This window comes from Sulfitobacter sp. R18_1 (assembly GCF_017743915.1).
GTDB lineage: Bacteria > Pseudomonadota > Alphaproteobacteria > Rhodobacterales > Rhodobacteraceae > Sulfitobacter > Sulfitobacter faviae.
The window spans coordinates 57,110-280,313 of record NZ_JAGHRG010000005.1; the positions used below are offsets into that span (position 1 = coordinate 57,110).

The following is a 223,204-nucleotide window of genomic DNA, read 5'->3' on the forward strand; positions in this document are numbered from 1 at the left end:
CGTCTCAGGCTTGCGCTCGGGTGTTTCGGTTTGGACCACACGTTCAAGGCCAAGCTCGGGCATGATCTCACGCATTTCCTCGCGCAGACGCTCAAGCTGGGCCACGGCGACGCTTTCTTCGAGTTCAACTTCATGCAGCCAATGTTTCATCTCGGTCGAGATCGCTTTGGCCTGATCGAGGCGGCTGTTGAAGAGTTCGACCTCTTCCTGACGCTGCTTGAGGAAGCTGCGGGCGCGAGCCAGTTTCTCATCCGAATAGACTTCGGCCAAATCGCGGGCCACATGGCTCATCTGAGCGGCCATCTCCAGCACGGCGGGCTCCAGCGTGGCGAGGTCGGGATGATCGCGCAGATAGGCCAGACGTTCGCGCACCGAATCGAATTCAGAGCTCATCTGAAAGGTTTCGGCCCGGTCGGCGGCGTGCACGGCGGCATAGGCGCGGGCCACGTCCTGCATGCCGACATTGAACTGACGGTGCGAGGTCTCAAGCTGCATGACACGGCGGTTGGTGGGTAGGAAAAAGCACAGGCCCACGGCAAGGACGGTCAGCGCCAGTTGGGCGTACATCCCGGCGTTTTCGACAGGCTCACCGCCGTATTGCAGATCAAGGCTGATCCAATTCCACAGGCCAAGGGCCGCCATGATGCTGGCCCCGGTAAGAGCAAGCGCCGCAAGGGCAAAGACCACAACGGCGAGCCGCTGAAAGGCGAATTGGATGAGGTAGGCAAAGGAACGAAGCTGGGACATACTTTCTCCCCCCTGGAAGAGCTACTAAGCAAGTTTCTGCCGACCAACGCCTCCTTATCCTTCTTTGTTCCCATTCCCTGCGGAATTATGCTGAGGATTTAACGTAGTTTTGCCGAGATTATGGCACAACCTTAGGTTTTTCGGAAGTTTTTTGCGTCTGCGCCGTGCAATTCGTGATCGGCGGCGCAGGGCAGGGGCAAGGCGTGCCGTGGGGGGGTGGCAGTGAGGCGCCCAGCGACCCTCTCAGCGGCGTGCTACGACGCGGGGGAAAATCGCCGACCTAACCGGCGTAGTTTCGCGCATATCTTGTGCCCAAAGAGGTCAGCACCTCATAGCCGATCGTACCCGCCCAATCCGCCAAATCGTCAACGCCTTGGCTTTGCCCCAGCAGTTGCAGGGTCGCGGGCACCTCCTCCAATGCAGAAACATCCACCGTGATCAGGTCCATCGAAACGCGGCCAAGGATGGGCAGGGTAACGCCCTCATGCTGGAAACAGGCGGTGCCGGTCGCATTGCCCATCGCGCGCAGAAGCCCGTCGGCGTAGCCCGCGGCCACTGTGGCGAGCGTCACGGTGCTCTCCGCCGTCCAGGTGTTGCCATAGCCCACAGTCTCACCGGGGGTGACGCTGCGGGTCTGGATCACCGGCACGTCGAGGGTGACCACGGGCCGCGCCTCTGTGAATGGGCGCCCGCCATAAAGACCGATGCCGGGCCGGGTGACGTCGAAATGATACTCCGGCCCCAACAAAATGCCCCCCGTGGCGGAGAGCGAGCGCGGCACCTCGACCCCTTGGGTCATGTCGCTGAAACTGCGCAGTTGCGCGTCGTTCATTTCATGATCCGGCGCGTCCGAGCAGGCCAGATGCGACATGATGAGCGTTGGGTTCTGGCTCAGCGCGATGTCGCGCAGGGCCGCCCATTCCGCAGGCTCCATCCCCAGCCGGTTCATCCCGCTGTCGAGTTGGATGCCGAAAGCATGGCCGGGCAGGGTCTCAAACTGGCGCAGCAGCTGCTCTGTCGAATTGATCATCGGCGTCAGCGCGGCACCGGCAATCGCCTCCGCATCGCCCGCCATATGCCCGGAAAAGACATTGATCACCGGGCCTTCGCCCAAGGCTTGGCGCAGGGCCACGCCCTCTTCGGTCAGGGCCACGAAGAACTGCCGTGCACCGGCCTCGGCCAATGTCTTGGCCACACGGGCGGCGCCCAGCCCATAGCTGTCGGCTTTGACCACGGCGGCGGTCTCGGCCTTTGTCATACGGTCGAGGGCGCGCCAGTTGTCGGCGATGGCTTGTAGGTCGATGGTCAGGGTCGCTTTGCTCATGCGCGGATGTGGGCCGGAATGAGGGGGGAGGTCAAGCGGACAAGGGCACCTAACGTCAAGCGCGACAGGCAGGCGGGGGATTTGTTACAGTTTTGCCTACCGGATGCGCAGGATGGGGAGGTCAGGCGGATGTCACGGATCAAGATCATGTTCGGCCATGCGGGCGTGTCGCTCATGGCGCTGGCCGCTGTGGTGGCCTTTGTTGCGATGCTTTGGGGGGCGCCGCTGTGGTGCTGGGCGCTGGTGCCGCTGGGGGTCGCGGCGCAGATGCTTAATGAGTATAACCTGCACCGGCATGTCTTTCACCTTGCCCCGCCCAAGCGGCAGTGGGCCTTTGATCTGCTTTACCGCGCGCATTACGGGCACCATGATTTCCCGACCAATCACGGGCTGTTCTTTGTGCCGGTCTGGGTCGCGCTGCCGATGCTCGTGGGGAATTTCCTTCTGGTCTGGGGCATCGCGGCGTTTTTGGGGTTCGAGGCCAGCATCTGGATCGCCACGGCGATCGTGCCTCTGGGCGGGGTGCTGACCTTTCTAGGCTATGAGTGGTTTCACATGACGGCACATTTGACGGTGCCGAAAACGGCGGTGGAGCGACATGTCACCCGGCTGCACAACCAGCATCACTTTCGCGACTTCAACAAGTGGTTCCACGTCAGCCCGGGCGGGGAGATCATTGACCGGGCCATGGGCACCGATATCGACACCGAGGCTTTGAAACAGCAGCAGCGGGTGGCTTTCATCCGCACCTTGGGCATGCGGCCCGATGATCCAAGACTGCTGGCCGCCCGAACGAAATTCGCCGGGAAATACGGGCTGAGCGAGGCCGAAGTGGCACGCGCCGCGCGGGGATAGATGTGAAACTTCCGTAACGTTACCCGAAGGGCGCTTGCCTGTTCCCGTGGCGCGGGTAGGCTTGGCCCAATTCAAGGGAGGACGAACCATGCACCGACATATGACCACCACAGCCCTGCTTGCCGCGGGCCTTACCGCTGGCGCAGCGCAGGCGGAAAACCGGATCGACCAGCAATTGCCGAATGCGCCCGAACTTGCGGCCTATGGGGATCATGCCGTGGGGGTGCGCACTTTGGAGATGGTCAACCCCGACCAGATCGACATCCTCGCCATCGACCCCGCCGCCGACCAGCCCGAGGAGATGCCGCGCTACGACCGGCCGCTCACGGTTGAGATGTATTATCCCGCCGCCGAGGGGGCGGAGGGCGACACCTCCTTCAAGGCTTATCTCCGCGACGGCACCACCGAGGTCTCGCTTGAGGGCCAAGCGATGCGCGACGTCGATCCGGCAGAGGGCGAGACCTTTCCGCTCGTACTGATCAGCCACGGCTATCCGGGCAACCGGTACCTCATGTCGCATCTGGCAGAGAACCTCGCCTCCAAGGGCTATGTCGTGGCGTCTATCGACCACACCGACAGCACCTACCGCACGCAGGCAGCCTTTGGCTCGACGCTGGTGAACCGCTCGCTGGACCAGCTTTTCGTGCTTGAGCAAATGGCGCAAAAGACCGCGGAGGGCGGTGATTTCGCGGGGCTCTACGATGCCGAGAACACCGGGCTCATCGGCTATTCCATGGGGGGCTACGGCGCGATCATCACCGCCGGGGGCGGGGTGACGGAGACCTCGGTCGGCTATACATGGGGCGGGCCGCATGGAACGCTGGGCATTCATCAGGCGGGCTCTGTGACGCATGACGCGCTGCCCGATCCGCGGATCAAGACTGCCGTGGCCTTCGGCCCTTGGGGCATGAACCGCGGCTTCTGGGATGCCGAGGGGCTGGCGGGGGTGCAGATCCCGATGCTGTTCATCGCAGGCTCGCAGGACGATACCTCGCTCTACGAAAACGGTATCCGGGCGATCTGGGAAAACACCTTGAGCGTGGACCGCGCGCTGCTGACCTACATGAACGCGGGCCATAACGCGGGCGCGCCCATGCCGGCGCCAGAGGAAGCCTATTACTTCAGCGAGGACAAGGGCTTCAACATTTCCGAGCATTACACCGACGCGGTCTGGGACACGGCGCGGATGAACAACATCGCGCAGCATTTCGTGACCGCGTGGATGGACAGACATTTGAAGGGTGAGAGTGAGAAGGCGGCGTATCTCGATCTAGTAGAGAACTCGAACGACGGCGTCTGGTCGGTCGAGGAGGATGGGACCGAGAAGGAGGACCACAGCTACTGGAAGGGTTTTCCGGAGGGGACCGCCAAAGGGCTGATGTATGAGGAGAAATCGGCGGCTGAGTGACGCGGAGGGGCTCGGTGGAAACACCGGGCCTATGCCGCTGCCACCAAGCCCGGAATCAAGCCGCAGGCGCCGGGCCATCGCCTGCCCGCCCGGACGGGTAGGCGATTTGGTGAGGCTGGGTAGGACCCCGCGAAACGCACATCGCGGTTGAAGGATAAAGTGGTACCGAACTTCTGTTGCATCGCCCACCCGCGGGCAGGCGATGGCCCTAAGTTCTTTAAGATCGTTGTTCAGGGAAGACGGAAGCCGTCAGCCCCTCAGAACTCCTGATCGTCCCCGCCGCCCTGCTGCCAAGGCTGCACGAGGTTGCCAAAGCGGGTGAACTTGCCCTCGAAGCTGAGGTCCACCGTGCCGATGGGCCCGTGACGCTGCTTGCCGATCACCACCTCGGCGCGGCCGTGCAGACGCTCCATCTCTTCCTGCCAGACCGCCATCTTGTCGAGCTCGTGATCGCCCGGCTTCTCGCGTTCCTTGTAGTATTCCTCGCGGTACACGAACATCACCACGTCGGCGTCCTGTTCGATCGAGCCCGATTCCCGAAGGTCCGAGAGCTGCGGGCGTTTATCGTCGCGGCTTTCCACCTGGCGCGAGAGCTGCGACAGGGCGATCACCGGGATGTCGAGTTCCTTGGCGATGGCCTTGAGACCCATGGTGATCTCGGAAATCTCGTTCACCCGGTTCTCGGATTTGCCGGTGCCGCGCACCAGCTGTAGGTAGTCGATGATCAGCACGTCGAGTCCGTGGGTCCGCTTCAAGCGCCGCGCGCGGGCGGCAAGCTGGCTGATCGGCAGGGCGGGCGTGTCGTCGATGAAGAGCGGGCAGGCTTCGAGCGCCTTGGCGGCGTCGACAAAACGGCGGAACTCGGCCTCGGTCATGTCGCCCGAGCGAATCTGGTGGCTGGGGATCTCGGCAGCTTCCGAGAGAATCCGCGAGGCGAGCTGTTCGGCGCTCATCTCGAGGCTGTAGAAGCCCACGACGCCGCCGTCGATGGCGCCCTCGGTGCCGTCGGGCTTCATCCCGCGCTTGTAGGCCTTGGCCACGTTGAAGGCGATGTTGGTGGCAAGCGAGGTCTTACCCATCGAAGGGCGCCCGGCGAGGATCAGAAGGTCCGAGCGGTGCAACCCGCCCAGTTTCTTGTCCATGTCGATCAAACCGGTGGAGACGCCCGAAAGCCCCCCGTCACGCTGGTAGGCGGCATTTGCCACGTTCACCGCGTCGGTGACGGCCTTCAGGAAGGACTGGAAACCGCTTTCGACCTGACCCTGTTCGGCCAGCTTGTAAAGCTCCTGCTCGGCCTCGACGATCTGCTCGCGCGGCTCGGAAGAGACATCAACCTGCGCGGCCTTGGCCGAGATGTCACGGCCCAGCTGGATAAGGTCGCGGCGCACGGCGAGGTCATAGATCATTTGGGCGTAGTCGCGCACGGCGAAGGCGCTGATCGCCGCACCGGCAAGGCGGGCCAGATAGGCCGGGCCGCCCAGCTCCTTCAGCCCCTCATCGTCCTCCATAAAGGCCTTGAGCGTGACCGGGGAGGCGAGGTTGTTCTTGGCGATCCGCTGGGCCGCGATGTCGAAGATGCGGGCGTGGACCGGCTCGTAGAAGTGCTTGGGCCCGATGACGGACGCGACACGGTCGTAGACGTCATTGTTGGTCAGGATCGCGCCCAAAAGCTGCTGTTCGGCCTCGATCGAATGCGGCATCGATTCCGGTGCCTGCACGGCCAATTGGTTCGCGTTCAGCGATGTAATCTCGTTCATGACCTCACCCATTTCTACCCAGATGGACCTCATAGCCAGTGGGTTCGTCCGGCGCAAATTGTATCTTTTGTGGATATCTTTACCGACAAAAGGCCCCACCACATTTTGCCTTGTGGTGGGGCCTTCGGTCAACATCTTGCGAAAATTCGGTTAACTTTTGCGGGATTCCTGCCAATCGCGCGGGGCGTTCAGGAAGGCTTCGACCTCCGTCAGCGTGGCGGCGTCAAAGGCCCCTTGGGCGCGGGCCTCGGCCAGCACGTCCCACCATGTGCAGAGCGCATGGAGCGTAACGCCATGGTCGCCAAGGGTCTTTTCGGTCTGGGGGAAGATGCCGTAGTGGAAGATCACCGCCGTATGGGCACAAGTCGCCCCGGTTTCGCGAATCGCGTCGACGAAGCTGAGTTTCGAGCCGCCATCGGTGGTCAGATCTTCGACCAGCAGCACGCGCTGGCCCGGCGTCATCTCACCTTCGATCCGCGCGTTCCGACCGTAGCCTTTGGGCTTTTTGCGCACATAGGTCATCGGCAGGGCCATCCGTTCGGCGACCATGGCGGCGAAGGGGATGCCCGCCGTCTCGCCCCCGGCGATATTGTCGAAGGCCTCAAAGCCCGCGTCGCGCATGACGGTGACGGCGAGGAAATCCATCAGCGTGGACCGGATGCGCGGGTGGGAGATCAGCTTGCGGCAGTCGATATAGGTGGGCGACGTCAGGCCAGAGGCCAGCGTGAAGGGCTCCTCCGCGTTGAAATGCACCGCGCCGATTTCCAGCAACATGCGCGCGGTGAGGCGGGCCATTTCTTGGGGGCTTGGGTGGCTGGTGGGGATCATGGCAGGCGTCCTTGGGTGGGGAGAGGTCGGAGCGGTATTTGAGAAAGGATGAAGATCAGGTGGTCCAGTGCAGATCGAAACCGGGGTCGAAGACCGTGACCGGGCCGTCGGGCGTGTGGATGCTGACCGGATGGCTCGGGGCTTCGCGGCGCAGGGTGATTTGTGTTTCGTTTGGCGGGAGGCCGTAGAAGGCGGGGCCGTTAAGCGAGGTGAAGGCTTCGAGCTTGTCGAGCGCGCCGTCTTCTTCGAACACCTGAGCGAGGATCGACATCGTGTTGGGCGCGGTGAAACAGCCCGCGCAGCCGCATGGCTGGAGTTTCGCGCCATCGGTATGGGGCGCGCTGTCGGTGCCGAGGAAGAAGCGCGGATCACCGGAAGTGGCCGCTTGGCGCAGGGCGCGGCGGTGGGTCTCGCGTTTGGCGACCGGCAGGCAGTAATAATGCGGGCGGATGCCGCCGGCGAGGATGTGGTTGCGGTTGATCACGAGGTGGTGCGTGGTGATCGTGGCGGCAAGACCGCTGTCGTTGCTACGGACGTAGTCGGCGGCCTCGGCGGTGGTGATATGTTCCATGATCACGCGCAGCGCGGGGTGGGCGCGGCGGATCGGGTCGAGCACACGGTCGATGAAGACGGCCTCGCGGTCGAAGATGTCGACCTCGCTGTCGGTGACCTCGCCATGGGTGCAAAGGGGTAGGCCAATTTCGGCCATGCGGTCGAGCACCGGGGCGACATTGTCGAAGTTCGACACGCCGCTGGCAGAGTTGGTGGTGGCGCCTGCGGGATAGAGTTTGACGGCGTGGATCAGCCCCTCGGCATGGGCGCGGGCGACATCGTCGGGGTCCGTCTCCTCGGTCAGGTAGAGGGTCATCAGGGGCGTGAAATCCGCGCCCTCGGGCAGGGCGGCCATGATCCGGTCGCGGTAGGCGGCGGCCTGAGCGCCTGTCACCACGGGGGGCACGAGGTTGGGCATGATGATGGCGCGGGCAAAATCGCGGGCACTGTGCGGGACCACGGCGCGCAGCATGTCGCCGTCGCGCAGGTGCAGGTGCCAGTCATCGGGACGGCGGATCGTGAGGCTTTGTGTCATGGGCGCGGGGCTAGCACAGAGCGGGGCCGCGCGCCAGATTGAAAACCTATCCGGTCGCGGTCGCGGCCTCGGCCACGCGGGCCTTGCGTCTGGCGCGGATGCGTTCGAGGCGGCGGGCAAAGCGGGGCGCTTTCATCCGGGCCGAGACATTTGCGCAAAGCGCTTCGAGCAGCAGTTCGCGCCCTTGGGTGTTGATCGCTTGGCTGAGGTTGCGCAGATAGGGCAGGTAATCGCGCCGCGCGCGGTAGAGGGCGGCGAAGCGGGTTGCGTCCAACGTGCCCTCGGCGGCGGCTTGCAACAGCGGGTCGAGCTGGTCGATCTCTAGCAGGTCGGTTTGCAGCGCATCGCCCATGAAGGGCATCCGCAATTTGGTGACATTGGCACGGGTGAAGAGCGCCGCATGCATCGCGTCGAGCCTCTCGCGCGGGTCGTAGAGGACAAAGACCCGTTCGGCGGCGTCGAGCATATCGGGCGCATAGCCATAGCGGGACGTGAAATCGAGGATGCGCATATCGGCGAAACGGTCATCCCATTCGGTGATGCGCGGGTTTAGCGTGGCCTGCGGTTGGATCGCCACCACTGCCGCGCCGGGCGCGGCTACGGAATAGGCGGCGGCAGCATAGGCGCAGGGGCCCGCGCCGTAGAAGAGCACTTGGTCGAATTCGTCGAAGAAGCCGTCGTCGATCAGCCGGTCGAAATAGGCATAGACCTCTTCGGCGCGGAACCATGTGTCTCCGTCGCTGGCAAGGCACAGATGCGACCAGTCGTGATTGCGCACCATGTCCCAGCCCAAAGGCTGCGCCTTGTCAGAGAGCGCATGCATGCCTTGGTAGGTCTCGAAGGTGACGAGCAGGGTCGTCTCACGCTCGATGAAAGCGGAGAAGTGGCTTTTGCCCAGAGATTGGAAATAGCCGTCTTCTTCGGCGACGGCCTCAATCGCGCGCAGCCATTTGCGTTTGGGCATATCGGCCAGTGAGCTTTCGATCGTGGGCGTCTCGCGCGGCATCGGGCATCCTCGGGCTTGTCGGGGCGGTACAGAACCGCCGTTTCAGCTGGGTGTAGCCGGATATTAGGGCGAAAATGCGGAAAATCCGTGAGAAATTGAAGAGAATGTGACGGTTTTCCGGGGGCGCGGCTGTCGAAGGGGTGTTACCACCTACGGCGGAAAGCCACGACTTTGTTGTGCGAGCCGCGGTGATAATAGGCCATGCCCGCCTGCATGAAGGCGGCGAAGACCTTGTTAACGCCATCGGGGCCGATCCATTGGGGGTGCAATTCGATGATCGCGGCGCGGAGGGTGTCGAGGGGCAGGGTGGGAATGAGATCGACCTCGGCCCCTTCGATGTCGCAGATCAAAACGCTTGGGGTGAGGTCGGCAAAGACTTGAGCCGCGTCGAGCACTTCGATCTGATGGGTTTCAGGTGGGTCTTCGTCTTTGAAACGGGTCAGGGAAGACGACAGGATGCAGTCGCGCACATAGAAATCCGCCTTGCCGGGGTTGGGGCCGAGGATCGCGTTGGTGACATGGGCGTTGGACAGCCCGTTGGCTGCGTGGACCCGCCTGATATAGGGGATGAGGTTGGGGTTCGCCTCAAAGCTATGGACTGAGGCGACATTTCGTTTGCTGGCCACCAGCGTCGACATATAGCCAACCCCGCCGCCTAGTTCGATCACCCTGTCGCCTTCCCGGACGACGCGCAGCGCGGCCTCACTCTCCTTGGCTTCATAGGCGTTCTGTCGCAGCAGCTTGCGGATCCGCCCGCGCAGGATCGCCGGATCGTCGGGAAATTTCATGCCGCGGGAGTGGATGAAATTGGGTTCAGACGGGGCCGCGGCCTGTGTCACGGGTCAGCTTTCCATATCGAGGGCAAGGGCATAGGCGGCCCGCTCTGTCGCGGTTAACTTGATGTTAAGCGCTTGGCGGTAGAGATCGCGGAACTCCGGTGTCTGGCGCAGTTCTTCGGCCTTGGCGCGGTGCCAGTCGAGGCCCGCTTGGTGATGTTTGCGCAGTTTGTCGTCGGTGAGGAGGTGGTTCATCTCGGCGCGCAGACGGGGTAGGTTGCGCTGGATCGACAGCTCGCGGTGGTCGTTCCAGTCCATCCGGATCCAATAGTTGATCCCGATGGAGCGGTCGACGTGAAGGGCGCGCCCGCGCTGGCGTTTGATGAGGAAGGAGTCGGCTGACCGGAGGGCATAATGGTTTAACTGTAGCAGGTCATAGCCGATATTGCTGCGCGAGGACCGCCAGCCATTGCGCAGCGCGTCGCGCGTCATGTCGTGGCCCGCACCGTTGACCCATTTGACCTCGGACACCGCGGCTTCGTCCAATTTGTTTGGTCGATGGCAGGAGAGTTTGGCATAGGCGCCGAGGTTGCGGAACATCGTTTTGAACCCCCATGCGGTATGGGGTTTGGGGCAGAAGCTCGGTGCGCAATGGTCGAATTGGCCGATCACAGGGGCCTCCGACAGGGCGGTCACATCGTTGTGGCCGAAGAGGCGCCACGTCATCGCGATATTCGTGGCCTCGGGAGCGGCGGCGAAGAAGTCTTCGAGCCTGCCGTTGCCGGTGCGGATGTTGACGAATTCATCCACGTCGATATGCGCGATCCATTCCGCCTGGCGGACGAGCGGTTCCTCCAGCGCTTGGTTCAGCGCGTGTTGTTGGGGGGAGTTGCCTTTCCAATCGTCGTTGTTGCGGTGCTGGAGAATGCCCATATCTTGCAGCCGTCCCAAAACGGCATCGGTGCCGTCGCTGCAATCATTGGTGTAGATCAGGAAGTTATCAAAGCCCACGGCACGGTGATAGGCGACCCATTCGACGATATAGGGCGCTTCGTTTTTCATGCAGGCGACAATGACATTGCCGCTGTTGCCGGGCGGCAATGCGCGCGGGGGCACGGCGGTGTAGGCGGGCGCGGGTTGGTCTTCGCCCGCAGGGGCCGCGCCGTTGTGGGGGCGGAAAGGGCCGCGCAGAATGGTTTCGTGGTTGACCTTTAGCCGGGTGAGAAGCCGGGCATTGGCGGCGCGCGTCTCTTCGGAGGCGTCGGGATCGTGCAACAGCGCCTCGAACCTCGCGGCAGAGCGGCGGCCCTCCTCAACCTCTGCGCGTTTTTGCGCAAGCGGGGTGGCGGTGCTGCGGATGCGGTGGGCGAAGGCGGCGAGGTATTGGGTGGCGCGAAAGCCGAACTGGGGGTTGGCTTCTTGCCACGCAGCCTCGGGTGCGTCGGGGGTAAGCGCCTGATCCAGCGCGGGAAAACGGGCGATGAGTGCGGCGTTGTCGCGGGCGAAATGGTCGGAGATCGCGGCGAGGCTCCCCGGTTTAATCACGGGACCGCCGATTTGCAGCGCCTGCAACATTTGGCTCCATGTGCTGCGCGGACAGGCGAGGTCATGGGCCTGTTGGTAGCGGATCAGCACATCGTTGAACTGCCGCATCCGCGTCAGCCAAGGCGCGGGCAGGGCCGCGAGGGCGCGGCCGGGATCGACGGGGCCAAGGGGCGTGGAAAGGCCGAGGCTTTCGGTGATCTCGCCGGCCCCGGCCTTTGACATAAGATGGGGTAGGTCGAGCGGGCGAAACGTGATGTTCTCTGCACCGAAGACGCCGGCCCAATGGGCGTGCAGCGCTTGATAATCGAGCCAAAAGGGCGGGGCTTGCACCTCAGGGAAAAGGCCAAAATCCGGGGCGGTCTCTCTCTGAGCAAGCGCGCCATGCCACCAGTTGCCGCGCTCGGCCAAGGCCAATTCCTGTGTCAGCGGATGACGGCGGCTTTCGGCGACGGCAAAGCCGTAATGCGCAACCAGCGTCCGCGCCTGGTCATCCAAATGCGCGATCACGCGGATGTCGTCGAAATAGGGGCGCAGCAGATCGTGCAGGGCGCGCAGCTCCTCGGGCCGCGACAGCAGATTGCCCAGTTGCGCCGCGCTCAGCACCACATGATCGGCGCGGGTCGCGGCCAACTCATGGGGGATCAACGCGTGAAATTCATCGCGCAGGGTGGTGCCGATCAGGGGGCTGTCCAAGCCGCGGCGGTGCCGTAGCAGCCCCACCGCTTCCGGGGCGGCGCAGGCGGCATAGAGGCGGACGTGGTTCCAGTCAGCGGCGAGAACCCCCTGCTTGAGCAACGCGTCCTTTTGCTGTTGCAGGATGTTGCGGAGCCGGGCGGCAGCGCGTTCGGTCGGGCCGATGAAGAGGGTCAGCCGCATCACCCGGCCTCCGCTTTGCCGGTGTTGCTTTGGCCCCACCACGGCAAGTCGATCTCAAGATAATCGGCAATCTTGTCGCGCGCCTCGGGGTCTTCGATGTCGAACTCCAGAAAGTTGGCACAACCGGCGAAGACGCGGCGGCAGAAGGCGAAATGCCCTTCGATCCACCTGGCAAGCTCGGCCTCGTCGCGGCCAAAGCCGCGGGGCAGCCCCGGCACATCGGCCTGCGGCAAGCGTCGGCGGCCCAGGTTATTCCAGCGCATCATGCTGTTCGCCGTTTTGGCCGGATCGCGGTGCGAGAGCAGAAACTTGACCTCGGGGTGGTGGTGCTGAATGGCGCTCAGCACCCCCCAATCCGTCTGTGGCCAAAGGCTGCGGTCATGGCGCACGGCGCTCATCTCATTGATCACGTCGAACTCATGCAGCCGCGCCAACGGGTCGCCGCTGGCGAAGTAATCGGCATAGATGATCCGCCCTACATGCGCTCCGGTGATCTCGGGAGAGGTGCTTTGGCCCTTGCGGATGCGCCAATCCGCGACCTTGAGCCCGGCGTGGCGCAGCGCATCCGTGAGCGTGGTGGTGCCGGTTTTGGGCAGGCCGAGGTTGACGATCCGCGGCCCTGTCATGTGAGGCCGATCTCGGCGCGGATCCGGGCCTCGGCGGCGCAGAACGGGCTGGCTGCGCGCAGCTGCGCCTGCATTTCGCGGTAGCTGGGATCGGTCAGCAGCGCGTCGCGGCGCGCGCGGTGGGCGGCCACGGAGGCGGCATGCAGATCGGCGACGCCGGGCAGCGCCTTTAGGCGTTCAATCTCTTCATTCAAGACGGGCAGGTAACGCTGGATCGAGCGATCCTCCCAAGCTGCATCGTTCCGGTCGCGCCAATAGCTGTCATCAAAAGCGCGGTGTTCGCGGTTCACGTCGCCACGGTCGTTCTTGACGAGATAGCTGTCGAGCGAGCGCAGCGCGTAGTGGTTCAGCGTGGCAAAGCGCCGTGCGCCGCGGGCGGGAAAGGCGCGGATGCGGCGTTTGGTGGCGGCGCTGCGGAAGGGCTTAGGCACCTGACGGCCCGCGCCATCGGTCCAATGCGGATGGTGCTTCGTGTCGTCGTGGAAGGGCCGGTGCGCCCCGTAGTAGCCCAATGGAAAATCTTGCCGGACCAAGGTCTTAACCTCAATCGCCGTATCGGCACAGCAGATGTCGGGGTTATGGCTATGGGTGAATTGCGCGATAACGGGGGCGTCGGTGAAATCCTCGACCCCGCCATTGGCGAAGAACTGGAAATGCAAAGAGATCGCCTGCGGGTTGCCGCAGGCCGTGATCAGGGCGGGCAGGCGGTGATCGCCGACATGAATGTTCAGAAACTCATCCACATCGGCGATCCAGACCCAATCGGCCTGCGTGACGATGGGGTGGCGCCGCGCATCCTTGAGCGCTTGCATCTGGTAGTTCCGGTTTGTGGCCGGGTTGGGCAGATGGGTGACGATACCGTGGCGGGCAAGCGCGTCGAGCAGCGCATCGGTGCCATCGCTGCAATCATTGGAGTAGAATAGGAAATCCGTGACCCCGATCACCCGGTTAAAGGCGATCCATTCCAGCAAAAACGGGCCTTCGTTCTTGACGCAGGTGACAGCGGTGATGCGCATGTCAGACCCCGCCGCGCCGGATCGCGATGAAATGCTCTGTCCCATATCCGCCCCTGTGGCCCCCTTGTTGCCGGAAGCCGTCGTTTATTGCGCGGGACTATGCCAGCGCGGGGAAATCCCGTCAATCTGCCGCCGCGCGACCTGCCCTCTTGACGAGGCGGGGCGGGAATGCACCACTGGGGCCATGAAAAACATTGATACGATCGACGCGGTCCAAGAGATGCTGAGCGCTGAGGGCTATGTCTGCGACCGCGCGCTTGGGGTCGTGGTGTTCCTCAGCCTCACGTTGGGGCGGCCTCTGTTTTTGGAGGGCGAGGCGGGCGTCGGCAAGACCGAGATCGCCAAGGCGCTGGCCGCCGGTCTGGGGCGGCGGTTGATCCGGTTGCAATGCTATGAGGGGCTCGACGCCTCCAGCGCGGTTTACGAATGGAATTTTCCTGCACAAATGGTGGCGATCCGCACGGCGGAGGCGGGCGGCGGCGCAGACCGGCGCGCGCTGACGCAGGAGTTGTTCAGTGACGACTACCTGATCGAACGCCCGCTGTTGCAGGCGCTGCGCCCGGATGAGAACGGCGCCCCGGTGCTGCTGATCGACGAGTTGGACCGCACCGATGCGCCTTTCGAGGCGTTCTTGTTGGAGGCGTTGAGCGATTTTCAGGTGACCATCCCCGAGCTTGGCACGATCCGCGCGCCCGAGCCGCCGATTGTGATCCTGACCTCGAACCGCACGCGTGAGGTGCATGACGCGCTGAAACGCCGCTGTCTTTACCACTGGGTCGATTACCCGGATGTGGCGCGCGAGATGGCGATCCTTGCTGCCCGTGCGCCTGAGGCGGCAGAGGCGCTGAGCCGCGAGGTGGTGGCCTTTGTCCAGCAATTGCGGACCGAGGATCTGTTCAAGAAGCCGGGCGTGGCGGAGACGATTGACTGGGCGAAATGCCTGCTGGCCTTGGATGTCACCACGCTGAGCCCCGAGGTTATCGCCGATACGCTGGGGGCTGTGCTGAAGTATCAAGATGACATCGCCAAGCTGCAAGGCTCCGAGGCGGCGCGCATTCTCGATCAGGCCCGCGCATCGCTGGCGCCTGCCTGAGCGCGATGGCCGAAGACCTGCCTTTGGACCTGCCTGACGACCCCAAGCTGGCGGGGAATATCACGCATTTCGCCCGCGCCCTGCGCCGGGCGGGGCTGTCAATCGGGCCCGGGCGGGTGGTAGAGGCGGTGGAGGCCGTCGCCGCTGTGGGCTTCACCAGCCGCCGCGATTTCTATTGGACGCTCCATGCCTGTTTCGTAAGCCGCCCCGAACAGGCGCGGGTCTTTGCGCAGATATTCCGGCTTTATTGGCGTGACCCGCGGTATTTGGAGCATATGATGGCCGCGATGCTGCCCGCGATCCGCGGCGTGCAAGAGGATCGCCCCGCCACGCCCGCCGAGAAACGCGCGGCAGAGGCCCTGTTGGACGGGGCGGAGGCACCGGAGCGGGAGGACGCGCCTCAGCCAGAGGAGACTCTCGTCGAGGTGGATGCAAGCCTGACCATGTCCGCGCGGGAGCGGCTGCGAACATTGGATTTCGAACAGATGAGCCTTGCGGAAATGGCTGAGGCGAAACGGATGTTGGCCAAGCTCGACCTGCCGGTGCCGCCGATGCCAAGCCGCCGCAATGTGGCGGCGGCGCGGGGGCGGATCGATGTGGCGCGCACGATGAAAGCGGCGCTGCGGCGGGGTGGAGAGGCGGACCAGCTTTATCGGAAGACACCGCGCGCGCGCTATCCGAACCTCGTCGTGCTGTGCGATATTTCCGGCTCGATGAGCCAATACAGCCGGGTGATCCTGCATTTTCTGCATGCGGTGGCCAACCGCAAGGGCAAAGGCTGGGCGCAGGTGCATGGTTTCACCTTTGGCACCCGGCTGACCAATATCACCCGGCATCTCGCGACCCGCGATGTGGATGCGGCGCTCGCCGCGGCGGGGGCGCAGGCGCAGGACTGGGAGGGCGGCACGCGCATCGGCGCGGCGCTGGCAGCCTTCAATCGCGACTGGTCGCGGCGGGTCATGGGGCAGGGGGCGGTGGTCTTGTTGATCACCGACGGGCTGGACCGGGACGATCCGGCGGAACTGGCGCGGCAGATGCAGCGGCTACACCTGACCGCGCGGCGGGTCATTTGGCTGAACCCGCTGCTTCGCTGGGACGGTTTTGCGCCCAAGGCGGCGGGCATTCGCGCAATGCTGCCCCATGTCGATAGTTTTCGCGCCGGGCATTCGATTGCGTCTCTGGAAGCGCTGGCCGAGGCGATCTCGCGCCCCGATGATGTGGGGGAGAAGGCGCGGATGTTGGCGGGGTTGAACGCAGAGGTTTAGCCGATGACGGGAGGGCGGAGGGCTGCGGGTCTCTCCAAAACCAGAGGGGTTTCGGACCCACCCTTGATTGATCCCGGCCTGTCACCCGCCTGTCGTCGGTTCAAGCGAAATAGCCGTATCCCCTAAAGGGGCCCCTCGGCGATTTAGCCTGCCCCGCCGCCCCGCGCGCGACCGTTTGGTCTCAAGCAAGGGCGGCTCCGAAACCAGAGGTTCAGGCGAAGGTCTGGGCGAAAGTGGTCCGGTAGACCCCGCGCAGGTCCGACAGAGGCGCGGAGGCGCTGCCGAAGCTGATCTTGTCGCCGCCAAAGGCGCCGACGGCGGTGACCGCTACGCCCGCTTCCTTGCCCGCGGTGATCAGGGTTTCCGCGGCTTCAGCGGTGCAGGCGACGAGGTAGCGGGCTTGGTCTTCGCCGAAGAGGGTGGCGGTGTCTTCGCTTTCGATTTCGACGCCGATGCCTGCGGTTTCGGCCAGCTCGAAGGCCGCGAGGGCGAGGCCGCCGTCGCCGAGGTCGGTGCAGGCGGAGATACGGCTGGCTTGTGCGCGGATGAATTCGCCGTGGCGGCGTTCGGTGGCGAGGTCGACATGGGGGGCGTCGCCCTCGGCCCGGTCGAAGGCTTCGGCGAGCAGGGCGGATTGGCCAAGGTGGCTGCCAGTCGCGCCGATCAGGAGAGCCACATGGCCCTCACGCAATTGGTTGCTGATGACTTGGTCGAGGCTGTCGATCAGGCCGACCGCGCCGATGGTGGGCGTGGGCAGGATGCCTTTGCCGTCGGTTTCGTTATAGAGCGACACGTTGCCGGACACGATGGGCATGTCCAGCGCGCCCACGGCCTCGCCGATGCCTTTGATGGCGCCGACGAACTGGCCCATGATCTCGGGCTTTTCGGGGTTGCCGAAGTTGAGGTTGTCGGTGGTGGCCAAGGGTTTGGCGCCCACGGCGCAGAGGTTCCGATAGGCTTCGGCGACGGCCTGTTTGCCGCCTTCGGTGGGGTTGGCCTTGACGTAGCGCGGGGTCACGTCAGAGGTGAAGGCCAGCGCCTTGTCGGTGCCGTGGACCCGCACGATGCCCGCGCCGAGGCCGGGCAGGCGGACCGTATCGCCCATGACCATGGTGTCGTATTGCTCGTAAACCCAGTCTTTCGAGGCGTGGTTCACGGAGCCGATCAGGGCGCGCAGGCCTTCGATCGGGTCGATGCTGGGCGCATCGGTCAGCGCGGCGGCGGCGGGTGTTTCCACCCAAGGGCGGTCGTATTCGGGCGCGGTGGAGGCGAGTTTCGACAGCGGCAGGTCGGCTTTGACCTCACCATCGAGACAGATGAGGAAGCGGTCTTCGGGGAGGGTTTCGCCCACGATGGCAAAATCGAGGTCCCATTTGTCGAAGACGGCTTTGGCCTCGGCCTCAAGCTCGGGGCGCAACACCATGAGCATGCGCTCTTGGCTTTCGCTGAGCATCATTTCATAGGCGGTCATATGCGGCTCGCGCGTCGGAACCTTTTCGAGGTCGAGACGCACGCCGAGACCGCCTTTGTCGCCCATTTCCACGGCAGAGCAGGTAAGCCCCGCAGCGCCCATGTCTTGGATCGAGATCACGGCGCCGGTGGCCATCAGCTCGAGCGTGGCTTCCATCAGGCGCTTTTCGGTGAAAGGGTCGCCGACTTGAACGGTGGGGCGTTTCTCTTCGATCGTGTCGTCGAATTCGGCGCTGGCCATGGTCGCGCCGCCGACGCCGTCGCGGCCCGTCTTCGCACCGAGGTAAACCACGGGCATGCCCACGCCGGAGGCGGCGGAGTAGAAGATCTTGTCGGCATCCGCCAGGCCCGCCGCGAAAGCGTTCACGAGGCAGTTGCCGTCATAGGCTTTGTCGAAACGCACTTCGCCGCCAACGGTTGGCACGCCGAAACAGTTGCCATAGCCGCCGACGCCTTCGACGACACCGTGCACAAGCTGGCGTGTTTTGGGGTGGTCGGGGCGGCCAAAGCTCAGCGCGTTCATCGCCGCGATGGGGCGCGCGCCCATGGTGAAGACATCGCGCAGGATGCCGCCGACGCCAGTGGCCGCACCTTGGTAGGGTTCGATGTAGGAGGGGTGGTTGTGGCTCTCCATCTTGAAGACCAGCGCTTGGCCATCGCCGATGTCGACCACGCCTGCGTTCTCGCCCGGGCCGCAGATCACTTGGGGGCCGTCGGTGGGCAGGGTGCGGAGCCATTTCTTGGAGGATTTATAGGAGCAGTGTTCGTTCCACATGGCCGAGAAAATGCCCATCTCGGTGTAGTTCGGCTCGCGCCCGAGGATGTTGACGACCTCGGCGTATTCCTCGGGGGTGAACCCGTGGCTGGCGATAAGGTCGGGCGTGATGGCTGGATCTTGCATGGAAATTCCCCGGCTGGCGCGTTTGCGCCCTCATACAAGGGGAAATGCCGGGGGGGAAGTGGCTTTGGCCGCCTGCGGGCTGAAAGAAGGCGATGGGCCAAAAAAAAGGCCGAGCTAAAAGCTCGGCCAAGTCCAACAGGGAGGTATGAAGCGACGCGCCCTCAGGCTGTCAATCTTCATGATGGTGAAATAGGAGGCAGGGCTGCCCAAATCAAGGCTATTTAACATCGCAAGTCATCATGGCCGATATGCGCCTATTGCATGGCTGGCCATGGGCTGCGATTCAGCCTTCGCCCTCTACCCGTTCGCGCCATTGTTTGCGGTAGGTGATGATCTCTTCCTGAACGAAATCCTTGAAGGCGGCGACGCGTTTGGATTGGCGCAGCTCTTCTGGATAGGCGAGGTAGACCGGCACTTCGGCGGATTCGATATCGGGCATGACCTGCACGATATGGGGGAAGTCTTGGATCAGGTAATTGGGCAGCACGCCGAGGCCAAGGTGGTGCACCACGCCTTGGAGCACGCCGAAGTAGTTGTTCACGGTCAAGAGCGAGCGCAGGTCGTACATCATCAGCTCTTTGACGAGTTGCAGCCCCGCGCCGACCTGATCGCTGTCGGTGTTCTGACAGATCAACCGGTGATCGGTCATATCCTCCATACGTTCGGGCGTGCCGTGTTTTTCGAGGTATTCCGGGCTGGCGTAGAGGCCCATGCGCACGGACATCAGCCGTTTGCGGACCAGATCGGCCTGGCTCGGTTCCTTCATGCGGATTGCCACGTCGGCCTCGCGCATCGGCAGGTCAAGCACCCGTTCTTCGAGCATCAGATCGACTTTGAGGTCTGGGTATTGCTCGTAGAGTTTGGGGAGGCGCGGGGCGAGCCAAAGGGTGCCGAAGCCGGTCGTCGTCGTGACGCGCAGCTCGCCAAAAACCTCTTCTTCGCTGTCACGGATGCGCGCCGCTGCGGCGTCGAGACGTTTGGCCATGGCCGAGGTCGCGTCGAACAAAAGCTCCCCCTGTTCGGTCAGGATCAGCCCGCGCGCATGCCGGTGAAAGAGGTTGGTGTTGAGCTGCTCTTCGAGCCCGCGAATCTGTCGGCTGACGGCGGATTGCGACAGGTTGAGCTTGTCCCCCGCATGGGTCAGCGACCCCGCATCGGCCACGGCGTGAAAAATTCTGAGTTTGTCCCAATCCATGGCCCGTACTTTCCTTGCCCAGCCTTTCTCCTACCTTAATAGCCGGGAGAAAACAGCACAAACCGTCGCCTGCGGGACTGCCGTTGCGGAATAACTGCTATACAGGTCAGCAACTGTGACCTATAATCCGGGCAATCATGCAAGACTGACGTGCTAGGGAGGGCCCGCCATGACGACGCAAAAGATTTCACTCAACGACCGTTTCGACCTCGACAAGAGCCCGGTGCTGCTCAACGGCACCCAAGCGCTCGTGCGCCTGATGATGATGCAATCGGCACGGGATCGCGCCGCGGGGCTCAATACCGCAGGCTATGTGACCGGCTACCGCGGCAGCCCGCTGGGGGGCGTGGATCTGCAAATGCAGCGCGCCGAGAAGAAGCTGGCCGAGCATAACGTGCGCTTTGAGCCGGGGCTGAACGAAGACCTTGCCGCGACCATGCTTTGGGGCAGCCAGCAGGCCGAACTGCGCGGCGAGGGCAAATACGACGGCGTCTTCGGCCTGTGGTACGGCAAGGGGCCGGGTGTGGACCGCACCGGCGACGTGATGCGCCATGCCAACATGGCGGGCACCTCGCCCCATGGTGGCGTGCTGATGGCCATGGGCGACGACCACACCGGCGAATCCTCCACCGTGCTGCACCAATCCGAATGGGCCATGGTCGATGCCTATATGCCCGTGGTCTCCCCGGCCGGTGTGCAGGAAATCCTCGACTATGGTATCTACGGCTGGGCGCTCAGCCGGTTCTCGGGCCTCTGGGTCGGTCTCAAGACCATGAAGGACACTGTGGAGGCCACCAGCGTGGTCGACGGCGATCCGAACCGGATGAAGCTGGTGATCCCTGACTTCGACATGCCCGACGGCGGCCTCAGTATCCGGCTGAACGACACTCCGCATCTGCAGGAAGCGCGGATGATCGACTACAAGCGCTTCGCGGCGGAGGCGTTTTCCCATGCCAACAAGATGGACAAACGCGTCTGGGGCAAGCGCGGCGCCAAGATCGGCTTTGCCGCGGCGGGTAAGAACTGGCTCGACCTCGTGCATGCCATGAGTCTGCTGAACATCGACGCGAATGAGGCCGAGCGGCTCGGGCTCACCACCTACAAGATCGGCCAGACCTTCCCGCTCGACATGCAGGGTTTCCATGACTGGGCCGATGGGCTCGATCTGGTGGTCGTGGTCGAGGAGAAGCGCAAGCTGATCGAGGTGCAGATCAAGGAAGCGCTCTTCAACGACACCCACCGCCGCGTCTATGGCTGGCACAAGGGCGGCGCGGGCATGGAGCATGGCGAGGAATTGTTCCCGACCCGCGGCGCGCTCGACCCCATTCTGATCGCCGAAAAGATCGGTGGCATTCTGCTGGAGGAGGGCCGCGAGACCGATGGCATCCGGGCGGGGCTGGAAGCGCTGAACGAGGCGCGCCGTTCGGACAATGCCGAGGATATCGCGGCGCGCCTGCCGTACTACTGCGCGGGCTGCCCGCATAACTCCTCGACCAAGGTGCCGGATGGCTCCCGCGCCTATGCGGGCATCGGCTGTCACTACATGGTGCAGTGGATGGACCGCGAGACGACGGGCTTCACCCATATGGGCGGCGAGGGCGCGAACTGGATCGGCGAGGCGCCGTTTTCGAACACCGAACATGTCTTCCAGAACCTCGGCGACGGCACCTACAACCACTCCGGCGTGCTGGCGATCCGGGCGGCCATCGCGGCGGGGACGAACATTACTTACAAGATCCTCTATAACGACGCGGTTGCCATGACCGGGGGCCAGCACAACGAAGGCGACCTTGACGCCTACCGCATCGTCGAAGAGCTGAAAGCCATGGGCGTGAAGAACGTCGCCGTGGTCTATGACCAGAAGGAAGACGTGGACCTCACGCGCTTGAAGGGTGTGGAGGTGCATGAACGTGCCGAGATGCCGAACGTGCAAAAGGCGTATCGCGAGCACAAGGGCGTGTCGGCCATCGTCTACATCCAGACCTGCGCCGCAGAGAAACGCCGCCGCCGCAAGCGCGGGCTGTTCCCGGACCCCGACAAGCGCGTCTTCATCAACGAGGACGTCTGCGAGGGCTGCGGCGATTGCGGCGTGCAGTCGAACTGCGTGGCCGTGGTGCCGAACGAGACCGAGCTGGGCCGCAAGCGCGCCATCGACCAGTCGCAGTGCAACAAGGATTTCTCCTGCCTCGACGGGTTCTGCCCCTCTTTCGTGACGCTGGAAGGCGCCAAGACCCGCAAAGACCCGACTACCGATCTCAGCATTCCCGACCTGCCGATGCCCGACCTGCCCAAGATCGACGGCACCCATAATGTCGTCATCACCGGCGTCGGCGGCACCGGCGTGGTGACCGTGGGCGCGCTGCTGGCGCAGGCGGCACAGCTTGACGGCAAGGGCGCGGGCATGATGGAGATGGCGGGCCTCGCCCAGAAGGGCGGTGCGGTGCATATCCACTGCCGTCTGGCCGAACGCCCCGAGGACATTAGCGCGATCCGCGTCGCCACCGGCGAGGCGCATGCGCTCATCGGCGGCGATCTGGTGGTCTCGGCTGGTCACAAGACGCTGGGACTGACGCGCGCCGGGCGTACCGGTGCCGTGGTGAACTCGCACCAGATCATCACCGGCGACTTCACCCGCGACACCGAGTTTCAGATGCCCTACGACCGGCTGAGCCTCGCGCTCGAGGCGCGGCTGAAGGATGACGTGGCGATGTTTGACGCCTCGGATCTCGCTAAGGCGACTTTGGGCGACTCGATCTTCTCCAACATGATGATCTTCGGTGCCGCGTGGCAGCGCGGCCTGATACCGCTGACGTTCGAGAGCCTGATGCAGGCGATCGAGATGAACGGCGCGGCGGTGGAGCGCAACAAACGTGCCTTTGAGATCGGTCGTTGGGCTGTGCTCTACCCTGAGGACGCGCGGAAGGTGAGCCAGCCCGATAACGTGGTCGAACTGCCCAAATCGCTGGGAGAAAAGATCGCCTTCCGTGAGAACCACCTGACCGACTATCAGGGCAAGGGGTTGGCCAAACGCTATACTAAGATGCTCGACGGTATCGAGGACCGTGACGTCAAGGCGGCGGTGGCCTTGGGGTATCACAAGCTCCTGAGCTACAAGGACGAATACGAGGTCGCCCGCCTGCTGATCACCAGCCGCGACAAGGCGCGGGCGCAGTTCGATGGCGACTTCAACATGACCTTCCACATGGCGCCGCCGCTGATCTCGAAGATGGGGCCGAATGGCCGTCCGCAGAAGCGTGAGTTCGGCCAGTGGCTGGAAGGGCCGCTGCGGGTCATGGCGAAGTTCAAAGGGCTGCGTGGCACGCCGCTCGATCCCTTCGGCTATACTGCCGAGCGCAAGATGGAGCGTGCGTTGATCAAGCAATACGAGGCCGATATGGCCGAGGTGCTGCCAAAGCTGACCGTCCAGACCCGCGACGCCATCGTGGCGCTGGCCGAACTGCCGCTGCAAATCCGCGGCTTCGGGCCGGTCAAACAAGCCAATGAGGCCGAGGCCGCGAAACGCCGCGAGGAACTGCTGGCGGTGATCCGCGCAGGCGGCACGGCCACGGCCAAGGCGGCGGAGTAATACCGCTGTTACATCTTTGCCTTAAAGTGTCCGCCAAGACGATCCTGAGGCCGAGATGTGACCTACGCCCGTGACATAAGCTATGCCCATTCCGCCCGAACCCGGGGCGGAAGGGCGCTCATTCGATTGATGGAAAACACCACCGGGCGCGTGTCCTTGCTGAAACGGGCCGAAGGCTACGAAGACGATCTGGCCGCGGGGCTGGGGTTTTTCGATGCGATGGTGCAGCGCTGTGGTCTGACGCTGGACGTGATGCGCGGCGCTTTGGCGGATATCCCGACGCGGGGGCCGGTCATTCTGATCGCCAATCATCCCTACGGCATTCTGGACGGGCTGATGCTAGGCCATATCCTGAGCCAGACGCGCGGCGATTTTCGCATCATGGCCAATGCGGTTTTCAGCCAAGCGCCGGATCTGGCGCATCACCTTTTGCCCATCAGCTTTGCCGAAGACCGCGCCGCACTGGCGCTAAACCTCGCCACCCGCCGGACCGCGTTAAACTATTTGGCGCAGGGCGGGGCGATTGGTATCTTTCCCGGGGGCACCGTCAGCACCGCCGCGCGGCCCTTTTCGCAGCCGATGGACCCCGGCTGGCGCAGTTTCACGGCGCGGATGATCGCCAAGTCTGACGCCACGGTCGTGCCGATCTATTTTGACGGTCACACCAGTCGGTTGTTTCAGATCGCCAGTCACCTGCATGCCAACCTGCGCATGGGGCTGCTGATCAAAGAGTTCCGCGCGCGTGTCGATACGCCTGTGCGCGTGGCCATCGGCGCGCCCATTCCGCGCGCCACGCTCGACCCTCTGGCAGGGGACGCAAAAGCGATGATGGATTTCCTGCGCAAAGCCACCTATGAGTTGTCACCAAAGCCGGGCCAGTATCAGGGCCTCGGTTACGAGTTTGAGGAACGGCATAGAGCCGACAGGTGACGACAGACCATGGCAGTTGGTATTTTCGATTCGGGGCTGGGCGGGCTGACCGTCTGGAACAAGGTGCAAGAACGGCTGCCGGAGGTGGATTTTGTCTACCTCGCCGACAGCGCCCATGCGCCCTATGGCGTGCGCGACGCCGATGACATTTATGAGCTGACCTGCGCCGCCGTGCAGCGGCTGTTCGATGCGGGCTGCGATCTGGTGATCCTCGCCTGCAACACCGCCTCAGCCGCCGCGCTGCGCCGGATGCAAGAGGGGTGGATCCCGCGCGACAAGCGGGTGCTTGGCGTTTTCGTGCCCTTGATCGAAGCGATGACCGAGCGGCAGTGGGGCGACAACTCTCCACCCCGCGAGGTGGCCGTCAACCATGTGGCGCTCTTCGCCACGCCTGCCACGGTGGCAAGCCGCGCGTTTCAGCGTGAACTGTCTTTCCGCGCCATCGGTGTGGATGTTGAGGCGCAGGCCTGCGGCGGGGTGGTCGATGCCATCGAAGAAGGCGACATGATCCTTGCCGAAGCGCTGGTGCGCAGCCATGTCGACGCGCTGAAGCGTAAGATGCCCAACCCCGATGCGGCAATCCTGGGCTGCACCCATTATCCGCTGATGCAGGAAGCCTTTCAGGCAGCCTTGGGCGGGCAGGTCAAAGTCTTCAGTCAGGCCGAATTGGTGGCGGATTCATTGGCGGATTATCTTGAGCGGCATCCCAATATGATGGGCAGTGGCGAGGCGGCTTTTCTCACCACTGGTGATCCCGCCCGCGTGAGCGACCGCGCGACGCAGTTCCTGCGACGACAGATCACATTCACCGCCGCCTGAACTCCAATTACATTTCGTTCCGAACAAGGGGACAGACCATGACCCAGAACATCGCCATTCTTGGCGCCTCCGGCTATACCGGGGCAGAACTCATCCGGCTGATCGCTGGCCATTCCTCTATGCAGATCAAGGCTTTGGGCGCGAACTCCAAGGCCGGCCAGACCATGGCCGAAGTCTTTCCGCATCTGCGTCATCTCGATCTGCCCACATTGGTCACGATTGATGAAATCGACTTTTCGCAGATTGACCTGTGCTTTTGCGCATTGCCCCATAAGACCAGCCAAGAGGTGATCGCGGCGCTGCCTAAAGACCTGAAGATCGTCGATCTCTCTGCCGACTTCCGCCTGCGCGACCCTGAGGATTATGCCAAGTGGTACGGCAATGAACATGCCGCCCTTGAGCAGCAGAGAGAGGCGGTCTACGGCCTCACCGAATTCTACCGCGATGAGATTGCCGCTGCGCGGCTGGTGGCGGGGACGGGCTGCAATGCGGCCACGGGGCAGTTTGCCCTGCGCCCGCTGATCGCGGCGGGGGTGATCGACTTGGACGATATCATTTTGGACCTGAAATGCGCCGTTTCCGGTGCTGGCCGCTCGCTCAAGGAAAACCTGCTGCATGCGGAGTTGAGCGAAGGCTATCACGGCTATGCGCTTGGCAGCACACACCGGCATCTGGGGGAGTTCGATCAGGAGTTTTCGGCCCTTGCAGGACGGCCCGTGCAGGTGCAGTTCACCCCGCATCTGGTGCCTGCGAACCGCGGCATTCTGGCGACCTGCTATGTCAAAGGTGATGCGCAGGTGATCTATGAGACAATGCAAAAAGCCTATGCCGATGAACCCTTTATCGAGGTGCTGCCCCTCGGCGAGGCGCCCAGCACCCGGCATGTGCGCGGTTCGAACTTCTGTCATATCGGCGTGGTGGCCGACCGCCAGACCGGGCGGGCGACGGTGGTTGCGGCGCTGGATAATCTGACCAAAGGCTCCAGCGGGCAAGCCTTGCAAAACGCGAACCTGATGCTGGGTCTGTCGGAAACCGAGGGGCTGATGATGGCCCCGCTCTTCCCATGAAGAGCCTCAAGAAAAAGCGCCGGATCCAAATCATCGCCGTGGCGGCGGTGGCCTTGGTCCTGTCGACCGCACTGATCGGCTATGCGCTGCGCGACGGGATCAACTATTTCCGCGCCCCGAGCCAAGTCATCGCCGAGCCGCCCGGCCCGACAGAGGTGTTCCGGATCGGCGGGCTGGTCGAGGAAGGGTCGCTCAAGCGCGGGCAGGGGGAGCAGATAAGCTTTGTGGTGACCGATGGCGGGGCCTCTGTCCCGGTGGTTTTCACGGGCGTTTTGCCCGATCTCTTTGAAGAGAACCAAGGCATGGTCGGCACCGGCAGCTATGTCGGCGGCGTGTTCGAAGCCACTGAAATCCTTGCAAAACATGATGAGACCTACATGCCCAAGGAAGTGACGGACGCGCTGAAAGAGCAGGGCGTTTATCGCGAATCCGAAGGCTAACCGCTGCGCAACGCGCGGGGGCGTGAGCATCGGTTAACCAATCCGGCGGAGCCTGTTTGCATGCAAAACAGGAGAGCCACGATGCAGTCCGTGCGCGAGATCGCCAATGCCATCGTCGCCCGCGAGGGCGGCTTTGTGAATGACCCCGACGACCCCGGCGGGGCGACGAAATACGGGGTGACGATCCATACCATGCGCCGTTTGGGGCTGGACCTGACCGGCGATGGGGCGGTCGATGTGGCGGATGTGCGCCGCCTTGGGCGCGCGCAGGCGGTGGATATCTTCGTGCGGCATTACTTTAATGCGCCGCGCATCGCCGAACTGCCCGCACCTTTGCAGCCGAGCGTTTTCGACATGTATGTCAACGCTGGCAGCAACGCGGTTATAATCCTGCAAAACCTGCTGCGCGAGATGGGGCAGGACATCGCCGTTGACGGGGCGATCGGCCCGCAGACAATCCGCGCCGCTCATGCCGCTTTGCAGGTCGCCCCCGATCATCTGGTCGACGCCTACGGCATCGCGCGGCGCAACTACTACTTCCGCCTTGCTGACCGCCGCCCCGCGAGCCGCAAATACGCGCGCAGCCGGGCAGGCGGCAAGGGCGGTTGGATCCGGCGCGCGGAGGAGTTCATCGCGCCGCAGTATCACATGAGCGACGCCGATTTCGCACGGAGGGTGGCACAATGGGGCTGATCGAACGTATCTTCACGACAATCTTCGGCGGTGAGCGGAACGTCATCCGCGACACGGTCGAAGTGTTTCGCGAGAATGCCGAGGCCGGGGCGCAGCGCGCCCATGCGGTGCAGGGTCAAGCCATGGCGCAATATGGGGCAGAGTTCGCTCAAGCGCGGCAAGGTGGCTTTGACCGCTTCATGGATGGGGTCAACCGGCTGCCGCGCCCGATGCTGGCGCTCGGCACGCTCGGCCTGTTCGTCACCGCCATGGTCAATCCGCTGTGGTTCGCCGAACGGATGCAGGGCATCGCCTTGGTGCCCGAGCCGCTTTGGTGGTTGTTGGGGGTGATCGTCTCTTTCTATTTCGGTGCGCGCCAGCAGGTGAAATCGCAGGAGTTTCAGCGTGCCATCGTTGGCACCATCGCCCGGGTGCCGCAGGTGGTCGAGAATATCGAAGCCTTGCGCGAGATGCGCGCCGATAGCCCTCGGGTGGCCGACACCGGTGCGGACAGCCGTCTGGCCCTCGCCACGGTTGCACCGTCGGAGAATTCGGCCCTTGATGCTTGGCGTCGCAGCCGCGCATGACTGCGACCGATTGACCGTTTTTCACGTTTGATTTGCCATGGCTTAGGGGGCGTCGGCCCCCTATAGTCCGGCCCATGATTACAGAGCTTGGACATTTCGCGCTTGTGCTCGCCTTTGGCGTGGCGCTTGTACAGATGGTGGTGCCGATGTGGGGTGCTTGGCGGGGCCGTGCGGGCTGGATGGCGGTGGCCGAACCGGCGGCGGCGGCGCAATTTATCCTGATCGCCCTGTCCTTTGGCGCGCTGATGTGGGCCTTCGTCACTTCGGATTTCAGCCTGCAACTGGTGGTGGCCAACAGCCATTCCGCCAAGCCGATGCTTTATAAAATTAGCGGCACATGGGGCAATCACGAAGGGTCAATGCTGCTGTGGGTGCTGATCGTGGCGCTCTTCGGGGCGATGGCCGCGTGGTTCGGCGGCAACCTGCCGCCGCGCCTGCGCGCGCGGGTGCTCTCGGTGCAGGCGGCGATTGGGGTGGCCTTTCTGGCGTTCATCCTTTTCACCTCGAACCCCTTTCTGCGCATGGGCACGCCGCCCTTTGATGGCCAAGACCTGAACCCGCTTTTGCAAGACCCCGGTTTGGCCTTCCACCCGCCGTTTCTCTATCTCGGCTATGTCGGTCTCAGCATGGCCTTCAGCTTTGCCGTGGCGGCGCTGATTGAGGGGCGCGTGGATGCGGCTTGGGGCCGGTGGGTGCGGCCGTGGACGCTGGCGGCTTGGGTGTTTCTGACCATTGGCATCGCGCTTGGGTCTTGGTGGGCCTATTATGAGCTTGGCTGGGGCGGTTTCTGGTTCTGGGATCCGGTCGAGAACGCGAGCTTCATGCCTTGGCTCTTGGCGGCGGCACTGCTGCATTCGGCCATTGTGGTCGAGAAACGCGAGAGCCTGAAAAGCTGGACCATCCTGCTGGCCATCCTCGCCTTCGGCTTCTCGCTGATCGGGACTTTCATCGTGCGCTCGGGCCTGCTGACTTCCGTCCATGCCTTCGCCAATGACCCCGAGCGCGGGGTGTTCATTCTGGCAATTCTGGGCTTCTTCACCGGCGGGGCGCTGGTGCTCTATTCGCTGCGCGCCTCGGCGCTGGAGGCGAAAGGCGTCTTTGGTCTGCTGAGCCGCGAGACGGCCCTCGTGGTGAACAACCTGCTGCTCGCAGTGGCCTGTTTCGTGGTCTTCGTCGGCACCATGTGGCCGCTGGTGGCTGAGATGTTCCTCGACCGGAAACTCAGCGTCGGGCCGCCGTTCTTTAACGCCGCGTTTACCCCTTTCATGGTAGCGCTCGGGCTGATCCTGCCGATCGGCAGCGCGATGCCATGGAAACGGGCCAAAATCATGCGCGCGCTCTACCCGCTGCGCTATGCCTTCCTGCTGGCACTGGCGCTTGGGGGGCTGGCCTTTGCCATGCAGACCGGGCGCGGCTTGCTGGGGCCTGTGGGCCTGTTCCTTGGGGCGTGGCTGGTGATGGGCACCGTGGTGGATGTGATGCAGCGCCTTGGGCGCGGCCCGGGCAAGCTGCGCCGTTTGCGCCGCCTGCCGCGTGCGGATTGGGGCAAGGCCACGGCGCATGGCGGGCTGGGCGTCACCATGGCCGGGATCGCGGGGCTAATGGCTTGGGCCGTGGATGACATCCGCGTGGCCCGGATCGATGAACCTTTTGACGTGGGCAGCTACACGCTGACCCTGCGGGATGTGAGTGAGGTGCGAGGGCCAAACTACCTCAGCACCATGGCCGAGATTACGCTGGCGCAGGACGGCGCGGTGATCTCGACCCTGCGGCCTGAAAAGCGGTTCTACCCCGTGGCGCAGATGCCCACGACCGAGGCGGCGATCGACTATAACCTCGCCCGCGACGTCTATGTGGTGATCGGCGATGCGCAGGACGGCGGCGGTTGGGCGGTGCGGACCTATATCAAGCCGATGACCAATTGGATTTGGATCGGCTGCGCGCTCATGGCGCTCGGCGGGGTGCTGAGCCTCAGCGACCGGCGCTTTCGGGTCGCGGCGGGTGCACGCAAGCAACCGGCGGGGGTGCCTGCGGAATGAAACGGCTGCTGTTGGTCCTGACCCTGCTCGCCAGCCCCCTCTGGGCGGTGCAGCCTGACGAAGTGCTCGACGATCCCGCGTTGGAGGCCCGCGCGCGGGAGTTGAGCCAAGGTCTGCGCTGCCTTGTCTGCCGAAACGAAAGCATTGATGAGAGCAACGCGAGCCTTGCGCGTGACCTGCGCATCTTGCTGCGCGAGCGGCTGGTGGCGGGCGACAGCGATGAGGAAGCGGTGGATTTCATCGTCGACCGATACGGTGAATATGTCCTGCTGAACCCGCAGGCGACGGGGGCCAATTGGCTGCTTTGGGGGGCAGGGCCGCTGATGCTCTTGCTGGCCGGGGGGCTGGGCGCGATCTATCTGCGCGGCCGCGCCCGCAGCAAAACCCCAAGCGAAGCGCCCCTCTCGGCAGAGGAAGAAGCCCGCCTGCGCGATATTCTCGACCGCTGACGCCCCGTTGCACTGGCAGCGGCACATTGCTTTGATATGCTGCGGCCAAGCAATCGAGGATAGCAAGATGGACTATGAAACGATCACCTATGCGCTGACCGACGATGTCGCGCTGATCACGCTGAACCGCGCCGATAAGATGAACGCGCTCACCACGCAGATGCGGGCAGAGCTGACCCATGCGGTGACCGAAGGCGGGCGCGCGGCGCGGGTCGTGGTCCTGACGGGGGCGGGGCGTGCCTTTTGCTCGGGCCAAGACTTGGCAGACCGGGCGGGCGGCGTGACCGATCTGGAGAAAACGCTGCGCGAAGAATACGCGCCGCTGCTGCGCGCCATCATCAACTGCCCGGTGCCGACCATCGCCGCCGTGAACGGCCCGGCGGCAGGAGCAGGGGCGAATATCGCGCTGGCCGCCGATGTCGTCTTTGCGAGCGAGAGCGCCTATTTCATGCAGGCTTTCACCCGCATTGGCCTGATCCCCGACGCGGGCGGCACCTATGCGCTGCCACGGCAGATGGGCATGGCCAAAGCAATGGGGGCGGCCCTCTTTGCCGATAAGATCACCGCCCGTCAGGCCGATGATTGGGGGTTGATCTGGCAGGCCGTGCCGGACGCGGAATTCGATGCCCATTGGCGTGCCAAGGCCGCGCAATTGGCCGCCGGTCCGACCGCTGCCTATGCCGAGGCCAAGAAGGCGATCCGCGCGTCATGGGACAATGGGTTGGAGGATCAACTCACGCTCGAGGCCCAAGCGCAGGGCCGATGCGGCAAGTCGCAGGACTTCGCCGAGGGGGTGACGGCCTTTACCCAAAAGCGCAGCCCCAAGTTTCAGGGGCGCTGAGCGCTAGCAGCTCCGCTCGACCAGCAGCACATCGCTGGCCGAAGGCGCCGGGCCATTGGCCCGCGCCACCACGGCCACAGCGACGCCATCCGCCAATACCGTGTGAACCGAGTTCGAGACTTGCGCGATGGTGATGCGCGGCGGGGTCTGGCCCTTGTCATAGACCACGGCGATCTGATCGCAGTCATGCAACGTATCGGGGACGAGCGCACCCTGAGGGCCGGGGACATCGTCGGCCTTTGCAGGCGTCAGACCAGTGGCGCAGTCCCAGCGAAGTCCTTTGGTCCGGTCCGTTGCGGTCATCCTGCATCCTCCCGTCGCGGCCCGGCTGTACTGCTGGGCGTCTACAATGGGGTGGACGCCAACCGGCCTGCGAAAGAGCGAACCCCTTCGGCAGTGCCACAATGATGCCCTTCCCACCCCGAAAGGACATCGTGAAAGGAGGCTACCGCCGCGGGGGGAATCCCGTCAAGCGGGGCGGGGGCATTGTCACGAGCTGCGAAACAGTGCCGCAATTTAGCCGTATTTTCGGCTCCGGTGTTTCGTGTCCGGCAAAACGCTTGGAAACATTCACTGATTTTTCACGCCATTGCTGACAGTGAATAAATGGGCACCGGTCTTCGCGATTCGGGCGCGCGGAATCAGTCACCCCACCGGCGGCGCCATTGTTGCCCTTAGGTCAACAACCTCAATCATAGGTATTGCGGGCGCTGGCGGGCTAAACGCGAAACGCCCCGGAAATCCGGGGCGTTTGCATGGTCTTTGAAGGTTGCTTCAGCGGTTCTCGATATCGACGTAGTCGCGCTTGTCTTCGCCGAGGTACAGTTGACGCGGACGGCCGATTTTGAGCTGCGGATCGCTGATCTGCTCTTTCCACTGGGAGATCCAGCCCACGGTCCGCGCCAGCGCGAAGATCGGGGTGAACATCGACGTGGGGAAGCCCATCGCTTCGAGGATGATGCCGGAATAGAAATCCACGTTCGGGAAGAGCTTCTTCTCCGCGAAATACGGATCCTCCAGCGCGGCTTTCTCCAATTCCTTGGCAACCTGAAGGATCGGGTTGTTCTCCACGCCCAGCAGTTCGAGAACCTCGTCGGCGCTTTCCTTCATCACGGTCGCGCGGGGGTCGTGGTTCTTGTAGACGCGGTGGCCAAAGCCCATCAGGCGGAAGGGGTCGTTCTTGTCCTTGGCGCGGGCGATGAACTCAGGAATGCGATCGGGCGTGCCGATTTCCTTGAGCATCTCAAGGCAGGCTTGGTTCGCACCACCATGCGCCGGACCCCAGAGGCAGGCAATGCCAGCGGCGATACAGGCGAAGGGGTTCGCACCGGAAGACGACGCCAAACGCACGGTCGAGGTCGAGGCGTTCTGCTCGTGATCGGCGTGCAGCGTAAAGATCCGGTCCATCGCGCGGCTGAGGATCGGGTTGACCTCATGCTCTTCGGCCGGAACGGCAAAGCACATGCGCAGGAAGTTCGACGCATAGTCGAGATCGTTGCGCGGATAGACGAAGGGCTGGCCGATGGTGTATTTATAGGCCATCGCCGCGATGGTCGGCATCTTGGCGATCAGGCGGATCGTGGCGACCTCACGCTGGTGCTCGTCGTTGATGTCGGTGCTGTCGTGATAGAAGGCCGACATTGCGCCAACCACGCCCACCATGATGGCCATCGGATGCGCATCACGGCGGAAGCCGCGGAAGAAATTCATCATCTGCTCGTGCAGCATGGTGTGGTTGGTCACCAGACACTCGAAATCTTCCAGCGCCTTGGGAGAGGGCAGCTCACCATAAAGCAGCAGGTAGCAGACTTCGAGGTAATGCGACTTCGAGGCCAGTTGTTCGATCGGGTAGCCGCGATGCAGCAGCACGCCTTTGTCACCATCAATGAAAGTGATCGTGCTGTCGCAAGCCGCGGTCGAGGTGAAGCCCGGGTCGTAGGTAAAGACACCCGCCTGCGCATAGAGCTTGCGGATATCGACGACATCGGGCCCGTCAGTGGGGCTGTGAATCGGCAGATCGAAGCTTTGATCGTCGATCGTCAGCGTTGCGGTTTTATTGTTATTGGTCATGAAATCCCTTCCCGAATGTAGGCTGCGGAGATGCCCCCGCCGTCTGGGCCTAGCCCCATATGGGGCTGTCCCGTTCAGTTATACCTGCCGCCCAAAGAAGTGGTGAACCAAAACTTAGGCCGCGGCGTCCGTCAGTCGGGCAAGGGTCTCATCGCGCCCCAGCACCAACATCATGTCAAAAACCGATGGGGTGACTGCCCTGCCAGCCAAGGCCGCCCGAAGCGGCCCCGCCAGCTTGCCAAATTTGGTGTCATGCGCGGCAGCAAAGCCGTTCAGTACCTCCTCCAGCGTTTCTTTGTTCCAGCTAGCATTTTGCAATTGCGGCGTCAATTCCGACAGTATGCCACGGGATACCGTATCGAGATTCTTTGCCGCTTTCTCATCTGGTGTGATCGGGCGTTCGGCCAAGACAAAGGCCGCTTTTTCAAGCAGTTCTGGGAACTTCTTCGCGCGATCTTTCAGGCAGTACATTGCCCGTTCCAACCCCTCGGCCTGACCTTCGGTCAGCGCAGGCTCTCCTGCCGCTTCAAGATAGGCTTCGATCTCGCGCCGCAGCGCGGCATCATCGGCCTGTGCGATATGCTGACCGCAGAGGTTTTCCAGCTTTTTCAGGTCAAACTGTGCGGGGCTTTTGCGGATGCCGTCCAGATCGAACCACTCCTGCGCCTGTGCATCGGTAAAGAATTCGTCATCCCCATGACTCCAGCCCAGACGGGTGAGGTAGTTGCGCATGCCCGCGGCAGGATAGCCCATCACCTGATATTCCTGCGCGCCCAAGGCGCCGTGACGTTTCGACAGCTTCTTGCCATCCGCGCCGTGAATCAGTGGGATATGCGCCCAGACCGGCACGTCCCAGCCCATTGCCTCATAGATCATCATCTGGCGGGCGGCGTTGTTGAGGTGATCGTCGCCGCGCACCACATGGGTCACGCCCATGTCGTGATCGTCCACCACCACGGCCAGCATATAGACCGGCGTGCCGTCCGAGCGCAGCAGGATCATATCGTCGAGCTGGTCGTTGCGGATGGTGACATCGCCCTGCACCTGATCGCGGATCACGGTAGTGCCTTCCAGCGGCGCCTTGATGCGGATGACATAAGGCGCGTCCGGGTGGCTCGCCGGATCGGCATCGCGCCACGGGGAGCGGTAGAGCGTGCTGCGCCCTTCGGCCTTGGCGGCCTCCCGGAAGGCGGTGATTTCTTCTTGGCTGGCAAAGCACTTATAGGCTTTTCCTGAGGCCAGCAGCTCCTGCGCGACTTCGGCGTGGCGCGGGGCATTTTCGAACTGGCTCACGATCTCGCCATCGTGGTCGAGGCCGAGCCACGACATGCCCTGAAGAATCGCCGCCGTCGCTTCGGGGGTGGAACGCGCGCGGTCGGTGTCTTCGATGCGCAGCAGGAATTTACCCCCCCGGCCACGCGCATAGAGCCAGTTGAACAGGGCGGTCCGCGCCCCGCCGATATGCAGGAACCCGGTGGGAGAAGGGGCGAAACGGGTCACAACAGGGGCGTTCATGGCGGAGGGCCTTTCGGTCAGAGATATGCTGTTTGGAGCGGCGTTTACCAATTGGTAACCATCCCGGTCCTAGGATTTGACGCCTGTCTACCCAGTGCGATCCGCGGGGGCAAGCATGGGCCTTTGGAACCAGTTCAGCGCCGTGATGCTGCGCCAGCGCGGGCATCTGTTTTGCTGGGTGCCGGTCTGCCTCGCCTTGGGGATCGGCTCCTATTTTTCGCTGCGGGCGGAGCCTTCGGGGGCGATGCTGGCGGCGGTCGCATGTGTCGTGGTCGTGCTGGCGGTCGTCGCACGGGCGCTGCCTGAGGTCACGGCCCCCTTTGCTGTCGCCGCGGCTTTGGTCCTGCTGGGAGTGCTGCTGGCGGCGTTTCGGGCGCATTCGGTGGCGGCCCCAGTTCTCGGCTGGCGCTACTATGGCCCGGTCGAAGGGCGTGTCGTGGCGCTTGACCGAAGCCAGTCCGACGCGCCGCGCGTGACGCTCGATCAGGTGCGGTTGGATCGGGTGCCGCCCGCGCGCACGCCGCCCCGGGTGCGCGTCTCGCTCCATTCGACGCTCACCGGCGCGATCACGCCCCGGCCCGGGATGCAGGTGATGACCACGGCGCATCTGTCGCCCCCCGCAGGCCCGGTCGAGCCGGGCGGCTTTGATTTCCAGCGCCATGCTTGGTTTTCCGAGTTGGGCGCGGTGGGCTACACCCGCGTGCCGCTCTTGGGCATGGCAGATCCTGTGGAAGGGGGCATCGCGCTGACCCTCTTCCGATTGCGCATGGCCGCCTCCGCGCGGGTACGCGCCCATCTTCCCGGCGATATCGGCGGTTTCGCCGCCGCCATCACCACCGGTGACCGCAGCGCCATCTCGCAAGATGCCCTGCAAGACCTGCGCAGCAGTAATTTGGCGCATCTATTGGCGATCTCGGGCCTGCATATGGGGTTGCTCAGCGGAGTTGTCTTCGGCGCAGCGCGCCTGCTTCTCGCGTTGCATCCGGTCACCGCCACCCGCTGGCCCAGCCGAAGCATCGCCGCGGGGGCCGCTCTGATCGCCGCCACCGGATACCTTGCGCTGTCGGGCGGAAATGTCGCGACCGAGCGCGCGTATATCATGTGCGCCGTGGCTCTATGCGCCCTGATGATCGGGCGGCGGGCGATCTCTCTGCGCGCGGTCGCCATCGCGGGCATCATCGTCCTGACCCTGCGGCCAGAGGCGCTGATGGGGCCGGGGTTTCAAATGTCATTCGCCGCGACCACGGCGCTTGTCGCCGTCTTTGGCTGGATCCGCGATTTCGAAGGTGAGGTCATTCCCAAACGCCTCCGCCCCGTCGCCGCGGTAGTGATTTCTTCGGCCGTCGCGGGCATCGCCACCGCGCCCATATCCGCCGCGCATTTCAACACGATCGCGCATTACGGATTGGTGGCGAACCTGCTCTCGGTCCCCTTGATGGGGGTCTTGGTCATCCCCGCCGCCGTGCTGGCGGCGATCCTTGCGCCCTTCGGCGGTGAAGGAATACCGCTTTGGGCGATGGGTCTGGGCCTTGAGTGGATCCTTTCGGTCGCGGATGTGGTGGCACATCTGCCCGGCGCGCGCAGCTTCGTGCCGGGGCCGGGGGGATGGGTGCTGCCGCTCCTGTCGCTCGGGTTTCTCTGGCTCGTCCTGTGGCAAGGTCATCTGCGTTGGTTCGGCCTGCCCGCGATCTTGCTGTCTTTCACCCTCTGGCAAGGAACCACACGCCCTGACGTGCTTCTCGCCGACACGGGAACGCTCGTGGGCGTCATGACCCCGGCGGGCAGGGCGCTCAGCAAAGACAAAGCCGCAGGTTTCGTCGCGCGCAATTGGTTGGAGAATGATGGCGACGGCGCGGATCAAGCCGTGGCTGCCCAAAGATGGGCGGGCCAAGAGGAGGGTATCATCCATTTGTCAGGAAAACGGGCGGTCGCCGCCTTTAGCGGCTGCCAGCCCGAGGAAGTTGTGGTTGCGTCCGTCGATATGGAGACCGCCCGAAATTGGGGCTGCCAAGTCTACGATCCCTTGCGCCTGCGTGAAACCGGCGCAATCGCGCTGAACAAATCGGCGCAGGGTTGGGAAATCACCACCGCGAAAGACCGCGCCGGGACACGCTTGTGGAACAGCCGCCCGCAGAGTCAGTAGGTGCGGATCAACCCGACCAGTCGCCCCTGAACCTTTACCTTGTCCGAAGGCAGGACCCGCGTTTCATAGGCGGCATTGGCGGCTTCCAAGGCGACTGACGACCCTTGTCTGCGGAAACGCTTCAGCGTCGCCTCCTGATCTTCGACCAAGGCCACCACGATATCACCATTGTCGGCGACGGAGGTTTCGCGGATCACCACGATATCGCCATCGTTAATACCCGCCTCGATCATCGAGTCGCCGCGCACTTCAAGGGCGTAATGCTCCGCCTGACCAGCGATCATCCCGCCGGGCACCGTGACGCTATGGGAAACTTGGGAGATCGCCTCAATCGGGACACCGGCAGCAATCCGGCCCATGACCGGCACATCGAACGCGTGATGCGCGGTGACCGGTTGCGCCGCAGGCGGCGGCGGGGCGTCGGGCCGATCCCCGTCGATCACGCGGGGGCCGAAACCAGGCGCACCGCCTAGGCTCTCGGGTAGCTTGACCACTTCGATCGCACGGGCGCGGTGGGCCAGGCGCCGGATGAAGCCACGCTCCTCCAACGCTGTGATCAGCCGGTGGATGCCGGATTTCGACCGCAAGTCGAGCGCCAATTTCATCTCATCAAAGCTGGGCGGGACGCCGTCGCGCTGCACGCGCTGGTGGATGAAAGAAAGCAGATCGAGTTGTTTTTTGGTCAGCATCGCGCGGCCCCTGAAGCTTTTATTGCTTTTGTTCTAGTGATGTTCTTGTTTTGTGTCAACCGTGGGTTGGCGTTAAATCAAGATGTACTTTTGCAAATCGCCCGCCTTGCGCGCCGGTTCATTAGGCGGGCGGATCATCAGTGCATCGGCCTGCGCGAGCACGGATAGAAGAGACGAATCCTGCCGATCATCCGGCTGGAGCGCGCCATCCCGAAGATGGGCGCGCATGTAATGCGCACGCGGCCCATTCGGGTCAATCTCGCGTCCAAGGGGGGCTTCGCGTATGACAGCATGGAGTTCGGTCAGCCCAAGCATGCGCCGCAGCATCGGCAGCACGAAGATCGCACCGCAAACCATTGCGGAAACTGGGTTTCCCGGCAGCCCGATCATCGCGGCATCACCGATCTTGCCTGCCATCAACGGCTTTCCGGGCCGCATCGCGACCTTGTAAAATGATTGCTCCATGCCAAGCTCAGCCGCCACGGGCGCGATGAGGTCATGATCGCCCACCGACGCGCCGCCGATGGTGACGATTAGATCCGCGCCGCGGGCCAGGGCGAAGGCCTGTTTGACCGATGCTGTGGTGTCCCGCGCGATGGGCAGCATGCGCACTTCGGCGCCCGCCTCTTCGAACATCGCGGCGAGGCCGTAGCTGTTAGAGGCGATGATCTGGTCGTGGCCGGGGTTTTCACCGGGCTGCACCAATTCATCCCCCGTGGCGAGGATCGCGATGATTGGTTTGCGGGTGACGGGCACCTGTGCCACGTTCATCGCAGCCAGCAGCGCCACATCGGCGGGGCGCAAAATGCGCGGGGCGGTTAGGTATTCGCCTTCGGTGAAGTCTCCGGCGGCGGGGCGAATATTGTCTTTGTCATCAATACTGTGGCCGAGGGTGATAAGGTCGCCGCGCCGGGTCACATCCTCTTGGATCACCACGAAATCGGCGCCTTCCGGCACCGGCGCGCCGGTGAAAATGCGGACGGCTTGTCCGGCCCGCAGCGTACCCGCGTAGCTATGGCCCGCCGCGGCTTCGCCGACGACTTTGAACATCGCATCCGGTTCGACTTCGGCGCGGCGCAGGGCGTAGCCGTCCATAGAGGAGGCGGCGAAAGGCGGCTGGCTGCGCTGCGCGCGCACGGGCTGCGACAAGACACGGCCATTGGCGGCGCGAAGGGCGACTTCTTCGGTTTCCAGAGGAGCGACAAGGTTCAGGACGGCTTCCAAAGCCGCTTCGACGCTGATCATGTCGCCTCGTAACGGCCTGATTTACCGCCATCTTTCAGAACGACCCGCGTGCCGCCAATCTCCATCGCCTTATCCACCGCTTTGGCCATGTCATAGACGGTGAGGGCGGTGACGGAGGCCGCAGTGAGGGCCTCCATCTCAACCCCAGTTTGGCCGGTGGTTTTGACGGTGGCGAGAATTCGGATGCCGGGCAGTGCGGTGTCGGGGGTCAGATCGACGCTGACCTTGGTGATCGGCAGAGGATGGCAAAGCGGGATCAGGTCTGCCGTCCGTTTGGCCGCCATGATCCCGGCAAGCCTTGCGACACCCAGAACATCACCCTTCTTAGCGCGCCCTTCAGTTATGATATCAAGGGTTTCCGGCGCCATCTTGATGTAGCTTTCAGCCTTAGCCACCCGCGAAGTCACGGCTTTCTCCGAGACATCGACCATATGGGCATCGCCCTCGGCGTCGAAATGGGTGAGCGCCATTACATCCCTCCGGGAACGAGCGGGTTTGCGAGCAGATCGCGGGTGGCCTGTTCGACATCTTCCTGCCGCATCAGGCTTTCCCCGATGAGGAAGCAGCGCGCGCCGTAGGCCGCCATATCGGCGAGGTCCGCGGGGGTGTATAGGCCGGATTCACAGACCAGCATACGGTCGTGAGGGACGGCCTCTGACAGTTGACGCGTCACATCAAGAGAGGTCTCGAAGGTGTTGAGATTGCGGTTATTTATCCCGATCATGCGGCTGTTGAGCTTTTCGGCCCGGGCCAGTTCCTCCGCGTCATGAACCTCAATCAGCGCGTCCATGCCCCATTCATCTGCGGCTTGCTCAAGTTCCGCGGCCTGCGCGTCTGAAACTGAGGCCATGATGATCAGGATGCAGTCGGCACCAAGGCTGCGCGCTTCGGCGACCTGGTAGGGGTCGTAAAGGAAATCCTTGCGCAGGACCGGTAGATCGCATTCGGCGCGGGCCTCGACGAGGAATTCCTTCGCGCCCTGAAAACTCGGGGTGTCGGTGAGGACCGAGAGGCAGGTCGCGCCGCCTGCGGCATAGGCGCGGGCGAGGGCGGCTGGTTCGAAATCTTCGCGGATCAAACCTTTGGAGGGGCTGGCTTTTTTGATCTCGGCGATCAGGCCGTAGCCTTCGCGGGATGCTTTGTGCAAGCTTTGCGCGAAGGGGCGGACCGGCGGGGCGGCGCGGGCTGCGGCCTCGACCTCTGCCTGCGATTTTTCGGCCTTGGCAGCGGCAATTTCGTCCAGCTTGTAGGCTTTGATTTTTTCAAGAATTGTGGCGGTCATGGCTTCCTCACGGCTTTGTCCAATGTATGCCGGGCTTGCCTTGGCCCTGCAACCAGTCATTCACGCGGCTGAAGGGGCGTGAGCCGAAGAAGCCGCGCCTTGCCGATAGTGGTGAAGGGTGCGGCGTCTCTATCTTCAGGTTCCGCGCCGGATCGACCTCTGCCGCCGCCTTTTGCGCATGCGCCCCCCAAAGCAAGTAGGCGCGGGGGCGATCAGAAAGACGGTTGAGCACCTGAGCGGTCAACTTTTGCCATCCGAGCCTCGCATGCCCATGCGCGCAGCCCGCCGGAACGGTCAGCACGTTGTTGAGCAGCAGAACCCCTTGATCGGCCCAGAACCGCAGGTCTGGGTCTTGCGGTGATGCGCCAAAATCGGCGTCTAACTCTTTGAAGATATTGGCAAGGGAGCGAGGAATGGGGCGCACATCCGGCTCGGCCGAAAAGGCGTAGCCATGGGCGTGGCCGGGTGTGGGATAGGGGTCTTGGCCAAGGATCACCACCTCTACAGCCGACGGTTGCAGATGCTCAAGTGCGGCGAATATCTGCGGGGCGGGCGGTAGGACCACCCTCGTTTCTGCGGCAAGCTGGTCGGCAATACGCGGCCAATCCTCGGCAAAAAAGGGCAGCTCGGCCCATGCGCCGAGGGCAGTGAGGCTGGGTAGCGTCATGCCGACTGGCTGATCTGCGCCACTTTTTCGATCCGGTCACGCGCCGCGCCGCTGTCGATGCTTTCGCGGGCCATCTCGACGCCGGTTTTCAGATCCGGGGCCACATCGGCCACCACCAAAGCAGAGGCTGCGTTCAACAGCACCGCGTCGCGGTAGCCTGATGGAGCTCCGTCAAGGAGCGCTTTGAAATGTTTGGTGTTTTCGGCGGGCTCCCCTCCGGCGATGGCCTCGAACGGATGGACCGGCAGGCCCGCGTCTTCGGGGTGCAATTCGCGCAGGTTGACGACACCGTCTTCCAGTGCTGCGACCCAGCTGACGCCGGTGATGGTCAGCTCATCCGTGCCATCGGAGCCATGCACCAGCCATGCTTTTTCCGAACCGAGCTGCTTGAGTGTCAGCGCCATCGGTTCAATCAGATCGCGGGTATAGGCGCCGGTCAGCTGCCGTTTGACCCCTGCCGGATTGGTCAGTGGCCCAAGGATGTTGAAAATCGTGCGGGTGCCAAGTTCGGACCGGGTCGGCATGACATGGGCGACGGCGGGGTGGTGCATGGGGGCCATCATGAAACCGATACCGGCCTCAGCCAACTCACGCTCGACCACCGCGGGGCCGACCATGACGTTGATCCCCAGTTGCGACAGCGCGTCGGAAGCACCTGATTTCGAGCTGAGGTTGCGGTTGCCATGTTTTGCCACGACAGCGCCCGCGCCCGCGGCCACGAAAGCGGCGGCGGTTGAGATGTTCAGCGTGCCCTTGCCGTCACCGCCGGTGCCAACGATGTCGATCGCGCCTTCGGGCGCGCGCACGGCGTTGCATTTGCTGCGCATGACCTGTGCCGCGGCTGCATATTCGGTGACCGTTTCGCCGCGTGTGCGCAGCGCCATGAGGAACCCGCCGATCTGGCTGGGGGTCGCTTCGCCCTCGAACAGAATTTCAAAGGCTTCAACGGCCTGATCCGAGGTCAGCGGCCCGTTCGCGGCGGCATCCAGCAGGGGTTTCAGCGCGCTACTCATGCCGGGACCTTCATCTCGTTCAGGAAGTTTTGCAGCAGGGCGTGGCCATGCTCGGACCGGATCGATTCCGGGTGGAATTGCACGCCGTGTAGCGGCAAGTCGCGGTGTTGCAGGCCCATGATGGTGCCGTCTTCAAGCGCTGCGGTAATCTCAAGGCAGTCGGGCAGGCTCGCGCGTTCGACCACCAGCGAGTGATAGCGCGTGGCCCCGAAGGGCGAGGGAAGCCCGGCTAAAACGCCGCGCCCGTCGTGCTGCATCTGGCCCAGTTTACCATGCACGATATCATCCGCGCGCACGACCTTGCCGCCGAAGGCTTGGCCAAGCGTCTGATGGCCAAGGCAGACCCCCAGAAGCGGCAGGCGCGCGGCGGCGGCGGCATGGGTCAGCTCTAGGCAAATTCCTGCTTGGTCGGGGTCGCAGGGGCCGGGAGACAGCAGGATACCGGCGGGGTTCATGGCCATCGCTTCGCCCACGCTGAGCGCATCGTTGCGGTGCACCTGCACATCCGCCCCGAGGCTGCCCAGATAGTGGACCAAGTTATAGGTAAAGCTGTCGTAGTTATCGATGAGCAGCAGCACAGGCAGGCATTTCTTTGTATTAGGACTGGAGAAACCGCGCCGGAGCGCGGTATAGGTTTTCGCATACATGTTCAGGCTTGAACCCCATCGTCAAGAGTTTGGGGCAAGCCAATTGAGGGGAACGCCGGGCTTTCTTGCCATGGCGCAGACAGCAGGAGTAGCGCAGATGGCACGCGGAGTTCTGAGCGGGCTGATTTGGGGCGGTGTGGCAAGCATCGGTGTGGCCGGTGCGGTGTCGCTGATGATGCCTTTGCCACTGCCGCCGCAGGTGGGCGATGCGCCCGGATCTGGCCCCGCGCCAGCGCGGATCAACGTGACGGATGCAGGCGAGCAGGGGCGCAGCCGCGATAGCGCGCCGGTGTTGAACGCCCCCGCGCCGCGCGCGGATGTGCCGCAGCAAGACAGCCTCGCCGCGCTCGACCCCGACACACAGACCTCGGCCAGCCTGCCAGAGACTGGCGGTGCGGAGGGGCTCAGCACCCCCGCAGCCCCCGAGGGGCAGACGCCGATGTCCCCCGGCGCGGAAGAGCCTGTCATGCCCAATCCGCAGGCCACGGCGCCGGATGCGCCGCCCGCGGCGGATGAGCTTTCGATCAGCACCGAACCCGCGCAGCCGCCCGCGCCGGATGTGGCGGATATCGAAGGGGCCTTTGACGCGCCGCAGGGCATGGCCGCGCCGGAGGTCGAAGAGGAGGAGGCGATCACCCTGCCGGCGGAGGAGGTTGTGATCGAAGAGCCGGAGGTTGAAGCCGATGCGCTTGAAGACGCGCCTCGCGGTGAGGCGGAGGCCGCTGAGGCTGATCTGTCTTTCCCGATGCCTGAGCCGGAGAGCATCGAGGGGGCGAGCCCCGCGCCGCTGGAAGAGACGGAGGTTGCCGAAGCCACCCCAGAACCTACTGAAACCGAAGCCGACAGCCGCCCGGCCATCGGCACACCAGCGACCAGCCTGACCGAGCGAGACACAGGCGTCGTGATCAACCGCCCCGGCGCAGAGGGGGCGGCAGAGCCCGCTGAAGCTGACGAAATCGTGAATGAAGACCCGCGCCCCGTAGTGGTCAACAGCCTCGCCGTGGACCTGCCCGAGGGCAAGCCGCTGATGAGCGTGGTGCTGATCGACGATGGCACCTCGGTCACCGCAGGCAGCGCCGGGCTGGCCGCATTGCGCAGCTTTCCCTATCCGCTGAGTTTCGCCGTCGATAGCACCCTGCCGGATGCCGCCGAGCGGGTGGAAACCTACCGCGAGGCCGGGTTCGAGGTCTTGGCCATGGTGGACCTGCCGCAGGGCGCGCAGCCCAGCGACGCCGAGACTACATTTGGCGCCACGCTCGACCAGATTGGCCCGGTGGTGGGGGTGTTGGAAGGCACCGAAAGCGGCTTTCAAGGCAGCCGCGCGCTGGCCGATCAGGTGACGGATATCCTCGCGCAATCCGGCCACGGGCTGGTCACGCAGGACAAGGGGCTTAACACCATGCCCAAGCTGGCCCGCAAGGTGGGTGTGCCTGCCGATCCGGTTTTTCGCGATTTTGACAGCAAGGATCAATCGGCCCGGGTGATCCGGCGTTTTCTGGATCAAGCGGCTTTCAAAGCGGGGCAGGAGGGTGCTGTGATCATGCTGGGCCGCCTGCGGCCCGATACCGTCTCCGCCCTGTTGCTCTGGGGTCTGCAAGACCGCGCGAGCGATGTTGCCTTGGTCCCGATCTCGGCGGTGCTGCTGCGCGAGGAGTGACCCCGCGCACGGCGCGCCGTGGCGCTAGATAATCTCGTCCTCGTCGAAGAGCGGGTCTTCCTCCAACTGGCTGGCGAGTTCGTCCACCGTCGCCTCCGCCGCGCGGGGGCCGAGTTTGGCGAGGTGAAAGACCGCATCGCCTTCGTTAACAATGGGCAGCATCGCCCGCCCGATGAGGATGCCGGGCCCATCGGCCAGAAGCTCGGCCTCCTCCTTGCCGAATGGGCCCGAGACGATGGCCAGAAGATCGCCCTCGGCGACGGTTTCCCCCTCGGCCCGGAAGGTGCGCAGCAGGCCCCCTGCGGGGGCGCGCAGCCAATGGGAAGCGGTGCAGATATAGGGCGCGCTGCGGGCGCGGGCGATGCCCTTGGCGGGCAGCATGTCTTGCCCGCGCATGACCCGCAGGATGCCCGCCAGACCCGCCCGCACGGCCATCTCGTCAAAGCGCAGCCCTTCGCCCGCCTCGTAGAGCAGGATCGGCGTGCCTTGTTTCGCGGCGACCGCCCGCAGCGATCCGTCGCGCAGGGGGGAGGTCAGCACCACCGGCGCGCCGAAATCCAGCGCCATTTTCTGGGTCACCTTATCCGCCGGAGAGACGCGCACCTGCGGCAGGTTCGTGCGGTGGATCGCCGCCGAATGCAGATCGACACCAAAGTCGCAGCGCAGCACCACCTCTTGCAAAAAGATATGCGCCAGCCGCGCGCCGAGGCTGCCGGTGGGCGAGCCGGGGAAACAGCGGTTCAGATCGCGTCGGTCTGGCAGGTAGCGCGAGCGGTTCAGGAAACCGAAGGAGTTCACGACAGGCACGACAATGAGTGTGCCGCGCAGCGCCGAGAGTTGCGGCGCGCGCAACAGGCGGCGCAGGATCTCCACGCCGATCACCTCATCCCCATGCACCGCTGCTGAGACGAACATCGTCGGCCCGGGCCGTTTGCCGTGGAAGATTTCCAGCGACAGATGCACCGGCGTGTGGTCCGGCAGGATCGAGACGGGCAGATCAACAGCAAGGCTGCTGCCGGGGGCGACGGAATGCCCCGCGATCTGGAAGGGCGCGCGGGGGGCCATGGTCAGCCGTTGCCCTTGCCACCGAAACGCGACGCATCCGCAGCCGCGCGGCGGATCGCGCCGGATTTATGCACGGTTTCCATGAACTCGGCCTCGGGGTCGCTGTCATAGACCACGCCGCCGCCTGCTTGGATGTAGAGCGTTTCGTCCTTCACCACGGCGGTGCGCAGGGCGATGCACATGTCCATGTCGCCACCCGCGCTGAAATAGCCCACGCCGCCGCCATAGACGCCACGTTTCTCGGGCTCCAACTCGTCGATGATCTCCATCGCGCGGACCTTTGGCGCGCCGGAAACGGTGCCTGCGGGCATCCCGGCGAAGAAGGCGTCGAGCGCATCCTTGCCCTCTTTCAACTCGCCCACCACGTTGGAGACGATGTGCATGACGTGGCTGTAACGCTCCACGATGAACTCTTCCGTCGGGCGCACGCTACCGATCTTAGCAACCCGGCCCACGTCGTTGCGGCCCAGATCCAGCAGCATCAGGTGTTCTGCCAACTCCTTGGGGTCGCTGAGCAAATCGGCTTCCAGCGCGCGATCTTCTTCCGGGGTCGCGCCGCGCTTGCGGGTGCCTGCGATGGGGCGGATGGTCACTTCGTTGCCGAAGACCCGCACGAGGATTTCGGGGCTGGCGCCCACCACATGGAAGCCGCCGAAGTTGAAATAGAACATGAATGGCGAGGGGTTGGTGCGCCGCAGGCTGCGGTAGAGCGCGAAGGGCGGTTGGGTGAAACCTTGGGCCCACCGCTGGCTCGGCACCACCTGAAAGATATCGCCCGCCTTGATATAGTCGCGCGCCTTTTCCACCGCGGATTTATAGCCCTCGCGGGTGAAATTGCTGACCGGCTCCGGCGCGTCTTCGGCCTCTCCCAAATCGCGGGAGGTTTGTGGCATGGCGCGTTCCAGATCGCGCACGGCATCCATCACCCGCTCAGCCGCTTGGGCATAGGCGGCACGCGCCGTCTGGCCTTCGGAGACCCAAGCGGGGGAGACGATGGTCACCTCGCCTTTGACCCCGTCAAGGACTGCGACGACCGAAGGGCGTACCATCACGGCGTCGGGCAGGCCCAGAGGGTCGGGGTTCACATTGGGCAGATGTTCCACCAGCCGGATCATGTCATAGCCGAGGTAGCCAAAAAGCCCGGCGGCGGCTTGCGGCAGATCGTCGGGCAGGGTGATCCGCGATTCCGCGATCACGTCGCGCAGACGGTCCAGCGGGTCACCGGGCATATCCTCAAAGGCATCGGCATCATAGCGCGCCGCGCGGTTTAGCGCGGAGGTCTTGCCCCGGCAGCGCCAGATCAGATCGGGCTTCATGCCTATGATCGAATAGCGCCCGCGCACATCGCCGCCGGTGACGGATTCCAACACAAAGGCATTCTCCGCCGCGCCGGTGAGTTTCAGCATCAAGGACACAGGCGTGTCGAGATCGGCGGCAAGGCGGGTGTAGACGATCTGATTCTCGCCCGCCTCATAGGCGCGGGCGAAACTATCGAAATCCGGGGTCAGGGCCATCAAAATTGCCTATCAGGGAAAGTTCACATGCACGGCATTGATCGCGCGCTGGTCGATCTGGGGATCGGCGTCGCGCATGACGGCATTGCTGTAGATATCGAAAAGACCTTGGGCCAGCGCTTGATCCAACTGCTGCGAGAGGCGGTCCATCAGCGCTTGGGTCTGGTCGTCTTCGCCCGCCGGTGTCACGGCATCAAGGCGCAGAACCACGACGCTATCGCCCGCAGGCAGGACGGCCACGCCGCCTTCGTCGAGGTCAAAGACCTGATCCATGAAATCGTCCGGCGTGCCGTCGACATAGGAGCTGCGGGTCAGCCCTTCGCCAAGCTGAGGCGAAAGACCGGCGGCTTCAAAACCCCCTTCTTCGGCCAGCGTCTCGGTCAGGCTCTCGGCCTTTTCGGTCAGCGCCTCGACGATCTGAGCGTTGCGCCATGCGGTCTCAACGGCCTCGCGGGCCTCTTCGAAAGGTTCGGGGCGCGCGTCTTTGGTCTCATCCAGACGCATGGCAAAGATACCGCCGTCTTCGAGTTGATCGATCTGCGGGAAGTCATTGGCACTCAGCCCCGCCGCGGCCTCGCGGAAGGCGCCATAGGCGGCGATGCCCTCGCTGCTGTCTTGGGTCCAATCGATGGTGCCAAGGCGCATTTTGGTCTCTTGGGCCAAGTCTTCGAGCGTGGCACCCCCGGCAAGCTGGTCGTCAATCTCTTGCGCGCGGGCCTCGACAGCGCGGGTGGCGCGGGAGATGGCAAGGGTCTCTTCCAGCACGTCACGGGCCTCTTCAAAAGGCACATGCTGCGCGGGAAGGATGGCGTTCACACGGAACAGGGCCGGCCCAAGCGAGCTGGGCAGCGGGCCTACGATATCACCGCTTTCGGCGGCAAAGACCGCATCGCCTGCATCAGCAAGATCGGATTTCGCGACATCGCCCAGATCGACATCCGCCAAGGCCAGGCCGCGCTCTTCGACCAGTGCCTCGAAAGTGGTGCCGTCGACCTCAAGCGCTGCGGCGGCGCGGTCTGCGGCCTCCTGATCGGCAAAGACCAGACGTTCGACCAAACGCCGCTCGGGCTGGTCGTACTCGTCGCTGCGGGCGTCATATTCGGCGCGCAGTTCTTCTTCGGGCACCTCAACTTCGTCCAGCAGGTCTTCGGGGGCGAGCCAAGCGTAGGTGATGCTTTTGCTGGCGGGCAGCATGAAGTCATCGGTGTTGGCGTCGTAATAGGCGCGCAATTCGTCTTCGGTGGCGGCGGGCAGGGGCGCGTCGAGGTCATCCTCGCTCAGCCGGGCCCAAGTGAAGCTGCGCTCTTCGGCAACGTAATCGACCAGCGTGCGGGCATAGGTGTCGGGCATGGAGACGCCGCCCAGAATGGCGCGTTGGAGCAGGCCGCGCGCGGCTTCTTCGCGGATCGAGCGTTCGAACTCAGCCTCGCTCATCCCGCTTTGCTGAAGGGCAAAGCGGTACCCTTCGCGGTCAAAGTTGCCGTCGATCCCTTGGAAGGCCGAGATCGCCACGATCTCATCGCGCAGGGCGGCGTCCCCGATGGAGATGCCCATTTCGTCGGCTTCGTGGTCCAGCGCGCGGTTGCGCACGATCCGTTGCAGCACGGCGCGGTCCAGCCCCATTTCTTGGGCGCGGGCGAAGGGCAGGCTCTCCCCCGTTTGCGCTTCGATCGCGCGGATTTCCTGCTGTAACTGGCGGGCGTATTGATCGACCGAAATGGACTTGTCGCCCACGGTGCCGATGCTGCGCAGATTGCCGCTGAGGTTGATCGCGCCAAAGCCGCCCAGACCCAAGATCAGAAGAGCCATCAAGGCCCAGACGGCGGTTTTCGAAAAGCTGAAGCCCTTTTTGGCCATGACACGGTCCCTCGTTGATTTCGGACCTGTCTATGCGTTGCGTGGCAGGGCTGCAAGCCTGTCGAAAAGCACCTTTAGACCGGCCGCGTCGAGGTTGGCAAAGGCGATGCGCAACTGGCTTTCGCCGCGGGCGTCACCCTCGGGCTGGAACATCGTGCCGGGAAGGCAGAGCACGCCCGCGTCGCGCACCAGATCGCGCGCCAGATCGGCCGAGGAGAGCTCGAAGGGGTGGCGCATATAGGCGAAATAGCCACCCAGCCCCAGAAGCTCCCAGCCCAGCGGTTCAAGCCGGGGCATCAGGTCGGCAATGGCGGCGCGGCGGGCGAGGATTTCCTCGCGTTCTTCGGCGAGCCATGCGCTGAGGTTCTGCATCCCCCAAAGCGCGCCGTGTTGGCCGATCTGCGCGGGGCAGATGGCGACGGTGTCGAGGAATTTCTCGACCTCGGCCAACCGTGCGCGGCTGGCGATCAGCGCGCCGACGCGGTGGCCGGTCAGGCGGTAGGCTTTGGAGAAGGAATAGAGGTGGATGAGCGTGTCATGCCAATCGGGGTCGCGGAACAGCGCGTGTGGCGCGCCGGGACGGCTGTGGAAATCGCGGTAGGTCTCATCAAGGATTAGCGCGATGCCGTGGCGACGCGCTAATTCGAAGAATTCCTGCACGAGGGCGGCGGGATATTCCACGCCGCCGGGATTGTTCGGCGTGACCAGCGCGATGGCACGGGTGCGCGGGGTGATGGAGGCCGCGGCTTTTTCGGGGTCGGGCAGCATGTCGGCCTCGACGGGCAGTGGCACCGCGGTGACGCCGCTCATGTCGAGCCACATCTTGTGATTGAAGTACCACGGCGTCGGGATGATGACCTCGTCGCCCTCGCCGCAGAGCGTGGCGATGGCGGCGGCGAAAGCCTGGTTGCAGCCGGAGGTGATGCAGACCTGTTCGTCGGTCACCACGCCCGCGTATTTCTCCGCCGTCTGCCGCGCCAGTTCGGCGCGCAGCTCCGGCAGGCCCAGCACCGGCCCGTAGAGATGCGCCTCATCGTTGTTCAGCGTGACCTCGGCCATCGCCCGGCGCAACCCCTCGGGGGGCGGATCGACGGGCGCGGCTTGGCTGACGTTAATAAGCGGACGGTCAGGCGGGAAGTCGACGCCATCGAGCCAGCGCCGCGCCTCCATCACCGGGGGGAAGAACGTGGTGGCGGTGCGCGGAAGCGTCATGGGGGTATCCGGTCAGATAGGGGCAGGGCAGGTGGCGCGGGGCCGGTCAGTCCTTGCCGCGGTAGGGTTCGACATATTGCAGGGCCATGTCCCACGGGAAGAAAATCCATGTGTCCTGGCTGACGCCGGTGATGAAGGTATCGACCTGCGGTTCGCCCTCGGGCTTGGCGTAGACAGTGGCGAAATGCGCCTGCGGGTAAAGCTCGCGCACCAGTTCGATGGTCTTGCCGCTGTCGACCAGATCATCGACGATCAGGATGCCGGTGCCGTCGCCCATCATCTCGGCATCGGGGGATTTCAGCACTTTTGCCTCGCGGCGCTGGTCGGCGGCCCCGCCGCCCGAGTGGTAGGACATGACCGAGATCGTGTCGACGGTGCGGATGTCGAGTTCGCGCGCGACGATCATCGCGGGCGCCATGCCGCCACGGGTGATCGCCACGACCGCACGCCACGCGCCATCATCGGGGCCCAAACCATCGAGCCGCCAGGCCAGCGCGCGGCTGTCGCGGTGGATCTGATCCCAGGAAATGTGAAAGCCCTTTTCATGGGGCAGGCGCGAGGCGTCCTTGGATTTGGTCATGGTGGTCCTTTGCAGCAGCTGGCGCGGGCACCCGCGCGAATTAATTTGGGCGGCTTATTCCTTGGACATGTCGGGCGCGTCAACCGCCTTCATGCCGACGACGTGATAGCCCGCGTCGACATGCAGGTTCTCGCCCGTGGTGCCGCTGCCCAGATCCGACAGCAAAAACAGCGCGGCCTTGCCCACGTCCTCGGTGGTGACGTTGCGGCGCAGGGGCGAGTTATACTCGTTCCATTTCATGATGTAGCGGAAGTCGCCGATGCCGGAAGCCGCCAGCGTCTTGATCGGCCCCGCCGAGATCGCGTTGACGCGGATGCCGTCCTTGCCCAGATCCTCGGCGAGGTATTTAACACTCGCCTCCAACGCCGCCTTGGCCACGCCCATGACATTGTAATGCGGCATCACCTTCTCGGCGCCGTAGTAGGTGAGCGTCAGGGCGCTGGCCCCGGGCGACATCATCTTCTCGGCGCGCTGCATCACGGCGGTGAAGGAATAGACGGAGATGTCCATCGACATGGCGAAATTGCCGCGGCTGGTGTCAACATAGCGGCCGCGCAGCTCGCCCTTGTCGGAAAAGCCAATGGCGTGAACGATGAAATCCAGCTCTCCCCAACGTTCTTTCAGGCTCTCGAAAAGCGCGTCGATCGATGCTTCATCGCCCACGTCGCAGGGCAGAACGATGTCGCTGCCAAGCTGCTCGGCCAGTGGGCCTACGCGTTTTTTCAGCGCTTCGCCTTGGTAGGAAAAAGCAAGCTCCGCCCCCGCATCGGCCAGCGCTTTGGCCACGCCCCATGCGATGGATTTGTCATTCGCCAGCCCCATGATGAGCCCGCGCTTGCCCTGCATCAGTTCGTTTCCCATTCCGCCGCCTTGTCTATGTTCTTGTCTATGTTCCGTTGAGGTTGTCTTGGTCTAGGCGATTGCAGCGCTACCATCAAGACTGCACTGGCGCCTTCACCCCCGAGATTTGCCATAAGATCGGCGGCTAACTGTCGGAAATCGGGTGAGGTTGTCCTTTGAGTTGCCGATTGTTAACAAATGCCATACCGAAGAGATCGGACCCCGGCGTAGAACCGGTGACAGGCAAAGCACTCTGAAGGAGATGCCGAATGGAGACGCGGACTGGTATTTTTGCGGGGGATGATCCCTTTGCAATTGCGCAGCGTTGGCTTTCCGAAGCAGAGGCGAGCGAGCCTAATGATCCCAATGCCATCGCGCTCAGCACGGTAGATTCGCAAGGTCTGCCCAACGCCCGCATGGTGCTGCTGAAAGAGATCGAGCCGGAGGCTTTTGTCTTTTACACCAATTACGAAAGCCAGAAGGCGCAGGAACTGGACGGCACGGGCAAGGCGGCCTTTGTCATGCACTGGAAATCCCTGCGCCGTCAGGTGCGGGTGCGCGGCTTGATCAGCCGAGAGGACGGACCGCAGGCCGATGCCTATTACGCCTCGCGCTCGCTCAAAAGCCGTCTGGGGGCTTGGGCCTCGCGTCAATCGCAGCCGCTCTCAGGCCGCGGTGCGCTGATGGCCGAGGTGGCCAAGGTGACCGCGCAGAAAGGGGTGAACCCTGAGCGCCCCCCGTTCTGGGGCGGCTACCGGATCACCCCGCTGGAAATCGAATTCTGGGCCGATGGCGAGTTTCGCCTGCATGACCGTTTCCAATGGCGGCGCGCAGATGTCGCGGCACCCTGGGCCGTGACCCGGCTCAACCCCTGATCTGACGGCGCGATACCCCATGAAAGATGTGTCTGAAACCCAAGCGGAACCAGCGGCGATAGATGACCCCCTCGAAGGCGTGGTCAAATGGTTCGACCCGGTCAAGGGCTTCGGCTTTGTCGTCGCGGATGCGGGCGGGGCGGACATCCTGCTGCACGTCAATGTCCTGCGCAATTACGGCCAAAGCTCTGTCGCGGATGGGGCGCGGGTGGCGGTGCGCATCCAACAGACCGAGCGCGGCGCGCAGGCGGTCGAAGTGCTCTCTGTCGAGGCGCCCAGTGAACTGCCTGCCGCCGTGGTGGAATTCGCCGGTTTTGACCCCGAGCAACTGGCCACCGCCGAATTTGAGCCCGCCCGTGTCAAATGGTTCGACAAGGCCAAGGGATTCGGGTTTGCAAATGTCTTTGGCTGCGCGGAAGATGTGTTTTTGCATATCGACGTGCTGCGCCAATCCGGACTTTGTGATTTGCAACCGGGCGAAGCACTTGCCATGCGTGTGATTGTTGGCGATCGGGGCCATCTGGCGGCGGAGGTAAGCTCATGGGACGCAGTGATAGACGGCTAAAGGTCGGGCGACTGGCAAGGTATATGTCAGGGGCGGCACTGGCTGGCTTGTTGCTGACCGGCGCGGCGGTGGCCGAGGTTTGCCGTATCGATTCCGTGACGCTCCGCGGGGAGTGGGGCAAGGCCCGCTTCTCTGTCGAAGTGGCCGATGACACGGCGGAACGTGCCAAGGGGCTGATGCATCGGCGTTCGCTGCCGCTGAGCGCGGGCATGCTCTTTATCTACGAAAGACCTCAGCCGCTGAATTTCTGGATGCGCAACACGTTGATCCCGCTGGACCTGCTGTTCATCGACGAAAGGGGCGTGGTGCAGAAGATCCACCACTCCGCCAAACCGCTGGACGAAACACCGATCCCGGGCGGCGACGATCTGCTGTCGGTGCTGGAGATTAACGGCGGCTTGTCAAAACGCCTTGGCATCACCGAAGGCAGCGAAATCCGCCATCCGGCCTTTGCCGGGAACGCCCCGGCTTGGCCCTGCTAAAGACTTCGCGGATTTTCCGATTTTAAGGTCAATCGGGGCTTTTCAATTGGCGGGCTTATGGCTAAAGAAGCCCCAGTCGGAGCGTGGCGCAGCCTGGTAGCGCACCTGTTTTGGGTACAGGGGGTCGGAGGTTCGAATCCTCTCGCTCCGACCACTTTCTTCCAGCATCGCTGATGTAGCGCTTCCCGCTTCGGTTGAGGCGCGCCCGTTGTCCTTTCCTCATTCTGCACAAGATATAGTAGCTGCCGCCGCCGCATTGGCAGGTTTGCGCCTGTGCGCGCCAAGATCGTGATGATTCTGCCGCGGTTTTAGACGCGGACATGGGGCAGAGGGCTTGGGCCGGGTGATCGTGGCACATAGCCCACTTTCGGCGGCCTGTCGCCCGGTGGGTGGTCTTGGGCTGTGGATGAATTCAACCAATCTCTCAAACACCTCCGCTAACCCGGCCCCGGCAATGGATTATTTCAAAGCCGCCCACCAATCGGACTTGCGGGTATCTTTGGGGATATCCTGAGGCTGAATCACTGGGGTAGGGCGCGGGGCAAATCAGGGGGCTTCGGTCAACTCCCCGCCCCGAAATAATTCCGAAAAAAACCGTTGACCAAATAGTGCGATCTACGTCAGTTTGTGGGGGTCAAGTAAAGCGCCACAATATGTTGTGGTTAACGCAACAGGGCGCTTGGGCGGCGGGGACAGAGTATAGAGCCAGTGTTTTAATCGGTTTCGGGCCGCTTGCGTCTGCAGGTGGCGCGGGGAAGCTTTGTTCAAACTGCCAGCACATAGGGGTGAGACGGCCTGCCGTGGGCATGTCGGCTCAGGATTTTGAGAGTTTGAAAAAGGGTAGCGACGATGAAGATTGAACGGAATTTCACCAAGGCCGGGCAGGATGCCTATGCGGATTTGGACTTTGTCACCACGGTGTCAGAGATCCGCAACCCTGACGGTTCGGTGGTGTTCAAGCTCGACAACGTCGAAGTGCCCAAATCTTGGAGCCAGGTCGCCAGCGACGTGATCGCGCAGAAGTATTTCCGCAAGGCAGGCGTGCCCAGTAAGACCCGCAAGGTCAAAGAAAAGGACGTGCCTGAGTTCCTGTGGCGTTCTGAACCCGCCGAAGGGTCCGAGATAGGCGGTGAAACCTCCTCCAAGCAGGTCTTCGACCGTCTGGCGGGCGCTTGGGCCTACTGGGGCTGGAAGGGCGGCTATTTCACCACCGAGGAAGACGCCCGCGCCTATTACGACGAGATGCGCCACATGCTCGCCAGCCAGCGCGCGGCCCCGAACAGCCCGCAGTGGTTCAACACTGGCCTGCACTGGGCTTACGGCATCGACGGTCCCGCGCAGGGGCATTACTACGTCGACTACAAGACCGGCAAACTGACCCGTTCGAAATCCTCCTATGAACATCCGCAGCCGCATGCCTGCTTCATCCAGTCCGTGGGCGACGATCTGGTGGGCGATGGCGGCATCATGGACCTCTGGGTTCGCGAGGCGCGTCTGTTCAAATACGGCTCGGGCACGGGCACCAATTTTTCATCGCTCCGCGGAGAGGGCGAGAAGCTGTCGGGCGGCGGCAAGTCGTCGGGTTTGATGGGGTTCCTCAAGATCGGGGACCGCGCCGCTGGCGCCATCAAATCCGGCGGCACCACCCGCCGCGCGGCCAAGATGGTGATCGTCGACGCCGACCACCCCGATATCGAAGATTTCATCAATTGGAAGGTGCTTGAAGAGCAGAAGGTGGCAAGCATCGTCGCCGGCTCCAAAATGCATGAGCAGAAGCTGAACCTGTTGTTCGACGCGATCAAGGCATGGGACGGCGCCGCGGCGGATGCCTATGACCCCGCAAAGAACGACCAGCTGAAGGCCGCGATCCGCGAGGCCAAGAAGGTCGCGATCCCCGAAACCTACGTCAAGCGCGTGCTGGACTATGCCAAACAGGGCCACACCGGCATCGAATTCCCGACCTATGACACCGATTGGGACTCTGAGGCGTACAGCTCGGTCTCGGGCCAGAACTCCAATAACTCGATCCGGGTCACCAACGCCTTCCTCAAGGCGGTGGAAAAGGACGCCGATTGGGAATTGATCAGCCGCACCGAGAACCGTGTGGTGAAAACCATCCGGGCCCGCGATCTTTGGGATCAGGTCGGCCATGCCGCATGGGCCTGCGCCGATCCGGGGATCCAGTACCACGACACGGTGAACGACTGGCACACTTGCCCCGAAGACGGTGCGATCCGCGGCTCAAACCCCTGTTCGGAATACATGTTCCTTGACGACACGGCCTGCAACTTGGCGTCGATGAACCTGCTGACCTTCCTCAAGGACGGCGTTTTTCAGGTCGAAGATTACATGCACGCCTCGCGTCTGTGGACCGTGACGCTTGAGATCAGCGTGATGATGGCACAGTTCCCCTCCAAAGAGATCGCGCAGCGGTCTTATGACTTCCGCACACTGGGGCTTGGCTATGCGAACACCGGCGGGCTGCTGATGAACATGGGCTATTCCTACGACAGTGACGAGGGCCGTGCCCTTGGCGGGGCGCTGACCGCGATCATGACCGGCGTGGCCTATGCAACGTCGGCGGAAATGGCGGGCGAATTGGGGGCCTTTCCGGGCTATGCCAAGAACGCCGAGCATATGCTGCGCGTCATCCGCAACCACCGCACCGCAGCCTATGGCAAGGCGGATGGCTATGAGCAGCTTTCGGTTACGCCAGTCCCGCTGGATCATGGCAATTGCCCACAGAACGGGCTGGTCGACATCGCCAAATCCTGCTGGGACGAGGCGCTGAAACTGGGTGAGGTGCATGGCTACCGCAACGCCCAGACCTCTGTCATCGCGCCCACCGGCACCATCGGTCTGGTGATGGATTGTGACACCACGGGGATCGAGCCCGACTTCGCGCTGGTGAAGTTCAAGAAACTCGCCGGGGGCGGGTACTTTAAGATCATCAACCAATCCGTGCCCGCAGCGCTTGAGAAACTCGGCTACGGCTCGGCCCAGATCGAAGAAATCGTCAGCTACGCGGTGGGCCACGGCACCATCGGCAACGCGCCTGCAATCAACCATACCACGCTGGCGGGCCACGGCTTTGGCGCGAATGAGTTGGCCAAGGTGGATGCCGCGCTGAAGCAGGCATTTGATATCCGTTTCGTGTTTAACCAATGGACGCTGGGCGAGGCGTTCTGCACGCAGGTGCTGGGCATCCCGACCGAGAAACTGAACGACCCGACCTTCGATCTGCTCCGCTCCCTCGGTTTCAGCAAGGCGGATATCGAAGCGGCCAATGACCACGTCTGCGGCACAATGACGCTGGAAGGCGCGCCGCACCTCAAGGCCGAGCATTACGGCATCTTCGATTGTGCCAACCCCTGCGGCAAGAAGGGCAAACGCTATCTGTCGGTCAACAGCCACATCCATATGATGGCGGCGGCGCAGAGCTTCATCTCGGGGGCAATCTCCAAAACGATCAACATGCCGAATGACGCCACCATCGAGGACTGCCAAAAGGCCTATGAGCTAAGCTGGTCCTTGGGCATCAAAGCCAATGCGCTTTACCGCGACGGCTCAAAGCTGAGCCAGCCGCTGGCGGCCGCGCTGGTCGAAGACGACGATGACGCCGCCGAGACACTGGAGAGCGGCAACGCGCATGAGAAAGCCGCCGTGTTGGCCGAGAAGATCGTCGAGAAGGTGATCGTCAAAGAGATCATCAAATCGCACCGCGAGAAGATGCCGCAGCGCCGCAAGGGCTATACCCAGAAGGCGAATGTCGGCGGGCATAAGGTCTATCTGCGCACCGGCGAATACGAAGACGGCAAGCTGGGCGAGATCTTCATCGACATGCACAAGGAAGGTGCGGGCTTCCGGGCGATGATGAACAACTTCGCCATCGCGGTCTCGGTCGGTCTGCAATACGGCGTGCCGCTGGAGGAATTCGTCGATGCTTTCACCTTCACCAAGTTCGAACCGGCGGGCATGGTGCAGGGCAACGACAGCATCAAACAGGCGACCTCGATCCTCGACTATGTGTTCCGTGAATTGGCGGTGAGCTACCTCGACCGCACCGATCTGGCGCATGTGAAGCCCGAGGGCGCGACCTTTGACGATCTGGGCCGGGGCGAGGAAGAGAACCTCTCGAACGTCAGCGAGTTGAGCGAGGGGGCCGCGAATAAGTCCTTGGAAGTGCTCAAGCAAATCAGCTCCACCGGCTATCTGCGCAACCGCCTTCCGCAAGAGTTGGTGGTGTTGCAAGGCGGGCAGGGCGTCGAGCCGAGCACCGCTTACGCGCCCCAAGTGAGCGGCGGCGACGTGGCGGTCGCGGTGCAACCCTCGGCCTCTGCCAGCACCGGGGCGGTCAGCCTTGATGCGCGGGCCAAGGCCAAGATGCAGGGCTATGAGGGCGAAGCCTGCGGTGAATGCGGCAACTACACATTGGTTCGCAACGGCACCTGTATGAAGTGCAACACCTGCGGCGGCACCTCGGGCTGTAGCTGATGAGATGTGCCCCGAATGGGGCGCGCAGGGGCAGGGCCGCAAGGCCCGCCCCGACGAGGCTGCCGGGGCGCCTCAGGCATGATTGCGCGAAAGGGTTAATTTCCGCGCTGCGATCCAGATTACGTTAACCAAAATTAAACCAGTCTCTCCCTATCAAGGTCGTGAAAGGGAGAATTTGATGAAACGTCTTATTATATCGGGATTTCTCGCCGGATCGCTGGCGGGCTGTGTGGAGCCTCCGGCCTCACCGATGGAGGCCGCGGCGCGTAAAGCGGCGGCGGCGGAGTTGACGGCGAAACAATGTGCGGGTTTTGCGGGCGGCTATGAAAGCGTACGCAAGCTGCGGCATGACGCGAACCAGAACATTGCCACCGCGCGGCGGCTTGGCGCGACGGATGCCACCATCGCCAAGGCGCGGGCGGATGTGCGCATGGCCTTTGATATGCAGGTCGCCTTCTCGACCCCGCAACAGGCCTGCAACATGATGGTGGGCGAATTGGCTTGGGCCACGGGGTGAGTGCGTCTAGTGATGCGCCACATCGAGCCAGATCGGCAGATGGTCCGAGGCGCGGCGGGTCTGGGCCGTCTCGACCACGCCGCCTTGGCGCACGGTAAGATGTTGGTCCAAGGCGATGCGATCTAGAAAGGCCACGGGCATCCGCGCGTGATAGCTCTTGCCCGGCGCATGGATGGTGAACCGTTTCGCCAGACGCCCGAGCCCCACCTTCTGCGACCATTCGTTCAGGTCGCCCGCGATCAGCGTCGGGCAGGCGGCACAGGCGTCGAGATGGGCGATCATGGCGCTCAACTGCTCCTTGCGCGACGGGCGCAGCAGCCCCAGATGCGAGGCGATCACGCGCAACTGGCGCGCGCCGAGATGCAGGTCGGCCACCATGGCGCCGCGCGGCTCCACCCCCGGCAGGGTCAGATGCGCCACCCGGTCGATCTTGGCCGAGGGGCGGACCAGAATGGCATTGCCATGCCAGCCGATGCTCACGTCGCTCGGCGTGGGCAGAGGGCGCAGGCCCGTCACCTCTTCGACCCGGTCGAGCGGCAGGGCCGAGGGGCGCGGCGCGCGGCGGCGGTCGGCCTCTTGCAGCACCACCACATCGGCATGCAGACTGCGGATGATCCGCATGATCCGCTCAGGGTCGCGGCGCCGGTCGGTGCCCATGGCCTTACGGATGTTATAGCTCACGATGCGCAGCGATTGCGGGGCGACGGCGGGGATCATAGGACGGGCGCTCCTAGACGAAACAGCCCTTCGGCCACCTTGCGGAACATCCCGCTAGGCGGTCTTTCCATGGCGCAATGCGCCGAGAGATGTTCGAACCAATCATGCAGCTTCGCGACCGAGGCCGCGTCATAGACGAAAAGCGTGACCTCGAAATTCAACAACATGCTGCGCACGTCGAAATTGGCCGTGCCCACCAGCCCCAAATCGTCGATGATCCCGGCTTTGGCGTGGATCATGCCAGGCTGGTAATAGAGCACATGGCCGCCCGCCTCATGCAGATCGCGCAGATAGGCGCCCCGCGCGAAATCGGCCATCCGTTGGTTCGAGCGTTCGGGGACCAGAACCCGCACATCCACACCCCGCCGGGCCGCAGTGGTCAAAGCCGAACCGAGCGCCTCGGTCGGCACGAAATAGGGCGTCACCAGCCAAATCCGCGCCTCGGCCAGATGAATCGCGCGGATCAGACCATCATGCAGCGGGTCTTCGGCGATATCGGGGCCGGAGGGCACGAGCTGCACCGTTGCCGTCCCGCCCGTATGGGCCGCGACCGAGGGGGCCGGGTCCAAAGCCTCCCCACTGGCGACGCCCCAGTCTGAGCGGAACACATCGCCGAAACTCTGCACTGCGCGGCCTTCGAGCAGAAAGGCCAGATCGGTCCAGCCATCCTCCAAGGCCGCAGGCCCGAGGTAATGCGCGCCGATGTTCATGCCCCCGGAAAAGACCCGCGCATCATCGGCGATGATCATTTTGCGGTGGTTGCGCAGGTTCAGATGGCCCGAGCCCGGGAGTTGCAACAGCGGAGAGTAAAAGCGCACATCGCCGCCCGCGTCGCGCAGGCGGCGCAGGGCGGCTGTCGGGCCACGCAGGGTGCCCAAACGGTCCATCAGCAGCCGAACCTTTACGCCCGCCTTGGCCCGTTCGGTCAGCGCATCGACGAAAATGCGCCCGGTGTCATCATTGGCCACGATGTAAAAAAGCACGTCGAGCCGTTTCTCGGCCCCTTGGATCAGCGCCATCACCGCCTCATGGGCCGCCGTCGGGTCGCCCAAGAGCCGCAGGTCTTGGCCATGGACGGCGGCGGGCAGGCCGAAATACTGCATCGTCGCGTCGAGCGTATGCACAGGGCGGGGTGGCGGGCCGCCGGTATCGCCTTTCAGAAAGTGCACCGGCGTGTAGCGCGAGGATTGTTTGCGAAAGCCAAGCGCCAGAAACAGCGGCACCGCGACCCATGGCAGTACGATGATGAACAATAGCCAAGCGGCGGTCGATTGCGGCGTGCGGCGTTGTTGCAAGATCACGATCGCCGCCAGCAGCGTCAGGATCACAATAATGACGACTTCCAGATGGGTGGTGATCCAAGACATGGGGTGGGGCCTGCTCCTTCTTGCTGACAATACAAGCAGATAACGCGTTCAGTGGTGACAGCAAGCCTCGGACGGGGTCTGGCGTGAGGGAATGGTACGGGGCCGGGGGCGTTTTAGTGCCTTTTGATCGGGGAGCCTCTTTTGCGCAGTTGCTTGGGGGTCGTTTCTCTGGCGGAACTTTCGCTGCGGTGAGGGCAAACCTGGCCGGGAATTCGTGTTGCGGCATCAACCCTCTGATTTAACGGGGTAAAATGCGGCTGAGCGGTGACCAGTTCGACACATGATACATAACTTAAGCGGCCTCTAGCCGAGGGTATGTTGCAAATGTGCGACAATCAGCGCATCGCAATTCTGTGATGTGAAAAACCTGAAACCCAACCCTACATGGGGCGTTGCGTGAGTGACCCTGCGGCGAGGATCGCGGGGTCACCTGTATTTAAGGAGCAGAACATGAAACGCACGACAACAATCGCCAGCATCGCCCTGATCGCATCCAGCGCCTTCGCGGGTGCAGCAGCAGCTGGTTCGCTGGAAGACACCACCGTTGAAGCACCGGTTTTCACACCGGCGCCGACACCCGTGGCCGTTGATGGCGACTGGACAGGCTTCTACACCGGTCTTCAGGTCGGCCAGACCGACGTCGATAGCGACAGCGGCAACCTTGACGGCGACGACACGTCCTACGGTTTCCACGCCGGTTACGACTATGACTTCGGCAAATTCGTTCTGGGTGGCGAACTCGACTACGACAAGACCGACATCGATCTGGGCAACGGCGCAGGCGATGTGGACTCCGTGGCACGCGCCAAGGTCAAAGCTGGCTACGACTTCGGCAAGACACTGGTTTACGCGACAGCAGGTGCGGCCCGTGCCGACACAAGCGCTGGCGATGAAACCGGCCCCTTCGCCGGTCTGGGCGTCACCTACAAAGTGACCGACCGCTACACCGTTGGTGGCGAAGTGCTGCAGCACAAATTTGATGACGTAGGCGGCACAGGCGAAGATCTGGACGCGACCACGATCTCCCTACGCGGTTCCATGCGCTTCTGATCTGTCTTGGCGGGAGGACCCGCTTCGATGAAGGGCCGGCTTCCGAAAGGAGGCCGGTCCTTTTTTGTTTACGCGGCGCGGCTGGCGCGCCCTTCGGCAAAGCGGCAGAGGTCGCGCAATGCCGCCTCAAACGCGCTGTCTTCGATCGTCATGGCCACGCGCACATGGCCCGCCGCCGCCGCGCCGAAACTCTCGCCCGGCATCACCGCGATCTGCTTATCTTCCAGAAGGGCATCGGCGAATTCGCTGCCGCTGAGGCCCGTGGCGCGGACATCCAGCATCAGATACATCGCACCTTGCGAGGGCACCGACCGCACCACGTTTTGAGCGCTCAAGACCCGCTGCGCCAGCGCGCGGCGGCGGGCGAAGGGGGCGCTAATTTCCTCTTCGAAAGCGGCGCCCTGGGCGAGGGCATAGTCGCTCGCGTCCTGAATGAAGCCCGGTACGCCGTAGTTGGTATGGGTGGCAAGGTCGATCAGGTCGGCGATGATGTCTTCAGGCCCGATGATCCAGCCACAGCGGCTGCCGGTCATCGCGTGGGATTTCGACATGGAGCCGATGACCAGCGTCCGCTCCTCCATGCCGGGCAGGGCGCGGGGGCTGAGATGTGCACCCTCCCAAATCTGCGTGTCATAGACCTCATCCGAGACGAGCCAAAGGTCGTGATCTTGGCAAACCTGCGCGATCTCTTCCAAGGTTTCGCGGCCGTAGATCACGCCGGTCGGGTTGTTGGGCGTGTTGATCAACAGCGCCTTTGCGCCCTCGGCGGCTGCCGCCAGATCCGCCCTGCGGGGCAGGAACCCGTGATCGGCCCGCGCTTCGACCGCCACGGCCCGTGCCCCGGCAGCACGCAGGGTTCCGGGGTAGGTGGCATAATAGGGGTCGATGTAAAGCGCCGCATCACCGGAGTCGCAGACCGCCATGAACGCCGCGAATAGCCCCGCTTGCCCGCCCGGGGTGACCACCACATTGTCGCGGGTCGTTGGCACGCCGGTCCGCTCTTCGGCGCGTTTTGCAATCCGGTCGCGCAGGGCATCGGTGCCCGGCACGGCGGCATAGCCGGTATGGCCGCCGAGCGCGCTGCGGTGCATCTCTTGCAGGATCGGGGCGGCGGTGCGGATGTCATGCTCGCCGATGGTAAGCTCGGTCACCGGCACCCCCGCCGCGATCATCGCGCGCGATTTGTGAAACACTTCCCAGCCGTCGGACCCTCCGGCCAGAACCCCTTTGATGCGCGATGATCTATCCATGATGCCTCCGAAATTTTCCGCACAAGGGGGCAGAGCATTGGGGCTTTGTCAATCCGCGCCGGCAAGGCGGAGGGCGGGCTTGCATAAAACTTCACCGGACAAGGGGCTTGGCGCAGGGCGGCGCGCTTGCTACAACCCGGTCATGAACACCGCAACGCTCATTATTTGCTGCATTACCCGCTGAGACATCCTCGCGGGCCGCTGTTCACGTCATTCCCATTCTGACAAAACTATGCCAAGCCCGCGTCACACCCGCGCAAGGACGCCTGCCCATGACCCGTGACCTGACGATCAAGCTGCACAATACCGCCACCCGGAAGAAAGAGGATTTCACCCCGATCGATGCGCAGAATGTGCGGATGTATGTCTGCGGCCCCACCGTCTATGACCGGGCACATCTGGGCAACGCACGGCCCGTGATCGTTTTCGATGTGCTCTACCGCTTGCTGCGCCATGTCTATGGGCCGCAGCATGTGACTTACGTGCGCAATTTCACCGATGTGGACGACAAGATCAACGCCCGCGCCGCTGAGAGCGGGCGCAGCATCGGAGAGATCACCGCCGAGACGACGCAGTGGTATTTGGACGACATGGCCGCCGTGGGCGCCTTGGAGCCCGATCACATGCCGCGTGCCACGCAGTACATCCCCCAGATGGTCGCGATGATCCGCGGGCTGATGGATGAGGGTTACGCCTATGAGGCCGAGGGCCATGTGCTGTTCCGGGTGCGCAAATATGCCGAATATGGCGCGCTTTCGGGCCGGTCGGTCGACGATATGATTGCTGGTGCACGGGTCGAGGTGGCGCCTTATAAGGAAGACCCGATGGATTTCGTGCTATGGAAGCCCTCGGACGAAGACACCCCCGGCTGGGATTCCCCATGGGGTGAGGGGCGTCCGGGCTGGCATATCGAATGTTCCGCCATGGCGCATGACCTGTTGGGGGAGCGTTTCGACATCCACGGCGGCGGTATCGATCTGCAGTTCCCGCATCATGAGAATGAGATCGCCCAGTCGAAATGCGCGGGCCACGGGTTCGCCAACTACTGGCTGCACAATGAGATGTTGCAGGTCGAGGGCAAGAAAATGTCCAAGAGCCTTGGCAACTTCTTTACCGTCCGCGACCTGCTCGACCAAGGCGTGCCGGGGGAGGTCATCCGTTTCGTGATGCTCTCGACCCATTACCGCAAGCCGATGGACTGGACCGAGAAGAAGCGCGAGGAGGCCGAGAAGACCCTGCGCAAATGGTATCTTCAGGCGGCCGAGGCCGAGGCCGCGACACCCGGGCCTGAACTGGTGGCGCTATTGGCCGATGATCTTAACACCCACGGTGCGTTGACCGAATGCCACCGGCTGTCCAACGCGGGCGATACGGCGGGCTTGCGCGGGGCGCTGTCGCTTTTGGGGCTGCTGGACGATCTGATCCCCGAATGGGCCGCGGTTCAGGCGCTGGATCTGACCGATATCGAAGCCTTCCTCAGCGATGCCCGCGCCACTGCGATGGAGACCAAGGATTTCGCCGAGGTGGACCGGATCAAGAAAGCGCTGACCTCGGTCGGGATCGAGGTGCAGATGAGCAAGGATGGGGTGAAGCTGACCCCACCGCCGGGCTTTGACCGGGGCCAGTTGGAGGGGTTGTTGTGATGTTTCGCCGCCGTCCTAAGAACGGCGCTCGACCGCGGGCGGAAGCGAAGCGCCCGCCCATGGGGGCGGTCGGGCGCTGTTCGTGCCGCGGGCACGAACGGGAGTGTGACGCGGACGGAGGCAATCTCTCATGACCCGCGCCCGCCTCACCCTCTACGACACCACCCTTCGCGACGGGCAACAAACCCAAGGCGTGCAGTTCTCCACCGATGAGAAACGTCAAATCGCCAGCGCGCTCGACGCGCTTGGCGTGGATTACATCGAAGGCGGCTGGCCCGGGGCCAACCCGACCGACAGCGCTTTTTTCGACGCCCCGCCGCCGACGCAGGCAAGGCTCACCGCCTTTGGCATGACCAAACGCGCGGGCATGTCGGCTGAGAATGACGACGTGCTGGCCGCCGTGCTCAACGCAGGCACCAAATCCGTCTGCATCGTCGGCAAGACCCACGACTTCCACGTCAAAACCGCCCTCGGCATCACGCTGGCCGAGAACACCGACAACATCGCCAAATCTGTTGCCCATCTTGTCGCCCAAGGGCGCGAGGCGCTCTTCGACGCCGAGCATTTCTTTGACGGCTACAAGGCAAATCCCGACTACGCGCTGGAAGCGGTCCGCGCGGCCTATGACGCGGGCGCGCGTTGGATCGTCCTTTGCGACACCAATGGCGGCACGCTGCCCGATGAGATTGGCCGCATAACCCGCGCCGTGATCGCGGCGGGCATCCCGGGGGATCATCTGGGCATCCACACCCACGACGACACCGAAAACGCCGTCGCCTGCACGCTGGCTGCCGTCGACGCGGGCGCGCGGCAGATCCAAGGCACGCTCAACGGGCTGGGGGAGCGTTGTGGCAACGCCAACCTCACCACCCTGATCCCGATCCTGCTGCTGAAAGAGCCCTATGCCAGCCGCTATGAGATCGGGGTGAGCCCCGAGGCGCTGCGCGGGCTTACACGCACCAGCCGCATGTTGGATGAGATCCTCAACCGCGTGCCGATGAAACAGGCGGGCTTCGTCGGGTCTTCGGCCTTTGCGCATAAGGCGGGGCTGCATGCCAGCGCCATCGCCAAAGACCCCAGCACCTATGAGCATATCGACCCCGCACTGGTCGGCAATACGCGCGTCATTCCGATGTCAAACCAAGCCGGGCAATCCAACCTGCGCAAACGGCTGAGCGATGCGGGCCTCTCGGTCGCCAAGGGCGACCCGGCGCTTGGCCGGATCTTGGAGGTGGTTAAGGACCGCGAGGCGCAGGGCTATGCCTATGACACCGCGCAGGCGAGCTTCGAGCTGCTGGCCCGCGACGTGATGGGCCAGTTGCCGCATCTGTTCGAGGTCGAGCGCTACCGCGTCACCGTCGAACGCCGCCGCAATGCCGAAGGCCGGATGGTCAGCCTTTCCGAAGCGGTCGTGGTGATCGATGTGGACGGGGAAAAACGGCTCTCGGTCTCGGAATCGCTGGACGAGGATGGCGCGGACCGTGGCCCGGTCAACGCGCTGTCCAAGGCGCTGGCCAAGGACTTGGGCAAATACAGCAGCCTGTTGGATGACATGCGTCTGGTTGACTTCAAGGTGCGCATCACCCAAGGCGGCACCGAAGCCACCACCCGCGTCATCATCGACAGCGAAGACGGGCAGGGGCGGCGTTGGTCCACCGTGGGCGTCAGCGCCAACATACTCGACGCCTCCTTCGAGGCATTGCTAGATGCGATACGTTGGAAATTGATCCGGGACCGCGCCCAATGACAGATGATATGACCGCCTTTTTCACTCTCCACCGGGATCTGCCACGCGAAGGGCCGGGGGAGCCTGCGGATGTGAGCTGGGCCGTGGAGCAGGTCGACCTGCCCGCGCGCGCCGAGATTGCCGATGTGGCCTGCGGCCCCGGCAGCGACATCGGCGCCCTCCGCGCGGCGATCCCGCAGGGCCATGTGACGGCGCTCGATCAAACTGCACATTTCGTCGACACCGCGCGGGGCCGTTTCGTGGCCGATGGCAATGTCACCCTGCTGCGCGCCGATATGGCCGCCATCGCCAATGAATACGATCTCATTTGGTGCGCCGGTGCAGTCTATTTCCTCGGTGTGACCGAGGCGCTGACCCGTTGGCGTAAATCGCTGCGCGCGGGCGGGGTGGTGGCCTTCTCCGAACCCTGCTGGCTGACGGAAAGCCCGTCGGAAGAGGCCCGCGCGCAATGGGCGGATTACCCCGCGATGAGCGACGCAGACGGCATTGCCGAGCGGGTCCGCGCGGCAGGCTATGAGGTCGTGGCGACCCGTGTCCTGTCGGATGAGGCTTGGGAGAATTACTACACCCCCCTGGAGGCGCGGATCGAAAAGCTGCGCCCCGGCGCGGATGATGATCTGGCCGAAGTGCTCGATGCCGCTGAGGCGGAGATCGCCTGTTGGCGCGCGCATCGGGATGAGTTCGGCTATCTTCTGACGGTGGCGCGCCCCACATGACCTTCGACGCCGATCTGAACGCCTGCGCCGCCATGGTAGAGCGCGCCGACCCGTGGCGCTTTCGCGCCGCCATGGCCGCCCCCGTCGAGACGCGCAAGCTGCTCTTCCCGCTCTATGCCTTCAACGTCGAAGTGGCCCGCGCCCCATGGGTCACCCAAGAGACGATGATCGCCGAGATGCGCCTGCAATGGTGGCGCGACGCGCTGGAGGAGATCGCCAAGGGCGGCCCCGTCAGGCGGCATGAGGTGACCACGCCGCTGGCCCGTGCGATTGCGCCAGAGGATGCCGCACTGCTCGATGAACTCGTCGCCGCGCGGCGGTGGGACATCTACAAAGACCCCTTTGAGGATGCCGCGCATTTCGAGCGCTACATCGACCAGACCGCAGGCCATCTGATGTGGGTCGCCGCCCGCCGCCTTGGGGCGACGGATGAAGCAGTGGTGCGGGATGCGGCCTATGCCACTGGCATCGCCGCATGGCTCTGCGCCATTCCGAATTTGGAAGAGGCGGGCCGCGTGCCGCTGTTGGATGGCACGGCAGAGGGGGTCTCGGCCCTTGCCGAGGGGGCGCTCGACCGGCTGAAATCGGCGCGTGCCAATCGGGGCAAGATCCCCAAAGCCGCGCGCGCGGCGCTGCTGCCTGCCGCCCATGCGGGTCCGGTGTTGCGGGCCGCGGTGGATGCGCCGGAAAAGGTCTCACAAGCTGCGCTGCCTGACCCGCGCCGCCATTTCGCGCTGCGGGCCTTGGCGTCGCGCTGGTAGGCGCTTAGCTCAGCTGTGTCTCCTTGCGGCTGCGCAGCACCAGCCAGATCAGCGACCCGCCCGCGAGCACCAAGAAGGGCACCATGGCAAGGTTCACCGCCGCCCAGCCTTCCTGCGCCGTGCCGCCCGAACAGTTCATCAGCCCGCCCGAGGCCAGCGAGGCCACGGTCACGCCGCCGAACACCAGCAGGTCGTTCAAGCCCTGCATCCGCCCGCGCTCATGCGGCTCATGCGCGCCCGCGAGCATGGTGGTGGCCCCGATAAAGCCGAAGTTCCAGCCCAGCCCCAAAAGGATCAGCGCGACAAAGAAGTTGCCCAGTTCCACCCCCTGAAGCGCCACCAGCCCGGCCGCGGCAAGGATCGCGATGCCAAGGCCCATGATCCGCTCGACGCCGAAACGGTTGATCAGATGGCCGGTGAAGAAGGACGGCGCGAACATCGCCAGCACATGGCCGGTGACCACATAGCCCGCGCTGTCTTGGCTATAACCGCAGCCGACAACCGCCAGCGGGGTCGAGGTCATCACAAGGTTCATCAAGGCATAGGACACCATGGCGCAGATCACTGCGACCGCGATGCGCGGCGTGGTCAAAAGCTCCCACCGGCTGCGACCCTTGGGCGCGTCATGGGCCGGGATCGGCGGTTTCGGAATGTCGATGAAGAGAAACAGCAGCGCCCCGATAAGGTTGACCGCCACCACGGCCATATAGGTGCCAAGGAAGGGCACGACGAGGCTCATCGACGTGGCGGTGGCAAGCTGCGGCCCGATGATGGCCGAGACAAGACCGCCCGCCATAACATAGGAAATCGCCTTGGGCCGGAAATCATCCGAGGCGGTATCGGCGGCGGCGAAACGGTAGAAGCCCTGCGCAGACATATAGATGCCCGTCAGAAGCGACCCCAGCAGGAAAACAGGAAAGGACGCCAGATAAAGCCCGTAGGCCGCGACCGCGCCGCCCAAGGCACCGCCCGCGGCCCCCAGAAAGAACCCCGCCCGGCGGCCATAGCGCTGCATGATGGCCGAGACCGGCGCGGCCGAAAGCATGGAGCCCAAAACGATCATCGAGATCGGCAGGGTGGCGAGGCAGACGTTCGTCGCAAGCGACTGCCCGGCAAGACCTCCGACAAGGAAAATCATCGGCATCTGCGCGCCGAGAAAGGCCTGTGCTGCCACCAGCACCGCTACGTTGCGCCGCGCGCGTCTGTCGTCGATCATGTCTGAATTCCTCACTTCCCGCCAAGGGGTAGCCCTGCCCTTGGGTAAGGGCAAGCCCGGCATCGGTTTTTGCGCCGCCGATCCCGCTTGCGCCCGGCGGCAAGCTCGCCGATGATCGCGCCGATGACCGCCCCCGTTCGCCCTTCGCTGACCCTTCTTCTGCTCGCTGGCACCGCCGAAGCGCGGCAGCTTGCCCGTGCCTTGACGCAGGCCGGGCACCGGGTCACCGCTTGGCTCACGGAGCCGCCGCGCGGCAACAATCCGATGCCGATGGCCTTTGAGATGCGCGATGCCGGGGATGCCGCGGCATTGCGGCGCGATATGGCGGGCTTTGATGCGGTGCTCGATCTCAGCCACGGGTTCGATGCGGGGCTAAGCCACGCAGGCTATGCCGCCGCCACGTCTTTGGGCAAACCCTTCGTCAGCTTTTCGCGGCCCCTTTGGCCGCTGGACAACCCGTTGCTGCAATCGGTGCCGGATGTCGCGGCCGCCGCCCGTGCCGTGCCGCCCGCTGCCCGCGTCTTTGCCGCGACCGGTTGGGCCAGCCTGCCAGCGTTCCAACCGTTCAAGGGCGCGCGCGTCATGCTGCGGCAGACGAACCGCCATGACCGCGCCGCGCCCTATGACTTTGTCGACCTGATCTTTGGCGATCCGCCATTCACCGTAGAGAGCGAAACGGCATTGTTCCGTGACCTCGGCGTCGACCTGCTGATTTGCCGCAACCTCGGCGGGCAGGCCAGCCGCCCGAAGATCGACGCCGCCCTGTCGCTCGGCCTGCCGGTGATCCTGATCGACAGACCGCCACTGCCAAAGGGCGCACCTTGTCTAACCGATCTCGACGCGATGCTGGATTGGGTGGCACGGCTGTGAGCCTCGCGCCCCCAATCACCTGCGACGCCGATGTGGCCGAAGGCGCCGTCTGGCTGGCCGAACGGGAGCCGCGTTTCGCCATGGCGCTGGACCAGACCGGCCCGCTGCCCCTGCGCCTGCGCCCGCCCGGTTTCGCGGGGCTGCTCGACATCATTGTGGGGCAGCAGGTGAGCGTGGCCTCGGCGCGGGCGATCTATACGCGGCTTGTCGCGGCGGGGTTGGATCGGCCCGAAAACGTCCTGCGCGCCGGAGACGACGGCCTGCGCGCTTCGGGGCTGAGCCGCCCCAAGGCGCGCTATGTATTGGCTTTGGCGGAACGCGATTTCGACTTCGACGCGCTGCACGGGTTGCCTGATGACGCGGCCATCGCCGCGCTGGTCGACATGCCGGGGATTGGGCCGTGGACAGCGCAGATCTATGTGATGTTCTGCCTTGGCCGCCGCGATATCTTTCCCAGCGGCGACCTTGCGCTGCAAGAGGCGGCGCGGGGGCTCTTCGATTTGCCTGCCCGCCCTAGCCCGAAAGACCTCTTCGCCATGGCCGCCGCATGGTCACCTTGGCGGTCGGTTGCGGCGCGGCTGCTCTTTGCCTACTACCGGGTGTTGAAACAAAAGGAAGGATTGTCATGACACGGGTTTTGAACGCCGAGCGCCGCGCGCCGGTCTCTGGCACCACACGGTCGGTGGTGGTGTTCCTGCATGGCTATGGCGCGAATGGCGCTGACTTGCTGGGCCTTGCCGATCCGCTGAGCGAGCATTTGCCCGACACGCTTTTCGTCGCTCCCGACGCGCCCGAGGCCTGCGCCGGTGCGCCCATGGGCTATCAGTGGTTCCCGATCCCATGGATCGACGGATCATCCGAAGAGGAATCGATGCGCGGCATGATGAGCGCGGTCGAAGACCTCGACGCCTTCCTCGATGCGCTCATGGTCGATGAAGACGTGCTGCCCGAACAGGTCGTGCTCTTCGGCTTTTCCCAAGGCACGATGATGTCGTTGCATGTGGCCCCACGGCGCGAAGATGCGGTGGCGGGGATCGTGGCCTTCTCGGGTCGTCTGCTCAACCCCGAAGCGCTGGCCGAAGAGGCGCAGGTCAAACCGCCGGTGCTGCTGGTTCATGGGGACGCTGATGACGTGGTGCCGCCGCAATCCTTGCCGCAGGCCGCCGAAGCGCTGCAAGAGGCGGGGTGGCAAGACGTTTACGCCCATGTGATGAAGGGCACCGGCCATGGCATCGCGCCCGATGGGCTGAGCGTTGCGCTCGCCTTCATGCGCGACAAACTGGGGCTTTAACCCTTCATCTCGTCCCAGAGCCAGGGTTCGGCGAACTCGACCGAATTGCCAGCTGGGTCGCGCACATAGAGCGAGCGCGCCCCGTTGGGCCATTCAAAACTGGTGTCGATCTCGACCCCGGCGGCCCGCAGCCGCGTCTCCATCGTGGCGATCTCATCGCGATTCATCGCAAAACAGACATGCCCCGGGCCGCGCGCGCCATGAGGCGGCACGGGCATCTTCGGATTGCCGGGCGGCTGCGCCGTGGCGGTGGGGTTGAAGACCAGCAAGACCGAAGGGCCGAGCGCAAAGAACATATGCCGACCCGGCACCTCCTGAAACAGTTTCAGCCCCAGAATGTCGCGGTAAAACCCCCGCGCCGCGTCCAGATCATCGACATAGACGGCGGCTTCGAGCAGGAATTGCGGGGCGGGCGCATCGGGCAGGGCGCTTTTTGACATGCCACAAGGTTAACAAACTCTGCCCATCTGTCACGCCTCTGTCGTAATCTTTGGGCAAAACCGGCGACATCTAGTGGTTCACCTTTGTCTTGCCAGAGAGAAACCGCGAGATATAGTGACTAAAACGGGCAGAGGACGCGACCAGATGGACGGCGATTTCAGGACCGAATTTACCCGCCACCCGGCGGCGCTCAAACACCACCCCGCGTTGGTGCTCAACGCGGACTACCGACCTTTATCCTATTACCCGCTGTCGCTTTGGCCATGGCAGGAGGCGGTAAAGGCCAAATGGCTCGACCGGGTCGAGATCGTCGCCGAATATGACGAGGTGGTGCGCAGCCCCTCTACGGTGATCAGGATCCCCTCGGTTGTCGTTCTTAAAGACTATGTCAAACCTCAAAAGCGCGTGGCCTTCACGCGCTTTAATTTATTTTTGAGAGATGAATTCCGCTGCCAATACTGCGGCGCGAAGGGCGATTTGACCTTTGACCATGTGGTACCGCGCGCTGCCGGTGGGGTGACAAGCTGGCAAAACGTGGTCGCCGCCTGTAGCCCTTGCAACCTGCGCAAAGGCTCGCGGCCTCTGCACCGCACGGGGCTTGCCCTGCGCAAACCGCCGCGGCAACCCGCCGCCGAAGAGCTGCGCAACATGGGCCGCAAATTCCCGCCCGGCCATCTGCATGAAAGCTGGATGGATTTCCTCTATTGGGATGCCGAACTGGAGGCCTGACCTCAGATATCCAGTTCGACCCAGATGGGCACGTGATCCGACGGCTTGTCGCGCCCGCGCACGTCGCGGTCGATCTGGCAATCGCGCAGTCGGTCGGCCACGGTGGGGGACAGGAGGAAGTGGTCGATGCGGATGCCGTTGTTGCGGTTCCACGCACCCGCCTGATAATCCCAGAAGGAGTAATGCCCCGGCCCTTGAGTGCGTGCCCGAAAGGCGTCTGTAAGGCCAAGGTTCACCAGCCGCCGCCATGCGGCGCGGGACTCGGGGCGGAAGAGGGCATCTTCGCGCCAGCTGTCGGGTTTGGCGGCATCCTCGGCCTGCGGGATGATGTTGTAATCCCCCGCCATGAGGAAGGGCGTTTCCTCGGCCAGAAGCGCTTCGGCACGGGCTTGCAGCCGCGCCATCCATGCGAGTTTATAGTCATATTTCGGCCCCGGCGCCGGGTTGCCATTGGGCAGGTAGAGCCCGCAGACCCGCAGCGCCATATCGTTGCCCACAACCGTCGCTTCGATCCAGCGGGCCTGATCATCGGCATCATCGCCCGGCAGGCCGCGGGTCACATCCTCAAGCGGGAGTTTCGACAGGATCGCCACGCCGTTAAAGGACTTCTGCCCGTGGGTTTCGACGTTATAGCCGCGCTCTTCGAGCATGTCGCGGGGGAAAGCCTCATCCACCGACTTGATCTCTTGCAGCACGACAACGTCCGGCTGCGCCTCGTCTAGCCAATCGGGAAGGGCCGCCGCGCGGGCCTTGATACCGTTGATGTTGAAACTCGCGATTTTCATATCCGGCCCTCTTTCGACGTCCGAATGCTATCGCGCAATTGGCGTCGCGGAGCAAGGGGGAGGCTTGCGCGCTTAAGGTGATTCTTGGGTCAGATTTCTCGCTATTATAGAAAGTCCGCGAGGCGGTTGCCCGTATTGTCTCGATCCTGCCCTGTGGGCGGCATTTCTTTTTCTCCACAGGGCGCAAGAGAAATCGAGAATTAAGGCGAAACTGTGGCGCGATCTTAATGTGGATAAGTGTTTCAGTACAATGCGTTAGCCGAAAAATGCTTGGATAGACACGCTTAAAGTGCGTCAGTCGAAGAACTACATCTTTAAATTGCAAAGCCCTTTGAAAGGACCATACTATGACTGCTATTTTTGCACGCGACTTTGCCCCCGTAACAGCCCCTCAGACAGAGGACAATCCCATGGCGCTTGGCGCCGGTGTTGGCCTTTTCACCACCGGCCTCAACCGTGGGGGCGGTGACATGTTGTTGGGCGAAGGGGTCGAGATGTTCACCACTGGGCTACAGCAGCACGGCAGCAGCATCACGCAAGGGGGCGGCGTCGGCCTGTTCACCACTGGCCTCGCCCCGGCTGAGGTGCTGCCCTTCAGCGGCTGAAGCCTGTGCAAGCGGGCGGCTTTGTCGCCCGCCGTTCCCCCTGTCGGAGGCCATGTGATGACCAATGTTGTTCTGCTCAGACCTGACGAAAGCCAAGACCCGGCCTTGCAAACGGCCCGGCTGATCCGAGCCTTTGCAGAGAGGCGCCGCACGCAGGGGGATGTCTTTTGGCTGAAGGAAAACGCCGAACTGCTCGGGGCGCTGGCGAGCACGGGGGCCACGCTCGACACCGCGGCGCTTCAGCCGCTCGCGGCCTTCCATCGGGGCTGCCGGAACCTGCTGCGCGATTTTCCGCAGTATTACCGTTTCATCCTGGCGATCTGCCTTGATCTCGAAGACCTCGGACTGCCAAAGCACCACGGCGCGGCCCTTTGCGCCAAGGTTGCGCGGGCAGGGCTGGAGGGGGCGGAACTGTCGGATCTGCAACGGGCCGAGGCACGCCGTCTGCTGCGCCGTCGGCGTGTCGGGCCACGGGTGGAGGATGGGGCGCTCGGTCAACGGTTGCGCGATTTTATCGCCCGCAGTGCCACCTTCGCCATGCCCAATCGGAAGGCGGCCTATGAGTTGACCCATATCGTTTTCTACCTGTCAGACTATGGCCGCCGAACCCCCGACCTGCCTAAAGCGGCGCTGAAAAGCCTGCATTTCACGGGGCTGCTGGCTTTTCTCGATCAGGATATGGACCTGCTGGCCGAGGTCTGCGCCGCCCTGCGTTTTGCCGGGCAAGCCCCCAGCCCCCTGTGGGAGGATGCCATTGCCGCCAGCCACCGTGTCATGAAGGTCTACGCCGACGAAGGCGCGCCTTTGCAGGACGAATACCACGAATGGCTCGTCGCCGGCTGGGCCATGCAGATTGCGGGCTGCCCGATCCGATCTGCCGATATCCCAAAAGGCGCATTGCGTTTTCACAAAGGCCGAAAGGGGGCGGGGGCCCTGCGCCCGCTGGCGGCCTGTCTCAACGACATGGGCGCAAACCGCCGGGCTGACTGGGGGCAGATGCGCCCGCATGTGCTGTCGTATCTTTGCCCGGAAAGCCATGCGACCCTGCTGCGCGCCGAACGCGCCGGGCCTTATTTCGAAGAATTTTTCCAGGGGTTCGCCCGGGCGCGCGGTTAGCCGCGCCCGACAGACCTACATCGAAAAGGACGTGCCGCAGCCGCAGGCCGCCGTCGCATTGGGGTTCTCGATGGTGAAACGTGCGCCGATCAACTCTTCGGTGAAATCGATCACGGCGTCGGCCAGAAACGGCAGGGAGACGCTATCGACCACCACCTTCTGACCGCTGCCTTCGAGAATGAGATCATCTTCGGCGGGCTCGTCCAGCGCGATGTCGTATTGAAAGCCCGAGCAGCCGCCGCCTTCGACAGCGATGCGCAGGGCCTTGCCTTCGTCTGCGGCCCCGATCTCGGCGAGGCGTTCAAAGGCGCGGGGGGTGACTTTGGGGGGCAGGTTCATCTGCGGGCTCCGATGCATCGGTTTTCTTTCGCGTTCCTCTAACATATAGAAAGCACAAGGACAGGTCACAAGGACCGCGAGAGAGGACCAGCCGCGATGCGCGCAGAATTCGCCTCTGATCCGGACACCGCCAAGGGACGGTTGGTGCCGGAAGAGGAAAGCACTTTTCGCTCCTGTTATCAGCGGGATCGGGACCGGATCATTCATGCCTCCGCCTTTCGGCGGCTCAAGCACAAGACGCAGGTCTTTGTTGAGCATGAGGGCGACTATTTCCGCACCCGTTTGACCCATTCCATCGAGGTGGCGCAGGTCGCGCGGACCATCGCAGGCGCGCTGCGTCTGAATGGCGAGCTGACCGAGGCCGTGGCGCTGGCCCATGATCTGGGCCACACGCCCTTTGGCCACACCGGCGAAGATGCACTTCATAAGCTGATGGAGCCCTACGGCGGCTTCGATCACAACGCGCAGGCGATCAAGATCGTCACCACGCTGGAACGGCACTATGCCGAATTCGATGGGCTGAACCTGACGTGGGACACGCTGGAAGGCATCGCGAAACACAACGGGCCGGTGACGGGCGAGGTGCCCCATGCGCTGGCCGATTACAACGCGCGGCACGATCTGGAACTGCACACCCATGCCAGCGCCGAGGCGCAGGTCGCCGCGCTCTCCGATGATATCGCCTATAACAACCACGACCTGCACGACGGTCTGCGCGCAGGGCTGTTTACCGAAAGTGAGATTGCCGAACTGCCCATGGTCGGCCCCGCCTATGCCGAGGTTGACCGGCTCTACCCCGAGACCGACAGCTACCGCCGCCGTCATGAGGCGCTGCGGCGGGTCTTTGGGGTTATGGTCGGCGATGTGATTGAAACCTCGGCCAAACTGCTGAAGGATTCGGGGGCGAAATCCCCTGACGACATCCGTCATCTGGGCCGTCCGGTGATCCGTTTCTCAGACCCCGTCTGGCAAGATCTGCGCGAGATCCGCAAGTTTCTTTTCACCCGCATGTATCGCGCCCCCTCGGTGATGGAGAATCGCGAGAAGGTGACCAAGGTGGTCGAGGACCTGTTCCCGCTGTTCCTGTCCCAGCCCAACCTATTGCCGCGCCATTGGGCGGCAGCGATCGAGGCGGCAGAGGATGAAACCACGCTGGCGCGGATGGTGTCTGATTACATTGCAGGCATGACCGACCGTTTCGCCCTGCAAGAACACGCCCGTCTCTTCGACAGCGACCTGCGCAGCTTCCGCTAGTCTTCGCGGCATGGTAGTCTTCTTTTGATGATCCATAGGTGACATGACATGATACAAACCCCAGTTCTGCCGGAAAGTCTGGCCGGTGACGCGACCTTCGCGATCCTCTCGGCGGGGCAAGCGCCGGGGCCTGCGGTGGCCAAACGCGCGGCGGATCTGGGGGCGGAAGTCGTGGCGATGGACCGCGATCCTACGGTGCTGGCGCGGTTGATGAGCCAATCGGCCGAGCGTGTCGAAGCGCTGGCGCTGGCCGGCGATCTTGTCGCGCGCTTTGAGCCGTTGCACCGCAATTGGGGCGGCACGCCGCTGCATATGGTGCTGAACCTGTTGCCGCTCGACCCCGACGATTACTGCAAAGGCACGGATGCGCAGATCCGCGGGCTTTCGGCAATGATGCGTGCCTTGGGCCGGGGTCTGGTGGCCGGGCAGGGGGCGGTGGTGACCGTTCTGCCGCGGCCAAGCCAGCCCTTGGCGCTGGCCGGGCATGCCATGATCGGTGCGTTTGAAGCGGCCAATGCCGCGCTCGACAAGGTGTTCGGGCCGCGGGGGCTGCACTTCCACCTCATCACCGTGCCAGAGGGGCAGGCAGAGCTTGCAGCGGAAAGCGCGCTGTTCCTTGGCTCCGAAGCGGGGCGACGGCTCCGATCTGGGCGTTTGGACCTCGGCTGAGCACGCCGTTTCAAACGCCACTCCCCAACTTGGGCCGCGACGGCCCGACGCTTGATTGACTGCACCCCCGCACATGATAAACGGGCGGGGAACAAGGATACCCGACATGAACCTATTTGCCGAAATTCGCCATCTCATCATTGCGACGCTGGAACAGATGGTCGCGCAGGAAGCTCTGCCTGCGACCCTGAACTTTGACCCGATCACCGCTGAGCCGCCGCGTGACGCGGCCCATGGCGACATGGCCACCAATGCCGCGATGGTGCTGGCCAAACCTGCGGGCATGAAGCCGCGCGACATCGCCGAAGCACTGGCCGCGCAATTGCAAAACGATCCGCGCATCACCTCTGCCGAAGTGGCGGGACCGGGGTTCATCAACCTGCGCCTTGCGCCTTCGGTCTGGCAAAACGTGGCCCGTCAGGTGCTGAGCCAAGGCACCGACTTTGGCCGCGCGATCCTTGGCGCCGGGCAGCGGGTGAACGTTGAATATGTCTCGGCCAACCCGACGGGGCCGCTGCATGTGGGCCACACCCGGGGCGCGGTCTTTGGTGATGCGCTCGCGAGCCTGCTGGACTTCGCGGGCTATGATGTGACCCGGGAATACTACATCAACGACGGCGGCGCGCAGGTCGATGTGCTCGCCCGTTCGGTCTATCTGCGCTACCTCGAAGCCAATGGCAAAGAGGTGGCCTTCCCCGATGGCACCTATCCCGGCGACTACCTGATCCCGCTGGGCGAAGCGCTGGCCAAGATGTACGGCGACAAGCTGGTCGACCAGCCGGAAAGCGAATGGCTGGACGATATCCGCGAATTCGCCACCGATGCGATGATGAACCTCATTCGCGACGATCTGGCGGCACTGGGTGTCGAGATGGACGTGTTCTATAGCGAAAAATCGCTCTATGGCACGGGTCAGATCGAAGCGGCCATCGCCTCGCTCGAAGCCAAAGGGTTGATCTACGAAGGCGTGTTGGAGCCGCCGAAGGGTAAGAAACCCGACGATTGGGAACCGCGCGAACAGACCCTGTTCAAATCCACCGAACATGGCGATGATGTGGACCGCCCGGTCAAGAAGTCCGACGGGTCTTGGACCTATTTCGCCCCCGACATCGCTTATCACTATGACAAGGTCAGCCGTGATTTCGACATGCTGATCGACGTCTTTGGCGCGGATCATGGCGGCTACGTCAAACGAATGAAAGCGGCGGTTTCGGCGCTGAGCGACGGGCATGTGCCGCTCGACATCAAGCTGACGCAGTTGGTGAAGCTCTTCAAAAACGGCGAGCCGTTCAAGATGTCCAAACGGGCAGGGACTTTCGTGACCCTGCGCGATGTGGTGGATCAGGTCGGCCCGGATGTGACGCGCTTTGTCATGCTGACGCGCAAGAACGACGCGATGCTCGACTTCGATTTCGACAAGGTGTTGGAGCAAAGCCGCGAGAACCCGGTCTTTTATGTGCAATACGCCCATGCCCGGGTCGCGTCGATCCTGCGCAAAGCCGAAGAGGCGGGGGTCGAGGTGGCGGATGCCACGCTGCTGGACGCGGACCTGTCCAAGCTCGACCACGAGGCCGAGATCGGCCTGCTGCGCAAGCTTGCCGAATGGCCCCGTCTGGTCGAGACCGCCGCGCGCAGCAATGAGCCGCACCGGGTGGCCTTCTACCTCTATGAATTGGCCTCCGACTTCCACAGCCTCTACCACTTGGGCCGGTCCGAGGATGGCTTGCGGGCGCTGCAAGAAGGGGACGCGGCCACGTCGCAGGCAAAAATCGCGCTGTCGCGTGCCGTTGCGATTGTAATTGCGGCGGGTCTTGGTATTCTCGGGGTCACACCGGCGCAGGAGATGCGGTAACCGCACCAGCGCGCCGAAAACAGGCAACCCCATGACCAGACCCGCGTGGCGATGTATCACGCCGGGCAAAGAGGCAGAGATGGCAGATTTCACGTCTTCCCCGACGACGGCGGGCTATGCGCCCGATTCCGCGCATAGCTACGCAGTGGGCAGCGCGCCCAAGACCCTGACAACGCTCACCAATATCGCGGGCGCCGTGGTGTCCTTGGCGCTGGTGGCGGGGATCGGTGTTTGGGGCTACAAACTGCTTGTGCGTGACGTGACCGGCATCCCGGTGGTCCGCGCGATCGAAGGCGAGATGCGCGTGCGCCCCGAAGAGCCGGGCGGTGAATTGGCCCGTCATCAGGGGCTTTCCGTCAATGTGGTCGCCGCCGAAGGCAGCGCCGGGCGCCCGGCGGATGAGCTGCGCCTCGCGCCGCGCCAGATCGAATTGCAAGACGAAGACCAGCCCGTCAAAGTGGCAATGGTTGCCGCAAAGACACAAGGCAACGCGACCCCAGCCGTGGCGCGTGAGGATGACGGTGATCTGATCGACGCCTCCGAAGCGATCCGCTCGGGCAATGTGCAAGACCTCGTGGCGCAGCTGACCAATGGCGTGGCCCCGCTCACCGGGGAGGAGGCCGCCGCTGGCGATCCTGTCGATGCCGCCGTGGCAATGGCGCTGGCCGATACCTCCGTGCAGCCCAAGGTGGTTAAGGCCGTGCTGAACGCGCCGGGCGTGCGCAACTCCCTGCGTCCGCGCCGCCGTCCGGCGGGCGGTGCTGTGGTGACACCCGCCGCCGTGCAACCTAATCCAGTGGCCGCGGCCACCCAAGAAGTCGATCCCGCATCGCTGCCCGCTGGCACCCGCATGGCCCAGCTTGGCGCCTTTGACAGCCCCGAGGTCGCGCGTGAACAATGGGACCGTTTGCAGGGCCGTTTCGGTGCCTATCTCGAAGGCAAGAGCCGCGTCGTGCAAAAGGCCACCAGCGGCGGGCGGGTCTTCTACCGCCTGCGTGCCATGGGCTTTAACGACATCGCCGACGCACGCCGCTTCTGCTCGGCCCTCGTGGCTGAAAACGCGGATTGCATCCCGGTGGTGATGCGCTGATGCGCCCCTTCGGGGCCACGATCCTCGACGCGACGGGCCATCGGCTCAGCGTCGAGGAAAAGGCGTTCTTTCGGGACGTGCGGCCCTTTGGCTTTATCCTCTTCGCCCGCAACATCGACAGCCCCGACCAGCTCCGCGCGCTCTGCGAAGAAATGCGCGAGGCGGCGGGGCATGACGCCGTCATCACCATCGATCAAGAGGGCGGCCGCGTGCAGCGCATGCGCGCGCCCCACTGGCGCGATTGGCTGCCGCCGATGGACCTCGCTGCCCGCGCCGGCGATCAAGCGCGCCAAGCCTTTTACCTGATGTACCGGATCATCGCCCACGAGCTGCACAGCGTCGGGATCGACAGCAACTGCGCCCCGCTGATCGATGTGGCCGGGCCGGACACCCACCGTTTTCTGCGCAACCGCTGTTACGGCGAAACGCCGGGGCAGGTGGCCGAGATTGGCCGCGCCGTGGCGGATGCGCTGCTGGCCGGAGGGGTCTTGCCAGTGATGAAGCACATGCCCGGCCATGGCCGCGCGACGCTTGACAGCCACCACGATCTGCCCCGGGTAGCGGCCCGCCGGATCGATCTGGAGGCGGTCGATTTCGCCCCCTTCCGCAGCCTCCGCGACCTGCCGATGGGGATGACCGCACATCTGGTCTATGACGCGCTGGACAATGCCCCGGCGACCCTGTCGCCCGAGGTGATGCGGCTGATCCGAGAAGAGATCGGCTTCGACAACCTCGTGATGACCGACGACATTTCGATGAAAGCGCTGCAAATGACCCCAGCGGAAAGCACCCGCGCCGCCATCGCGGCGGGCTGTGACGTGGCACTTTTCTGCAATGGCCCGCTCGAAGACCGCCGCGCCGTGGCCGAAGCCGCGGGCGAGATGACCCCCGCCGCCCAAACCCGCGCCCTGCGGGCCATGGATGCGCGGCAAACCCCCGATGACGTTGACATCGACGCCCTCAGCGCCCAGCTTGAGACGCTTCTGGGCGGGACATTGCATGGCTGACACGACATTTCAGGAAGACCGGGGCGGGGCGGGCAGCACCGTGGCCGACCGGCTGGCCGCCGAAGCCTTCATCATCGATGTCGAAGGCTATGAAGGGCCGCTTGATCTGCTGCTGTCGCTGAGCCGCACGCAAAAGGTCGATCTGCGCAAGATCTCGGTGCTGCAACTGGCGCGGCAGTATCTGGCCTTTGTCGAACGGGCAAAGGAGTTGCGGCTGGAACTGGCGGCGGATTACCTCGTCATGGCGGCGTGGTTGGCTTTCCTGAAGTCGCGTCTGCTGCTGCCCCCGGACCCGACCGAAGAGGGCCCATCGGGCGAAGAAATGGCCGCGCATCTGGCCTTCCAACTGGAACGTTTGCAGGCCATGCGCGACGCCGCCGCGCGTCTGATGGCTCGGGATCAGCTTGGCCGAGACTTCTTTGCCCGCGGCCAGACCCAAGAGATCACCAGCGTCAAAAAGGTCACCTATACCGCGACGCTGCTGGACCTGATGCAGGGCTATGCGCGCACCCGCACGCGTGAGGATTTCCGCCCCTTCGTGATGGACCGCGACAAGGTCTTCACCATGGAAGAGGCCCTAGACCGCATGCGCGGGCTGATCGGCTATGCGGGCGATTGGGGCGATCTAAACAGCTACCTGCCCGAGGGTTGGGAAAGCGACCCAGAACGCCGCCGCTCGGCCACGGCGGCGACCTTTGCCGCCTCTTTGCAACTGGTCAAAGAGGGACATATGGAGATCCGGCAAAAAGAGATTTTCGCCCCCATCCAACTGCGCAAGAAGGATTGATGCGTGTCGGAAGAGATTGAAACTAAAGAAAAGAAACTGTTCGACGCGCCCTCGCTCGCCGAGCAGGAGCGTATGATCGAAGCCGTGCTTTTCGCCAGTTCCGAGCCGATCACCCTGCGCGAACTCGAAGAGCGTTTGCCGCGCGGCTCAGACGTGGGCGAGGCGATGGCCTTCCTGCGGCACCGGTATCAGGGGCGCGGCGTGCAGGTGATGAAAGTCGGCGACGCCTATGCCTTTCGCACCGCGCCGGACCTTGGCTTTCTGATGCATAAGGAAACGGTCGAGACCCGTAAGCTCAGCCGCGCGGCGATCGAGACTTTGGCGATCATCGCCTATCACCAGCCCGTCACCCGCGCCGAGATCGAAGAGATTCGCGGCGTATCAGTGTCGCGGGGCACGGTGGACCAGTTGCTTGAGATGGAGTGGATCCGCTTTGGTCGCCGCAAGATGACTCCGGGCCGTCCAGTAACCTTTGTCGTCACGCAGGAGTTTTTGGATCACTTCGGTCTGGAAAGCGCGCGGGACCTGCCGGGGCTGAAAGAACTGCGCTCTGCCGGGTTGTTGGAGAACCGTCCGCCCGCCGGTCTGTTGCCCACCGTCGGCGATGGCGAGGACGAGCCGGAAGCGAGCGAAGGGCAGAGCGAGCTGTTCGAGGATTGACCGGCGCCGCGTCTTTACGCGGAGCGGAAATGCTTCGACAGTTTCAGCCCCTGACCTTGGTAGTTTGACGCGATGTCGGCGCCGTAAAGCTGGCTGGGGATCTGCGCCATATGCTCATAGACCAAACGGCCCACGACTTGCCCATGCTCCAGCACAAAGGGGGCCTCGTGACAGCGCACCTCCAGCACCCCGCGTGAGCCTGCGCCGCCCGCCTCGGCATGGCCAAAGCCCGGATCGAAGAAGCCCGCGTAATGCACGCGGAACTCTCCGACCATCGCCAAATAGGGTGCCATTTCAGCAGCATAGGCAGGCGGGATCGTCACCGCTTCGCGGCTGACGAGGATGTAGAAGGCGCCGGGGTCGAGGATGATCTGACCGTTGGTGCTATGCACCTCTTCCCAATAGGCGGCGGGATCGTAATGGCCAATCTTGTCGAGGTCGATCACCCCGGTATGCGGCTTCGCGCGGTAGCCGACGAGGCTGGTGCCGGGCAGCCGCAGATCGACGGAGAAGCCCAGCCCCTCGTCGATCACAGCGGTCCCGTCAACGAGCGGCGTCTTGGCATGCAGCGCGCGCAGAGCGTCGTCATCGAGGGTCGCATCCCCGCTGCCGAAACGAATCTGATTGAGCCGCATGCCGGGCCGCACCAGCACAGAGAAAGAGCGCGGGCAGATCTCGGCATAGAGCGTGCCGGTGTAGCCCGGCGCGATGCGGTCGAATTCGGTGCCACCATCGGTAATGGTGCGGGTCAGCAGGTCGAGCCGTCCGGTGGAACTTTTGGCATTCGCAACGGCAGAGACACCCTCGGGCAGCGCCAATTGCTCCATCAGCGGCACCACATAGACACAGCCTTTTTCCAGCACGGCCCCATCGCTGAGGTCGACCCGGTGCATCTCGAATTCCGCCAAACGATCCGAGACCTTGGCCCCATGCCCGGCAAGGAAAGACGCGCGGACGCGATAGGCGACGCTGCCGAGGCGGAGGTCAAGACTGGCGGGCTGGATCTGGGCAGAGGTGACCGCGGGATCGGCGGCAATGGCGCCGCTTTCGATCATCGCTGCAATCTGCTGGTTGGGGAGCACCCCGTTCATCGCATTGGGCATCGGGCGCGGCCTTCTTAAATGACAAACGCCCGCGCGTTACCGGCGCGGGCGTTTTGTTGTAGTCGGTTGGTCGGGCTAGCAGGACTCGAACCTGCGACCTTCCGTCCCCCAGACGGACGCGCTACCAGGCTGCGCCATAGCCCGACTACGTGGGCTTCATACCCGATCTCGCAGGGGGTGCAAGAGGGAATTGCCAATCTTTTCATCGCGATTAGAAATTTGTTTCCGCGCCGGCTTCTGCGGCCATGCGCGCGCGCAATTCAGCCAAATCCAACAGCAGACCGGCGACCTGCGGTTGCACGTCACGGGGCAGGCGATGGACACGCGCACCGACGCTCAGCAGCCCCGGACGGGCGGGGAAATCGGCTTCTAGAGTGAAATCGGGAAGGTCGATGATCGCGGGTTTCGGCCTGTCGTCCTCGGGGTCTTCCGCCTCGGCTTCAGCGGGGGCGGGCGAAACCTCTGCGGTCTCCTCCGGCTCAGGCGCCAGCGGGCGCTTGAGGAACTCGGGCAGGCCGGTCTCTGGTGTAGGTTCCGGCGCGGGTTCCTCTTCGGGCTCAGCTTCGGACGCAGGGAGTTGCGGCGCATCGGGCGTGCTGCTGTCAGAGGGGGCCAGCGGATCGGGCGTGGCGCGTGGATGATCGTCGGCGGGCGGCATGGGCGAGGGGCGCTGTGCTGCCGCAGGGGCGGGCTCTTCGACCTCCGCCGTGTTCTCCTGCCGCGTGTCTACCGTCTCAGCGCTCACCTCATCCCCGCGCGCTTCCGTCTTCGCGCCAAAGTTCAGAACCACACCTGTCTCAGGCCGGATGATGTCCGGTTTCGGCGCAGGGCGCGGCTCCACGAAGTCCAACTCGTCAAGCGGGGCGGAGAGGGCGGAGACATGGGTCATCCCTTCCTCACGCAGGATCTTTTGGACGCCTTTGATGGTCAGCCCATCGTCATGCAGCAACTTCTTGATCCCGCCAAGCAGCAGCATATCGGCGGGGCGGTAATAGCGCCGCCCGCCCGCCCGTTTGATGGGTTTCACTTGGGTGAACTTACTCTCCCAAAACCGCAGAACATGGGCTTGGATACCGAGCCAGTCAGCGACTTCGGAGATGGTGCGAAAAGCGTCCGGCGATTTGACCATGGGTCAGGACTTGTTGCCTTCGGCAACCCGGTCTTTCATCAAATGCGAGGGGCGGAAGGTCAGCACCCGGCGCGGGTTGATCGGAACCTCTTCGCCGGTTTTCGGATTGCGGCCCACACGCGCGGTCTTGTCGCGTACCGAAAAAGTGCCGAAAGAGGAAATCTTGACCTGTTCCCCGTCGACCAGAGCGTCGGACATATGCTCAAGCACGGCTTCGACCAGCTGAGCACTCTCATTGCGAGAAAGACCGACCTCACGAAATACAGCTTCGCTTAAATCCATGCGCGTCAATGTCTTGTTCGGCATTATATCCCCCATGCTTTCCAATAGCATATGCTGCTCAGATTTTTAGAGTCAACATCAATGCCCGGATCGAGCACGATTCGGCAGAGATTTTCCGCGTTAGCTCAGGGACTTACCAGCGCAGGACAACAGAGCCCCAAGCCAGACCGCCGCCAATAGCTTCGGTGACGATCAGATCACCCTTGTTGATCTGGCCGCGCTCACGGCCCACCGACAGCGCCAGCGGGATCGAGGCGGCAGAGGTGTTGCCGTGGTCCTGCACGGTCACGACAACGCGCTCCATCGGCAGGTTCAGTTTCTTCGCGGTGCCTTGGATGATGCGGATGTTCGCCTGATGCGGCACGATCCAATCGACATCCTCGGCGCTGACGCCGGCGCGGTCCATCGCGGTATTGGCGGTGGCAGCGAGCTTTTCGACCGCGTGGCGGAACACCTGATTTCCCTGCATCCGCAGATAGCCGGTGGTGCCGGTGCTGACGCCACCATCGACGTAGAGCAGATCACGGTAGCGCCCATCGGAATTCAGATCGGTCGCGAGGATCCCGCGGTCCTCGGGCGTGCCTTGCCCATCCTGCGCCTCAAGCAGCAGCGCGCCCGCGCCGTCGCCAAAAAGCACACAGGTCGACCGGTCGGTCCAATCCATGATGCGGCTGAAGGTCTCGGCCCCGATCACCAGCACATTGCGGGCCTGACCGGAAACGATAAGCGCGTTGGCGTTCGCCAGCGCATAGACAAAACCCGCGCAGACCGCCTGCACGTCAAAAGCGAAACCATTGGTCATGCCCAATTCGGCCTGCACCATGGTCGCGGCCGACGGGAATGTCAGGTCGGGGGTGGAGGTGGCCACGACGATCGCGTCGACATCGGAAACATCGCGCCCCGCGTCTTCAAGCGCCTTGCGTGCGGCGGCGCTGGCCATGGAAGAGGTCGTTTCACCTTCGGCGGCAAAGTGGCGGCGTTCGATGCCCGAGCGCGAGCGGATCCATTCGTCATTCGTGTCGAGGGTCGCTTCAAATTCGGCATTTTCCACGACACGGGCGGGCAGATAGTGGCCACAACCAGTGACAACGGCGCGCAGGCTCATTTGACGGACTCCTCAGCTGGCAGCGTCGCGGCGACGCGAGCGGCTAGCTTGTCATTGAATTTATTCTGCGACAACTGCGCGGCGAGTTTGATCGCAGCGGAGATGCCGGTCGCATCGGCGGAGCCGTGCGATTTCACCACCGTGCCGTTCAGGCCCAGAAAGACGCCGCCGTTCACACGGCGCGGGTCGATCTTTTTGCTGAGACGGCGCAGCGAGGTATAGGCCAGCAGCGAGGCGAGGCGCGACAGGGGTGAGTATTTGAACGCTTCGCGCAGCCGGTCGCCGATCATGCTGGCCGTGCCTTCGCCGGTTTTGATCGCGACATTTCCGGTGAACCCATCGGTCACGATGACATCGGCGCGGTTGCCCGAGATATCGCCGCCCTCAACGAAACCGACGAATTCAAACCCGGTGGCATCGCCTTGGGCGCGAATCAAATCATAGGCTTCTTTGAGTTCGGTGCGGCCCTTATGCTCTTCGGTGCCGACATTCAGCAGCCCCACGCGGGGGCGCTGCAAATCCATACCGTTGCGGGCATAGGAGGTGCCCATCAGCGCGAAACGCAACAGATCATCGGCGTCGGCGCGCACATCGGCGCCCACGTCGAGCATCACGTTGAAGCCCTGCGGGTTGGAAGAGGGGTAGAGCACGGCAATTGCAGGGCGATTCACGCCCGGCAATTTGCGCAGCCGTATCATCGACATCGCCATCAGCGCGCCGGTATTGCCGCAAGAGACAGCCACAGCCGCCTCTCCGCTCCGCACGGATTCGATGGCAGACCACATGGAACTGTCTTTGCCGGTGCGCACGACTTGGCTGGGCTTGTCGTCCATCGTGACGACATCCGTGGCGTGACGTATCTCGCAACGGCCCGACAACTCACCACGCTTGGCGATCAAAGGCTCCAACTGATCACGGGGACCATGCAGGATAAAACCGATATCGGGATTTGCTGTCGCAGAAAGCGCACACCCGGCAACAACTGCTGCCGGGCCTTCGTCACCCCCCATCGCGTCGACCGAGATCAGGGTGTGTCCGGCTTTCGCGTTGGGGTGATCGGGCTGGGCCGTCATCAGTGCGAATGCCTCACTGCCTAAGAGAAAACCTTAAAAACTACCGCAGCTTATGCTGCGTCGTCTTCCAGGTCCACTTCTTCGGTCAGGGCGACAACTTCGGCGTCGTCATAGTGACCGCAAGCCGCGCAGATGTGGTGGGGGCGCTTCAGCTCACCGCAGTTCGAACATTCGTTCGGGTTCGCCGCAGAGAGCGAATCGTGGGCGCGGCGGTTGTTGCGGCGGGATTTGGATACTTTATTCTGTTGGACAGCCATGTCTGGTGCCTTTGCCTTCGGGGTTGCTGACTTGGCAAAGCAGGCCGCAACCGTGTTTCAATTCGGACCCCGTTTCGGGCGTGACGACGCTTTAGGGCCGCAGCCGCGCAATGTCCAACCTTAATTCGGGTGAGGGCGGCAAAATAACGCGAAACCGGCGCGATGCAAGCGCGAATTTCCGCGGTTTTCCGCTTGTTTCCTTAGGTTTCGTCTTTCTTCAGCGCATCGCGCAGTGCGCCCAAGCCCGCAAAGGGCCGCGCGTCTTCGTCCGTCATCGGCTTTTGGCCCGGTTCGGCATGGACCATCTGGCCCAGTTCCGCATCGCCCTTGCGGGGATATTCCGGCACTTCCAGCGCCAGCGCCTCGATCATGACCTGCGCGGGGTCGATCCATTGGCCCAAAGGCTCTGTCGTGTCGTCCTCGGGCATTTCGACCTCCTCTTCTTCGGGGAGTTCGAAATCATGGATGAAGCGGCGGGTAATATCGGCGTCGATCCGCGTGGTCACTGGCTCAAGCGTGACGACGCAGGGCTGCACCACGGTCGCGCCCAGTTTCCCGTCCAACTGCCAGTCTTGTTTGCCGAGCGGTTTGATGCTGCCCGAAAAGCTAAGTTTGCGCAGGGCTGAGAGATCGAGTTCCTCGGCGATCTGCGCCAGCGCTTCCGCCTCAGGGCGCAGCGCGAACGCGTTTGGCTCCGTCTGGGACAGGTCCGCGACCCGAAGAGCGGTTGGCGTAGGTGATTTGCGCGACATGAGATCCGACTTTCGTTTCTTGTACACTTGGGGTGCCTTGGTGTATGCGAAATAAAAGCCATAATCCGTCAGGGCAAGAGGGCAGACCAAATGCGCAAAACCAAACAGACCGGCAAGACGCACCTCCGGATCGCGGGTATGGGCCTTGCACTGCTTCTGACCGCCTGTAGCCCGCAGTATGAGAACCACGGCTATGTGCCGCCGCAAGACCAGCTTGAGCAGGTCGTTGTGGGCAGCGATACCAAAGAGAGCGTCGCGCAGAAGATCGGTGTGCCCACGGTTTCGGGTGTTTTGAGCGATGATAGTTACTATTACGTTAAGATGCGCAAACGCGCTCTGGGCTTCATGGCCCCGAAAGAGATCGAGCGTGAGGTGGTGACCGTCAGCTTCAACGAAGCCGGTGTGGTGTCGAATGTCGAACGCTTCGGGCTTGAGCGCGGGCAGGTCGTGCCGCTGTCGCGCCGCGTGACGACATCGCCTGTGGCCGACAACACCTTCCTGCGCCAGCTTCTGGGCAACCTTGGCCGCTTTAGCCCGTCGGCCTTCGGCAGCTAAGTTCCCCTTGGCATGCCCCGGCAGCAGGGCAGGGCCGCGGATAAGCGAAGGCGACCTCGCAGATGACCCAATCGCCCCCGGGCCGATATCTGACGCGCGAAGCCCTCACGCCCGGGGACATCACCCGGGCGCAGGCGCTGCGGACGCAGTGTTTTCAGACCGGGACCGCCGACCGTGATGCATTCGACGCGGCGGCACGGCATTTTCTGATAGAGGATCGCGACAGCGGCACATTGGTCTGCTGCTTTCGCCTGACCCGGTTTCAGGGCGCGGAGCTGGCCCAGAGCTATGCCGCGCAGTTTTACGATCTGAGCCGTTTGGAGCGCATGAAAGGCGCCATGCTGGAACTGGGCCGCTTTTGCATCCATCCAGAATGGCAAGACCCCGATATTCAACGCCTCGCTTGGGGGCAATTGGCCCGGGAAGTCGAAGACAGCAGCGCGGCGCTTTTGTTTGGCTGTTCCTCTTTCACGGGCACCGATCCGACCCGCTACCGCGATGCCTTTGCCCTGTTGAAACAACAGCATCTTGCCCCCGCGGAATGGCGCCCCGGCGTCAAGGCGGCTGAGGTCCACCCCTATGCCCGCGACCGCCATAGCCCCGATCCCCGGCGCGCGCGCCAGCAAATCCCGCCGCTGTTGCGCAGCTATCTGGCGATGGGCGGCTGGGTCAGCGATCACGCCGTGATCGACCGGCAAATGGGCACGCTGCATGTCTTCACCGGGCTGGAGATCGCCGCGATCCCGCCCAACCGCGCGCGGCTTTTGCGGGCGTTGGCCTGAGGCCGTATCGCCTTTGGACATTGACCTTGCCCGCGCCGAAAGATAGCTGGCAGGCATGGCACGCGCACCCCTTTTACAACTCACCGACATTTCGCTGACCTTTGGCGGCGATCCTGTTTTCGAAGACCTCTCCCTCGTGGTTCAGACCGGCGATCGGTTGGCCTTGGTGGGCCGCAACGGCTCGGGCAAATCGACGCTGATGAAGGTCATGGCCGGGCTGGTAGAGCCCGACAGCGGGGCGGTTGTGGCCGGGCCCGGCGTCTCGGTCGGCTATATGGAGCAGGAGCCTGACCTCTCGGGCTTCGAGACGCTTGGCGACTTCGCGGCCCATGGGCTCGATCCGGGTGAGATGTATAAGGTGGAACGCGCCGGCGAGGGGCTGAAGTTTGACCCGGCGCGCCCTGTGGCCACCGCATCGGGCGGGGAGCGTCGCCGCGCGGCACTTGCGCGGCTGATGGCCGAAGAGCCGGAACTGATGCTGCTGGACGAGCCGACCAACCACCTCGACATCGAAGCCATCGCATGGCTCGAATCCGAGCTAAAGGGCACCCGCACCGCCTTTGTCATCATCAGCCACGACCGCGCCTTCCTGCGCGAGCTGACCCGCGCGACTCTCTGGGTCGACCGCGGCACCGTGCGCCGTCAGGACATCGGCTTTGAAGGGTTCGAGGCATGGCGCGATCAGGTCTGGGAAGAAGAGGACATGCAGCGCCACAAGCTGAACCGCAAGATCAAGGCCGAGGCGCGTTGGGCGGTCGAGGGGATCTCGGCCCGGCGCAAACGCAATCAGGGCCGGGTGCGCGCGCTTCAAGAGTTGCGCGCCGAACGCTCGGCGCAGATCAAACGGCAGGGCACCGCGGCCATGGCGCTGGAGGCCGGGCCGAAGTCAGGCCGCAAGGTGATCGAGGCGAGTGGCATCGCTAAGAAGTTCGGTGACAAACAGATCCTGCGCGATTTCTCGATCACGGTGCAGCGCGGCGACCGAATTGCGTTGGTCGGGCCAAATGGTGTTGGCAAGACCACGCTGCTGAACATGCTGATCGGCAAAGAACAGCCCGACGCGGGCGAGATCAAACTGGGCACCAATCTGGAACTCGCGCTGTTCGATCAAGCGCGCGCGCAGCTTGACGGCGACATGACCCTTTGGGACAGCCTCACCGGCGATCCCGAGATGCGCGTCTCGGGCAAGGCCGATCAGGTGCTGGTGCGGGGTCAGCCGAAACATGTGGTCGGATACCTCAAGGAATTCCTTTTTGACGAGGCACAAGCCCGCGCGCCGGTGCGCTCGCTCTCGGGCGGCGAAAAGGCGCGGCTGCTTTTGGCCAAGATCATGGCGCGCTCCTCGAACCTTCTGGTGCTCGACGAACCGACGAACGATCTCGACGTTGAGACGCTGGACCTGATGCAGGAACTCTTGGGCACCTATGACGGCACCGTGCTGCTGGTCAGCCACGACCGTGACTTCCTCGACCGGGTGGCGGCGACCACCATCGCGATGGAGGGCGATGGCCGCGCCACGGTCTATGCAGGCGGCTGGTCCGATTATCTGGCGCAGCGCGGGCAGGATGATTTCGCACAAAGCGTGGTTAAACCCAAGCCGAGCAAGGCCGAGCCGAAGGCGGAGAAAAAGCAATCCGCGGGCGGGCTCAGCTTTACCGAAAAACACCGGCTCGAAGCCTTGCCCGCTGAGATCGAGCGGTTGGAGGCCGAGATCGGCAAGCTCGAAGAACTGCTCAGCGATGCAGAGCTTTTTACCCGCGAGCCGGTGAAGTTTCAGAAAGCCACCGATGCGCTGGTGCAGCGGCATGAAAAGCTCTCTAACGCCGAAGAAGAGTGGATGGCGCTTGAGGAGAAAGCGCAGGGCTAACCCCGCGCTTCCGCAAAGGCGATCTGCGGGCCGTAGCCGTTGCGGAATGCCGCGACGATGCTCGGCGGGGTGAGCAGGGTGACGCTGCCCTGCGGGCGTCGCTGCGCAGCCCTGTAGCCCTCCGGCGCATAGGGGTGAAGGGCATCGCCGAGAAACACGCCGCTCTGGCCGTCGTGATCCAAGACGAAACTGCCGTCGGGCAGGTCCTGCGCTTCTACATCCCCATGGCGGCGCTGACGAAAAACGCGCGGCACGGCCCGTTCGGCGTGCAACTGACGGTCCAGATCCGCGGCGGGGCCGGGGAGGTCGCAACACGCGCGAAACCGTCGATAATCCGCGGCTCGGCATTCCGCACAAGGGCGGTGACCGGCGGCAAAGGCCACGGCCTCATCAAGAAAGAACAGCTCGGTATAATGGCGGGGCGCCATCAGCTTGCGGCGGCGTCCCTTGAAGCTGAGCCGACAACAGACCCAATTCTGATGCGCCCAACGGCGTTTGGGGTGCAGTCCGTTTTCGTCATGCAGGATGCCACGGTTGCCCATGAAGCTGCCCCGCGCCGGATGGGCGATGATCTCCCCATCCGGTTGGACGCGGTTTTGCAGCGGCATCAGCGCATCCTGAGCGCGCCGTCGAGGCGGATCACCTCTCCATTGAGATAGCCCATTTCGACGATGAACCCGGCCAGCCGCCCGTATTCCGCCGGATCACCAAGGCGCGGCGGGTTGGGCACATCCTTGGCCAATTCGGCCTGCACCTCTTCCGGCAATCCGGCCAGCATCGGCGTTTTGAAAATGCCCGGCGCGATGGTCATCACGCGAATCCCTTCCTTGGCCAGATCCCGCGCCATCGGCAGGGTCATGCCCGCGATCCCGCCCTTGGAGGCAGCATAGGCGGCTTGGCCCTTCTGCCCGTCGAAGGCGGCGATGGAGGCGGTGTTGATGATCACCCCGCGCGCGCCGTCGTCTTCGGGGGTGTTCTTGGCCATGGCCACCGCCGCCAACCGCGCCACGTTGAAGCTGCCGACGAGGTTGATGTCGATGGTGCGTTGAAAGGCGTCGAGCGGATGCGGCCCGTCGCGGCCCGTGGTTTTGATCCCAAGTGCGATGCCCGCGCAATTCACCGCCGCAGTGATCCAGCCCATCTTTTCTTGGGCATAGTCCACCGCTTCCTGCACCGACGTCTCATCCGTTACATCGGTTAGGACGTAGTGGCCGCCGATCTCTTTCGCGATGGCTTCGCCTCGGGCAGCGTCACGGTCCAACAGGGTGACCTGCGCGCCCTGCGACGCAAAATAGCGCGCCGTGGCTTCGCCAAGCCCCGATGCGCCCCCGGTGATGATGGCGGCTGTACTGTCTAGTTTCATGATGGCTCCCCCCCGATATGAACGCTTGTTCAGTTCAGCACGAAGTCTCACCCCATGCAAGGGATGCCGTTGCGGCGGGAGGAGGGCTGCGGGAGTAGGGAAGACGGGGCAGACCGAAGCCCGCCCCGTGAAGGATCAGCCGACCTGCACCAGCGCGTGGCGCTTCTTGCCCGCGCTCAGCTTGACCGGAGAAGACAGCGCGCCCGCATCCAGCATCAGGCCCGCATCGGTCAGTGGCTTGTCGTCGATCCGTGCGCCGTTCTCGGCGATCAGGCGCTTGGCTTCTTTGCCAGAGCCGGCAAGGCCCGATTTCACCAGCAATTGCACGATGGAAACCCCATCGCCCACATCCGCCGCCGACAGGGTCAGGGTGGGCAGGTCATCGCCCACACCGCCTTTTTCAAAGACTTCGCGCGCGGTGGCTTCGGCGTTGCGGGCGGCCTCTTCCCCGTGGAGCAGGCCGGTGACCTCATTGGCCAGACGCACCTTCGCCTCGTTGATCTCGGACCCCGCCAGCGCGCCCAGACGGTCGCATTCATCGACTGGCAGCTCGGTGTAGAGCTTGAGGAAACGGCCCACATCGGCATCGGTGCAATTGCGCCAGAATTGCCAGAACTCATAAGGGCTCAGCATATCGCCATTGAGCCAGACCGCACCGCCCGCCGATTTGCCCATCTTCTTGCCGTCGCTGGTGGTCAAGAGCGGTGACGTCAGGCCGTACACCTCCCCGTCGATCACCCGGCGCGTCAGGTCGATGCCGTTGACGATATTGCCCCATTGATCCGACCCGCCCATCTGAAGAATGCAGCCATAGCGGCGGTGCAGCTCCATGAAGTCATAGGCTTGGAGAATCATGTAATTGAACTCAAGGAAAGACAGCGACTGCTCGCGGTCCAGTCGCGACTTCACGCTCTCAAAGCTCAGCATCCGGTTGATCGAAAAATGCCGCCCGATGTCGCGCAGGAAATCGAGGTAGTTCAACCCGTCGAGCCATTCCGCGTTGTTCAGCATCAAGGCGCCAGTCTCGCCCTCGCCGTAATCGAGGTATTGGGCAAAGACCTGACGGATGCCTTCGATATTGTCGTCGATCGCCTCGGGCGTCAGCAGCGGGCGCTCGTCCGAGCGGAAGGATGGATCGCCCACCTTGGTCGTGCCGCCACCCATCAGGGTGATCGGCTTGCCGCCGCATTTCTGTAGCCAGCGCAGCATCATGATATTGACCAGATGCCCAACATGCAGAGACTTGGCCGTGGCGTCATAGCCCACATAGGCCGGGGCCGCGCCTTTCAGCAGGGCTTCGTCCAACCCCTGATAATCGGTGCAATCGGCCAGAAAGCCGCGCTGCATCATCGTGTGGATGAACTCCGATTTGGGATGGTATGTCATGGTGACTTGCCTCAAAACTGTATTGCGGGGCAATCTATATGCGCACGAGCGGCAAAGGAAAAGGCCATGAATAGGGCCAAGCACAGGCAAGATGCCGGAACCGAAGTGGTGACGGCTTTGGGAATGATGTCGGGCACCTCTCTGGATGGGGTGGACGCCGCGATTTTGCGCACCGATGGGCATGACATTGCCGGCTTTGGCGGCAGCGCCTATCGCAGCTATTCCGCCGAAGAGCGGCGCGTGATCGCCGCGGGGTTCGGCAAGTGGCACGGGGCCGAGGTTGAGGAGGCCGCCAAGGCGGTGGAGGCCGCGCATCTGGCGCTCTTGGCCGACCTGCTGAAAGATGCGCCTGAGGTCGACCTCATCGGTTTTCACGGCCAAACGCTCGCCCATGCCCCACGCATGCAGGGCACGCTGCAAGTCGGCAACGGCGCGCTGCTGGCGCGAGAGATTGGCCTGCCCGTGGTCTGGGATTTCCGCAGCGCCGATGTTGAACTGGGCGGCGAGGGCGCACCGCTCGCCCCCTTCTTTCACCACGCCTGCGCGCGCTACGCCGGGCGAAAGGGGCCGGTGGCCTTCCTGAACCTCGGCGGCGTGGGCAACCTCACGTGGGTCGACCCGCGCGTGGCCCGCCCGGAGGAGGACGGCGCGTTGCTGGCCTTTGACACCGGCCCCGCCAATGCGCCGATTAACGATCTGATGCAGGCCCGGCTTGGCCAAGACTATGACGAAGGCGGCAAGCTGGCCGCGCGGGGCAGGGTGGAGCAGGGCGCCTTGGAGCTGTTTCTGGCCGAGCCTTATTTCGCACGCATGCCGCCCAAATCCCTCGACCGGAATGATTTTGCCGAGATGGTGGCCCTTGTGGGTGAGCTTTCCGATGCCGATGCCTGCGCGACCCTTACCGCCATGTGCGCCGCTGGTGTGGCCGAGGCGATGCAGCATTGCCCAGCCCCGCCCGAACGCGTCTATGTGACGGGCGGCGGGCGACATAATCCGGTGCTGATGCGGATGTTGGATGTCAGCCTCGATTGCCCCGTCGCCCCGGTGGAGGAGATCGGCCTCGATGGCGACATGCTGGAGGCGCAGGCCTTTGCCTATCTGGCAGTACGCGTGGCGCGCGGGCTGCCCACCTCGTGCCCCGGCACGACAGGCGTCCGCGCCGCCGTTGGCGGGGGCACCGTCAGCCGGGAGTGAGGTGGCCGGGCCGTTGCCTAACTTTGACGGAAAGGTGCCGGAGAGGGATTTTAAGGCCCCAACGTGCAGCCGCTATGCCATCATATCGGCAAGAACGCCAACTTACTAACAAAGTTGCGAAAAATACACCTATAGCGCAATTTTCTTGAAACATCGTTGCGACTTCCCGCGTAGGTTCCCTGTGGGGGCCAAGGGTCGAAGGCATTCGACCGGCTTAGAGAAGGAGATTCGCTATGACTATCTTTCACACAGGTGCTTTCAAAAACAGCCTCGCCGTTACGGCAGTGACGCTCATGCTGGCGCCCGCGGCGCAGGCTGAAATCGGCCTCGGGGTTGGGGTCAGCGTCGGGGGCCATGGCGACCATGGCGGCGCGGATGTCGGTGTCGGTGCTTCGGTCGGCGGCAGTGACGGCATCGGGACCGGAGTTGGCGCTTCGGTCGGCGGGGGCGACGGTGTGAACGCAGGCGTCGGCGCTTCGGTGGGCGGCGGTGACGGTCTGGGGGCCGGGGCTGGCGTCTCGGTCGGCGGGGGCAGCGGCCACAGCGGGACGGATGACCCCGATAGCACCCCCACGGCGACCGCAGGCCGGGCGACCACCGGCGCCGACAACAGTGCCACCACCCCAAGGCCGATCAACATCGCGACCCTCATCGGCGCGCCGGTCTGGAGCAAAGACAGTGTCTTGGTCGGCATGATCGAAGAGGTCGCCCCGGGGCCAAACGGCAAGGTCGACGCGGTGCTGCGCCTCAACGCAGCCCTCGATACCGACCGGGACATCATCCGCATGCGCATCGCGCCGCGCCTGTCGGACCGTGGGGCGCTGAAGCTGGGGTATTCGAAGCAGAAGTTCCTACAGCTCTTCGCCGGGTAAACCGTGCGGCAATGAAAAACGGGGCGGCAATCTGGCCGCCCCGTTTACGCTATTCGGCAGGCGCGGCCACGTCCCTCAGCGGCATCTCGAAGAAACAGATCGCATCCCGCGTGAAATCCGGCATCGGTTGATAGGGCCCGCGCTCAACAAACCCGAGCGAGCGATAGAGCGCGCGGGCAGGGGCGAAGCCCACGGAAGTGTCGAGATAGACCTTCTCGAACCCATCCTCCCGCGCTTGATCGACAAGGCGCTGACAGATCGCCCGGCCCGCCCCCGTGCCACGGGCCGCATCGGTGACGAAGACGCGTTTGATCTCGCTCTCCGTCTCGGTCAGCGCATGTGACATGCCGCAGCCCAGGGGGATGCCATCCCGCTCGGCCAAGAGGATGATGCCGCGCGGACGGGCGTGTTCCTCGGGCAGGCGCGCCATCAGGGCGCTGTATTTGTCTTGGGGGTAGAAGGTCTCAACGATCCGCTGTTCGGTCGGGCCGAAGTGGTAGAGGAAGTCGCGATAGGCCCAGCAAAGGTCCACCACCGCCGCGAGGTCCGCAGCGGTGGTGACAGGGCGGATGGTGAGGGCCGACATCAGCCGCGCAGGATCGAGCGGCCCGCGTATTGAGCGGTCTCGCCCAGCATTTCTTCGATACGGATCAACTGGTTGTACTTCGCCAGCCTGTCGGAACGCGCCAGCGAGCCGGTTTTGATCTGGCCGCAGTTGGTGGCGACTGCAAGGTCGGCAATCGTGGCATCTTCGGTCTCGCCCGAGCGGTGCGACATGACGTTGGTGTAGCCCGCGCGATGCGCGATATCCACGGCTTTGAGGGTCTCGGTCAGGGTGCCGATCTGGTTGACCTTGACCAGCATGGAGTTCGCCGCGCCGCGCTGGATGCCATCGCTCAGACGCGCAGGGTTGGTGACGAAAAGGTCATCGCCCACCAGTTGGACCTTGCCGCCCAAAAGGTCGGTCAGCGCCTTCCAACCGTCCCAATCGTCTTCGGCCATGCCGTCTTCGATGGAGATGATCGGGTAGTCGTTCACCAGCGCCGCGAGGTAGTCGGCGTTCTCTGCGCTCGACAGGGTTTTGCCTTCGCCGGAGAGGACATATTTGCCGTCTTTGTAGTATTCTGTCGCCGCGCAATCGAGGGCGAGATACATGTCTTCACCCGGTTTGTAGCCCGCTTTTTCAATGGACTTCAGAATGAAATCAAGCGCATCGCGCGAGGAGTTGATGTTGGGGGCAAAGCCGCCCTCGTCGCCGATCCCGGTCGAGAGGCCCGCGGCGGAAAGCTCTTTCTTCAGCGTGTGGAACACCTCGGCCCCCATGCGCACGGCTTCGCGGATGTTCTCCGCGGCGACCGGCATGATCATGAATTCCTGAATGTCGATCGGGTTGTCGGCATGTTCGCCGCCATTGATGATGTTCATCATCGGCACCGGCAGAACCCGTGCGGTGGTGCCGCCGATGTAGCGGTAGAGCGGCTGCGCGCAGTAGTCCGCCGCCGCCTTGGCCGCGGCCATCGACACGCCCAAGATCGCATTGGCGCCGAGGCGGGATTTGTTCTCGGTCCCGTCGAGTTCGATCATCATCTCGTCGATCTCGACCTGTTCGGTCGCCTCGACCCCAACGAGCGCCTCGGCAATCTCGCCATTGACGGCGGCGCAGGCTTCGAGCACGCCTTTGCCCAGATAGCGCGACTTATCGCCATCGCGCCGCTCGTTCGCCTCATAGGCGCCAGTCGAGGCACCGGAGGGGACAGCGGCGCGGCCCATGGTGCCGTCTTCGAGGATAACGTCGACTTCGACCGTCGGGTTGCCCCGGCTGTCGAGGATTTCGCGGGCGTGGATGTCGATGATCGTGCTCATGGGCTTTGTCCTCATGTTCGGGTTCGTGGCGGTTTACCCCGGCAGGCCCGGCTTGGAAAGACCGCGGCGGGGCCGGGGGGTGATTTTGCGTTCGCGCAGCAGGGTATAGACCCCCGAGGCGATGATGATCGCGGCCCCGACCAGCGTCAGCGTGTCGGGGGATTCGTCGAAAACCACGATCCCCGCCACCAGCGCAAAGAGCATGCGGGTATAGCGGAAGGGGGTGACAAAACTCACCTCGCCCACGCGCATGGCGGCGACGATGGCGTAATATGCCAGCACCCCGATCACCATCGCCCCGGCGAGATAGAGCACCTCGGCCCCGCCGGGCATGGCGGCGGGCGTGCCTGCGGCCAGCATCAGGATCAGCCCCGCGGGGACCAAGACGATAAAGGCCAGAAAGCTAAGCTGCATGGAACTGATGCTTTTGGGAACTTTGCGTGTCGCCAAGTCGCGCAAGGCGAGGCCGATGACACCGGCCACGGCGAAAAGCGACAGCGCGTTGAACCCCTCCAGCCCCGGGCGCACGATCAAGAGCACGCCAAGGAAGCCCACGATGATCGCGCTCCAGCGCCGCCAGCCGACCGGCTCGCCAAGGAACAGCGCCGCACCGAGTGTGACCGCCAACGGGGTCGCCTGCAAAATAGCCGAGGCCGAAGAGAGCGGCGTCAGCACGATGGCGGTGACGAAACAAAGCGTGCCCAGCACTTCGCCCACGGCACGCAGCAGGATCGGCTGCGTCAGCATATCGGCAGAGAACAGGCGCTTTCCCTGAATGCGCAGGATCACGGCAAAGATCGCCCCGCCGCCCGCGCCCAAAAGCGCGATGATCTGACCGACGGGGAGCGCATCGCTCGTCAGTTTGACGAACATGTCCTCGACCGCGAAACCGGCCATGGCCAGCACCATCAGCATCGCGCCGCGCAGATTGTCCATGATCACGCCCCTTCATCCCGTGGTATTGCCAGTCGCCCATGAACCTTTTGCGACGAAAGGGCAAGGGCGCGCGATGCGCGTCATGCGTGTGGCACTGGCGTAGGCTCTACCGGAGTGCTAGCCCTACCGCATGAGATGGCCGATCCCCTCGCTCGCCCCGCGCGACACAGTGCTGACCCTTGCGGTCGGGGCCTTTGGGGCGCTGCTGTTCTGGTGGCTGAATGCGCCGGTCTATATGCTGCTAGGCCCGGTGATCGCAGTGAGTGTCTTAGGGCTAATGGGGGTGCGCACGGCGGTCGATCCGCGGCTGCGGGATGCCTGTTTCGTCGTGCTGGGCATCGCCGTGGGGGCAGGGTTCAACCAAGATGCGGTGAACGCCATGCTGCGCTGGCCACTGGCCTTTGTCTTTATGACCGGGGTGATTTGGGGGATCATGGCGCTTTGCCGTTGGATGCTGGCGCGGTATTTTGGCTTTGACGCCCGCTCCGCGCTTCTGGCCTCGGCCCCCGGACATCTGAGTTTCGTGATGGCGATTGCCAGCGACAGCGGGTCGGACGTGCCGCGCATTTCGATCACGCAATCGGTCCGGCTTTTGGCGCTGACCATCGTCGTGCCTTTCGCCGCCCTTCTGATGGGCGTCGACATGACCGGCAATATCGCCCCCGCGGGGGCGGGGATGAGCCTGCTGTCGATCCTCGTGATGATCGGCGTCTCCGTCGTCGTGGGGATGATCTTTGCCCGTCTTTCCGTGCCCGCGCCGCTCTTGATGGGGGCGATGGTGGTCTCGGCCATCGCGCATCTGACTGGGCTAGAGACTGGCGTTCTGCCGGGCTGGCTGACCCTTGTCGCCTATCTCGTGCTCGGCAGTCTCATCGGTACGCGGTTTTCGAGCATCACGCCTGCGCGTCTGGCAAGCGGGCTTGGCGCGGGGCTGGCGATCACGGGCGTTGCGGTGGGGCTGGCGGGCCTTGGCGCGGTGCCGGTGGCCTGGGCGCTTGGCATGCCGCTGGGGCATGTGCTGGTGGCCTTCGCGCCCGGCGGGCTGGAGACGATGATCGCCCTCGGCGCCGTGCTGGCGGTGGTGCCGGGCTTCGTGGCCGCCTGCCACATCATGCGCCTCGTGGTGCTGAGCCTGCTGTTGCCCGCCATGCTCGCCCGTGTGGCGCGGCAAGAGCAGCGCGCCGCCGAGTGATCCGGCGTTAGCTTTTCAGGCGAACCATCAAACGGTTGCCGTCCTTCCGCGTTTCCAAGGCTTTGAGGTCGGCCGCTAAGGCGCTCAGCTTGCCATGGCCATAGGTGCGGCTGTCGAAATCGGGATGCGCTGCCTGAATGGTCTGGCCGATCTGGCCGAGGTTGTACCAATCGTCTTCGGTGTCGATCTTGTCCATCGCGGCTTTGAACAGGGGCAGGGCATCGCCCACCTTGGCCTTGGCCCGCGAGGGGGTGTCGGGCTCTACCTCGTCGAGGTTCTCGATCAGGATGAAGCGGTTGTAGACGTTGCGCAGCGAATCGTGGGTCTTCTTCTCGCCGATGCCGATAACGGTCACCCCGTCTTCGCGCAGGCGATTCACCAGCGCTGTGAAGTCACTGTCAGAAGAGACGATCACGATAATATCGAAGCGGCGGCTGTGCAGGATGTCCATCGCCTGAATGACCAGCCCGATGTCGCTGGCGTTCTTGCCCTTGGTGTTCGCAGTTTCCTGATGCGCCACCAAACCCAACTCGCGGATCGGGGCTTTCCAACCCTTGAGGTGGTCGTTCGACCAATCGCCATAGACCCGGCGCAGGGCGGGCTCTCCGATGGTTGTGACCTCCCGCATGATGGCTGCGGCATGTTTTGCGGGCACGTTGTCGGCGTCGATCAACACGGCCAGCAAAGGGCGGTCACGTTCTGTCATGGGTCATCCTTCTTGATCGGCACACCGTAGAGTTCCATCCGGTGGCCCTGTAATTTGTAACCCAGCTTGCGCGCGATGCGTTCCTGAAGCTCTTCGATTTCCGCATCGACGAATTCAATGACCTCGCCTGAGTTCACGTCGATGAGGTGATCGTGATGCGCCCGCTGCGCGTCTTCATAGCGCGCCCGGCCATCGCCGAACTCCAACTTGTCCAGAATGCCCGCTTCCTCAAACAGCTTCACCGTGCGGTAGACCGTGGCGATGGAGATGCCGCTGTCGATCACGCTGGCGCGGGTCAGGATCTCTTCGGCATCGGGGTGGTCTTCGCTGTCGTGAATCACCTGAGCGATGACCCGGCGTTGACCTGTCATGCGCAGGCCCATCGCCTCGCAGCGTTTGATGATCGGGTTGCGCATCGTCTCGCCCTTCGTCCGTCGGACTACGGTCCTAGCATTTTAGCACCGCCGGACGCCACCGGAATTGACCGCGCCGGTTGACTTTTGCGCCCGCACCGCCCATGTGAGGATCAAGCGAAGCCTTCTGCCGCGTGAGCAGTATCAGCGCCAAGCCCCATGAGGGGCCTCTGGGACGCTGACGACAAGGCCCGCCGATGTTCCCAAAATCACGCGTGGGGCCAAGCGCGACAGACGGGTGTGAGGCATGTGGCCTGCGCCCGCGATCTGGCTTGCGCGACCCCGTGGCGCCTGTTGAGTGGCGCGGCGAAAGAGCATGGCGCGCGTTTTCGCGGGCCGGAAAGTGAACGAATGAGCGATTTTGACATGATGGGCCTGCCTGCCAAACTGGTGGCCCGATTGAAAGAGATGGGGCTGAACGAGCCGACCCCGATCCAGAAACAGGCGATCCCCCATGCGCTGAACGGGCGCGACGTGATGGGCCTTGCCCAGACCGGCACCGGCAAGACCGCCGCCTTTGGCGTGCCGCTGCTGGCCCAGATGATGGAAATCGAGGGCCGCCCCGCAGCGCGTTCCGTGCGCGGTCTTGTACTGGCCCCCACGCGCGAGCTGGCGCAGCAGATCGCCGTGAACCTGCGCGGTTATGCCGAAGGCACGCCGATCAAAGTGGCGATGGTGGTGGGTGGTCAGTCGATCAACACCCAGATCAAACGTCTGGAACGGGGCGTCGATCTGCTGATCGCCACACCGGGTCGTCTGCTGGACCTGCTCGACCGCCGCGCGGTCAAGCTCGATACGACGACCTTCCTCGTGCTGGATGAGGCCGACCAGATGCTCGACATGGGCTTCATCCATGACCTGCGCAAAATCTCGAACATGATCCCGAAAGAGCGGCAGACGATGCTCTTCTCGGCGACCATGCCCAAGCTGATGAACGAGATCGCCAACAGCTATCTCAACAGCCCGATCCGCATCGAAGTCTCGCCTCCGGGCAAGGCGGCGGATAAGGTGACGCAAGAGGTGCATTTCATCGCCAAGGCCGAGAAGACCGAACTGCTGAAAGAGCTGCTGGCCAAGCACAAGGGCGAACGCGCACTGGTCTTTGGCCGCACGAAACACGGCTCGGAAAAGCTGATGAAGACGCTGGTGAAGGCCGGGTTTGACGCCGCTTCGATCCATGGCAACAAAAGCCAAGGTCAGCGGGATCGCGCGATTGCGGGGTTCAAGAATGGCGATATCACCGTGCTGGTGGCCACCGATGTGGCGGCGCGGGGTTTGGACATTCCGGATGTGAAACACGTCTATAACTTCGACCTGCCGAATGTGCCGGACAACTACGTCCACCGCATTGGCCGGACCGCGCGGGCGGGCAAGGACGGGGCCGCCGTGGCCTTCTGCGCCCCCGATGAGATGGGCGAACTGAAGGCGATCCAAAAGACCATGGGTATTTCGATCCCCGTGGCCTCGGGCCGCCCTTGGGAAGTGATTGATGAGCCTGCGAAACCCAAGGGCCGGGGCCGCAGACGCGGTGGCCGTCCCGGTGGTGGTGGCGGTCGTCCCGGTGGCGGCGGCGGCGGTGGTGAAGGCGCGGGCAAGCCGAGCGGCGGGCGCCGTCGCAGGCGTGGCGGCGGCGGCGGCAAGTCGGGCGGCCAGCAGGCGGCCTGAGCCGAGGCACATCACTAAGACAGCGAAATGGCGCGCCCGGAAAATCGCGGCGCGCCATTGACTTATCTGATCCGGGCGGCGCTTCTGTCGGGATGGAACGCAAATCACATATCGACACATTCGGCGCCGTGGCACTGGTGCTTTTCGCGCTGAACCTCGGCTTTAACCAAGTCGTCATCAAGGTCAGCACCGGCGGCTTCAACCCGGTCTTTCTGGCCGGGCTGCGCTCTCTTGGGGCGGTGTTTTTGCTGCTGATCTGGATGCGGCTGCGGGGCGTCAGCCTGTCGATCCCGCGTGCTGCGCTATGGGGCGGTGTGGCCGCGGGGCTTTTCTTTACGCTAGAGTTTGTCTGCCTGTTCCTCGCGCTCGATCTGACCACGGTCAGCCGCGCGTCGATCCTGCTGTATTCCATGCCGGTTTGGCTTGGCATCGCCGCGCATCTGTGGCTACCGGGAGAGCGGCTAAGCGGGGCGCGACTCATCGGCATGGGGCTGGCCATGGGCGGTGTGGTGCTGGCGCTGAGCGATGGTGGAACCGAAGGGGCGCATTGGCTGGGCGACCTTCTGGCGCTTTTCGCCGCCCTCTGCTGGGCGGGCATCGCGCTTTGCGTTCGTGTCACGCCGCTGGCCAAAGTACCGCCCGCGCAGCAACTGATGATGCAACTGGTGATCTCTGCCCCGATCCTTCTGCTGCTTGCGCCGCTTTTTGGCCCCTTGCTGCGCGAGGTGGCCCCGGTGCATCTGGCGGGGCTTGCCTATCAGATCATCGCGGTGGCAAGCTTTGGTTTTCTGGCGTGGTTCTGGCTGCTGACGATCTATCCCGCAGCCTCCGTCGCCTCGTTCAGCTTCCTGTCGCCGGTCTTTGCTGTGCTTCTGGGCTGGCTGATCCTCTCGGAAGAGGTGGGGCTGAGCATTTGGGCCGCATTGCTGCTGGTGGCGGCGGGGATTTACCTGATTAACCGTAAACCCCGCGGCCACTAGGATCAGGTGCCGCAGAATGTGGCGGGCACGATCTCGTCCTCGGTTGGCGGGCGCTGAAGCTCTGGGTCCGTCTCGACAAAGGGGGTGGCTAGGGCTTTCATCAACCGCTCGAAACGGGCCATGTCGCCCGCAACGGCGGCCTCGATCATCTCTTCAATTCGGTGGTTGCGGGGGATCACGGCGGGGTTCGCCGCATTCATCACCGCTTGCGGATCGGGTTCCCCTTCAATCCGTGCGCGCCAGCCTTCGGCCCATGTGTCAAAAGCGTCGCGGTCGGTGAACTGATCGCGGGCTTGATCTGTGGGAAGCGCGCGGAAGGCATTGGTGAAGTCGGCACCATCCTTTTGCATCAGCCCCAGCAATTCGTTGATCAAGTCGACATCCTCAGCCCGTGGCGTCGAGATGCCGATCTTCGCCGCGAAACGGCGCAGCCATGCGGCTTCGATCAAGTCGGGCATGTCGTGAACGATCTCGGTGGCCTCTTCGACGGCGCTCTCCTTGTCCTCCATCTGTTGCAAGAGCGAGGTCGCCAGCTGCGCCATGTTCCAGACCACGATCTGCGGCTGGTTCCCATAGGCATAGCGCCCCTGCCGGTCGATGGAGCTAAAGACACGGCCCTGATGGAAGGCATCCATAAAGGCGCAGGGGCCATAGTCGATCGTTTCGCCCGAGATGCTGCAATTGTCGGTGTTCATCACGCCGTGGATAAAGCCTAGGGCCATCCACTGCGCCACCAGTTCCGCCTGCGCGGCACAGACCGCGCGCAAAAGGTCAAGCGGGCCATCGGCCTCGGGGTAATGGCGCGCGATGGCATAGTCGGTGAGGGTTTTGAGCGCCTCCGTTTCCCCGCGATGGGCGAAGACATGAAAGGTGCCGACGCGCAGGTGGCTGGCGGCGACGCGGGTCACGATGGCACCGGGCAGGGGACCGCTTTCGCGCAGGATCGGCTCACCAGTGGCGACGGCGGCCAAGGCGCGGGTGGTGGGCACGCCAAGGGCATGCATCGCCTCGCTCACCAGATATTCGCGCAGCACCGGCCCGACCCATGCGCGGCCATCGCCCATCCGCGAATAGGGCGTGGGGCCTGAGCCTTTCAGCTGGATGTCGCGGCGCTGGCCGCTCTGATCGACGACTTCCCCCAGAAGGATCGCCCGGCCATCGCCAAGCTGCGGGTTGAAGTTGCCGAACTGATGCCCGGCGTAAAGCTGCGCCAGGGGATCGGCCCCCGCAGGCACATCGTTGCCGGCAAAGATCTGCGTGATTTGCGCAGGCTCCGCCCCTTCGATACCCAGTTCCACCGCCAATTCGGCGTTCCATGCCAAAAGCTGGGGCGCTTTGACAGGCGTGGGAGCCAGCCGGGTAAAGAACCCCTCTGGCAGGGCGGCATAGCTGTTATCGAAAGGAATACGCATCACAGGGTCCGGGACATAAGCATGTAATCCTCGCGCGGGCGAAAGCCCGCACGGGTATAGAGTTTCATCGCCGCGGCATTGTTGCGATCCACCTCAAGATGCACCGCCCGCAACCCGCCCGTCGCCAGCGCCCGGGGCAGCGCGATCAGCGCCTCCGAGGCGATGCCGCGGCCCCGCACGCCGGGACGGACGTAGATTTCATCAATGATGGCGTCCAACCCGCCGAATTCAACCGACCAGCCGAAACAGATCACCACATAGCCGATGGGCGCGCGGGGCGGGCCGATAAGATAGGCCGCGCCATGTGGGATGCCATCCAACAGCGGCGCCAGCCCGCGGCGGCGCTGTTCATCGCTCATCTCGATCCGCGCTTCGGCGTGAAATGCCGCGACAAGTGCTACAAGCTTGTCGAGATGCTCAGGCGCGCCGAGGGTGAGATGTGCGCTCATAGGCGGGCCAGCCTTTCGGTGAGCAGGGCAAAGAACCCGTCGGCATCAAGATCGCCTACGAAGAGCGCGTTGGGCGCGCGGTCGGTCACGCGCCACCAGTCGGCGACGGTCATGCCCATGGTCAGTTCCGACTGGGTTTCGATCTCGACATTGATATGACGGCCTTGGAAAAGATCGGGGTTGATCAAATAGGCGGTGACGCAAGGATCATGCAGCGGCGCGCCTTCGGAGCCGTATTTCTCTTTGTCGAACCGCTCGAAGAAATCGGTCATCTCGGCCACGGCGACGCCTACCTTGGTGCCAAGCGCGCGGAAAGCATCGATGCGCGGTTTGGTGACCAGCGCCTTATGGGTGACATCAAGCGGCATGACGACGATCGGAATGCCGGATTTGAAAACGATATCAGCGGCATGGGGGTCGACGTAAATGTTGAATTCCGCCGTGGGCGTGATGTTGCCCCCCTCGAAATAACCGCCGCCCATCAGCACGACCTCTTGCACCTTCTCGGCGATGTCGGGCGCTTTTTGCAGGGCGGTCGCGATATTGGTCAACGGCCCCAAGGGGCAAAGGGTTACGCTACCTGCGGGATGAGCGCGGACCTGTTCGATGATGAAATCCACCCCATGCCCTTCGGCCAGCGGCATGGTTGGATCGGGCAGGTCGGGGCCGTCGAGCCCGGTCTTGCCATGCACATGTTCCGCGGTCACCAGATCGCGCCCCAGCGGGCGGTCGCAACCGGCAAAGACTTTCACATCATCCCGCCCCGCCAATTCGCAAACGATGCGCGCGTTTTTCGAGGTGAGATCCAGCGGCACGTTGCCCGCGACACAGGTGATGCCTAGAACGTCGATCTCTTGCGGGCTGGCGAGGGCAAGGAGAATCGCCACGGCGTCGTCCTGTCCGGGGTCGGTGTCGATGATGATTTTGCGCGGGGTCATGGGCTTACTTTCGTCGAATTGCTTGGGGCAGAGCCTTGCCGGAGGGGCGGGTCTTTGTCCAGCCGCAGACCCGGCGATTAGCCGCGTTCCGCCAGTTTCACCGCCCCCCACAGCGCGTCCATCTCGGCCAGATCACTGTCTTGCGGGGTTTTGCCCATGGCGGCGAGCCGGGCCTCGACCCCTTCGAACCGGCGGGTGAATTTGGCATTGGCGGCGCGCAAAGCGGCCTCCGGGTCCAGCCCCAGATGGCGGCCCAGATTGGCCATGACGAAGAGCAGATCGCCGTATTCTTCCTCGACCTCCGCTTGGCTCAGCTGGTCTTTCGCCTCGACCAATTCGGCGGCCTCTTCGGTGATCTTGTCGAGCACCTGCGTTGTCTCAGGCCAGTCAAAGCCCACACGCGCCGCGCGTTTTTGAAGCTTCATCGCCCGCAAGAGCGCTGGCAGGCCGATTGCCACCCCGTCCAAGGTGCCCCCCTGTGCCTTGCCCGCACGTTCGGCGGCTTTGATCTTCTCCCAATCGGCGGTCTGCTGTTCGGCGCTCTTGTCGCGGGATTCGTCGCCAAAGACATGCGGGTGCCGCGCCACCATCTTGTCGCTGATGTTGCGCACCACGGATTGAAAGGTGAAATGCCCCGCTTCTTCACCCATCGCCGTGTGATAGACCGATTGCAGCAGCAGATCGCCCAACTCCCCCTCAAGCTCGCCCCAATCACGCCGGGCGATGGCATCGGCGACTTCATAAGCCTCTTCGATGGTATAGGGGGCGATGCTGTCGAAATCCTGCTCGATATCCCAGGGGCAGCCCGTCTCAGGGTCGCGCAGGCGGCGCATGATTTCGAGCAACCGTTCGATCCCGGCATCTGAATCGTGAATGAGATCGGCTTTTGTGTTGTCCGGCATTGCAGGCCCCGTATGTCTGGTGTCAGATGCACCCTGACCAAACCAACCCCAAGGAGTCCAGCCCATGCCCGTGGTGAACCGCATCAACGCCTTTGCGGAGGATATGACAGCATGGCGGCGCCATTTGCACGGGATCCCCGAACTGGCGTTCGACTGCCATGAGACGGCGGCTTTCGTGGCCGAGCGGCTGCGCGAATTTGGGGTGGATGAACTGCACGAGGGCATCGCGACAACCGGTATCGTGGCGATCATCGAAGGGCAGGGCGAGGGCCCGACCATCGGCCTGCGCGCTGATATGGATGCGCTGCCGATCCAAGAGGCAACGGGCAAGGACTATGCCAGCACGCGGGAGGGCAAGATGCACGCCTGCGGCCATGACGGGCACACCACCATGCTTCTGGGCGCGGCGCGATATCTGGCCGAGACACGCAATTTCGCGGGGCGGGTGGCGCTGATCTTTCAACCCGCCGAAGAGGCGGGCGGCGGCGCGGGCGTGATGGTCGAAGAGGGCATCATGGAGCGGTTCGAGATCGCGCAGGTTTACGGCATCCACAACGTGCCGGGCTTTGACGAAGGCGCATTCTATACCACGCCGGGGCCGATCATGGCGGCGGTGGATGAATTCCACATTCATATCAAGGGCAAAGGCGGCCATGGCGCGATGCCCCATGAGAGCCGCGACCCCGTCGTGGCGGCCTGCGGCATCGCCACTGCGATCCAGACCATCGTCAGCCGCAACCATGTCGCGGCGCAGGATTTGGTCGTCTCAGTCACGCAGATCCACACCGGCACCGCCGATAACATCATCCCCGAAACCGCCTATATCAACGGCACCGTGCGCACCTTTGACCGTGATGTGCAGGCCATGGTCATGCGCCGGATGCAGCAGATCGTGGACGGGCAGGCGGCGAGTTATGACGTCACCGCCGAGTTGGACTATGAGGTCGGCTATCCCGCCACGGTCAATGATCCGGCCAAGGCCGAGGCCGCCATCGCGGCAGCGACCGAGGTGGTGGGCGCGGCCCAAGTGCACGGTGACTATGGCCGCGAGATGGGTGCGGAGGATTTCAGCTTCATGCTTGAAAAACGCCCCGGCGCCTATCTCTTCCTCGGGGCCGGGGAAGGCGCGGGGCTGCACCACCCGGAATACGACTTCAACGACGAGATCGCGCCGCTTGGCGCATCCTTTTTCGCCCGTATCGTTGAGCGGGCACAGCCAGCAGGAGGCAAATAATGGCATTGGAAGACGCGGCCAAACAGATGGATATGGCCTTTACCCGCGAGGACCTCAAAGGGCCGAGCTATGAGTTGACCTTTGGCGGGGCGACCTCCTTCCTGCGACGGAAATACACCAAGGATCTGACCGGCGTCGACATCGCGGTGACCGGCGTGCCCTTCGACCAAGCGGTGACCAACCGCCCCGGCACCCGCCTTGGCCCCCGCGCCATCCGCGAGGCCAGCGCGCTGCAAGCGCCCGACGCGCCCTATGGCTGGGATTTCGACGTGCTCAGCGAATTCGCCATCGCGGACTATGGCGATCTGGCCTTCGACTATGGCCATGTCAGCCAGTTTCCCGCTGCCCTGACGGCCCATATCAAGACCATTCTGGATGCCGGCGCGGCCTCTGTCGTGCTGGGTGGGGATCACTATATCTCATTCCCGATCCTCAAGGCCTATGCCGAAAAATACGGTCCGATCAGCCTGTTACAGTTCGACGCTCACACCGATACGTGGGAAGATGACGACATGGACCGGATCGATCACGGCACGATGTTCTACAAGGCCGTGAAGTCCGGTATCGTCGATCCCGCGACCAGCGTGCAGGTCGGCATCCGCACCACCAACGAAGACACAATGGGCGTCAACATCATCGACGCGCGCGAGGTGCATGAGAAGGGGCCGCAGGCGACCGTGGCCAAGATCAAAGAGATCCTTGGCGATCGACCTTGCTATCTGACCTTCGACATCGACGCGCTTGATCCGGCCTTTGCCCCCGGCACCGGCACGCCGGTCTGGGGTGGGCTGACCTCGGCGCAGACCTCGATCATGCTGCGCGATCTGGCCGGGATCAACATCATGGGCGGTGACGTTGTCGAAGTCTCGCCCCCCTTCGACACCACAGGCGCCACGGCGGTGGCGGGTGCCCATGTCGCGACCGAAATTCTGTCGCTGTTGGGTCACCGCATGAGAACCGCGTGAGCGAATGCCACGACATCACGCGCCGGTCCGCTGAAAGGCGGGCTGGCTTGCTTACTGCGACCTCCGTCGCCCCTGACCGCCGAGTTTTGAAAGGTGTTTAAAATGCTGTTCTGGATCATCGTGATCGCCCTCGTCGCCTTGGTGGCCTATATCCGCCTTGCGCCCACCGACACCGCGCGTTGGCATGTTCAGGCCGAAGGGCAGAAGATGGGCAAGACCCAAGGCACCAACAGCTATGTCTGGCGCGCGCCGGTCGAGGGCGACGGAGCCGAGACCTTGGCCCAGCTTGACCGGGTGATTTTGCAAACGCCGCGCACCGAAGTCGTCGCCGGATCGCTCGCCGAGGGGCAGGTCACCTATGTCACCCGCACCAAATTGATGGGTTATCCCGATTTCACCACCATCGGCGTCTACGGTGACAACCCGCGCTATGTCGAGGTCTATGGCCGCTCGCGTTTTGGCCGATCAGATCTGGGGGTCAACGCCAAGCGGGTCAACGGATGGCTCGATCAGATCGAGGCGCGATGACAGGCAGCCTTGCTGCACCTCCCGCCACATCGGCACATTGAGCGACATCTGGCATTGCGCCATGAACATGCGCCCATCCACTTGCAGGCAAATGGTCTCACCCAGTTCCACACGGGCACCGCTGCTGTTGGTGCAATAGCAATCAATCGTCTTGCCGCCCGGCGCTTTGACATCCGCAAGGGCAGGGTGCAGGGCCGTCAGGCCCATAAGGCAGATGAGCGGCATAAGACGTGTCATAGCCCATGATAGCACAAGCCGCCTCTTGACCAAAGCATTTGCATAAGCGACAGGAACCCCATGATCCCGATGCACCGCCTCGCGCAAATCTCGCAACGCTTCCAGTTTCTGGAGGCCAGCATGTCTGCGGGCTCCGATGGGGCCGATTTTGCAGCCCTCGCGAAAGAATACAGCGATCTCAAGCCCGTGGTCGATCAGATCGAGATCTACCAGCAGCTCCAGCGCGACCTTGAAGAAGCCGAAGAGATGCTGAAAGACCCCGAGATGGCTGAGCTTGCGCGGGATGAACTGCCGCGCCTGCGCGCCCGTCTGCCGGAGGTCGAGGAGGGGTTGCAACTCGCACTTCTGCCGCGCGACGCGGCGGATGCGAAACCCGCCATGTTGGAGATCCGCCCCGGCACGGGCGGCGATGAGGCGGCGCTTTTTGCAGGTGACCTTCTGCGCATGTACCAACGCTATGCCGAGGCGCAGGGCTGGGGGTTTGACCTGATCGAAAGCCAGATGACCGAACTCGGCGGCGTGAAAGAGGTCGTGGCCCATATCACCGGTCAGAACGTCTTTGCCCGGCTCAAGTTCGAAAGCGGTGTACACCGGGTGCAGCGCGTGCCCACCACCGAAAGCGGCGGGCGTATCCATACTTCGGCGGCGACCGTGGCGGTGCTGCCCGAGGCCGAGGATGTGGATATCGAGATCAACGCAAATGACCTGCGGATCGACACGATGCGCTCTTCGGGCGCGGGGGGGCAGCACGTCAATACCACCGATTCCGCCGTGCGGATCACCCATATCCCGACCGGGATCGTCGTCACCTCGTCAGAGAAGTCCCAGCACCGCAACCGCGACAAGGCGATGCAGGTGCTTAAAGCGCGGCTCTATGATATGGAGCGCAGCCGGATGGACAGCGAGCGCTCTGCCGACCGCGCAGCGCAGGTGGGATCCGGCGACCGCTCCGAGCGGATCCGCACCTATAATTTCCCCCAAGGTCGTATGACCGACCATCGGATCAACCTGACGCTTTACCGGCTCGAAGCCGTGATGCAGGGCGATCTGGATGAGATCGTCGATGCGCTGACCGCTGACGCCCAAGCGCGGCAATTGGCGGAGATGGAGGGGTGAGCCCACAGACTGCTGCCCAAGCCATGGCCGCCGCCGCCGGACGGCTGCGTGCCGCCGGTGTGCCCGATCCGGCGCGGGATGCGCGGCTGTTGCTCGCCCATGCCGCCTCTGTCGATGCCGCCCGCGTGACCCTCATCGCGCCCGAGGAAATCGCCCCCGAGGTTGCCGAACGCTTTGACCAGCTCATCGCCCTGCGCGCCGTGCGCGTGCCAGTCTCGCAGTTGATCGGGCGGCGGGCCTTTTATGGCCGCGATTTCGCGATCAGCCGCGATGTGCTTGACCCGCGGCCCGAGACGGAGACCCTGATCGACCTCGCCCTCGGCGAAGATTTCACCCGCATTCTGGACCTCGGCACCGGCTCGGGCTGTATCCTCGTCACCCTGCTGGCCGAACGGGCAGCGGCGACGGGGCTGGGCGTGGACCTCTCGGAAGCTGCCTGCCTTCAGGCCAGCGCCAATGCGGTGCAGCACGGGGTGGCCGACCGCGCCGATATGCGGCAGTCCGATTGGTTCAGCGCCGTTGAGGGGCGGTTTGACCTGATCCTGTCGAACCCACCCTATCTGGCCGCCGAGGAAATGGCCGATGTCTCCCCCGAATTGCGCCAGCATGAGCCGGAAATGGCGCTGACCGATGGCCAAGACGGGCTGAGCATCTACCGCATCATCGCCGCCGAGGCGCAGGGCTACCTCACGGCTCAAGGCCGCGTTATGGTCGAAATCGGCTGGCAACAGGGCGAAGCAGTACAGGAAATCTTTGCCGCGGCGGGCTGGGGCCGGGTCACGCTGGCGCATGATCTCGATGGGCGGCCAAGGGTCGTTTCAGCCGATAAACCGGCGTGAAATCGCGAAAAAACGGCCATTTGACAGGCTAAGCGGCAGTTTCTTCTTGCCCAAGCCTTTCTGTCATGGTTAGTCAGGGGTGTTGCAGCGGTGGATGCCACAGGCGGTCCCGCGCGGCACTATGCCCAACATATCGCTTAGGCCGGGTTCAAGACGTGCTTTGCACCCCCGGTGAACGACACACAGCACACAAGGCTGACATCATTCCATGAATTCTCCCAGATCACGCTCCCGGTCGAAGAATAACCGCAAACGCTCGTCGCAAGGTGGCGGCGGCAATGTCGTCAACCGTGTTTTCGACAGCTCCGGCCCCGAGGGCAAGGTGCGCGGCACGCCGCAGCAGGTTATCGAGAAATACAACCAGCTGGCCCGCGATGCCCAGTTGAGCAATGACCGTGTGGCCGCCGAGAACTTTCAACAGCATGCCGAGCACTACCTGCGCCTGCTGAGCGAGGCACAGCGCGAAGTGGACCAGCGCCGCGAGGAGCAGGAGCGCCAGAACCGTGAGCGTCAGGCCGAGCGGGATCGCGAGCGGGCCGAGCGTCAGGAGCGCGAGGCGCAGCAGGGCGGCCAGTCGCAGGGCGAGCAGCCGAAAGCCGACAAACAGCCCGAGCAGCAAGAGCCCGCGCAGCAGCAGGCCGAGGCCGAGCCGAACAGCGAAGAGAGCACGCTGGTCGACACGCCCGAGAGCAAGCCCAAGCCAAAACGCGCCCCGCGCCGCAAGCCCAAGCCGAAAGCGGCAGAGGCACAGCCGCAAGAGGGTGGCGACAGCAAGAGCGACACCGCAAAGGTCGCAGAATAAGAAAAGCCCCGCGATTTGCGGGGCTTTTTCGTAAGCGGTGATGGTGGCAGCGCGGGGCAGGTTTACCCTTCCATCCCCGCCTGCACATATCTGATCCGCCCGTTGCGCCGCAGCACCTCTTCGCGGGGCGCCCAGTCATACCGCGGGTCGCTGGTGACCGGCGACCAGAACAGCTCGCCCCCGCGCCGCCAAGGGTCAAGGACAAGCCCCGCCTGCATTGGTGCCCCGGCGGCCGAGATGATGGCGGTGGAATGATCCAGCAGGATCCGCGAGTCGCCATTGGCGATGGCGCGGTGCAGGTCGAGCGTGGCGAAACCCTCGGCCTTTAGGCGGTTCTCCAAATCCTCTGCCCAATGCCAACACAGGCCGCGCGGCTTGCTGCCGTTGTTGACCTTCACGTTATGGATCAGCGGCGGGTCGGTGATCTGATAGGCGATCGCCAGTTCATGGGTATGCCGGTAAGCGATCCGCGCGGCCCGGGCGGCCTCTTCGGGATTTACCTCCGGCGAGAGGTTTTCGATAGCGCGGGTGAGTTCCGTGATCTCGGCCTCGGTGCCCAGAGGTGGTGGGCCGTTGCGCGGCAGGGCGCAGGCGGAAAGCCCCAGCAACAGGGCAAAGACGAGCATTAGTCGGTAGAACATGGTTACCCCTTGGCAATCTCGCGGGCGAGGGCGCAGAACCCCTCAAGCGGCACCTGTTCGGCGCGGTCGGTGGGTTTCAGCCCCGCGGCGGTCAAACGGTCCTCGATATCCGGCGCGGCACCTTTAAGCGCCGAGCGCAGCATCTTGCGCCGCTGGTTGAAGGCCATCGCGACCACATGGCTCAGCACCTTCGGATCGGCAGGGAAGCGCGGCTCGGGCAGGGCGGTCAGATGCACCACGCTCGACGACACTTTGGGTGGCGGGGTGAAGGCGCCCGGCGGCAACTGCATCACAATCCGTGCATCGCTGCGCCACTGCGCCAGCACGGCCAGCCGCCCATAGGCTTTCGACCCCGGCTGCGCCACGATCCGCTCCGCCACCTCGCGCTGGAACATCAGCGTCAGGCTTTGCCAAAACGGCGGCCACTCGGGCGGGGTGAGCCAGCGGACCAGCAGTTCGGTCCCGACGTTATAGGGCAGGTTGGCGGCCACCCGGATAGGTGGCGTCAGATGGCTTAGCGGGTCGATCTCAAGCGCGTCGCCTTCGATCACGGTCAGGCGACCGGGGTAATGTTCCGCCACCTCGGCCAGCGCGGGCAGGCAGCGGCGGTCCTTTTCGATCGCCAGCACATGACGCGCGCCTTCAGCCAGCAGCCCACGGGTGAGACCGCCGGGCCCGGGGCCGATCTCCAACACGTCGCAATCGGCCATATCTCCGGCTTGCCGCGCGATCTTGGCCGTGAGGTTCAGGTCCAGCAGAAAGTTCTGGCCGAGGGACTTCCGCGCGGCCAATTCGTGGGTGTTGATCACCTCGCGCAGCGGCGGGAGATTGTCGATTGCACTCATGTCTTTTGGCCCATCTGCCATGCCAATTTGATCGCTTCGATCATGCTGGTCGGGTTGGCGCGCCCTTGGCCCGCGATGTCAAAGGCGGTGCCGTGATCGGGCGAGGTGCGCACAAAGGGCAGCCCCAACGTCACATTCACGCCCCGGTCGAAATCCAAGGTCTTGATCGGGATCAGCGCTTGGTCGTGATACATTGCCACCGCCGCGTCATAGCCTTCGCGGGCTCGGGCGTGGAACATCGTATCGGCAGGCAGCGGCCCGGTCAGCGCGAAGCCTTCGCCCTGCATTTCAAGGATCAGCGGCGCGATCCAGTCAATCTCTTGCCGGCCCATGCTGCCGCCTTCGCCCGCGTGCGGGTTCAGCCCGGCGACGGCGATGCGGGGGCGGGCGATGCCAAAGCGGTTTTGCAATTCCTGCGCGGTGATCTCAATCGTGCGGCGCAGGCCCATCGGGGTCAGCGCCTGCGGTACCTGATCCAGCGCGATATGGATCGTGGCAGGCACGACGCGCAATTGGTCAGAGGCGAGCATCATCACCACGTCATCGACACCTGCAAGTGCTGCGAGGTATTCGGTATGGCCCGGATAGGCGAAACCGGCCCCGTCTTGCAGGGCCTTCTTGTGGATCGGCGCGGTGCAGACGCCGCAGGCGGCCCCCGTCTGCACCAGATCGACCGCCCGGGCGATCACGTCGATCACCCCCTGCGCATGGCCGGGCTGCGGCACGCCGGGCAGGGCGGCGCTGTCGAAGGGATGGGGTAGCACGGGCAGCGCGTCGGCACTGGGCGCGCTCACCTCATCCGGGCTTTCGATCACGCGGTGCGGGACATCCTGCGGCAGATGACGCGGGTCGCCGATCCAGACCATCGGGATATCATTCGAGAGGGCCGCCCAAGCGCGGGCGGCAATCTCGGGGCCGATCCCGGCGGGTTCACCGCAGGTGATGGCCACCGGCCGGGACGGGCGGCTCATTGGCGGGTGATGCGGGCTTCGGCGCGGGCCTGTTCCAGCAGCTGTGTGGCATAGCCCTCAAGCTTGCGCTGCCGGATCGAACTGACCACCGCCTCGCGGTTGACGTCGGCATTGGCCGCCGTGGTGCGGTTGCAGAGCATCAGGAAAACCAGCGTCTCGCCATTCGCACGGGTCAGCGCGGTGGAGACTTCGCCGGGGTCGAGTTTCGCCAGTTCAATGGCCACATCCTGCGGAATCTCCGCCGGGGCCTTGGTGCCACGGTCCAGCACATTGGCGGGCTGGCCCTTGGCCACGCCATAGAGGTCATCACATTGATCCACCTGACCGCGCAGCTGTGCCGCGCGCGACAGGGCAGCCTCGGAACGGCCACCGGGGATGTAATAGGCGGCATAGTCGATCTCGGAATACTCGACGCTCGGCTTGCCGGTCTCTTCGATGCCGCGCAGTTGGAACAGGGCCACAGCATTGGGGATCGGCAGCGGCGCTGTCACCTCACCCGGGGCGAGGGCCAAGAGGATGGGCCGCAGGCTGGCGGGCAATTTTTCAAGCGGTGTCCAAGGCATCCGACCGCCGCGCCCGCGCGAGGCGGTGGCGGAATGCTTGCTGGCATAGGACGAGAATTCGGCTTCCGAGCGGCTTTCCGAAATGCGTTCGGCCAGCGCGTTCACCTGATCGGCATTCTGCGGCGGGGCGGGAATGATGATCTCCGACAACAGCACGCGCAGACCGTTATTGCCCCGGCTGCTGCCAAGCGCGCGGTCGACCTCTTCGTCGGTGATGTTAACGCGGCCATTATAGCGCGCGCGAATAAGGTCACGCCAAGCGGCGCTGATCACGATAAAGTCGCGAAAGGTTTCTTCGGAAATCTGGGCTTGGCCCAGCACTTTCAGGAATTCTTCGGTCGTCAGATCCGCGCGGCTGGCAAATTCCGCCATGCCCGATTGAATGCCCTCGGGCGTAACTTCGAGCCCGGCTTGATCAAGGATCTGCCCACGCAGACGGTCGTCGATCAGACTGTCGATCACGCTGTCGGTATCGGCCCCGGGGGCGCCGATCAGCTGCATAAAGCGCTGGCGCTGCTGCACTTCGTAGCCGGTGATCACCTCGTCATTGACACGGGCCACGGGCGCAAAGAGGTTCTGCGCCGCTGCGGATTGGCCGATGACCAGAGCAAGGGCGAGTGCCGCAGTGCCACGGATCCCGGTGCGGACGGTCTGTTTCGTTACTTCCCACATGAGCGTACGTATCTTTCTGTTCCGGTGTTTGCGGCAAAGCCCCTGAGGCCGATGTTAAAACCGATATCCGTTGAGGGCTCAACACTTGTTGAGGATGAATAGCTGCGGTTCACCGAAAGGTCGACCTGCACGCATTCATTGTTGTAGCTCAGGCCAAGACCCGCCGTCGCGGCGCGTTCGTCAGCAAGGTCGAACCGCCATTCGGCGGACGCCTGCCACTGGCTGTTGATCGAATAGCTGCCGTCGAAGGTGATCTCAGACACGTTTTCATTGCGGTCCTCGGCAGCGTCTTCATGCAGCCAGACATAGCTGCCCGAGATCTGCCCGCGTTTGAAATCCCAGACCCCGCGCAACTCGGCCTTGGCGACCTCGAAGTCATCATCGACCAGCCCGCGCCCGATGAGCGCCAGACCGTTGTCGCTGCGCAATTGCCCGGCCAGCAGGAAATCGGAATAGGTGCCTTGCAGACCTGAGCTAAAGCTAAAGGCATCATCCGCATCGGCGCGGATCACCTGACCGAAAGACAGGCTGGCATCCATGCCGTTGGGATCGAGCCGCGCCCAATTCACCCCGATGGCCGCCACAGCACCCCGTTCGCGCCGGTCGGGCCGGGGGAAACGGCTGAGCGCCAAAAGGTTTCCCTCATCATACTCCACCAGCGTGCTTTCCTCATTCGGAATGTCGAGCCGATCACCGCCAGTCCAGCCCAATTGCACCAGCGGTTCAAGCTGTTGCACCACGCCTGCGGCCTCGCGGCGCTGCATGGGGTAGCGCATGGTGACGGCAGCATGGGGCACGAGGTCGGAGTAGCGCCCGTCATAAACGGCATCCTGCGCGATGTTGAACAGACCAAAGCTCGCCCCCGCCTCGACGTCGGTCACCAGACCGTTACCGAAGGTAAAACGCCGCAGCCAAGCGGCCTCCCCGTTAAGCCGCGACACATCGCGCCCGTCGGCTTCGCCATCCCCATTACCATCGGTGCTGAGGTCCGACGACCGGCGGTGGCTATGAGCCTCAAGCGTCAGGCGGAGTTCTCCGCCCACGGAAGTCAGGAAATAACGCCGCTCGAATTCGCCATCCAAAACCAGATTGGGCAGCAGATCATTGTCTTCACCATCGCGGAGCGATTGGTAGTTCAGCAGTGTTGCCCGCATATATTCATCGCGCCGTGCGCGGCTGACGGTCAATTCGCTGGTCAGACGGTCCTTGCCCGAATAGCCATAGTCGCTGAGATAGGAACTGTCGCTCGTGGTCTCGATATCGAAATACAGTTTGTAGTCGCGCCGCAGATCGAAACTGCCGGTGCCGAAAAGGTAGCCACGGGTCTTGCCGGGGTCCAACTCATCATCGGTGATCGCCCCTTCGAACTCGATCCGTCCCGAAACGAAAGCCTGACGGTAGCGGAACTCAAGCGTTCGGGTTTCGGCGGAAAGATAGGGGGTCAGCGTCAGATCGCGGTGATCGCCGATCTTGATGAAGTAGGGCAGTTTCAGCCCCACGCCCAATTGCGAGGTCGAGCGGACCGTGGGCGCGAGAAAACCAGTCGCGCGGTCCAACGTGGGGTCGGGCAGGCGCAGGCGGGGCAGATAGGCAATGGGCACGTTCTTGATCCGGAACTGCGCCTCGTCAAAGTAAAGCTGCTGCGCCACTTGGTCATGCACCACCCGTTTCGCGCGGATTTGCCAAAGCGGCGTTTCGCCATCTTCGCAGACTTTGCAAGAGGTTACGGCGGCTTTGTAAAGTTGGCTATAGCGCCCTTCGACCCGGTTGATCTGCACGGCGGCAAGCTGCAACTGCTGCTCAAGGATCATCCGCGCGCCGCGCAAAAGGCCGGACTGCAAACCCGCATCGAGCGAGGCCGCATCGGCGAGGATCGTGGTATTCTCCCCCTCAGACAGCACGATCGGCCCTTCGATGCTGAGCGCGCCGGTGGCCTGATCATAGCGGATCGCCGTGGCGCGCAGCCGCGTCTCCCCTTGAAAGGCTTCGACATTTCCCTGCGCGACCAAGACCTTATCGCGTGTAATGAAGACCTGATCGGCCACCAGAACGGCGGGGCGGTCGCTGGCGGGCGCGGTCTGGGCGGCAAGGCTCAGAGGCGCGAATGAAAGGGCAAGTCCAACAAGGGCCGCGCGCATGTCAGCCGTCCTCCGCATGCAGTAGCAGGCCTAGCGCCAGAAAGATCGCCGCCACGGGCGGCGCCCAAGCGGCAAGGATCACGGGGATCTGGCCATTCTCGCCAAGGATCTGTGCGAAACTGCGAATGAAATACAAACCGAACCCCAGCAAAATCGAGGCCAGCACAGCGACGCCGGTCCCCCCAAAGCGGGTATGGCGCATGGTGAATGCGCTCGCAACCAGAACCATGGCCACCAGAAAGAAGGGCCGCGCAAGCTCGGCCTGAAGCCAGACCTCATGCTGGCGCGTGCTGAACCCGGCCTGTTCCAATTGCCGGATGAACTCGGGCAGTTCATAGATCGAAACGGCAGCGACACGGCCAATGCTCTCGCGGATACGCTCGACGGTGAGGGAAGAGGGGATCGTCAGGGTCTCATGCACCTCCGCCGCGCCTTCGGCGTTCACCCCGGCCGCCAGCGGCCAAATCTTTGCCCCGGTCAGTTCCCAATCGCCGCTGCTAAGTTGTGCGCTTTCGGCTTCGATGCGCCGGATCGGGCCCTTCTCGGCATCATAGCTGATGATCGTGACGTTATAGAGGACAGAGGCGTCGGTGTTGGTGCGCCATGCGCGAATGACCGATTGGCCTTCCTCCGTGCCTTGCCGAAGCCACAGCCCCTCGTCGCTGACCGAGAGCGCCGCGCGGCCATTGGACCGGTATTCTTGGGTCAATTGCTCGGCCCGCTCACTGGTCGCCGCGACGATGGGGTTGAGCATGGCCACGGCCAGCGTGCCGATGATCAACGCCACCACCACCGGGGCCACCAGCGCGCGCAGGGCCGAGCGGCCCGCGGCCCGGGTCACCACCAGTTCGGAGGACCGGGCAAGCCCAATGAAAAGCGCCACCGTGGCGAGGATCATGATCAGCGGCAGGATCATGTTGATGGTCTGGGGCATATGCAGCAGCGTCATGCCCAGCACTTGATCCCAGCCCACATCGTCATCGGCGAAACGCCGGGCCTGATCGACACCATCGACCAGCATCACCAGCGCGGCCAGCACCCCGGTGATGACGAGAAAGCTCATGAAAAAGCGGCGGGCGAAATAGAAATGCAGGATCATGTGGCGGCCCTCTTGCCACGCAGACGCCGCCTTATCCAGCGCGGATGTGCGGCTTGCCAAAGCATCGCCAGCGTCAGCACAGCCCCGATGAGCGAGGGCAGATAGGCCAGCGGCCAGAGCGCCGCCGCCTCGCGGATTTGCACCACCATCGTGCCCCGCAGCCCGTCGATGGCGATGAGCAGGCCAAAAGCGATCACCGCCTCGCGCCAGACGCCAAAGCGGGAGAAACCGCCGAGGATCAAAGTCGCAAAGCCAATCATCGCGGCGACGAGGCAGAACAGCGGCTGCGCGAAGCGGCCATGCAGCTCTTCGGCCACCACGCCCGGCGAGGTGTCGGTCGCCGCTGCGACCCCGTCCCAATCCCAGAGCAGGTCGGGCGTGACCATGGCGCTGACCGACGGGTCGATCGCATCGCCACTGCTCACCAAGGGAGAAATATCAAAGGAAAAGTCGCGGAATTTGGCCGTGGCCAAACGGTTGCGTTCGGTGTCCAGCCGCTGCGCCATACCGCTGAGCATGATCAGCGTCGTGCTATCGCCATTGCGCGCCAGATAGGCTTCGGCGGCGGTATAGATCACCCCCTCATCGGCCTTGCGCCGATCCGACAGGAAAACATCACGCAGTACTCCATCGTTGTCGATGGCCCGGGTGTAAAAGGTCACATCGTCGGAAGGGTGTAGAAAAGTCCCCTCTGTCAGCAGTCGCGCGGTGAGGTTGCGCGAGATCTCAGCCTCGCGCTGTTTCAATTGACCCTGCGCCATGGGCACTAAAAAATGGCTGAGCACCGTCATCATCACCGCCACACACAGCCCGAAGACAAAGACAGGCCAAGCCAACCGCCAAGGGCCCGAGCCTGCGGCCTGCAGCACGGTCAACTCAGATTCGCCCGACATGCGGTTGGTCACATAGACCGAAGCGGCAAAGGTCGCGATCGGCAGAACGGTGACAATGAGCTTGGGCAGGCCAAGGGCCGTGAACTCCAAAAACACCAGTGCAGATTGACCATCGCCAATTAGCCGGTCGAAAAGGACCACCGCACGGTTGATCCAGAACAGCGCCACAAGCACCAGAGCGAAAAAGCCGAACATAACCAGAAGTTGCGACAGCATGTAGCGGTCAATTCTTGCCACTCTGATCCCCCGAGATGCTCTGACGGCCTTTGCGCAGATCCTAAAGCAATTCGCGGGGCGGGAAAACTGCTATCTGGCCATGGGCCGCGCGGCGCGCTAGGTCTGGGGCAAAATCAACCATGAGGCATGCCATGACCGATCTGACCCCCATCACCTTCGCCGAGACCGACATCGACCGTATCGCGGGGCATTCCGGGCGGATCGCGGTGTTTCTGGAGCCTGAGGGCCGCTTGGATGCCGGGGCGCGGCGGGTGAACCGTCTGACCAAAGGCGCTTTGCAGCGCTTGGTAGAGAGTGAGCGTTTCGCGGCGCTGAAACCCGGCGAGGTTCTCAGCATGGGATATCCTGCGGGCATGGCGGCAGAGGCGGTCGACGTGATCCATATGCCCCGCCGGGCCGAGGTGATGACCGCGCGCAAAGCCGGGGCCGCACTGGCCAAGCGCCGGGGTGACAGCGATCTGCTGATGCTCGCCGCCGCGACACGCCGGGTGGCCGATGTGGCCTTTGGTCTGGCAATGCGGGACTACGGGTTCGAAGATCACAAATCCGCGCCCAAGGCGCGCAAAGGCACGGTTGAGGTCATGTGTTCCAAACCCGACGACGCGCGTGAGGCCGCCGCACCGCTCATGGCCGTGGCCGAGGGGGCCTTCATGACCCGCGATCTGACCAATGCGCCCGCCAACATCCTGACCACCACCAATTTCGCCGAACGACTGGCCGAGATGGAGAGCTTGGGCCTGAAAGTTGAAGTTCTGGATGAGGAAGAGCTTGCAAAGCTTGGAATGCGCACGCTTTTGTCTGTAGGCCAAGGGTCGGACAGCCCATCGAAAGTGGTCGTGATGCGGTGGGAAGGCGGCGCGGATGACGCAGCCCCTCTGGCGCTGGTCGGCAAGGGTGTGGTCTTTGACACCGGCGGCATCAGCCTTAAACCCGGGGCTGGCATGGAAGACATGACCATGGACATGGGCGGCGCGGGCGTCGTCTCGGGCGTGATGCGCACACTTGCACTGCGCAAGGCCAAGGCGAATGTCGTGGGGCTTGTGGGCATCGTTGAGAACATGCCCTCGGGCAATGCCACCCGTCCGGGCGATGTGATCACCACGATGAAGGGCGACACGGTGGAGGTGATCAATACCGACGCCGAGGGGCGTTTGGTGCTTTGCGATGTCATGTGGTACGCGCAAGACCGCTTCAAACCCGCGGCGATGATTGATTTGGCCACGCTGACCGGGGCGATCATCATCGGGCTGGGCCATGAGAACGCCGGGGTCTTTTCGAATGACGACGGGCTGTGCAACGATTTCCTAAAAGCCGCCGAGAGCGAAGGCGAGGGCGCGTGGCGGATGCCGCTGGGGCAGGGCTATGACGATTTGCTGAAAAGCCGCGTCGCCGACATGAAAAATATCGGCGGGCGTCCGGCGGGGTCGATTACTGCGGCGCAGTTCCTCAAGCGCTTCGTCAAGGATGAGACGCCTTGGATTCACCTCGATATCGCCGGTGTTGCCTCGCTGAAATCCGAAAGCACGCTGGCGCCTGCAGGCGCGACGGGCTGGGGCGTGGCGGCGTTGAACCGTCTGGTCGCTGACCGTTTCGAGAAGGGCTGAGCGACTGATGGGGGCGGCTTACTTCTATCACCTGACCCAGCGACCTCTGGTCGAGACGCTGACGATGCTGCTGGAAAAGTCGCTCGCCAATGGCTGGCGCGTGGCCCTGCGCGGGACGGACCGGGCGGGGCTACAGGCGCTGGACCGGGCGCTTTGGACCTATGCGGATGACAGCTTTCTGCCCCATGGCATGGCGGGCGGGCCGCAGGACGCGGATCAGCCCGTGCTGCTGACGCTGGAGGATGGCGCCCCCAATCGGGCGGATTGTCTGATGACGGTGCATGGGGCGGATGTCACGGCTGCGGAGGTGGCAGCGCACCAGCGGGTCTGTGTGTTGTTCGACGGGCACGATCCCGTGGTGCTGGATCAGGCGCGCGGCCTGTGGAAGCGGCTGAAATCCGACGGCGCCTCGGCCCAATATTGGTCAGAGGAAAGCGGTCGCTGGGAAAAGAAGGCCGAAACCTAAAGGACGGCAGTGCAGGGGCAGGGGCCGAAAGCCCGCCGCCCCTGAACGCGGCTTAGGCTGCTTTGTCGAGCGCGGGTTTCGCGGCAGCGGCGGATTTGCTCGCCTCGGCCTCCGGCGCGGCGGGTTCGACCTTGCTGACATAGGATTTGGCCGCTTCGATCGCGCCGTTGTTCACGGGCGCGATCGTGTCCAGCAGGGCGCGGGTGCGCTGGCTGTCGACGCTGCGCTGCGCTGCGGCGCGGGCAAAGGCCTCGTCATCCGCGGTCGTGGCCTTTTGGGCCGTCTCAACTGGCTTTGCCTGCGCCACGGCCTGCACCGTTTCGGTCTTAGCAGGCGCTTGCACGGCTTGAGGTTTGGATGCCTCCTGCGCCGCCGCGCTGTTCTGCGCGTTCTGCCCGTCATTGGCGGGTTTCGCCTGCGCCTGAGATGGCTTGTCCTTGGCCTTTTCAGCCTCTTGCGGCTTTTCAGCCTTCTCCGCCTTGGCGGGCTTGTTGCTTTGTTGGTAGGAGGATGACCCACCAAATATGTTCATCAGCATAGCAGCACTTTCTCCAAAATTGGGTATAGTTGTACCCTGCAGATATCCGCTCAAAAGGGCGGGAACCTGTTCAATTCACGGCGAATGCGGCGTCATTTTGCGGCGTATTTGATGTTTTGCCGCGTATTTCCGGCAAGGTCTTGCCCTATTCCGTCAGCGGCTCAGGCGCAGTTCACCGCCGCTGATCTCGATCCGGCCCCAACGTTGCAGGTAGCCCATGCCCAAAAGCGATTGCGACATGATCCCGTCATTCACCACCGCGGGGACGTTGTGATCGACCGCATGGCCTACCACCACCTCGTCGAGGCGCACGAAAGCGGTGCGCGTTTCGCCATTGGCGGTGCCCGCGCGGCCAAGGTAATCCAGCCCCTCGGGATCGATGCCAATGCGCGCCGCGTCGGATTTGGTCAGCACGATGTCCGACGCGCCCGTATCGACGACGAAGCGCACCGGCGCGCCGTTGATCTGGGCCGTCAGGTAGTAATGCCCATCGCGCCCGCGGGGTAGGACGATGTCACCCTCTTCGCTGATGGTGAGATGTTGACGGGCGCTGTCGCGGGTGATGTCTTGCCACAGGCCGACGCCCGCCGCGGCACCGGTAAAGATCAGCCCCCAGACCGCCGCCTGTTGCAGAGTTTTGTTCATATTCGGGCGGCTGTGCATGAAGAACCAGCCCGCCACCATGGCCAGAAGAACGATGAGATAGATCAGATGTGCTGTGTCGATTTCGGCCATGAACGCGCCCCCTTACATCTCATATAGGAAGGCCGCGCGGAAATGTCAGCCGGGCGTGGGGCCGGGGCCAAAGCCAAAGGCCGCCAAGCCATCGAGCACAAATTGAACCGAGAGCGCCGCCAGCAACATGCCAAGCAGACGGGTCACGATGTTAATGCCCGTCTTGCCCATCGCCCGCTCAAGCACGCCGCTGACCTGCATGGTCAGCGCCATGACCACCAGTGTCAGCGCGGTGATCACGATAATGGTCAACAGCCCTTCGCCGCCCGGTTTTTCTCCCGTCAGCAGGATGACCGAGGCGATGGAGCCGGGGCCCGCAATCAAAGGAATGGCCATGGGGAAGACGGAAGGGTCGTCGTGGTCATCCTCATCCGCGCGGTCCTCGCGCCGTTTGGTGCGGCGGTCGAAGAGCATGTCGAGCGCGGTGATGAACAACAAGATGCCGCCTGCCACGCGGAAAGCGGGCATGGAGATGCCGATGAAGCCCAGCACCGCTTCGCCGAAAGCGGCGAAGATCAGCAGCACCAATCCGGCCACGCCTACCGCGCGCCACGCGATCTTGCGCCTCTCTGCGTTGCTCATCCCGCGGGTAAGCGCGAGGAAGACCGGCGCGATGGCGATGGGGTCGATCACCACGAACATCGTGACGAGGGCGGTGATCATATAGGCGGTGTCGAGGGTCATGGGGTTTCCTTGGCGCGGGGCTTCTTGCCAGAATGCACGAGGGCCGCCCTTTAGGCGACCCCTGCGATGTGATAAAGTGAACGCTTCCGGGTCAGGCCGTGGCCTTCTCCAGCTTTTCCTGTGCGCCCATCCAAAGCGATTCCGCGCGGTCCAGCGCCTCCATCACCTCGGCGTATTTCTTGTTCCAGACCTCAAGCTCACCGGTTTTAGCGTCCTCATAGAGCGCGGGATCGGCGAGTTTCTTGGCGAGCTTGTCGCGCATCTCGTTGATCTTTTCCATCCGCGCTTCGGCCTTGCGGACCTCGCTGCGCAGGGCCAACACCTCATCGCGGCTGGCGCGTTTGGGCTTGGGCGCTTCTTTCGGCTTGGCGGGGTTCTTGCTGACAGGCTTTTCCGGCGTCAGCAGCATCTTGCGATAGGCTTCGAGGTCTTCCTCATAGGGTTTGACCGTGCCTTTCGACACCAGCCACAAACGGTCGGCCACCAGCGACAGCAGGTGCATGTCGTGGCTGACGAGGATCACCGCGCCCGAGTAGCGCGTCAGCGCCTCCACCAGCGCCTCGCGGCTTTCGATGTCGAGGTGGTTGGTCGGCTCGTCGAGGATCAGCAGATGCGGCGCGTGCAGGGTGGCCAGCAGCAGAGAAAGCCGCGCCTTTTGCCCGCCCGACAGCCGCCCGACCTCGGTCTCGGCCTGTTCGGGGCCAAGGCCGAAGCCCGCAAGCTGCGCGCGCAGCTTGGATTGCAGCACGCCGGGCCGCGCCGCGATCATGTGTTGCAGCGGGGTTTCCTCGACGATCAGCTCATCCACCTGATGCTGGGCGAAGAAACCCACGCGGAGTTTCGAGGAATTGACCTGCCGCCCGGCCATCAGGGGCAGGCGGTCTGACAGAAGTTTCGCCAGCGTCGATTTGCCCTGACCGTTCTTGCCCAGAAGGGCGATCCGGTCGTCTTGGTCGATGCGCAGGTTCAGGCGCGTGAGCACCGGGTTGTCGTCGCTATAACCGACTGCGCCGTTCTCGATATTGATGATCGGCGGCGAGAGTTCCTCGGGCTCGGGGAAGGTGAAGACCTTGCGCGCCACGTCCTCGGGCGCGGTGATCATGTCCATCTTCTCGATCATCTTGAGACGCGATTGCGCCTGCTTGGCCTTGCTGGCCTTGGCCTTGAAACGGTCGACAAAGGCTTGCATGTGATCGCGCCGGGCCTGCTGTTTCTTGGCCATCGCCGCCTGCAACGCGCGTTTCTCGGCGCGCTGGCGGGCGAATTGATCGTAGGGGCCTTGGTAATAGGTCAGCTTGCGGTCTTCGAGATGCAGGATGCCGCCCACGGCGCGGTTCAACAGGCCGCGGTCGTGGCTGATGATCAGCACCGTATGGGGGTATTTCGCCAGATAGCTTTCCAGCCAGAGCGCCCCTTCAAGGTCGAGGTAGTTGGTCGGCTCGTCCAAAAGCAGCAGATCGGGCTGGGCGAAGAGCACGGCGGCGAGCGCCACGCGCATTCGCCAGCCGCCGGAGAAGGCGGAGCAGGGCATCTGCTGTTCTTCGTCGTCGAAACCAAGCCCCTTGAGGATCGACGCCGCGCGGCCTTCGGCGGACCAAGCGTCGATATCGGCCAGACGGGTCTGGATGTCAGCTATGCGGGCGGGGTCCTCGGCAGTCTCGCTCTCTTTCATCAACCGGGCACGTTCAACGTCGGCCTCCAGCACCGTGTCGATGAGCGAGGTCTCTGACGAGGGCACCTCTTGCGCCACACCGCCGATCTTGGCGCGGGAGGGCAAAGAGATATCGCCGCTGTCGAGTGACAGCTCACCACGGATGATTTTGAACAACGTCGTCTTGCCCGCGCCGTTGCGCCCGACGATGCCGACCTTGTGCCCCTCGGGGATCACGGCGGAGGCTTCCTCGAACAGGGGGCGGCCTTCGACGGAGTAGTTGATTTCTGAAATGCGTAACATGCACGCCGTTTGGAGCAAGCGGGGCCGAAGGTCAATCACGGCTTTTCATGGGCCAGACCCCATGCTAGGGAGCGCGCAAATCAACACCCGCTATGGAGTACAGCCAATGGCCCTCGAACGCACCTTCTCGATCATCAAGCCCGACGCAACCCGCCGCAACCTGACCGGCGCCATCGTCAAGAAATTCGAAGACGCGGGCCTGCGCGTTGTCGCACAAAAGCGCATCCACCTGACCAAAGCGCAGGCGGGCGAGTTCTACCAGGTGCACGCCGAGCGTCCCTTCTACGACGAACTGTGCGAGTTCATGGCTTCCGCGCCGATCGTGGCCCAGGTTCTGGAAGGCGAAGACGCCATTGCGAAGAACCGTGAAGTGATGGGCGCGACCAACCCTGCCGATGCGGCAGAGGGCACCATCCGCGCAGAATTCGCTGAAAGCGTTGGCGAAAACTCCGTCCACGGTTCCGACGCGCCGGAAACCGCAGCGGTTGAGATCGCATACTTCTTCTCCGGTCTGGAACTGGTTGGCTAAGCCACCCGTTCTTCGGAAAGACTGAAAGGGTCGCCTTGGGGCGGCCCTTTTTCTTTGGCGATCAGTTGTTGAGCGTCGGGTGGTGCGAAGACACGCGCCCTTCGACATCGCCCATCGGCGGGGCTTTGGCAGCTTGGTCTTTTAGGTGACGCTCCAGCAAGTCGACGTTGCGCAGTTTCGACTTCCAACCGATATCGAAGAGGTCACCGACCAGCGGGACGGAGCCGATCACATAGTCGACCCCGGTGTTCACCAGCATTTTCGCCAGCACACTCTTCGGCGCGCCCATGCGGTGCGATTCTTTCAAAATATAGGCTGCGGGCAAAAGGGCGAGCGTATCGCCCACCACCGGCACCAGGCCCAGAATCGAGTCCCATCCCATCCGCACGCCGACGATCGGCAGCTTATAGGCGCTGTCCATGCTGACGGCCAAACGGCGCAGACGGGCGAGGTCAGCCTCGTGAGAGGGGGTATGGGGTTTCATATCTGTCCTTGCGTGTTGCTCTAGGCGGCAAACGCATGGTCCGGCCCCAAAGTTCCCCCCATCCACCGGCCCCATCCGGTGCGCGGGGCGCGCCGTTCAAAGACTGGCGTAGTCGGTGATCAGCGGCGTGGGGCGCTGTGGTGGTTGGGCCGAGGTGCCGTTCGGCTTCGGCGCAGGCTTTGGTTTTTGCGGTTGCGGCGTTCTGTCAAGTCGGGCCATCGGGTAGCTCCTTTGCTGCTCGCTGGGGTTTGATGTCTCTCACCCCCGCAACCAGCTTGGGCACGTTTCGGGTCCATAAAGGGGCCAGATTGCGCCCAGAATGGGGCATTTGTTGCGATTTTGCGACGGAAACGCGCGTATTCCCCTATGAGTTGAGAGTGAAACGCGCCTCTGCCTGCAAGGTGCCCTCCGGGGCTACGCGCCCCCGGCCGGTCAGATCGACCAGATGCGCCAGCACGTTTCGCGTGGCCGCGCCTAAGAGCGCGGCAGGCGTTTCGGTATAGATGGCGCGGGCGAGGTCCTCTGCCGTCGCGGGCCCGTCGGCCAATGCGTCGAGGATCGACACCTCCCGCGCGCGGCGATGCGCGACCAACCAGTCGAGCCGCGCGTTGGGGTCGCTGACCGGGGCGCCGTGACCGGGATAGAACACCCGCCATTGCCGCGCGCCCAGCTTCTGACAAGAGGCCATGAAATCGGTCAAATCCCCATCAGGGGGCGAGACGAGGGAGGTCGCCCAGCCCATGACGTGATCCGCTGTCAAACAGGCATCCCCCCAAGCGAGGCTGACGTGATTGCCGATATGGCCCGGCGTGTGCAGCACCTCCAGCGCCCAGCCGTCCCGCTTCAGCAGATCACCATCGGCCAGTGTGTGATCGGGGCGAAACCCGTGGTCCACACCTTCACCGCCGCCCATCAACCCCGCCTCGGCCAGCCCCTGCATCACCGCCGAACGGCCCGCTGTGGCATCGCCAAAGGCCCAGACCTCGGCCCCCGTACGCGTGGCCAGCGGGCGGGCGAGCGGGGAGTGATCCAGATGCGTATGGGTCACGATGATATGGCTAATGCGCTGCCCGGGCTGGATTGCGGCGAGGATCGCCTCAAGATGTGCGGGGCTCTCGGGGCCGGGGTCGATCACCGCCACATCGGTCTCACCCAAGAGATAGGTATTGGTGCCGCGATAGGTCATCGGTGAGGGGTTGGGCGCCACGATCCGCCGCAGCCCGGGTTCCAAGGTTTCGGCAAGGCCAATCTCGGGGTCGAAGTTGTCGGGCGGCAGCATGGTTTCACCTTTCGCTGGGGCAGGGGGCTGGCTAAGGTCTAGCCATGAATTTTGCCTGGCTCAAACGATATGTGCCGCGCGGCATCTATGGACGCGCCGCGCTGATCCTGCTGTTACCAGTGGTGTTTTTGCAGTTGGTCGTCGTGGTGATCTTTGCGCAGAGGCATTTCGAAGGTGTCACCGGCCAGATGACCGATACGGTCCTGCGGGAACTGGAACTGGTCATGCTGGCGGTCGGCACGGCCCCCGATGCGCAATCCGTGCCCACGGCGGTTGAGGCGCGGGCGGGTCCGCTTGATTTCGTGGTGACCCCCGCCAACCGTCCGCTGCCCGAAGAAGACAGCATGCTGTGGTACGATTACTCGGGCCGCGTCCTCATTCCCCGGCTACGCAGCAAGATGGACGGGATCGAAGCGGTGGACCTCAGCGATGACGATTTCGTCGTGCTCTATATCGAAAGCGTGCATGGGCCGCTGCGCATCCAGTTCGAGCGGCGGCGCATCTCGGCCTCGAACCCGCATCAGCTTTTCGTCTACACCGTGTTTTTCGGCGTGCTTTTGAGCTATATCGCAACGATCTATCTGCGCAATCAGCTGCGCCCGATCAAACGTCTGGCCCGCGCGGCGGAGGCCTTTGGCCGGGGGCGGCATGAGCCCTATACCCCCACCGGCGCCATCGAAGTCCGCGCGGCGGGCAATGCCTTTGTCGACATGCGCGCCCGGATCGAGCGGCAGATTGAGCAGCGCACGCTGATGCTCTCGGGCGTGAGCCACGACCTGCGCACACCGCTGACCCGCATGCGCCTTGGCCTGTCGATGATCGACGAAGAGGACGCAGCCCCGCTGCTGGCCGATGTCGATGATATGCAACGGATGCTGGACGAATTCTTGAACTTCGCCAAGGGCGCCGCCGAGGGTGAGCCCGAAGAGCTGGCCCCGCATGGGTTCGTCAGCGCCATCGTCGAAGACGCGCAGCGGGCCGGGCGCAGGGTCACGCTGCTGCCGCCCGAGGGCGCGGGCGAGGGGATCGTGAAACTGCGCAGGGTCGCGATGCGCCGGGCGGTGGACAACCTGATCTCCAACGCCGTGCGCTATGGCTCGCAGGCCGAAGTCTCGGTCATGCTAAGCGACCGCACCCTGCGCATCCGGGTCGAAGACGACGGCCCCGGCATCCCGGAAGAGCGACGCGACGAGGCGACGCGGCCGTTCTCGCGGCTTGATCCTGCGCGCAACCAAGACAAAGGCGGCGGCGTGGGCCTTGGCCTTGCCATCGCCTCCGACATCGCGCGCGCCCATGGCGGGGTGCTGCGGCTTGGGGAATCGGAGCGGCTCGGCGGGCTGCGCGCCGATATCGTCATCGCGCGGTGACCCGGCGGCATGATTGTGCCGCGGGCCGGGCTTTGCCACAGTGAGGTGACCTTAATACGGAGCGCAGCGATGACCCCCTATGACATGATCAAAGCCCATCTCGACACGGCCGTGCCCTTTGCCGCCCATGTCGGGGTGAAACTGCTTGAGATCGGAGACGGCACCGCCAGCGCCGAATTGGTGCAGCGGCATGAAACCTCGAACCACATCGGCACGCAGCATGCGGGCGCGATGTTCACGCTGGGCGAAGCCGCATCGGGGGCTGCCATGGCCGGGGCCATCGCGCCGGTGATCATGGACATGCGCCCCGTGGCGGCCATGGGGCAGATCACCTTTAAAAAGATCGCCGAAGGCACGCTAACCGCCCATGCCAAAACCTCGCGCCCCGGGGCCGACCTGCTGAGCGCGCTGCAAGAAGACGGAAAAGTCGCCTTTGACGTGGCGGTCGACATCCAGAATGAGGCGGGTGAGACGGTGGTCGAGATGCAGGTGAACTGGCACGTCAGCGCCAAACGGTGAAGGCCACAAAAGGCGGGGGCGGAAGTATGGTAGGCCCGGCAGGACTTGAACCCGCAACCAAAGCGTTATGAGCGCTCTGCTCTAACCAATTGAGCTACAGGCCCGCCATGGGCGTTTGGGTATGACGCCGCAGGCCGAGCGTCAAGACATTAGCTGCACCAAATGATTGCAGTGGGCCGCGCAATACTCTAACTCCGCGCGCAAGGGAAAATGCGCGCCGGGGGCCATGACCATGACGAAATCCGACAACGGAATCACCTATGCCGAAGCAGGCGTGGATATTGACGCAGGCAATGCGCTTGTAGAGCGGATCAAACCGGCGGCGAAATCCACCGCGCGGCCCGGTGTCATGTCCGGCCTAGGCGGCTTTGGCGCGCTGTTCGATCTTAAGGGCGCAGGCTTCACCGATCCGGTGCTGGTCGCGGCGACCGATGGCGTGGGCACCAAGCTGCGCATCGCGATTGATACGGGCAATGTCGACAGTATCGGCATCGATCTGGTCGCCATGTGTGTCAACGATCTGGTCTGTCAGGGGGCCGAGCCGCTCTTCTTCCTCGACTATTTCGCCACCGGCAAACTCGAACTCGACAGTGCCGCGCGGATTATCGAAGGCATCGCCAAGGGCTGCGCCGATTCCGGTTGTGCCTTGATCGGGGGCGAGACGGCTGAAATGCCGGGCATGTATCACGCGGGCGACTTCGACCTCGCTGGTTTCTCGGTCGGCGCGATGGAGCGGGGGACGGAACTGCCGCGCGACGTGAAAGAGGGCGACGTGCTCTTGGGTCTGCCGAGCGACGGGGTGCATTCCAACGGCTACAGCCTTGTGCGGAAGATTGTCGAGCGTAGCGGTTTGGGCTGGGGCGACGATTGCCCATGGGGCGAAGGTGATCTGGGCAATGCGCTGCTCACACCCACGAAACTCTACGTCAAAGGCGCTGTGGCGGCTCTGCGCGCGGATGCCGTCTCGGCTCTGGCGCATATCACCGGCGGTGGCCTGACCGAGAACCTGCCGCGCGTGCTGCCCGTAGGGCTCGCCGCTGAGATCGACCTCAATGCATGGGAGTTGCCGCCGGTCTTCAAATGGCTGGCTGCCCAAGGCGGCATGGCCGAGGCCGAGTTACTCAAGACCTTCAACGCCGGGATTGGCATGGTGGCCGTGGTTTCCGCCGATAAAGTCGAAGCCGCCAAAGCCGCCTTTGCCGAGGATGGCCATGCCGCCATCGAGATCGGGCGCATCACCACCGGCAATGGCGTCACCTATTCCGGCGCGCTGCTTTGACCAAGCGGGTTGCGATTTTCGTCTCGGGTGGCGGCTCCAACATGCGGGCGCTGGTCGAGGATATGACCGGCAACCATGCGGGCCGCCCCTGTCTGGTGCTTTCGAACAACGCGGATGCGGGCGGGATCGCTTGGGCGCAGGGGCAGGGGATCGCGACCGAAGTGGTCGATCACCGCCCTTTCGGCAAGGACCGCCCGGCCTTTGAGGCGGCGCTAAGTGCCGCGCTTGAGGCCCATGCACCCGACATCATCTGCCTTGCCGGTTTCATGCGTAAATTGACCGAAGGGTTCACCGATGCTTGGGCGGGGCGGATGATCAACATCCACCCCTCGCTATTGCCGAAATACCGCGGCCTGCACACCCATGCCCGCGCGCTGGAGGCTAGCGATACCGAACATGGCTGCACCGTGCATGAGGTGACCGCCGCACTCGATGACGGTCCGATCCTCGGTCAGGCGCGCATCCCCGTCCTGCCCGGCGACACGGCCGAGAGTTTGGCCGAGCGGGTGTTGGTGCAGGAACACCGCCTTTACCCCGCCGTGCTGCGCCGTTTCGCCGCCGGTGAGCGGGAGCCGGTCCTGCTCACGGGCTGACGCTGGTCAAACCCGCCCGCGTGATGTACCTCTTTGGCAAAGCCCGATGACCGGGCGTGCAACATGTCAAAGAGCATATATGAAAACCATCACCACGACCGCCGACCTCGCGCAATTCTGTGAAGAGGCTGCGCGCCATGATTACGTGACCGTCGACACGGAATTCCTGCGTGAGCGGACCTATTATTCCAAACTCTGCCTTGTTCAGCTTGCCATGCCCGGCACCGATGACAGCAACGCCGTGTTGGTCGACCCCTTGGCCGATGGCATCTCGCTTGAGCCGCTATACGATCTGTTCCGCGACACCTCGGTGGTCAAGGTCTTCCACGCCGCGCGGCAGGATCTTGAGATCTTCTATGTCGATGCCAAGGTCTTTCCCAAGCCGCTGTTCGACACGCAGGTCGCTGCGATGGTCTGCGGCTTTGGGGAACAGGTGGGTTATGAGACTTTGGTGCGCAAGATCGCGCATCAGTCGCTCGACAAAACCTCGCGTTTTACCGATTGGTCGCGCCGCCCGCTGACCGAGGCGCAGAAGACCTATGCGCTGGCCGACGTGACCCATCTGCGCCAAATCTACGAATTTCTGGCCCGCAAGCTTGAACAGACCGGACGGGCGCGGTGGGTGGCCGAAGAGCTTGAGACGCTGCTCAGCCCCGACACCTATGTCACCCAACCGCAGGACGCTTGGAAACGGGTCAAGACCCGGACCAATTCGCCAAAGTTTCTGGCGATAGTCCGCGAGTTGGCGGCCTTCCGCGAGGATTACGCCCGCAACCGCAACATCCCGCGCAACCGGGTGTTCAAGGATGACGCGCTGGTCGAATTGGCGAGCCTCAAGCCCTCGAATGGCGAAGAGTTGAACCGCGCCCGGCTGCTGCTGCGCGAGGCCCGCAAGGGCGAAATCGCCGAAGGCATTCTGAAAGCCGTGGCCGCAGGTGTGGCCTGCAAGCCTGCCGACATGCCCCAGCCCGACCGCAAGCGCGACAAGTTGCAGGTGAACCCGGCGCTGGCCGATCTGCTGCGCGTGCTGCTCAAGGCCAAAACCGAAAGCGCAGGCGTCGCGGCCAAGCTCATCGCCTCGGCCAGCGATCTCGACATGCTCTCGGCGGGGGAGCGTGACGTGCAGGCGCTGCGCGGCTGGCGGCATGAGGTCTTTGGCGCCGATGCGCTGCTGCTCTGCGAGGGCAAGATCGCCTTGGCCGCTGACGGAAATGACGTGAAGGCCGTCAAAGTCTGAAACGAAAAGAGCCGCCCGATCAGGGGCGGCTCTTTCTCAATAGAGGGCAGGCGGCGTCTTAGCGGCGAGAGACCAGCGCGTTTAGCTGCCCTTTGACGCGAATCTCACGCACCCCGGCCAGCATCTGATCGGTCAGGCGACGCCCGGCAATCACTTCGCGGGTGGGGCGGCTGCCTTGCGGGGTGGCCTTATCGGGCCGGACCCCTTCCAAACGATAGGTCAAAACACCGTCGACGGGCGTCTCATCCGGCGTCGCGGGGGTCAGGCGCACTTTGTAGATGCCTTGGCGTGCCGCCAGCCCGGTGGCGCGCAGAATCGCACCGCCCGGCACCGGCTCAATGGTCAGATCGGTGATCTGCTCAAAGGGGCGCCCCTCATAGGTGTCGACCTCAACCGCGCGCCGCGCGAACAGCCCGCTGCGCTGCGGGATCAGGGGGTTCGTGCTCTCCGCCGGGGCGGTCTCAACCGAACGGGCGGGCCCGAACCAATTCAGCGGATTGATGCGGCTGTCACGGACCGTGCCGCAGGCGGATACCAAAAGGGTCGAAGCCAAAAGAGCGAGGATTGTCTTGCGCATGGGAACCGCCGTTAAGTTTACTTGCCTTGTGCTACCCCATCCCGCCAGCCTTGGGAAGGGGGTGGACCTTTGCCCATGGGCATCCTACCTGTCAGGCAATGGAATTCACCCGAAGAGAGTGCACAGATGGCCACGCCCGCCTTTGAAGAACTGGTCGAGGATTTCGAGTTTCTGGACGATTGGGAAGACCGCTATCGCCATGTGATCGACCTTGGCAAAGCGATGGAGCCGCTGCCCGAGCCGCTGCGCGTCCCTGCGACCAAGGTCGACGGCTGCGCCTCTCAGGTTTGGCTTCATGCACAGTTTGACGGCGGCAAGCTGCATTTTGACGGGGCAAGCGACGCGATGATCGTCTCGGGGCTGATCGCGGTTTTGCGCAACCTTTACAACGGCTTGACGCCTGCCGAAGTGGGCGGCGTCGACGCCAAGGCGGAACTGGCGCGGCTGGGGTTAAACGACCACCTCTCGGCGCAGCGCTCGAACGGGTTGCGCGCGATGATCGAGCGGGTGCGCGAGACGGCAGCGCAGGAAGCGTAACGCTCAGAGGGCGCGCAACGCGCTCTCCAAATCCCCGTAGCCCGTGAAGCGCCGCTCGAAGGCAAGGCCGAGCCGCGCGGCGCAGTCTTGGGCCTTTTCGGTCAGCGCCGGGTCGTCAGTCTGCGCTTGATAGACCAATTTCTCGTAATTGCCGAAATACATGTCGCGCAGTTCCGGGTGCCGGTCGAGGCCCATAGGCTTGATGATGAAAGCCTCAAACTGCCGCACCAGAAAATCGGTGAGGTAGAAGGTGGTAATCTCATCCTCTGAGGTTTTGGCGAAACTCTCGTTGCCCTGAAAAAAACTGTAGCAATGCGGCCCGGCGACCATTTGCACGCCGAGTTCGGCGCAGGCACGTTCCAGCCCGCCGCCCGTGCCGCAATCGGCGTAGACGACAAAGAAATCGTCGTAATCCGCACGGTGCTTGGCGACCGTATCACGCACCGCCTGCGTGATCTTTTCCGGGTAGAGGTGATATTTCGCGGGCAGGCAGGTCAGATCCAGATGGGTCCAACCATTGGCGGCTTTCAGGTCCAAAATCTCACGCGCCAGCGCCCCGCAGGCGATCAGCAAGATACGGCCCGCGCGGGTGGGCGCGAGCCCGTCTTGGGTCAGGGTCCGGTCATCTGGCAGCGGGGTGTCATTCATGCCGATACCATCGCATGTCACCGCGCCCCAAGCCAAGCGGGCAGGGGCGAGGCGGTCAGGCGTTGGCCGAATTATGTCGACGGCCCATCCAGTCTTTCGCCGTCTCCACCGCCACGGCGGCATCCCGGCAATAGGCATCGGCACCGATGGCCTTGCCGAATTCCTCGTTCAGCGGCGCACCCCCGACCAGCACGATATAGTCATCGCGCTTGCCCTGTTCGACCAGCGTGTCGATCACCACTTTCATATAGGGCATGGTCGTGGTCAGCAGAGCCGACATGCCAAGGATATCGGCCTTTTCCGCTTCGAGCGCTTCGAGATAGGCTTCGACCGCGTTGTTGATGCCCAGATCGACAACCTCGAAACCCGCGCCTTCCATCATCATGCCGACGAGGTTCTTGCCGATGTCGTGAATGTCGCCTTTGACGGTGCCGATCACCATCTTACCGACACGCGGCGCGCCGGTTTCCGCAAGCAGCGGCTTGAGGATGGCCATGCCGCCCTTCATCGCATTGGCAGCCAGCAGCACTTCGGGCACGAAGAGGATCCCGTCGCGGAAATCGGCGCCGACGATGGTCATCCCGCCGACAAGCGCTTTGGTCAGGATCTCATAGGGTTCCCACCCGCGGTCGAGCAGGATTTGCACCCCTTCTTCGATCTCTTCCTTGAGACCGTCATAGAGGTCATCGAACATCTGCTGGACCAGTTCTTCGTCGTCCAACTCGGCCAGGATGATATCGTCTTCTTCCGACATGGTGTTTCCTTCTGCTGGGCGTGCAGGTGCATGACACTTGAGCCCTTGTCTCACGGAATGTTAGCGCCGGGGTCGCGGTTTGCGACATCGGCCGCGCCTTGCGCGACGCCTTGGGGGCAAACTACTGCTTTTTGCGGTGTAAGGACAAGGGTTTGCACGAGGTTACTTGCCGATGTTCGCGCAATGTTCTAACCTTCTTTCATGGATAGGGAAGACCAGCGATTCCGCGTGCTTGGCCGCGCGGCAGGCAGCAATGATGCGGGCCGGTTTGAGCGTCATACCCGCGTCGCCGAAGACGACGGTTGGGCGCGTGACGAGGTGCTTCCGGTACTGCGCACCCAGACCAGTATCGAGGTGCCGCGCCGGGTGATCACCTATATCCGCTCGCCGGATTTACCTTTTGATCGGTCGATCAACCCCTATCGCGGCTGCGAACATGGCTGTGTTTACTGTTTCGCGCGGCCCAGCCATGCCTACCTCGGCCTATCGCCGGGCTTGGATTTCGAAACCCAGTTGATCGCCCGCCCCGAAGCGCCGGACGTTCTGGCGCGGGAGCTGCGGTCGAAGCGCTATCAAGTCGCGCCCATCGCCATCGGCACAAACACCGATCCCTATCAACCGATCGAAAAGACCCATGGCATCATGCGAGAATGTCTTGAGGTATTATCCGCGTTCAATCACCCGGTGGCGATCGTCACAAAGGGCAGCCTGATCGAACGCGACATCGACATCTTGGGCGACATGGCAGGGCGCGGATTGGCGGCGGTCGGCATTTCGGTGACCACGCTGGACGCAAAGCTGAGCCGGTTGATGGAGCCACGTGCGCCCGCGCCGCAGCGGCGGTTGCAGGTAATCCGAAAACTGTCGGAAGCAGGAATTCCGGTACGGATCATGGCATCGCCGATGATCCCGGCGCTGACCGACCCGGAGTTGGAGGCGATCCTGACCGCGGGGCGCGATGCCGGCGCGGGGCATGCAAGCTGGATCATGCTGCGCCTGCCGCGAGAGGTGTCGCCGCTGGTGCAAGAGTGGCTCGCCACCCATTACCCCGATCGGGCCGAGCGGATCATGGCGCGCTTGCGCGATATGCATGGGGGCAAGGAATATGACGCGGGCTGGCACAAGCGGATGCGGGGCGAGGGGCCATATGCGCAGATGGTGGCGCGACGCTTTGATCTGGCGGTGAAGCGTCTGGGGTTGGCCCGTTCTGGCGTGCCGCTGCGCTGCGATCTGTTTCGACCGCCCTCCGAAAGGGGCGATCAATTGAGCTTGTTCTGAGCCTCAGCCCCGGCGGCGCCCGCGGCGCGGCGCGCGCGTCGGGCCTTGGCCATCGGTGCCATCGCTTTCGGAAGAGAAATCACCGATCTCTTCGCGGATCTGCTCCAGCGTCGGGGCCGGGCCTTTTTCGGTGCTATCGAGCGCCTCGCGCATGGCGACCAGATGCTCGGGCAGGGTGCCGCAGCAGCCGCCGATGATGCTCGCCCCTGCGTTGCGGGCCATCACCGCGTAGCGCGCCATCAACTCGGGCGTGCCGTCATAGTGGATGTGGCCTTCGACGTATTTCGGAATGCCTGCGTTGCCTTTCGAGATGATCGGCAGCGTGCCGTTCTTCGCGGCAAAGCCAAGCACGGTGCGCAGCAAGTCAGAGGCGCCGGTGCCGCAGTTGGCCCCATAGGCCAGCGGCATGTTGTCGAGCCCATGCACCAAGTCGACCATCCCTTCAGAAGTCAGCCCCATCATCGTGCGGCCCGCGGTGTCAAAGCTCATCGTGCCACACCACGGCAGACCGGCAAGCTGAAAGCCCTCAGCAGCGGCGCGGTATTCTTCGGGGGCGCTGATCGTCTCCAGCCAGCCGATGTCGGCACCACCTGCCTTGAGCCCATCGGCGGTCTCGTGGAACATCTCAACGGCGAGGGAGTGGGACAGGGTGCCCACAGGCTCCATGATCTCACCCGTGGGGCCGACGGAACCTGCAACGATCACCTTACGCTCGGCGGTATCGGCCACCTCGCGCGCCAGTTCGGCGGAGACGCGGCTCAACTCGTGCACGCGGTTCTGCGCGTCGTGCAGTTTGAGGCGGGCGGCATTGGCGCCGAAGGAATTGGTCAGGAACAGATCGCTGCCCGAATCCACCGCAAAACGGTAAAGTTTGGTGATCTTTGCGGGCTCGTCGGTGTTCCACAATTCGGGCGCGTCGCCCGACATCAGCCCCATGTTGAACAGATTGGTGCCCGTGGCCCCATCGGCGAGCAATGTGCCCTTTTCAGCGAGAAGATCGGTGAATGCGTTGCTCATGGGGGCTCCTGTTGGGTCTGGGAATTTCGCCTGATGTCACGCTGGCCACTTGGGGGCAATCTCATAATATTCATCTTCATTATGAGGGCAGGCGGGAAGGCTGCGCCCCGGCGCCGAGACCGGGGCGCAGGGTATCAGCTGGTTTCGCTCAGCAGTTGCGCCTTGGCCTCGGCCATCAGGCTTTGCATCTTCCCGCGGATCGTCGCCTCATCCGCGCGGTCGCCCAGATCGCCCGAGACTTTGCGATAAACGTCTTCGTCGCCCGCCTCTTCGAAATCGGATTTCACGACCTCTTTGGCATAGTCCTCGGCATCGCTGCCGGATTTGCCCAAAAGTTCAGCAGCCCAGAGGCCCAGAAGCTTGTTGCGCCGCGCCTCGGCGCGGAATTGCATGTCCGCATCGTGGGCGAACTTGCTTTCAAAGGCATTTGCACGGTCGTCAAAGTTGCTCATGGCCGGTCTCCGATTGCTGCGGTTACCCTTTCGATATGCGAACGCAGGCCCGTTCTCGCAAGTGGTGGGGCAAAGGTGGCGGGCCATGCTTGCAGCAGCGGGGTGCTTGCACTAAGAGAAGCGCAAGCGGCGGGGATGTTCCCGGCCCCCTGTTGGAAAGGATGCCCATGGCCCGGCGCAACAAGATCTACGAAGGCAAGGCAAAGATCCTCTATGAAGGTCCCGAGCCCGGTACGATCGTTCAATATTTCAAAGACGATGCCACGGCCTTTAATGCCGAGAAGAAAGCCACGATCGAAGGCAAGGGCGTGTTGAACAACCGCCTGTCCGAGTTCTTTATGACTGGCCTGAACAGCATCGGCGTGCCGACGCATTTCATCAAACGCCTGAACATGCGCGAACAGCTCGTGCGGCAGGTTGAGATCATTCCGCTGGAAGTGATCGTGCGCAACTATGCCGCCGGTTCCATGTCCAAGCGCCTAGGCATCGAAGAGGGCACGCAATTGCCGCGTCCGATTGTCGAATATTGCTACAAGGACGACTCGCTCGGCGATCCGCTGGTGACAGAAGAGCATATCGCTGCATTCGGTTGGGCCAGCCAGCAAGACATGGACGATATCCTGAGCCTTGCGTTGCGGGTCAATGACTTCATGTCGGGCGTGATGATGGCCGTGGGCATCAAGCTGGTGGACTTCAAGATCGAGATTGGCCGCGTTTACGATGGTGATTTCCAGCGTCTGATCGTTGCCGATGAGATCAGCCCCGACAGCTGCCGCCTGTGGGACATCGAAACGGGTCAGAAGCTCGATAAAGACGTGTTCCGCCGCGATCTGGGTTCGCTCACCGATGCCTATACCGAAGTGGCCAAACGCCTTGGCGTCATGCCCAAGAACAATGCGCCGGTGACCAAGCCGACGCTGATCAACTAACGCGGCTTCGCCGTTTAATTTGCAGATGTTACAAAGGGGTGTCGCGCCATGAAAGCACGGGTGCATGTGATGCTGAAGAACGGGGTGCTCGACCCTCAGGGCGAAGCGGTTCGCCACGCGCTCGGAGCCTTGGGCTTTGACGGGGTGAACGGTGTGCGTCAGGGCAAGGTGATCGAACTTGACCTCGCCGAAGGCACCTCCGAGGCCGATGTGAACGCCATGTGCGAAAAGCTCTTGGCCAATACGGTGATCGAATCCTATTCGGTGGAGCTGGCCTGATGCACGCAGCGGTAGTTGTCTTTCCCGGGTCCAATTGCGACCGCGACCTTGCCGTGGCTTTCAAAGCCGCGGGCGCCAAGGTTTCCATGGTCTGGCACAAGGACAGCGAACTGCCGCAAGGCGTTGATATGGTAGGCATTCCCGGCGGGTTCTCCTATGGGGATTACCTGCGCTGCGGGGCCATCGCCGCGAATTCGCCGATCTGCCGCACAGTGGCGGCCCATGCGGAACGGGGCGGCTATGTGCTGGGCATCTGCAACGGTTTTCAGGTGCTGACCGAAACCGGTCTTCTGCCCGGCGCACTGCTGCGCAATGCGGGATTGAAATACATCTGCAAAACCGTTGGTCTGAAGGTCGAGACTACAGCGAGCGATTACACCTCTGGCTACACAGCCGGTCAGGTCATCGACATTCCGATCGCCCACCACGACGGCAACTATTTCGCGGATGACGAGACGATTGCGAAACTGCGTGGCGAAGATCGCGTGGCCTTTAGCTATGCCGAGAATCCGAATGGCGCGCGCGATGACATCGCGGGCATCCTGTCGGAGAACCGCCGCGTGCTGGGCATGATGCCGCACCCTGAGCGGGCGGCGGAAGCGGCGCATGGCAATACGGATGGGGCGGCGCTCTTCCGCGCATTGACCGGTGCTTTGCAAACCGCCTGACTTGAGTGCGGCGCGCGGAGCGCGTAGGTTGCCGCGATGAGTGATACATCCGGTTCCGAAGGCAATAGCATGGCCGTATCCTGGCGGGTGCGGTTCGCCATCGCGTCGCTGATGATCCTCGCCGTGGTGACGATTTCGATCACCAACAAACTGCTGACCGACCGTTTTACCGAGAGCACCCGCAACCGCGCCGAACTGCGCATCGCGCTTTATAGCGGCAACCTGCTGGCGGAACTGCGCCAGAATGCCATCGTCCCGCAGCTTTTGGCCCGCGACCCCACCTTGATCGGGGCGCTGCAAACGGCGGATTATTCCCTGTCGACGCAACGGCTTATCTCCTTCGTCGAAGAGATCGGCGCGGCCTCTTTGATGCTTTATGACATCGACGGACGCACGGTGGCGGCGACCGACCGCAACCGTTTAGGCTCTGCACACAAATCCGAGCCATATTTCGTCGACGCCATCCGCTCCAACGCAACGATCTTTTCGACGATTGAGCGTGAGCAGGGCGGCTATCGTTTCCTCTATTCGCGGCGGATGCAGTCGGGCGGCACGACGCTGGGGGTGATCGCGGTCGAGGTCGACTTGCAGAAGTTCGAGCGCGCATGGGCCGGGATTTCCGATGCGGTGATTGTCATGGACAGCACCGGCCAGATCATCCTCGCCACTGAGCCGCGCTGGCGCGGGCTGACCGAACCCGAAGCCCTAGCCAACCACACGCCGCAAAGCGCCATTGAGCGCGCCATCCAAGCCACCACCGATTGGACCGCGCTGCCGCCCGATGCCTATTTGCAGGGCGAAGCGGTGATGCGTCTGGAAAACCGGATTCCGTTCCGCGGCTGGCGGATGAGCAGTTACACCACCTATGCCTCCGTGCGTGAAAAGGTGAACGGCGTGCTGGCGCTTGAGGTCATGGGTTTTGCGATCCTGCTGGCCTTGGCGTTCTACTTCCTCAGCCGTCGCACGGCGGGGCGGTTGGCGATCTTCCAACGGGAATCGGCAAAACTGCGGGCGCTGAACCTTGCCCTGCAACGTGAGATTGCCGAACGAAAGCGCGTGCAACAGACCCTCGCCGTGGCCGAGCAGACCCTTGAACAGTCATCGAAACTCGCCGCCTTGGGCGAGATGTCTGCCGCCGTCAGCCATGAGTTGAACCAACCGCTTGCCGCGATGAAGACCTATTTGGCGGGCGCGCGGTTGTTGCTCAACCGCAACCGGCAGGATGAGGCGCTGTCGTCCTTTGGCCGCATCGACGATCTGATCGAACGGATGGGTGCAATCACCCGACAGCTGAAATCCTATGCCCGCAAGGGGCAGGAAGCCTTCTCTCCGGTCGACATGGGCGCGGCCTTGGCCTCATCCCTGTCGATGATGGAGCCGCAATTGCGCCAACGACAGGTCCAGATCAGCCGGATTCTGCCCGATAATCCCGTCATGGTGATGGGAGACCGTATGCGGATCGAGCAAGTTATGGTAAACCTGTTAAGAAACGCATTGGACGCAACAAAATCGGAACGAAACCCTCAGGTGGACATTATACTATCAGCGGGGGAGACGGCGACATTGACCGTGCGCGACAATGGCCCGGGGATCGAAGACTTGGACGCGCTGTTCGAACCTTTCTACACGACCAAACAGCCCGGCGATGGCGTGGGGCTGGGTCTTGCCATTTCATCGGGGATCGTCAACGACCTCGGCGGGAGGCTGACGGCGCGCAACGGACAGAACGGTGGCGCTGTATTTGAAATGCAGCTGCCCATATTGGCAGATGAAACGAAGATAGAAGCGGCGGAGTGAACGCATGGCTCAGGCAATGAAAATCGCGATTGTAGATGACGAACAGGACATGCGGCAGTCGATCAGCCAGTGGCTGGCCCTTTCGGGCTATGACACGGAAACTTTCGGCAGCGCCGAGGACGCGCTCAAGACATTGGGGCCCGATTATCCGGGCATCGTCATTTCCGACATCAAGATGCCGGGCATGGACGGGATGCAATTTCTGAAAAAACTCATGGGCAGCGACTCGGCCCTTCCGGTCATCATGATCACCGGCCATGGCGATGTGCCGATGGCGGTTGAGGCGATGCGGGTGGGCGCGTTTGATTTCCTCGAGAAGCCCTTCAACCCCGACCGGATGAGCGAGTTGGCGAAGAAAGCCACCAACGCGCGGCGGCTGGTGATGGACAACCGCGCCCTGCGGCGTGAACTGTCAGACGGCGGCCAGTTGATGAAAAAGCTGATCGGGCAATCCCCGGTGATGGAGCGCCTGCGCGAGGATATTCTCGATCTGGGGCAGGCCGATGGGCATGTGCTGATCGACGGGGAGACCGGGACGGGCAAGACTTTGGTCGCCCATGCGCTGCACGCCGTAGGCTCGCGTGCGGGCAAGAAATTCGTGCTCGTTTCCTGCGGTGCCTTGGAGGAAGAAGCGCTGGCCAAACGGCTTTTCGGCCCGATGCAGCCCGAAGACGCGCAACTGCCCGCCATCGAAGAAGCCCGTGGCGGCACTTTGGTTTTGGAGGATATTGAAGCGCTGTCCGAGCAACTCCAAGCCCGGCTGCTGAGCGCGATCAACGAGCAGGGCACCCCGGCGGAGACGCGGATCGTCGCCATCTCGAACCTGCAAGAGGCAGGGCGCACCTCGGAAGACGCGCTGCGCTCGGACCTGTTTTACCGTCTGGCGGCGCTGCGCATCACCGTGCCCCCATTGCGCCAGCGGGGCGAGGATATTCTGACGCTCTTCACCCGGTTGAGCGATCAATTCGCGGATGAATACGGTTGCGAGGCGCCTCAGGTCAGCGCGCAAGAGGCGGCACAGCTGTTGCAGGCGCCTTGGCCCGGCAACGTGCGGCAACTCATCAACGTCGCCGAACGCGCCGTGCTGCAATCGCGCCGCGGCTCGGGCACCATTGCCTCGCTGTTGATGAGTGACCATGACGAAATGCAGCCAGTGATGACCACCGAGGGCAAGCCGCTGAAGGAATATGTCGAAGCCTTTGAGCGTATGTTGATCGACAACACGATGCGCCGCCACAAGGGCTCGATCGCCAGCGTCATGGACGAGCTTTGCCTGCCGCGCCGGACCTTGAACGAGAAGATGGCGAAATACGGGTTGCAGCGGTCAGATTACCTCTGACCGCGCCCCACAAGCAGCGCGGCTTAACCGTTCCGCTGCTCTGCGATCTCGACCGCTTTGCCATTCGGATCGGTGATGCAAGACCAGCTCGCCGCGCCGGGCACATCTACGATATGGCGGTAAAGCTCAACGACCGGACGGGTGGTATTGATCGCAACCCCCGCCGCTCCGGTTTGCTGGGCCACCGCAGAGATACAGCTTTTCTGCCCGCGCAATTCCGCCAGCGCTGCGGGGTCGTCGGCCACGGCGATCTCATCACAGGCGGCGAGGCCCAGAAGGGTCAGGCAAAGCGCGGGGCGCAGAAATTTAGGCATGAAAGCGGTCCTTTGAAACTCTGGGCCGCATCGGCGGCAAGGCAATTCTATGGTGTCGACCGGCGACAGCCGCTGCGACAGTCTGAATGTTTCCAAGCCCATGCGCCTTGTCAACCGACCGGGGATAAAGCGCATTTGACTGTTGCTCATTCGATTGACCATTGTGTTTCACCCCTTAAAGCCCTTAACTAGCCGGATAAGTCCTGTAACGCCCGACTGGCGTATGGTGACTTTTGACAGTTTCGCTGCCGTGCCAGCCCGACACCGGGGGGCCAGCAGACCGATTGGGCCGGAAACGGCCGAAGAACCGCTGATATTCGCGAGGGTTAGCCCGACCGAAGCACAGCTAATTAATGGATGGGAGAGGCCGCAGAGCCCTCGCATCGGAGAAGAACCGCGATGACGCGCGCAGATGCTCAGAGCAGACAGTCGGGGGCCATTCGTGGCCCTGCTGTTGCCGCGTCCTCCATCGCCCTGACAAGTCACACCTCCCAGCCCGAAGCCCCGCCAGGGGCCTTTTGTGCGCGGGTGCTGTGCATAATGGATCTATGTCTAAGAAAATGCTTATCGATGCCACCCACGCCGAGGAAACTCGGGTCGTGGTCGTGGACGGAAACAAGGTCGAAGAATTCGATTTTGAATCGGAAAACAAACGCCAGCTTGCTGGCAATATCTATCTAGCCAAGGTTACACGGGTCGAACCGTCGCTTCAGGCGGCCTTTGTCGACTATGGCGGCAACCGTCACGGTTTCCTCGCTTTCTCGGAAATTCACCCCGATTATTACCAGATTCCCGTGGCCGACCGTCAGGCGCTGCTGGAAGAAGAGCGCGCCTATGCCGAAGCGCAGGCCGCCAAGGATGACGAGGAAGAAAAACCCAAGCGGACCCGCTCGCGGTCGCGCAGCCGGTCGAAGAGCCAAGCGGCCGAGACCAACAGCGATGATGCCGTAGCCACCGCCGAGGTCGCCGAGGACAACAGCGATCAGATCGCGGGCATGGAAACCGTCGATCTCGACAGCGAAGAGGGCAGCTCGCCCATGGAGCGGGTCGCGGAAACGCCGGTCGAAGAGCCCGAGAATGATGCGGCGGAGGGCGATGTCGCCAAGGCCGAGGACGCGGCTCCCGCCACGGCGGATGACGCGGCAAAGGTCGAGGATGTCGACACCAAGGATGACGCGCAGGCCGACGGTGAAGACGCCGATGGCGAGGACAAAGGCAGCGATGCCACGGCGAAGGACGATTCCATCGAATCCGTCGCCGATGAAGACGACAGCGAAGACATCCGCCCCGTGCGCAAACCGCGCCCGCGCCGCTACAAGATTCAAGAAGTCATCAAGGTCCGCCAGATCCTGTTGGTGCAGGTCGTCAAGGAAGAGCGCGGCAACAAGGGTGCGGCGCTGACCACCTATCTCAGCCTCGCGGGCCGCTACTGCGTGCTGATGCCCAACACCGCCCGCGGTGGCGGCATCAGCCGCAAGATCACCAATGCCGCCGACCGCAAGAAGCTGAAAGAGATCGCGACCGAGATCGAGGTGCCGAAAGGTGCCGGCCTCATCGTGCGCACCGCCGGGGCGAAACGCACAAAGGCCGAGATCAAGCGCGATTACGAATACCTCCAGCGCCTCTGGGAGCAGATCCGCGAGCTGACGTTGAAGTCCATCGCGCCTGCCAAGATCTACGAGGAAGGCGATCTGATCAAACGCTCGATCCGCGACCTCTACAACCGCGAGATCGACGAGATTCATGTTGAGGGCGAGCGCGGCTACCGCATCGCCAAGGACTTCATGAAGATGATCATGCCGTCCCACGCGAAGAACGTGAAGCTCTACAACGAGAGCCTGCCGCTGTTTGCCCGGTACCAAGTCGAGAGCTACCTTTCGGGCATGTTCAACCCCACGGTGCAACTGCCCTCGGGCGGCTATATCGTGATCGGCGTGACCGAAGCGCTGGTGGCGATCGACGTGAACTCGGGCCGGGCCACCAAAGAAGGCTCGATCGAACAGACCGCGCTCAAGACCAACCTTGAAGCCGCCGATGAGGTCGCCCGCCAGCTGCGTCTGCGTGACCTTGCCGGGCTCATCGTGATTGACTTCATCGATATGGACGAGCGCAAGAACAACGCCGCCGTCGAAAAGCGCATGAAGGATCGGCTCAAGACCGACCGCGCGCGCATTCAAGTGGGCCGCATCTCGGGCTTTGGCCTGATGGAAATGTCGCGCCAGCGCCTGCGCCCCGGCATGATCGAGGCGACGACCCAGCCTTGCCACGCCTGCCACGGCACCGGCCTCGTGCGCTCGGACGATAACCTCGCCCTGTCGATTATCCGCCAGATCGAGGAAGAAGGCACCCGCCGCCGCTCCCGCGAGGTATTGGTACGCGCCCCCGTGGGCATCGCCAACTTCCTGATGAACCAAAAGCGCGAGCATATCGCCCATATCGAAATGCGCTATGGCATGTCCGTGCGGATCGAAGGCGATCCGTCGCTGGTGAGCCCCGACTTCCACATCGAGAAGTTCAAGACGGCCACCCGCACCGTGCCGCCCGTCTCGGATCACGTCGTCTCGGTCGATACTTCCCTCATGGATCAAATCGACGAGGATGAGAGCGCCGCCGAGGCCGAAGAGGCCCCCGCCGCACAGGACGCCAGCCCCTCCGACAACGGTAACGGCAATGGCAATGGCAATGGTGAAGAGGGCGAGGGCAAATCCAAGCGCCGCCGCCGTCGTCGCCGTAGCCGGGGTGGCCGTGGCCGCAATGGCAATGGCGATCAGCAGAACGGTGCAGAGGATCAAAACGGTGCTCAGCAGCAGGACGAAGCGAAATCGGACGAGGGTGAGAAAACCGCGCCGGTAGAGGCGGAAGCCCCGCAAGCCGAAGCGGAACCCGCGCCTGCTGCCGAGGAGAAACCCAAGCCCAAATCCCGCAGCCGCTCGCGCAAGCCTAAGGCCGAAATCGCTCCCGAAGCGGAACCCGCGCCCGAAGCCCTTGCCGCCGCAGAAGGCGAAGCGCCGAAGGTCAGCGCAGAGGCCGAAGGGGAGGAGACGCCCAAGCCCAAGGCCAAGCGCAGCCGTCGGACCAAGAAACCCGCAACCGAAGCGGCGGAAGAGACCGTGAGCGCAGACGCCGTGGCAAGTGAGGAAGAGGCCGCACCCGCGCCGAAGCCCAAGCGCCGCAGCCGCGCCAAGGCCAAGCCGGTCGAGCCGGTCGCCGAAGCCACGCCCGATGCGATGGCCGAAGCCTTGCCGAGCGAAGCGCCCATCGCGGCCCCGTCACCGGAGACGGCGACGCCCGTCGCGGAAGCGCCTCAGCCTGAGCCGCAGCCCGACCCCGCGCCGCAGCCGGTCGAGGCCGAGGCACCCGCTGCCGAAACCGCTCCTGAGCCAGTGGCCGAAAAGGTCGAAGAGCAGCCCGCCGAAAAGCCCAAGCCCAAACGGCGCGGCTGGTGGTCGCTGGGCAGCTAAAGCGCTCTAGATAAAGGAAACGGCGGGCTCTCAGGCCCGCCGTTTTCAGTTTGGCGATAGGGTAAGAAAGACGGCGCGACCGCGCCCGTTCAGCCGCCCTTGGTGATGATGTAAAGCTCTGCCGCGCCCTCGGTCCGGGTTTCGGTCAGCTGATGGCCCGCCTCGGCACAGAAATGCGGCACATCGATCACGGCGGCGGGGTCATCCGCCGTCATGTGAAGCTGATCGCCCGGCGCCAGCGCGGCCAAACGTTTCCGTGCTTTCAGCACGGGCAGGGGACAGAGAAGCCCCGTGGCATCCAGTTTTTCGATTTTCATAAGATCAGTTAAGCCAAGCCGGTCCCGAGGTCCACGATCTTGTGACAATATGACAGGTGACGCCGGGGCCATGTCGGTCTAGGAGTCGGTCATGTTTGAAATAAGCCTCCTCGACGCCGGGATCCTGCCGGCCATGACCATCGCCCTTGTCGCCGGGATTTTCAGTTTCCTGTCGCCCTGCGTGCTGCCCATCGTGCCGCCCTATCTGGCCTATATGGGGGGCGTGTCGATCAATGACATGTCGAGCCAATCCAGCGCGCGGCGGCGGGCGGTGGTGGCAGCGCTGTTCTTCGTGCTGGGGCTAAGCACCGTCTTCGTGCTCTTGGGCTTCACCGCCTCAGCTTTTGGGATGTTCTTTCTTCAGAATCAGGCGCTTTTCGCTAAGATTTCCGGCGTGGTGATCATCGTCTTTGGCCTGCATTTTATCGGCCTTTTCCGGATTCCCTTTCTGGACCAAGAGGCGCGGTTGGACGCGGGCGACAAGGGCGGTTCCAGCTTTGGCGCCTATGTTCTGGGGCTGGCCTTCGCCTTTGGCTGGACGCCCTGCATCGGCCCGCAGCTTGGCGCGATCCTGTCGCTCGCGGCGAGCGAGGCTTCCGTCTCTCGCGGTACGCTTTTGCTGGGCGTCTATGCAGCAGGGCTGGGCATTCCCTTTCTGCTGGCCGCGATGTTCATCACCCGCGCAATGACGCTGATGAACCATATCAAGCCGCATATGAAGCTGATTGAGCGGATCATGGGCGGGCTTCTTGTGCTCGTCGGGCTGGCCTTGCTGACCGGTGCTTTCACGGCTTTCTCCTTCTGGCTGCTCGAAACCTTCCCGATCCTCGCAACCGTGGGTTAAGCCTTATTCTCGCCCCGAATTACGGCTAGACTATGCCGAAGAAGAGGGTGGGCATGGTAAGCAAAGCGCAGGGAAAGACGGTGAAAACGCGCCGGGTGTTCTACATCCCCGGCTACGATCCGATTCACCCGCGCCGCTACCGCGAGCTGTACCGCAAGGAAAGCGCCGCGCAGGCGGCGATCTCGGGCTATGAGATCGGGCTGAAGCCGAAGGCAGGCCGCGGCAATTACGGCTGGCAGGTGAACGCTGAGATCGACGGGCAGCGGGTGACCGCGCAGGTGGAGGTGCTGGTCTGGTCCGACATCGTGCGCGAAAGCATGAGCAGTTCGATCCCCGCGACCTATTGGCAATTGCTGCGCACCGCTTGGGTCTACATCGGATCGGGCGCGCTTTGGCGGTTGATGCGGCTGCGCAAGGGGCCGGTGATCGCCGCACTCTACCCCGTTGGCATGTTGATCGCGCAGGCGCTGCTGGCGGTGGCACTTGGCCTGTTGGCCTATGCCGCACTTGGGGCGCTCAGCGATCATTGGGCCGCGCGGCTCGCCTTCGCGGCACTGGGCATGGGGTTGGGCGTTGCCCTGCTGCGCTGGTTCAAAAAGAAGGACGGCAAGTTTTTCGCCTATTACCTGATGCATGACTACGCCTATTCCGCCGCCACCAAGGGCGCGAATCCACCGCAGCTTGAGGCCCGGATGGCGACCTTTGCCGATGCCATCGCCGCTGCGCTGACTGATGATGTCGACGAGGTCTTGGTCGTCGGCCATTCCTCGGGCGCGCATCTGGGGGTATCGGTGCTGGCCGATCTGATCCGGTCGGACAGGGTGGCCGAAGGCGGGCCTGCTCTGGGTTTCCTCACGCTGGGGCAGGTGGTGCCAATGGTGTCTTTCCTGCCCCGGGCCGAGCGGTTGCGCAGCGATCTGCGCTATCTCTCGGCACGTGATGAATTGGCTTGGGTCGATGTCACCGCGCCGGGCGATGGCTGCGCCTTTGCGCTTTGCGATCCGGTGTCGGTGTCCGGCGTGGCCCCCGAAGGGAAACGCTGGCCGCTGGTCTTCTCCGCCGCCTTCACGCAAACGCTTAGCCCCGCGCGTTGGAAAGCGCTGCGCTGGCGCTTCTTCCGGCTGCATTTCCAGTATCTCTGCGCCTTTGACCACCCGCGCGACTATGATTATTTCCAGATTACCGCCGGGCCCCAGACACTTGCTGCGCGCTATGATGGGCGGCCCGCGTCGAAATCGCGAATCGACCAGGCAGTCAGCAAATACACCTCTGTCGCCGCATGAGCCATCCGCCCAAACCCTCTGCGCGGCCCGACCGCGTGTCGCTCTGGCGCTATGCCAAACTGTTCCGCGCCGACATCCTATCGGCCCAGCCCGCGCGGCTCTATCGGGCATGGATGGCAGAGTTTAAAACGCCCTTCTTCCGCAGCTACCTGATGAACCAGCCCGAGCTGGTCAAAACCGTGTTGAAAGACCGGCCCGAAGATTTTCCCAAATCCGACCGCATCGGCGAGGGGCTGGGGCCCCTCTTGGGCAACTCAGTCTTTCTGACCAATGGCGAGACATGGAAACGCCAGCGCCGCATCATCGACCCAGCCTTCGAGGGCGGGCGGCTGCGCGAGACCTTTCCAGCCATGTGGGACGCGGCAGAGGCGGCTGCGGCAAGGCTGGACCCCAAGGCGGGTGAGGTGGTCGAGATCGAGGCTGAGACAAGCCACGCCGCCGCCGATGTGATCTTTCGCACGCTGTTTTCGCTGCCGATCGAACATGAGGTCGCCCGCGCGGTTTTTGACGAGTTTCGCAACTACCAGCGCAGCCAGCCGATCCTGAACCTCGGGGCGCTTTTGCCGCTGCCGCGCTGGATGCCGCGGCTGTTTCGCCGCGACACGCGGGCCAGTTCGGCGCGGATCAGGGCGCTGATCACCGATCTGACTCGCGCGCGCATGGCGCAGATCGAGGCGGGCACCGCGCCCGACGATCTTGCCACCAAAATCATGACCCAAGCCGATCCCGAAACCGGAGCGCGCTTCGACACCCAAGAGATGGTCGATCAGGTCGCGATCTTCTTTCTTGCAGGGCATGAGACCAGCGCCTCGGCCCTTGCTTGGGCGCTGTATTTGATGGCCACACATCCCGCGTGGCAAGAGCGGCTGGCTGAAGAGGCGCAGGCGCTTGATAGCTGCGATTTCGCGGTGATGTCGAAACTCAAGCTCAGCCGCGATGTTTTTCGCGAAACGCTGCGCCTTTACCCGCCCGTGCCGATGATGGTCCGCGAGAACCGCTGCCCCGAACGCTTCCGTGATCGACAGGTGAAACAGGGCGCGCAACTGGTGCTCAGCCCGTGGCATTTGCACCGGCACGAACGGCTCTGGGACAACCCCGACGGCTTTGACCCAACCCGCTGGCAGACCGAGAATGGCAAACAGTGCCAGCGCGACGCTTTCATCCCATTCTCCGCCGGGCCGCGGGTCTGCACCGGGGCGGGCTTTGCCATGGTCGAGGGGCCGCTGATCCTGTCGCGCATCCTGCGCGACTTCCGCGTGACGGCTCAGTCGGGCCGCGTGCCAGTGCCTGTCGCACATTTGACCGTCCGTTCAGATAAGGGCATTTGGTTAGCGCTATCAAGACGCTAGCTGCTATCATCGGCTTTGCGTTTCAATTAGAAACGCAGCGAACGGAATCAAAATAGGACCTGGGTGACATGGGCTACGACAAGGCGCAACTTGAGCAAATGGACAGCGGCAAGGGCTTCATCGCGGCGCTTGATCAATCGGGTGGCTCCACCCCCAAGGCGCTGAGCCTCTATGGCGTGGAATCGTCGGATTACAACGGCGACGAAGAGATGTTCAAAGCCGTCCATGACATGCGGGCGCGGATCATTCTGGCCGATGATTTCACCTCTGAAAAAGTTATCGGCGCGATCCTTTTCGAGCGCACGATGGATGACACGATCAACGGCAAACCGGTCGCGCAACTGCTCTGGGAAGACCGCGGCGTGGTGCCTTTCCTGAAGATCGACAAGGGTCTGGAAGAGACCAATAACGGCGTGCAGATGATGAAGCCGATCATGGAGATCGACGATCTGCTGGCCCGCGCGGTAAAGCACGGCATCTTCGGCACCAAGGAACGCTCTGTCATTCATGAGGCCAATGAAAACGGCATCGCCGCCGTGGTGGCGCAGCAGTTCGAGCTGGCCAAACAGGTCTGCGCCGCCGGTCTCGTGCCGATCATCGAGCCCGAGGTGAACATCAACTCAGAGAGCAAGGCCGAGGCCGAAGAAATTCTGCACGGCGAGATCGCGAAACACCTGAAGGCGCTCCCCGAAGGTGAGATGGTGATGCTGAAGCTGACGATCCCCGAGAAGGCCGGCCTCTATGACGATCTGGCCGAACATGCCAATGTGCTGCGCGTCGTGGCGCTGTCGGGCGGCTATTCCACAGCGGAAGCCTGCGAACGGCTGGGCAAGAACCGGACCATGATCGCCAGCTTCTCCCGCGCTTTGACGGAAGGGCTGAACGTCAAGATGACGGACGCGGAGTTCAATGAGGCGCTCGGGCAGAACATCGAGAAAATCTACCAAGCGTCGATCTGTTAAACGGAATTTTTTGAAAATTCCGGGGCCGTTTTCTTTCAAAGAAAACGGCTACACGATCCGCCGGATGGGTTCACGATTGCAAAATATGATGACCTGTCCGGCGTTTTCCACCGCTTGATACCCGCGGCGCTTCAATTCCGCTTCGAATGCCCGGCGTCCGACGAATTTCTCGATATCCCGCGCTTTGCGCCGGATCACTTGACCGCTGATTGCGGCGCGGGAGGCAAAGAGGCTGTGGAGCCACGCCTGTGGCGAAAGGGGAGAGGCCAAAGTCATGGCCGGACACTAATCCGCTTTTGGTAAACGTTCCTTTAACGACCGCAGCACAAACAAGCGGATCGCCCCGGCCAGCCCGATGTCCAGCCCACGGGCGGCGTCAATCTCGGCCACCAACGCGTTGATCGGCACGCCCCGCGCGGCGGCGATGGCGCGGAACTCATCCCAAAACTCGTCTTCGAGGGAGATCGATGTCCGGTGACCCCTTAGGGTCACCGAATGTTTGCGGGGCCGTGCGCTCATGTCTCGCGCTTATGCGCGTCGAGCGTGGCCTTGGCTTGGGCGGCGCTTTTGCGCGCCGCCTCCTTCTCGGCCTTGCTACGGCCAAAGCGCAGCGCATTCTCATCCGCCTGAGCGCGGCGGGCCGCAAGATCGCGTGCCTTTCTCGCCTTGTTCAGGTTGATGGGCTGGCTCATTTCGGGCCGATCATGTTCTCGGGGCGCACCACACGCTCGAATGTCTCGGCATCGACGAAGCCCAAGGCAATCGCCTCTTCCTTCAACGTGGTGCCGTTCTTATGTGCGGTCTTGGCGACCTTGGTGGCGTTGTCATAACCGATCTCGGGGGCCAGCGCGGTCACCAGCATCAGCGACTCGCGCATGAGCTTCTCGATCCGGTCCGCGTCAGCCTTGAGGCCATCCACCAGATTGTCGGTAAAGGCCGAGGCCGCATCGCCCAAAAGCTGCATGGATTGCAGCACGTTATAGGCCATCATCGGCTTGTAGACGTTGAGCTCGAAATGGCCCTGCGAGCCGGCGAAACCCACGGCGGCATCATTGCCCATGACATGGGCACAGACCTGTGTCAGTGCCTCGCATTGCGTTGGGTTCACCTTGCCCGGCATGATCGAAGAGCCGGGCTCGTTCTCCGGCAGGATCAGTTCGCCCAGACCGCAGCGCGGGCCGGAGCCCAGAAGTCGGATGTCATTGGCAATTTTGAACAGCGAGGCCGACACGGTCTTCAGCGCGCCGGAAATCTCGACCATCGCGTCATGGGCGGCAAGTGCTTCGAATTTGTTGGGCGCGGTGACGAAGGGCAGGCCGGTGATCTCGGCCATGTTATGCGCCACGGTTTCCGCCCAGCCCTGTTTGGTGTTCAGCCCGGTGCCCACGGCGGTGCCGCCCTGTGCCAGCTCATAGATACGGCCAAGTGCGTCGCGCACGCGGGCGATGCCCATGGCGACCTGATGGGTATAGCCCGAGAATTCCTGAGACAGCGTCAGCGGTGTCGCGTCCTGCGTATGGGTGCGGCCGATTTTGATGATGCCGTCGAATTCCTCGACCTTTTTCTGCAACGCGCCGTGCAGCTTCTCCAGCCCCGGCAGCAGCACGTCACGGGCCGTCATCGCGGTAGCAATATGCATGGCGGTGGGGAAGGTGTCGTTCGAGGACTGGCCCATGTTGCAGTGATCGTTGGGGTGCACCGGGTCCTTGGAGCCGATGGTGCCGCCCATGAGTTCAATTGCGCGGTTGGCGATGACTTCATTGGCGTTCATGTTCGACTGGGTGCCGGAACCGGTCTGCCAGACCACCAGCGGGAAGTTATCGTCGAACTTGCCCTCGAACACTTCGCCAGCGGCCTGAATGATCGCGCGACCGCGTTCCTCGTCCAGCGAGCCCTGCGCCACATTCGCCTGCGCGCAGGCCTTCTTGATCACGCCGAGCGCGCGCACGATGGCGATGGGCTGCTTTTCCCAGCCAATCGGGAAGTTCATGATCGAACGCTGCGTCTGCGCGCCCCAGTATTTATCGGCGGGGACTTCGAGCGGACCAAAGCTGTCGGTTTCGGTGCGGGTATCGGCCATTCTGCGGCTCCTGCTGTGACTTATCGTTGTCCAGCGGTGTACCTGCGCCTTACGCGCTGCGCAATGCGGGGATGGCGCTAACGGCCATTCCGCCGCTACTTCCGAAAGGAATCGAGCGAGACGATCTCAGCATCTTTGACCGGCTCTTCCGCGACTTCCAACTCTGCCTCATCCGTCTGGTCGAGCGTGGCCTCGTCTTCCGCCACGTCTTCCTCTTCGGTTTCTTGCTGTTCGAACCGTAGGCCGAACTCAACCGAAGGGTCCACGAAGGTGCGGATCGCGTCGTAAGGAATATAAAGCGGCTCCGGCGCATCGCCGAAGTTCAGCGTGATGGCGAAACCGTCTTCACCCACATCAAGGCCGTCATACCAATGCTGCATCACCACGGTCATCTCATCGGGATAGCGGTCGGACAGCCAATCGGCCAATTCCGCATCCGGATGCGAGGTGTCGAAAGTGATGAAGAAATGGTGATTCCCCGGCAGTCCCTTGTCCGATACGTCTTGCAAGACCCTGCGGATCAGGCCCCGCATGGCTTCGTGCATCAGGTTGCCGTAATCAATGCTGCGGCTCATTCTTCTCTCCGGTCCGGGCGTTGGGCAGGGGTAAGCATACCCCATTCAGGGGCGAGTGAAAGGGGGTCCCGCGCTAAATCGCGTGAAGGATCAGCGCCAGCGTGGCGAGCAGAACCATCGTGAGGACAAAACCACGCTTGAGCGCCAGCATCAGCACGGCAGCCAAAAGGGTGAGCGCGGCGGCCATGGGGTTGAAACTGTCCCAAACGGGCAGGGGCAGGGCGAGCGGGCCATCAGCGCCCACCCGGTCAAACAGCACATGCAGCGCGAACCAAACCGAGAGATTGGCGATGACCCCCACCACAGCCGCCGTGATCGCCCGCAGCGCGCCTGCGATGCGCGGCTGATCAGAGAGCGCCTCAAGATACGGGCCCGCAAGGAAAATCCACAGGAAACAGGGCGTGAAAGTGACCCAAAGCGCCAGCAGCCCGGCAGCCATCGCCCCCGCGGGGCCGCTTTGCGCAAATCCCGCCAACATCCCGACGAATTGCGTCACGAGGATCAGCGGGCCGGGGGTTGTCTCAGCCAAGCCAAGCGCGTCGATCATCTGATCGGTCTCAATCCAGCCGAAATCCTGCACCACGGTCTGGGTCATATAGGCCAGCACCGCATAGGCCCCGCCGAAGGTCACCACGGCCAGTTTGGAAAAGAACAGCCCCAGTTGCAGCAGAAAGTCGTCGCCGATGAGGGCAAGGAACAGAAGCGGCGCGGCCCAGAGACCACCCCAGATGAGCAGGGTGCGGAGGCTATGCGCCGGCGGCAGGTTGGCGGCTTCGGTCTCGGGAGTTGGGCTTCGGGTCAGCATCCCAATGGCCCCGGCCACCAGAATGATCAGCGGAAACGGCAGGCCCAGCACGAAGAGCGCGATGAACGAGCCAAATGCCAGCGCCCAGCCGAGCCGCCCGTGAAGCGCCTTTGAAGAAACCTTCAGAAGCGCTTGGAATACCACGATAATGACAGCGGCCTTGATGCCCAAAAACGCGGTTTGGACCAAGGGCATCTGCCCATACCACGCATACAGCAGCGCGAGTGCGGCGATGAAGACCGCCCCCGGCACGACGAAAAGCAACCCTCCCAGCAACCCGCCCGCGACCCCGCGCAGGCGCCAGCCTGCATAGGTCGCCAGCTGCATCGCCTCCGGTCCGGGCAACAGCATACAGAGCGAAAGGGCCCGCAGGTAGGTCTGCTCGCTCAGCCACGGGCGATGCTCGACCAGCTCGCGGTGCATCACGGCGATTTGGGCTGCAGGGCCGCCGAAGGACATCAACCCGATCCGGCCAAACACGCGAAACATATCGGGCCAACTGGGCGGGGTCATCGGGGCCATCCTGCGTCATCAAAGCCACCACGGCTTCGTCTCGTCACGGATAGGGCCAGAGGAAAGCGCGGTCAAGTGAAGGCAAGAGCGCTGTCTAACGGGTATGAAACTGAAAGGAAAAGTGCAGGTTTCTGTTGCCAGGTACCTGCGAACCCCGCCTTAAGCTGCAAGGCCTAAGGACTTAAGATTTCAGTCGCTGAAACCGCTTACGCGGCCATCGCAACTGGAGCACGATTGTCATTTGCAATTGTACAGTTTGAACCGATAACGGTGGTATCTCACCGAGACAAAGCAACCCCTTTAGACGTTCGTCGATCCTATTTCGGCCCCATGATCCCCAAATGAAGGATGTTTGGTGGAGCCGCCGGGTACCGCCCCCGGGTCCGAACCGCTTATTACGAGCGCGTTTATGTCCATAGTCCCGAAGGACAGGATTAAAGTAGGGCTGCCATGGGTGAATTGCAAGGGGTGGGATGCGGCGAATTTTTCACGTCAAGAGAAGCGCGTATCGCGTTGTTTTATATCATCGAACCTAGCTTCGGCCCGCAGTTTCGGCATTCCGCGCCGCACGCGCGGCGAAAACGCTTTGGGCAAGCTGTTGCGTCTCCGCCTCCAGCGCGGTCAACCCTGCCGTCACCGCCCTGCCGTCATGGGCCTCTGCCGCATCCGCGATCTCTTGATGTAGAGCTACGATCCGTGCGCGATCCCGCGCGGTGAAGGTGATCATATTCATCAGGGGCTGCATCGCCTCAACCGCGCCTGCAAGTTGATAACTCAGGACCGGATTGCCCGCACCATCGACCAGCGCCCGGTGAAATGCCACGTCGGAGGTGCAAAAGGCCTCATCGGTCAGCCCCGGCTGCGCTTGCCGGTGAATTTCCGCGCGCATGGTGGCAAGGTGGTCCGCTGTCCGCCGCTCTGCCGATAGCGGGGCGCAGGCGCGTTCCAAGGCGAAGCGCGCCTCGCAGGCGGTCTCAAAACTCACCGCATTCATCGACAGCAGCAGGGTCGAGGTGGTGATCTGCTGCGCATAGGCATCCGGGAAGCTCAGCCGGTTGACGAAAGCACCCCCCGTGGCTCCGCGCTGCGTGCGGATCAGCGATTGCGCGGCCAGCCGCTTTAACGCCTCGCGCACCGTGGGGCGGGAAACCTCGAACTGCTCGGCAAGCTCCGCCTCGGAGGGCAGGCGCTGGTCGACGATCAGATGCCCGCCGATGATGGCGTCGCGAATGGCCGTGGCGATCTGGGCCGATAGATCGGCGGGGTTGCTTGGGTCGATTTTCATATGTCTTACAATTAGTGTTTGCGAGGACTTTAATTGTCTGACATTAAATCTACAAGAGCACGCAGGGGAGGGCGGCGATGACCGGGATGGTACGATCAACACTATGGCTCGGGTTTTTCGCCCTAATTCTCGCCGCTTGGTGGATGATGTACAGCATGGCGATGCAGATGGATCTTGATCTGCTGGGCCGCCCCGGTGCCATGGGTGAACGCATGCGGCAGATGGATCCGGGCATGGATATGTATATGCCCATGGCGCGTTTCTTTCCACTGTTCGTGATGTGGGGCGCGATGATGGCGGCGATGATGGTCCCGACAATGGTGCCGACGCTACGCGCATACGAAGACCTCATGACTTCGGCCAATGGCACGCGCGCGGGTTGGCTGGCGGTGCTGGCGGGCTACCTCGCGGTCTGGCTGATCTTCGCGGCGGGGATCGCGGGTTTGCAACTGTTGCTGCTGCACGGCGGCGTCATCGACATGCTCGGCATCGCGAAATCGCGTTGGACGGCGGCGGCGCTGCTTTCGGCTGTGGGTCTCTTCCAATTCACCCGCGCCAAGGAGATTTGCCACGGCGTCTGCCACTCTCCGATGATGTATTTCATGGGCCACTGGCGCCCCGGCGCCGCGGGCGGTTTTCGGATGGGGCTGGGCCTCGGCGCCTTTTGCGCGGGCTGCTGCTGGGGCTTTATGCTTCTGGGCTTTGCCGGCGGGGTCATGAACCTTGCTTGGATGGGGCTGGCCACGCTTTTCATGGTCATCGAAAAACTGCCCCAGATCGGGCATTACGCAACAAAACCAATGGGTTTCGCCCTGATCCTCGGCGCAGGTCTCGTGGCGGGTTGGCCCATGATCACAGGAGGATGATATGCCAAACAGAGAGATGACACCCGCCGATTGGGCGATCAAGGGCGAGCTTTTCCTGAACTGCTCTTGCGATGTTTTCTGCCCCTGCGTGGTCAGCCTTGGCGCGCATCTGCCAACCGAAGGCCACTGCCATGCATGGATGGGCATCGTGATCGACGAGGGCCATTTCGAGGGGGAGGACTTGGCCGGTCTGAACGTCGGGCTGTTGGTCGACATCCCGGGCCGCATGGGCGAGGGAAATTGGAAGGTCGCCGCCTATGTGGACGACCGCGCGAGCGAGGCGGCCTATGACGGGTTGCTGCAAATCTTCTCGGGCGCTGCGGGCGGCACCACGGGGCTTTTCACCATGTTGGTGAGTGAGATCATCGGCGCCGAACGCGCCCCGGTCGAAATCATTCGCGACGGCAACCGCCGGGTCATCAACATTGGCCGAAAGATCAACGGCGAGATCGAGATGCTGGCCGGGGCCGAACCGGGAGAGCCGGTGACGATCACCAATTCGAAATACTGGATGGGACCGAATATCGTCGCCGCGCGTGGCGTGAAATCCAAGGTCCGCGACTATGGCCGCGTCTGGGATTTCGGTGGCAAATCGGCTGAGGTCTGCGCGATCGATTGGCAGGGGGCGCGGTGATCACCCCCGCCTATGCCAAGGAGATGGCGCGCTACAATGCGTGGCAAAACAGACAGTTGTTGAATGTCGTTCAGACTTTGGATGAAGCATCGTTAACGCAGGATCGCGGGGCGTTCTTCGGCTCCATCCTCGGCACGCTGAACCATCTTCTGTGGTGCGATCAACTCTGGCTGTCGCGGTTCGACCCTGCCGCGCCAAAACCGGAAGGCAAAGACACCGAGCTTTGCCCCTCCGGTGACGCTTGGGTTTTGGCGCGAGGGCAATGCGACCTTGCTATTTCTGAGTGGGCGGCGGGGCTCGACCAGTCGATGTTGAATGGAGATTTAACTTGGCATTCCGGTATCTTGCAGCGCGATGTTTCTAAGCCGATGGCGGGATGTGTGGTGCACTTCTTCAACCACCAAACCCACCACCGCGGCCAAGTGCACGCCATGCTCACCAACGCAGGATGTGACGCGCCGGTGACCGATTTCATCTTTATGCCGGAGGAGGGCTGATGGCCGAACTCTCTCCCTCGCGCCGGATCAGGCGCACGCCATTCTCTGCCGGGGTCGAGGCGGCGGGTGTGAAAGCCTATACGGTCTACAACCGGATGCTGCTGCCGACCGTATTTGAGAGCACCGAGGCGGATTATCACCACTTGAAGAAAGCCGTGCAAGTCTGGGACGTGGCTTGCGAAAGACAGGTTGAACTGCGCGGGCCGGACGCGTCGCGGCTCATGCAGATGCTGACGCCGCGTGATCTGCGCGATGTGGCGCCGGGCCGCTGTGTCTATGTGCCAATCGTGGATGAGACGGGTGGGATGCTCAACGATCCGGTGGCGGTGAAACTGGCTGAGGATCGTTGGTGGATTTCCATCGCCGATAGCGATTTGTTGTTGTGGGCCAAGGGGATATGCAACGGATATCATCTTGACGTTTTGGTCGATGAGCCCGATGTGAACCTGCTGGCGGTGCAGGGGCCGAAGGCCGAAGATCTGATGGAACGCGTCTTTGGCGCGGCGGTGCGGGAGGTGAAGTTCTTCTGCTTCGGGGAATTTCAGTTTCAAGGCCGCGCCATGAATGTTGCGCGCTCCGGCTACTCCAAACAAGGCGGCTTCGAGATCTACACCGAAGGGGCCGATATCGCGATGCCGCTTTGGGAGGCGCTTTTCAAGGCGGGGCGCGATCTGGATGTGCGGGCGGGCTGTCCGAACCTGATTGAGCGGATCGAGGGCGGATTGTTGAGCTATGGCAATGACATGACCGACGACAACACGCCCCACGAATGCGGTCTTGGCAAGCTCTGCGACACGCAGGCGGCGATGGGCTGTATCGGCAGAGATGCGCTGCTGCGGGTGGCGAAAGAGGGGCCGGTGCAACAGGTACGTCCCCTAGAGATCGCAGGCGATCCGGTGCCGCTTTGTGATCGTGTCTGGCCCTTGATGGCGGGCGACAAGCGTGTGGGGCAGGTGACCTCGGCGGTGTGGTCCCCTGACTTTGGCGTGAATGTCGCCATCGGAATGGTGCGGATGACCCATTGGGACCCGGGCACGCGGTTGCGGGCGCATACCCCCGATGGCGAGCGTGACGTGACCGTACGTCAAAGTTACTGGGCCTGAGGCCCGGTAGATTTCAACCTGAAAAGGAGATGAAAGATGAGCTTTAATGCGCTGATTGTAAACAAGGATGACGAAGGCAAGACCCAGGCGGAGGTCACCCAGATCACCGAAGACCAACTGCCCGAGGCCGAGGTGACGGTCGCGGTCGAATATTCCACCGTGAACTACAAAGACGGGCTCTGCATCGGGCCGGGTGGTGGCTTGGTCCGCAACTATCCGCATGTGCCGGGCATCGATTTCGCCGGCACGGTCGAGGCCTCGAATGACGACCGTTACAAGCCCGGCGACAAGGTGGTGTTGACCGGTTGGCGCGTGGGCGAGGCGCATTGGGGCGGCTATGCGCAAAAGGCGCGGGTCAAGGCCGATTGGCTGGTGCCACTGCCCGAAGGGCTGGACACGCGCCAAGCGATGGCCGTGGGCACGGCAGGTTTCACCGCGATGCTGGCCGTCATGGCGCTGGAGGATCACGGCATCAAGAAAGGCCCGGTTCTGGTCACGGGTGCTGCGGGGGGCGTCGGCTCGGTCGCCACGGCGATCCTTGCCAACCTCGGCTATGAGGTGGCGGCGGTCACCGGGCGGCCCGAGACCGAAGATTATCTCAAGAGCCTTGGGGCGGCCCGGATCGTCGCGCGGGACGAGATCAACGAGACGGTGAAGCGCCCCCTTGAGGGCGAGACATGGGGCGGGTGCGTCGATGCTGTGGGCGGCGCGATGCTGGCCCGCGTGCTGGGTCAGATGGAATATGGGGCGAGCGTGGCGGCCGTGGGCCTTGCGGGCGGTGCGGCCCTGCCTGCCACGGTGATCCCCTTCCTGCTGCGCGGCGTGAACCTCTTGGGCATCGACAGCGTCATGCAGCCCTATGACAACCGTCTGCGCGCCTGGGAGCGGGTGGCCAAAGACCTGCCGATGGACAAGCTGGAAGCGATGGTCCAACCCGCCGGGCTCAGCGATCTGCCGCAATTGGGGGCGGACATCCTGAAAGGGCAGGTCAAGGGCCGGGTGGTCGTCAACGTAAACGCTTGATATTGCCTCGGCGCGGGGCGGTGTGGTTAATGGTCCGCGCCGCCCCGACCGCCAGAAGGAGAGCATGATGGCCAGCTACGACGACGACAATATCTTTGCCAAGATCCTGCGCAAAGAGATCCCCAGCTTTAAGGTCTATGAAGACGACAAGACCTATTGCTTTATGGACATCATGCCCCGCGCCGAAGGGCATTGTCTGGTGATCCCGAAGTCGCCCTGCCGCAACATGCTCGACGCCAGCCCCGCACAATTGGCGGATTGTCTGGCGACGGTTCAGAAAGTCGCTAACGCCTGCCTGCGCGCCTTTGGCGCCGATGGCATCACCGTGCAGCAGTTTAACGAGGCTGCGGGCGGGCAAGAGGTCTTTCACCTCCACTACCACATCCTGCCACGGCATGAGGGCGACAAGCTGCGCCCGCCCGGTGTGCAGGGGGATATGGACCGGATTCGCGAACAGGCTGATGCGATTGCAGCCGCGCTCGGGACAGGGTAGTCCCCCCAAACTTACGTCGCAGCAGGTACCGAAACGGTCGTTTTAGCCAAGTTTCCAAGGGGGCTTGGCCGCAATGGCTTGCCCAATGGCCGCAGGCCTCTATCCTGTTGAGCACGGATGAGAAAAACAGAAGGCCGCGTTTTGCGCGGTAATCTGTCATCAAAGAGGGAACAGATTATGAGCGATACCAATTCGCACGGCATCCCCGAGCCTGAGGGCAAGGCGGATGTGATCGATACCGATTATGAGATCGGTCAGGACAATATCGAACGGCAGATCGGGCCGTTCGGGCTGGATATTCACAACCCGGTCTTTCTAATCTCGGGGATCGCGGTCGTGGTCTTCGTGTTCTACACCATCGCATTGCCGGAACAGGCCGCCGCAATTTTCTCGGCCATGTTCAACTTTACCACCAAGAACTTCGACTGGTTCCTGATCGGCTCTGCCGACCTGGTGGTGATCTTTGCACTTTTGTTGATCGTCACGCCCTTTGGCAGTGTCCGCCTCGGCGGCAATGAAGCGGTCGCGGATTATACCTATCTGGGCTGGTTTGCGATGCTTTTCGCGGCGGGCATGGGCATTGGCCTGATGTTCTACGGCGTGTCCGAGCCTTTGACCCATTTCTCGACCTCCATGGGCGAGATCACGACAGAAAACGGTTTGCGGACCGACTGGGCCCCCTTGGGTGCCGCCACGGGTGACGAGGCTGGTTCGCTGCGCCTTGGCATGGCGGCGACGATCTATCACTGGGGTCTGCACCCTTGGGCGATCTATGCCATCGTCGCGCTGGCGCTGGCGTTGTTTACCTATAACAAGGGTCTGCCGCTGACGATCCGCTCGGCCTTTTACCCGGTTCTGGGCGAACGTGTTTGGGGCTGGCCCGGGCATATTATCGACACCATCGCTGTTTTCGCCACGCTCTTTGGTCTGGCGACGTCGCTCGGACTGGGAGCCACGCAGGCGAACGCGGGTCTGAACGAATTGTTCGGCATCCCAACCGGCACCACCTCCGAAGTCGTGCTGATCTCCTTGATCACCGCCGTGGCGCTGGTCTCGGTTCTGCGCGGCCTTGATGGCGGTGTGAAGGTGCTGAGTGAGATCAACATGGGGCTGGCCGCCTTGCTGGCACTCTTCACGCTCTTTGTGGGGCCGACGATCTTTTTGCTGTCCTTCTTCTGGGACTCGCTGGTGGCCTATATCGAATACCTGCCCGCACTGGCGAACCCGTTTGGCCGTGAAGACGTGAACTTCTCGCAGGGCTGGACGGCCTTCTACTGGGCATGGTGGATCAGCTGGTCACCCTTCGTCGGCATGTTCATCGCCCGCGTCAGCCGGGGCCGTACCGTGCGGGAATTCGTGATCTGCGTGCTGCTGATCCCCTCGCTGGTCTGCGTGCTCTGGATGTCGATCTTTGGTGGCACCGCGATCCATCAGGTGCTGAACGACGGCTACACCGCGGCCCAAGATGCGGGCCTGCCGTTGCAGCTGTTCAAAATGCTCGACGCACTGCCGCTGGCTTCGATCACCTCTTTCATCGGCATCGTGTTGGTGGTGGTGTTCTTCGTCACCTCGTCCGACTCCGGGTCGCTTGTGATTGACACGATCACCGCAGGCGGCAAGGTCGACGCGCCGGTGCCGCAGCGGGTGTTCTGGTGCATCTTTGAGGGTGCCGTGGCCATCGCGCTGTTGATCGGCGGGGGCCTCGCGGCGCTGCAATCCATGGTGATTTCCACCGGTTTGCTGTTCACGCTGCTGCTGCTCTTCATGTGCTTCTGCATCTTCCGCGGTCTGCAGGACGAGCGTAAAATCCGCTAACCTGCACAGCCTTTAAGACACGGATGACGGCGGCCCTTCGGGGTCGCCGTTTTCTTTGGGCGCTTGACCTTGGCCGCGCTGCGGTCAACCTTCGCGCCATGCATATTGATTCCGAATGGGTCCGCGCCCAATTTCCCGCCTTCGCCGAGCCGAGCCTTCAAGGGCAGGCTTTCTTTGAGAACGCCGGTGGGTCTTACACCTGCCGCCAAGTCATCGACCGGCTGCATCGCTTCTACACCCAGCGAAAGGTGCAGCCCTACGGCGCCTATGAGGCCAGCCGCCTTGGTGGGGAGGAGATGGACGAGGCCCGCGCCCGCATGGCCGCGATCCTTGGCGTGACACCGGAGGAGCTGAGCTTTGGCCCCTCGACCACGCAGAACACCTATGTGCTGGCGCAGGCTTTCGGCCAGATGATGCAACCCGGTGAGGCGATCGTCGTGACCAATCAGGACCATGAGGCCAATACCGGCCCGTGGCGCAGGCTGGCCGAGCGGGGGATCGAGATCCGCGAATGGCAGATCGACCCAGAGACCGGGCATCTCGATCCGGCAAAGCTCGAAGACCTCTTGGACGAGAATGTCCGGCTGGTCTGCTTTCCGCATTGCTCCAACGTGGTGGGGGAAATCAACCCGGTGACCGAGATCACGGCGCTGGCCCATGCGGCCGGTGCTTTCGTCTGCGTCGATGGCGTCTCCTATGCGCCGCATGGCTTTGCCGATGTCGGGGTGCTGGGGCCGGATATCTACTTATTTTCCGCTTACAAGACATTCGGGCCGCATCAGGGTGTCATGGTCATCCGCCGGGCGCTGGCCGAACTGCTGCCGAACCAAGCGCATCACTTCAATGGAGACGTGCTTTACAAGCGTTTCACCCCCGCCGGGCCGGATCACGCGCAGATCGCAGCCAGCGCGGGCATGGCGGATTATATCGACGCTTTCCACGCCCACCATATCGGCGGCACTGCCGGGGCCACGGCGCGCGGTGTTGCTGTGCATGACGCGATGCGCGCCCATGAGACGGCTTTGCTGCAACCGCTGTTGGATGCCATGGCGGCGCGCAACTCTGTGCGGGTCATCGGCCCCACCGAAGCGGCAACCCGCGCGCCCACGGTGGCATTGGCACTTGATCGACCGGGGGTCGAGATGGCGCAGGCACTAGCCGCGCGCGGCATCATGGCAGGGGGAGGCACCTTCTACGCAGGCCGGGCGCTTGGTGCGATGGGGCTGGATGCGGCCAAAGGCGTGCTCCGGCTCAGTTTCACCCATTACACGACGCAGGATGAAATGGACAAACTGCTGAATGCGCTGGATGATCTGCTCTGATCCTTGACCCCGGCGCAGGGGCGCTATGTTCCGGGACAGGTGCAGGAGCAAGACCCCGAACGTGAGCGACAATTCCCCGATTATCATGTGGTTCCGCCGCGATCTGCGGCTGAGCGACCATCCCGCCCTGACGGCGGCCTGCCAGTCGGGCCGCCCGGTCATCCCGCTGTTCATCCACGACGCACAATCGGAAGCTTTGGGCGCGGCCCCAAAATTCCGCCTCGGGCTGGCCTTGGGCTGCCTTGGGGAGACTTTGGCCGAGAAGGGCAGCCGCCTGATCCTGCGCCGTGGTGATGCGCTTGAGGTGCTGCGCGAGGTGATCGAGACCACCGGCGCGGGGGCGGTCTATTGGAGCCGCCTTTACGATCCCGCCGCGATCGACCGCGACGCCAAGGTCAAAGAGGCGCTGAAGGGCAATGGGGCCGAAGCCTGTAGCTTTGCCAGGCATCTGATGTTCGAGCCTTGGACGGTTGAGACCAAGACCGGCGGCTTTTACAAAGTTTTCACCCCCTATTGGAAGGCGGTCCGGGGCCGCGATGTGGCCGCCCCTTCGGCCACCCCAGGCGACATCCCAGCCCCACAAAGCTGGCCCCAGAGCGACGCGCTCGACGATTGGCAAATGGACGCCGAGATGCGGCGCGGGCGCGACGTGGTCCGCCCCTATGTCCGTCTGGGGGAGGCCGCGGCACAGGCCCGGCTTGGCTCATTCATGGCCCATATCGTCGAAGGCTACGACGAAAGCCGCGACCTGCCGGGCGAAGATGGCACCTCGGCCCTGTCGGAAAACCTGTCATTGGGTGAGATCAGCCCGGCCCAGTGCTGGCACGCGGGCCAGCGGGCGATGCAGGAGGGCAAGCGCGGGGCTGAGACCTTCCTCAAGGAACTGGCATGGCGCGAGTTTGCCTATCACCTCATGTATCACACGCCGCGCATCCTCGACCAAAACTGGCGCGAGGAATGGCAGGCCTTCCCATGGAACGAGGACGAGCGCCGCGCCGAGGTGCTGGCATGGAAACAGGGGCGCACCGGGGTGCCTTTCGTCGACGCGGCCATGCGCGAATTGCAGGTCACGGGGCGCATGCACAACCGGGGCCGCATGATCGTGGCGAGCTATCTGACGAAACATCTGATGTGCCATTGGCGGATCGGGCAAAAGTGGTTCGAAGAACATCTGATCGACTGGGATCCGGCCAATAACGCGATGGGCTGGCAATGGGCCGCAGGATCTGGCCCCGATGCGACGCCGTTCTTTCGCATTTTCAACCCCGAGACCCAGCTTGATCGTTTCGACAAGGGGCGCGACTACACCCGCCGTTGGATCGCCGAGGGGCGTGCGAAACCGAGTGACGAGGCGCTGGCCTATTTCGACGCGATCCCACGCCGCTGGGGCCGGAGCCCAGAGGACGATTACCCCGATCCGATCATCGATCTGTCGGAGGGGCGGGAACGCGCGCTCGACGCCTATCGCAACCGCGATTTTTAACTTTTTGCGAAACAGCAGCCTGCGGTTACAGTAGGCGTCAAGAACAAGAACGGAACCGAGGTATGAAGCTTACGACCACCGAGGGGCAGAAAGGTCTGCCGCGCTATTTCCCACAGGTCTTCGCCATGGCGCAGGAGATGCAGCACGGGCGGGTGGACTTTGTCCTACCCGATGGCCGCGTGTTCCGTGCCGAAGGGGCCAAGCCCGGCCCGGTGGCGGAACTGCACATCCATAACGATGACCTTTTCGCACGGTTGATCCGCGAGGGCGATCTGGGCTTTTGCGACGCCTATCTGGACGAATGGTGGTCAACGCCGGACCTGCAAGCCTTCATGGATTTGGTTCATGCGGGGAATGAGACGGTCTATGACGGTTTCCCCGGCCAAGGGCTGCTGCGTCAGTTCGAGAAGTTCCGCTTTTGGCTTCAGCGCAACAACCGCAAACAGGCCAAGCGCAACATCAGCTATCACTACGATCTCGGCAATGCCTTCTACAGCCTCTGGCTGGATGATACGATGACCTATTCCTCGGCCATTTTCGAGGGCGACGCCCAGCAGTCGCTGGAGGCCGCGCAGCGGGCGAAATACAAATCCATGGTCGATCAGATGGGTGTGCAGCCCGGCGATCATGTCTTGGAAATCGGCTGCGGCTGGGGCGGTTTTGCGGAATATGCCGCCGCCGAACGCGGGTTGAAGGTGACGGCGCTGACCATCAGCCAAGAGCAGTTCAACTACGCGCAAGAACGCATTGCCAAGGCGGGCCTCTCGGACCGTGTGACCTTCAAACTGCAAGACTACCGCGACGAGACCGAAAGCTATGACGGCATCGCCAGCATCGAGATGTTCGAGGCGGTGGGCGAAAAATACTGGCCGGTCTATTTCGACACGCTGCACCAGCGCCTGAAACCGGGCCGCGCCGCGACCTTGCAGATCATCACCGTCGCCGACCGCCGTTGGGAGGTCTACAAACGCGGGGTGGATTTCATCCAAAAGTACATCTTCCCCGGCGGCATGTTGCCCAGCCCCACGATCCTGCGCCAGCAGGTCGAGCGTGCAGGGCTGGTGGTCGACCGGTCGATCGAATTTGGCAAAAGCTATGACATCACCCTGCGCCGTTGGCATGAGACCTTTAACGAGAAATGGGATCAGATCACCGCGCTTGGCTTTGACGAACGCTTTCGCCGGATGTGGAATTTTTACCTCACTTCCTGTGCCGCGACATTTGACAGTGGCAATTGCGACGTGACGCAGATTACGGTACGGCGACCTGTGTGACCGCCCCTGCGGTCCGCCCCCGCAAGGAGCCGAAAAATGCCGACTGGTGCACGACTTATGGCGGCGATCTCACTCGCCGTGCTGGCCTTTGTCCTGTCGGGCATGGTGGTGCCCCTGATGCCGGAAAGCACGGATTTCGGATATTTCCTGCCGCTTAACGTGGTGCTTGGCCTCATCGTGGGCTGGCGCGTGATGGGCCGGCGCGCAGGCCGGGGCATCGTGGCTGCGATCAACAACGGTTTTGCCGGGGTCTTCGTGCTGATGCTCTGGGCTATCTTCTTGCAGGCGGCGAATGAAATGGTCCGGCTGGCGCTGCGCAACCGTTATGACGATCCCTTCGAGGCCATCGTCGCCGTGTTCCAGATCGGCGCGGAATTCGGGCTGGTGATCGCCACCGTGCCTATCGGCGTGGCGCTTGTCGTTGGCGGCATGATCGCAGGGCTTTTGACCGAATTTGCTTACAACCGTTGGCCCTGATCCCCATGCGACATCTCTTTATCTACGGCACTCTGCGGCATCTGCCGCTGTTGGAAATTGTGCTTGGCCGCTCCGCCGAGGCGATTGACCTCAGCCCCGCCAATCTGTCCGGCTACCAAGTCTCTGCCGCCGCCGAAGGCCCGTTTCCCACGATTGAGACGCGCGATGGCGCGCAGGCCGAGGGCTTGCTGGTGCGGGGCCTGAGCGTGGATGATTTTGCGCGGCTCGATTTCTATGAAGGCGCGTTCGACTATGATTTGGTGCCGGTGACACTGGCAGACGGGCAGGGGGCTGAGGTCTATCTGCCCCAGCCCGGGCGCTGGACCGCGCAGGGGCCGTGGTCCTTGCCTGAATGGGAGCGTGATTGGGCCGCGCTTTCCTGTCACGCCGCGCGCGAAGTGATGAGCTATATGGGCAAGCGCCCGCGGGCCGAGGTCGATGCGATGTTTCCGATGATCCGCCGCCGGGCCCATCAGCAGGTGCTGGCGGCGCAGGGTATGCATGATCCGCTGGCGCTCGATGGCAAGGTCGAAGTGACCGACCGCCGCCGCGTTTACGCGAACTTCTTCGCCCTTGATGAAATCTCGCTGCGACATGAGACCTTTGACGGCAGCATGTCGGCGCAGATCGACCGCGCGGTTTTTGTCAGCGCGGATGCAGCTTTGGTGCTGCCCTATGACCCGCTGCGCGACCGCGTGCTGCTGGTTGAGCAAATCCGCATGGGCCCGCTGGCGCGCGGCGATCATACCCGCTGGCAGTTGGAACCCATCGCGGGCCATATCGACGCTGGCGAAACGCCGCAGGCCGCCGCGCGGCGCGAGGCGCGTGAGGAGGCGGGGATCACCTTGGGCACCTTGGAGCCGGTCGGAAACGTCTATGCCTCCCCCGGGAATGCGACGGAATTCTTTCACATTTTCGTGGGGTTGGCGGATTTGCCGGATCATATTATCGGCACCGGCGGTTTGGCTGCGGAGGGCGAGGATATCCGGTCGCATCTGATGTCATTCGATGATCTGATGGCCTTGGCCGATGCGCAGGCGCTTGCCAATGCACCATTGGTGGCAAGCGCCTATTGGCTGGCCCGCCACCGCGAACGCTTGAGGTCCGAAGGCGCGACAGCTAAACCGGACGGAACATGAACTGGGGGCAAACATGCAGGTTGCTAAAGATCTGGCCGAGGCCATTGGAAACACACCGCTGATCCGGCTGCGCGGCGCGAGCGAAGAGACCGGCTGCGAAATCTTGGGCAAGGCGGAGTTCATGAACCCCGGCCAGTCGGTCAAGGACCGCGCGGCGCTGTTCATCATCCGCGACGCCATCGCACGGGGTGAGTTGAAGCCCGGCGGCACCATCGTCGAAGGCACCGCGGGCAACACCGGCATCGGGCTTGCGCTGGTCGGTGCCTCGATGGGTTTCAAAACCGTCATCGTTATCCCTGAGACCCAGTCACAGGAAAAGAAAGACATGCTGCGGCTGGCCGGTGCGGAATTGGTGCAGGTGCCCGCCGCACCCTACAAGAACCCCAATAACTTCGTCCGCTATTCCGAGCGTTTGGCCAAGGAATTGGCGAAGACCACGCCCGAGGGGGTGATTTGGGCGAACCAGTTTGACAATACCGCCAACCGACAAGCACATATCGAAACCACTGGCCCCGAGATTTGGGAACAGACCGGCGGCAAGGTCGATGGCTTTTGCTGCGCGGTCGGCTCGGGCGGCACGCTTGTTGGCGTGGCCATGGCGCTGCAACCCAAGGGCGTGAAGATCGCATTGGCCGATCCCGATGGGGCGGCGCTGCACAGCTACTATACCGAAGGCGAGTTGAAATCCGAAGGCAGCTCCATCGCCGAGGGCATCGGACAGGGGCGGATTACCGCGAACCTTGAAGGGTTCAAGCCCGACTATTCCTACAACATCTCAGACGATGAGGCGCTGCCGGTCGTCTTTGACCTGCTGGAGAATGAGGGGCTCTGCCTTGGTGCCTCCTCGGGCGTCAACGTCGCCGGGGCCATGCGTCTGGCGAAAGAGATGGGGCCGGGCCATACCATCGTGACCGTGTTGTGCGACTTCGGCACGCGCTATCAATCCAAACTCTTCAACCCGGAGTTCCTGCGCGAGAAGGGGCTGCCGACGCCCGCTTGGCTTGATGCCGCGCCGCAATCCATCCCAGGTGTTTTCGAGGATACATGACCCAAATGCTCCGCTTCGCCCTTGGCCTTACCGCGTTGCTGGTCTGGCTGACCGGCGCTGCTGTCGCACAGGAACCGGTTCTGCCGGATTTCGACCAATGGGAAACCGTCGCCTCTTCGGCTGAAGAGGCGGTGGACGCCCCCGATACCACCGAAACCATGCTGGAGGTGCAGCGCGCCCGGCTGGTGGATTACCGCGCCGAGTTCGACGCGGCGCGCAACCTGAACGCGGCGCGGATCAGCGCGCTGCGCGAACAATTGGCCGCCCTCGGAACCCCGCCCGAGGGCGAGGGGGCCGAGCCGGAATCCCCCGAAGTCGCCGCCAACCGTGAAGAGTTGAACCGACAGCTCAATACCCTGCTGACCCCGGTCCAGCGGGCCGAAGCGGCATATCTGCGCGCCGATGCGCTGATTGGGCAGATCGACGTTGCGCTGCGCGAACGCCAGACCGAGCAGTTGATGGAGGTGGTGCCCACGCCGCTCAACCCCGTCCACTGGCGCAGCGCGATTGACGATCTGGCGACAGCGGCGGGTGAGATCGCCGCCGAAGCGCCTGACGATGCCGATACGGCACGGCGCAGCCTGCGCGCCTCTCTCCCTGCGGTTCTGGCCCTCACCATTCTGGGCTTGGTGCTGATCTTCCGCGGCCACCATTGGTCGACCGCGATTGTGGGACGGCTCCAGCAATTCGGCGCGCGCGGCTTTGGCATCTGGCGCTTTGTCGTGTCTCTTTTGCGGATCATCCTGCCCACGGTGGGTCTGGTCTTACTGGCCATGGCCGTCTTGGCAACCGATTGGCTTGGCCCGCGCGGCTCGACGCTTGTGCAGCTGATCCCGGTGATCAGCGGCGCGATGCTGGGTGTTCGCTGGGTCGCCGAACGGGTGTTCTCTCGCGATGAGGACGAGGCGCTGATCCTGCTTCCCGCGTCAGAACGCAAAGCGGTTCGTTTCTACGTCAGCATCATCACCGTCACCGTCATCCTTGGCGCCATCATCACCGCCATTTTCGACGGCAAGCAACCGGCAGAAACCACCGAGGCCGTGCTGCGCCTGCCGGTGATGCTGCTGAGCGCCTTTGCCCTGTTCCGCATCGGGAAAATCCTGCGCGGTTACAGCGATCCAGTGACGGAAGATATCTCCGCTGCCGAAGAGCCGCGGACCTCGACCCTGAACCGCGTCGTGCGCGGGCTGGGCTTGGGCGCGATGATCGTGGCCGTGGTCGCACCCCTCTTGCTTATCAGCGGCTATTACAACGCCGCCGTTTCGCTGCTGCCGCCCTATGTCACCACGCTGGTGCTTCTGGGGCTGGTGATGACGCTGCAACGCTTCTTGGCCGATGTTTACGGTGCCATGACCGGGCAGGGGGTGCAGGCGCGCGACGCGCTGATGCCCGTCTTCTTTGGCCTGATCCTGCTGCTGTTGTCGCTGCCTGTAATGGCGCTGGCATGGGGCGCGCGGATCACTGACCTGACTGAGCTTTGGGCGCTGTTCAGCCGGGGCTTCGCTTTTGGCGAGACGCGGATCCGTCCTACAGATTTCCTCTCCTTCGCGGTGATCTTCGTGATCGGCTATGCCGTCACCCGTCTGATCCAAGGGGCGCTGCGCAGCAACGTCCTGCCCAAGACACGGATGGACATCGGCGGGCAGAACGCCATCGTATCGGGGATTGGTTATGTGGGGATTTTCCTCGCCGCGCTGCTCGCCATCACCGGGGCGGGGATCGACCTTTCTGCGCTGGCCTATGTCGCGGGGGCACTCTCGGTCGGTATCGGTTTCGGTTTGCAAAACGTGGTGTCGAACTTCGTCTCCGGCATCATCCTGCTGATCGAACGGCCGATCTCAGAAGGGGATTGGATCGAGGTGGGTGGCCAGATGGGCTATGTGCGCGACATCTCGGTGCGCTCCACAAGGATCGAAACCTTCGACCGCACCGATGTGATCGTGCCCAACGCCGATCTGATCAGCGGCACGGTCACCAACTACACCCGCGGGAATACCGTGGGCCGCCTCATCGTACCCGTGGGCGTGGCTTACGGCACCGATACCAAACGGATTGAAGGTATCCTGCAAGAGATCGCCGAGGCGCAGCCCATCGTTCTGACCAACCCGCCCCCCGCGGTTCTGTTCTTGAACTTCGGCGCCGATGCGCTGGAGTTCGAGGTGCGCTGTTACCTGCGGGACGTGAACTGGATGATGAAGGTCAAGAACGACATCAACCACGCCATCGCCGCGCGTTTCAAAGAGGAAGGGATCGAAATTCCCTTTGCCCAACGCGACCTATGGCTGCGCAACCCTGAGACGTTGAAGGCCGAAGCAGCACCGAAAATAGAAGATGACGCAAAGCCGGAGCCGCAGGCATGACGGGCGAGCTGTACCGGACCGAGACCTACCTGCGCGACGCCCCGGCCCGCGTGGCCGCCCATACGCCCGAAGGTGGGGTGATCTTGGACAATTCCCTGTTCTACCCCACGGGCGGCGGCCAGCCGGGCGACAGCGGGTGGCTGACCTGGGACAAGCGAGAGCTCACCATCGCGACCACGGTGCGCGACCGCGACAGCGGCGGCATCGCGCTGGTCCCGGCAGAGCCGCGTCCCTTGCCGCCGGTGGGCGCTTTCGTGAAACAGGAGCTCGACTGGGACCGCCGCCACAAGCACATGCGCGTCCATACGGCGCTGCACCTTCTGTCGGTCGTGATCCCGCATCCGGTCACGGGGGGACAGATTTCGGCCACCCACGGGCGGCTTGATTTCAACATGCCCGATGCGCCGCAGGATCGCGAGGAACTGGAGGAGGCGCTGAACCACTTCGTCTCCCTCGATGCGCGGGTGAGCGAGGACTGGATCACCGAGGCCGAATTGGACGCCGCGCCTGAACTCATCAAAACCATGTCCGTCGCCCCGCCGCGCGGACGGGGGGACATTCGCCTGGTCCGCATCGGAGAGGCGCAGGACCCTATCGATCTACAGCCCTGCGGCGGCACCCATGTCGCCCGCACCGGCGAGATCGGCGCGCTTCGCCTTGGAAAGATTGAGAAAAAAGGCCGTTTGAACCGCCGGGTCTACGTTCATCTGGGCGGTTAGATAAATTTATCCTCTCTGGGGGGAATTCGCTCTTGCAACTCACTGCCCCCCCAAGCTAAACCCCGCCTCAACGGAGCGGTGGCCGAGTGGTCGAAGGCGCACGCCTGGAAAGTGTGTAGGCGGGAGACCGTCTCCAGGGTTCGAATCCCTGTCGCTCCGCCATTTTCCCTTTTTTCGCAGAAAGAAGTTGTTGCCCATCGGGCCATGCGGCTTCACATGTAGAAAAGCCCGGCACCTTTCGGGCCGGGCTCTCTCGGGTCTACCTATGACAGTTTAGCGGGAGTCGTTGCCCGCGCCATAACCACCATAGGCGAAACCTTCGCCCAAGCTGCTCACGGGACCGCTGGTTGAGAAGGTGGCGACCGGCGCGCGCTCGTCCGAGAATGTTTCCAAGCGCAGGTCAGCGGCGCGCTCATTAGGACGGGTTTCACCGGCATCCGCGGCATGGACGACATCAGCCGTTAGGGACGTATCCAAGCGCAGGTCTTCGTAGCGTGTCGACTGGCCTGCGAAGCTCGCGGTAGCGATCAGAGTGGCGGCGGCGGTTGCGATAAAGAGTTTCATTGTTCTGGTCCTTTCAGGTTTGGGAAAGGGCATCGGCTTTCTCGCTCTGGGGAGAGGCGGGGAGGTCGGGAGGCCCGTTCGATACAATGATATTAAGGCGCGGCGAGGGGCGGTTACAAAGCAACTCGGATCACGGCCCAGTGTTAGAGCGAGACCCGGCGCGATCAGATCGTAACAAATTGCCATAGCCGCATAAGATACTGTTTTTAATAAGTTCTCACCATGCCGCAGAACGGGACTTATGGCATTGGTCGGTCCCGCGAAAGGCGTTCAAGACCTGTTACACAGACGTCGCAGAAACGTGTGTACCGCCACCGCAGGCAAACCTCTTTGGCCCGTGTGAAATGTTTCAACCCTACTGGTCGAGCGAGAGGCACAAAAAAGCCCGAAGCGGATATTCTCCGCTCCGGGCTACTTGATGTGGCCGAAAGAAAGCTCAGCCGATGGGTTCGTAAAGCACCACGCGGGTGTTCATCGGCACGCGGTTATAGAGCTCGGCCATCTGATCGTTCACCAGACGGGCACAGCCGTTCGAGACGCGTTTGCCCAATGTGCTGGGGTCATTGGTGCCATGAATGCGCAAGAAGGTATCGCCGCGCTCTTCTGTGAAGAGATAGAGGGCACGCGACCCCAGCGGATTGTCCAAACCGCCGTCCATACCATCGGCGTATTTCTTGTATTTCTCCGGCTCGCGGTCGATCATACCCGGGGTCGGGGTCCAACTCGGCCATTCCTTCTTGGCACCAACGTAGAACTCACCGGATTCATAAAGACCGGGGCGGCCCACGCCCACGGTATAGCGCCACGCCATATTGTCGGGCAGTGTCCAGTAGAGCGCGAAATTGTCGGGATCGACGTGGATTTCATAGGGCGGCGCGCCCGCCGCGATCGGCACTTTGCGCGGCATCATCTCTGGCGGCACGTCATAGCTCGGCATTTCCTTGGGCGGATGCGCCAATGCGGGCGTGGCGAGGCCACCGCCGAATGCGGCACCGCTGGCGGCTACACCGGTGATGAAATGTCGTCTCTTCATTGCGTCGTTCCCCTATTCTTCAATCTCGTGTTGAAAGGGAAACCGTTTCAGCGCCTTGCCGTTCCATCGCGCGGGCCGGATCACAAACTGTTGTAGCCAAGCGGCAGCGTGTCAAACCGACAGCCTGTCGATCACGCCCTGCGCCCAACGGTCGGCGGATTGGCCAAAGCAATCGTGCAGGGAATCCACCGCCGTCACACTGCCGAGCGCCAGCCGCCCCAGCAGGCAAAGGCCGGGCACGGGGCGTCCGTCAGGGGCGCGCAGCGTCCCGTCAGGCGCGGTCGCTGCGGCCAGATCGGATGACAGCGGGAAGAGCAAACCTTGGGAGATGAGATCGGGCAGGGGCGGTGCTGCGATGCCCGAGAGGTTCGGCGCAGGCAGCACCGCGTCGACGATGACCGACACCTCCGTCGCGTGCCCCTCCGCCTGCAATGTCCAGCCTTGCGCGCTGTTCGTGATCTCTGGATTGGTGGCGAAGGACAGGTCGACCAGCCCTGCGTCGATCAGGGCCAAAAGCTCCCGGGCGGAGGCGAGGGGCGGGCCGTAGGAATATCGTTTCAGCCCCTCATCGAAGTCTATCAGCCGCTTGGCCGTCTGGGGCAACGCGTCGCGCGGGTTGAATGCCGCACGCCATGTGTCTTGCCATTTGCGCCAGACTTGGCCGAGCGTGTAGCCAATGCTCGGCGCGACCTCTCCAGTGGCCAGTTCTATCCCGTGGCGCAGCGCCTTCATTGGGGGCAACTGGTCCTGCGCGCCGGGGTCTGACCATTCCACCTTGAGCCAGTTCGCAATTTCCGCCATCCGCACATTGTGAGGCGCGAGGATGCGCGCGACCACGGGCAGGAGGGCGTCAGAGATCAACGAAGGCGCCGCCTCGGGTCCCGCATTAACCGCGGCCGTGGCGGCTTTAGAGAAGCCCGCGGTCTCTTCCGATGTGGGATTGAACAGCGCGTCGAAAGCGGCAGCCTGTGGCTTGGGGAAGGGGGGGTGCCCGTTGAGCGAGAAGGGCAGAATGCGGCAAGGCTCCCGGCCCGAGGCATGATAGCCCGCCGCGTCGAAACGCCCGCCCTGTGCCATGGTCAGACCACGCAACACATCATAGGTCGACAGCCCCAAGCCCCGGATCGCGACGTGCTTGCCCTGCCATGCCGCCGCCCGCGCGCGCAGATCTGCCGCCGGATAGGCCTGCGCGACTTCCGCCTCGCGCCGCGCTGCGTGCTCTTGCCAATCGGCCCATTGCGCGCCCGGCTCGACAGGGGGCTGCCCGAGGGTGAGGAGCACTTCGTCATATAGCGCCTCCGCCCCGCTTTCCGACTGCACGCGCCAGCCCGCCCCCTCGGGCGAGATGCGGGCCACAGCGGCGGGGATCACCCTGCAAGTCACGCCGGTTTTCGTAAAACCCCGGGCAAAAAGATCGTCCCGCCGCGCCATGAGGTAGCGGCCCATTTCGGCGCGGGAGGGAAAACTGTCGGGGTCGACGGAGCGATCTTGCCACTCCGCGAAATGTCCGACCCGCGACCCCTTTGGCGGGCGGATCGCGATATCGCGGTTAGGGATGTTCAGCAGACAATAGGCGGGCTCGGAGGGGGCGAAATTCGGACCCGCGCCGGGATGGGGGCCGGGTTCATAAATGTCGATCTGTATCCGCCCTCCGGTCCCCGTAAGCCGTTGCGACAGAGCCTCCAACGCGCCAAGGCCGCGCGGCCCGAAACCGATCACTGCAATGCGCGCCGCTTCTATCTGCATCTCTCTCCCCGGTATGTCTTTGGCGCGACCGTAGAGCCGTAGCACGGCCAGCGAAAGCCCACCGGCGACAGAATCGGGCAACAAAAAAGGCACCCGAAGGCGCCCTTAACAATTCACTCGTCTTACCGGAGAAGCTGCGATCAGCCGCCCCAGCTGCGCACTGTACCGCAGTCCATATGGGTGAAGTTCGAGCCGGAGTAGCGCCCGACACCGCCACCGCGGCAAGCCATCGCCGCGCGGGCCACCTGATGCACCGAGCGCGAGGCGAGGCGCAGGTCAGCGGCCTGACCTTTGAGGTGCAGCGAATTCTTGGCCACACCGCTGGAACGGGAGCGCAGCATCGCATTGGTTTTCGGGCTGCGGTAGCCGGAGAGGAGCATATAGGGCTCGTTCACATCCAGCAGATTATGCGACGCGGCCATGATATCGATGGTGCGCAGGTCCATGTTGATGACATCGTCGGTCCGCCAGTCGCGCATGAAGTGATTGATTTCGGCAAAGGCATCTTTGATATAGTGGCCTTCAATCCAATAGATCATGTCCAGCCGCTCACCGGTGCGGCCCGAATACATGCGGATGCGGCGAATGTCGCCTGCGCCCCGTAGAAAGCCTGCTGCGTTCGAGAAGGTGGGAGCTGCTGCAACGGTGGTTGCTGCGAATGCGCCGAGAAGGGCGCGCCGGGTCATCCCCGAGGAGCTTTTGCCTGTCATGTGTCTCTGTCCCGTCGTCTGCCTAAGTTACCCAAGATGTTACATGGGCCATTCATCTCATCCCCAGATGCAACATTGTTATTGCATAGCGGGAAAACCTGACCAAGGGCTGAATCGGAATGGTTCCCGAGTGGTTCAAATTTAGGCAAGTTTTTGCGCAATGCGGTTAAAAAACCCAATGTTTGCAGGGGCAACCGATGCGCAATCCGCACAGGCCATCACGCGTTTTTCCTGCGAACGGAAATTTGAATGGACTTGCGCGTAGTATTATTGGCAAACCGGGCAGGCAATAGGGTCGCGCGGCGGCAATGGTATATTCACGGGGTACGACATGGGTTTCAGCGCGACTTTTTCACGGCAACTGTCCACATTTATCGCAGGGTTTGCCCTGTTGATTTCGGCACTGGTCCTTGCCGCGCCTGCCACGGCGCAGGTCACCGCCTTCAAACAAGCCGTCGCCGAAGCTGCCGCCCAAGACGATGACATCGCCGCCTTCTACCGTGAGAACGATTATACCGCCATCTGGACAGGGGCAGCCGAAGAACACCGCGCGCGCCGGTCGGAACTGATGCGGGCGATCACCACGGCAGATGATCATGGCCTGCCGGTCACCCGCTACAACCCTGATGCGGTGTTGGAGATGCTGCGCACGGCCAAGACTCCGCGTGATCGGGGATTCGCCGAGGTGGAGTTGAGCCGCGTGTTCCTGCGCTATGCCCGCGACGTGCAGACCGGTGTGCTGATCCCCAAACGGATCATCAGCCAGATCGTGCGCGAAATTCCGTACCGTGACCGCAAGACCTATCTGCAAGACCTGCCCAAATCCACGCCCGCCGCTTATTTCCGCGCCCTGCCGCCGCGCAGCCTTGAGTATAATGCGCTGCTGAAAGAGAAGATCGCGATGGAAAAGCTGCTGTCGCAGGGCGGCTGGGGTCCTTCGGTGCCCGCGGGCAAGCTTGAGCCGGGCGATACAGGGAATGACGTGATTGCCCTGCGCAACCGCCTAATCGCCATGGGCTTTCTGGAGCGGTCCAATGCCGTGGGCTATGATGCCAGCCTGACCGAAGCCGTGCGCCAGTTCCAAGAGGCCCACGGGCTGAACACCGATGGCGTTGCTGGTCCGGCCACGATGAAACAGATCAACATCGGCGTTGAGCAGCGACTGCAATCGGTCATGGTCGCACTTGAGCGTGAGCGTTGGTTCAACACCGACCGCGGCAAACGCCATATCCTTGTGAACATCCCCGATTTCTCGGCCAAGATCATCGACGATGGCAAGATCACCTTTCAGACCCGCTCGGTCGTGGGGGCCGCTCGCGAGGATCGTCCGACGCCCGAATTCTCGGACGTGATGGAGCATATGGTGGTCAATCCCAGCTGGTATGTGCCGCGGTCGATCGTCACTGGAGAATACCTGCCGCAGCTCAAGCGCAATCCCTATGCGGTCAACCATATCGAGATTACCGACAGCCGGGGCCGCAAGGTGAACCGCGGCGCGGTGAACTTCAACCGCTACACCGCGCGGACCTTCCCCTTCGCCATGCGCCAACCGCCCAGCAAGACCAATGCCTTGGGTCTGGTGAAGTTCATGTTCCCCAACAAATACAACATCTACCTGCATGACACCCCGGCCAAGAGCCTGTTTGCTCGCGATGTGCGTGCCTTCAGCCATGGCTGCGTGCGTCTGGCCGAGCCGTTTGAATTTGCCTATGCGCTGCTGGCCCCGCAATCGGCGGACCCGGAAGGTGAGTTTCAGGCCATTCTGCGCAGCGGACGCGAGACGCGCGTCGTCCTCGAAGAGCAGGTGCCGGTGCATCTGATCTACCGCACCGCCGTGACCAACGCCCGCGGCCATACCGAATACCGCGATGACGTATATGGCCGGGATGCGCTGATCTGGAACGCGCTCTCCAAGGCGGGGGTGGCCTTGCGCGGCGTTCAGGGGTAACTCTCGGGCGCGCAACAAGTAAGGGCCGCCCGAAATGACCTATAGTGTTCAGCAAATCGCCAAAGCCGTCGGCGCCAGCGCCGAGGGCGACATCGAACTCAAGGTAAGTGGCGTCGCGGAACCCGCCAGCGCCAAATCGGGCGAAATGGCGCTGGCGATGGACCCGCGCTATGCCAGCAGCCTTTCCGATGGCGCCGCCGAAGTGGCGATGCTTTGGGAAGGGGCCGATTGGCGCGCTCTGGGTCTCAAGGCCGCGATCTTGCCCAACCGCCCGCGCTACGCGCTTTCCGGCGTGACGCGGATGCTCGACAAGGGGCAGGGGTTCAAGCCGGGCATCCACCCCACCGCCGTGATCGACCCCGAGGCGGTGCTGGGCGAGGGCGTCTCGGTCGGCCCCTTGGCGGTGATCTCTGCCGGGGCGCAGATCGGCGCGGGCAGCGTCATCGGGCCGCTGTGTTTTGTCGGCGTGGATGCGACATTGGGCGATGGCTGTTTTCTGCGCGAACATGTCAGCATCGGCGCGCGGGTCACCATCGGATCGGGTTTCATCGCGCAGTCGGGTGTGCGCTTGGGCGGCGACGGTTTCTCTTTCGTCACGGCTGAGCTGTCCACCGTGGAAAGCGCGCGGCAAACGCTGGGTGATCAGGGCGATGCCTCCCCGCAGCCTTGGACCCGTATCCATTCGCTCGGCGCTGTGACCATCGGCGCGGATGTCGAAATGGGCATGGGCTCCACCATCGATAACGGCACCATTCGCGACACGCAGGTCGGCGACGGCACGAAAATCGACAACCTTGTGCATATCGGCCACAATGCGGTGATTGGCAAAAATTGCCTGCTCTGCGGGCAGGCGGGCGTTGGCGGCTCGACCCGCGTGGGCGACAATGTGGTGCTCGGCGGACAGGTCGGTCTGGCCGACAATATCACCATTGGCGACCGGGTGATCGCGGGCGGGGGGACCATCGTGCTCTCCAACGTGCCCGAGGGGCGTACCATGTTGGGCTACCCCGCCACCCAAATGAGCAAGCAGACCGAAATCTACAAAGCGCTGCGCCGTTTGCCCAAGCTGCTGCGTGATGTCGCGGCTCTGCAAAAGGTGGTTTCCAAAGCCGACAAGGCTGACTAAACCTGCCGCGGACATATGTTGGGGGACGCCGCATGAGCACTCAGGATCAGGTCATTACCATCCTCGCCGAACAGGCCATGATAGAGCCGGAGGATGTCACGCTCGACAGCACGCTCGAAGACCTCGGGATCGACAGCATGGGGGTTGTGGAATGCATCTTTGCGATTGAAGAGACATTCGACATCAACGTGCCTTTCAACGCCAACAGCCCCAGCGAAAGCGATTTCGACATCTCGACCGTGCGCAGCATCGTCGCCGGGGTCGAACGGCTGCAAGCCGAACAGAGCTAGGCGATGCGGCGCGTTGTCATCACCGGCGCGGGCACGATCAACGCTCTGGGCCTGTCGGTGCCCGAGACCTTGGCGGCCATGCGCGAGGGCAAATGCGGCATCGGCCCGCTAGAGTTCCGGGATGTGGAGCGGCTGGCCATCCGCATCGGCGGTCAGGTGCGCGGGTTCGAGGCCGAGGGCCGCCACAACCGCCAGCAAATCGCGCTTTATGATCGGTTCACGCAATTCACCCTCACCGCCGCCCGCGAGGCGATCGAGCAATCGGGCCTGACCTTCACCGATGACTTGGCCGCCCGCGCAGGGGTGGTGCTGGGCACGGCGGGGGGCGGTGTCTCAACATGGGACGACAATTACCGCGCGGTCTACGAAGAGGGCAAAAACCGGGTGCATCCCTTTGTGGTGCCCAAGCTGATGAACAACGCCGCCGCCAGTCATGTCAGCATGGAATGGAACCTGCGCGGGCCGTCCTTCACCGTCTCCACCGCCTGTGCCTCGTCGAACCACGCCATGGCGCAGGCCTTTGCCATGGTCCGCTCCGGCATGAGCCCGGTGATGGTGACGGGTGGTTCCGAATCCATGCTCTGCTTCGGCGGGGTGAAGGCTTGGGAAGGGCTGCGCGTGATGAGCCGCGATGCCTGCCGCCCCTTCTCGGCCAATCGCAACGGAATGGTGCAGGGCGAGGGGGCGGGTATCTTTGTCTTTGAGGACTATGAACATGCCCGGGCGCGGGGGGCTGAGATCCTTTGCGAGGTGGCCGGTTTTGCCATGACCTCGGATGCCAGCGACATCGTGATGCCCTCCAAGGCCGGGGCCGCGCGGGCGATGGAAGGGGCGCTGGCCGATGCGGGGATCAACCGCGATGAGGTCGGCTATATCAACGCCCATGGCACCGGAACCGCGGCGAATGACAAGACCGAATGCGCCGCCGTGGCGGATGTCTTTGGCACCCATGCGGACCGGTTGATGATCTCTTCCACCAAGTCGATGCATGGTCATATCATCGGTGGCACCGGCGCGGTCGAGCTTTTGGCCTGTATCATGGCGCTGCGCGACGGGGTGATCGCGCCGACCATTGGCTATGAGGAACCCGACCCGGAATGCGCGCTTGACGTGGTGCCCAATGAGGCGCGCGAGGCGCAGGTCGATGTGGCGCTCAGCAATGCTTTTGCCTTTGGTGGGATGAACGCCGTGCTGGCGCTGCGCCGCGCCTGATCCACGCGCGGCCATAAAAAATGCCGCCCCCGAGGTCGGGCGCGGCATTCAAATCGGTAGAATCCAGTCTTACTGCTCGATCACCGAGACTTCGTCGTAGCTGGCGGTGAAGCCGTCGAGCGAGAGGGTCAGCTTCACTTCCTGATCCGGTGCGAGAGCGGGCACGATGGTCAGCACCGCTTCCTTGCCGCGTTTGAAAGCACCGATATCGGCATCGGTCAGGCCCATGCGCACATAGCAGCCCACGGGGTTGCAGAAGGCATAGGGATAGCGGCGGGCCTTGCCACCGTCGACCGACAGGGTCAGCTGCGCGGGCAGGGCGGTCTCAAGCGGGACGACAACCGTGGCACCGGCTTTGGCCTGCCCCCCGTCGGGCAGACGGAAGAGCGAGACTTCGGCAACCGGCGCGCCTTCGCCATCGGCGAGGAGTTGATACATCTGGCAGGGGTCGACCTCTTCCTCGGTCTTGATGCAGCGCATCTCCCAAGCACCGATCTCCTTCTTGGTGTAGGGCTTGCCCAGATCGGGGTCTTTGTCCGCATCTTCACCAAGGCTCAGCTGCTCTTCGATCTGCGAAGCATTGCCGCTGGTGCCGGGCTGGGGCTGCTGCTCTTCGGTCTGGGCGGTGTCTTCTTCGGTGGCGGTCTGGGCGAAAGCCGTCATTGGGGCCGTCAGTGCAAGCGCTGCACAAAGCGGCAGGGCGGTCATAAACTTGCTCATGTCATATCCACATTTGTTGCGTTACCGCCCCTTACCACGCCGCCCCGGGATTGTCAGTGGCCAGGGCCGCATTTCGATCAAGGTTCGGGCAATTTCATGCCGACCCCGACGAGGATGGTTTCCTCACGATGTCAGAGGCTTACAGAGCAGAAATGCAAAAGGGGACGCAGCGCGCCCCCTTTCCGTGTACTTTCTCCCCGTCGGACTGGGCCGACTTATTAATGCCACGTTAGGCAAGCGCGTGATGCCGGTCAACAGGAAAAATGCGACAATCTGTCAGGGTTTTAGCACGGCCCCGGTCAGAAAAAGGGCCGCACCCGAAGGCGCGGCCAAGTCTAACAGGGAGGAAGTACACCCACCCGATGAAAGGACATGCGAGCGGGATGCCTTCACTATGGCGCGCAAAGGTTAAGTTTGTATGCTCTAGTGGAACGGACGAATGGCTAAAATTGACAGAAAGGCCCCAGCGTGAGCAGTGACATCTTTATCGGCGGCGGCGGTCCCGACCATGCGACAAAGCAATTCCTCGATCTTGGCTATGCCAACCGTCACGGGCTGATCGCAGGGGCGACGGGCACGGGCAAAACGGTGACGCTGCAAATCCTCGCCGAAGGCTTTGCCAATGCCGGGGTGCCGGTGTTCCTGTCGGATGTGAAGGGCGATCTGTCCGGCCTTGCCGTCGCGGGGAGCGAGGCCGCCAAACTGCACGGCGCTTTCACCGAACGCGTGGCCAAGATCGGCTTTGACGACTATCGCTATCAATCCTTCCCGGTGACCTTTTGGGATCTCTTTGGTGAGCAGGGCCACCCTATCCGCACCACGGTTTCCGAGATGGGGCCGCTGCTCATCGCGCAGTTGCTCAGCCTGTCGGAGGCGCAGGAGGGCATTCTGAACATCGCCTTCCGCGTGGCCGATGAGGAAGGGATGCCGCTTTTGGACCTGAAAGACCTGCAATCCCTGCTGGTCTGGGTCGGCGAGAATGCAAAGGACTTGGCGCTGCGCTATGGCAATGTCTCGACTGCCTCCGTCGGCACCATTCAACGGCGGCTGCTGGTGCTTGAGAACCAAGGCGGCGCGCAGTTGTTTGGCGAACCGGCGCTGGCACTCTCGGACCTTATGCGCTGCGATGCCGACGGGCGCGGGCGGATCAACATCCTCGCCGCTGACAAGCTCATGGCCTCGCCCAAACTCTATGCCACCTTCCTCTTGTGGCTCATGTCCGAACTGTTTGAGGAACTGCCCGAGGTCGGCGACCCCGACAAACCCAAGCTCGTGTTCTTTTTCGACGAGGCACATCTGCTGTTTGACGATGCGCCCAAGGCGCTGGTCGATAAGGTGGAACAGGTGGCGCGGCTCATCCGCTCCAAAGGCGTCGGGGTTTATTTCGTCACCCAGAACCCCGCCGATGTGCCCGACGATATCCTTGGCCAGCTTGGCAACCGTATCCAACACGCGCTACGCGCCTTTACCGCGCGGGACCGCAAGGAACTGCGCCAAGCCGCCGAGACCTACCGCGAGAACCCGCGCTTCGACACCGAAGAGGCGATCCGCGAGGTCGGCGTTGGCGAGGCCGTGACCTCCATGCTGCAACGCAAGGGCGTGCCGGGCGTGGTGGAGCGTACCTTGATCCGACCCCCGTCTTCGCGGCTCGGCCCGATCACCGTGGCGGAGCGTGCGGCGGTGCTGGCGGACTCCGATTTGGCAGGGAAATACGAGACCGTGCAGGACCGCGAGTCGGCCTATGAAATGCTGAAGGCCCGCGCGGAGGCGGCGGCCAAAGAGGCGGAAAAAATCGAAGCCGCGGCTGAGGCCGAGGACGCAGCCGCGCGTGAGTTCCAGAAGGCCCGCCGCTACGGCGGGGCGCGCAGCGGCGGCAGCCGGTCAAGCCGCAAGGCGACAGACGGTTTCGGGGATGCCATCGCAAGCGCAGTGATCAAAGAGCTAAAAGGCACCACCGGGCGCCGGATCGTGCGCGGTATCTTGGGCGGATTGTTCAAGGGGCGCTAAAGCGGCCTGAGAAATGAAAAAGGGGCGCGGTATTGCGACCGCGCCCCTTTTTATATCGTGAATCTCAGCCCCATTTACCGCTCGGGGATCAACCCACGCGGGCTGAAACGCAGGACCAGAAGCAGCACGATGCCCATGGTCAAAAGCCGCATATGCGCCGCGCTCTCGATCAGATGGGCCTTCAGGGCCGATCCTTCGGACATGCCCGCCGTGATCAGGTTCATCAGCCACAGGCCCATCGGCTCGACCTGCACCCAGAGGAACCAGATCAGGAAGCCGCCGAGGATCGCGCCGAAATTGTTGCCCGACCCGCCAACGATCACCATCACCCAGATAAGGAAGGTAAAGCGCAGCGGCTGATAGGTGCCCGGCGTCAATTGGCTGTCCATCGTGGTCATCATCGCCCCCGCGATGCCGCAGATCGCGGAGCCAAGGATGAAGACCTGCAAATGCCGCGCGGTCACGTCTTTGCCCATGGCCTCTGCCGCGACCTCGTTGTCACGGATCGCACGCAGCATCCGGCCCCAAGGGGAGTGCAGCGCACGCTGGCTCATCCACAACAGGACGATCAGAACGGCGGCAAAAAGCGCGATATAAAGCAGTTTGACCCAGAGCGTCGAGGCGTCCACGGGATCAAAGCCAAGGCCCGCCGCACGCTCCACGAAGGCGGGGTTGTTTTGCAGGTCGATCTCGTAAGGCACGGGGCGGGGCAGGCCGATAACGTTCTTCACGCCGCGGCTCATCCAGTCTTCGTTCTTCAGGACCGCGATGATGATCTCGGCAATCCCCAGCGTCGCAATCGCTAGGTAATCCGACCGCAGGCCAAGGGCTGTCTTGCCGATCAGCCACGCCGCGCCAGCGGCAAAGAGGCCGCCCACGGGCCAAGAGATCAGCACCGGCAGGCCAAGACCCCCGAGATAGCCGGTCTGCGCGGGGTTGATCGCCTCGACCGCCTGAACGGCGGGGTCGAGCAGGGCACGGAAGATGAAGAAACCGATGACCAAGACCGCGATCACCGAAAGCGTGCGCAGCGTGCCCGGGGCCATCCGTTTCATCAGCATGACCGCCGCCACCACGGTGGCCGCCCCAAGCGCCAGCGCCCCCAGAATGGCGAAACCACCGGTGGACCAAGCGCCCTCGGTCGGGGGCATGGAGACCAGCACAGCCGCCAGACCGCCAAGCGCCACAAACCCCATCACGCCCACGTTGAACAGCCCCGCAAAACCCCATTGCAGGTTCACCCCAAGCGCCATGATCGAAGAGATCAGACCCATGGCGATGATAAGCAGGGCAGAGTTCCAGCTTTGGGCGAAGCCGGTGTAGATGATCATCAGGGCGATGATCCCGAAAAGGATCGTGTTTTTCACAGTCTGGGTCATACCGATTTCCCCTTGAACAGGCCGGTGGGCTTGATCAGCAGAACGATCAGAAGAATGACGAAGCTGACCGCAAATTTGTAATCCGTGCTCATAAGCTGCACCAAGCCGTCAGGCTGCAGCCCTTCGGGCATCACATAGCCCAGCACCTTCTTCCACGCATAGGTGATCGTGACTTCGCTGAATGCGATCACGAAGCCGCCCGCGATCGCCCCCACCGGAGAGCCAAGCCCGCCGACGATGGCCGCCGCAAAGATCGGCAGCAGAAGCTGAAAATAGGTGAAGGGTTTGAACGACTTATCAAGGCCGTAGAGTGTGCCCGCAATCGTCGCCAAGGCGGCCACGATCATCCATGTGATCATCACCACCCGCTCAGGGTTGATGCCCGACAAAAGCGCCAGATCCTCGTTGTCGGAATAGGCCCGCATGGATTTGCCCGCGCGGGTCTTGTTGAGGAACCAGAACAGCACGGCCACAACGATGATTGCGGTGACGATGGTGATGCCTTGGGTGGTCTTAAAGGCCAGACCTTCGCGCAGGCCAGTCATCTCTTTGAAATCCCGCGCCGACATGATGAAACGCTGGCCGTCGAGGAAGTTTTGATCATCCGCGCCGATGATGAAGCGGGTGATGCCGTTGTAGATGAAGGTCACGCCGAGCGAGACGATCACGAGGATCACCGGCTTGGCCTTTTGTTCACGGTAGAACTTGTAGACCACCTTGTCGGTGCCGAGCACCAGCAGCATGGTAAAGGCGATGCCGAAGGGCAGGGCCAGAAGCGCCGTCGGCAGCACGCCGAGGCTCAGACCCATGGACTGGAACAGCCATGTCATCAGGATCGTCGCCATGGTCCCCATGGCCATCGTGTCGCCATGGGCAAAGTTCGAAAACCGCAGGATGCCGTAGACCAGTGTCACGCCAAGCGCGCCGAGCGCCAGCTGCGAGCCATAGGCGATGCCCGGAATGAGCACATAGTTCGAAAGTGCAATGAAAGCGTTGAGCAGATCCATGTTCAGCCCCCCAGAAACGATTTGCGGACTTCAGGATCGGCCAAAAGCTCTTTGCCGGTGCCGGTAAAGGCGTTCGCCCCCTGCACAAGCACATAGCCTTTGTCCGCGATCTCAAGCGCTTGACGGGCGTTTTGTTCGACCATCAGGATCGGGATGCCGGTGCGGGCCACCTCGATGATCCGGTCAAAGAGTTCGTCCATCACGATGGGCGAGACACCCGCTGTCGGCTCATCCAGCATCAGCACCTTGGGCTGGGTCATCAGCGCGCGGCCCACGGCGACCTGCTGGCGTTGCCCGCCCGACAGTTCACCCGCCGCCTGATGGCGCTTTTCCTTGAGGATCGGGAAAAGGTCATAGACCTGCGTCATCGTATCGCGAAAGTCATCGCGGCGGATGAAAGCGCCCATCTCAAGGTTCTCTTCGACCGACATGGAGGTGAAGATGTTCGAGGTTTGGGGCACGAAGCCCATGCCCTTGGCCACACGGTCCTGCGGGCTGAGTTCGGTGATGTCTTCACCATCCAGCCGCACATGGCCTTTGCGCATGTCGAGCATGCCGAAGACCGCCTTCATGCCGGTGGATTTGCCCGCCCCGTTGGGGCCGACGATCACCGCGATCTCGCCGCGGTCGACCGCGATGGTGCAGTCATGCAGGATGTCGGGGCCGTTGCCATAGCCCGCCGTCATGCCGTCACCAATCAGGAAGGGGCCGCCGGGGGCGGGGTGGGTTTTGCCGCTGGCCTTGGGCATGATGCTGCCTTGGCCCTTCGCGTTGCCGACCGACCAATCTTTGTTGCCGCGGTCGCCGTAGGGATCATTGCTCATGCGCCTACCTTGTCCTTGTTCTTCAGCCCGGTGCCGAGATAGGCCTCGATCACCTGTTCGTTCGCCTTGATCTCATCCAACGTGCCTTCGGCCAGCACGTGGCCCTCGGCCATGCAGATCACCGGGTCGCAAAGGCGGCCGATGAAATCCATGTCATGCTCGATCACAACGAAAGTGTAATTGCGCTCTTGGTTAAGCCGGATGATCGCGTCGCCGATGGTATTCAGCAGCGTCCGGTTCACGCCCGCACCGACCTCGTCCAGAAAAACGATCTTGGCGTCGACCATCATGGTGCGGCCAAGCTCCAACAGCTTCTTCTGCCCGCCCGAGATCTGGCCCGCCTTCTGTTCGGCCAGATGTTCGATAGTCAGGAACTCCAGCACCTCATCGGCCTTGGCCTTGAGCGCGCGTTCCTCATTGGCGATGCGTTTGGTGCCGAACCATGTGTTCCACAGCGTCTCGCCCGACTGGTTGCCGGGGACCATCATCAGGTTCTCGCGGCAGGACATCGAAGAAAACTCATGCGCGATCTGGAAGGTGCGCAGCAGCCCCTTGTGGAAAAGCTCATGCGGGGGCAGGCCGGTGATGTCCTCCCCATCCATGGTGACGCGGCCCGAAGTGGGCTGAAGCACGCCAGCAATTACGTTGAACAGCGTGGTTTTCCCCGCGCCATTTGGGCCGATCAAACCGGTGATCGATCCTTTCTCTATCGACAGGCTTGCCCCGTCGACGGCGTGAAACCCGCCGAAGTGTTTGTGTACGTCGTCTACGACGATCATATGTCCATCCCCGTGTCCGCCACCTTGTGGCTGGTTTTTATTGGTCGTCATATGGGCCGCGCAGGCAGATGCGCGCCGCCATACCTGTTTACAATGTGCTGAGATTCTTGGAAGGGACCGCTGCGGTCCTGATCTGAAGAAAGCCCCGCGCTGCCTTGTCAGAGGCAGATTGCGCCGCATTGCCGAAATCGCGTTCAGCTAAATACATGCCCAAAGCCCTGACCGAGACGGCCATACGTTGCTTTTTCATCCTGTCCTCCCAGACGGGACGTGTTTTCCACGTCCTCAATAGGGGATTTGTACTGGCTGCATCCCCGGAAGAAAAGCCGATTTCCTAAGCAAAAGGCCCGATCGCACTGCGACCGGGCCTCTCTTAGCGGTTAGATGGTAGCGCGGATCAGCGGTAGCCGACCGTGACCATCTTGCCGTCCTTCATCTCGATCTCGCGGTAGTTGCCCGCGCTCTCGCCCGGTCCGATCAGCTCGACCGCCGAGGCACCGACATAGTCCACGTCGCCGCCGTCTTTGATGATCTGAAGCGCCTTGCCCAGTTCACCCGGCAGGATTTTCTCACCCGGTGCATTGGCGACTTCCATTACCTTTTCCTTGTACTCCGCCGGATCGTTGGAGCCTGCGGCCTGCATCGCCAGCAGCATCAGCGCCGCCGCGTCATAGGATTCAGGCGAGAAGGCGTTGGTCGGCTCGAAGCCGGCTTCCTTGCCCATCTTCTTGTAGTTGTCCGGGCCTTCGCCAGCCGCACTGGGGTTCTGACCAAAGGAGCCATCCGCGATCTCGGCGAATTTCTCTTCCAGCGTGTCAGAGACCATGCCGTCGGGGAACATGAAGACGTCGAATGCACCGGCGTCCAGCGCACCGTTCACGATGCCCGCGCCACCTTGGTCGACATAGCCTGCCACGACCAGAACCTCACCACCGGCAGAGGCCAGCGCGCCGACCTCGGCGGAGTAGTCCGCTTTGCCGTCTTCATGCGAGGTGTTGATGGTCACGGTGCCGCCGGATTCCTTATAGGCGGTCTCAAAGCTGTCGGCCAAACCTTTACCATAGTCGTTGTTGGTATAGGTGACGGCGACTTCCTTGATGCCACGGTCGTTCAGGATGTCGGCCATGACCTGACCCTGACGCGCGTCCGACGGCGATGTGCGGAAGAACAGGCCGTTGTCTTCGACTGTCGACAGGGCCGGGGATGTCGCGGAGGGCGAGATCATCACGATGCCGTTCGGAATGGCGACGTTCTGCAGCGAGGCGGTCGTTTCACCCGAGCACATGCCGCCCACGATGCCGCTCACGCGGTCAGAGGTGATCAGACGCTCAGCCGATGCCACGGCAAGGCCCGCGTCGATACAGCCGGTGTCGCCACGCTCAGACGAAACGGTGGCCCCGTCAAGGAACATGCCGCTCTCGTTAACCTCGGAAATCGCCAGTTCGGCACCGGCGGCCATGTCATTGGCCAGCGATTCCAGCGGGCCGGTGAAGCCCAGCAGAATGCCGATTTTAGTGTCTTCCGCATGCGCGCCAGTGGCGAGCAGAGCAACGGCCGTTGTGGCCATCAGTATTTTTTTCATTTGGTACTCTCCCTTAGTTGAACTCTCGTTCTGATCGAACGTTAGGTCGTGGTTTCGAAAAAGAAAAGGCGATTTATAAAGTGTTTCTCGCGGGCGGGTTTTCGCGTGGACCGGGAACGATGGTGGAAATGGGCGGTGCGCTGGCTATGTCTTGATACAAGCCCTCATGCCCAAAGGAGCCTTCCCATGACCCGCGCAAAACACCTCGCCACCGCCGCCTTCATCAGCCTCGGCAGCCTCTGCGCCGCGGGTGCCGCCACAGCGCAGAGCGGTCTCACGATCACCCCCATGGCCGAGGATCTCGAAGCCCCTTGGGGCGTTGCCCCCTTGCCCGGTGGCGGTCTGTTGGTGACAGAGAAGGCCGGGCGTTTGATCTACCAAAATGACGACACACGGCATGAGGTCTCGGGCCTGCCGGAGGTGGCCGTGATCGGGCAGGGCGGTCTGTTGGACATCACCTTGGCCGGGGATTTCGCGCAGAGCCGCCTGCTGTTCCTGACCTATGCCAAACCCCAAGAGGGCGGCGGCGCGGGGACCGCTTTGGCCAGCGCGCGCTTGTCCGAGGATACCCGCAGTCTGGAAAACCTGACCGAGCTTTTCGCGATGAAACCGGGCAGCAGCGGCGGCCAGCACTTCGGCTCGCGCGTGGTCGAGGCGCCGGATGGCACGCTGCTGGTGACCATTGGCGAACGGGGCGATCGCCCCGCCGCCCAAGACCGCAGCACCCATAACGGCAGCATCATCCGCGTGAACCGCGACGGTTCGGTGCCCGACGACAATCCCTTTGTCGATATGCCCGATGTGCTGCCCGAGATTTGGTCCTATGGCCACCGCAACCCGCAAGGCGCGGGGCTGGCTCTGGACGGGCGGCTTTGGGTGTCGGAGCACGGAGCCAAGGGCGGCGACGAGGTGAACCGCATCACCAAGGGCACGAATTACGGCTGGCCCGTGATTTCCTACGGTGAGCACTATTCGGGCGCGAAGATCGGCGAGGGCACGGCGAAGGAGGGGATGGCGCAGCCCGAATTCTACTGGGACCCGTCCATCGCGCCTGCGGGGCTGATGGTCTACTCCGGCGGGCTTTTCCCTGAATGGGAAGGTGACATCTTCGTCGGCTCGCTCAAGTTCGACTATATCGCCCGGCTAAGCGGCACGCCGCTGGAAGAGGTGGCGCAAATCAAGACCGACGAGACCGCCCGCGTGCGCGATGTCGTCGAAGGGCCGGAGGGCGGGATCTGGTTCATCTCAGAGGTCAACGGCACCGTCTATCGCATCACGCCCTGACCCTTAAGCGGGCTGCCGGGAGGATTGGCTGCCGCGTTCACGATAAGGCGTGGTCTGGTAATGCGCCCGGTAGCATTTCGAGAAATGCGAGGGCGAGGCAAAGCCGCAGGCCAGTGCCACGTTGATCACGCTCATATCCGTCTGCATCAACAGGTTGCGCGCCTTTTGCAGCCGCAATTCCATATAGTAGCGTTTTGGGCTGCGGTTCAGGTAGCGGCGAAACAGCCGCTCTAGCTGGCGGGTCGACATGCCCACGTCACGGGCGAGGATGGAAGGGCTGATCGGCTCTTCGATATTGCGCTCCATCTGCTGAATTACTTGAGAAAGCTTCGGATGGCGCACGCCGATTCGCGTGGGCACCGACAGGCGCTGCGTGTCTTGGTCGGTGCGGATCGAGGAATAAATGAGCTGATCCGCCACGGCATTGGCCGTCTCCTCGCCATGATCATCGGCGATGAGTTTCAGCATCATGTCCAAAGAAGACGTGCCGCCCGCCGTGGTCAGCCGGTTGCCGTCGACCACGAAGACCGATTTCGTCAGAATGACCTCTTCGAATTCCTCGCCGAAACTGTCCTGATTCTCCCAATGGATGGTGGCGCGTTTGCCGTCGAGCAGCCCCGCCTTGGCCAGCGTATGCGCCGCGGTACAAAGCCCGCCAACAACCAGCCCCTTACGCGCCTCACGACGCAGCCATGCCAGCAGCTTCTTGGTGGTCGCGGCCTGCACGCCGATGCCGCCACAGATTATGATGGTATCGTCGCGGCCCAACTCCTCAAGCCCGCCGTCCAGTGCGAAAACCGCGCCGGAGGAGCTTACACAGGTGTCACCGCTTTCGCCCACGACCTGCCATTCATAGACCTCGCGTTCGAGCATGCGGTTGGTGATCCGCAGACATTCCACCGCCGAGGCAAAGCTCAGAAGGGTGAAATTCTCCAACAACACAAAGACGAAGCGCCGCGGCTTGTCGGTCTGGGGGGGCATGCGGGTGGCCGGGCGCGGTTGGGACATCACGGCGTCTTTCTATTCAGGTCGTCTCTGCCGACATGTGCCATGGCCGCCAGAACTTGCCGGAAACATTGCCCACGGGCCTCACGCCACGTCAATAGGGCGCATTTCGGTTCTGGTCACTTTCCCCGCGCCTTTGTATAGAGAAAGATCACGAAGCGCCGACACTCGGCGCTGTGGAGCGGAGTAGAAAGATGACAGACTGGAGCACCTCGAGCTGGCGCAGCAAACCGCGCGTCCAGATGCCCGATTACCCTGACCAAGCCGCATTGCAAGCGGTTGAGGCACAGCTGGCACGCTATCCGGTCCTCGTTTTTGCGGGCGAAGCACGCCGGTTGAAGAAACATCTGGCCGCCGCGGGCCGTGGCGAAGCCTTCCTTTTGCAGGGCGGCGACTGTGCGGAGAGCTTTGAGCAATTCAGCTCGGACGCCATTCGCGACACCTTCAAGGTGATGTTGCAGATGGCCATCGTGCTGACCCATGGGGCCAAGGTGCCGGTGATCAAACTGGGCCGCATGGCCGGTCAATTCGCCAAGCCGCGCTCGGCCCCGACCGAAGTGGTGGATGGCGTGGAACTGCCCAGCTACCGCGGCGATATCATCAACGATCTGGCCTTCAACGAAGCGGCGCGTATCCCCGACCCGCAAAAGATGCTGCGCGCCTATACGCAGGCCGCCGCCACGCTGAACCTCTTGCGCGCCTTCTCGACCGGGGGCTATGCCGACGTGCATCAGGTGCACGGCTGGACGCTGGGCTTCACCGATGACGAAAAGGCCGAGAAGTACCGTGAGATCGCCAACCGCATCTCCGACACGCTTGATTTCATGGCCGCCGCTGGGGTGACCGCCGAAACCGCGCATACGCTGCAATCGGTGGAATTCTACACCAGCCACGAAGCGCTGCTGCTGGAGTATGAAGAGGCGCTTTGCCGCCGTGACAGCCAAACCGGCAAGTGGCTCGCAGGCTCGGGTCACATGATCTGGATCGGTGACCGCACGCGGCAACCCGACGGGGCGCATGTGGAGTTTGCCAGCGGCGTGCAAAACCCGATTGGCCTGAAGTGTGGTCCCTCGATGACCAGCGATGACCTCAAACAGTTGATGGCCAAGCTGAACCCCGAGAATGAAGAGGGCCGTCTCACCCTGATCTCGCGCTTTGGTGCGGGGCAGGTGGGCGATCACTTGCCGCGTCTGATCAAGACTGTTCAGGAAGAGGGCGCCAATGTCGTCTGGACCTGCGACGCGATGCACGGCAACACGATCAAATCCTCCACGGGCTACAAGACCCGGCCCTTCGATTCCGTGCTGCGCGAAGTGCATGAGTTCTTTGCCGTGCATAACGCCGAAGGTTCCGTCCCCGGCGGTGTGCATTTCGAGATGACCGGCCAAGACGTGACCGAATGCACCGGCGGTGTGCGGGCGGTCAGCGACGAAGACCTGTCGGACCGTTACCACACGGCCTGCGACCCGCGGCTCAACGCCAGCCAGTCGCTGGAACTGGCCTTCCTCGTGGCGGAGGAACTGTCGAACCGCCGCGTGGCTCAAACTGCGCGGGCGGCAGGGTAACAGCCCCGGCCTGCACTTGATTGTGACGGAAGAAACGCCGTCCCGCTTGCTGCGGGGCGGCGTTTTCGCGTTCCGAGGGCGGCGGACGGGCTATTCCTGCTCTGACTTCACCAGACGCAGATAGGGCGGAATCTCACCCGATGGGGCGGCGGTGAAGCTTGCTTTCGGCTCTGCGAATCCGGTTTCGCGTGGCAAAAGCGGCTGCTGCAAGGGATCGGCATGGCACACAGGTTTGGCCACCCCGCCAAAGGCGCTATGCCGTGTGGCCTGCGCCAGATCGAAGCGCCGCGGGGTTTGGCCGATCTCCCCCAGCACGACGAGACAGCCCAGCACCCGACTGACATCGTCCAGATCGCTTTTCAGCGGCAAGAGCAGCATCCGCCCCGTCAAGGCAGGCCGCCCATAGCTCGCCGCCGCGCCCAAGTGCAGCGTGATCTGGCCGGGCATCTGAAACACTTCTTCCAGCGCTTCGCTGACACGGGCGCGCGATTGCGTCCCGAAAAAGGCGGTGATCGGCATGCCGCGCACCTCCATCCCCATGAGGTCACGCAGATGGCCGCCCGCAATCCGCAACCGTCCGACACCCACCGCGACACGTTCGAGGATAAAGGCATATTCCAATGCCTGCTCAATCCCGCGCGGGTCGATATCCGACCGCCGCGGCATCAATCTGTTGCCGCGCAGGGCCTCCCAATAGGCTTCGACCTGCGCGAGCGGGCCATAGCCAACATGCGTCCGATGATCTGACATGGCGACAACATTCTGCGCGGTGTGGCCTGTATTGCCCATTGAAACTCACCCATAAGGACTTGGCCAATACAGCAGCCGTTTTTGAAACGACAGCGGCACAATGCGGCCGAAATGATTACCAAATCATTAATACCGCAGGCGGTTAAGGAATTCGTCATGCTTTCGCTGAAGTGGTTAACGCGTGAGCCAAGGGATCCGCCGGGCCGAGGGGCCGGGGGCTTGCCCCTCGCGGGGGTTTCGCCGTAAGGCAGGACATGACCGCCCTTGCAAGGAACGCGCCGATGATCAGGTCCATGACAGGTTTCGCCTCTGCCTCCGGTGCTTTGGAGGGTTGGAGCTGGTCTTGGGAGCTGCGCGCGGTCAATGGCAAAGGGCTCGACCTGCGGCTGCGCCTGCCCGATTGGGTCGAGGGGCTTGAGGCCGCTCTACGCAAACAGATTTCGGCGGAGGTGGCGCGGGGCAATCTCACCTGCAACCTGCGCATCTCCTCGGCTGAGAGTGACGGCAGCTTGCAGATCAACGAGGCGCATGTCGACACGCTGCTGACCGCCCTGCATGAGATTGAGGCCCGCGCGATGGGTGCCGGTGTGTCGCTCGCGCCCTCGCGGGCAAGCGACATTCTCACCATGCGCGGCGTGCTGGAACAGGCCGAGCAGGCACAAGACATCGACGCGCTGCGCGACGCTTTGCTGTCGGAAGTGCCGACCCTGCTGCGTGATTTCAACGAGATGCGCGCGCAGGAAGGCGCGGCGCTGGCCGGTGTGATGCAAGAGCAGTTGACCGAGATCGATAACCTCGCCGCCGAAGCCGCCGCTTTGGCCGAGGTCCGTAAGGAAGAAACCGCTGCCCAGTTGCGCCGCAACCTTGCGCGCGTGCTCGACAACAGTGAGGGCGCGGATGCGGACCGGGTGGCGCAGGAGCTGGCCTTGATCGCGGTCAAGGCCGATGTCACCGAAGAGATCGACCGCCTTGCCGCCCATGTCGCCGCCGCGCGCGCGCTGATCGGGCAGGGCGGGCCGGTGGGGCGTAAGCTGGATTTCCTGATGCAGGAGTTCAACCGCGAAGCCAACACGCTCTGCTCCAAGGCGCAGAGCACCGAATTGACGACTGTCGGTCTGGCCCTGAAGGCGGTGATCGACCAAATGCGCGAACAAGTGCAAAATGTGGAGTAAGACGTGACAAACCCAAGCCGACGCGGCCTTCTGATCATCCTCAGTTCCCCCTCCGGGGCGGGCAAATCGACCATGGCCCGCGCCCTGCGCGCATGGGATCCGACGATCAACTTCTCGGTTTCCGCCACCACCCGCGCCCCCCGTCCGGGCGAGGAGGACGGCACCGATTACCGCTTTGTCGGCGAGGAGCACTTCCGTCAGGCCGTGGCCGAAGGCGAGATGCTGGAGCACGCGCATGTTTTCGGCAACTTCTACGGCTCGCCCAAGGCGCCCGTGCAGGCAGCAATTGATCAGGGGCAGGACATCCTCTTTGACATCGACTGGCAGGGCGCACAGCAGATCCGCAACTCGGATCTAAACACCCACACGCTGTCGATCTTCCTGCTGCCGCCCTCGATCACCGAGCTGAAACGCCGTTTGGAAAGCCGCGGGCAGGACGATGCCGAAACGATTGCCAAACGCATGGGCAAAAGCTGGGATGAGATCAGCCATTGGGACGGCTACGACTTCGTGCTGGTGAACGACGATCTCGACCAGACCGAGGCGCGGCTGAAATCCATCATCACCGCCGCGCGCCTGCGGCTGAGCCAACAGCCCGCCATCAAGGATCACGTTCGCCGTCTGCAATCCGAATTCGAGGAATTGAAATGACCCTCTACGCCCTCGCCGATGCCCGCCCCGAAGTCTCCCCCGATGCATGGGTCGCCCCTGACGCCAATGTCATCGGCAAGGTGACGCTCGGCCCTGAAGCCTCTGTCTGGTTTGGCAGCACCCTGCGCGGCGACAATGAGATGATCACCGTGGGCCGCGGCAGCAACGTGCAAGAGAATTGCGTCTTTCACACTGATATGGGCTATCCGCTGTCCGTGGGCGAAGATTGCACCATCGGCCATAAGGTCATGCTGCATGGTTGCACCATCGGCGACAACTCTCTGATCGGCATGGGGGCCACGGTGCTGAATGGTGCCAAGATCGGCAAGAACTGCCTGATCGGGGCAGGGGCGCTGATCACCGAAAACAAGGTGATCCCCGATGGGTCGCTCGTCATGGGCGTGCCAGGGAAAGTAGTGCGTGAGCTTGACGCGCAGGCGATCCAACAGTTGACCGCGAGCGCCAAACACTATGCCGAGAACGCCGCGCGCTTCCGCCGCGATCTTGAACCGCTCTGACATGGGCAGCACCGCCGTTACATTGGCCGATGTGGTGGCGGCGCTGCCGCTGCCAAGCGTGGCCATCAACGCCGAAGAGCGGATTACCGTTCTGAACGCGCCCGCCGAGGATCTGCTGGGCAAGGGGCTGCTGGGCCGCCATTTCGTCACCGCGCTGCGCCAGCCGGGGCTGGTCGAAGCGGTCGAGCGCTGTCTCGCGGGCGCGGGGCCGTGCCAAGCGCGCTTTACCAGCACCGGCGGCGAACATGGCACCACCTATGACGTCAGCCTGCGCCCGGTGGGGGACCACGGGATTGTCCTGCTCAGTTTCAACGATGTGACGGAGATGGCGCAGGCAGGCCAGATGCGCCGCGATTTCGTGGCCAATGTGAGCCATGAGTTGCGCACCCCGCTCACCGCGCTCATCGGATTTATCGAAACGCTGCAAGGCCCGGCGCGTGATGACACGGCGGCGCGTGAGCGATTCTTGGGAATCATGGCGCAGGAAGCGGAGCGGATGAACCGATTGGTGGGAGAGTTGCTGTCCCTCAGCCGGGTCGAGGCCGAAGAGCGCGTGCGCCCGGAGGTGCCGATCGATCTGCGCGATGTGCTGCGCGGCACCCTGCGCAACCTCGCCCCGCTGGCGGTGGATAGCAACGTGACATTGGCGCCGACATTGGGCGATGCCCCGGCGCTTGTGCTGGGGGATGCGGACCAATTGGTGCAGGTCTTTACCAATCTTGTCGAGAACGCGATTAAATACGGCGGGCGCGACAACAGGGTCGAGATCTCGGTTAAAAGCACGGCCCATGACCCGGCGATGCGCGGCCCGGCGGTCTATGTCAGCGTGCGCGACCATGGCCCCGGCATTGATGCGATTCACCTACCACGCCTGACCGAACGGTTTTACCGCGTCGACAGTCACCGCAGCCGCGCGCTTGGGGGGACAGGGTTGGGTCTGGCCATCGTCAAACACATCATGAATCGCCACCGCGGGCGGCTCAAGATCACCAGCACCCCCGGCGAAGGGGCCGAATTCCGCGTGATTCTGCCGATGAAACCGGGTTCTGACTGATTTTTGCAGAAATTTGGTGATTCAGGCCGACTGTCATGAAACTGTAACGTTGCTGTCACAAAAGCACAGCACCGCCTTCATAGACGGGGCGCAGATCACCATGGGGTGGTCACCAATTCGCATCTGACAGGAGATATCATGTCACTCGCAAAACTCACCACTTCCGCCCTGGCGATTGCCGCCGTATCCGCAACCGCTGCTGCCGCGCGTGACCAAGTACAGGTTGCCGGTTCCTCGACCGTGCTGCCCTATGCCTCCATCGTCGCCGAAGCCTTTGGCGAAAACTTTGACTTCCCGACACCGGTCGTGGAATCGGGCGGCTCCTCGGCTGGCCTCAAGCGTTTCTGCGAAGGCGTGGGCGAGAACACCATCGACGTGGCCAACGCCTCGCGCCAGATCAAAGACGCCGAAGTGGCGGCCTGTGCCGAGAACGGCGTGACCGACATCATCGAAGTGCGCATCGGCTATGACGGCATCGTCTTCGCCTCCGACATCAATGGCGAGACCTTCGAGTTCACGCCGGTCGATTGGTACAAAGCCCTCTCCGCCAAAGTTGTCGCCGACGGCGAAGTGACCGAGAACCCCTATACCACATGGGATCAGGTCAACCCCGACTTCCCCGCCCAGCCGATCCAAGCCTTCATCCCCGGCACCAAACACGGCACGCGCGAAGTGTTTGAAGACAAGGTGATCCTCGCAGGCTGCGAAGAAACCGGTGATTTCGAAGCCTTCCTTGAAGCCGCGGATGGCGACAAGAAAGCCGCCGAGAAAGAGTGCATCAGCCTGCGCACCGACGGTAAATCCGTGGACATCGACGGCGACTACACCGAGACGCTGGCGCGCATTGAGAGCAACCAAGACGGCATCGGCGTCTTCGGTCTGGCCTTCTACGAGAACAACACCGACAAGCTGCAGGTTGCGACCATGGGCGGCGTCGAGCCGACCACCGAGAGCATCGCCTCGGGCGACTACCCCGTGTCGCGCCCGCTGTTCTTCTACGTCAAGAAAGCCCATATCGGCGTGATCCCCGGCCTGAAGGAATACGCTGAATTCTTCGTCGCCGACGAAGTTGCCGGCCCCGACGGCCCGCTGGCCGAATACGGTCTGGTCTCCGACCCTGAACTGGCCGACACCCAGTCCGTGGTTGCCGATGAGACCGTGATGGGCAGCGGCTCCTAAGCCTTTACCCTTATCGCCGGGGGCGGGTGACTGCCCCCGGTTTTTCGCTTTTTGATCCACCGGGGGACATGTGGGACAAATACTGACAACAGGCGCGGTGCTGCCGCTGGTCATCCTGATCGCGGCACTAGCACTGGGCGGGTATTTCCTTGCACGGCGTCGGGCTTTGGCCTCTGCCCAAGGCGACAGCCGCAAGCTGCATTCGCTGCCAAGCTACTACGGCTATAATGCGGTGATGAGCGTGGCGGTGCCCGCGCTTTTGGTTTTGGGCATCTGGCTGCTGGTTCAGCCGATGCTGGTGCAATCTTCGGTGGTCGATATGATCCCCGCCGAGGCTGTGCCCGAAGGCTCCTCCGTCAATCTGATCATGAGCGATGTGCGTCGTCTGGCCGATGGGCTGGACGCGGCCGTCTCCGCCGGCGTGCTCAGCGCCGCCGATGCGACCGATCTTTCCGCTGCCGATGATCTGCGCGCATGGCTGGGCGAACAGGGCGTTGCCTTGGGCGCCGAGATCAGCCCCGAGGTGCTGCAAGCTGCGCAGGCTTACCGCGAGATGACGGCGACGGGCAATTTCTGGCGCAACATCATCGTGGCGCTGATCGCCTTGGCCGGGCTGGCCATGGTCTACCGCGAAACCGATGCCACCTTCCGCGCCCGCAACCGGGTCGAGGGGGGCGTGAAAGCGCTGCTGATCCTCGCGGCGTCGCTCGCGATCCTGACCACCGTGGGCATTGTGTTGTCGATGCTTTTCGAGACGATTAATTTCTTCAACCTGCACCCCTGGACCGACTTCTTCTTCGGTTCTTCCTGGGCGCCGAACTTCCGCGGCGACAGTGACCTTTCGATCCTGCCGCTGCTTTGGGGGACGCTATATATCTCGCTCATCGCGCTCATGGTGGCCGTGCCCATCGGGCTTTTCGCCGCGATCTATCTTAGCGAATATGCAGGCCCAAAGGTACGCGCCACGGCCAAGCCGCTGCTCGAAATCCTCGCAGGCATCCCCACAATCGTCTACGGCCTTTTCGCGCTGCTGACGGTGGGGCCGTTCCTCGTCCAAGTCTTCGGACGCGGGGAAGAGGGGCTTTTGGGCGTCGATTGGATGTCGGGGGCGACCTCGGTTCTGACCGCGGGGCTGGTCATGGGCATCATGTTGATCCCCTTCGTCTCTTCCCTGTCGGACGACATCATCAACGCGGTGCCCCAATCGCTGCGCGACGGCTCCTTTGGGCTGGGCGCGACCCAGTCCGAGACGATCCGCCAAGTGGTGCTGCCTGCGGCGCTGCCGGGCATCGTGGGCGCCGTGCTGCTGGCCGCGAGCCGCGCCATCGGTGAGACCATGATCGTGGTGCTGGGGGCAGGGGCCATCGCCCGCATCTCGGCCAATCCGCTGGAAGCCATGACCACCATCACCACCCGCATCGTCAGCCAGTTGACCGGGGACAGCGATTTCGCCAGCCCCGAGACGCTGGTCGCCTTCGCCCTTGGCCTGACCCTCTTCGTCCTGACCTTGGGCCTGAACGTGCTGGCCCTCTACATCGTGCGCAAATACCGGGAGCAGTACGAATGAGCGATATCCCCAACCCCGCAGCCCCCATCGCAGACCCGCGCGGAGCCTCTCTGCTGGTCCAAGACGGGCGCACCAAACGCCGCAACGCTTCAGAGGGCCGTTTCAAGCTCTATGGCATCATTGCCATCGTGATCGGCCTCTTGATGCTGCTGACGCTGCTCTTCACCATCATCTCCCGCGGGACCGGCGCGTTCCAGCAGACCTATGTGACGCTTTCCGTGCCGCTGCTGGAAGACAAGCTCGACAAAAATGGCAACCGCGATTTGGAAGATATCAAGAAGGTCTCGACCTTCGGATATTCACCGCTGCTGAAATCTGCCTTTGAAAGCAAGGTCGAAGCGGGCGAGGTTGAGACCGATCTCAAGCCCAAGGCGATGGCAGATATCCTGTCGAAAGACGCCGCCGCCCAATTGCGCAACTACGTCTTGGCCAACCCCGAGCTGATCGGCACGAATGCCGAGTTCGAGTTCCTGACCAACAGCCGTGTCGATGGCTACCTCAAGGGGCGCGTGACCCGCGAAAGCATCGCCAATGACAAGAACATCAGCGCCGAGCAGCTTGATCTGGCCGATGCGTTGATCGCCGACGGCAGCATCGAAAAGCGGTTCAACCTCGACTTCATCACAGGCGCCGACGCCTCTGACGCGAGGCCCGAAGCGGCGGGCATGGGCGTGTCAATGATCGGCTCTTTCGCGATGATGCTGGTGGTGCTGGTGCTGGCGCTGCCCATCGGGGTCGCCGCGTCGATCTACCTCGAAGAATTCGCGCCGAAGAACTGGATCACCGACATCATCGAAGTGAACATCTCGAACCTCGCCGCGGTGCCCTCGATCGTCTTTGGTATCCTTGGCCTTGCGGTCTTTATCAACTACATGCACCTGCCGAACTCGGCCCCGCTGGTGGGCGGTCTGGTGCTGACGCTGATGACCCTGCCGACGATCATCATCTCGACCCGCGCCTCGCTGAAATCGGTGCCGCCCTCGATCCGCGACGCGGCGCTTGGGGTAGGGGCCTCGAAAATGCAATCGGTGTTCCACCATGTGCTGCCCCTCGCCGCGCCAGGCATCCTGACCGGCACCATCATCGGGCTGGCGCAAGCCCTTGGCGAAACGGCACCTTTGCTGCTGATCGGCATGGTCGGCTTCATCGCCTCCAACCCACCGGAAAGCATCGCCGAAGGGCTGATGTCCCCGAACTCCGCCATGCCGGCCCAGATTTACGAATGGGCCAAACGCGCCGACCCGGCCTTCTATGAACGCGCTTGGGGCGGTATCATCATCTTGCTGGTGTTCCTGATCTCGATGAATGCCATTGCCGTGCTGCTGCGCCGCCGCTTTGAGCGACGCTGGTAAACCAAGGACGGGACCATGAAAGACAACAGATATTCGGAGAGTGACGTGACAACCCAACCCGTCAAGATCGCGGCCCGCAACGTGCAGGTCTACTACGGTGACAGCCACGCCATTCGCGACGTGGACATCGACATCAACGACAAGACCGTGACCGCCTTTATCGGCCCATCGGGCTGCGGCAAATCGACTTTTCTGCGTTGTATCAACAGGATGAACGACACAATTGATGTGGCCCGCGTGACCGGCGACATCCGCATCGATGGCGAAGACATCTATGACAAACGGGTCGACCCGGTGCAGTTGCGCGCCAAAGTGGGTATGGTGTTTCAAAAGCCGAACCCCTTCCCAAAGTCGATCTACGACAACGTGGCCTACGGCCCTCGCATCCACGGGCTGGCCCGCAATAAGGCCGACCTTGACGATATCGTCGAACAGGCCCTGCGCCGGGGCGCGATCTGGAACGAGGTGAAGGACCGTCTGCACGCACCGGGCACCGGCCTCTCGGGCGGCCAACAGCAGCGTCTGTGCATCGCCCGCGCCGTGGCAACAGAGCCCGAAGTGCTCTTGATGGACGAACCATGCTCGGCCCTTGACCCCATTGCCACCGCGCAAGTCGAGGAATTGATTGACGAATTGCGGCAGAACTACTCCGTCGTGATCGTCACGCACTCCATGCAACAGGCCGCGCGGGTGAGCCAGAAAACCGCCTTTTTCCACCTCGGCAACCTCGTGGAATTTGGCGACACCGACGACATCTTCACGCGGCCCCAAGATCCGCGCACCGAAAGCTACATCACCGGCCGTATTGGATAATATCATGTCAGATCAACACATTGCATCAGCATTCGACCGCGATCTGGAAGCCGTTCAGGCGCAGATCCTCAAAATGGGCGGGCTGGTCGAAGACGCCATTCGCCGCGGCGCGCAATCGCTGGAAACCCGCGACGAAGAGCTCGCCAATGAGGTGCGGGCAGGGGACAAGGCCATCGACGGGCTGGAAGAGCAGATCAACGAAAGCGCCGCCCGTGTCATTGCGCTGCGCGCGCCCACGGCGATCGACCTGCGTCTGACGCTGAGCGTCATCAAGATTAGCGCCAACCTCGAACGTATTGGCGACTATGCAAAAAACATGGCCAAGCGCACCAGCGTCTTGAACCAGATGGAGCCTGTCAGCGACAGCACCGGCGCGATCCGCCGCATGGCTGGCGCGGTTGAGGCGATGCTGAAAGACGCGCTCGACGCCTATATTCAGCGCGACGCGGATCTTGCGCGCGATGTGATTACCCGCGACGAAGATGTCGACCAGATGTATAATGCGCTCTTCCGCGAATTCCTCACTTTCATGATGGAAGACCCGCGCAGCATCACCGCCTGTATGCATCTGCATTTCATCGCCAAAAACGTCGAACGTATGGGTGACCATGTGACAGCCATCGCCGAACAGGTTGTCTATCTGGTGACCGGTGAGACGCCCGAGGACGACCGGCCCAAAGCCGACCGCACTTCGATCACCACGAAGGACTGAGACGATGGACGTCACACGACCCCAGGTTCTGCTGGTGGAAGACGAACCCGCGCAACGTGAGGTACTGGCCTATAACCTCGAAGCCGAAGGCTTTGAGGTACGCCGGGCCGAAGACGGCGAAGAAGCCATGCTTCTGGTCTCAGAGGCCGCGCCGGATTTGGTGATCCTCGATTGGATGATGCCCTTGATGAGCGGCATTGAAGTTTGCCGCCAGCTTAAATCCCGCGAGGCGACGCGGCACATTCCGGTCATCATGCTTTCCGCGCGCTCTGAGGAAGTGGATACCGTGCGGGGGCTGGAAACCGGCGCGGATGACTATGTGATCAAGCCGTACAACCTGCGCGAACTCATGGCCCGTGTGCGCACGCAGTTGCGCCGCACACGTCCCGCAGCCGCAGGCGCGCTGCTGAGCTTTGACGATATCCAGCTCGACCCAGAGCGTCACCGCGTGAGCCGCGCGGGCAACGAGCTGAAACTGGGGCCGACGGAGTATCGGCTGCTGACGACGCTGCTGGAGAAACCCGGGCGCGTGTTCAGCCGCGATCAACTGCTCGACCACGTCTGGGGCCGCGACATCTATGTCGATACGCGCACGGTGGACGTTCATATCGCACGACTGCGCAAAGCATTGACGCGCGAAGGTGGCGGAGACCCGATCCGAACCGTTCGCGGCGCGGGTTACGCCTTGGGTTAAACTGTCTCATCTCCTCTCAGGACGCCTTTTATTTACATAATACTGATTATCAGTTTCACATATCATCATGCCAGCCCTGTTGTTGCGATTTTCTCGCCACAGTAGCACCGCAATGCCACCTGACGCTGGACAGCGCCAGTTTTGCTCCGTTAACACTATCTAGGTGATTTAATGTGAGTGATTATGGCGTCTGTACTTATCTTGAACGGCCCGAACCTGAACCTTTTGGGCACGCGGCAGCCTGAGGTCTATGGCAAGACCACCTTGGCGGATGTTGAGGCGCTCTGTGCCGAGGAAACCGCACGGCTGGGTCTGGAGATGGAGTTTGCGCAGTCGAACCACGAAGGCAGTCTGATCGATCTGATCCATGCGGCCCGCGGCCAACATGCTGGTATCATTCTGAATGCCGGCGCCTATACCCATACCTCCATCGCGCTGATGGACGCCATCGCCTCTGTCGAACTGCCTGTGGTCGAAGTGCATCTGAGCAATATCCACGCGCGTGAGAGTTTCCGCCACACATCCTATATCGCGCATGTGGCCCTTGGACAGATCTGCGGCTTTGGCGTTCATGGCTATGTTCTGGCCATCCAAGCCATTCAACGTCATATCGTGAGCTAATGATTTTGCGCGACTATCTGCATCAGATCGCGCATAGCCCGACAATCGAAGAGCTCTGGGACGCCCATACGCGACAGATGGCTGACTATGGGTTCGACCGGCTGGTCTACGGCTTTACGCGCTACCGTACACCGACCTCTTTGGGCGACCCGGCGGATTTCGTGATTTTGAGTAATCAAAGCGCGGAATACCTCAACGGCTATCTACACAGCGGGCTCTACTTCAACGCGCCGATGCTGCGTTGGGCACTCAACAACGAAGGCGCTTGTAGCTGGGGCACCTTGGCGGAGATCACGCAGCGCGATGGCCTGTCGGAGACCGAAAAACGGGTGATCGACTTCAACACCAGCATGGATGTGACGGCGGGCTATACGATCAGCTTCCGCTCGATCTCAGCACGTTCCAAGGGGGCGATTGCGCTAACGGCGCGCCGTGGCCTGTCTCAGGATGAGGTGGATGCGATTTGGGCCACGCATGGCGCGGACATTCAGCTGATGAATGAAATCGCGCATCTGAAAATACTCTCCCTGCCCTATAGCAGCCCCAACCGCAGCCTCACGCGGCGTCAACTGGAGGTGTTGCAATGGGTCGGAGATGGCAAGACCACGCAGGATATCGCCCTGCTGATGGGCCTGACGGCGCCTACGGTCGAAAAACACCTGCGCCTCGCGCGGGAGGCTTTGTCGGTCGAAACGACGGCCCAGGCGGTGCTGAAAGCGGCCTTTGCCAACCAGATGTTCGTGATGGATCCGTAATATATTAGGGTATGGAATACCTTACTGGCACCTCAGGTAGTAGATGGCCATGGTCCGCCAGTATCGCGGGTGTTCGCACCCGCGGTACGACGGGCCTTAAATCCTTGTAATACCAAGGCGCTTTTTGGCTCGCCGGTCTCAGTCAGGTTTATTTTTCGCCTGGCTGACCGGACCCTTCCCCTGCCCCATCCAGAACTCGCCCTGATGCTTCGAGCTGTCGTTTGTGTCGGCGTCGCCATCGGTGATTGCCCACGAAAAAGGGCGGCGCATCGGAATGCACCGCCCATATTCATCATGTCGAGAAGGCTTAGCCTTTTGCGGCTTTCGCCACTTCCGCTGCGAAGTCTTCTTTGACGACTTCGATGCCTTCGCCAACTTCCAGACGCACGAAACCGGTGATGGTCGCACCCGCTTCTTCAGCGGCCTTGCCAACAGTCAGGTCAGGGTTCACGACGAAGGACTGGTTCACCAGTGTCACTTCGGACATGTACTTCTGCATGCGGCCGGTGATCATTTTCTCGATCACGGCTTCGGGCTTGCCGCTTTCGCGGGCGATGTCCATCTGAACCTGCTTTTCTTTCTCGACCACGGCCGGGTCCAGATCAGCTTCGGAGAGCGACGCGGGGTTCACAGCAGCGATGTGCATCGCGATCTGCTTGCCCAGTTCCTCGTTGCCACCGGTCATGGCGACCAGAACGCCGATTTTGCCCATGCCGGGTGCGGCGGCGTTGTGGACGTAGGAGACGACAGTCTCGCCTTCGATGCTCTGCATGCGGCGCAGAGACATGTTCTCGCCGATTTTGGCGATGGCGTCTGTAAGGGTGGTTTCAACGGATTTGCCGTCGATCTCAGCCGCTTTCAGCGCTTCGACATCGTCGACTTTCAGCGCGGCATCGGCGATGTTGCTGACCATGGATTGGAATTCGGCGTTCTTGCCGACGAAGTCGGTTTCGGAGTTCACCTCAACCGCGACACCGTGACCGCCTTCGACCTTAACAGCCACGAGACCTTCGGCAGCTGTACGGCCGGATTTCTTCGCCGCTTTGGCCAGACCCTTGGTGCGCAGCCAGTCGACAGCGGCTTCCATGTCGCCGTCGTTTTCTGTCAGTGCCTTCTTGGCGTCCATCATGCCTGCGCCGGTGCTGTCGCGCAGTTCCTTGACCATGGATGCTGTGATTGCCATCTCTTGGTTCTCCTTTGGAAATCGGGTGCAGGCTCAAGGCCCGCCTCTGGTGGAAATCGGGGCAGGTTACCCTGCCCCGTGTTTCAGGTCCGTGACGCTTAGCCTTCGGCTTTGGCGACGGTCTCTTTCTTGGATTCGATGTCCAGCGGCGCGTCTTTGCCCATGGCATCGTCATGCAAAGTCTCTTCGGACGCGTTGCCGATTTCGACGCCGGTGCTTTCTTCGCTCACGGCTTCTTCTTCGGGGGCTTCTTCCATGGCGCCCAGATCAACGCCTGCCGCACCCAGCTGAGCCGACATGCCCTCGAGAGCAGCGCGCGATGCCAGATCGCAGTAGAGCGCGATGGCGCGGGCCGCGTCGTCGTTGCCGGGGATGATGTAGTCAACACCGTCGGGCGAGCAGTTGGTGTCAACCACGGCCACAACCGGGATGCCCAGCTTGTTGGCTTCTGCGATGGCCAGCGACTCTTTCTTCACGTCGATGACGAAGAGCAGGTCAGGACGGCCGCCCATTTCGCGGATACCACCCAGCGACGCTTCAAGCTTCGCTTGATCGCGTTCCATGCCAAGACGCTCTTTCTTGGTCAGGCCTTCGAAGCCGCGCTCGGACTGTTCGTCGATGTTTTTCAGGCGGTTGATCGACTGCGAAACGGTCTGCCAGTTGGTCAGCGTACCGCCGAGCCAACGGTGGTTCATGTAATACTGTGCGCATTTCTCTGCGGCGTCGGCGATCGGCTGTGCGGCCTGACGCTTGGTGCCGACGAAGAGAACGCTGCCGCCCTTGGCGACGGTGTCACGGATCACTTTCAGCGCTTCGTCCAGCATGGGGACGGTCTGTGTGAGGTCCATGATGTGGATGCCGTTGCGCGCGCCGTAGATATACGGGCCCATGCGGGGGTTCCAGCGCTGTGTCTGGTGACCAAAGTGTACGCCTGCTTCGAGCAGTTGGCGCATGGAGAACTCAGGAAGAGCCATGTCTTTATACCTTTCCGGTTTAGCCTCATCGGGGGTATGACAGCCTCATGCTGCCAACCGGCGGACGATCTGGGATTTCTCCCCAAAAGGCCCAACCCCGACTGCGGGTTCAAGTGGGGCGCATATAGGCCAGCGCGCGGCGCAGCGCAAGGGGCTTATTGCAGGCCCGACCCGCCATCACCACCTGTCTGGGCATGGCCCGCGCGCACGATCGCCTCGCAGCGTTGCGCCAGCCCCTTGCGCCCGGTGTATTCCGCCACCGGCAGCGGCGGGTGATAGACCACCTCGACCGCGCCCTGCCGAGCCGCGGCCAGCGTCGTCAGCAGATGCGCGCCAAAGGACATATCCCCCCACCAGCCATAGAAGCGCGGATCTTCACCCTGCGGCGCGTGGTAGATGACGCTGACCGGCTGCACCGCGATCTCGTCCCGCAAGGCCGGGTCAAAGAAAGCCTCGAACAGCGTGGTCTTGAAGGAGAGCACTTGCAGCCCGTCGGTGCTGGTGCCCTCGGGGAAAAACAGCAGCTTATGCCCGGCCAAGAGGCGGGTCCGAAACACCTCTGTCTGGTTGCGCGCCTCGGCCCGGTCGCGGCGGATAAAGACGGTGCCCGTCGCCCGCGCCAGCCAGCCGATGCCGGGCCAGCCCGCCACCTCGGATTTGGAGACGAAATAAATCCGTTTGGCCGCATTCAGCGCGAAGATATCAAGCCATGAGGTATGGTTGGCCACCACCGCGCCGCGCCGTTCCATCGGGGTGCCGCGGCGGATAAAGCGCATGCCCAGCACCCAGAACGCCGCGCGGCATACCATCTGCGTGATATGGGGGGTGATGGGCCGATGCAGGCCAAAAATTGGCCGCTCGACCAAGCGCAGCAGCAGCAAGACCAGTAACCCGCCGAAAACCAAAAGCGCCAAGACCGCGCCGCGCAGCATGACGCGCAGCATCCCTGCAAGCGTCAAACGCCGCTCTGGCGGCGGCTGGTCGCTGTCCCAAGTCGTGCTCATGCAGCGCCCCCGCCATAGAACCGCATCTGCCGCGCGCTCATCTGTTTCGTATCAAGGATCAGGCAAACATCCGTGGTGTTGAAGGCGCGGTCGATATAGGCCCCCTCGCCCACGGTGCCGCCCAGCCGTAGGTAGGCTTTGATCAGGCTCGGCACCGCCAGCATGGCCTTGCGCCGGTCCAACTCGACCTCGGGGATCAGGTCCATGGGCGCATATTCGCGCGCGCGGACGCGCAGTTCGGGCGGTGCCAGATGCCGGTGATGCAAAAGCGAAAGCGGCTCGGCCAAAGCCGCGGTGTCGGTGCCATGAAAGCTCGCCACGCCAAAGAGAACCTCGATCTCATGTTCGGCAACATAGCCTGCAAGCGCGGCCCAAAGGTGGTGCATCGCCGTGCCACCGCGATAGGCGGGGTCAAGGCAAGAGCGCCCCAATTCCAACAGCTTACGCCCCGACTGGACAAGCGGCGCCAGATCGTACTCCGCCGCCGAATAGAAGCCCCCTGCCCGCGCGGCCATATCGCCCCGCATCACCCGGTAGACGCCCGCCAATTTACCGCTGCGCCGGTCGGTCAAAAGCAGATGGTCAAAGTAGGGATCGAACCGGTCCCGCTCCAAGCCGGCGGCATGATCGACCATCGGCCCACCGCCGCCCAACTCGCGCACGAAAACGTCGTACCGCAGCCGCTGTGCCGCCTGCACATCCACCTCCGTCTGCGCCAATCTGACCTGAAAATCTGCTGCTACGCCCCGTGGCATCGGCCAATCCTATGCCCGAAATGAAAGTCTCCGCCTGATAGGCAATCGGCTGCGCGGGCGCAACAGTTGCGGGGAAAGCGGAAATCGGTTACTCTCCCTAAGGTTGCTTTAAGAAAATTTTCTTCCACCATTAAGGATTTGGAAAGGGTCATCCCTCATCAAAGACCGGCATTAATTCTAAACGAAAGCTGTCTATGACCACTTTGCCTTGGTCACGAAAGTTGACCGTCACTTTGCCGCCGATATTGCTTTGCACTTGGCCCGTGCCCCATTCGGGATGCTGCGGATGCATCACCAACATGCCCGGCGTCAGCAGCGCGTTCAGATCATCCATGCCATTTCCAATCATTCCAAGGGGCCACCATGGGCCAGCTTAACATTGACCTGCCCACCCTGATCGGCAGCCGCATTTGCCACGACTTGATATCGCCAATCGGGGCCATCAACAACGGGCTTGAACTGCTTCAGATGGCGGGCACCGGGGCCGCCCCGGGGCCTGAGCTTGCCTTGATCGGTCAAAGCGTCGAAAGCGCTTCGGCCCGGATCCGCTTTTTCCGCATCGCCTTTGGGGCCGCGGGCGATCAGACCATGGGCCAGAACGAGGTGACTTCGATCCTACGTGATCTCTATGCCGCCTCGCGGGTTGAGGTTGATTGGCAGGTCACAAGCCCCCAATCGCGCAACTGCGTGCGGATGGCCTTCCTCGCGCTGCTCTGTATCGAAACGGCCCTGCACCACGGCGGGCGGATCACCATCGTCGAAGAGGCAGGCCATTGGTCCCTACAGGCCGAGGCTGACAAAATCGCGATAGACCCTGAACTTTGGGCGCTGCTGACACAGCCCGGGCCGGACAGGCCGCTACAGCCCGCGCAGGTTCAATTCGCGCTTTTGCCAATGCTGGCCGAAGCACAGGGGAAAGAAATCACGCTCGACAACAGTGATACGGCACTGACCCTGTCTTACTAAAGGTCAGCCGCGCACGGTTCCCTCGCCACGCACGAGGTATTTGAAGCTCGTCAACTGCGCCGCGCCAACGGGGCCGCGGGCATGAAGCTTGCCCGTGGCGATACCGATCTCTGCGCCCATGCCGAACTCTCCCCCATCCGCGAATTGGGTCGAGGCGTTATGCATCAGGATCGCCGAATCCAGTCCATTAAAGAACGCCGCGGCGGTCTCGGCATTCTCGGTTAGAATGCAATCGGTATGGCCCGATCCATACTCGCGAATATGCGCCATCGCAGCGTCAAGATTGGGGACGACCCGCGCGGCGACGATCATATCGAGGTATTCTTGCCCCCAATCCGCATCGCTAGCCGGGACCGTGCCGGGGACATTCTGCAAGGCCGCATCGGCGCGCACTTCGACGCCCGCGTCGATCAGCGCCCGGATCACACCGTTGCCAATGGTCTTGGCGACATCCTCATGGATCAAAAGACATTCCGCCGCACCGCAAATGCCCGTCCGCCGTGTCTTGGCGTTCAGCACGACCTTTAGCGCTTTTTCGGGATCCGTCTCGGCGTCGATATAGATGTGCACGATGCCTTCCAGATGGGCAAAGACCGGCACCCGCGCCTCACGCTGGACCAAGCCGACAAGCCCCTTCCCGCCGCGCGGCACGATCACGTCGATGGTATCGGTCATCGTCAGCATCTCACGCACCGCCGCCCGGTCGCGTGTCGGCACCAGCTGCACCGCGTCTTCCGGCATGCCCGCATCCCGCAACCCTTGTTGCAGGCAGGCGTGGATGGCACGCGATGAATGAAAGCTTTCCGACCCGCCGCGCAGGATCACCGCATTGCCCGCTTTGAGACAAAGCGCGCCCGCATCCGCCGTCACGTTGGGGCGCGATTCATAGATCACGCCGATCACGCCAAGCGGCGTCCGCACCCGCTGAATGTTAAGGCCCGAGGGCTGGTCCCATTCAGCGATCACCTCGCCCACCGGATCGACCTGTTCCGCGACCGACCGCAGCCCGTCGACCATGCCGCGAATACGCTCTTCGTTCAGCATCAGCCGGTCCATCATGGCATCCGACAGCCCCTTGTCGCGGCCAAAGGCGAGGTCTTGCTCATTGGCAGCGATGATCTCGGCCCGGTTTTTCCAGACCGCATCGGCAGCGCTGATCAGGGCGGCGTGTTTCCTCTCGGCCGTGACGGTTGCCAGTTGCGCTGCCGCTGCACGGGCGCGGGCGCCGATATCGGCCATCAGCTCAGAGATATTCTCGATGTCGTTCATAGCCTTATGCCCCTGTCTTCGTCTTCTCTTAGAGCGCCATATCGTCGCGATGGATCAAAGCCGCCCGCCCGGGATAGCCCAAAAGCGCCTCGATCTCCGCGCTCTTGTGGCCCTTGATTTGCCCGATCTCCTCCGCCGAATAGCGGCTGAGACCGTGGCCCACCGCATGACCGGCGGGATCATACATGGCGATGCTGTCGCCCCGTTCAAAACGCCCCTCAACGGAGGTCACCCCGGCTGGCAAGAGGGATGTGCCCCGCGCCAATGCCGCCACGGCTCCGGCGTCCAAGGTCACCGCCCCGCGCGGTTTCATCGCCGCGATCCAGCGCTTGCGCGCGGCCTGTGGATCACTCTGCGCGCTGAACCAGGTGGCATTCGCCCCACCTTCGAGCGCGGTGAGCGGGCGCATGACGAACCCATCGGTGATCGCCATCGCACAGCCCGCCGTTGTCGCCGTCCGCGCGGCCATCAACTTGGTTTTCATGCCACCTTTGGACAGGCCCGACCCGGCATCTCCGGCCATCGCCTCGATCTCGGGCGTGATGCTCTCGATCACATCGTAACGTTTCGCGGTGGGGTCCTGCGAAGGGTTGGCACTGTAGAAACCATCCACATCGGAGAGCAAAATCAACTGATCCGCGCCCACCGTCACCGCAATCTGCGCAGCGAGACGGTCATTGTCGCCAAAGCGGATTTCATCAGTCGCGATCGTGTCATTCTCATTTACGATGGGCACGACGCCGAGCGAGAGCAGCTGCTCCAAGGTCGCGCGGCTGTTGAGGTAGCGCCGGCGGTTGGCGCTGTCCTCCAGCGTTACCAGAACCTGCGCGGTGGTGATGCCATGGGGGGCCAGCACCTCTTCATAGGCCCGGGCAAGGCGGATTTGCCCCACCGCCGCGGCGGCCTGCGCCTGTTCCAGAGCCAAGACGGTCGGCGGGAGGCCCAGAACACCCCGGCCAAGTGCGATGGAGCCCGAGGACACCAGCACAACATCGCAGCCTAAGCTCTTGAGCCACAAGACATCTTGCGCCAATCCGGTCAGCCAGTCCCGGCGCAGATTGCCGCTATCGCGGTCCACCAGAAGGGCGGAGCCGATCTTGATGACGACACGGCGGGCGGTGCTTAGGGTTGCCAAGGTGTCTCTTCCTCGGTGCTGCGGAACCGCAGCCGATCTTCGTCAATGTTCTGGCGCAGGGTGCGCAATACTTCCGTCACGCCTTCGCCAGCCACACTGGACATCATCATCACGCTGCCGCCGAAAGCTTTTTCCAATTCTTTCAAACGACTTGCGCGTTCTTCCTCATCCAATGCATCAACTTTGTTCAACACAGTGACACGCGGCTTTTCCGCCAGATCGCCACCATAGGCTTCCAGCTCTCCGATGATGGTGTGGTAATCCTCCGCCACGGTTTCGGAAGTCCCGTCGATGAGGTGCAACAACACCGCGCAACGCTCGACGTGGCCAAGGAAAAGATCGCCCAGACCCCGCCCTTCGGAGGCGCCTTCGATGAGGCCGGGAATATCCGCCACGACGAATTCGGTGTTATCGACACCGACCACGCCAAGGTTTGGGTGCAACGTGGTGAATGGGTAATCGGCAATCTTGGGCCGCGCGTTCGACGTGCTTGCAAGGAACGTCGACTTGCCCGCGTTGGGCAGGCCCAGCAAGCCGACGTCGGCGATCAGCTTGAGCCGCAGCCAAAGCGTCCGCTCCACCCCTTCCTGCCCGGGGTTCGAGCGGCGGGGGGCTTGGTTGGTGGCGGATTTGAAGTGCAGGTTGCCCCAGCCGCCATTACCGCCGCGCGCAAGCTGCACGCGCTGGCCAAGCTCGGTCAGATCGGCGATGACGGTCTCCTGATCCTCATCAAGGATCTCCGTGCCCACGGGCACCCGCAGGATGATATCCTCGCCGTCCTTACCGGTGCGCTGTTTGCCCATGCCGGGCTGGCCGTTCTTGGCAAAGAAGTGTTGCTGATAGCGAAAGTCGATCAGCGTGTTTAGCCCATCGACCGCCTCGGCCCAGACCGAGCCGCCGGTGCCGCCATCGCCGCCATCCGGGCCACCATATTCGATATATTTCTCACGCCGGAACGACACACAGCCGCCGCCCCCGGCGCCGGATCGGATGTAGACTTTGCACAGGTCGAGAAACTTCATGGTCTTGCCTTTCAGGCACGGGAAACGGAGCTACAGCTTGCGGCTATAGGTCCATGTGGGTACGGCAGCATCGCGGGCCAAGCAATAGGTTTCCGCGTCGCCGAGATAGACAAAGCCCGCATTGGTCAGCACCTTGGCCGACGCCGGGTTGTCATGGAAGACAGAGGCAAAAAGCGCGTCATTGCCCAAGGGGTTGGCGTTTACCAAAGCCTGCACCGCGTCAGAGGCAAGATGCGTGTTCCAGAACGCCGGTGCCACCCAATAGCCGATTTCGGATTGGTTGCGGTCCAGCCGGGTGAGAGAGATCACGCCCATCACTTCGGAACTGTCCGCGCGGGTGCCGTCCATGACCCAGACGTCTTCTTCACGGTCATCAGACATGGCGCGGGTGACATAGGCCTCAACACTGCCGGGCGGCAGCGGATGCGGGATAGAGGATGTGGCATTGGCGACCCTTGGGTCGCTGGCATACATCTCAATCATGCCCATGTCGGACCGGCGCACCGGGCGCAGGTCAAACCGCTCTGTCTCAATAAGGGGTTGGTTCACAATCGCTTCCAACTGCATCGTCATGTTCCTCCTCCGAACAGACTGGATTGGGGGCCTTTGGCCAGACGGGCCGCCCCTGCCCCGATCGCGCGTAACCCGCGCGCCGAGGCGTTGACACATTCGACATATTCCTCCCTGCCGAATGTAACGACTTTATCAAAATTCAGCCGCGTTCCGCAAAGAGCGGAGAAACGGCCCGGCCGGCCAATGGGCCCTGAACTGGAAAACAAGAACATTGGGGGTTTTCCCGAAAAAGAAAAAGGGACCGGCGGTATCGCCGATCCCTGATTTTTTCAAACCCTTTGGGGTACGGCTTATTCAGCGGCCTCCGCGCGTGGCAGAACCGAAATGAACGTGCGGTTTTTCAGACCCTTGTGGAAGGTCACAGCGCCGTCGACGGTTGCAAAGATCGTATGATCCTTGCCCATGCCAACGCCTTCGGCAGGCCAAAACTTGGTGCCGCGCTGACGCACGATGATGTTGCCGGGGATGACGGCTTCGCCGCCGTATTTTTTCACGCCAAGGCGACGACCAGCTGAGTCGCGCCCGTTACGGGATGAACCGCCTGCTTTTTTATGTGCCATCTCGGTCTCTCCTTAGCCTTTGGTCTTTTCTTTGGCCTGTTCGACCCAGCCTTCACGCTGAATACGGCCTTTGAAAGACAGTTTCTCGTCAACTTCAGCGATATCCGCTTCGGTCCATGCTGCGATTTGAGCGAAGGAGGTGATGCCCGCTTCGTGCAGCTTTTTCTCAAGTGCGGGGCCAACGCCGCTCAGCGCCTTCAGGTCGTCCGCGCCGGCTTCCGACATCTGGTCGGCTTTCTCGGCTTTCGGAGCGGCCTTGGTGGCTTTCGCCTTCTTGGCCTTCTTGATCTGCGCAGCCTCATCGGTCTTGCCGGTGATGGCAGCCACGGCGGCGGCGCTCACGGAGCCTGTGCCGACAGCTTCGGACACGCCCGACTTCTCTGCGCCGGAGGCGAGGATGTCGGTGATCTTGACCAGCGTCAGCTTCTGACGGTGACCCTTGGTGCGCTTGGAAGAGTGCTTCCGGCGGCGCTTGACGAAGTTGATGACCTTTTCGCCTTTGATCTGATCGACGACTTCGGCCTGAACGCCTGCGTCTTTGACCGTGGGCGCGCCGAGCACGGGGCTGTCGCCGCCCAGCATCAGAACTTCGTTGAACTGGACTGTTTCGCCAGCATTGGCCGCAATACGTTCAACGCGCAGCATATCGCCTGCTTGAACCTTGTATTGCTTGCCGCCTGTCTTGATGACCGCAAACATGCGTCTTCCTTTTCTGTCATCCGCGTTCTGTGGCCCCCGCTTGGGAGTTTGTGGATGGCTCTCCGGCCAATCCGCCTCGAACAGCGCGCCCATGGGGCGTCATTAAAAAACAATCCCGAAAACGGATTACCCGCCGGGATGCGGGCTTATCTTCGGAATAGCGCGGCAAGTCAAGTAGGTTTTCTTGGCCCCACCCCTTGGGCCTGTCAGAGGCTTTCGGCCACCATGTTCAGCGCCAGCGCACGCCCCAGCCCGTAGGAGATATCCTCATAGGCCCGGCCGAACCCGTCGAAAAGCCCGCGGTTGAGCGCCCGGCCTGCCGGTGTCTCGGCAAAGGCCGCATATTGTGCGATTTCGGCATTGGCCAAAGGGTGATAGGCCAGCAGCATATAGGCGTGCAACCAGACGGAGGTGTCTTCGGTCACCGCATCCAGATCGGCGCCAACATCGGCCAAGAGGTCTTCATCACTGTCCTCCAGCGCGCCGCCATCGCGCATGCCGCGCAGGAATTGGAAATTGCTGTTGAGCGCCGTACCAACATTGCGGTCGATCATATCGGAAGCGTCGATCAACCGGCGGATCAAAGCCACCCGGGGATCACCGTCCCCCGCCAGCACCCCATAGTTGGCCCGCGCAATCTGCTCGACTTCAGGCTCGGCGATGGCGGCGCGGGCGGCATTCTCCAGCCCGACGATCCGACTCCCCAGTTCGGTGGAATAGAAGGCGATGGCCTTTTCGACCTCCTCCGCCGTCATCGTCTCTTCTAAGGCGCGGCGGACCATTTCGACCATACGCTCGGGGTCGTGGATGCTTTCGACCTGCATCTGCCAGGCTGGGCCGCCCTGCCCGCCCAGCATGTCTTGGTTCAGCACCTCCGCATGGGCCTGCCCTTCGTCGCTGAGGATCACCGCCGCTTGCCGAAGCTCCAACAGATCGACCAGCACGGTCATCCGCGCATCGGCCCAAGCAGGTAGCGCCAGAAGCCACAAAAGCGGCGCGAAAACCCAAGCCCGCATCAGATGTCCTGACTGGGCTGCATGGCCGCAAGCCGCGCGGCCACGGCCTCAAACCGGTTGGCCATGATCTCATATTGAACGGCGTTCATCAGCGTATAGACTTGCTGCATCTTGGGATGCTCCAACGCCTCAGCATAGGCGGCAAGGTCTTCGTCCGAGAAGGATTGATAGGTATAGGCGGCGTTGGCCAGCGCGTTGGCGGCGATCTGCGCGCCCAGCTCATCCGCCTGCGCCCGCATCGCCCCGCGCAGGTCCGGCTCTTCCATCTGCAATTCGATCACCCCGGCCGCCGCGGCGGCCAGAAGGAAGCGGATCTGCACCTCTTGAATGGCCCGAACCGAGATTTCCTCGACATCGCTGGCCACGTTCAAGCGCCGCAGGGTCTCCAACCGGGGGGAGCCGATCCGCTCAAGCCCCGCGATGATGGCGGCACCGCTCTCGGCCTTCAGCCCGTCATCCTCAGCCATATGCGCTTTGTTCTCGACCGCCACCAAACGCTGGCCCAGATCGGAGGCATAGAACCCGGCGGCATGATCCAACAGGTCATCGCTGAGCGTCTCGGCAAGGATATCCATCGCCATGTCGTGCATCAACTCGGTGTCAAAGACATCGCGCACCAGCCGTGACCACTCCGAGCCGAAATCCTCGCTTTGCAGCCCCAACATCTCAGGCGCGGAATCGGCGGAGAGGCGAACGCTCTCCAACGCCACGTCAAAGCCGGTCACCTCCAAAAACCGCTCCAACGCGCCGCGATCCGCCGCCCGCAGCGGCAGGGCAAGCGCGACGAGCAGCATCAACGCCATGACAAAGGGGGCTGCAATCATTCGGTTTTGGCGAAACATGGGCGGTCCTTTCGCAGAATTCTGCCTTTAAACTTAGGCTCTACCAGCCTCGGCGCAATGAAAATCCCCAAACTTTCACTTGATGCGCAAAACCCCTCTTGCCACTGCTGGAAAAGGCGACTAAACGGACCCCCCAGACCCCCGCGGAGAGGTGCCGGAGTGGTCGAACGGGGCGGTCTCGAAAACCGTTGAGCCTTCACGGGTTCCCAGGGTTCGAATCCCTGTCTCTCCGCCACTAACGCCTTGGGCGTGGTGCTTATTTCCCCCGATACGAAGACGCTAGTCAGTCGCCGCGCAAACCGCGACGTCGCCGTCCTCCAAACCGGTCTGCTTAAAGACCAGGCACCCGCGTAGAAATACCCCCCCCACCCCCCCCCCTCCCGCATTAACCAAATCCGCGCCTTGAACATTTCGGCGGATTGTCGCAACTATCCGCGCAGAGCAAGCAAGCGGTTTCATGAGTCCCAGCCAGCCAAGGATTTCTACAAGGGACAATAAAATGAAAACCACTACCGCCAAGCGCGTCGCGCTCTCTTGGCTGATGTGCTCGACCGCCACTCTCGCCTATGCGCAAGACGACACCGCCTTCGATCTTGGCGTGCTGCGCATTCAGACCTCAGCCGCTCAGGCTGTTTTGGGCAATGACGAGATCACCGAAACCGAAATCGAACAGCGCAACCCGGCCACCGTGGCCGATGTCTTTGCCGGCGAATCCGCGATCACCGCCAGCGGCGGCGCGCCGATCGCGCAGAAGGTCTATGTGAACGGGATCGAAGAAAGCCTGCTTTCCGTCACCATCGATGGCGCACGTCAGAACAAATCGGCCTTCCACCATACCGGCAACGTCCTGCTGGATCCGGCCTTGCTGAAATCCGTTGAGGTCAGCGCGGGGCTTGCCCCGGCGGATCAGGGGCCAAACGCGCTGGCGGGCTCTATCGCCTATACCACCAAAGACGCCCGCGACCTGCTGGACGGGGACGATCCCTTTGGAGGTCGCTACACGCTGTCCTATGGCAGCAATGGCCAAGGGTTCCGCAATACCCTGACCCTCTTCGGGCAGAACGACGGCTTTGAATATCTGCTGAGCGGCACCCGGGCGACGGGCGACGATTATGATGACGGCTCGGGCAGCACCATCACCGGCACGCGGGCGGACCTGACCGACTATATCGCGAAATTCGCCTATACCTCGCAAAGCGGCAAACGTCTGAGCTTTTCGGCGTCTGAGACAACCGACAATGGCCTGCGCGCGTCTCAGGGTGGCTTCATCCGCCCCGACTTTGCCGATGTGATCGGACGCGACACGGTGCTTTACGAAGCGCTGTCGCAGCGCACCTCCTATACGCTGACCTATGAGGACGAGAACCCATCGGGCATCTGGGCGCCCTATGCGCAGCTCAGCTACAACGAGCAGGCGATGGACGTAGGCTCGCTCTATGGTGTGAACAAAAGCCTCAGCGGTGTACTCAGCAACGACTTCACGCTCCGCAACGGCAGCGTCAATGCCGGTGTCGATTTCTTTGACGAAAGCGCCGAAGGCTATGACAACACGGTCAGCCCGCGCAGTTCGAGCGGCCGCGAAGAGCTTAGCAACATCGGTATCTTCGCGCAGGCACGGCAGGATCTGTCGGACCGCATCTCCGTATCCTACGGCGGGCGCTATGACTGGGCGTCCTTCGAAGGCGCGGATGGGAGCGATTTCGACGCCAGCGGCGCCAGCGTCAACGGCTCGGTCGATTACGTCTTGAACGATCAATGGACCCTCAACGCCGGCGCTGCCTCCAGCTGGGGCGGTTATGAGTTGGGCGAGGCTGCATTGGTCAACTTCCGCACCCCGTGGAATTATGACGGCTTCACCACCTCGCGCGCCAATGCGGTGCGTTTGGGCCTGCGCTACGACAGTGGCCCTTGGGCGGTCAAAGGCGCGCTCTTCGACACTGAGATCGAAGACATCAACGCCGTTCTGCCCTCGAGCGGCGCACGCGGTGCTGTGGACGATCTGACATCGCGCGGTTTCGACGGGTCGGTCACCTATACCGGCGCGCGCGGCTTCGCGACCTTGAACTACACCTATGCCGATGTGCAAACCAACGACGCGACAACCGCCACGACCGCCTATTACCTTGGCCGCCCGGTCGGCCATATCTTTGGCTTCGAAGCGGGCTATGACGTGACCGAGGAATGGCGCATCGGCGCGACCGCGCAGATCGCCTTGGAGAACGACGATACCGATGTGTCGCTCGACGGTTACGAGGTGGTCAATCTCTACGCGGAATACAAACCGCGGCGGATGGAGAACCTGAACGTGCGCATGGACGTGCAGAACCTGTTCGACGCGACCTATGCAAGCCGCAGTTCCGATGGGCTTGGGCTTGCCAATGTGGTGCCCTTGACCGAACCGGGCCGCACTGTCAGCCTGACCGCGTCGATCAGTTTTTAAGTGACGCAGGTATCGCCCCCCTTTGTGCGGGGGCGATACCCTTTTCCGGCGCATGCCGCCTACGGTTCTTTCCGCAGTCCTCCTCCCGCTTGATCCAGATCAATGCAGCCGCTCCGGCCCGCCCCATAATGGCCGTGGTCACATGAGGAGCGTCGCCATGCAAAATGCCACCATCACAGTCGTTCTGGGGGTCGATGCCCGGCCCAATCAGCTTGAGGCCCTCGCCCGCGAGGCGCAGACCCAGGGCGCGCATCTGATCGTTCTTCTGCTCAGCGAAACCCCTGCCGTCCCGGTCTATTCGATGGGGGTGGGCGAACTCAGCACCTATTCCCTCCCGGCGGGCTGGCAGGCGGATGTCGACGCGGCCCGCGAAGCGGTCGAAAAACAGCGCGCGGAATTTTCCCAGTATCTCACCGACCAAGGCGCCAGCGCGGATGTGCGCGCGGTCTGTGGCGATGCCTCGGCCTTGCGCAACACGGTGGCGCGGGCGGGGCTGACCTGTGACGCGGTGCATATTGGCACGGACCTGCGCGAGGACAAGCGCCTGTTCAAGGACATCGTGCATGCCGCCCTTTTCGAGTCCGCCGTGCCGGTTCTGCTCAACACCGCGCAGGCCAAACTGGCTTTGACCCCGCAATCGGTCTTCGTCGCATGGAAAGCGGGCATTCCCGCCACGCGGGCGATCCGCGCCGCTCTGCCGATCCTGCGCAATGCGCGCGAAGTGACCGTGGCGCTTTTCGATCCGGTCTCGATCTCGGCCTATGATGGGGAGAACCCGGGCACCGATGTCGCCGCTTGGCTGACACACCAAGGCTGCAACGTGGCCGTGCAGCAATATGCCAGCGGAGGCGAGGACATTGGCACCGCCATCCTGAAACGCGCCAAAGAAACCGGGGCCGATCTGATCGTCATGGGCGCCTATGACCACTCCCGCCTGCGCGAGATGGTTTTTGGCGGTACGACCCGCAGCCTGATTGAACAAAGCGCCTTTCCTGTGCTTCTGTCGCACTAACGCCCATCGAAAGGACCCCCTATGCGCCCTCACCTCGCTGCCCTCGCCGGGCTATCCTGCGCCCTCCTCTCTGCCTGTTCTGAGGGGTCCCCTGACGACACCGACCGGGTGCGCGCGGGGCAGCGGGTCTATGCCAAGGAATGCGCCGCCTGCCACGGGGCGCAGGGCGAAGGGGGCGGTCCGATGTCCTTGCATCTGGATGTGGTGCCGCCGGATTTGGCCGGGCTGAAACAGCGCAATGACGGCTACTTCCCGCGCGAGTTTGTCAGCCGCTTTGTCATGGGCCAGCTTGCAAAAGACGACCCCGCCTCACCCATGCCGGACTTTTCCGCGGTGGGCCTGCGCCACGTCTATCCCAATGGCGGCGCGGATGGGGAGGTGCTGGAAACCGATTTCGCCAATCTGCTCGACTATCTGGAAGCGATCCAGTGGTAGGGCCGACGTGGTTCGGGAGGCAGCCCTCGGGCACTTAGCGCGCCCCCGCCCCGCATCTGTCTCT

The 223,204-nt window shown here is 62.9% G+C and carries 219 protein-coding genes, 5 tRNA genes and 1 other RNA gene (1 of these 225 only partly in view); 114 read left to right on the forward strand and 111 right to left on the reverse strand.

Features of this window, described 5'->3' with window-relative positions:
- Both J7392_RS11330 and alr read right to left on the reverse strand, forming a co-directional pair.
- Positions 1 to 747: the 5' portion of a DNA repair protein gene (locus J7392_RS11330; protein ID WP_209217646.1), read on the reverse strand. 51 nt of this gene lie to the left of the window's left edge; 747 of the gene's 798 nt are visible here — the first part of the coding sequence; its start codon is at positions 745 to 747; the stop codon falls past the left edge of the window.
- 280 nt (positions 748 to 1,027) lie between these two features.
- Complete coding sequence (alr, locus tag J7392_RS11335; protein WP_209217647.1) at positions 1,028 to 2,071, reverse strand: alanine racemase; 1,044 nt, start codon at positions 2,069 to 2,071, stop codon at positions 1,028 to 1,030.
- A 129-nt stretch (positions 2,072 to 2,200) separates the two neighbouring features.
- On the opposite strand from alr, the gene J7392_RS11340 reads away from it, so the two are divergent.
- Together J7392_RS11340 and J7392_RS11345 are read left to right on the forward strand one after the other, a co-directional pair.
- A complete protein-coding gene (locus J7392_RS11340) occupies positions 2,201 to 2,926 on the forward strand; it encodes a sterol desaturase family protein (RefSeq protein WP_209217648.1) in 726 nt (241 codons plus the stop codon).
- Between the two features lie 100 nt (positions 2,927 to 3,026).
- A complete protein-coding gene (locus tag J7392_RS11345; protein WP_209217845.1) occupies positions 3,027 to 4,334 on the forward strand; it encodes a dienelactone hydrolase in 1,308 nt (435 codons plus the stop codon).
- A 257-nt stretch (positions 4,335 to 4,591) separates the two neighbouring features.
- On the opposite strand, the gene J7392_RS11350 is transcribed toward J7392_RS11345, so the two are convergent.
- The 8 genes from J7392_RS11350 to J7392_RS11385 all read right to left on the reverse strand — a co-directional run bounded on the left by J7392_RS11350 (position 4,592) and on the right by J7392_RS11385 (position 13,851).
- Positions 4,592 to 6,091, reverse strand: coding sequence for a replicative DNA helicase (locus tag J7392_RS11350; RefSeq protein WP_067268251.1), 1,500 nt, complete (start codon positions 6,089 to 6,091; stop codon positions 4,592 to 4,594).
- Positions 6,092 to 6,241: 150 nt separating this feature from the next.
- Positions 6,242 to 6,919 carry an orotate phosphoribosyltransferase gene (locus tag J7392_RS11355; protein WP_209217649.1) on the reverse strand — a complete coding sequence of 226 codons (678 nt, stop codon included), beginning with the start codon at positions 6,917 to 6,919 and terminating at the stop codon, positions 6,242 to 6,244.
- A 55-nt stretch (positions 6,920 to 6,974) separates the two neighbouring features.
- Positions 6,975 to 8,006, reverse strand: coding sequence for a dihydroorotase (gene pyrC / locus J7392_RS11360; RefSeq protein ID WP_209217650.1), 1,032 nt, complete (start codon positions 8,004 to 8,006; stop codon positions 6,975 to 6,977).
- A 46-nt stretch (positions 8,007 to 8,052) separates the two neighbouring features.
- Positions 8,053 to 9,012: a phosphoadenosine phosphosulfate reductase gene (locus J7392_RS11365; protein ID WP_209217651.1), complete on the reverse strand. Its 960-nt coding sequence runs from the start codon at positions 9,010 to 9,012 to the stop codon at positions 8,053 to 8,055.
- Between the two features lie 143 nt (positions 9,013 to 9,155).
- A complete protein-coding gene (locus J7392_RS11370; RefSeq protein WP_348540701.1) occupies positions 9,156 to 9,851 on the reverse strand; it encodes an FkbM family methyltransferase in 696 nt (231 codons plus the stop codon).
- Positions 9,852 to 9,854: 3 nt separating this feature from the next.
- On the reverse strand, positions 9,855 to 12,209 hold the full coding sequence (locus tag J7392_RS11375) for a glycosyltransferase family 2 protein (RefSeq protein WP_209217652.1): 2,355 nt from the start codon (positions 12,207 to 12,209) through the stop codon (positions 9,855 to 9,857).
- Complete coding sequence (locus J7392_RS11380; RefSeq protein ID WP_209217653.1) at positions 12,209 to 12,835, reverse strand: sulfotransferase; 627 nt, start codon at positions 12,833 to 12,835, stop codon at positions 12,209 to 12,211. Before J7392_RS11380 ends, J7392_RS11375 begins: the two co-directional genes overlap by 1 nt.
- Positions 12,832 to 13,851: a glycosyltransferase family 2 protein gene (locus J7392_RS11385; RefSeq protein ID WP_209217847.1), complete on the reverse strand. Its 1,020-nt coding sequence runs from the start codon at positions 13,849 to 13,851 to the stop codon at positions 12,832 to 12,834. Before J7392_RS11385 ends, J7392_RS11380 begins: the two co-directional genes overlap by 4 nt.
- Positions 13,852 to 14,035: 184 nt before the next feature.
- Between J7392_RS11385 and J7392_RS11390 the strand changes: the two genes are divergently transcribed.
- Both J7392_RS11390 and J7392_RS11395 read left to right on the forward strand, forming a co-directional pair.
- On the forward strand, positions 14,036 to 14,944 hold the full coding sequence (locus tag J7392_RS11390) for a MoxR family ATPase (RefSeq protein ID WP_209217654.1): 909 nt from the start codon (positions 14,036 to 14,038) through the stop codon (positions 14,942 to 14,944).
- Positions 14,945 to 14,949: 5 nt separating this feature from the next.
- Positions 14,950 to 16,209 (forward strand): VWA domain-containing protein, encoded by a 1,260-nt coding sequence (locus tag J7392_RS11395; RefSeq protein WP_209217655.1) that lies wholly within the window; start codon positions 14,950 to 14,952, stop codon positions 16,207 to 16,209.
- Positions 16,210 to 16,420: 211 nt separating this feature from the next.
- Here J7392_RS11395 and purL read toward each other — a convergent pair whose 3' ends face one another.
- Both purL and J7392_RS11405 read right to left on the reverse strand, forming a co-directional pair.
- Positions 16,421 to 18,580: a phosphoribosylformylglycinamidine synthase subunit PurL gene (gene purL / locus J7392_RS11400; protein ID WP_209217656.1), complete on the reverse strand. Its 2,160-nt coding sequence runs from the start codon at positions 18,578 to 18,580 to the stop codon at positions 16,421 to 16,423.
- Between the two features lie 283 nt (positions 18,581 to 18,863).
- A complete protein-coding gene (locus tag J7392_RS11405) occupies positions 18,864 to 19,775 on the reverse strand; it encodes a LysR family transcriptional regulator (protein WP_209217657.1) in 912 nt (303 codons plus the stop codon).
- Between the two features lie 169 nt (positions 19,776 to 19,944).
- Here J7392_RS11405 and J7392_RS11410 point away from each other — a divergent pair, with 169 nt between their 5' ends.
- From J7392_RS11410 to J7392_RS11455, 10 genes are all read left to right on the forward strand, one after another.
- The gene (locus J7392_RS11410; RefSeq protein ID WP_209217658.1) at positions 19,945 to 23,361 is read left to right on the forward strand and encodes an indolepyruvate ferredoxin oxidoreductase family protein; all 3,417 of its coding nucleotides are present in this window, start codon (positions 19,945 to 19,947) and stop codon (positions 23,359 to 23,361) included.
- A 57-nt stretch (positions 23,362 to 23,418) separates the two neighbouring features.
- On the forward strand, positions 23,419 to 24,291 hold the full coding sequence (locus J7392_RS11415; protein WP_311201504.1) for a lysophospholipid acyltransferase family protein: 873 nt from the start codon (positions 23,419 to 23,421) through the stop codon (positions 24,289 to 24,291).
- A 9-nt stretch (positions 24,292 to 24,300) separates the two neighbouring features.
- Complete coding sequence (gene murI, locus J7392_RS11420; RefSeq protein WP_209217660.1) at positions 24,301 to 25,110, forward strand: glutamate racemase; 810 nt, start codon at positions 24,301 to 24,303, stop codon at positions 25,108 to 25,110.
- A 38-nt stretch (positions 25,111 to 25,148) separates the two neighbouring features.
- Positions 25,149 to 26,177, forward strand: a complete 1,029-nt coding sequence (gene argC, locus J7392_RS11425) for an N-acetyl-gamma-glutamyl-phosphate reductase (protein WP_209217661.1) — start codon at positions 25,149 to 25,151, stop codon at positions 26,175 to 26,177.
- On the forward strand, positions 26,174 to 26,617 hold the full coding sequence (ccmE, locus tag J7392_RS11430; RefSeq protein ID WP_209217662.1) for a cytochrome c maturation protein CcmE: 444 nt from the start codon (positions 26,174 to 26,176) through the stop codon (positions 26,615 to 26,617). Before argC ends, ccmE begins: the two co-directional genes overlap by 4 nt.
- An 81-nt stretch (positions 26,618 to 26,698) precedes the next feature.
- A complete protein-coding gene (locus J7392_RS11435; RefSeq protein WP_209217848.1) occupies positions 26,699 to 27,310 on the forward strand; it encodes a holin-associated N-acetylmuramidase in 612 nt (203 codons plus the stop codon).
- On the forward strand, positions 27,301 to 27,876 hold the full coding sequence (locus J7392_RS11440) for a holin family protein (RefSeq protein ID WP_209217663.1): 576 nt from the start codon (positions 27,301 to 27,303) through the stop codon (positions 27,874 to 27,876). The genes J7392_RS11435 and J7392_RS11440 overlap by 10 nt, the downstream gene beginning before the upstream one ends.
- A gap of 74 nt (positions 27,877 to 27,950) precedes the next feature.
- Positions 27,951 to 29,915, forward strand: a complete 1,965-nt coding sequence (locus J7392_RS11445; protein WP_209217664.1) for a heme lyase CcmF/NrfE family subunit — start codon at positions 27,951 to 27,953, stop codon at positions 29,913 to 29,915.
- Positions 29,912 to 30,364 (forward strand): cytochrome c-type biogenesis protein, encoded by a 453-nt coding sequence (locus J7392_RS11450; protein ID WP_209217665.1) that lies wholly within the window; start codon positions 29,912 to 29,914, stop codon positions 30,362 to 30,364. The genes J7392_RS11445 and J7392_RS11450 overlap by 4 nt, the downstream gene beginning before the upstream one ends.
- A 67-nt stretch (positions 30,365 to 30,431) precedes the next feature.
- A complete protein-coding gene (locus J7392_RS11455; RefSeq protein WP_209217666.1) occupies positions 30,432 to 31,205 on the forward strand; it encodes an enoyl-CoA hydratase-related protein in 774 nt (257 codons plus the stop codon).
- Between the two features lie 3 nt (positions 31,206 to 31,208).
- Here the strand turns inward: J7392_RS11455 and J7392_RS11460 are convergent, their stop codons facing one another.
- From J7392_RS11460 to gltX, 3 genes are all read right to left on the reverse strand, one after another.
- Positions 31,209 to 31,508 carry a hypothetical protein gene (locus J7392_RS11460; protein WP_209217667.1) on the reverse strand — a complete coding sequence of 100 codons (300 nt, stop codon included), beginning with the start codon at positions 31,506 to 31,508 and terminating at the stop codon, positions 31,209 to 31,211.
- Positions 31,509 to 31,979: 471 nt separating this feature from the next.
- Positions 31,980 to 33,275, reverse strand: coding sequence for a citrate synthase (locus J7392_RS11465; protein ID WP_067260690.1), 1,296 nt, complete (start codon positions 33,273 to 33,275; stop codon positions 31,980 to 31,982).
- A gap of 114 nt (positions 33,276 to 33,389) precedes the next feature.
- Positions 33,390 to 34,790 carry a glutamate--tRNA ligase gene (gltX, locus tag J7392_RS11470; RefSeq protein ID WP_209217668.1) on the reverse strand — a complete coding sequence of 467 codons (1,401 nt, stop codon included), beginning with the start codon at positions 34,788 to 34,790 and terminating at the stop codon, positions 33,390 to 33,392.
- A gap of 115 nt (positions 34,791 to 34,905) precedes the next feature.
- Between gltX and J7392_RS11475 the strand changes: the two genes are divergently transcribed.
- Entirely contained in the window at positions 34,906 to 36,933 is a 2,028-nt protein-coding gene (locus J7392_RS11475) for a ComEC/Rec2 family competence protein (protein WP_209217669.1), read from the forward strand.
- Here the strand turns inward: J7392_RS11475 and lexA are convergent.
- The 7 genes from lexA to J7392_RS11510 all read right to left on the reverse strand — a co-directional run bounded on the left by lexA (position 36,927) and on the right by J7392_RS11510 (position 42,407).
- Positions 36,927 to 37,622: a transcriptional repressor LexA gene (lexA, locus tag J7392_RS11480; RefSeq protein WP_209217670.1), complete on the reverse strand. Its 696-nt coding sequence runs from the start codon at positions 37,620 to 37,622 to the stop codon at positions 36,927 to 36,929. The two genes, J7392_RS11475 and lexA, sit on opposite strands and share 7 nt — an antisense overlap.
- 72 nt (positions 37,623 to 37,694) lie before the next feature.
- Positions 37,695 to 38,867 (reverse strand): gephyrin-like molybdotransferase Glp, encoded by a 1,173-nt coding sequence (gene glp / locus J7392_RS11485; RefSeq protein ID WP_209217671.1) that lies wholly within the window; start codon positions 38,865 to 38,867, stop codon positions 37,695 to 37,697.
- A complete protein-coding gene (gene moaC, locus J7392_RS11490) occupies positions 38,864 to 39,337 on the reverse strand; it encodes a cyclic pyranopterin monophosphate synthase MoaC (protein WP_209217672.1) in 474 nt (157 codons plus the stop codon). The genes glp and moaC overlap by 4 nt, the downstream gene beginning before the upstream one ends.
- Entirely contained in the window at positions 39,337 to 40,149 is an 813-nt protein-coding gene (gene trpC, locus J7392_RS11495) for an indole-3-glycerol phosphate synthase TrpC (protein WP_209217673.1), read from the reverse strand. The genes moaC and trpC overlap by 1 nt, the downstream gene beginning before the upstream one ends.
- Positions 40,150 to 40,156: 7 nt before the next feature.
- A complete protein-coding gene (locus tag J7392_RS11500) occupies positions 40,157 to 40,816 on the reverse strand; it encodes a uracil-DNA glycosylase (protein ID WP_209217674.1) in 660 nt (219 codons plus the stop codon).
- Positions 40,813 to 41,829: an anthranilate phosphoribosyltransferase gene (gene trpD / locus J7392_RS11505; RefSeq protein WP_209217675.1), complete on the reverse strand. Its 1,017-nt coding sequence runs from the start codon at positions 41,827 to 41,829 to the stop codon at positions 40,813 to 40,815. Before trpD ends, J7392_RS11500 begins: the two co-directional genes overlap by 4 nt.
- Positions 41,826 to 42,407, reverse strand: coding sequence for an aminodeoxychorismate/anthranilate synthase component II (locus J7392_RS11510; RefSeq protein WP_209217676.1), 582 nt, complete (start codon positions 42,405 to 42,407; stop codon positions 41,826 to 41,828). The genes trpD and J7392_RS11510 overlap by 4 nt, the downstream gene beginning before the upstream one ends.
- Before the next feature lie 166 nt (positions 42,408 to 42,573).
- Here J7392_RS11510 and J7392_RS11515 point away from each other — a divergent pair, with 166 nt between their 5' ends.
- Positions 42,574 to 44,133 carry a divergent polysaccharide deacteylase family protein gene (locus J7392_RS11515; protein ID WP_209217677.1) on the forward strand — a complete coding sequence of 520 codons (1,560 nt, stop codon included), beginning with the start codon at positions 42,574 to 42,576 and terminating at the stop codon, positions 44,131 to 44,133.
- A 24-nt stretch (positions 44,134 to 44,157) separates the two neighbouring features.
- Here the strand turns inward: J7392_RS11515 and J7392_RS11520 are convergent, their stop codons facing one another.
- From J7392_RS11520 to fabI, 6 genes are read right to left on the reverse strand one after another with little or no spacing between them, the layout of a single operon-like run.
- Positions 44,158 to 45,198: a succinylglutamate desuccinylase/aspartoacylase family protein gene (locus tag J7392_RS11520; RefSeq protein WP_209217678.1), complete on the reverse strand. Its 1,041-nt coding sequence runs from the start codon at positions 45,196 to 45,198 to the stop codon at positions 44,158 to 44,160.
- Between the two features lie 2 nt (positions 45,199 to 45,200).
- Complete coding sequence (gene trpE / locus J7392_RS11525) at positions 45,201 to 46,712, reverse strand: anthranilate synthase component I (RefSeq protein ID WP_209217679.1); 1,512 nt, start codon at positions 46,710 to 46,712, stop codon at positions 45,201 to 45,203.
- 12 nt (positions 46,713 to 46,724) lie between these two features.
- The gene (locus J7392_RS11530) at positions 46,725 to 48,569 is read right to left on the reverse strand and encodes a peptidyl-prolyl cis-trans isomerase (RefSeq protein ID WP_209217680.1); all 1,845 of its coding nucleotides are present in this window, start codon (positions 48,567 to 48,569) and stop codon (positions 46,725 to 46,727) included.
- 30 nt (positions 48,570 to 48,599) lie between these two features.
- A complete protein-coding gene (locus J7392_RS11535; RefSeq protein WP_209217681.1) occupies positions 48,600 to 49,781 on the reverse strand; it encodes an aminotransferase in 1,182 nt (393 codons plus the stop codon).
- A gap of 46 nt (positions 49,782 to 49,827) precedes the next feature.
- Positions 49,828 to 50,361: a xanthine phosphoribosyltransferase gene (gene gpt, locus J7392_RS11540; protein ID WP_067261592.1), complete on the reverse strand. Its 534-nt coding sequence runs from the start codon at positions 50,359 to 50,361 to the stop codon at positions 49,828 to 49,830.
- Between the two features lie 54 nt (positions 50,362 to 50,415).
- On the reverse strand, positions 50,416 to 51,222 hold the full coding sequence (gene fabI / locus J7392_RS11545; protein ID WP_067261594.1) for an enoyl-ACP reductase FabI: 807 nt from the start codon (positions 51,220 to 51,222) through the stop codon (positions 50,416 to 50,418).
- Between the two features lie 248 nt (positions 51,223 to 51,470).
- Between fabI and pdxH the strand changes: the two genes are divergently transcribed.
- The 6 genes from pdxH (at position 51,471) to J7392_RS11575 (ending at position 58,134) form a co-directional block, all read left to right on the forward strand.
- Positions 51,471 to 52,076 (forward strand): pyridoxamine 5'-phosphate oxidase, encoded by a 606-nt coding sequence (gene pdxH, locus J7392_RS11550; protein WP_209217682.1) that lies wholly within the window; start codon positions 51,471 to 51,473, stop codon positions 52,074 to 52,076.
- Positions 52,077 to 52,095: 19 nt separating this feature from the next.
- Positions 52,096 to 52,641, forward strand: coding sequence for a cold shock domain-containing protein (locus tag J7392_RS11555; RefSeq protein WP_209217683.1), 546 nt, complete (start codon positions 52,096 to 52,098; stop codon positions 52,639 to 52,641).
- 23 nt (positions 52,642 to 52,664) lie between these two features.
- Positions 52,665 to 53,123 carry a DUF192 domain-containing protein gene (locus J7392_RS11560; RefSeq protein ID WP_209217849.1) on the forward strand — a complete coding sequence of 153 codons (459 nt, stop codon included), beginning with the start codon at positions 52,665 to 52,667 and terminating at the stop codon, positions 53,121 to 53,123.
- A gap of 77 nt (positions 53,124 to 53,200) precedes the next feature.
- Positions 53,201 to 53,277, forward strand: a tRNA-Pro gene (locus tag J7392_RS11565).
- Positions 53,278 to 53,972: 695 nt separating this feature from the next.
- Positions 53,973 to 57,617: a vitamin B12-dependent ribonucleotide reductase gene (locus J7392_RS11570; protein ID WP_209217684.1), complete on the forward strand. Its 3,645-nt coding sequence runs from the start codon at positions 53,973 to 53,975 to the stop codon at positions 57,615 to 57,617.
- Positions 57,618 to 57,795: 178 nt separating this feature from the next.
- The gene (locus J7392_RS11575; RefSeq protein ID WP_067261600.1) at positions 57,796 to 58,134 is read left to right on the forward strand and encodes a hypothetical protein; all 339 of its coding nucleotides are present in this window, start codon (positions 57,796 to 57,798) and stop codon (positions 58,132 to 58,134) included.
- Between the two features lie 6 nt (positions 58,135 to 58,140).
- Here J7392_RS11575 and J7392_RS11580 read toward each other — a convergent pair whose 3' ends face one another.
- Entirely contained in the window at positions 58,141 to 58,851 is a 711-nt protein-coding gene (locus J7392_RS11580) for an endonuclease/exonuclease/phosphatase family protein (RefSeq protein ID WP_209217685.1), read from the reverse strand.
- On the reverse strand, positions 58,848 to 60,218 hold the full coding sequence (locus J7392_RS11585; RefSeq protein ID WP_209217686.1) for a phospholipase D-like domain-containing protein: 1,371 nt from the start codon (positions 60,216 to 60,218) through the stop codon (positions 58,848 to 58,850). The genes J7392_RS11580 and J7392_RS11585 overlap by 4 nt, the downstream gene beginning before the upstream one ends.
- Positions 60,219 to 60,668: 450 nt before the next feature.
- Between J7392_RS11585 and J7392_RS11590 the strand changes: the two genes are divergently transcribed.
- Positions 60,669 to 61,268, forward strand: coding sequence for a porin family protein (locus J7392_RS11590; RefSeq protein ID WP_209217687.1), 600 nt, complete (start codon positions 60,669 to 60,671; stop codon positions 61,266 to 61,268).
- 68 nt (positions 61,269 to 61,336) lie between these two features.
- Here J7392_RS11590 and J7392_RS11595 read toward each other — a convergent pair whose 3' ends face one another.
- Positions 61,337 to 62,518: a pyridoxal phosphate-dependent aminotransferase gene (locus tag J7392_RS11595; protein WP_209217688.1), complete on the reverse strand. Its 1,182-nt coding sequence runs from the start codon at positions 62,516 to 62,518 to the stop codon at positions 61,337 to 61,339.
- Positions 62,519 to 62,790: 272 nt separating this feature from the next.
- Here J7392_RS11595 and cysS point away from each other — a divergent pair, with 272 nt between their 5' ends.
- The 4 genes from cysS (at position 62,791) to J7392_RS11615 (ending at position 67,385) form a co-directional block, all read left to right on the forward strand.
- Positions 62,791 to 64,161 carry a cysteine--tRNA ligase gene (gene cysS, locus J7392_RS11600; protein ID WP_209217689.1) on the forward strand — a complete coding sequence of 457 codons (1,371 nt, stop codon included), beginning with the start codon at positions 62,791 to 62,793 and terminating at the stop codon, positions 64,159 to 64,161.
- A 130-nt stretch (positions 64,162 to 64,291) separates the two neighbouring features.
- On the forward strand, positions 64,292 to 65,908 hold the full coding sequence (gene cimA, locus J7392_RS11605; protein WP_209217690.1) for a citramalate synthase: 1,617 nt from the start codon (positions 64,292 to 64,294) through the stop codon (positions 65,906 to 65,908).
- Complete coding sequence (locus tag J7392_RS11610; RefSeq protein ID WP_247744558.1) at positions 65,905 to 66,624, forward strand: class I SAM-dependent methyltransferase; 720 nt, start codon at positions 65,905 to 65,907, stop codon at positions 66,622 to 66,624. The genes cimA and J7392_RS11610 overlap by 4 nt, the downstream gene beginning before the upstream one ends.
- The gene (locus tag J7392_RS11615; protein WP_209217691.1) at positions 66,621 to 67,385 is read left to right on the forward strand and encodes a squalene/phytoene synthase family protein; all 765 of its coding nucleotides are present in this window, start codon (positions 66,621 to 66,623) and stop codon (positions 67,383 to 67,385) included. Before J7392_RS11610 ends, J7392_RS11615 begins: the two co-directional genes overlap by 4 nt.
- Positions 67,386 to 67,389: 4 nt before the next feature.
- Here J7392_RS11615 and J7392_RS11620 read toward each other — a convergent pair whose 3' ends face one another.
- Complete coding sequence (locus tag J7392_RS11620; RefSeq protein WP_209217692.1) at positions 67,390 to 68,601, reverse strand: MFS transporter; 1,212 nt, start codon at positions 68,599 to 68,601, stop codon at positions 67,390 to 67,392.
- Between the two features lie 123 nt (positions 68,602 to 68,724).
- Between J7392_RS11620 and J7392_RS11625 the strand changes: the two genes are divergently transcribed.
- From J7392_RS11625 to J7392_RS11635, 3 genes are read left to right on the forward strand one after another with little or no spacing between them, the layout of a single operon-like run.
- Positions 68,725 to 69,471, forward strand: coding sequence for a precorrin-6A/cobalt-precorrin-6A reductase (locus tag J7392_RS11625; RefSeq protein WP_209217693.1), 747 nt, complete (start codon positions 68,725 to 68,727; stop codon positions 69,469 to 69,471).
- Positions 69,468 to 70,100 (forward strand): DNA-3-methyladenine glycosylase 2 family protein, encoded by a 633-nt coding sequence (locus J7392_RS11630; RefSeq protein ID WP_209217694.1) that lies wholly within the window; start codon positions 69,468 to 69,470, stop codon positions 70,098 to 70,100. The genes J7392_RS11625 and J7392_RS11630 overlap by 4 nt, the downstream gene beginning before the upstream one ends.
- Positions 70,097 to 70,762, forward strand: coding sequence for an alpha/beta fold hydrolase (locus J7392_RS11635; RefSeq protein WP_067267442.1), 666 nt, complete (start codon positions 70,097 to 70,099; stop codon positions 70,760 to 70,762). The genes J7392_RS11630 and J7392_RS11635 overlap by 4 nt, the downstream gene beginning before the upstream one ends.
- On the opposite strand, the gene J7392_RS11640 is transcribed toward J7392_RS11635, so the two are convergent.
- A complete protein-coding gene (locus J7392_RS11640) occupies positions 70,759 to 71,202 on the reverse strand; it encodes a VOC family protein (protein WP_209217695.1) in 444 nt (147 codons plus the stop codon). The genes J7392_RS11635 and J7392_RS11640 overlap by 4 nt on opposite strands.
- Positions 71,203 to 71,347: 145 nt before the next feature.
- On the opposite strand from J7392_RS11640, the gene J7392_RS11645 reads away from it, so the two are divergent.
- Positions 71,348 to 71,932 carry an HNH endonuclease gene (locus J7392_RS11645; protein WP_067265843.1) on the forward strand — a complete coding sequence of 195 codons (585 nt, stop codon included), beginning with the start codon at positions 71,348 to 71,350 and terminating at the stop codon, positions 71,930 to 71,932.
- A 2-nt stretch (positions 71,933 to 71,934) separates the two neighbouring features.
- On the opposite strand, the gene xth is transcribed toward J7392_RS11645, so the two are convergent.
- Entirely contained in the window at positions 71,935 to 72,717 is a 783-nt protein-coding gene (xth, locus tag J7392_RS11650; RefSeq protein WP_209217696.1) for an exodeoxyribonuclease III, read from the reverse strand.
- A 347-nt stretch (positions 72,718 to 73,064) separates the two neighbouring features.
- On the opposite strand from xth, the gene J7392_RS11655 reads away from it, so the two are divergent.
- Together J7392_RS11655 and J7392_RS11660 are read left to right on the forward strand one after the other, a co-directional pair.
- On the forward strand, positions 73,065 to 73,322 hold the full coding sequence (locus J7392_RS11655; protein WP_209217697.1) for a DUF6749 family protein: 258 nt from the start codon (positions 73,065 to 73,067) through the stop codon (positions 73,320 to 73,322).
- Positions 73,323 to 73,379: 57 nt separating this feature from the next.
- On the forward strand, positions 73,380 to 74,438 hold the full coding sequence (locus tag J7392_RS11660; RefSeq protein WP_209217698.1) for a hypothetical protein: 1,059 nt from the start codon (positions 73,380 to 73,382) through the stop codon (positions 74,436 to 74,438).
- Between the two features lie 15 nt (positions 74,439 to 74,453).
- Here the strand turns inward: J7392_RS11660 and J7392_RS11665 are convergent, their stop codons facing one another.
- The gene (locus J7392_RS11665) at positions 74,454 to 74,777 is read right to left on the reverse strand and encodes an iron-sulfur cluster assembly accessory protein (RefSeq protein ID WP_209217699.1); all 324 of its coding nucleotides are present in this window, start codon (positions 74,775 to 74,777) and stop codon (positions 74,454 to 74,456) included.
- A 96-nt stretch (positions 74,778 to 74,873) separates the two neighbouring features.
- Here J7392_RS11665 and J7392_RS11670 point away from each other — a divergent pair, with 96 nt between their 5' ends.
- The 7 genes from J7392_RS11670 (at position 74,874) to scpB (ending at position 82,096) form a co-directional block, all read left to right on the forward strand.
- Positions 74,874 to 76,031, forward strand: a complete 1,158-nt coding sequence (locus tag J7392_RS11670) for a deoxyguanosinetriphosphate triphosphohydrolase (RefSeq protein WP_067265853.1) — start codon at positions 74,874 to 74,876, stop codon at positions 76,029 to 76,031.
- Positions 76,032 to 76,079: 48 nt separating this feature from the next.
- Complete coding sequence (locus tag J7392_RS11675) at positions 76,080 to 76,700, forward strand: hypothetical protein (protein ID WP_209217700.1); 621 nt, start codon at positions 76,080 to 76,082, stop codon at positions 76,698 to 76,700.
- 106 nt (positions 76,701 to 76,806) lie between these two features.
- Entirely contained in the window at positions 76,807 to 78,552 is a 1,746-nt protein-coding gene (argS, locus tag J7392_RS11680) for an arginine--tRNA ligase (protein ID WP_209217701.1), read from the forward strand.
- Between the two features lie 79 nt (positions 78,553 to 78,631).
- A complete protein-coding gene (locus J7392_RS11685; RefSeq protein ID WP_247744559.1) occupies positions 78,632 to 79,642 on the forward strand; it encodes an SPOR domain-containing protein in 1,011 nt (336 codons plus the stop codon).
- The gene (nagZ, locus tag J7392_RS11690) at positions 79,642 to 80,649 is read left to right on the forward strand and encodes a beta-N-acetylhexosaminidase (RefSeq protein WP_209217703.1); all 1,008 of its coding nucleotides are present in this window, start codon (positions 79,642 to 79,644) and stop codon (positions 80,647 to 80,649) included. The genes J7392_RS11685 and nagZ overlap by 1 nt, the downstream gene beginning before the upstream one ends.
- Positions 80,642 to 81,436 (forward strand): ScpA family protein, encoded by a 795-nt coding sequence (locus tag J7392_RS11695; RefSeq protein ID WP_209217704.1) that lies wholly within the window; start codon positions 80,642 to 80,644, stop codon positions 81,434 to 81,436. Before nagZ ends, J7392_RS11695 begins: the two co-directional genes overlap by 8 nt.
- 3 nt (positions 81,437 to 81,439) lie before the next feature.
- Positions 81,440 to 82,096, forward strand: a complete 657-nt coding sequence (scpB, locus tag J7392_RS11700) for an SMC-Scp complex subunit ScpB (protein WP_209217705.1) — start codon at positions 81,440 to 81,442, stop codon at positions 82,094 to 82,096.
- A 14-nt stretch (positions 82,097 to 82,110) separates the two neighbouring features.
- Here the strand turns inward: scpB and J7392_RS11705 are convergent, their stop codons facing one another.
- The 8 genes from J7392_RS11705 to J7392_RS11740 all read right to left on the reverse strand — a co-directional run bounded on the left by J7392_RS11705 (position 82,111) and on the right by J7392_RS11740 (position 87,797).
- Positions 82,111 to 83,187 (reverse strand): 2'-deoxycytidine 5'-triphosphate deaminase, encoded by a 1,077-nt coding sequence (locus tag J7392_RS11705; protein ID WP_209217851.1) that lies wholly within the window; start codon positions 83,185 to 83,187, stop codon positions 82,111 to 82,113.
- Positions 83,188 to 83,266: 79 nt separating this feature from the next.
- Positions 83,267 to 83,343 (reverse strand) — tRNA-Pro (locus J7392_RS11710).
- Positions 83,344 to 83,410: 67 nt separating this feature from the next.
- Positions 83,411 to 84,328, reverse strand: coding sequence for a MerR family transcriptional regulator (locus tag J7392_RS11715; RefSeq protein WP_209217706.1), 918 nt, complete (start codon positions 84,326 to 84,328; stop codon positions 83,411 to 83,413).
- A 3-nt stretch (positions 84,329 to 84,331) separates the two neighbouring features.
- Complete coding sequence (gene ihfA, locus J7392_RS11720; protein ID WP_067265868.1) at positions 84,332 to 84,634, reverse strand: integration host factor subunit alpha; 303 nt, start codon at positions 84,632 to 84,634, stop codon at positions 84,332 to 84,334.
- A gap of 109 nt (positions 84,635 to 84,743) precedes the next feature.
- Positions 84,744 to 85,715 carry a beta-ketoacyl-ACP synthase III gene (locus J7392_RS11725; RefSeq protein ID WP_209217707.1) on the reverse strand — a complete coding sequence of 324 codons (972 nt, stop codon included), beginning with the start codon at positions 85,713 to 85,715 and terminating at the stop codon, positions 84,744 to 84,746.
- Positions 85,712 to 86,788 carry a phosphate acyltransferase PlsX gene (plsX, locus tag J7392_RS11730; RefSeq protein ID WP_209217708.1) on the reverse strand — a complete coding sequence of 359 codons (1,077 nt, stop codon included), beginning with the start codon at positions 86,786 to 86,788 and terminating at the stop codon, positions 85,712 to 85,714. Before plsX ends, J7392_RS11725 begins: the two co-directional genes overlap by 4 nt.
- Before the next feature lie 50 nt (positions 86,789 to 86,838).
- Positions 86,839 to 87,045 carry a 50S ribosomal protein L32 gene (gene rpmF, locus J7392_RS11735; protein ID WP_067265873.1) on the reverse strand — a complete coding sequence of 69 codons (207 nt, stop codon included), beginning with the start codon at positions 87,043 to 87,045 and terminating at the stop codon, positions 86,839 to 86,841.
- Positions 87,046 to 87,245: 200 nt separating this feature from the next.
- Positions 87,246 to 87,797 carry a DUF177 domain-containing protein gene (locus tag J7392_RS11740; protein ID WP_067265875.1) on the reverse strand — a complete coding sequence of 184 codons (552 nt, stop codon included), beginning with the start codon at positions 87,795 to 87,797 and terminating at the stop codon, positions 87,246 to 87,248.
- Between the two features lie 90 nt (positions 87,798 to 87,887).
- Between J7392_RS11740 and J7392_RS11745 the strand changes: the two genes are divergently transcribed.
- From J7392_RS11745 to J7392_RS11755, 3 genes are all read left to right on the forward strand, one after another.
- The gene (locus tag J7392_RS11745; protein WP_067265877.1) at positions 87,888 to 88,352 is read left to right on the forward strand and encodes an outer membrane protein assembly factor BamE; all 465 of its coding nucleotides are present in this window, start codon (positions 87,888 to 87,890) and stop codon (positions 88,350 to 88,352) included.
- A gap of 62 nt (positions 88,353 to 88,414) precedes the next feature.
- Positions 88,415 to 89,134 (forward strand): GNAT family N-acyltransferase, encoded by a 720-nt coding sequence (locus J7392_RS11750; protein ID WP_209217709.1) that lies wholly within the window; start codon positions 88,415 to 88,417, stop codon positions 89,132 to 89,134.
- Between the two features lie 55 nt (positions 89,135 to 89,189).
- On the forward strand, positions 89,190 to 91,001 hold the full coding sequence (locus tag J7392_RS11755; RefSeq protein ID WP_209217710.1) for an ATP-binding cassette domain-containing protein: 1,812 nt from the start codon (positions 89,190 to 89,192) through the stop codon (positions 90,999 to 91,001).
- Here J7392_RS11755 and J7392_RS11760 read toward each other — a convergent pair.
- The 3 genes from J7392_RS11760 to tyrS form a co-directional block, all read right to left on the reverse strand.
- Entirely contained in the window at positions 90,998 to 91,609 is a 612-nt protein-coding gene (locus J7392_RS11760) for a hypothetical protein (protein ID WP_209217711.1), read from the reverse strand. The genes J7392_RS11755 and J7392_RS11760 overlap by 4 nt on opposite strands.
- Complete coding sequence (locus J7392_RS11765) at positions 91,609 to 92,364, reverse strand: 3-hydroxyacyl-CoA dehydrogenase (protein WP_209217712.1); 756 nt, start codon at positions 92,362 to 92,364, stop codon at positions 91,609 to 91,611. Before J7392_RS11765 ends, J7392_RS11760 begins: the two co-directional genes overlap by 1 nt.
- 135 nt (positions 92,365 to 92,499) lie before the next feature.
- Complete coding sequence (tyrS, locus tag J7392_RS11770) at positions 92,500 to 93,750, reverse strand: tyrosine--tRNA ligase (RefSeq protein WP_209217713.1); 1,251 nt, start codon at positions 93,748 to 93,750, stop codon at positions 92,500 to 92,502.
- Positions 93,751 to 93,816: 66 nt separating this feature from the next.
- On the opposite strand from tyrS, the gene J7392_RS11775 reads away from it, so the two are divergent.
- The gene (locus J7392_RS11775) at positions 93,817 to 94,944 is read left to right on the forward strand and encodes an anhydro-N-acetylmuramic acid kinase (RefSeq protein WP_209217714.1); all 1,128 of its coding nucleotides are present in this window, start codon (positions 93,817 to 93,819) and stop codon (positions 94,942 to 94,944) included.
- A 233-nt stretch (positions 94,945 to 95,177) separates the two neighbouring features.
- Positions 95,178 to 95,816, forward strand: coding sequence for a hypothetical protein (locus tag J7392_RS11780; RefSeq protein ID WP_209217715.1), 639 nt, complete (start codon positions 95,178 to 95,180; stop codon positions 95,814 to 95,816).
- Between the two features lie 49 nt (positions 95,817 to 95,865).
- Here J7392_RS11780 and J7392_RS11785 read toward each other — a convergent pair whose 3' ends face one another.
- The 3 genes from J7392_RS11785 to J7392_RS11795 are packed head-to-tail and all read right to left on the reverse strand — an operon-like array spanning position 95,866 to position 98,615.
- A complete protein-coding gene (locus J7392_RS11785; RefSeq protein ID WP_209217716.1) occupies positions 95,866 to 96,402 on the reverse strand; it encodes a GNAT family N-acetyltransferase in 537 nt (178 codons plus the stop codon).
- On the reverse strand, positions 96,402 to 97,679 hold the full coding sequence (eno, locus tag J7392_RS11790) for a phosphopyruvate hydratase (protein WP_209217717.1): 1,278 nt from the start codon (positions 97,677 to 97,679) through the stop codon (positions 96,402 to 96,404). The genes J7392_RS11785 and eno overlap by 1 nt, the downstream gene beginning before the upstream one ends.
- Before the next feature lie 33 nt (positions 97,680 to 97,712).
- Positions 97,713 to 98,615: a DMT family transporter gene (locus tag J7392_RS11795; RefSeq protein WP_209217718.1), complete on the reverse strand. Its 903-nt coding sequence runs from the start codon at positions 98,613 to 98,615 to the stop codon at positions 97,713 to 97,715.
- 130 nt (positions 98,616 to 98,745) lie between these two features.
- Here J7392_RS11795 and J7392_RS11800 point away from each other — a divergent pair, with 130 nt between their 5' ends.
- Positions 98,746 to 99,807 carry an AbrB family transcriptional regulator gene (locus J7392_RS11800; protein WP_209217719.1) on the forward strand — a complete coding sequence of 354 codons (1,062 nt, stop codon included), beginning with the start codon at positions 98,746 to 98,748 and terminating at the stop codon, positions 99,805 to 99,807.
- 7 nt (positions 99,808 to 99,814) lie between these two features.
- Here the strand turns inward: J7392_RS11800 and J7392_RS11805 are convergent, their stop codons facing one another.
- Together J7392_RS11805 and J7392_RS11810 are read right to left on the reverse strand one after the other, a co-directional pair.
- On the reverse strand, positions 99,815 to 100,513 hold the full coding sequence (locus tag J7392_RS11805; protein ID WP_209217720.1) for an NYN domain-containing protein: 699 nt from the start codon (positions 100,511 to 100,513) through the stop codon (positions 99,815 to 99,817).
- Positions 100,510 to 100,929: a Fur family transcriptional regulator gene (locus J7392_RS11810; RefSeq protein WP_067265902.1), complete on the reverse strand. Its 420-nt coding sequence runs from the start codon at positions 100,927 to 100,929 to the stop codon at positions 100,510 to 100,512. Before J7392_RS11810 ends, J7392_RS11805 begins: the two co-directional genes overlap by 4 nt.
- 348 nt (positions 100,930 to 101,277) lie before the next feature.
- Here J7392_RS11810 and J7392_RS11815 point away from each other — a divergent pair, with 348 nt between their 5' ends.
- Together J7392_RS11815 and J7392_RS11820 are read left to right on the forward strand one after the other, a co-directional pair.
- Positions 101,278 to 102,591 carry a DEAD/DEAH box helicase gene (locus J7392_RS11815; protein WP_209217721.1) on the forward strand — a complete coding sequence of 438 codons (1,314 nt, stop codon included), beginning with the start codon at positions 101,278 to 101,280 and terminating at the stop codon, positions 102,589 to 102,591.
- Positions 102,592 to 102,683: 92 nt separating this feature from the next.
- Complete coding sequence (locus J7392_RS11820) at positions 102,684 to 103,571, forward strand: DMT family transporter (protein ID WP_209217722.1); 888 nt, start codon at positions 102,684 to 102,686, stop codon at positions 103,569 to 103,571.
- 2 nt (positions 103,572 to 103,573) lie between these two features.
- Here J7392_RS11820 and J7392_RS11825 read toward each other — a convergent pair whose 3' ends face one another.
- The 4 genes from J7392_RS11825 to mazG all read right to left on the reverse strand — a co-directional run bounded on the left by J7392_RS11825 (position 103,574) and on the right by mazG (position 107,272).
- Positions 103,574 to 104,983, reverse strand: a complete 1,410-nt coding sequence (locus tag J7392_RS11825; RefSeq protein WP_209217723.1) for a protein adenylyltransferase SelO — start codon at positions 104,981 to 104,983, stop codon at positions 103,574 to 103,576.
- Positions 104,983 to 105,432 (reverse strand): GNAT family N-acetyltransferase, encoded by a 450-nt coding sequence (locus tag J7392_RS11830; RefSeq protein ID WP_209217724.1) that lies wholly within the window; start codon positions 105,430 to 105,432, stop codon positions 104,983 to 104,985. Before J7392_RS11830 ends, J7392_RS11825 begins: the two co-directional genes overlap by 1 nt.
- Complete coding sequence (locus J7392_RS11835) at positions 105,429 to 106,370, reverse strand: nucleoside hydrolase (protein WP_209217725.1); 942 nt, start codon at positions 106,368 to 106,370, stop codon at positions 105,429 to 105,431. Before J7392_RS11835 ends, J7392_RS11830 begins: the two co-directional genes overlap by 4 nt.
- Before the next feature lie 77 nt (positions 106,371 to 106,447).
- Positions 106,448 to 107,272 carry a nucleoside triphosphate pyrophosphohydrolase gene (gene mazG, locus J7392_RS11840; protein ID WP_209217726.1) on the reverse strand — a complete coding sequence of 275 codons (825 nt, stop codon included), beginning with the start codon at positions 107,270 to 107,272 and terminating at the stop codon, positions 106,448 to 106,450.
- Between the two features lie 64 nt (positions 107,273 to 107,336).
- Between mazG and J7392_RS11845 the strand changes: the two genes are divergently transcribed.
- From J7392_RS11845 to J7392_RS11855, 3 genes are all read left to right on the forward strand, one after another.
- Entirely contained in the window at positions 107,337 to 108,506 is a 1,170-nt protein-coding gene (locus J7392_RS11845; protein WP_209217727.1) for a M20 aminoacylase family protein, read from the forward strand.
- Positions 108,506 to 109,471 (forward strand): agmatinase, encoded by a 966-nt coding sequence (gene speB, locus J7392_RS11850; protein ID WP_209217728.1) that lies wholly within the window; start codon positions 108,506 to 108,508, stop codon positions 109,469 to 109,471. The genes J7392_RS11845 and speB overlap by 1 nt, the downstream gene beginning before the upstream one ends.
- Before the next feature lie 102 nt (positions 109,472 to 109,573).
- The gene (locus J7392_RS11855) at positions 109,574 to 109,999 is read left to right on the forward strand and encodes a DUF1499 domain-containing protein (RefSeq protein ID WP_209217729.1); all 426 of its coding nucleotides are present in this window, start codon (positions 109,574 to 109,576) and stop codon (positions 109,997 to 109,999) included.
- Here J7392_RS11855 and J7392_RS11860 read toward each other — a convergent pair.
- A complete protein-coding gene (locus J7392_RS11860; RefSeq protein WP_082852094.1) occupies positions 109,937 to 110,236 on the reverse strand; it encodes a hypothetical protein in 300 nt (99 codons plus the stop codon). The two genes, J7392_RS11855 and J7392_RS11860, sit on opposite strands and share 63 nt — an antisense overlap.
- Before the next feature lie 60 nt (positions 110,237 to 110,296).
- Between J7392_RS11860 and prfA the strand changes: the two genes are divergently transcribed.
- The 3 genes from prfA (at position 110,297) to J7392_RS11875 (ending at position 112,993) form a co-directional block, all read left to right on the forward strand.
- A complete protein-coding gene (prfA, locus tag J7392_RS11865) occupies positions 110,297 to 111,352 on the forward strand; it encodes a peptide chain release factor 1 (RefSeq protein WP_209217730.1) in 1,056 nt (351 codons plus the stop codon).
- Positions 111,349 to 112,191 (forward strand): peptide chain release factor N(5)-glutamine methyltransferase, encoded by an 843-nt coding sequence (gene prmC, locus J7392_RS11870; protein WP_348540702.1) that lies wholly within the window; start codon positions 111,349 to 111,351, stop codon positions 112,189 to 112,191. Before prfA ends, prmC begins: the two co-directional genes overlap by 4 nt.
- A 208-nt stretch (positions 112,192 to 112,399) precedes the next feature.
- The gene (locus tag J7392_RS11875) at positions 112,400 to 112,993 is read left to right on the forward strand and encodes a DUF4167 domain-containing protein (RefSeq protein WP_067265950.1); all 594 of its coding nucleotides are present in this window, start codon (positions 112,400 to 112,402) and stop codon (positions 112,991 to 112,993) included.
- Positions 112,994 to 113,055: 62 nt separating this feature from the next.
- Here the strand turns inward: J7392_RS11875 and J7392_RS11880 are convergent, their stop codons facing one another.
- The 7 genes from J7392_RS11880 to lptF are packed head-to-tail and all read right to left on the reverse strand — an operon-like array spanning position 113,056 to position 121,052.
- Entirely contained in the window at positions 113,056 to 113,634 is a 579-nt protein-coding gene (locus J7392_RS11880; RefSeq protein ID WP_209217731.1) for a hypothetical protein, read from the reverse strand.
- 2 nt (positions 113,635 to 113,636) lie between these two features.
- Positions 113,637 to 114,479 carry a 16S rRNA (adenine(1518)-N(6)/adenine(1519)-N(6))-dimethyltransferase RsmA gene (gene rsmA, locus J7392_RS11885; RefSeq protein WP_209217732.1) on the reverse strand — a complete coding sequence of 281 codons (843 nt, stop codon included), beginning with the start codon at positions 114,477 to 114,479 and terminating at the stop codon, positions 113,637 to 113,639.
- Complete coding sequence (pdxA, locus tag J7392_RS11890) at positions 114,476 to 115,450, reverse strand: 4-hydroxythreonine-4-phosphate dehydrogenase PdxA (protein ID WP_209217733.1); 975 nt, start codon at positions 115,448 to 115,450, stop codon at positions 114,476 to 114,478. The genes rsmA and pdxA overlap by 4 nt, the downstream gene beginning before the upstream one ends.
- Positions 115,447 to 116,685, reverse strand: coding sequence for a peptidylprolyl isomerase (locus tag J7392_RS11895; RefSeq protein ID WP_209217734.1), 1,239 nt, complete (start codon positions 116,683 to 116,685; stop codon positions 115,447 to 115,449). Before J7392_RS11895 ends, pdxA begins: the two co-directional genes overlap by 4 nt.
- Positions 116,673 to 118,823: an LPS assembly protein LptD gene (lptD, locus tag J7392_RS11900; protein WP_209217735.1), complete on the reverse strand. Its 2,151-nt coding sequence runs from the start codon at positions 118,821 to 118,823 to the stop codon at positions 116,673 to 116,675. The genes J7392_RS11895 and lptD overlap by 13 nt, the downstream gene beginning before the upstream one ends.
- A 1-nt stretch (position 118,824) precedes the next feature.
- The gene (gene lptG / locus J7392_RS11905) at positions 118,825 to 119,922 is read right to left on the reverse strand and encodes an LPS export ABC transporter permease LptG (protein WP_209217736.1); all 1,098 of its coding nucleotides are present in this window, start codon (positions 119,920 to 119,922) and stop codon (positions 118,825 to 118,827) included.
- Positions 119,919 to 121,052 (reverse strand): LPS export ABC transporter permease LptF, encoded by a 1,134-nt coding sequence (lptF, locus tag J7392_RS11910; protein WP_209217737.1) that lies wholly within the window; start codon positions 121,050 to 121,052, stop codon positions 119,919 to 119,921. The genes lptG and lptF overlap by 4 nt, the downstream gene beginning before the upstream one ends.
- A gap of 131 nt (positions 121,053 to 121,183) precedes the next feature.
- Here lptF and J7392_RS11915 point away from each other — a divergent pair, with 131 nt between their 5' ends.
- Both J7392_RS11915 and J7392_RS11920 read left to right on the forward strand, forming a co-directional pair.
- Positions 121,184 to 122,656, forward strand: coding sequence for a leucyl aminopeptidase (locus J7392_RS11915; RefSeq protein ID WP_209217738.1), 1,473 nt, complete (start codon positions 121,184 to 121,186; stop codon positions 122,654 to 122,656).
- Positions 122,657 to 122,663: 7 nt separating this feature from the next.
- Positions 122,664 to 123,122 (forward strand): DNA polymerase III subunit chi, encoded by a 459-nt coding sequence (locus tag J7392_RS11920; RefSeq protein WP_209217739.1) that lies wholly within the window; start codon positions 122,664 to 122,666, stop codon positions 123,120 to 123,122.
- A gap of 52 nt (positions 123,123 to 123,174) precedes the next feature.
- On the opposite strand, the gene J7392_RS11925 is transcribed toward J7392_RS11920, so the two are convergent.
- From J7392_RS11925 to J7392_RS11940, 4 genes are all read right to left on the reverse strand, one after another.
- Positions 123,175 to 123,660, reverse strand: coding sequence for a hypothetical protein (locus J7392_RS11925; RefSeq protein WP_209217740.1), 486 nt, complete (start codon positions 123,658 to 123,660; stop codon positions 123,175 to 123,177).
- Positions 123,661 to 123,813: 153 nt separating this feature from the next.
- On the reverse strand, positions 123,814 to 124,395 hold the full coding sequence (locus tag J7392_RS11930; protein ID WP_209217741.1) for a TIGR02281 family clan AA aspartic protease: 582 nt from the start codon (positions 124,393 to 124,395) through the stop codon (positions 123,814 to 123,816).
- Positions 124,396 to 124,440: 45 nt separating this feature from the next.
- Positions 124,441 to 125,079: a MarC family protein gene (locus J7392_RS11935; protein WP_209217742.1), complete on the reverse strand. Its 639-nt coding sequence runs from the start codon at positions 125,077 to 125,079 to the stop codon at positions 124,441 to 124,443.
- Between the two features lie 91 nt (positions 125,080 to 125,170).
- A complete protein-coding gene (locus J7392_RS11940; protein ID WP_209217743.1) occupies positions 125,171 to 127,033 on the reverse strand; it encodes an ABC-F family ATP-binding cassette domain-containing protein in 1,863 nt (620 codons plus the stop codon).
- A 106-nt stretch (positions 127,034 to 127,139) separates the two neighbouring features.
- Between J7392_RS11940 and ndk the strand changes: the two genes are divergently transcribed.
- On the forward strand, positions 127,140 to 127,562 hold the full coding sequence (ndk, locus tag J7392_RS11945) for a nucleoside-diphosphate kinase (protein ID WP_209217744.1): 423 nt from the start codon (positions 127,140 to 127,142) through the stop codon (positions 127,560 to 127,562).
- Between the two features lie 61 nt (positions 127,563 to 127,623).
- Here ndk and J7392_RS11950 read toward each other — a convergent pair whose 3' ends face one another.
- The 3 genes from J7392_RS11950 to J7392_RS11955 all read right to left on the reverse strand — a co-directional run bounded on the left by J7392_RS11950 (position 127,624) and on the right by J7392_RS11955 (position 129,325).
- Positions 127,624 to 128,046: a DUF4112 domain-containing protein gene (locus J7392_RS11950; protein ID WP_209217745.1), complete on the reverse strand. Its 423-nt coding sequence runs from the start codon at positions 128,044 to 128,046 to the stop codon at positions 127,624 to 127,626.
- 96 nt (positions 128,047 to 128,142) lie between these two features.
- A complete protein-coding gene (locus tag J7392_RS24360) occupies positions 128,143 to 128,265 on the reverse strand; it encodes a hypothetical protein (RefSeq protein WP_269451603.1) in 123 nt (40 codons plus the stop codon).
- A gap of 145 nt (positions 128,266 to 128,410) precedes the next feature.
- Positions 128,411 to 129,325 carry an MBL fold metallo-hydrolase gene (locus tag J7392_RS11955; RefSeq protein WP_209217746.1) on the reverse strand — a complete coding sequence of 305 codons (915 nt, stop codon included), beginning with the start codon at positions 129,323 to 129,325 and terminating at the stop codon, positions 128,411 to 128,413.
- A 44-nt stretch (positions 129,326 to 129,369) separates the two neighbouring features.
- Between J7392_RS11955 and J7392_RS11960 the strand changes: the two genes are divergently transcribed.
- A complete protein-coding gene (locus tag J7392_RS11960) occupies positions 129,370 to 130,692 on the forward strand; it encodes an ATP-binding protein (RefSeq protein WP_209217747.1) in 1,323 nt (440 codons plus the stop codon).
- 69 nt (positions 130,693 to 130,761) lie between these two features.
- Complete coding sequence (locus J7392_RS11965) at positions 130,762 to 131,211, forward strand: DUF4442 domain-containing protein (protein ID WP_209217748.1); 450 nt, start codon at positions 130,762 to 130,764, stop codon at positions 131,209 to 131,211.
- 27 nt (positions 131,212 to 131,238) lie between these two features.
- Here the strand turns inward: J7392_RS11965 and J7392_RS11970 are convergent.
- Positions 131,239 to 131,315 (reverse strand) — tRNA-Ile (locus J7392_RS11970).
- Between the two features lie 128 nt (positions 131,316 to 131,443).
- Here J7392_RS11970 and purM point away from each other — a divergent pair.
- From purM to rnd, 3 genes are all read left to right on the forward strand, one after another.
- Positions 131,444 to 132,490 carry a phosphoribosylformylglycinamidine cyclo-ligase gene (gene purM / locus J7392_RS11975; RefSeq protein ID WP_209217749.1) on the forward strand — a complete coding sequence of 349 codons (1,047 nt, stop codon included), beginning with the start codon at positions 131,444 to 131,446 and terminating at the stop codon, positions 132,488 to 132,490.
- The gene (purN, locus tag J7392_RS11980) at positions 132,487 to 133,083 is read left to right on the forward strand and encodes a phosphoribosylglycinamide formyltransferase (RefSeq protein ID WP_209217750.1); all 597 of its coding nucleotides are present in this window, start codon (positions 132,487 to 132,489) and stop codon (positions 133,081 to 133,083) included. Before purM ends, purN begins: the two co-directional genes overlap by 4 nt.
- Before the next feature lie 79 nt (positions 133,084 to 133,162).
- Positions 133,163 to 134,320, forward strand: coding sequence for a ribonuclease D (gene rnd, locus J7392_RS11985; RefSeq protein WP_209217751.1), 1,158 nt, complete (start codon positions 133,163 to 133,165; stop codon positions 134,318 to 134,320).
- 58 nt (positions 134,321 to 134,378) lie between these two features.
- Here rnd and J7392_RS11990 read toward each other — a convergent pair whose 3' ends face one another.
- Complete coding sequence (locus tag J7392_RS11990; protein WP_209217752.1) at positions 134,379 to 134,897, reverse strand: hypothetical protein; 519 nt, start codon at positions 134,895 to 134,897, stop codon at positions 134,379 to 134,381.
- 126 nt (positions 134,898 to 135,023) lie between these two features.
- On the opposite strand from J7392_RS11990, the gene J7392_RS11995 reads away from it, so the two are divergent.
- A complete protein-coding gene (locus J7392_RS11995; RefSeq protein ID WP_209217753.1) occupies positions 135,024 to 135,434 on the forward strand; it encodes a SufE family protein in 411 nt (136 codons plus the stop codon).
- Positions 135,435 to 135,437: 3 nt separating this feature from the next.
- On the opposite strand, the gene J7392_RS12000 is transcribed toward J7392_RS11995, so the two are convergent.
- Both J7392_RS12000 and J7392_RS12005 read right to left on the reverse strand, forming a co-directional pair.
- Positions 135,438 to 136,082, reverse strand: coding sequence for a DUF1638 domain-containing protein (locus J7392_RS12000; protein WP_209217754.1), 645 nt, complete (start codon positions 136,080 to 136,082; stop codon positions 135,438 to 135,440).
- A 55-nt stretch (positions 136,083 to 136,137) separates the two neighbouring features.
- Positions 136,138 to 136,836: a B12-binding domain-containing protein gene (locus J7392_RS12005; protein ID WP_067266651.1), complete on the reverse strand. Its 699-nt coding sequence runs from the start codon at positions 136,834 to 136,836 to the stop codon at positions 136,138 to 136,140.
- 201 nt (positions 136,837 to 137,037) lie between these two features.
- On the opposite strand from J7392_RS12005, the gene J7392_RS12010 reads away from it, so the two are divergent.
- A complete protein-coding gene (locus J7392_RS12010; RefSeq protein ID WP_209217755.1) occupies positions 137,038 to 138,114 on the forward strand; it encodes a PA0069 family radical SAM protein in 1,077 nt (358 codons plus the stop codon).
- A gap of 3 nt (positions 138,115 to 138,117) precedes the next feature.
- Here the strand turns inward: J7392_RS12010 and bmt are convergent, their stop codons facing one another.
- Positions 138,118 to 139,131, reverse strand: a complete 1,014-nt coding sequence (gene bmt / locus J7392_RS12015) for a betaine--homocysteine S-methyltransferase (RefSeq protein ID WP_067266654.1) — start codon at positions 139,129 to 139,131, stop codon at positions 138,118 to 138,120.
- A gap of 134 nt (positions 139,132 to 139,265) precedes the next feature.
- Entirely contained in the window at positions 139,266 to 139,583 is a 318-nt protein-coding gene (locus tag J7392_RS12020) for a DUF1476 domain-containing protein (protein ID WP_209217756.1), read from the reverse strand.
- Positions 139,584 to 139,750: 167 nt separating this feature from the next.
- On the opposite strand from J7392_RS12020, the gene purC reads away from it, so the two are divergent.
- Genes purC through J7392_RS12045 form a run of 5 tightly spaced genes read left to right on the forward strand, consistent with a single transcriptional unit; the run spans position 139,751 to position 144,595 of the window.
- Complete coding sequence (purC, locus tag J7392_RS12025; protein ID WP_067266657.1) at positions 139,751 to 140,512, forward strand: phosphoribosylaminoimidazolesuccinocarboxamide synthase; 762 nt, start codon at positions 139,751 to 139,753, stop codon at positions 140,510 to 140,512.
- A 48-nt stretch (positions 140,513 to 140,560) separates the two neighbouring features.
- Positions 140,561 to 140,791, forward strand: coding sequence for a phosphoribosylformylglycinamidine synthase subunit PurS (gene purS / locus J7392_RS12030; RefSeq protein WP_067266658.1), 231 nt, complete (start codon positions 140,561 to 140,563; stop codon positions 140,789 to 140,791).
- The gene (gene purQ, locus J7392_RS12035; protein WP_209217757.1) at positions 140,791 to 141,459 is read left to right on the forward strand and encodes a phosphoribosylformylglycinamidine synthase subunit PurQ; all 669 of its coding nucleotides are present in this window, start codon (positions 140,791 to 140,793) and stop codon (positions 141,457 to 141,459) included. The genes purS and purQ overlap by 1 nt, the downstream gene beginning before the upstream one ends.
- Positions 141,460 to 141,495: 36 nt before the next feature.
- Positions 141,496 to 143,256 (forward strand): ATP-binding protein, encoded by a 1,761-nt coding sequence (locus J7392_RS12040; RefSeq protein ID WP_247744560.1) that lies wholly within the window; start codon positions 141,496 to 141,498, stop codon positions 143,254 to 143,256.
- A gap of 4 nt (positions 143,257 to 143,260) precedes the next feature.
- Positions 143,261 to 144,595 carry a sigma-54 dependent transcriptional regulator gene (locus J7392_RS12045; RefSeq protein ID WP_067266663.1) on the forward strand — a complete coding sequence of 445 codons (1,335 nt, stop codon included), beginning with the start codon at positions 143,261 to 143,263 and terminating at the stop codon, positions 144,593 to 144,595.
- A gap of 23 nt (positions 144,596 to 144,618) precedes the next feature.
- On the opposite strand, the gene J7392_RS12050 is transcribed toward J7392_RS12045, so the two are convergent.
- Complete coding sequence (locus tag J7392_RS12050; RefSeq protein ID WP_067266665.1) at positions 144,619 to 144,909, reverse strand: hypothetical protein; 291 nt, start codon at positions 144,907 to 144,909, stop codon at positions 144,619 to 144,621.
- A gap of 548 nt (positions 144,910 to 145,457) precedes the next feature.
- Between J7392_RS12050 and J7392_RS12055 the strand changes: the two genes are divergently transcribed.
- A complete protein-coding gene (locus tag J7392_RS12055) occupies positions 145,458 to 148,370 on the forward strand; it encodes a ribonuclease E/G (protein ID WP_209217758.1) in 2,913 nt (970 codons plus the stop codon).
- Between the two features lie 89 nt (positions 148,371 to 148,459).
- On the opposite strand, the gene J7392_RS12060 is transcribed toward J7392_RS12055, so the two are convergent.
- The gene (locus J7392_RS12060; RefSeq protein WP_067266668.1) at positions 148,460 to 148,687 is read right to left on the reverse strand and encodes a sulfurtransferase TusA family protein; all 228 of its coding nucleotides are present in this window, start codon (positions 148,685 to 148,687) and stop codon (positions 148,460 to 148,462) included.
- Between the two features lie 91 nt (positions 148,688 to 148,778).
- On the opposite strand from J7392_RS12060, the gene J7392_RS12065 reads away from it, so the two are divergent.
- From J7392_RS12065 to J7392_RS12080, 4 genes are all read left to right on the forward strand, one after another.
- Positions 148,779 to 149,531, forward strand: a complete 753-nt coding sequence (locus J7392_RS12065) for a cytochrome c biogenesis protein CcdA (RefSeq protein ID WP_209217759.1) — start codon at positions 148,779 to 148,781, stop codon at positions 149,529 to 149,531.
- A gap of 53 nt (positions 149,532 to 149,584) precedes the next feature.
- Positions 149,585 to 150,814 carry a hypothetical protein gene (locus tag J7392_RS12070; RefSeq protein WP_209217760.1) on the forward strand — a complete coding sequence of 410 codons (1,230 nt, stop codon included), beginning with the start codon at positions 149,585 to 149,587 and terminating at the stop codon, positions 150,812 to 150,814.
- Positions 150,811 to 152,163 carry a cytochrome P450 gene (locus J7392_RS12075; RefSeq protein ID WP_209217761.1) on the forward strand — a complete coding sequence of 451 codons (1,353 nt, stop codon included), beginning with the start codon at positions 150,811 to 150,813 and terminating at the stop codon, positions 152,161 to 152,163. The genes J7392_RS12070 and J7392_RS12075 overlap by 4 nt, the downstream gene beginning before the upstream one ends.
- A gap of 68 nt (positions 152,164 to 152,231) precedes the next feature.
- A complete protein-coding gene (locus J7392_RS12080; RefSeq protein WP_209217762.1) occupies positions 152,232 to 153,125 on the forward strand; it encodes a fructose bisphosphate aldolase in 894 nt (297 codons plus the stop codon).
- A 285-nt stretch (positions 153,126 to 153,410) separates the two neighbouring features.
- Here the strand turns inward: J7392_RS12080 and J7392_RS12085 are convergent, their stop codons facing one another.
- From J7392_RS12085 to J7392_RS12115, 7 genes are all read right to left on the reverse strand, one after another.
- The gene (locus tag J7392_RS12085) at positions 153,411 to 153,644 is read right to left on the reverse strand and encodes a ribbon-helix-helix domain-containing protein (protein WP_209217763.1); all 234 of its coding nucleotides are present in this window, start codon (positions 153,642 to 153,644) and stop codon (positions 153,411 to 153,413) included.
- A complete protein-coding gene (locus J7392_RS12090) occupies positions 153,641 to 153,817 on the reverse strand; it encodes a DUF4169 family protein (RefSeq protein WP_067266677.1) in 177 nt (58 codons plus the stop codon). The genes J7392_RS12085 and J7392_RS12090 overlap by 4 nt, the downstream gene beginning before the upstream one ends.
- Positions 153,814 to 155,205 carry a class II fumarate hydratase gene (fumC, locus tag J7392_RS12095; RefSeq protein ID WP_209217764.1) on the reverse strand — a complete coding sequence of 464 codons (1,392 nt, stop codon included), beginning with the start codon at positions 155,203 to 155,205 and terminating at the stop codon, positions 153,814 to 153,816. The genes J7392_RS12090 and fumC overlap by 4 nt, the downstream gene beginning before the upstream one ends.
- A 95-nt stretch (positions 155,206 to 155,300) precedes the next feature.
- Positions 155,301 to 155,780 carry a ClpXP protease specificity-enhancing factor SspB gene (locus J7392_RS12100; protein WP_067266680.1) on the reverse strand — a complete coding sequence of 160 codons (480 nt, stop codon included), beginning with the start codon at positions 155,778 to 155,780 and terminating at the stop codon, positions 155,301 to 155,303.
- 73 nt (positions 155,781 to 155,853) lie between these two features.
- A complete protein-coding gene (chrA, locus tag J7392_RS12105; protein WP_209217765.1) occupies positions 155,854 to 157,098 on the reverse strand; it encodes a chromate efflux transporter in 1,245 nt (414 codons plus the stop codon).
- Positions 157,099 to 157,218: 120 nt separating this feature from the next.
- Positions 157,219 to 157,567: a transfer-messenger RNA gene (gene ssrA / locus J7392_RS12110) on the reverse strand.
- A 63-nt stretch (positions 157,568 to 157,630) separates the two neighbouring features.
- Positions 157,631 to 158,383: an FCD domain-containing protein gene (locus J7392_RS12115; protein WP_209217766.1), complete on the reverse strand. Its 753-nt coding sequence runs from the start codon at positions 158,381 to 158,383 to the stop codon at positions 157,631 to 157,633.
- 77 nt (positions 158,384 to 158,460) lie between these two features.
- Here J7392_RS12115 and J7392_RS12120 point away from each other — a divergent pair, with 77 nt between their 5' ends.
- The 16 genes from J7392_RS12120 (at position 158,461) to J7392_RS12195 (ending at position 174,798) form a co-directional block, all read left to right on the forward strand.
- Entirely contained in the window at positions 158,461 to 159,249 is a 789-nt protein-coding gene (locus J7392_RS12120; RefSeq protein WP_209217767.1) for a DUF2182 domain-containing protein, read from the forward strand.
- A 1-nt stretch (position 159,250) separates the two neighbouring features.
- Entirely contained in the window at positions 159,251 to 159,883 is a 633-nt protein-coding gene (locus J7392_RS12125) for a DUF1326 domain-containing protein (protein WP_067266687.1), read from the forward strand.
- Positions 159,880 to 160,380: a DinB family protein gene (locus J7392_RS12130; protein WP_348540703.1), complete on the forward strand. Its 501-nt coding sequence runs from the start codon at positions 159,880 to 159,882 to the stop codon at positions 160,378 to 160,380. The genes J7392_RS12125 and J7392_RS12130 overlap by 4 nt, the downstream gene beginning before the upstream one ends.
- A complete protein-coding gene (locus J7392_RS12135; RefSeq protein ID WP_209217768.1) occupies positions 160,380 to 161,483 on the forward strand; it encodes a dimethylsulfoniopropionate demethylase in 1,104 nt (367 codons plus the stop codon). Before J7392_RS12130 ends, J7392_RS12135 begins: the two co-directional genes overlap by 1 nt.
- Positions 161,484 to 161,519: 36 nt before the next feature.
- The gene (gene acuI, locus J7392_RS12140; protein WP_209217769.1) at positions 161,520 to 162,506 is read left to right on the forward strand and encodes an acryloyl-CoA reductase; all 987 of its coding nucleotides are present in this window, start codon (positions 161,520 to 161,522) and stop codon (positions 162,504 to 162,506) included.
- Positions 162,507 to 162,573: 67 nt separating this feature from the next.
- Positions 162,574 to 162,999 (forward strand): HIT family protein, encoded by a 426-nt coding sequence (locus J7392_RS12145; RefSeq protein ID WP_067266693.1) that lies wholly within the window; start codon positions 162,574 to 162,576, stop codon positions 162,997 to 162,999.
- Positions 163,000 to 163,176: 177 nt separating this feature from the next.
- On the forward strand, positions 163,177 to 164,814 hold the full coding sequence (locus J7392_RS12150) for a BCCT family transporter (RefSeq protein ID WP_209217770.1): 1,638 nt from the start codon (positions 163,177 to 163,179) through the stop codon (positions 164,812 to 164,814).
- A gap of 98 nt (positions 164,815 to 164,912) precedes the next feature.
- Positions 164,913 to 166,136, forward strand: coding sequence for an aminotransferase class V-fold PLP-dependent enzyme (locus tag J7392_RS12155; protein ID WP_209217855.1), 1,224 nt, complete (start codon positions 164,913 to 164,915; stop codon positions 166,134 to 166,136).
- Between the two features lie 61 nt (positions 166,137 to 166,197).
- Positions 166,198 to 167,619: a deoxyribodipyrimidine photo-lyase gene (locus J7392_RS12160; RefSeq protein WP_209217771.1), complete on the forward strand. Its 1,422-nt coding sequence runs from the start codon at positions 166,198 to 166,200 to the stop codon at positions 167,617 to 167,619.
- Positions 167,620 to 167,681: 62 nt separating this feature from the next.
- Positions 167,682 to 168,893 carry a cyclopropane-fatty-acyl-phospholipid synthase family protein gene (locus tag J7392_RS12165; protein ID WP_209217772.1) on the forward strand — a complete coding sequence of 404 codons (1,212 nt, stop codon included), beginning with the start codon at positions 167,682 to 167,684 and terminating at the stop codon, positions 168,891 to 168,893.
- A 36-nt stretch (positions 168,894 to 168,929) separates the two neighbouring features.
- Positions 168,930 to 169,370, forward strand: a complete 441-nt coding sequence (locus J7392_RS12170; RefSeq protein WP_209217773.1) for a TrgA family protein — start codon at positions 168,930 to 168,932, stop codon at positions 169,368 to 169,370.
- A 5-nt stretch (positions 169,371 to 169,375) separates the two neighbouring features.
- Complete coding sequence (locus tag J7392_RS12175; protein WP_209217774.1) at positions 169,376 to 170,509, forward strand: NUDIX domain-containing protein; 1,134 nt, start codon at positions 169,376 to 169,378, stop codon at positions 170,507 to 170,509.
- Between the two features lie 13 nt (positions 170,510 to 170,522).
- Complete coding sequence (locus J7392_RS12180) at positions 170,523 to 171,557, forward strand: cysteine synthase A (RefSeq protein ID WP_209217775.1); 1,035 nt, start codon at positions 170,523 to 170,525, stop codon at positions 171,555 to 171,557.
- Positions 171,554 to 173,917 (forward strand): DUF3772 domain-containing protein, encoded by a 2,364-nt coding sequence (locus J7392_RS12185; protein WP_209217776.1) that lies wholly within the window; start codon positions 171,554 to 171,556, stop codon positions 173,915 to 173,917. The genes J7392_RS12180 and J7392_RS12185 overlap by 4 nt, the downstream gene beginning before the upstream one ends.
- On the forward strand, positions 173,914 to 174,636 hold the full coding sequence (locus tag J7392_RS12190; protein ID WP_209217777.1) for an alanyl-tRNA editing protein: 723 nt from the start codon (positions 173,914 to 173,916) through the stop codon (positions 174,634 to 174,636). Before J7392_RS12185 ends, J7392_RS12190 begins: the two co-directional genes overlap by 4 nt.
- Before the next feature lie 72 nt (positions 174,637 to 174,708).
- Positions 174,709 to 174,798, forward strand: a tRNA-Ser gene (locus J7392_RS12195).
- A 111-nt stretch (positions 174,799 to 174,909) separates the two neighbouring features.
- Here J7392_RS12195 and J7392_RS12200 read toward each other — a convergent pair.
- From J7392_RS12200 to J7392_RS12215, 4 genes are all read right to left on the reverse strand, one after another.
- A complete protein-coding gene (locus tag J7392_RS12200) occupies positions 174,910 to 175,200 on the reverse strand; it encodes a hypothetical protein (RefSeq protein WP_209217778.1) in 291 nt (96 codons plus the stop codon).
- Between the two features lie 436 nt (positions 175,201 to 175,636).
- On the reverse strand, positions 175,637 to 176,137 hold the full coding sequence (locus tag J7392_RS12205) for a L,D-transpeptidase (RefSeq protein WP_209217856.1): 501 nt from the start codon (positions 176,135 to 176,137) through the stop codon (positions 175,637 to 175,639).
- A gap of 207 nt (positions 176,138 to 176,344) precedes the next feature.
- Positions 176,345 to 178,060: an FAD/NAD(P)-binding domain-containing protein gene (locus J7392_RS12210; RefSeq protein WP_209217779.1), complete on the reverse strand. Its 1,716-nt coding sequence runs from the start codon at positions 178,058 to 178,060 to the stop codon at positions 176,345 to 176,347.
- A gap of 59 nt (positions 178,061 to 178,119) precedes the next feature.
- Positions 178,120 to 178,689 carry a DUF882 domain-containing protein gene (locus J7392_RS12215; RefSeq protein WP_067267369.1) on the reverse strand — a complete coding sequence of 190 codons (570 nt, stop codon included), beginning with the start codon at positions 178,687 to 178,689 and terminating at the stop codon, positions 178,120 to 178,122.
- Between the two features lie 331 nt (positions 178,690 to 179,020).
- Between J7392_RS12215 and J7392_RS12220 the strand changes: the two genes are divergently transcribed.
- The 4 genes from J7392_RS12220 to J7392_RS12235 are packed head-to-tail and all read left to right on the forward strand — an operon-like array spanning position 179,021 to position 183,265.
- A complete protein-coding gene (locus J7392_RS12220) occupies positions 179,021 to 180,637 on the forward strand; it encodes a L,D-transpeptidase family protein (RefSeq protein WP_209217780.1) in 1,617 nt (538 codons plus the stop codon).
- 34 nt (positions 180,638 to 180,671) lie between these two features.
- Entirely contained in the window at positions 180,672 to 181,763 is a 1,092-nt protein-coding gene (gene lpxD, locus J7392_RS12225) for a UDP-3-O-(3-hydroxymyristoyl)glucosamine N-acyltransferase (RefSeq protein WP_209217781.1), read from the forward strand.
- Positions 181,764 to 181,795: 32 nt separating this feature from the next.
- A complete protein-coding gene (locus J7392_RS12230) occupies positions 181,796 to 182,053 on the forward strand; it encodes an acyl carrier protein (protein WP_209217782.1) in 258 nt (85 codons plus the stop codon).
- A 3-nt stretch (positions 182,054 to 182,056) separates the two neighbouring features.
- Positions 182,057 to 183,265: a beta-ketoacyl-[acyl-carrier-protein] synthase family protein gene (locus J7392_RS12235; protein WP_209217783.1), complete on the forward strand. Its 1,209-nt coding sequence runs from the start codon at positions 182,057 to 182,059 to the stop codon at positions 183,263 to 183,265.
- A 69-nt stretch (positions 183,266 to 183,334) separates the two neighbouring features.
- On the opposite strand, the gene J7392_RS12240 is transcribed toward J7392_RS12235, so the two are convergent.
- A complete protein-coding gene (locus tag J7392_RS12240; protein WP_209217784.1) occupies positions 183,335 to 183,985 on the reverse strand; it encodes an invasion associated locus B family protein in 651 nt (216 codons plus the stop codon).
- Positions 183,986 to 184,453: 468 nt separating this feature from the next.
- On the opposite strand from J7392_RS12240, the gene J7392_RS12245 reads away from it, so the two are divergent.
- The gene (locus J7392_RS12245) at positions 184,454 to 185,992 is read left to right on the forward strand and encodes a helicase HerA-like domain-containing protein (RefSeq protein WP_209217785.1); all 1,539 of its coding nucleotides are present in this window, start codon (positions 184,454 to 184,456) and stop codon (positions 185,990 to 185,992) included.
- Between the two features lie 74 nt (positions 185,993 to 186,066).
- Here J7392_RS12245 and J7392_RS12250 read toward each other — a convergent pair whose 3' ends face one another.
- The 6 genes from J7392_RS12250 to J7392_RS12275 form a co-directional block, all read right to left on the reverse strand.
- Positions 186,067 to 187,371, reverse strand: a complete 1,305-nt coding sequence (locus J7392_RS12250; RefSeq protein WP_209217786.1) for a branched-chain amino acid ABC transporter permease — start codon at positions 187,369 to 187,371, stop codon at positions 186,067 to 186,069.
- Entirely contained in the window at positions 187,368 to 188,378 is a 1,011-nt protein-coding gene (locus J7392_RS12255; RefSeq protein WP_209217787.1) for a branched-chain amino acid ABC transporter permease, read from the reverse strand. The genes J7392_RS12250 and J7392_RS12255 overlap by 4 nt, the downstream gene beginning before the upstream one ends.
- A 2-nt stretch (positions 188,379 to 188,380) precedes the next feature.
- Positions 188,381 to 189,202: an ABC transporter ATP-binding protein gene (locus tag J7392_RS12260; RefSeq protein ID WP_209217788.1), complete on the reverse strand. Its 822-nt coding sequence runs from the start codon at positions 189,200 to 189,202 to the stop codon at positions 188,381 to 188,383.
- Positions 189,199 to 189,981, reverse strand: a complete 783-nt coding sequence (locus tag J7392_RS12265; RefSeq protein WP_067266791.1) for an ABC transporter ATP-binding protein — start codon at positions 189,979 to 189,981, stop codon at positions 189,199 to 189,201. The genes J7392_RS12260 and J7392_RS12265 overlap by 4 nt, the downstream gene beginning before the upstream one ends.
- 88 nt (positions 189,982 to 190,069) lie before the next feature.
- The gene (locus J7392_RS12270) at positions 190,070 to 190,231 is read right to left on the reverse strand and encodes a hypothetical protein (protein ID WP_209217789.1); all 162 of its coding nucleotides are present in this window, start codon (positions 190,229 to 190,231) and stop codon (positions 190,070 to 190,072) included.
- A 147-nt stretch (positions 190,232 to 190,378) separates the two neighbouring features.
- Positions 190,379 to 191,563: an ABC transporter substrate-binding protein gene (locus J7392_RS12275; protein WP_067266789.1), complete on the reverse strand. Its 1,185-nt coding sequence runs from the start codon at positions 191,561 to 191,563 to the stop codon at positions 190,379 to 190,381.
- 186 nt (positions 191,564 to 191,749) lie between these two features.
- Here J7392_RS12275 and J7392_RS12280 point away from each other — a divergent pair, with 186 nt between their 5' ends.
- Positions 191,750 to 192,847, forward strand: a complete 1,098-nt coding sequence (locus J7392_RS12280) for a PQQ-dependent sugar dehydrogenase (protein WP_209217790.1) — start codon at positions 191,750 to 191,752, stop codon at positions 192,845 to 192,847.
- 3 nt (positions 192,848 to 192,850) lie between these two features.
- Here the strand turns inward: J7392_RS12280 and J7392_RS12285 are convergent, their stop codons facing one another.
- Positions 192,851 to 193,855, reverse strand: a complete 1,005-nt coding sequence (locus J7392_RS12285; protein WP_209217791.1) for a GlxA family transcriptional regulator — start codon at positions 193,853 to 193,855, stop codon at positions 192,851 to 192,853.
- A gap of 191 nt (positions 193,856 to 194,046) precedes the next feature.
- On the opposite strand from J7392_RS12285, the gene J7392_RS12290 reads away from it, so the two are divergent.
- Positions 194,047 to 195,417 carry a 3-deoxy-7-phosphoheptulonate synthase class II gene (locus J7392_RS12290; RefSeq protein WP_209217792.1) on the forward strand — a complete coding sequence of 457 codons (1,371 nt, stop codon included), beginning with the start codon at positions 194,047 to 194,049 and terminating at the stop codon, positions 195,415 to 195,417.
- A 90-nt stretch (positions 195,418 to 195,507) separates the two neighbouring features.
- Here J7392_RS12290 and J7392_RS12295 read toward each other — a convergent pair whose 3' ends face one another.
- Positions 195,508 to 196,206: a PAS domain-containing protein gene (locus tag J7392_RS12295; protein WP_209217793.1), complete on the reverse strand. Its 699-nt coding sequence runs from the start codon at positions 196,204 to 196,206 to the stop codon at positions 195,508 to 195,510.
- Between the two features lie 242 nt (positions 196,207 to 196,448).
- Here J7392_RS12295 and J7392_RS12300 point away from each other — a divergent pair, with 242 nt between their 5' ends.
- The 12 genes from J7392_RS12300 (at position 196,449) to J7392_RS12355 (ending at position 207,255) form a co-directional block, all read left to right on the forward strand.
- Positions 196,449 to 197,339, forward strand: coding sequence for a YicC/YloC family endoribonuclease (locus J7392_RS12300; protein WP_209217794.1), 891 nt, complete (start codon positions 196,449 to 196,451; stop codon positions 197,337 to 197,339).
- Between the two features lie 3 nt (positions 197,340 to 197,342).
- Complete coding sequence (gmk, locus tag J7392_RS12305; protein WP_120351079.1) at positions 197,343 to 197,990, forward strand: guanylate kinase; 648 nt, start codon at positions 197,343 to 197,345, stop codon at positions 197,988 to 197,990.
- On the forward strand, positions 197,987 to 198,508 hold the full coding sequence (locus J7392_RS12310; RefSeq protein WP_209217795.1) for a gamma carbonic anhydrase family protein: 522 nt from the start codon (positions 197,987 to 197,989) through the stop codon (positions 198,506 to 198,508). The genes gmk and J7392_RS12310 overlap by 4 nt, the downstream gene beginning before the upstream one ends.
- 1 nt (position 198,509) lies before the next feature.
- Positions 198,510 to 199,562: an ATP-binding protein gene (locus J7392_RS12315; RefSeq protein ID WP_209217857.1), complete on the forward strand. Its 1,053-nt coding sequence runs from the start codon at positions 198,510 to 198,512 to the stop codon at positions 199,560 to 199,562.
- Between the two features lie 138 nt (positions 199,563 to 199,700).
- Positions 199,701 to 200,741: a substrate-binding domain-containing protein gene (locus J7392_RS12320; RefSeq protein ID WP_209217796.1), complete on the forward strand. Its 1,041-nt coding sequence runs from the start codon at positions 199,701 to 199,703 to the stop codon at positions 200,739 to 200,741.
- 97 nt (positions 200,742 to 200,838) lie between these two features.
- Positions 200,839 to 202,308 (forward strand): phosphate ABC transporter permease subunit PstC, encoded by a 1,470-nt coding sequence (gene pstC / locus J7392_RS12325; RefSeq protein WP_209217858.1) that lies wholly within the window; start codon positions 200,839 to 200,841, stop codon positions 202,306 to 202,308.
- The gene (gene pstA, locus J7392_RS12330; RefSeq protein WP_209217797.1) at positions 202,305 to 203,660 is read left to right on the forward strand and encodes a phosphate ABC transporter permease PstA; all 1,356 of its coding nucleotides are present in this window, start codon (positions 202,305 to 202,307) and stop codon (positions 203,658 to 203,660) included. The genes pstC and pstA overlap by 4 nt, the downstream gene beginning before the upstream one ends.
- Before the next feature lie 15 nt (positions 203,661 to 203,675).
- Positions 203,676 to 204,473 (forward strand): phosphate ABC transporter ATP-binding protein PstB, encoded by a 798-nt coding sequence (gene pstB, locus J7392_RS12335; protein WP_067266771.1) that lies wholly within the window; start codon positions 203,676 to 203,678, stop codon positions 204,471 to 204,473.
- A 4-nt stretch (positions 204,474 to 204,477) separates the two neighbouring features.
- Complete coding sequence (gene phoU / locus J7392_RS12340; protein WP_209217798.1) at positions 204,478 to 205,185, forward strand: phosphate signaling complex protein PhoU; 708 nt, start codon at positions 204,478 to 204,480, stop codon at positions 205,183 to 205,185.
- A gap of 4 nt (positions 205,186 to 205,189) precedes the next feature.
- Positions 205,190 to 205,879: a phosphate regulon transcriptional regulator PhoB gene (gene phoB, locus J7392_RS12345; protein WP_067266767.1), complete on the forward strand. Its 690-nt coding sequence runs from the start codon at positions 205,190 to 205,192 to the stop codon at positions 205,877 to 205,879.
- Between the two features lie 183 nt (positions 205,880 to 206,062).
- The gene (aroQ, locus tag J7392_RS12350; RefSeq protein WP_209217799.1) at positions 206,063 to 206,500 is read left to right on the forward strand and encodes a type II 3-dehydroquinate dehydratase; all 438 of its coding nucleotides are present in this window, start codon (positions 206,063 to 206,065) and stop codon (positions 206,498 to 206,500) included.
- Positions 206,500 to 207,255, forward strand: a complete 756-nt coding sequence (locus J7392_RS12355) for a LuxR family transcriptional regulator (RefSeq protein WP_209217800.1) — start codon at positions 206,500 to 206,502, stop codon at positions 207,253 to 207,255. The genes aroQ and J7392_RS12355 overlap by 1 nt, the downstream gene beginning before the upstream one ends.
- A gap of 307 nt (positions 207,256 to 207,562) precedes the next feature.
- On the opposite strand, the gene tsf is transcribed toward J7392_RS12355, so the two are convergent.
- The 5 genes from tsf to J7392_RS12380 form a co-directional block, all read right to left on the reverse strand.
- Positions 207,563 to 208,438, reverse strand: a complete 876-nt coding sequence (tsf, locus tag J7392_RS12360) for a translation elongation factor Ts (RefSeq protein WP_067262078.1) — start codon at positions 208,436 to 208,438, stop codon at positions 207,563 to 207,565.
- Between the two features lie 98 nt (positions 208,439 to 208,536).
- Positions 208,537 to 209,412: a 30S ribosomal protein S2 gene (gene rpsB / locus J7392_RS12365; RefSeq protein WP_209217801.1), complete on the reverse strand. Its 876-nt coding sequence runs from the start codon at positions 209,410 to 209,412 to the stop codon at positions 208,537 to 208,539.
- 155 nt (positions 209,413 to 209,567) lie between these two features.
- Positions 209,568 to 210,416, reverse strand: a complete 849-nt coding sequence (locus tag J7392_RS12370) for a lysophospholipid acyltransferase family protein (RefSeq protein WP_209217802.1) — start codon at positions 210,414 to 210,416, stop codon at positions 209,568 to 209,570.
- Complete coding sequence (locus J7392_RS12375; RefSeq protein ID WP_209217803.1) at positions 210,413 to 211,171, reverse strand: GNAT family N-acyltransferase; 759 nt, start codon at positions 211,169 to 211,171, stop codon at positions 210,413 to 210,415. Before J7392_RS12375 ends, J7392_RS12370 begins: the two co-directional genes overlap by 4 nt.
- Before the next feature lie 148 nt (positions 211,172 to 211,319).
- Complete coding sequence (locus J7392_RS12380) at positions 211,320 to 211,505, reverse strand: DUF3553 domain-containing protein (protein ID WP_067262087.1); 186 nt, start codon at positions 211,503 to 211,505, stop codon at positions 211,320 to 211,322.
- 29 nt (positions 211,506 to 211,534) lie between these two features.
- On the opposite strand from J7392_RS12380, the gene J7392_RS12385 reads away from it, so the two are divergent.
- Positions 211,535 to 212,137, forward strand: coding sequence for a histidine phosphotransferase family protein (locus tag J7392_RS12385; protein WP_209217804.1), 603 nt, complete (start codon positions 211,535 to 211,537; stop codon positions 212,135 to 212,137).
- A gap of 3 nt (positions 212,138 to 212,140) precedes the next feature.
- On the opposite strand, the gene J7392_RS12390 is transcribed toward J7392_RS12385, so the two are convergent.
- From J7392_RS12390 to J7392_RS12425, 8 genes are all read right to left on the reverse strand, one after another.
- Entirely contained in the window at positions 212,141 to 213,406 is a 1,266-nt protein-coding gene (locus J7392_RS12390) for a glutamate-5-semialdehyde dehydrogenase (RefSeq protein ID WP_209217805.1), read from the reverse strand.
- A 28-nt stretch (positions 213,407 to 213,434) separates the two neighbouring features.
- Positions 213,435 to 214,541 carry a glutamate 5-kinase gene (gene proB / locus J7392_RS12395; RefSeq protein ID WP_209217806.1) on the reverse strand — a complete coding sequence of 369 codons (1,107 nt, stop codon included), beginning with the start codon at positions 214,539 to 214,541 and terminating at the stop codon, positions 213,435 to 213,437.
- Positions 214,529 to 215,563, reverse strand: a complete 1,035-nt coding sequence (obgE, locus tag J7392_RS12400) for a GTPase ObgE (protein ID WP_209217807.1) — start codon at positions 215,561 to 215,563, stop codon at positions 214,529 to 214,531. Before obgE ends, proB begins: the two co-directional genes overlap by 13 nt.
- A 30-nt stretch (positions 215,564 to 215,593) precedes the next feature.
- Positions 215,594 to 216,130, reverse strand: coding sequence for a GNAT family N-acetyltransferase (locus tag J7392_RS12405; protein ID WP_067262104.1), 537 nt, complete (start codon positions 216,128 to 216,130; stop codon positions 215,594 to 215,596).
- Between the two features lie 296 nt (positions 216,131 to 216,426).
- Positions 216,427 to 216,696: a 50S ribosomal protein L27 gene (rpmA, locus tag J7392_RS12410; RefSeq protein WP_067262095.1), complete on the reverse strand. Its 270-nt coding sequence runs from the start codon at positions 216,694 to 216,696 to the stop codon at positions 216,427 to 216,429.
- Between the two features lie 12 nt (positions 216,697 to 216,708).
- A complete protein-coding gene (locus tag J7392_RS12415; protein ID WP_067262097.1) occupies positions 216,709 to 217,395 on the reverse strand; it encodes a 50S ribosomal protein L21 in 687 nt (228 codons plus the stop codon).
- Positions 217,396 to 217,601: 206 nt separating this feature from the next.
- Positions 217,602 to 218,411 carry a DUF2059 domain-containing protein gene (locus J7392_RS12420; RefSeq protein ID WP_209217808.1) on the reverse strand — a complete coding sequence of 270 codons (810 nt, stop codon included), beginning with the start codon at positions 218,409 to 218,411 and terminating at the stop codon, positions 217,602 to 217,604.
- Positions 218,411 to 219,253 carry a DUF2059 domain-containing protein gene (locus J7392_RS12425; RefSeq protein WP_247744563.1) on the reverse strand — a complete coding sequence of 281 codons (843 nt, stop codon included), beginning with the start codon at positions 219,251 to 219,253 and terminating at the stop codon, positions 218,411 to 218,413. The genes J7392_RS12420 and J7392_RS12425 overlap by 1 nt, the downstream gene beginning before the upstream one ends.
- A gap of 145 nt (positions 219,254 to 219,398) precedes the next feature.
- On the opposite strand from J7392_RS12425, the gene J7392_RS12430 reads away from it, so the two are divergent.
- From J7392_RS12430 to J7392_RS12445, 4 genes are all read left to right on the forward strand, one after another.
- A tRNA-Ser gene (locus J7392_RS12430) sits at positions 219,399 to 219,488 on the forward strand.
- 264 nt (positions 219,489 to 219,752) lie between these two features.
- Positions 219,753 to 221,693 (forward strand): TonB-dependent receptor, encoded by a 1,941-nt coding sequence (locus J7392_RS12435; protein WP_209217809.1) that lies wholly within the window; start codon positions 219,753 to 219,755, stop codon positions 221,691 to 221,693.
- Between the two features lie 157 nt (positions 221,694 to 221,850).
- Positions 221,851 to 222,705, forward strand: a complete 855-nt coding sequence (locus tag J7392_RS12440) for a universal stress protein (protein WP_209217810.1) — start codon at positions 221,851 to 221,853, stop codon at positions 222,703 to 222,705.
- Positions 222,706 to 222,726: 21 nt separating this feature from the next.
- Positions 222,727 to 223,140 (forward strand): cytochrome c, encoded by a 414-nt coding sequence (locus tag J7392_RS12445; protein WP_209217811.1) that lies wholly within the window; start codon positions 222,727 to 222,729, stop codon positions 223,138 to 223,140.
- Positions 223,141 to 223,204: the final 64 nt, after the last annotated feature.

Excerpts from the sequence above, each read along its gene's own strand:
- J7392_RS11590 (WP_209217687.1), top strand. The coding sequence starts at position 60,669 with ATGAAACGCACGACAACAATCGCCAGCATCGCCCTGATCGCATCCAGC.
- tsf (WP_067262078.1), bottom strand. The coding sequence starts at position 208,438 with ATGGCAATCACAGCATCCATGGTCAAGGAACTGCGCGACAGCACCGGC.
- pstB (WP_067266771.1), top strand. The coding sequence starts at position 203,676 with ATGAAAGACAACAGATATTCGGAGAGTGACGTGACAACCCAACCCGTC.
- J7392_RS12310 (WP_209217795.1), top strand. The coding sequence starts at position 197,987 with ATGACCCTCTACGCCCTCGCCGATGCCCGCCCCGAAGTCTCCCCCGAT.
- prfA (WP_209217730.1), top strand. The coding sequence starts at position 110,297 with ATGATCCCGATGCACCGCCTCGCGCAAATCTCGCAACGCTTCCAGTTT.
- J7392_RS11880 (WP_209217731.1), bottom strand. The coding sequence starts at position 113,634 with ATGTTCTACCGACTAATGCTCGTCTTTGCCCTGTTGCTGGGGCTTTCC.
- J7392_RS11395 (WP_209217655.1), top strand. The coding sequence starts at position 14,950 with ATGGCCGAAGACCTGCCTTTGGACCTGCCTGACGACCCCAAGCTGGCG.
- purQ (WP_209217757.1), top strand. The coding sequence starts at position 140,791 with ATGCACGCAGCGGTAGTTGTCTTTCCCGGGTCCAATTGCGACCGCGAC.
- J7392_RS12355 (WP_209217800.1), top strand. The coding sequence starts at position 206,500 with ATGATTTTGCGCGACTATCTGCATCAGATCGCGCATAGCCCGACAATC.
- J7392_RS12075 (WP_209217761.1), top strand. The coding sequence starts at position 150,811 with ATGAGCCATCCGCCCAAACCCTCTGCGCGGCCCGACCGCGTGTCGCTC.
- J7392_RS12040 (WP_247744560.1), top strand. The coding sequence starts at position 141,496 with ATGAGTGATACATCCGGTTCCGAAGGCAATAGCATGGCCGTATCCTGG.
- acuI (WP_209217769.1), top strand. The coding sequence starts at position 161,520 with ATGAGCTTTAATGCGCTGATTGTAAACAAGGATGACGAAGGCAAGACC.
- purM (WP_209217749.1), top strand. The coding sequence starts at position 131,444 with ATGACGAAATCCGACAACGGAATCACCTATGCCGAAGCAGGCGTGGAT.
- J7392_RS12155 (WP_209217855.1), top strand. The coding sequence starts at position 164,913 with ATGCATATTGATTCCGAATGGGTCCGCGCCCAATTTCCCGCCTTCGCC.
- J7392_RS12020 (WP_209217756.1), bottom strand. The coding sequence starts at position 139,583 with ATGAGCAACTTTGACGACCGTGCAAATGCCTTTGAAAGCAAGTTCGCC.
- J7392_RS12045 (WP_067266663.1), top strand. The coding sequence starts at position 143,261 with ATGGCTCAGGCAATGAAAATCGCGATTGTAGATGACGAACAGGACATG.
- J7392_RS12385 (WP_209217804.1), top strand. The coding sequence starts at position 211,535 with ATGGGCCAGCTTAACATTGACCTGCCCACCCTGATCGGCAGCCGCATT.
- J7392_RS12320 (WP_209217796.1), top strand. The coding sequence starts at position 199,701 with ATGTCACTCGCAAAACTCACCACTTCCGCCCTGGCGATTGCCGCCGTA.
- J7392_RS24360 (WP_269451603.1), bottom strand. The coding sequence starts at position 128,265 with ATGGCCCGACTTGACAGAACGCCGCAACCGCAAAAACCAAAGCCTGCG.
- J7392_RS11670 (WP_067265853.1), top strand. The coding sequence starts at position 74,874 with ATGCGCGCAGAATTCGCCTCTGATCCGGACACCGCCAAGGGACGGTTG.
- fabI (WP_067261594.1), bottom strand. The coding sequence starts at position 51,222 with ATGGGAAACGAACTGATGCAGGGCAAGCGCGGGCTCATCATGGGGCTG.
- chrA (WP_209217765.1), bottom strand. The coding sequence starts at position 157,098 with ATGACCCCGCCCAGTTGGCCCGATATGTTTCGCGTGTTTGGCCGGATC.
- J7392_RS12185 (WP_209217776.1), top strand. The coding sequence starts at position 171,554 with ATGACCCAAATGCTCCGCTTCGCCCTTGGCCTTACCGCGTTGCTGGTC.
- trpD (WP_209217675.1), bottom strand. The coding sequence starts at position 41,829 with ATGAGTAGCGCGCTGAAACCCCTGCTGGATGCCGCCGCGAACGGGCCG.
- J7392_RS12290 (WP_209217792.1), top strand. The coding sequence starts at position 194,047 with ATGACAGACTGGAGCACCTCGAGCTGGCGCAGCAAACCGCGCGTCCAG.
- lexA (WP_209217670.1), bottom strand. The coding sequence starts at position 37,622 with ATGCTGACCAAAAAACAACTCGATCTGCTTTCTTTCATCCACCAGCGC.
- J7392_RS11925 (WP_209217740.1), bottom strand. The coding sequence starts at position 123,660 with ATGCTGATGAACATATTTGGTGGGTCATCCTCCTACCAACAAAGCAAC.
- J7392_RS12285 (WP_209217791.1), bottom strand. The coding sequence starts at position 193,855 with ATGTCCCAACCGCGCCCGGCCACCCGCATGCCCCCCCAGACCGACAAG.
- J7392_RS12090 (WP_067266677.1), bottom strand. The coding sequence starts at position 153,817 with ATGAGCCAGCCCATCAACCTGAACAAGGCGAGAAAGGCACGCGATCTT.
- J7392_RS12390 (WP_209217805.1), bottom strand. The coding sequence starts at position 213,406 with ATGAACGACATCGAGAATATCTCTGAGCTGATGGCCGATATCGGCGCC.
- J7392_RS12445 (WP_209217811.1), top strand. The coding sequence starts at position 222,727 with ATGCGCCCTCACCTCGCTGCCCTCGCCGGGCTATCCTGCGCCCTCCTC.
- J7392_RS11515 (WP_209217677.1), top strand. The coding sequence starts at position 42,574 with ATGGCACGCGGAGTTCTGAGCGGGCTGATTTGGGGCGGTGTGGCAAGC.
- J7392_RS11530 (WP_209217680.1), bottom strand. The coding sequence starts at position 48,569 with ATGGCCAAAAAGGGCTTCAGCTTTTCGAAAACCGCCGTCTGGGCCTTG.
- pdxA (WP_209217733.1), bottom strand. The coding sequence starts at position 115,450 with ATGAGCCGCCCGTCCCGGCCGGTGGCCATCACCTGCGGTGAACCCGCC.
- rsmA (WP_209217732.1), bottom strand. The coding sequence starts at position 114,479 with ATGAGTGCAATCGACAATCTCCCGCCGCTGCGCGAGGTGATCAACACC.
- J7392_RS12125 (WP_067266687.1), top strand. The coding sequence starts at position 159,251 with ATGCCAAACAGAGAGATGACACCCGCCGATTGGGCGATCAAGGGCGAG.
- trpE (WP_209217679.1), bottom strand. The coding sequence starts at position 46,712 with ATGGCCCTGACCCCGGATTTCGATAGTTTCGCCCGCGCCTATGAGGCG.
- J7392_RS12170 (WP_209217773.1), top strand. The coding sequence starts at position 168,930 with ATGCCGACTGGTGCACGACTTATGGCGGCGATCTCACTCGCCGTGCTG.
- glp (WP_209217671.1), bottom strand. The coding sequence starts at position 38,867 with ATGATCAGCGTCGAAGCGGCTTTGGAAGCCGTCCTGAACCTTGTCGCT.
- J7392_RS11855 (WP_209217729.1), top strand. The coding sequence starts at position 109,574 with ATGCTGTTCTGGATCATCGTGATCGCCCTCGTCGCCTTGGTGGCCTAT.
- J7392_RS12415 (WP_067262097.1), bottom strand. The coding sequence starts at position 217,395 with ATGTTTGCGGTCATCAAGACAGGCGGCAAGCAATACAAGGTTCAAGCA.
- J7392_RS11620 (WP_209217692.1), bottom strand. The coding sequence starts at position 68,601 with ATGATCGACGACAGACGCGCGCGGCGCAACGTAGCGGTGCTGGTGGCA.
- J7392_RS11930 (WP_209217741.1), bottom strand. The coding sequence starts at position 124,395 with ATGGCCGAAATCGACACAGCACATCTGATCTATCTCATCGTTCTTCTG.
- J7392_RS11390 (WP_209217654.1), top strand. The coding sequence starts at position 14,036 with ATGAAAAACATTGATACGATCGACGCGGTCCAAGAGATGCTGAGCGCT.
- J7392_RS11575 (WP_067261600.1), top strand. The coding sequence starts at position 57,796 with ATGAAACGTCTTATTATATCGGGATTTCTCGCCGGATCGCTGGCGGGC.
- J7392_RS12215 (WP_067267369.1), bottom strand. The coding sequence starts at position 178,689 with ATGACAGGCAAAAGCTCCTCGGGGATGACCCGGCGCGCCCTTCTCGGC.
- J7392_RS11845 (WP_209217727.1), top strand. The coding sequence starts at position 107,337 with ATGCCCGTGGTGAACCGCATCAACGCCTTTGCGGAGGATATGACAGCA.
- tyrS (WP_209217713.1), bottom strand. The coding sequence starts at position 93,750 with ATGACATACCATCCCAAATCGGAGTTCATCCACACGATGATGCAGCGC.
- J7392_RS11580 (WP_209217685.1), bottom strand. The coding sequence starts at position 58,851 with ATGATCCCCGCCGTCGCCCCGCAATCGCTGCGCATCGTGAGCTATAAC.
- plsX (WP_209217708.1), bottom strand. The coding sequence starts at position 86,788 with ATGACGGCCCAGCCCGATCACCCCAACGCGAAAGCCGGACACACCCTG.
- J7392_RS12060 (WP_067266668.1), bottom strand. The coding sequence starts at position 148,687 with ATGAAAATCGAAAAACTGGATGCCACGGGGCTTCTCTGTCCCCTGCCC.
- purS (WP_067266658.1), top strand. The coding sequence starts at position 140,561 with ATGAAAGCACGGGTGCATGTGATGCTGAAGAACGGGGTGCTCGACCCT.
- J7392_RS12440 (WP_209217810.1), top strand. The coding sequence starts at position 221,851 with ATGCAAAATGCCACCATCACAGTCGTTCTGGGGGTCGATGCCCGGCCC.
- J7392_RS11740 (WP_067265875.1), bottom strand. The coding sequence starts at position 87,797 with ATGTCGCGCAAATCACCTACGCCAACCGCTCTTCGGGTCGCGGACCTG.
- pyrC (WP_209217650.1), bottom strand. The coding sequence starts at position 8,006 with ATGACACAAAGCCTCACGATCCGCCGTCCCGATGACTGGCACCTGCAC.
- J7392_RS12425 (WP_247744563.1), bottom strand. The coding sequence starts at position 219,253 with ATGTTTCGCCAAAACCGAATGATTGCAGCCCCCTTTGTCATGGCGTTG.
- J7392_RS12010 (WP_209217755.1), top strand. The coding sequence starts at position 137,038 with ATGGATAGGGAAGACCAGCGATTCCGCGTGCTTGGCCGCGCGGCAGGC.
- J7392_RS12145 (WP_067266693.1), top strand. The coding sequence starts at position 162,574 with ATGGCCAGCTACGACGACGACAATATCTTTGCCAAGATCCTGCGCAAA.
- J7392_RS11445 (WP_209217664.1), top strand. The coding sequence starts at position 27,951 with ATGATTACAGAGCTTGGACATTTCGCGCTTGTGCTCGCCTTTGGCGTG.
- J7392_RS11765 (WP_209217712.1), bottom strand. The coding sequence starts at position 92,364 with ATGAAACTAGACAGTACAGCCGCCATCATCACCGGGGGCGCATCGGGG.
- J7392_RS11775 (WP_209217714.1), top strand. The coding sequence starts at position 93,817 with ATGAATAGGGCCAAGCACAGGCAAGATGCCGGAACCGAAGTGGTGACG.
- J7392_RS12080 (WP_209217762.1), top strand. The coding sequence starts at position 152,232 with ATGGGCTACGACAAGGCGCAACTTGAGCAAATGGACAGCGGCAAGGGC.
- J7392_RS11660 (WP_209217698.1), top strand. The coding sequence starts at position 73,380 with ATGACCAATGTTGTTCTGCTCAGACCTGACGAAAGCCAAGACCCGGCC.
- J7392_RS12190 (WP_209217777.1), top strand. The coding sequence starts at position 173,914 with ATGACGGGCGAGCTGTACCGGACCGAGACCTACCTGCGCGACGCCCCG.
- J7392_RS11815 (WP_209217721.1), top strand. The coding sequence starts at position 101,278 with ATGAGCGATTTTGACATGATGGGCCTGCCTGCCAAACTGGTGGCCCGA.
- J7392_RS12280 (WP_209217790.1), top strand. The coding sequence starts at position 191,750 with ATGACCCGCGCAAAACACCTCGCCACCGCCGCCTTCATCAGCCTCGGC.
- J7392_RS11635 (WP_067267442.1), top strand. The coding sequence starts at position 70,097 with ATGACACGGGTTTTGAACGCCGAGCGCCGCGCGCCGGTCTCTGGCACC.
- murI (WP_209217660.1), top strand. The coding sequence starts at position 24,301 with ATGGCAGTTGGTATTTTCGATTCGGGGCTGGGCGGGCTGACCGTCTGG.
- J7392_RS11655 (WP_209217697.1), top strand. The coding sequence starts at position 73,065 with ATGACTGCTATTTTTGCACGCGACTTTGCCCCCGTAACAGCCCCTCAG.
- J7392_RS11355 (WP_209217649.1), bottom strand. The coding sequence starts at position 6,919 with ATGATCCCCACCAGCCACCCAAGCCCCCAAGAAATGGCCCGCCTCACC.
- J7392_RS11990 (WP_209217752.1), bottom strand. The coding sequence starts at position 134,897 with ATGCGCAAGACAATCCTCGCTCTTTTGGCTTCGACCCTTTTGGTATCC.
- J7392_RS11380 (WP_209217653.1), bottom strand. The coding sequence starts at position 12,835 with ATGACAGGGCCGCGGATCGTCAACCTCGGCCTGCCCAAAACCGGCACC.
- gltX (WP_209217668.1), bottom strand. The coding sequence starts at position 34,790 with ATGAACGCCCCTGTTGTGACCCGTTTCGCCCCTTCTCCCACCGGGTTC.
- J7392_RS11800 (WP_209217719.1), top strand. The coding sequence starts at position 98,746 with ATGAGATGGCCGATCCCCTCGCTCGCCCCGCGCGACACAGTGCTGACC.
- lptD (WP_209217735.1), bottom strand. The coding sequence starts at position 118,823 with ATGCGCGCGGCCCTTGTTGGACTTGCCCTTTCATTCGCGCCTCTGAGC.
- J7392_RS12000 (WP_209217754.1), bottom strand. The coding sequence starts at position 136,082 with ATGAATGACACCCCGCTGCCAGATGACCGGACCCTGACCCAAGACGGG.
- J7392_RS11375 (WP_209217652.1), bottom strand. The coding sequence starts at position 12,209 with ATGCGGCTGACCCTCTTCATCGGCCCGACCGAACGCGCTGCCGCCCGG.
- mazG (WP_209217726.1), bottom strand. The coding sequence starts at position 107,272 with ATGCCGGACAACACAAAAGCCGATCTCATTCACGATTCAGATGCCGGG.
- xth (WP_209217696.1), bottom strand. The coding sequence starts at position 72,717 with ATGAAAATCGCGAGTTTCAACATCAACGGTATCAAGGCCCGCGCGGCG.
- argS (WP_209217701.1), top strand. The coding sequence starts at position 76,807 with ATGAACCTATTTGCCGAAATTCGCCATCTCATCATTGCGACGCTGGAA.
- J7392_RS11685 (WP_247744559.1), top strand. The coding sequence starts at position 78,632 with ATGGCAGATTTCACGTCTTCCCCGACGACGGCGGGCTATGCGCCCGAT.
- J7392_RS11875 (WP_067265950.1), top strand. The coding sequence starts at position 112,400 with ATGAATTCTCCCAGATCACGCTCCCGGTCGAAGAATAACCGCAAACGC.
- J7392_RS12205 (WP_209217856.1), bottom strand. The coding sequence starts at position 176,137 with ATGCCGAGCTATGACGTGCCGCCAGAGATGATGCCGCGCAAAGTGCCG.
- J7392_RS11460 (WP_209217667.1), bottom strand. The coding sequence starts at position 31,508 with ATGACCGCAACGGACCGGACCAAAGGACTTCGCTGGGACTGCGCCACT.
- J7392_RS11825 (WP_209217723.1), bottom strand. The coding sequence starts at position 104,983 with ATGCGTATTCCTTTCGATAACAGCTATGCCGCCCTGCCAGAGGGGTTC.
- J7392_RS11795 (WP_209217718.1), bottom strand. The coding sequence starts at position 98,615 with ATGGACAATCTGCGCGGCGCGATGCTGATGGTGCTGGCCATGGCCGGT.
- speB (WP_209217728.1), top strand. The coding sequence starts at position 108,506 with ATGGCATTGGAAGACGCGGCCAAACAGATGGATATGGCCTTTACCCGC.
- J7392_RS12300 (WP_209217794.1), top strand. The coding sequence starts at position 196,449 with ATGATCAGGTCCATGACAGGTTTCGCCTCTGCCTCCGGTGCTTTGGAG.
- J7392_RS11560 (WP_209217849.1), top strand. The coding sequence starts at position 52,665 with ATGTCAGGGGCGGCACTGGCTGGCTTGTTGCTGACCGGCGCGGCGGTG.
- J7392_RS12405 (WP_067262104.1), bottom strand. The coding sequence starts at position 216,130 with ATGCAGTTGGAAGCGATTGTGAACCAACCCCTTATTGAGACAGAGCGG.
- argC (WP_209217661.1), top strand. The coding sequence starts at position 25,149 with ATGACCCAGAACATCGCCATTCTTGGCGCCTCCGGCTATACCGGGGCA.
- J7392_RS11715 (WP_209217706.1), bottom strand. The coding sequence starts at position 84,328 with ATGGTCAAATCGCCGGACGCTTTTCGCACCATCTCCGAAGTCGCTGAC.
- cimA (WP_209217690.1), top strand. The coding sequence starts at position 64,292 with ATGACCCGCGCCCGCCTCACCCTCTACGACACCACCCTTCGCGACGGG.
- J7392_RS11435 (WP_209217848.1), top strand. The coding sequence starts at position 26,699 with ATGCAGTCCGTGCGCGAGATCGCCAATGCCATCGTCGCCCGCGAGGGC.
- nagZ (WP_209217703.1), top strand. The coding sequence starts at position 79,642 with ATGCGCCCCTTCGGGGCCACGATCCTCGACGCGACGGGCCATCGGCTC.
- J7392_RS12250 (WP_209217786.1), bottom strand. The coding sequence starts at position 187,371 with ATGACCCAGACTGTGAAAAACACGATCCTTTTCGGGATCATCGCCCTG.
- J7392_RS12005 (WP_067266651.1), bottom strand. The coding sequence starts at position 136,836 with ATGTCGGAAGAAGACGATATCATCCTGGCCGAGTTGGACGACGAAGAA.
- J7392_RS12255 (WP_209217787.1), bottom strand. The coding sequence starts at position 188,378 with ATGGATCTGCTCAACGCTTTCATTGCACTTTCGAACTATGTGCTCATT.
- J7392_RS11570 (WP_209217684.1), top strand. The coding sequence starts at position 53,973 with ATGAAGATTGAACGGAATTTCACCAAGGCCGGGCAGGATGCCTATGCG.
- J7392_RS12100 (WP_067266680.1), bottom strand. The coding sequence starts at position 155,780 with ATGAGCCGCAGCATTGATTACGGCAACCTGATGCACGAAGCCATGCGG.
- J7392_RS11665 (WP_209217699.1), bottom strand. The coding sequence starts at position 74,777 with ATGAACCTGCCCCCCAAAGTCACCCCCCGCGCCTTTGAACGCCTCGCC.
- J7392_RS11860 (WP_082852094.1), bottom strand. The coding sequence starts at position 110,236 with ATGACACGTCTTATGCCGCTCATCTGCCTTATGGGCCTGACGGCCCTG.
- J7392_RS12135 (WP_209217768.1), top strand. The coding sequence starts at position 160,380 with ATGGCCGAACTCTCTCCCTCGCGCCGGATCAGGCGCACGCCATTCTCT.
- J7392_RS11675 (WP_209217700.1), top strand. The coding sequence starts at position 76,080 with ATGATACAAACCCCAGTTCTGCCGGAAAGTCTGGCCGGTGACGCGACC.
- ccmE (WP_209217662.1), top strand. The coding sequence starts at position 26,174 with ATGAAGAGCCTCAAGAAAAAGCGCCGGATCCAAATCATCGCCGTGGCG.
- J7392_RS11340 (WP_209217648.1), top strand. The coding sequence starts at position 2,201 with ATGTCACGGATCAAGATCATGTTCGGCCATGCGGGCGTGTCGCTCATG.
- J7392_RS12235 (WP_209217783.1), top strand. The coding sequence starts at position 182,057 with ATGCGGCGCGTTGTCATCACCGGCGCGGGCACGATCAACGCTCTGGGC.
- J7392_RS12165 (WP_209217772.1), top strand. The coding sequence starts at position 167,682 with ATGAAGCTTACGACCACCGAGGGGCAGAAAGGTCTGCCGCGCTATTTC.
- J7392_RS12065 (WP_209217759.1), top strand. The coding sequence starts at position 148,779 with ATGTTTGAAATAAGCCTCCTCGACGCCGGGATCCTGCCGGCCATGACC.
- J7392_RS12230 (WP_209217782.1), top strand. The coding sequence starts at position 181,796 with ATGAGCACTCAGGATCAGGTCATTACCATCCTCGCCGAACAGGCCATG.
- J7392_RS11455 (WP_209217666.1), top strand. The coding sequence starts at position 30,432 with ATGGACTATGAAACGATCACCTATGCGCTGACCGACGATGTCGCGCTG.
- J7392_RS11585 (WP_209217686.1), bottom strand. The coding sequence starts at position 60,218 with ATGTCTTGGATCACCACCCATCTGGAAGTCGTCATTATTGTGATCCTG.
- J7392_RS11950 (WP_209217745.1), bottom strand. The coding sequence starts at position 128,046 with ATGAAACCCCATACCCCCTCTCACGAGGCTGACCTCGCCCGTCTGCGC.
- ndk (WP_209217744.1), top strand. The coding sequence starts at position 127,140 with ATGGCCCTCGAACGCACCTTCTCGATCATCAAGCCCGACGCAACCCGC.
- J7392_RS11365 (WP_209217651.1), bottom strand. The coding sequence starts at position 9,012 with ATGCCGCGCGAGACGCCCACGATCGAAAGCTCACTGGCCGATATGCCC.
- J7392_RS12270 (WP_209217789.1), bottom strand. The coding sequence starts at position 190,231 with ATGAAAAAGCAACGTATGGCCGTCTCGGTCAGGGCTTTGGGCATGTAT.
- J7392_RS12085 (WP_209217763.1), bottom strand. The coding sequence starts at position 153,644 with ATGAGCGCACGGCCCCGCAAACATTCGGTGACCCTAAGGGGTCACCGG.
- J7392_RS12265 (WP_067266791.1), bottom strand. The coding sequence starts at position 189,981 with ATGATCGTCGTAGACGACGTACACAAACACTTCGGCGGGTTTCACGCC.
- rpmA (WP_067262095.1), bottom strand. The coding sequence starts at position 216,696 with ATGGCACATAAAAAAGCAGGCGGTTCATCCCGTAACGGGCGCGACTCA.
- alr (WP_209217647.1), bottom strand. The coding sequence starts at position 2,071 with ATGAGCAAAGCGACCCTGACCATCGACCTACAAGCCATCGCCGACAAC.
- J7392_RS11625 (WP_209217693.1), top strand. The coding sequence starts at position 68,725 with ATGACCGCCCCCGTTCGCCCTTCGCTGACCCTTCTTCTGCTCGCTGGC.
- J7392_RS11960 (WP_209217747.1), top strand. The coding sequence starts at position 129,370 with ATGAATTTTGCCTGGCTCAAACGATATGTGCCGCGCGGCATCTATGGA.
- J7392_RS11820 (WP_209217722.1), top strand. The coding sequence starts at position 102,684 with ATGGAACGCAAATCACATATCGACACATTCGGCGCCGTGGCACTGGTG.
- J7392_RS11835 (WP_209217725.1), bottom strand. The coding sequence starts at position 106,370 with ATGACCCCGCGCAAAATCATCATCGACACCGACCCCGGACAGGACGAC.
- J7392_RS12070 (WP_209217760.1), top strand. The coding sequence starts at position 149,585 with ATGGTAAGCAAAGCGCAGGGAAAGACGGTGAAAACGCGCCGGGTGTTC.
- J7392_RS12315 (WP_209217857.1), top strand. The coding sequence starts at position 198,510 with ATGGGCAGCACCGCCGTTACATTGGCCGATGTGGTGGCGGCGCTGCCG.
- J7392_RS11895 (WP_209217734.1), bottom strand. The coding sequence starts at position 116,685 with ATGTGGGAAGTAACGAAACAGACCGTCCGCACCGGGATCCGTGGCACT.
- J7392_RS12275 (WP_067266789.1), bottom strand. The coding sequence starts at position 191,563 with ATGAAAAAAATACTGATGGCCACAACGGCCGTTGCTCTGCTCGCCACT.
- J7392_RS12055 (WP_209217758.1), top strand. The coding sequence starts at position 145,458 with ATGTCTAAGAAAATGCTTATCGATGCCACCCACGCCGAGGAAACTCGG.
- J7392_RS11615 (WP_209217691.1), top strand. The coding sequence starts at position 66,621 with ATGACCTTCGACGCCGATCTGAACGCCTGCGCCGCCATGGTAGAGCGC.
- J7392_RS12200 (WP_209217778.1), bottom strand. The coding sequence starts at position 175,200 with ATGAAACTCTTTATCGCAACCGCCGCCGCCACTCTGATCGCTACCGCG.
- J7392_RS12295 (WP_209217793.1), bottom strand. The coding sequence starts at position 196,206 with ATGGGCAATACAGGCCACACCGCGCAGAATGTTGTCGCCATGTCAGAT.
- J7392_RS11440 (WP_209217663.1), top strand. The coding sequence starts at position 27,301 with ATGGGGCTGATCGAACGTATCTTCACGACAATCTTCGGCGGTGAGCGG.
- J7392_RS11610 (WP_247744558.1), top strand. The coding sequence starts at position 65,905 with ATGACAGATGATATGACCGCCTTTTTCACTCTCCACCGGGATCTGCCA.
- J7392_RS11965 (WP_209217748.1), top strand. The coding sequence starts at position 130,762 with ATGACCCCCTATGACATGATCAAAGCCCATCTCGACACGGCCGTGCCC.
- fumC (WP_209217764.1), bottom strand. The coding sequence starts at position 155,205 with ATGGCCGATACCCGCACCGAAACCGACAGCTTTGGTCCGCTCGAAGTC.
- J7392_RS12260 (WP_209217788.1), bottom strand. The coding sequence starts at position 189,202 with ATGAGCAATGATCCCTACGGCGACCGCGGCAACAAAGATTGGTCGGTC.
- pstA (WP_209217797.1), top strand. The coding sequence starts at position 202,305 with ATGAGCGATATCCCCAACCCCGCAGCCCCCATCGCAGACCCGCGCGGA.
- gpt (WP_067261592.1), bottom strand. The coding sequence starts at position 50,361 with ATGACCAAATCCAAGGACGCCTCGCGCCTGCCCCATGAAAAGGGCTTT.
- J7392_RS12380 (WP_067262087.1), bottom strand. The coding sequence starts at position 211,505 with ATGGATGATCTGAACGCGCTGCTGACGCCGGGCATGTTGGTGATGCAT.
- J7392_RS12115 (WP_209217766.1), bottom strand. The coding sequence starts at position 158,383 with ATGAAAATCGACCCAAGCAACCCCGCCGATCTATCGGCCCAGATCGCC.
- J7392_RS12240 (WP_209217784.1), bottom strand. The coding sequence starts at position 183,985 with ATGAGCAAGTTTATGACCGCCCTGCCGCTTTGTGCAGCGCTTGCACTG.
- J7392_RS11595 (WP_209217688.1), bottom strand. The coding sequence starts at position 62,518 with ATGGATAGATCATCGCGCATCAAAGGGGTTCTGGCCGGAGGGTCCGAC.
- J7392_RS12175 (WP_209217774.1), top strand. The coding sequence starts at position 169,376 with ATGCGACATCTCTTTATCTACGGCACTCTGCGGCATCTGCCGCTGTTG.
- J7392_RS11935 (WP_209217742.1), bottom strand. The coding sequence starts at position 125,079 with ATGACCCTCGACACCGCCTATATGATCACCGCCCTCGTCACGATGTTC.
- J7392_RS11695 (WP_209217704.1), top strand. The coding sequence starts at position 80,642 with ATGGCTGACACGACATTTCAGGAAGACCGGGGCGGGGCGGGCAGCACC.
- J7392_RS11920 (WP_209217739.1), top strand. The coding sequence starts at position 122,664 with ATGGGGGCGGCTTACTTCTATCACCTGACCCAGCGACCTCTGGTCGAG.
- phoB (WP_067266767.1), top strand. The coding sequence starts at position 205,190 with ATGGACGTCACACGACCCCAGGTTCTGCTGGTGGAAGACGAACCCGCG.
- J7392_RS11830 (WP_209217724.1), bottom strand. The coding sequence starts at position 105,432 with ATGAGCGCACATCTCACCCTCGGCGCGCCTGAGCATCTCGACAAGCTT.
- bmt (WP_067266654.1), bottom strand. The coding sequence starts at position 139,131 with ATGAGCAACGCATTCACCGATCTTCTCGCTGAAAAGGGCACATTGCTC.
- J7392_RS11645 (WP_067265843.1), top strand. The coding sequence starts at position 71,348 with ATGGACGGCGATTTCAGGACCGAATTTACCCGCCACCCGGCGGCGCTC.
- J7392_RS11350 (WP_067268251.1), bottom strand. The coding sequence starts at position 6,091 with ATGAACGAGATTACATCGCTGAACGCGAACCAATTGGCCGTGCAGGCA.
- J7392_RS12420 (WP_209217808.1), bottom strand. The coding sequence starts at position 218,411 with ATGCGGGCTTGGGTTTTCGCGCCGCTTTTGTGGCTTCTGGCGCTACCT.
- J7392_RS11410 (WP_209217658.1), top strand. The coding sequence starts at position 19,945 with ATGACGACGCAAAAGATTTCACTCAACGACCGTTTCGACCTCGACAAG.
- J7392_RS11385 (WP_209217847.1), bottom strand. The coding sequence starts at position 13,851 with ATGCGCATCACCGCTGTCACCTGCGTCAAGAACGAAGGCCCGTTTTTG.
- J7392_RS11345 (WP_209217845.1), top strand. The coding sequence starts at position 3,027 with ATGACCACCACAGCCCTGCTTGCCGCGGGCCTTACCGCTGGCGCAGCG.
- rnd (WP_209217751.1), top strand. The coding sequence starts at position 133,163 with ATGAAAACCATCACCACGACCGCCGACCTCGCGCAATTCTGTGAAGAG.
- J7392_RS11535 (WP_209217681.1), bottom strand. The coding sequence starts at position 49,781 with ATGACGCTTCCGCGCACCGCCACCACGTTCTTCCCCCCGGTGATGGAG.
- J7392_RS12050 (WP_067266665.1), bottom strand. The coding sequence starts at position 144,909 with ATGCCTAAATTTCTGCGCCCCGCGCTTTGCCTGACCCTTCTGGGCCTC.
- phoU (WP_209217798.1), top strand. The coding sequence starts at position 204,478 with ATGTCAGATCAACACATTGCATCAGCATTCGACCGCGATCTGGAAGCC.
- purC (WP_067266657.1), top strand. The coding sequence starts at position 139,751 with ATGGCCCGGCGCAACAAGATCTACGAAGGCAAGGCAAAGATCCTCTAT.
- purL (WP_209217656.1), bottom strand. The coding sequence starts at position 18,580 with ATGCAAGATCCAGCCATCACGCCCGACCTTATCGCCAGCCACGGGTTC.
- rpsB (WP_209217801.1), bottom strand. The coding sequence starts at position 209,412 with ATGGCTCTTCCTGAGTTCTCCATGCGCCAACTGCTCGAAGCAGGCGTA.
- J7392_RS11780 (WP_209217715.1), top strand. The coding sequence starts at position 95,178 with ATGACTATCTTTCACACAGGTGCTTTCAAAAACAGCCTCGCCGTTACG.
- J7392_RS11955 (WP_209217746.1), bottom strand. The coding sequence starts at position 129,325 with ATGCTGCCGCCCGACAACTTCGACCCCGAGATTGGCCTTGCCGAAACC.
- pdxH (WP_209217682.1), top strand. The coding sequence starts at position 51,471 with ATGGAGACGCGGACTGGTATTTTTGCGGGGGATGATCCCTTTGCAATT.
- J7392_RS11405 (WP_209217657.1), bottom strand. The coding sequence starts at position 19,775 with ATGGATTGGGACAAACTCAGAATTTTTCACGCCGTGGCCGATGCGGGG.
- trpC (WP_209217673.1), bottom strand. The coding sequence starts at position 40,149 with ATGACCGCCACAATTCTTGAAAAAATCAAAGCCTACAAGCTGGACGAA.
- J7392_RS11785 (WP_209217716.1), bottom strand. The coding sequence starts at position 96,402 with ATGTCGGCCCTCACCATCCGCCCTGTCACCACCGCTGCGGACCTCGCG.
- J7392_RS11810 (WP_067265902.1), bottom strand. The coding sequence starts at position 100,929 with ATGCGCAACCCGATCATCAAACGCTGCGAGGCGATGGGCCTGCGCATG.
- J7392_RS11500 (WP_209217674.1), bottom strand. The coding sequence starts at position 40,816 with ATGACGCTACCCAGCCTCACTGCCCTCGGCGCATGGGCCGAGCTGCCC.
- J7392_RS12435 (WP_209217809.1), top strand. The coding sequence starts at position 219,753 with ATGAAAACCACTACCGCCAAGCGCGTCGCGCTCTCTTGGCTGATGTGC.
- J7392_RS11745 (WP_067265877.1), top strand. The coding sequence starts at position 87,888 with ATGCGCAAAACCAAACAGACCGGCAAGACGCACCTCCGGATCGCGGGT.
- J7392_RS11450 (WP_209217665.1), top strand. The coding sequence starts at position 29,912 with ATGAAACGGCTGCTGTTGGTCCTGACCCTGCTCGCCAGCCCCCTCTGG.
- eno (WP_209217717.1), bottom strand. The coding sequence starts at position 97,679 with ATGAGCACGATCATCGACATCCACGCCCGCGAAATCCTCGACAGCCGG.
- aroQ (WP_209217799.1), top strand. The coding sequence starts at position 206,063 with ATGGCGTCTGTACTTATCTTGAACGGCCCGAACCTGAACCTTTTGGGC.
- lpxD (WP_209217781.1), top strand. The coding sequence starts at position 180,672 with ATGACCTATAGTGTTCAGCAAATCGCCAAAGCCGTCGGCGCCAGCGCC.
- J7392_RS11640 (WP_209217695.1), bottom strand. The coding sequence starts at position 71,202 with ATGTCAAAAAGCGCCCTGCCCGATGCGCCCGCCCCGCAATTCCTGCTC.
- ihfA (WP_067265868.1), bottom strand. The coding sequence starts at position 84,634 with ATGCCGAACAAGACATTGACGCGCATGGATTTAAGCGAAGCTGTATTT.
- J7392_RS12180 (WP_209217775.1), top strand. The coding sequence starts at position 170,523 with ATGCAGGTTGCTAAAGATCTGGCCGAGGCCATTGGAAACACACCGCTG.
- J7392_RS12220 (WP_209217780.1), top strand. The coding sequence starts at position 179,021 with ATGGGTTTCAGCGCGACTTTTTCACGGCAACTGTCCACATTTATCGCA.
- J7392_RS11520 (WP_209217678.1), bottom strand. The coding sequence starts at position 45,198 with ATGGCCCCCCGCGCGCCCTTCCAGATCGCGGGGCATTCCGTCGCCCCC.
- J7392_RS12120 (WP_209217767.1), top strand. The coding sequence starts at position 158,461 with ATGACCGGGATGGTACGATCAACACTATGGCTCGGGTTTTTCGCCCTA.
- J7392_RS12375 (WP_209217803.1), bottom strand. The coding sequence starts at position 211,171 with ATGCCACGGGGCGTAGCAGCAGATTTTCAGGTCAGATTGGCGCAGACG.
- J7392_RS11755 (WP_209217710.1), top strand. The coding sequence starts at position 89,190 with ATGGCACGCGCACCCCTTTTACAACTCACCGACATTTCGCTGACCTTT.
- J7392_RS11805 (WP_209217720.1), bottom strand. The coding sequence starts at position 100,513 with ATGACAGAACGTGACCGCCCTTTGCTGGCCGTGTTGATCGACGCCGAC.
- J7392_RS11725 (WP_209217707.1), bottom strand. The coding sequence starts at position 85,715 with ATGAGCCTGCGCGCCGTTGTCACTGGTTGTGGCCACTATCTGCCCGCC.
- J7392_RS11995 (WP_209217753.1), top strand. The coding sequence starts at position 135,024 with ATGGCCACGCCCGCCTTTGAAGAACTGGTCGAGGATTTCGAGTTTCTG.
- J7392_RS11705 (WP_209217851.1), bottom strand. The coding sequence starts at position 83,187 with ATGAACGGGGTGCTCCCCAACCAGCAGATTGCAGCGATGATCGAAAGC.
- lptG (WP_209217736.1), bottom strand. The coding sequence starts at position 119,922 with ATGATCCTGCATTTCTATTTCGCCCGCCGCTTTTTCATGAGCTTTCTC.
- J7392_RS11940 (WP_209217743.1), bottom strand. The coding sequence starts at position 127,033 with ATGTTACGCATTTCAGAAATCAACTACTCCGTCGAAGGCCGCCCCCTG.
- J7392_RS11555 (WP_209217683.1), top strand. The coding sequence starts at position 52,096 with ATGAAAGATGTGTCTGAAACCCAAGCGGAACCAGCGGCGATAGATGAC.
- cysS (WP_209217689.1), top strand. The coding sequence starts at position 62,791 with ATGACCCGTGACCTGACGATCAAGCTGCACAATACCGCCACCCGGAAG.
- J7392_RS11465 (WP_067260690.1), bottom strand. The coding sequence starts at position 33,275 with ATGACCAATAACAATAAAACCGCAACGCTGACGATCGACGATCAAAGC.
- moaC (WP_209217672.1), bottom strand. The coding sequence starts at position 39,337 with ATGGCGCTCACCCATTTCGACGCCGAGGGCGATGCCCATATGGTCGAT.
- J7392_RS11915 (WP_209217738.1), top strand. The coding sequence starts at position 121,184 with ATGACCGATCTGACCCCCATCACCTTCGCCGAGACCGACATCGACCGT.
- J7392_RS11760 (WP_209217711.1), bottom strand. The coding sequence starts at position 91,609 with ATGCCGCTGCAAAACCGCGTCCAACCGGATGGGGAGATCATCGCCCAT.
- J7392_RS12370 (WP_209217802.1), bottom strand. The coding sequence starts at position 210,416 with ATGAGCACGACTTGGGACAGCGACCAGCCGCCGCCAGAGCGGCGTTTG.
- J7392_RS12150 (WP_209217770.1), top strand. The coding sequence starts at position 163,177 with ATGAGCGATACCAATTCGCACGGCATCCCCGAGCCTGAGGGCAAGGCG.
- J7392_RS11475 (WP_209217669.1), top strand. The coding sequence starts at position 34,906 with ATGGGCCTTTGGAACCAGTTCAGCGCCGTGATGCTGCGCCAGCGCGGG.
- J7392_RS11750 (WP_209217709.1), top strand. The coding sequence starts at position 88,415 with ATGACCCAATCGCCCCCGGGCCGATATCTGACGCGCGAAGCCCTCACG.
- obgE (WP_209217807.1), bottom strand. The coding sequence starts at position 215,563 with ATGAAGTTTCTCGACCTGTGCAAAGTCTACATCCGATCCGGCGCCGGG.
- rpmF (WP_067265873.1), bottom strand. The coding sequence starts at position 87,045 with ATGGCTGTCCAACAGAATAAAGTATCCAAATCCCGCCGCAACAACCGC.